Origin of the sequence: Curtobacterium guangdongense, assembly GCF_049341845.1 — a bacterium.
GTDB lineage: Bacteria > Actinomycetota > Actinomycetes > Actinomycetales > Microbacteriaceae > Curtobacterium > Curtobacterium guangdongense.
This window is the reverse complement of sequence record NZ_JBMPIT010000004.1, coordinates 114,852-339,213: the sequence shown is the minus strand read 5'-3', so window position 1 is coordinate 339,213 and position 224,362 is coordinate 114,852. Positions and strand designations below refer to the sequence as shown.

Here is a 224,362-nt window from a genome sequence, read left to right as displayed (position 1 = left end):
CGGTGTCGGTGGTGTACTTGCCGGAGAGCAACCCCGATGCCAACGGGACGCGCGCGAGCACGGCGACCCCTGCCTCCCGTGCGGCCGGCAGGACCGCGTCCAACGGCTTCAATCGGAACGCGTTGAGGATGATCTGGACGCTCGCGACACCGGGCCGCCCGATCGCGGTGAGTGCCTGGTCGGCGGTCTCGACGCTGACGCCGTACGCGGCGATCGACTGATCGGCGACGAGCGCATCGAGGGCGTCGTAGACGGCGTCGTCGTCGAACACGGGGGTCGGCGGGCAGTGCAGCTGAACCAGGTCGAGCGTGTCCTGCTGCAGGTTCGCCCGCGAGCGGTCGACCCACTCGCGGAAGTTCGCCGCACTGTAGTTCGACGGCACCTGGTCCGCACGACGGCCCATCTTCGTCGTGACCGTGACGCCGGAGTCGGCGTTGGCGCGGAGCCATCGCCCGATGAGCTCCTCGCTGCGACCGTCGCCGTAGACGTCGGCGGTGTCGAAGAGCGTGACGCCGGACTCGAACGAGGCGTCCATCACCGCGAAGGCGTCGGCGTCCTCCACCGGACCCCAGTCGCCGCCGAACTGCCAGGTGCCGAGGCCGATCACGGAGGTCTCACGGCCGGTGCTGGCCAGGGTGCGTCGCTGCATGGTCACGACGCTAGTCCCGCTGGGCCGTGTACTGGTGGAACCTCCTTCACCGCGCGTTCCGCTCCTACCGTGGAGGCATGCACGACGACACCAGCACGATCGAGACGACGATCCCCGCGGCCGGACGGCCCTCGTTGCGCGAGCGCGTCGCGATGTGGTGGACGGCGAACGCCGAGATCACGGAGCTCACCCGGGACCGGGAACGCGAAGCCCGGGTGCGCGACGAGATGGCGGTGCGCCTGGCTCCGGGGCCGTGGGCGATCGCCGACCTGTTCCGGCGCCGCTGAGGGCGCAGCCTTCAGTGCTGCGCCGGTCGCGCGCCGTCGCTGAACAGTCCGGCGGTGCCGAGCCGGACCCGAGCCCTGGCTCGGTCCTGGTCGTCGCCGAACCGGTCCACGCCCCACGAGAGCGTCGTCAGCAGCTCGAAGACGTCCTCGGCGCTCGCCGTGTCGGTCGCCGATCCGGCCGACCGGGCCCGCTCGAGGAACTCCCCCGTCCGCTCGGTCAGACCGGCGCAGAGGCTGCTGACGGGCGAGTCGTCGTCACCGATCGCACCCGCGATGCAGGTCGGCAGGTTCTGCCAGATCCGGAGCTGCCAGGTCACGCGGAACATCCACTCGGCGAGGGCGTCGTCGGCGGGCAGCTGCTCGAGGTCGCGGGAGTCGCGGAGCGCGGCGTGGAAGCTCTCCGCCATCACGGCCGCGAGGAGGTCTTCCCGAGTCGGGAAGTTTCGGTACAGGGTCGCGTTCCCGACGCCGGCCGCGGTCGCGATGCCGTCGATCGGCGCGAGGGTGCCGCCCTGCTCGAACACCTGTCGAGCGGCGGTGATGATCGCGTCACGGTTGCGTCGTGCGTCGGCGCGCATGGGCTTCGTGGTCGTCTGGTCCACGGCGTCTCCGTTCTGCTCGCTTTCGGTTGACAGAAGTGGGGGAACTCCCCACATACTGATCCGGGGACAATCCCCGTTTCATTCTCAACCTACAGGAGTGACCATGACTGAGCGACTCGACGACCGGATCGTGCTCGTGACCGGAGCGAACGGGGGGCTCGGCGAGGAGTTCGTGCGCCAGGCCCTCGAACGCGGCGCCGCCAAGGTGTACGCGACGGCTCGCTCACCGCGGCAGTGGGACGACGACCGGATCGTGCCGCTGACCCTCGACCTGACCGACGCAGGATCCATCGCGGCGGCAGCGGCGGCCGCTCCCGACGTCGACCTGCTCGTGAACAACGCCGCCATCGCCCCCAGCACCGACGGCTCGATCGCGAGTGCGGACGACGACGTGCTCCGGTCCGTCTTCGAGACGAACGTGTTCGGGACGATCAAGGTCTCCGGCGCGTTCGCCCCCGTGCTCGCCCGGAACGGTGGCGGTGCCGTGCTGAACGTGCTCTCCCTCGCCGCGTGGACGCCGATCCCGACCGTGTACGCCGCGTCGAAGGCGGCCGCATGGTCCGCGACGAACGGGCTGCGGACCGAGTTGGCGGCGCAGGGCACGACCGTGACCGGGGTCCTCGTCGGCATGATCGACACCGCGATGGGGGCACGGTTCGACGTGCCGAAGGTGAGCCCGGCGAGCGTCGTCGCGCAGGCGTACGACGGTGCGGTCGTGGGCGCGTTCGAGGTCCTCGCCGACGACGACACCCGGATGGTCAAGGGGCTGCTGAGTCGCCCCGCCGAGGACCTCGGCGAGGCGACCGCGCAGGCGATGGCGGCGATCGCGGGCTGAGCGCGGTGCGTGGGGTGCGCGCGGTCAGCGCGGCCCGTTCGCGCGTCAGCTGCCGAGTGCCGAGAGCTCCTCGAACTCGTCGTCGGTCAGCTCGATCGTCGCGCCCGCGAGGTTGTCCTCGAGGTGCGCGACGCTCGAGGTGCCGGGGATCGGCAGCACGACCGGCGATCGCTTGAGCAGCCAGGCGAGGGCGATCTGCGCCGGCGTGGCGTCCTTGCGCTTCGCGAGGTCGGTCAGCGGGGAGTCGTCCCCGGTCAGGCCGCCGGTGGCGAGCGGGAACCAGGGGATGAAGCCGATGCCCTGCTCGGTGGACCAGTCCAGGAGCTCCTCGGCGTCGCGCTTCTGCAGGTTGTAGAGGTTCTGCACGGAGACGATCGTCGCGATCTCCTGCGCGGCCTTCACGTCGTCCACCTGGACCTCGGACAGGCCGATGTGCCGGATCTTGCCCTCGTCCTGGAGCTTCTTGAGCTCACCGACCTGGTCCTCGAGCGGGACCTTCGGGTCGATGCGGTGCAGCTGGAACAGGTCGATGCGCTCGAGCCCCAGGCGGCGCAGGCTCATCTCGGCCTCCTGTCGCAGGTACTCCGGTCGACCGACGGGCGGCCACTCGTTCGGGCCCGTGCGGGTGAGGCCGGCCTTCGTCGCGATCACGATGTCGTCGCCGTAGGGGTGGAGCGCTTCGTGGAGCAGCTCTTCGGCGACGTAGGGGCCGTAGCTGTCGGCGGTGTCGAAGAAGTTCACGCCGAGCTCGACGGCGCGCTGCAGGACGCGGACGGCTTCGTCGTGGTCCTTCGGGGGTCCCCAGACCCCGGGGCCGGTGAGCTGCATGGTGCCGTACCCGAGGCGGTTCACCTCGAGATCGCCGCCGATGCGGAACGTACCGGAGGCGTCGGCGGGACGGGTGGTGGTGTCAGGACCTGTCGTCATGTGTCCGGTCTACCCCGTCCGGCCGCTCCGTCCTCAGCGGACCTGTCCCCCTGCCGGGCGCGGGTACGGGGTCTCGCCACGCTCCAGCATCCCGACGAGCTTCGTCAGCCGGTTCGTCCGCGCGGTCGCGCTCGGGGCGGTCGTGATCCGGTGCAGCACCGCGTACCGGTTCGTGGCGTCGAGGTCGGCGAACAGTGCGGCTGCGGCCGGAGCGGCGTCGAGCGCTGCCTGCAGGTCGTCGGGCACCGTGATCGAGGCGGCTCCGGCGTAGGCGCGGTCCCAGCGCCCGTCCTCCTTCGCGCGGTCGATCTCTGCCTGACCCCGCGCTCGCATCCGCCCTTCGGCGATGAGCGTCGCGACGAGTCCGATGTTGCGCTCGGACCACAGCGAGGCCTTCCGGCGCGGCGTGAACCGCTGCAGGAACGTCGCGGCGTCGAGGCTGCGCTTCTGACCGTCGATCCACCCGGAGCAGAGCGCCTCGTCGAGCGCCTGGGCGTAGGTCACGGATGTCGGCTCCGTCGTGCCCTTCTTCGCGAGGACGAGCCAGATCCCGTCGGAGGAGCCCTCGTTCGCGTCGAGCCATGCGCGCCAGGCTGCGGCGTCCACGACGACGAACGGCTCGATCTCCATGCGGCACATCGTAGGACGCGTCGATCGGATGGTCCGGACGTGACTGATGCGCGCGACTAGCGTCTGCGGCGAGCGACCGCCCGGTCGCCACGGCCGAGGTCGGCCACGAAAGGGAACACATCATGAGCAGCTCTTCCGCCTCGGGTCGGCCGACAACGGTCACCATCTCGTTCGTCCTCTGGCTGGTGACGGTCCTGATCGGGATCATCGGCGGCATCGTGGGCTTCGCTTCCTCCGGTTCGCAGGTGCAGGGGGCCGCCGGTGGCACCGCCCTCGTGATCGGTGCGGTCATCGCGATCGTCATCGCCCTGGTCGAGCTCTTCATCGTGTTCCGCATGCGCGACGGCCGGAACTGGGCCCGCATCGTGCTGCTGGTCCTGGCGATCCTGCAGGTCCTCGGCGTCGTGAGCGCGTTCAGCATCGTCGGCACGATCGGCCTCATCGCCGTGATCATCGCCACGATCCTGATGTTCCTCCCTGCCTCGAACGCCTACTTCCGGCGCTGACGCGGGCGGGCGCTGCGCGGGCCCCGCGCGGGTCAGCGAACCACGAAACGGACACAACACCGCGAGATTCCACGGTGTCGTGTCCGTTTCGTGGTTCTGTGTCCGCCGCCCGCCCCCGCGTCACACCCAGTTCGGCTGGGCGAACAGGCCGTCGGGGTCCGCCTGCTCGGCGATCCGGTGCAGCCGCGAGGTGTTCACGTCGAAGTACGCCGCCGGGTCCGTGATCGCCGCGTCGCAGTAGTTCGCGTACGCCCCGTCGCCCCACGCCGGCGCCATCGCGTCCCGGAACCCCCGCACGTACTGGTCGAAGGGCGCCGGGTCGGCACCGTTCTGGAACACCGCGGTGTACTGCACCGTGCAGAGCGCGGACCGCCACGGGAACGCACTGTCCGTCCGCCCGACATCGGCCACGACCCCGCCGAGGGCATCGAGCGCGACTCCGCCCTCGAGCACGCCGGACACCTTCGCAGCACCCGCCGCCTGCTGCACGAGCACGTCGATCTGGGCATCCGTCAACGCCACGGTCCCGATCGACGAGGTCGCGGCCTGTGACACCCGCTGCGCCTTCCCGCCGAGTTGTGCCATCGCGTGTCCGTAGGTCAGCTCGGTCGCCGTGTGCGACGTCGGCGTCACGCCGGTGGCCTGGATGAAACCGTCGACGCTGGTGTCTGCACCTGACTTCTCGCCGGTCCAGGTGCCGGTGATCGTCACGGTCGGCGCGCTGTGCCGGGATCCGGCGAGCAGCTTCAGCGTCGACCAGAGCTTCGGGTCCGCCTTCGGCGCCCAGTCCTGCCAGGCGCGCACGACGTCCCGAGCGGCCGACCAGGGGAACACGATGCTGAAGAGCAGGACGGGAGGCGCGTCCTGCGTCCGGAACGTCATCGACGTCACGACGCCGACGGTTCCACCGCCCCCACCGCGGCAGGCCCAGAACAGGTCCGGTTCGCGTGTGGCCGAGACCTCGTGCACGGCTCCGTCGGCGGTGACGACCGTGACTCCGGTGAGCTGGTCGCACGTCAGCCCGAAGGACCGCACGAGGACGCCGACACCACCGCCGAGTGTCAGCCCGCCGATGCCCACGGTCGGGCAGGATCCCGCGCCGATCGCCCGGCCGGCCTTCGCCAGCGCCGCGTACACGTCGCCGAGCTGCGCGCCGGGGCCGATCGTCACGGAGTCGCCGGAGACGTCGATCCCGTCCAGGGTCTGCGTGCTGATCACCAGCGACCGCGGGACGTCGGTCCCGGACGCACCGCCGGCCGACCACCCCGTGTACGAGTGGCCGCCGGCCCGGAGCGCCACCGGGGTGTGCGTGTTCCTGGCGAACGCGAGCCCGGCGACCACGTCGTCGCTGTTCGCCACGCGGAGGATGCCCTGCGGGTCGGCGTCGTCGTACCGGGGGTTCTCGAGCACGCGCGCGCCGTCCCACCCGTTCGAGCCGGAGCGCAGCAGCGTGCCGGAGACCGCGGCGGCCAGCGCGTCCCACGAGTCCGGGCCCGTGGGTGACGACGGTGTCGGGGTGGGACTCGGTGTCCGCGTGCGGGTCGGCGACGGTGACGGCGAGGGCCCGGTGCAGGCGGCCAGGACCCCTGCGAGCCCGAGCCCGACTCCCCCGGCGATGAGCCCCCTGCGTGTGGTCGTGCTGCGTGTGGTCGTGCTGCGTCCCTCGGTCACCCACCCTGTCTACGCGCTCCCTCTCCCACGCTCCCCCTCCCCCCTCCATCGAGGGAACAGAAAACGTCGGATCCCCCGGGCCCACCCGACGTTTTCTGTTCCCTCGATCACGCGGCGGCGCGGCCACGCGGCGGCGCGGCCGAGCGTCACGCCGCGGCGCTGCTGATCCGGACGGCACCGGCCCATTCGTGCACCCACTCGGGCAGCGCGAGGTCGGACGGCGCCCCACCCACGGCGTCGAGGAGCTCCGACGGGGACACCGTCCCGCCCGTCTTCCGGAGGAACCGCCCCTGCACGACCGCACGCGCGATGACCTTTCCCCGCCGGACGAACGTCTGCTCGAGGTACACCGACCGCTCGTCCACGCCGAGCACCCGCGTCACCAGCTCGAACCGCTGCCCGAGCGTCAGCGACCGCTTGTACGTGATCGTCTGCGCCGCGACGACCGGGTACCACCCGCGGTCGGTCAACGAGCCCCAGAAGCCCGACCGGAGCATCAGGTCGAGCCGCCCGAGGTCGAGCAACGACAGGTACTTGCCGTTGTTCACGTGCCGCAGCGGGTCGAGGTCGGTGAGGGTCACCCGGAACGGCGTCCGCGCCTCGTCCCAGAGCGACAGTCGTGGTCCGGTCCGGGTCTTCAGGCGCAGGAGCAGCAGGCGGAAGTACAGGTTCACGCATCCGATCAGAGCAGACGACCGCCGACCGGACCCGGACGTTGGAGGAACCGGACGAACCAGGCCCGCCCGTGACGGGTACGACCGGTGCCTCCCTCCAACCGAGCACCGCGGAGTAGACCGGGAGCATGCAGACACGGAAACTCGGAGAACTCGAGGTCGGCGCGATCGGCCTCGGCACCATGGGGATGAGCGCCTTCTACTCGGGCGCCGGCACGGACGACGACGAGTCGATCCGCACCATCCACCGCGCGCTCGACCTGGGCGTCACGCTCATCGACACCGCCGAGATGTACGGCCCGTACATCAACGAGGAGCTCGTCGCCCGCGCGATCGCGGACCGCCGCGACGACGTCGTCCTCGCCACGAAGTTCGGCATCATCACACACACGCCCGGCGAGATCACGCCGAGCACCGAACGCGCGATCAGCTCGGACCCCGACTCGGTGCGCATCGCCCTCGAGGGGTCGCTCCAGCGCCTCGGCACCGACCACATCGACCTCTGGTACCAGCACCGCGTCGACCCGAAGGTGCCGATCGAGGACGTCGTCGGCCAGCTCGCCGGCTTCGTGCAGGAGGGCAAGATCCGCCACATCGGCCTGTCGGAGGCCGGTGCCGAGACGATCCGGAAGGCGCACGCCGTCCACCCGATCACGGCGCTGCAGAGCGAGTACTCCCTGTGGACGCGCGACCCCGAGGACGGCGTGCTCGACACCCTCCGCGAGCTCGGCATCGGCCTGGTGCCGTACTCCCCGCTCGGCCGCGGGTTCCTGACGGGCGCGATCACGAAGCCGTCCGATCTCGACGCCGACGATTTCCGGTTGGCGAACCCTCGCTTCCAAGAGGAAGCGTTCGCGTCGAACATGCGCATCGTCGACGAGGTCCAGGCCGTCGCGACCGAGGCCGGCGCGACTCCCGCGCAGGTCGCCCTCGCGTGGCTGCTGGCCCAGGGCGACGACATCGTCCCCATCCCCGGCACGAAGCGGGTCTCGCGGCTCGAGGAGAACGTCGGCGCAGCCGACCTCACCCTCACCGCCGACCAGGTGGCGCGCCTGTCGGCGCTGCCCGCCCCGACGGGCGACCGCTACCCCGACATGTCGGGCATCGGGCGGTAGACCCGGCCGTCTCCAGGACGGGAGGCTCGGTGCAGGCTGGCACCGGGCCTCCCGTCCGTTTCGGGCCGTGGGCGCGTGATCCACGCGACCCACCGCCGTCACCTCGGCGAAACAGGGGCTGCATAGCGTCCAGAGGACAGGGAATCCACCGACCGCGAGGGGCAGTCATGACGACCACGAAGACCAGGGGCGAGGACGGCGTCGACACCGTTCCGCCGCTCGCACGACTGCTGCCGCTCGGGCTGCAGCACGTCCTCGCGATGTACGCGGGGGCGATCGCCGTCCCGCTCATCGTCGGAGGAGCGCTCGGGTTCTCGAGCGCCGATCTCGCGTTCCTGATCAGCGCCGACCTGTTCGTCGCCGGGCTCGCCACGATCGTGCAGTCCGTCGGCTTCTGGCGGTTCGGCGTCCGGCTGCCGCTCGTGCAGGGCGTGACGTTCGCCGCGGTCGGACCGATGATCGCGATCGGATCGCAGCACGGGATCACCGCCGTCTACGGGGCGACGATCGCGTGCGGCGTGTTCATGGTGGTGGTCGCACCCTGGTTCGCCCAGTTGGTGCGGTTGTTCCCGCCGATCGTGACCGGGACCGTCATCCTCGTCATCGGGCTGTCGCTGATGAGCGTCGCTGCCGGATGGGTCACCGACGGCGGGAAGGACGGCGCAGCGAAGCCGCTCGACGTCGCGTTCGCCGCCGGGGTGCTGCTGGCGATCGTCCTCGTGGAGCGGTTCGCGCCTCGGGGACTCGCACGGGTCTCGGTGCTGTTCGGGCTGTTGGTCGGGACCGTCGCCGCGCTGTTCGTGCCCGGCATGGTGGACGGTTCGAGCATCGGATCCGCGTCGTGGTTCGCGTTCGTCACGCCGTTCCACTTCGGGCTGCCGACGTTCGACCTGGCCTCCATCGTGTCGATGCTCGTCGTCGGACTCGTGATCATGACCGAGACGACCGGGGACATGATCGCCGTCGGAGAGGTCACCGGGCGTCCCGTGTCGAAGCGCACCCTGGCCGACGGACTCCGTGCGGACGGGCTCGGCACGGTCGTCGGCGGGGTGTTCAACACGTTCCCGTACACGGCCTTCGCGCAGAACGTCGGCCTCGTGGCGCTGACCGGGGTCCGCTCGCGCTACGTCGCCACCGCTGCCGGCGGGATCCTCGTCGTGCTCGGGCTGGTGCCGAAGGTGGCCGCGGTGGTCGAGGCGATCCCGCACGCGGTCCTCGGTGGTGCCGGAGTGGCGCTGTTCGGGATGGTCGCGGCGAGCGGCATCAGGACGCTCTCGAAGGTGCGGTTCGACAACCGGAACGTGTTGGTGGTGGCGCTGCCCCTCGGCATCGGGCTGCTGCCCACGATCGCGCCGTCGATCTACGGCGCGTTCCCGACGTGGTTCACGCTGGTCTTCGACTCGGGGATCTCGGCCGGGGCCGTCGCGGCGATCCTGCTCAACCTGCTGCTCGGGTCGCGTTCCGTGGCCGATCGGTACGGCGAGGACCCGGCGGTGGGCTCCTACGACGGGGTCCGCTCGACGGCGCCGATCGCGCTCCCCGGGCGGGAGCCCGTGCGGGAGTAGGCCGCGCTCCGCGAGACGCCGCCGGATCCCCGAGATGCCCGGGGCTTCGGCGGCGTCTCGGCGAACCGCCGGTCAGATGAACGCGGGGAGGTGCTCCCACGCCGCGGGGGCGTCCTCGACACCGTCGCGGACGACCGTCCCCTCGATGAGGCCGTAGGGACGATCGGCAGCGATGAAGACCTCGTTCTCGTTCGTCATGTCGAACGGCGACAGGTCCACGACGAAGTGGTGCTTGTTCGGCATCGCGAAGCGCACCTCGGCGAGTTCCGGACGGAGCTCGATCGCCGCGCGGCCCATCTCGAACAGGGTCTGCTGCAGGGCGAGGGAGTGCACGGTCGCGAACTGCTCGAGCATGACCGCGACGACGGAGGCGTACACCTCGTCGTAGTCGATCCCGGCCGACACCGCTTCCGGCAGGTAGCGCCACCGGGCGGTGACCTCGGTCGCCATGATCCGGTCGGTGACCTCCGGCAGCGTCGTGAACCGCGTCCGCGGGAACCCGTGGAACTCGGAGCCGGTCGACTTCAGGACGACGAGGTCCTTCACCCCGCCGGTGACGTGGCGCTGCCCGTCCGACACCTGCACGGTCGCGAGCCTGGTGCCCGAACCGGTCCGCCGGAACGAGTGGTCGTGCGGCTGCCCGTCGACGGTGATGCGCTCCCACGGGTGCACTTCCGCCTGCCAGAGCCCGCCCGTGACCCAGTCGAACTCGGTGGTGAAGTGCGAGGCGAGCAGTGCGAGGAACTCCTCCGGCGCGCCCACGCCGTACTCCTTGGCGAAGGCGAAGACGGTGTTCTTCTGGGTGTCCGTCGCGACGATCGACGCGTTGTCGCCGGTCGTGAAGGACTCGTCGAAGGCGCCGGTGAGCTGCGACGTCACCGTCAGGTCCGCGAGCTCGTGCCGGTCCCCGTGGCGGGTCACCCGCACCAGACGGTTCTCGGCCTTACCGTACTTGTTCGGTCCCAGGTGGACGGTCATGGGTCAACTCCCTCGGTAGGTGCTGTAGGCGAAGGGGCTCAGCAGCAGTGGCACGTGCATGTGGTCGGTGCCCGCGACGGTGAACGCCACGGTCACGGACGGGTGGAACGTCGGGACGCCGGCGTCGGCGAACCAGGCGCCGGTCGCGAAGCGGAGTTCATGGTCGCCGCGAGCGAGCACGTCCGGCCCGAGGGCAGCGCGACCGTCGGCGTCCGTCGTCCCGGTCGCGACGACGTCCCCGGACGGTCCGCGGAGCGTCAGCCCGACGCCGACTGCAGGGGTGCCGGTCGTCGCGTTGAGGACGTGCGTGGTCAGGTGCGCGACGCCGAACGTCGCGCGGATGCGGTGCACGGCGATGTCGGCCAGCGCCCGGGCGGCTTCGTCCGTCTCCCGAGACGGCTCGTTTGACAGGCGTCGGGTCAGCTCCGCGAGCAGCTCCGAGGGGGTCCGCCCGGCCGCACGCACGAGGAACACGCGGCCGAACCGTTCCTCGTAGGCCGCGTTGCCCGAGGCGATCTGCGCGGTGACGTCCTCGTCGGCGGTGCGCATCGAGGACTGCTCCCGCGCCGAGGACGCGTCCGTCGCCCGCTCCCCGATGCGCGGGTGGTGCGCGAGTGCCGCGTCGAGCTCGGGCCCGCCCCAGTCCGCAGCGTCGGCGCGCGCACGCTCGATCAGTGCGGCGACGGAGCCGAACGGCCGGGCTGCGACGAGGGCATCCACCCATGCCGGGACGTCGGCCCACCCGCGGACGGTCGAGGCTGCGTCGAGGGCGGTCGCGTCGTTGAAATCGCCGAGGTCCATGCGGCAACGCTATGGAACGCGTGTTTCACGGGGATTTCCGTCCGGTGTCCCCTTGGTCGGCCGGCCACCGCCCTGAAACGCGGCCGGGAGGCTCGTGGCGGCCTGGCACCGTGCCTCCCGGCATGCACGTTCTCACCCACAACACGTGGTTGGGAAAGCGGAATCGCGCGTTGGAGGTCGGAAGATCCGACCTCCAACGCGCGATTCGACCTCCTACGCGGGGAGTGGCGCCCCTCAGACCTCGGCGGCGAAGCCCGCCGCGCGGAGCTGGAGGTCCTCGATCCGCTGGAGCCGAGCCGCCTCGACGTCGTAGCCCTCGTAGGCGGGCGGCGGCAGCTTCCGGACGTTGCGGGAGCACTGGAAGTCCTCGCAGACCAGGGTGCCGACGGTGTTGCCGTTCCGACCGGCCTTGCCCGACCGCTTCGCGCTGTAGAACACGACGTCGTTCGGGAGTTTCACGTCCTGGCACCACGTGCACTGCGCCCGGGAGTTCGGCGAGGCGTCGGCCTGCCGGAACAGGATGCCGACGAGCTCGCCGTCGAGGGTCGGCACGACGACGTACGCACGCCGACCGATCTTCGGGTCGCGCCAGCCGAGGTAGTCGAGGTCGTCCCAGACGATGTCCTCGAAGTCGGTGGGCAGGGTGATGTCGCTCGTCTCCTTGCGGGAGGCGTTGACGAAGGACGCGCGGATGGTCTTCTCGCTGATGGGGAGCATGGTGAACCGTTTCGGTCGAGCCGCTCGGGGCGCGTGGATGCGCCGCGCCGAGCGGGTGTTCTGGAGGAGGGTCGACGCCGTGTGCACGACGACGGGGGCCGTGTCCGACGGACACGACCGGGGGCGTCAGGCCCTGATGCCGGCGCTGTGGGCGCCGACGACCTCCTCGGAACGGATGCTCATCCGACCAGTCTAGGAGCCGCTGTCAAGAGCACGAGCGAGCCGTCGTACGAGGGCTGGACGCGCAGGGCGCCGTGGCGGGCGTCCCACGCGCCGGTCTCGAGCGCGGTCCGGAGTGCGGCGACGCTGCGGGCCGCGCTCATCTCGTCGACGAAGGACCACGCCGAGTTCGCCTTGCGGGCACCCGGGTCGAGGAGCCGCTCCGGTCGGCCGTAGTAGGCCTCGGAGAACCCGTCGACGCACGTGAAGGGGATCGGGATGCGGGTGGTCTCGACGTCGCCGCCGAGGGCGCTGGCGATGCGGTCGAGCGCGGGGTACCGACGGGCCTCCGTCGCCATCACGTCGGGGGCGTACTCGGCGAGCCAGTAGTCCTCGACGCGGGTCGGGTCGCACGTGAGCACCACGACCGGGCCCCTCGTCACCCGGCGCACCTCGGCGAGACCGCGCTCCAGGTCGGTCCACTGGTGCACGGAGAACGTCGTCATCGCGGCGTCGAAGGTGTCGTCCGCGAACGGCAGGTCCTCGGCCGTGGCGTCGATCGCCGTCGCGAGCTCGGCAGGGCGCTGCGCCCGCATGGACTCCGACGGCTCCACGGGCGTGACGTCGCGGTCCTTGGGCTCGTACGAACCGGCTCCCGCGCCGACGTTGAGGACGGTGCGGGCATCGCCGAGGGCCTTCGCGATGGCCCTGGCGAACGTGGGTTCCGGTCGGCGGTACCTGCCGTACCCGGCGCCGATCGTGCCGTAGTCGGCGTCCCCCGCCGAGCCGTCCGCAGTCCTGGTCACGTGCTCAGCCTACGGCGGGGCGCGACGCGGGTGTCGATAGGGTCGACGCATGATCGACGGGGGCTACAGCATCGTGTTCATTCCGTACGTGCTCTTCTTGCTCGCACTCGCCGTGCTCACCGTGGCGCTCATCGTGCTCGTGTTCGCTGCGATCCGGGTGCTGCGACTGTCGGCGCAGGAGCGTGTGCTGCGCATCGAGCGCCTGAAGTACCCGGCGCTGTTCGACGACGATGACGACGACGACGACGCACCGGCGTCGCCTGGTCCTTCCGCGTAGCGGGTAGCGGGCAGCGGGCAGCGACGAGCGCCCGCGTCAGTCGATCGATTCGGACTCGGACTCCCGCAGGGCGGCGTACTGCTCCGCCCGCTCCGTCGCGGCCCAGGTGCCGAGGAGCGCCAGCGAACGCTCGGACGGCGAACCGGGCTCCGCGCTGTACGTGAACATCGTCAGGCCGGGGTCGGCGACGAGTTCGAGTGCCTCGTAGTCGAGCTCGAGGGCACCGACGACGGGGTGGTCGATCCGCTTCTTCCCGGTCCGGTGCATGCGGACGTCGTGCTCGGCCCACCACGTCCGGAACTCCTCGCTGCGGGTGGAGAGCTCCCCGACGAGCGTCACGAGGCCCGGCTCGCACGGGTTCGCCACCGCTGCCGCACGGAGGATCGCGACCGAGTCACGTGCCGTCCGCGCCCAGTCCATGAAGAACGTCCGGGCTGCCGGGTCGAGGAAGGTGAAGCGCGCGGAGTTCACCGGGCGACCGGGGCCCGCGAACATCGGCGCGTACAGGGCCCGGCCGAGCTCGTTCGCCGCCAGGACGTCCCCGCGCTCGTTCCGCACCCACGCCGGCGCACCGGTGATCGCGTCGAGGAGTCGCTGCACGCCCGGGCGGATCCGGGTCGGCATCGTCTTGTGCATGGTCTTCACGCCGGAGTTGGCGAGCCGGGCGAGGTCCCACAGGTGCGTCCGCTCGTCCTCGTCGAGCTGCAACGCCCGCGCGAGTCCGTCGAGCACGCTGTCCGAGACGCCCTTGAGCGAGCCCCGTTCGAGCCGCGTGTAGTAGTCCACGCTGACCCCGGCCAGCATCGCGACCTCGTGCCGCCGCAGCCCGGGCACGCGACGCACACCACCACCGAACGAGGGCATGCCCGCCTGGTCCGGAGTGATCCGCGCCCGTCGTGAGGACAGGAAGTCGCGGATCTCGCTGCGCACGTCGATACCCATGGCGAGAAGGGTACGTGCTGCACCCGGGAGCGAGGCAGGTACCAGCGGAACCCGTCTCGGACCCCCGCTGCGCGCCAGCATGGGCGACATGACCGACACCACATGGTTCATCACCGGCTGCTCCACCGGCCTCGGGCGGGCCTTCGCCGAGGCGGTCCTCGCCGCCGGCGGGTCCGTCGTCGTCACCGCACGCGACGCCGCACGCGTGCAGGACATCGCCGACACCGCACCCGACCGCGCCCTCGCCCTGTCGCTCGACGTCACCGACCCGGCCGCCGTGACCGCCGCGGTCGCCGCTGCCGAGCAGCGATTCGGCCGGGTCGACGTGCTCGTGAACAACGCCGGGTACGGGTACCGTGCCGCCGTCGAGGAGGGCGAGACGGAGGCCGTCCAGCGCCTGTTCGACACACACGTCTTCGGGTCGACCCGACTCGTCCAGGCCGTACTGCCCGGCATGCGGGCGCGCGGGACCGGCACGATCGTGAACATCTCGTCGATCGGCGCGCGGATCTCCCCCGCGGGCTCCGGCTTCTACTCGGCGGTCAAGGCAGCGACCGAGGCCCTGTCCGCGTCGCTCCGGAAAGAGGTCCAGCCGCTCGGCATCGACGTGATGGTCGTGGAGCCGGGAGCGTTCCGGACGGACTTCGCCGGGCGGTCCCTGACCCAGTCCGCCACGCCGATCGAGGCCTACGCGGACACCGCCGGCAAGCGCCGCATCGAGCACGACACGGTGCACGGGACGCAGCCGGGCGATCCGGCGAAGGCAGCGCAGGCGCTGATCACCGCGGTCGAGGCGGACGAGACCCCGTACATGCTGCTGCTCGGCAACGACGCGTCCGACGGTTTCCGCGCGGCGCTCGATGCGCTGCGCGCCGAGGTGGACGCGTGGGAGTCGGTGAGCCGGGGCACCGACTTCTGACTTGTGGACCGTCGGACTGGAGGCTCGGTGTCGGCTGGCACCGAGCCTCCTGTCCGTCAGCTGGTCGCGTCCTGTCTGCTGGTCGGCTGCTGCGCTCCGGCCGGCTGCTGCGCTCCGGTCTGCTGCTGCTCGATCGTCACCCGGGCGACGCGGTGACCGTCCATGGCGGTCACCGCGAGGCGGTGCTCCCCCACCTCGACGATGTCGCCCACCTGCGGGACGCGGTCCAGGTGGACCTGGACCAGGCCGCCGACCGTCTCGTAGTCGCCGTCGGGCAGGACCGGGCCACCGTCGGCGACGAGGTCCTCCAGCACCGTCGATCCCTCCACACCGTCGCTGACCGAGACCGGTTCGTCGTACTCGTCGCGGATGCGACCGACGAGGTCCTCGAGCAGCGCTTCGAGCGTGACCATGCCGGCGCTGCCGCCGTACTCGTCGACGACCAGCGCGATCTGCTGGCCGCCGGTGCGGAGTTCGGCGATCGTGCTCGACAGGGACTTGGTCTCGGGGAACGCGACGAGCGGGCGCGCGATCGTGTGCACCGGGGCGCTCGCGTCCGCTGGTCGGAGGAGGTCGCGGAGGTGCACGAACCCGGCCACGTCGTCACGCGAGCCCGCGGTGACGAGGTACCGGGTGTGGCCGAGGTCGAGCGCGAGGTCGGTGGCCTCGGCGATGCTCTGCCCGGCGTCGAGCGTCGCGACGTCGTACCACGGGCGCATCGACTCCCGGAGGATCCGGCCCTGGGCGTCGAGCGCACTGCGGGCGATGCGGCGGCCCTGCTCGTCGATGGCGTCGTGCTCGGAGACCAGGCCGCGGAGCTCCTCGGTGCTCATCGACTCACTCCGGGCGTTCGGGTCACCGCCGAGCAGCCGCACCACGGCGTCGGTGCTCTTCGACAGGACCCAGATCGCCGGGCGCATCAGCGTCGCGAAGCGGTCGAGCGTCGGCGCGACGAGCATCGAGAAGCCCTCCGCGCGCTGCAGTGCCAGACGTTTCGGGACGAGTTCGCCGAAGACGAGCGACAGGTAGGCGATCACGAGGGTCATCGCGACGAGGGCGACCGTCTCGGCGGTGCCCTGCGCGAGACCGAGGCCCTGGAACAGCGGAGCGACGTCGGGGGCGATCGAGGACGCGCCGTACGCGGCGGAGAAGAACCCCGCGACGGTCACGCCGATCTGCACCGCGGAGAGGAAGCGGTTCGGGTCACGGCCGAGTGCTGCGACCCGGGCGCCCCGGCTGCCGCGGTGCTCCAGCTGCTGGAGCTGCGACTCACGGAGTGAGACGAGCGCGATCTCTGCGGCGGCGAACACCCCGCCGACGAGGACGAAGAGCACGACCAGCCCGAAGGCGATCCAGGTGTCGGCGCCCATCAGCGGGGCCCGGGACTGTGGGAGTCATCCATGCCTGTGATCTTGCACAGGTCTGCTGGGATTCCCGCCACAGCGGGCTGCGAATGTGGACGGATCCCTAGAGCGAGCGCCCTGTGTGGGACTCGATCCAGGCGCGGGGGTCCACCGGCAGCGTGCCGTCCATCAGGACCTCGAGGTGCAGGTGCGCACCGGTCGAGACGCCGGACGAGCCGACCAAGCCGACGAACTGTCCGGCGGTGACCTCGTCCCCCACCTTGAGCGGTGACGACCCCGGGATCATGTGGCCGTAGAGCGTGGAGACCTCGCGGCCGTCGACCACGTGGTCGATGATGACCGCGTTGCCGTACGAGAAGTACGTGCCCGAGACCCGGACGGTCCCCGCTGCGACCGCGCCGATCGGTGCGCCCATGCCGGGGTTGAAGTCGAGGCCCTGGTGGAGCGACGAGCACGCGCCGCACGGGGCAGATCGGTACCCGAAGCCCGAGCTCATCCGGACCGGCTTCGGGAACGGGGAACGGACGTCGCCGCCGAAGGTGACCTCGGCGCCGGCGGTCGCACCACCGCTGCCGCCGACGGTGAAGCCGTCGCGGTTCGTGGTCGCGGTGGCGACGGCCTGGGTGACGGCGAAGTCCTGGGTGCGGACCGTGGGTGCGAGCGTGGTGGTCGCGGTCGACGTCGTCGGGCTCGCATGTGCGGGCATCGCGGACGCGGCGAACATCACGAAGGCCGCGAGGGCGCTCGTCACGGTGAGGCGGCTGGTGCGCTGCTTCGTGGTGAGCGGCGGCTTCCCGGCGGTGAGCGCTGGCTTCGTCGCGGCGACGCTGCGGCGGGGGACGCGGGTGAAGCGGGAGGTCGGCTTCGCGGTCTGCGCAGTCTTTGCGGGCTTCGCGGGCCTGGCAGGCTTTGCCTTGGCGGCGGCGCGCTCGGCCTCGAGGGCAGCGCGACGAGATGTGTGCACCACCGGGGTGCCGGGGTGCTGGTCTGCGTCGCGGAGAGTCGTCATGGCCGCAGACCATTCTGCACGAACCTGTCCGGTTGTACAGCCCCCTTCGGCGTCACGTGTCGTGCTGTGTCGTCTTCTGGTGGGCGCTGTACCGCCGCTCCAGCCACGTCGAGACCCACCCGGCCGGCACCAGGATGAAGAGCCAGAACGGACCGGGAGCCGGCAGGATCGTGGCGCCCACGAGCGCGACGATCAGCGCGATGAACGTCACGGTGCCGTCGATCGGGTGCAGCATCTGCCGACCGCCGGGCCGGATGAGCTCGGGGTCGCGCCAGACGGCCCACTGCATCACGGACATGCTCAGGCTCGACAGGGCGATGGTGCCGATGTAGAACGCGTTCACCCCGGCGTCCTCGGCCTCGTGGGCGATGAGGTTCGACGAGAACGGCAGGAAGGCGATGCTCGCGAGCCAGACGAAGTTCACCCGCAGCACCAGGGTCGAGTACGACTGTGTCGCCTCGAACAGTCGGTGGTGCGACAGCCACAGGCGCGAGATGACGACGAAGCTCACGACGAAGGCGATGACCGTGCCGACGTTGTCCGACAGCAGGTCGCCGAGTGACTTCTCGTCGATCTCGCCCGCGACGTCGACCAGCGGCAGGAGCAGCAGCGTGATCGCGATGGCGACGGTCGCGTCGGAGAAGTTGACGAGCCGGTCGAGGCCCCGTTCCGTCCGCAGCATCCGCGCCATGGCGCCAGCCTAGGGCTCCAGGACTCGCTCGTAGCAGACCGAGAGTTCGGAGTCGGCGTAGTGGCCGTAGCGCGGGATCGGGGTGTACCCCTCGCGCTCGTAGAACCGCATCGCGTCGGGCTGCATCGTCCCGGTCTCGAGGACGACCCGTTCGGCGCCGAGTCCTGCCGCGTGCCGTTCGAGTTCCCGGAGCACGGCGGCGGCGACACCGGACCCCCGGGCCGCCGGGGCGACGTACATCCGCTTGACCTCGACCGCGGTGCCGTCGAAGAGCTCTGGTCCGAGGGGGCGCAGGCCGCCGCAGGCGATCGGGGTGCCCGTCGCGGTGCCGGTCGTTCTGCCCGTCGGGGTGTCCGTCGGGGTGTCCTCTGATCTCGCGACGAGGAACACCGGGACGTCGACCGCACTCGGGACGGTCCCTGGCTCGTGGTCGTCCGATCCGTACCGCGCGTCGAGTTCGACGCGCTGCGCGGCGCGCAGGGCGGCTGCGTCCTCGTCGTCGAAGGGAACGAGATCGATGGTCCACATGGCGTCTCCTGGCGGTGTCGTTTCCGTATCGATTGTTACGGTAACAGATGTTACGGTTATCGCATGCCGCGAACCCGGGACGTCGATGCGCAGCGCAGGGACCTGTCCGAAGCGGTCTGGCAGGTCCTCGCCGACCGCGGAGCGCCCGGTCTGACCCTCCGCGCGGTCGCCGAGCGCGCCGGGTGCACGACTGGCCTCGTGCTGCACACCTTCCGGGACAAACGCGCGTTGCTCCTGCACGCCAGGGACCTGCTCCACGAGCGGACACGAACCCGGATGGACGCCAGCGAACGCTCCGCCTCCGGGCCGGCCGAGGCTCTGCGCGCGATCGTGCTCGACGCCCTGCCCGTCGACGAGCAGCGGCTCGCGAACTCACGCGTCTGGATCGGTTTCCTCGCCGCAGCGCTCGCCGACCAGACGCTCGCCGAACGGCACGCGGCGCACAATGCCGCATTCCGGGAACGGCTCACCGGGCTCCTCCACCGGGCAGCGCCGTCGGCGTCGGACACGGCAGCGAGGGTGGGAGCACTCGCCGGTGCGGTCGAGGGGATCTCGGCGCTCGCCGCGGCCGATCCGGCGTCGTGGCCCGTCGCGGCACAGGTGTCAGCGGTCGAGGTCGTCCTGCGGGCGGCGATGTCCGACGAGCCGAGCAGCGTCGGGGCCGGCCTGGGAGACGACTGATCCGAGCGGCGTGTCCGTCGGCACGTCAGTAGGGTCCGAGGAGAGCGAGCGGAAGGACCCCTCATGGCCCGATCGTCGCGAGAGCGGCACGAACCAGTCGATCTCCGGACGACGGACGTCGTGCTGGCTGGTACCCAGGAGCTCCTCCCGGTGCTCAGGGTCGCCGCGGTCCGTGCCGGGGTGGACGCCCGGCGGATGCGGGTGATCGGGGTCGACGACCTGCCGGAGCCGGACGGCACGGGAGATGCCGAACTGGCCGTCATCGCGATCCGTCGTCCTGGCGACGACCCGGCCTTCCACCGTGCGCAGGAGGCGGCCGAGCGCATCGACCCGCTGCTCGCGCCCAACGCGGTCCGCATCGTCGTCACGGTGTCCGGGCTCACGCGTCTGGCGCCGAAGCTCGAACGGACCCTGACCGCCGAGGTGCTCCACCAGATCGGTTCGGCATCGGCGCCGAACGCCTTCAAGGCTCCGTTCCGGAACCTCCGCATGCGCCTGGGGCTCGCCGCGTTGCAGACGGCCGGCGTCCGGGTGTTCCGCATCACGATCGGGCAGTGAGCGGCCCACACGCGGTCAGCCGGTCGGCCCGCCCCGGAGTTCGAGAGCGATCTGCTCCGCGTCGAGGTTCCGCAGCACCGACTCGAGCACCTCGGCATCGAACACGCCGTCGTCGCGGGCGTCGAGCAATGCGGACCGCTGCGCATCGAGCACCTGCAGCCGTCGGACCTTCTCGCGTCCGAACCACGCGCGGAGCTCGGCGGGGTCCGTCGCCTCGAGTTCTTCGCGCGTCCGCGGTGTGAGTTCCTTCGTGTCGTCGGCCCGCACCGATTCCGCCGCAGTCCGCATCACCGTCGTCAGACGGCCGCGTTCCTCGGCATCCCCGCTCGAGGCATCCGTCGTCGGCGGACTGATCTTCCGCAGCAGCGGGCCGATCGTGCCGCCCTGGACCAGCAGCGAGAGCCCGGCCACGGCGAACGCGACGAACACCAGCAGGGACCGCTGCGGGGTGTCCTGCGGCAGGGTCTGCGCCGCGGCGACGGTGACCGCACCGCGCATGCCGGCCCACACGACCGCCGTGCCCTCGCGCCACCCCATCGGTGCCTTCGTGAAGTACTGGATGTCCGCGAGCATCCGGCGGACCCGGGTGCCGAAGCGCTCGAGGTCGCGTTCGGACGGTGCGCGGTTGCCGAACCGGTGGTCGGTCAGCGCCTGCGTCGTGGACTGCGTGTCCGCGTTCTGGAACCCCTGCAAGCGTTCCTGCATCCGGGCGCCGCGTCTGGCGCTCTTGGACAGCCCGAACAGCAGCGGGACGACGTACGCCGTGCGGACGAGGACGGTGAGCACGAGTGCCCCGACCGCGATGAGCAGCGCCGGACCGATGCCGGCGTGGTCGGACTGCACGTCGGAGACGATCGACGCGAGCTCGAGGCCCATCACCAGGAACACCGCCCCTTCGAGCACGAACTCGACGGTGCCCCAGTTCTGCGCGTCCGAGAGCCGGTGGTTCGGTGGGAGCACCCGTGGCGCCCGGATGCCGGTGACCAACCCGGCGACCACGGCGGCGACCAGTCCGGACGCACCGACGTGCTCGGCCGGGATCGACGCGACGAACGGCACGGCGAACGACAGGGCGGTGTTGACGGTCGGGTTCGTGATGCGCGATCGGACCCGCAGGTTCAGCCAGCCGACGACGAGCCCGATCGCGACGGCCACGGCGACCGCGAACGCGAAGTCCCCGACGGCACCCCAGAACGAGAACGAGGCGGCACCGGCGACGATCGCGGTCCGGAGCAGCACGAGCGCCGTGGCGTCGTTGAGCAGTGATTCGCCGTCGAGGATCGCGATGACACGACGGGACACCGAGGTCTGTTTGACGATCGAGGTCGCCACGGCGTCCGTCGGGCTGACGATCGCGCCGAGGGCGATGCCCCACGCGAGCCCCAGCCCCGGGATCACCCACGCGAAGAAGAGTCCTAGCATGAGCGAGCTCGCGACGACGAGGACGACCGACAGGCCGCTGATCGCGCCGAACTCACGTCGGAAGTTCATCGTCGGCATGGACACCGCCGACGAGTACAGCAGTGGCGGCAGGACCCCGGCGAGGATCCACTCCGGGTCGATCTCGGCGTTCGGGATCCACGGCACCAGGCTCGCGACGATGCCCACCGCGACGAGGACGAGCGGCGCGGCGATGCCGATGCGCGGGCCGAGCACGGCTGCGGCCGCGATGACCAGCAGGGCGATCACGCCCACGACGAGGAGTTCTGTCACTCCCCCAGCGTGGCACCGTTCGGCGGATCAGTCGCCGTCGTGACCCGGCTCGTGGACGGAGGCGGCGTTCACCGCATGGTGTGGAGGAGCCACGACGTCCACGACCGCGACGCTCCCGGCGATGAGCGTGAGTGCGAGCGCTCCCGCTGCGCACGCCGTGCCGATGCGGCGGAGGCGGGACGCGGATCCACGGTTCCGCGGCGCGAACACCGCGAGACCGCGAGCGGGGACGGGGCCGACGAGCCACGGGCCGCTGCCGTCGGCGTCGTAGGAGAACGGGCCGGATCCGTCCGGTGCGTAGCGGAACGGGCCGCTGCCGTCCGAGGCGAACGCGGAGCGCAGGTCCTCGGCGGTCCACCCGAAGTCCTCGGGGGTGCGACGTGCAGTGGACATGGTGTGCTCCTCTCGACCCTTCCAGTGCACGGCCATCCCCTATGTGAACACAGTGACGCGCCTGGGTGTCGTCTGCACGATTAAGGTCCACAGCTGGATGCCCACGGCAGTCTCTCCACAGCCCATGTATCTTGATGTCGAGATATCGCTCACGACGAGTAGCGTGGAACCACCGACGCGCGAACAAGGGAGTACCCGCCAGCATGGCCAAGATCATCTACACGCTCACGGACGAGGCACCGTTCCTCGCCACCCACTCCTTCCTCCCCGTCATCCAGGCGTTCGCCGGCACCGCCGGTGTGGACGTCGAGACGCGGGACATCTCGCTCTCCGGCCGCATCATCGCCCTGTTCCCGGAGCGGCTCACCGACGAGCAGCGCCTCGACGACGCGCTCGCGGAGCTCGGCGACCTGGCGAAGACGCCGGAAGCCAACATCATCAAGCTGCCGAACATCTCGGCGTCGATCCCGCAGCTCAAGACGGCGATCAAGGAGCTCCAGTCCCAGGGCTACGACCTGCCCGACTACCCGGACGAGCCGTCGACGGACGCCGAGCGCGACGCCCGTGCACGATACGACAAGGTGAAGGGCAGCGCCGTCAACCCGGTCCTGCGCGAGGGCAACTCCGACCGCCGTGCACCGCTGTCGGTCAAGAACTACGCCAGGAAGCACCCGCACCGCATGGGTGCGTGGAGCCCCGAGTCGAAGACGAACGTCGTGACCATGGGCGTCGACGACTTCCGCTCGAACGAGAAGACGTGGGTCGCCCCCGCCGACGACACGCTCACGATCACGTTCGTCGGTGCCGACGGGCAGGAGCAGGTCCTCAAGCAGTCGATCCCCGTCCTCGCGGGAGAGGTCATCGACGGCACCGTCCTGCACGTCGGTCCGCTCGAGCAGTTCCTGCGCGCGCAGATCAAGCGCGCCCAGGACGAAGGCATCCTGTTCTCGGTGCACCTCAAGGCCACGATGATGAAGGTCTCCGACCCGATCATCTTCGGGCACGTCATCCGTGCCTTCTTCCCCGACGTGTTCGACCGCTACGGCGCCGACCTCGCCGCGGCCGGTCTCACCCCGAACGACGGACTGAACTCGATCCTCACCGGGCTCGACGCACTGCCGAACGGTGCGGAGATCAAGCAGGCGTTCACGGACGGCATCGCCGCGGGCCCCGAGCTCGCCATGGTCGACTCGGACAAGGGCATCACGAACCTGCACGTCCCGAGCGACGTCATCGTCGACGCCTCGATGCCCGCGATGATCCGCACCTCGGGCCACATGTGGGGCCCGGACGGCGACGAGCACGACACGCTCGCCGTGATCCCGGACTCCAGCTACGCCGGCATCTACCAGACCGTGATCGAGGACTGCCGGGCCAACGGCGCCTTCGACCCCGCCACCATGGGTTCGGTGCCGAACGTCGGCCTGATGGCGCAGAAGGCCGAGGAGTACGGCTCCCACGACAAGACCTTCGAGGTCCCCGCCGACGGCACCGTCCGCGTGACGAACGCCGCCGGTGACGTCGTGATCGAGCACCAGGTCGCGCAGGGTGACATCTGGCGTGCGTGCCAGACGAAGGACGTCGCCATCCGCGACTGGGTGAAGCTCGCCGTCACCAGGTCCCGCGCCAGCGCGACGCCGGCCGTGTTCTGGCTCGACGAGACCCGCTCGCACGACGCCGCACTCATCGAGCTCGTCCACCGGTACCTCGGCGAGCACGACACCGACGGCCTGCAGATCGAGGTCCTCTCGCCGGAAGACGCGATGCGCTTCTCGCTGGAGCGCATCCGCCGCGGCGAGGACACGATCTCGGTCACGGGCAACGTCCTCCGCGACTACCTCACCGACCTGTTCCCGATCATGGAGCTCGGCACCTCGGCGAAGATGCTCTCGGTCGTGCCGCTCCTCGGCGGCGGCGGCCTGTTCGAGACCGGTGCCGGTGGTTCCGCGCCGAAGCACGTCCAGCAACTCGTGCAGCAGAACTACCTGCGTTGGGACAGCCTCGGCGAGTTCCTGGCGCTGGCGGTCAGCCTCGAGCACCTCGCCGGCGTGACGGGCAACCAGCGCGCGAAGATCCTCGGTGAGACCCTCGACCGCGCCACCGGGACGTTCCTCGAGCAGGACAAGTCCCCCGGGCGCAAGCTCGGCACGATCGACAACCGCGGCAGTCACTTCTTCCTGGCGAAGTACTGGGCGGAAGAGCTCGCGGCGCAGACCGAGGACACCGAACTCGCTGCGGCGTTCGCCGAGATCGCGCAGCAGCTCGACGGGCAGGAGCAGCAGATCGTCGAGGAGCTGATCGCCGTGCAGGGCTCCCCCGCCGACATCGGCGGCTACTACCGCCCGGACGACGCCAAGGCGAGCGCGGTCATGCGCCCGTCCGCGACGTTGAACGCGGTCCTGGCAGCCCTGTAACGCAGGCAGTCCACTGACGGGAGGCACGGTGCCAGCTGGCACCGTGCCTCCCGTCCGTTCGCGTGCCCCTCGTGGGCCCCGTCCGAGATGCCGTAATTCCGGCATCTCGAGCGCGCGGAGGGGTGTGTCGTGGAACCGCCGCGGAAGTGAGCGGCAAGTCGTGGAACCGTGACAGGACGGGACGGGGCAGGACGTGCCAGCCGGACCGACGTCAGCGGGACGGCACCGGCGGGCCGATCGTCAGCAGCACCACGAACACCAGGACGACGAGCACCACGCCCACCACGACGGCGACTGCCGGGCGACGCACCACGAAGAAGAGCAGGCGGTCCCAGAACCCGGGCCGCGTTCCCGCTCGAGCGGAGCGGCGCCAGGGGCCATCGAGCATGCCCCGGCGAGCGACACCGATCTCGAACGGCAGCGTCGTGTACGGCACCACCGCGCTCGCCCAGCCGAGCGCCAGCGTGCCGAACGACCACCGCTGGTTCACCGCGACCACCGTCGTGACGACGAGGTAGGCGAGGAACACGAAGCCGTGCACGCTACCGCCGATGCGCACGGGGAGGTCTCCCAGCCCGAAGCCGTACTTCAGCAGCATGCCCACGAGGAGCATCGTCCAGGTCACGAGTTCGGCGACCGCGAGGGCACGGAACAGGGATCGAGGCGTCATGCCTCCATCGTCGCGGACCACGGATGGGAGACCTCCGCGCGCGTTCCTTCCCCTCACACGCGCAATAGGAAGTCGAATCGCGCGTAGGAGGTCAGAAATTCGGGCCTCCTACGCGCGATTCGACCTCCTACGCGCGATTCGGCCCACCCACCACCACCCACCGCCCCCACCCGCCCCACCCCACCCACCCCCAGCACGGCAACACGCCGCCTCTCGTATCGATTCGACCCGAGCCTCCGGTAGCGTCGGTGGCATGTCGATGACGACGAACACGACGACGGATGCAGCACGCACGCTCCGCGTCGGGGTGGTCGGTCTCGGGTTCGCCGGGACCACGCACCTCGATGCCTACACGGCACTCCCGGGGGTCGAGGTGGTGGCGCTCGCGGGACAGGAGACGGCTCGACTGGCCGAACTCGCCGAGACCCGGCACGTGCCGAACACGTACGAGGACTGGCAGGACCTCGTCGCCAGGGACGACCTCGACGTCGTGTCGATCGGCGTCCCGAACGCCCTGCACCACCCCATCGCGGTCGCCGCGCTCGAATCCGGCAAGCACGTCTTCTGCGAGAAGCCCCTCGCGACGACCGGTGCCCAGGCGCAGGAGATGGTCGACGCCGCCGTCCGGAACGACCGCGTGCTCGAGGTCGCGTACAACCACCGCCGCCGCGCCGACGTGCAGTTCCTCGCGAACCACCTCGCCGAGGGCGATCCGATTGGCCACGTCTACCACGCCCGCGCGAGCTGGCTCCGTCGCGCCGGCATCCCCGGGATCCGGAGCTGGTTCGCGAACAAGGAGACCGCTGGCGGCGGTCCCCTCATCGACCTCGGGTCGCACGTGCTCGACATCGCACTGCACCTGATGGGCGAACCCCGCGTGGTCACGGCGAGCGCCGTCACGTACAACGAACTCGGCAGCGCCGGCCGTGGCGGCAGCGAGCGGACCCCGGTGTCCGCGGCGACGGACCGTCCGTTCGACGTCGAGGACTTCGCGAGCGCCCTCCTCCGGTTCGACAACGGGTCGAGCCTGGTGCTGCAGGCGAGCTGGGCGAGCTACTCGAAGGACGTCGAGGACATCGAGGTCGAGCTCCTCGGGTCGACGGGTGGTGCACGACTGTTCGTGCGCGACTACGCGACGGAGGGCACCGTGACGCTCTACTCCGACGAGCAGGGCATCCCGACGGTCACCCGGCCGGGCGTGCAGGTCCCCGGCGGGCACCACCAGCGCGTGATCGAGGAGTTCATCGCCACGATCCGCAGCGGCCTCCACGACGGGCACCACGGTGAGTTCGCGCTGCACCGCAGCAGGGTCGTCGACGCGATCTACGCGTCGGCACAGGCAGGACACGAGATGGAGATCGAGCAGTGAAGAACATCGTCGTCTGGAACGAGAACGTGCACGAGACCCGCGGCGACGCGACGGTCGTCGCGCACTACCCGAACGGCATCCACACCGTCGTCGCGGCCGCGTTGCAGGAGCACCTGCCGGAGGCCACGGTCGGCACGGCGACGCTGCAGGAGCCGGAGCACGGTCTCACGCAGGAGCGCCTCGACGCCACGGACGTGCTGTTCTGGTGGGGCCACGCGGCCCACGAGGAGGTCAGCGACGAGGTCGTGCAGCGGGTCGTGGACGCCGTGCACGCCGGGATGGGCCTCGTGGTGATGCACTCCGGGCACTACTCGAAGCCGTTCAAGCGGCTGATGGGCACGACGTGCTCCCTGAAGTGGCGGAACGACGGCGAGCGCGAGCTCGTCTGGACGACGGCGCCCGACCACCCCATCGCGAAGGGCGTCCCGCACCCGATCGTCATCGACCGCCAGGAGATGTACGGCGAGTACTTCGACATCCCCCGCCCCGACGAAGAGGTCTTCCTGTCGACGTTCACCGGCGGGGAGGTGTTCCGCTCCGGCGTCGCCTACCGTCGTGGCCGGGGCAGGGTCTTCTACTTCTCGCCCGGTGACCAGGAGTACCCCGTCTACCACCACCCGGACATCCAGCGGGTGCTCGCGAACGCCGCGGAGTGGGCCGCTCCCACGACGCCGCGCCTCGTGCTGACGGCCGACGAGCACCCGCGCGACTGGTTCCTCGCCGAGGGTGCGGTAGACAGGACGCGTGACTGACACCCAGGCGGACCGACGGAACGCGCTCGTCGAGGCCCTCGGGGTGCTCGGCAGCGGTCCCGAGGAGCGGTTCGACCGCATCACCCGGATGACGCAGGCGGCGTTCGGGGTGCCGTTGAGCTTCCTCAACCTCGTGCACGGCGACCTCGTCACGGCGCAGTCCGCGCAGGGCTGGCAGCAGGGCGGGAGCGCCGCCGCGAGTGACGTGTTCTGCTCGACGACCGTGCTGCAGGACGGGCCGATGGTGGTGCCGGACACCGCACTCGACCCGCGGTTCAGCGGGCTCCCGGCTGTGACGGGCGAGCCGGGCATCCGCTTCTACGCCGGTGCGCCGCTGTCCATGCTCGACGGCACCCGTGTCGGCACGCTCTGCATCATGGACGCGAAGCCCCGCGAGCTCTCCCCCGCCGACGTCGAGATGCTCCGCGACCTCGCGCGGTGGGCGGAGCGGGAGCTGGGCCACGCGATCGACCGGGACCGGGTGCGGCGGGTGCTCGACGCGCTCGTCCCCGATCCGATCGACGTCCCCGGCCACGACTTCGCCGCCGTCGCCTCGTCACGCGAGGGGTCCGGCGACGTCGCGGACTGGCGCGTCGCGGCCGACGGGACCATCCGACTGACGATCGGCTCGGTCTCGGCCGCCGGCAGCGCGGCCGGCCTGCTCGCGTCGACGCTCCGCGCCGCCGTCGTGGCACGCACCGACGTGCAGCTGGGAGCGGACGGCCCGGCACTGGAGGCCCAGATCGGCGCCGACCTGGAGGCCGCCGGTGCCGTCGGGTCGCTCTTCCACGCACGGATCGACCCGACGACCGGTCACGTCTCGTTCGTGGACGCCGGCCACGGCCTGGCGCTGCACGTCCGCGCCGACGACACCCACACGGTGCTCAGGACGACCGACCTGCCGATCGGGCTGCAGCCGGAGGGCACGGCGCGGACCCACGTCGAGGTCGACCTCGTACCGGGTGACCGCCTCGTGCTGTTCACCGCGGGGCTCCTGTCGCTCGATGGGCTCGACGACATCGGTGCCGTCGCGGCCCTGGCGGCAGCGGAGCCCGAGGCCACGGCGTTCGTCGACCGGATCCGGGCACTGCGCGAGGCCGCACCCGACGCCGACGTCAGCGTCGCGGTGCTGACCCGCCGTGCAGGGTCGGACGCGTCAGCGTGACGACGAGCAGCGTCGCGAGCAGGCCGAACCCGCACAGCTCGATCCCGAGTCCGGCGAGCTGCCAGTAGGCGCTGCCGACGTGCTGCGGCTGCGTGATGGCATCCGGCCACCACGAGTCGATGAGCGGGAAGGACCCCGGGAACGGGTCGAGCCCGAAGACGGCCAGACCGCCGAGCAGCATCACGACGCCGAGGGCGGCCATCGCGCCACGGCTGCCGCGGAGCATCCGAACGACGAGCGCGGCGGCGATCCCGACGAGCCCGACGACCGCGACGAGGAACGCCGTGACGAAGACCCCCTGGGCCGGCAGCGCGAACCAGTCGAGGACCGCGATGGGCAGGAGCAGCCATCGACCCGCTCGGGCCCAGCGCGTCGGGTTCCGCCATCCGTCCATGCCGGGAACCGTAGGACACGTCACCTGACGGTTGCCGGGGATCTGCCCGACACCGCCCGGGAGCCGCCGATACGATCGGCTCCGGAGGCACCCAGATGGCGGAGGACGGACAGTCGCGGCAGCAGCGCGCGGTGGCGACACGGGCGGCGATCCTCGAGGCCGCGGCCCACGAGTTCGACGAGCACGGGTACGTCGGCGCCTCGATGGACGCCGTCGCCGAACGAGCCGGGCTGACCAAGGGGGCGCTCTACTTCCACTTCGGGTCGAAGCGCGACCTGGCAGGGGCGGTCATCACGGAGCAGCACGAGGTGTCCCGGCGGTACGGCGAAGCGGCGTCCGCCCGGTCGACGTCCCCGCTCGAGTCGCTGATGTGGATGTCGCAGGGACTCGCGACGCAGATGGTGTCCGAGGTCGTCGTGAGCGCCGGCATCCGGCTGTCCACCGAGGCCGCGACCGCCGAGGTGGCACGGCAGAACCCGTACACCGACTGGATGGCGGTCGTCGCCGAGCTGATGCGGCAGGGGATCGCCGCGGGCGAGGTCGACGAGGTCTGGGACCCGGAGATGCTCGGGCGCGTGGTCATCCCCGCGTACACCGGCGTGCAGACGGTCTCCGACGTGTTGGCCGACCGCGTGGACCTGTTCGAACGGCTCCGCGACCTCTGGACGGTCCTGCTCGCCGCGATCGTCACGGAGCGGATGCGCCCGGAGATCCCACGGCTGGTGGCCCTCATCGCGCGGACCGAGGCGCCCTGACGCCGGTCCGACACGACCACGGGTCGTGAGTCCCCCCAGCGACACCCACGTCTCCGACCCTATGAAGATACCAAGCGGTAGGTTCGTCCCGAGAGCCCCCGTTCGCGGGGAGGAGCCGCCCGGGCTAGCCTGACCCGATGCCCACCCCAGCAGCCGAGGTCGACGTCGACACCGAGCTCGTCCGCGCGCTGCTCGCCGACCAGCACCCCGATCTCGCGGACCTGCCGCTCGCAGTCGTCGCGAACGGCTGGGACAACGTGGTCGTCCGGCTCGGGGAGCTGCTCGCCGTCCGACTCCCCCGTCGTGCCGCCGCCGCCCGGCTCATCGAGCACGAGCAACGCTGGCTCCCCGAGATCGCCCACCGGGTCGCCGCCATCGTGCCCGTCCCCGATCCGGTGCGGACCGGCCGCCCGGCGCTGGGGTACCCGTGGTCGTGGAGCGTCGTGCGCTGGCTCCCCGGCGTCCCGGCGGGCGAACGCGCGGGCGGGACAGCGGTTGCCGAGGCGCTCGCCGCGTTCGTCCGGCTGCTGCACGTGCCCGCGCCGACGGACGCGCCGGTCAACCCGGTGCGCGCCGTCCCCCTGCGCACCCGCTCGGAGGCCGTCCTGGACCGGCTCGCCACCGCGGACGTGCCACGTGCCGTGGAGCTGGCCGCGCTCTGGCGGATCGCAGCCGCCCTGCCCGCGTACGCCGGGCCTCCCGTCTGGGTGCACGGCGACCTGCACCCATTCAACCTGCTCGTCGAACCCGCGCCGGACGGCACCGGCGACCGCCTGTCGGCGGTCGTCGACTTCGGCGACGTGACGGCGGGCGACCCGGCAGTGGACCTCGCGACCGCCTGGCTGACGCTCGACCGGGAGGCACGGCGCACCTTCCGCGCGCTGGTCCCTGCCGACGACGCCACCTGGACCAGGGCACGTGGCTGGGCCGTGTCCATCGCCTCGGCGATGCACCTCAGCGACGACAGCGCGTTCCGGATCGTCGCCGAGCGTGGGATCGACGCCGCTCTCGACGGCTGACCAGAACGGGGTTATCGTCTCCCCACACCATCCGTGCACGTGAAGATCGGAGGGGCCTGATGACCCTCGAGTTCCGCGTCCAGCACGACGTCGACACCGACGCCTCTCCCTCCCTCCCCACGCCCACCCGCTCCGGGTTCCGCGGCCTCCTCGACCGGCTCGCCGAGCGTCGTGCCGCTGCCAGGGTCCGTCGAGCCGAAGCGCAGCTCCGCGACCTCGCCGACGTGGAGCGGCTGCTGTCCGGTGCGCGCGGTGTCGTCGAACGCGGCTGGATCCAGCACGCGTGGTTCTCCTACGTCGACGAGAAGGGCCGTACCCGCAAGGCGTCGAGTGCCGCGGCGATGGACGTCGCCGGACGCCCGCTCGTCGGTGCGTGCCTCGTCGGTGCCGTGGTCTACGCGGCCGGTGGTCCGCACGCGGTGCACTCCCAGCCGGTCCAGCGCGCCCTCGACGTCGTCTGGCACGCACTCGCGGTCGAAGAGGGCTCGCCGGTCCTCTGGTGCCCCGCCCCGGACGTCCGGATGGGCCGCGTGCGCGACCTGACCAGCTGGAACGACGCACCATCGCGGAACTCCGCGGAGGTGGCCGGGCTGCTGCTCACCGCCGAGCGCGTCGCCGTGGCCGAGTCGGAGCGCATCCGCGAGCGCGCGGTGGCACGATCGAGGGCATGAGCGACACCACCGAGGAGCCGCCGGCGGTGCGACCTGCACCGCCGACCGGCTCCATCGCCGCGACCGGGAACTCCCTGCTCACCGACGAGGGGACGTCCCCGGTCACCGACCAGGCACTCGTGAAGCAGACGCTGCACCGCTACCTGCAGAAGCACCGGGCAGCGCTGCTCGCGAAGCTCGACGGACTCGCGGAACGGCAGGCCAGGTGGCCGGTGACCCCGACGGGCACGAACGTCCTCGGGCTCGTGAAGCACGTGGCCGCCGTGCAGTCCGAGTACTTCGGGCGGGTGTTCGACCGACCGCTCCCCGATCCGCCGGCATGGCTCGACTCCGACGACGACCGGGACATGTACGCGACGCTCGACGAGACGATGGCGGACATCGTGGCGTTCCACCACGCCAGCGCCGCCCACGCCGACGCCACGATCGAGGCGCTCGACCTCGACGCGCGCGGGGTCGTGCCGTGGTGGGCTCCGGAGCACCGCGACGTCACGCTGCACCGTGTCCTGGTGCACATGGCGTACGAGACCGCTCGGCACGCCGGACACGCGGACATCGTGCGCGAGATGCTCGACGGCCTCGCGGGCGACGGTGACGGCAACCTCGCGGACAAGACCCCCGAGGAGTGGATCGAGTGGCGGGAGCGGCTCGTCGCGATCGCCGAGCAGGCCGGCCTCCGCGAAGCCGGTCTGTAGCGCGGCCTCGTCCTCGATCGTTACCGTTCTCCCAGAAAACCGGACTGCACTCCGCGCTGATCTGGGGTTTCGGGATTGAATAATCCGCAGGAACGCTGGACATCGGACATTTGCGGTTGTACAAGTCGCCGTGCCACTGCGTACGTTGGGCGGCACTTGTGCCCCGACCCGTGGGCAGAACGACCGACCCGAGGGGAACCAGCAGCAGGTGTTCTTCAACTACGTCACGGAGCGATGGGACCAGATCTGGTTCGCGTCGTGGCAGCACTTCTCGCTGGTCCTCCAGTGCACCGTGCTCGCCACCGTCATCGCCGTGCTGCTCGCAGCACTCGTCTACCGCATCCCCCGGCTGAGATCGGTCGCGAACGAGGTGTCGACCATCGGGTTGACGCTGCCGTCCTTCGCCGTGATCGGCCTGCTGCTCGTCCCGCTCGGGTTCGGCGTCGTGCCGTCCGTCGTGACGGTCACGTTCTTCGCCGCCCTGCCGATCCTCCGCAACGCGGTCGTCGGGCTCTCCGAGATCTCCCCCGCCGTCGTCGAGTCAGCCCGTGGCATCGGGATGGGCCGCTTCCGCACGCTCGTGCAGATCGAGCTGCCGATGGCGTGGCCGATCATCCTGACCGGCGTCCGGGTGTCCGCGCAGATGGTGATGGGCGTCGCCGCCGTCGCCGCGTACGCGCTCGGCCCGGGGCTCGGCGGGTTCATCTTCTCCGGGCTCTCGCGTCTCGGCGGCGCGAACTCCCTCAACTCGGTCGTGGTGGGTGTGGTCGGCGTCGTCCTGCTCGCCCTCGTCCTCGACCTCCTGCTCCTCGGCCTCGGCCGCCTGACCATCTCGCGAGGTATCCGTGTCCAGCACTGACGCAACCCTGTCCCACACCGACGGCTCCCCCGCCGACAGCGACGTCACGGGTCGCAGCATCCTGCTCGACACCGTCACCAAGCGCTACGTCGGCCAGTCGAAGCCCGCCGTCGACGGCATCACGCTCGAGATCCCCGCGGGCAAGATCGTCATGCTCGTCGGTCCTTCCGGCTGCGGCAAGACGACCACGCTCAAGATGATCAACCGCCTGATCGAGCCCACCGAGGGCCGCATCGTGGTGGGCGACGACGACGTCACGTCGATCGACGGCGACGAGCTCCGTCGCCGCATGGGCTACGTCATCCAGGCCGGCGGGCTCTTCCCGCACATGACCGTCGCGGCGAACATCGCGATCGTGCCGAAGATGCTCGGCTGGTCGAAGGAGAAGATCGCGGCCCGTGTCGACGAGCTCCTCGACCTGGTCTCCCTCGACCCCGACACCTACCGCGACCGCTTCCCCCGTGAACTCTCCGGCGGGCAGCAGCAGCGCGTCGGCGTCGCCAGGGCACTCGCCGCGGACCCGCCCGTCCTGCTCATGGACGAGCCGTTCGGTGCGGTCGACCCGATCACCCGCCAGCGCCTGCAGGACGAGCTCCTCCGCATCCAGGAGGAGCTGCACAAGACGATCGTCATCGTCACGCACGACTTCGACGAGGCCGTGAAGCTCGGCGACTGGATCGTGATCTTCTCCGAGGGTGCGCACATCGTGCAGTACGACACCCCGGAGCGCATCCTCGCCGAGCCCGCGAACGAGTTCGTGGAGAACTTCATCGGCTCGGGTGCCGGCCTCAAGCAGCTGACGCTCAACCGCGTGCGCGACGTCGAGCTCGCGCCTGCCGTGACCTGCTCGCCGGGTGAAGAGGCGAAGGCCGTCCTGCAGCGCATGCGCGAGGCGGGCGGCCACGGGCACGCCGTCGTGGTGGACGCCCGTCAGCGTCCGATCGGCTGGCCGACCCGTCGCCAGCTCGAGCGCCTCGACCGCATCCCGGACGGCACCGACCCCGACCTGCCGGTCGTCGGCGAGGCCGCGACGCTCAACGACGCGCTCGACACCATGCTCGTGTCCAGCGCCGGTGCTGCGCTCGTCACCGGTCGCCGCGACTCCTTCCAGGGCGTCATCACGGTCGAGACGGTCATGGACGCGATCACCCGTTCCCGTGCGGCAGCGGCCGAGGAGCAGGCGTACACCCCGGTCGGCACGAACACGAACCCGATCGAGACGCTGCCGTCGTCTCCGGTCCGTGCAGAGGAGCCCGTCGATGAGTGACGTCGTCGCCGATCCGGCGACCAAGCCCGCGAAGTCCACCTGGCGGGGGCTCGTCGTCCAGCCCGTCGCGATCCTCGTCGTGCTCGCCGCGTTCGCCGTCTGGCTGAACACGGCCGACCTGACCGCCACCGAGCGCTCGACGCTCAACCCGGCCGACCTCGTGTCGCTGACCTGGCAGCACCTGCTCCTGACGATCGTCTCCACCGTGATCGTGCTGGTCGTCGGCATCCCGCTCGGCATCGTCCTCACCCGCGGACCGCTCCGCCGGGCCAGCGGCGTGATCCTGGCGATCGCGAACTTCGGGCAGGCCGCGCCCGCCGTCGGGCTCGTGGTGCTCCTCGCGTTCTGGCTCGGGTTCTCGTTCTGGGCCGCGGTGATCGCCCTCGTGCTCTACGCGATCCTGCCGGTGCTGCGGAACACGATCATCGGCATCGAGAGCGTCGACCAGCGCACGGTCGAGGCCGGTCGCGGCATGGGCATGAGCGCGTTCTCCGTGCTCATGCGCGTCGAACTGCCCCTGGCCGTCCCGGTCATGCTCTCCGGCATCCGCACCGCGCTCGTGCTGCTCGTCGGTTCCGCCGCGCTCGCGACCTTCATCGGTGCCGGCGGCCTCGGGCTCCTCATCACCACCGGCGTGAACCTGTTCCTGCCGAAGGTGCTGGTGTCCGGCGCCCTGCTCATCGCGCTCCTGGCGCTGTCCATCGACTGGCTCGGCCGCATCGTCGAGACCGTCGCCCGCCCGAAGGGACTCCGATGACGACCCGAACACAGCGCCGCACGCGGCGGATCGCGGCCACGATCGTCGCCGGTGCAGCCGCCCTGGCGCTCACCGGCTGCGGCCTGCAGCCCGCGGCCTCGTTCGTCCCGGCCGCAGCGCCCGGCACGATCAAGCACATCGACGACCTGCCGGACGACGCGCACATCACGGTGACGTCGAAGAACTTCACGGAGCAGCTCGTGCTCGGCAAGATCGGGGTGCTCGCGGCGAAGGCGGCGGGGTTCCAGGTCACCGACGAGACGAACGTCCCCGGCAGCGTGGCGGTGCGGCAGCTCATGACGAGCCACGACGCCGACATGACGTACGAGTACACCGGCACCGCCTGGCTCACCTACATGGGGCACAAGGAGGGCATCCCGGACAAGCAGGAGCAGTACGAGGCCGTCAAGGACGAGGACGCGGGCAACGGACTGACCTGGCTGCCGCCCGCCCCGATGAACAACACGTACGCGTTCGCGGTGCGGAAGGAGGCGGTCGAGGAGCTCGGCGGCATCACGAAGCTGTCGCAGATCGCCGACCTCCCGGCCGACCAGCGCACGTTCTGCGTCGAGTCGGAGTTCAACTCGCGGTCGGACGGTTTCAAGCCGATGCTCGAGAAGTACGGCCTGCAGCTCGGCGGCTCCGGCGACTCCGCCATCCCGAAGGGCAACGTCGACATCCTCGACACCGGCACCGTCTACACGGCGACCGACCGTGGCAAGTGCAACTTCGGCGAGGTGTTCACCACTGACGGCCGCATCAAGTCGCTCGGCCTGCAGGTGCTCGAGGACGACAAGGGCTTCTTCCCGGCCTACAACGTCGCCCCGGTGCTCTCCACGTCGGCGCTGCAGGAGTACCCGCAGCTCGAGGGCGTCTACGACCAGATCTCCCCGAAGCTGACGGACGCCGTCCTGCAGGAGCTGAACCGGCAGGTCGACGTCGAGGGCCGGGAGCCCGCGGACGTCGCGTTCGACTGGATGGTCAAGGAGGGCTTCATCTCGAAGTCCTGACGGGCGAGCTCGCTCATCGAGGGAACAGAAAACGTCGGGTCCGCCGAGGCGACCCGACGTTTTCTGTTCCCTCGATCGTCGTGGTGAGCACGAGAGGGACGGGAGGCTCGGTGCCAGCTGGCACCGAGCCTCCCGTCCGTCAGCCTGCTGCGATCCGGGCCGCGGTGTCGCGCATCAACGCGACCACCTGGGTGCGCACCTGCTCGGGTTCCGTGCCCTCGTTGCGGGCGGAGCTGCGGAGCGCCGTCATCACCATCCCGAGCAGCATCTCCGCCGCCTGCGGCGTCGCCGCCTCCGGCCCCCACGCCGGGTCGCGCTCGAGCACGGTGCGGACGGCGCCGCTCATCGCCTCGGCGACGGTCGACATCCGCGTGACCTGGCGGCGCATGAGCTGCGGGAAGCGCACGATGAGCTCCTTGCGTTCGTGCCGGTGCCGTTCGTCCCCGAAGGTCTCGCCGAACACCAGGAACGCCAGGTCGACGACCGCCTGCGCCGCCGGTTCGCCCGCGACGGCACGCACGTGTGCCTCGAGGGTCTCGGCGGAGAGGTCGAGCTCGGTGTGCCCGAGGACCGCGTCCTCCTTGCTCTCGAAGTAGTTGAAGAACGTCCGCGGCGAGATGTCCGCGCGCGCGGCGATCTGCTCGATGGTGGTGTGGTCGATGCCGTCCTCGAGCGCGAGCGACCGTGCGGCGTCGGCGATGCGGCTGCGGGTCTCGATGCGTTTGCGGTCGCGCAGACCCATCTCGGACGGTGTGGCGCTGTCGGGCATGGCTCGACTGTAACGACCCTCGGTCATCCACGGGCCGGCGGTCGTGCGCACGCGCCGCGGACGCGTGCGCACGTCCGGTTCAGTGGCCGAGCCCGAACAGGCCGTTGATGATGGCGGTCCCCCAGTTCGCCGCCAGGGTGAACGGTCCGTTGATGAACGGCGTGACAACCGCCGATGCGAGCCCGGTGATGAGGGTGGCGATGCCGGAGAAGATGTCCATGTTCGATGCCTTTCGGTGATTTCGTCAGGCTCGATCGAGCCCGGATCAACCATCATGCGCGAACATGAGATGTAGCATGTCAATATGATGCGACGTCGTTCAGGGACCGGATTGTCAGCCGGCACAAAACTTGCACTCGTGCAACGGGCAGTACGCTCGGGCGCATGACCACTCCCGTGCTCGAGGCCAGGGGCCTCACGAGGACCTACGGCCGAGGTTCCACCCGGTTCGATGCGCTCAAGGGGGTGTCCCTCGCCGTGAACCAGGGGGAGAGCCTGGCGATCGTCGGCAAGTCCGGCTCCGGCAAGTCGACGCTGATGCACCTGCTCGCGCTGCTCGACAAGCCGTCCACCGGGCAGATCCTGCTCGACGGCACGGACGCGGCGACGCTCAGCGCCCGCGACGTGAACCGCACGCGGAACAGCACCTTCGGGTTCGTCTTCCAGCAGTTCTTCCTGACACCGAAGACCTCGGTGCTCGACAACGTCGTGCTGCCGCTGAAGATCGCCGGCGTCTCCGGGGCGGAGCGGAAGCGCCGGGGGATGGCGGCGCTCGACGCGCTCGGGCTGGCGGACAAGGCGAGGAACGACGCGAACGACCTCTCCGGTGGGCAGAAGCAGCGCGTGGTCATCGCCCGCGCGCTCGTCGGGGAGCCGAGCGTCATCTTCGCGGACGAACCGACCGGAAACCTCGACACGAACACGGGCGAGGTGGTCGAGGACATGCTCTTCGGACTGCAGCGCGAGCGGGGGATCACCCTGGTGGTCGTCACCCACGACGAAGAGCTCGCGGCACGCTGCGACCGGAGCGTGAACGTCCGCGACGGGCTCATCGTCGGCGGGTCTTCCGGTCCGTCACCCGATGCGCCCGCCCCGGGTGCCACCGAGCACGGAAGGCACGCAGCATGAACTTCCTCGACCTCCTGCGGACCGCGGTCAGCAACACCTTCCGTTCCAAGCTCCGCACCACGCTCACCGTGATCGCGATCTTCATCGGCGCGTTCACCATCACGCTCACCTCGGCGATCGGCACCGGCGTCGGGAACTACATCGACACCCAGGTCGCGTCGATCGGCGACACCGGGACCCTGACGATCACGAAGACGGTCGACTCGTCCTCCACCGACAGCGGTCCCGCGAAGTACGACCCCGACGCGTCCACGCAGAGCGTCGACCGCGGGCCGGCGTCCTTCGGGTACCTGTCCCAGTCCGACGTCGACAAGATCAAGGGCGTCGACGGGATCGCGTCCGTGCGTCCCGCGGTCGCGCTGAGCCCGAAGTACGCGGAGTACGGCAACGAGGGCAAGTACGTCGTCACGCTCTCCGCCAACGCCGGCGAGCTCAAGGCCGACCTGGCATCGGGCAAGCAGCTCGATGACAAGACGTCCGCGAACCAGGTGATCCTGCCGACGAACTACCTCAAGAACCTCGGCCTCGGTAGCGAGAAGGCCGCAGTCGGCAAGGAGCTCACCTTCGCCGTGGACGACTACCAGGGCGCGGAGCACACCCTGACGGCGACCGTCGTCGGCGTGCAGAACGAGTCGCTGTTCGGCGGCGGAGCCGGTGCGAACGCGGCACTGACGGACGCGATGCAGTCCGCGCAGGAGACCGGCAAGCCCGCGTCGATCGCGACCTCGTACGCGAGTGCCTCGGCGACGCTCGACAGCGGTGCGACGGCGTCCGACGTGAAGAGCGCCCTGTCGAAGGACGGGTACACCGGACAGACGATCCAGGATCAACTCGGCCAGTTCCAGACCGTCATCAACGGCATCGTCGGCGTGCTCAACGCGTTCGCGGTGATCGCCCTGATCGCAGCGGGCTTCGGCATCATCAACACGCTGCTGATGAGCGTCCAGGAGCGGACCCGTGAGATCGGCCTGATGAAGGCGATGGGCATGGGCGGCGGCAAGGTCTACACGCTGTTCTCGCTCGAGGCGGTGTTCATCGGCTTCCTCGGCAGTGCGATCGGCGCCGGTGTCGCGATCGCGCTCGGCACGGGGATCTCGAGCGTCCTGGCCGGCACGGTGCTCAAGGACCTGCCCGGCCTGCAGATCATGCAGTTCGCGCCGTCCTCGGTGATCACGATCATCCTCGTGGTGATGTTCATCGCGTTCCTCGCCGGCACGCTCCCAGCGCGTCGCGCCGCACGGCAGAACCCGATCGAGGCGCTCCGCTACGAGTAGGGAGGCGCCGCGTCAGGAGCCCTGCGTCGCGTGCTGCCAGGCGGCGAAGGCGCCGGCGGCGATGAAGACGACGACGAGCACGATCCAGATCGCCAGTGCGATCACGTTCAGGAGGATGCCCCAGCCGGCACGCCCGCGCGCCAGCGGTTCACGGCTGCGCGATGCGATGCCGAGGCAGAGCCCGACGACCGGTGCGAAGAACGTCCAGCCGGCGAGCAGCGAGCAGATGCCGAGCACGAGGCTGGCGGTCCCGAGTCCGGTCCGGGAAGATGTCGTGGTGGTGACCATGCGTTCGACGCTACGGACGCCGCGGACGCCAGTCGTCCCTCCAGGCGGTGATCCGGGTCCACCTGCGGGCTGATGGTCACCCGTCGCCGGTATCGTCGGTGGCATGGCTCTGTTCGGACGGCGCAGCAAGACCTCGACCGAGCGACCCGTCAGCCAGGTGGAACTCCGTCGTGCCGTCGACGAGGGATTCCTCATCTCGAAGGCCGCCGTGACGATCGCCGTCGCCAACCGCATCATCACCAACTCACTCCGTGACCAGGGGTTCTTCGACCACGCCGTCGCGGCCGAGACCGTGCGCGAGGAACTGCACCGGATGGCCGAGGAACAGCGCGGCGATGCCGAGCGCATGCGGGAGATCCGTTCGAAGGCGATCAAGCAGAAGGGCCGCTCGAAGCACCAGCACGACTACAAGCGCGGCGACGACCTGAAGCTCCGGACGCGCGAAGCCACCTACGAAGAGCTCGCCGCGATGCTCGATCGGCGCCGGGACGACCAGGTGTTCGTCGACGGCATCGTGCTCGCCGCGCGGGCCCGTGCCTGGGACGACATCGGCACGACGGTCGTCGGACGCCTGGGGTGGGCGCAGCGTCCGGCCGAGGGCTACGAGATCGGTCGTGACGACCGGGTGCAGCAGATGCTCGACGAGGACTTCGCGGCGCTGCTCGCGGAGCACCCGCTCGGGTCCGGCCCGAGTGCGGTCGAGGCGGACGCCGACGAGCCCACGGACGCCGACACCGACGGCGACGAGGGCACCGACGCGGCCGACGCCGACACCGCCCGCAGCTAGGCCACGACGTGGTGGACGCAGTGGTGGTCGGGGCGGGGCCGAACGGGCTCGCCGCAGCGGTGACCCTGGCGCGGGCCGGCCTGTCCGTCGAGGTGGTCGAGCGGAACGACACCATCGGCGGGGGAGCCAGGACCGCCGAGCTCACGCTGCCCGGGTTCCACCACGACGTCTGCTCGGCCGTGCACCCGCTGGCGCTGCAGTCGGAGTTCTTCCGTCGCTTCCGCCTCGACGAGCGGATCGACCTGCGGCTGCCCGAGGTGCAGTACGGCCACCCGCTCGACGGCGGCCGTGCCGGGATCGCCCACCAGGACCTCGACCGCACGGCCGCGGAACTCGGTGTCGACGGCCGCGCCTTCCGGAACCTGATGGCCCCACTCGCGCGGAACGCGGACCAGGTGTCGGACTTCGCCACGAACGCGCTGCTGAACGTCCCGAAGCACCCGTTCACCGTCCTGCGGTTCGGCCTGCGGGCGCTGGAGCAGGGGAGCGGTGCCTGGAACGCCCGGTTCCGGGGCGAGGTCGCACCCGCGATGCTGACCGGCGTGGCGGCGCACTCCATCCAGCACATGCCGTCCCTCGCGACCGCCGCAGCGGCCCTGTCGCTCGGCAGCTACGCGCACGCCCGCGGCTGGCCGGTGCCGATCGGCGGCAGCCAGACGATCGTCGACGCGCTCGCGGCCGACCTCGTCGCGCACGGCGGGCGGATCGTCACCGGGCAGGACGTCCGATCGCTCGGGGACCTCACCCCGGCGAAGGCGGTGCTGTTCGACACGAGCGTGCCGGGGATGCTCCGGATCGCGGGCGCGCAGATCCCGACGCCGCGTCGTGGTGCGCTCCGACGGTTCCGTTTCGGCAACGCCGCGGCCAAGGTCGACTTCGCACTGTCCGAACCGGTGCCGTGGACGCACGAGGACCTGCGTCGGGCCGGCACGGTGCACCTGGGCGGCACCCGTGCCGAGATCGCCGCCGCCGAGAACGCGGTCGCGCGGGGTCGGCACGCCGAGCGACCGTACGTCCTCGGGGCGGAGCCGACGGTGGTGGACCCGTCCAGGGCACCGGAGGGCCGCCACGTGTTCTGGGCGTACGCGCACGTCCCCGCCGGATCCGACATCGACCACACCGAGGCCGTCACCCGCCAGATCGAGCGGTTCGCGCCGGGGTTCCGTGACACGATCCTCGCGACGAGCTCCCGGACGGCCGTGGAGATGGCCGCCTACAACCCGGCCTACGTCGGCGGCGACATCGCCGGAGGGGCGGCGAGCTTCTGGCAGCTGGTCAGCCGGCCGGTGCCGTCCGGCGATCCGTGGCGGATGGGCCGTGGCATGTACCTCTGTTCGCAGAGTGCCGCACCGGGGCCCGGTGTGCACGGCATGGCCGGGTGGCGAGCGGCGCGGAGCGCGCTCCGGCACACGTTCGGCTTGCCGGATGCGGTGGACCTGGCCCCGTGACCGAGGTGGGCCCACGCCGCCGGTTCCGGCACGACGCGCCAGCGGCGAGCCGGCCGTGCCGGTGGGGAGAGGCTCGTGGCGGCGCCGCCGCGAGCCTCCCGTTCGTCGCCCGGTCGCCTACTCAGCGCGACTGAACTCGCTGGCTCGGGTCACCTGGTCGTCCGTGAGGGCGACGCCCGTGTAGCGCTCGAACTGGCGCGCCGCCTGCAACGCGATGACCTCGGCGCCGGTGATGACGTGCTTGTCCGCCGCGCGTCCGGCCCGCACGAGCGGCGTCTCGGAGGGGAACGCGACCACGTCGAACACGGTGTGGGCCGCGGCGATCCGGTCCGCGGCGAACGCGACGGTGTCCGCCTGGTCCCCGTTCATGCCGAGCGGCGTGACGTTGACCAGCAGGTCGGCGTCGCCGGCCTCGTCCTCGGTGCGGACCCAGTCGAACCCGTACTGCGACGCGAGGGCCGAGCCGGTGTCCTCGTTGCGGGCGACGACGGTGAGGTGCTCGAACCCGGCGCCGCGGAACGCCGCGATGACCGCCTTTGCCATGCCGCCGGACCCGCGGAGCAGCACCCGTGACGTCGGGTCGGCGTCGTGCGTGCCGAGCAGTGCTGCGACGGCCTCGTAGTCGGTGTTCGAAGCGGTGAGCACGCCGTCGTCGTTGACCACGGTGTTCGCGGACTGGATGGCCGCGGCGGACTCTTCGACGACGTCGACGAGGGGGATGACCGCCTCCTTGAACGGCATGGACACCGAGCAGCCGCGGATCCCGAGTGCGCGGATGCCGGTGACGGCTCCGGGGAGGTCGGTGGTGGTGAACGCCTTGTAGAGGAAGTTCAGCCCGAGCTCGTCGTAGAGGAAGTTGTGGAACCGGGTGCCGATGTTGCTCGGACGGGCGGCGAGCGACATGCACACCTGCATGTCCTTGTTGAGGATGGGCATGCGGCTAGTGTCGCATGCCTCGGAGCCGCACGTTGACGCCGATGGAGCGGTCCATCGCTCAACTGGGATGCATCGTGGCGGCGCGGAGGCGTAGCGTCTCCGGGGATGAGCGATCTTCCTGAGACCATGCGCGCCGTCCGTTTCGACGAGTGGGGCGACCGGACCGTGCTCCGTGTCGCCGAGGTACCCGTCCCCGGAGTCGAGCCGGGGCGTGTCCTCGTCCGTGTCCGAGCCGCCGGGATCAACCCGGGGGAGTCCGCCATCCGCCAGGGGGTGTTCGGCGGGGACCTGCCGTCCGGTCAGGGCACCGACTTCGCCGGGATCGTCGTCGCGGTCGGCGAGGGCGTCGACGGCGTCGACGAGGCCGAAGAGGTCATCGGCTGGTCGTGGGAACGGTCGAGCCAGGCCGAGTACGTGTCGGTCCCGGCCGAGCAGGTCGTGCAGAAGCCGCGGTTGCTCGACTGGACCGTGGCCGGTGGGTTGGACGTCATCGCGACGACCGCGGCGGCTGCTGTCCGTGCCGTGGACCCGAGGGCGGGGGAGACCGTCGTCGTCTCCGGCGCCGCCGGGGGTGTCGGCGGATTCGTCACGCAGCTCCTCACGAACGAGGGCGTCGACGTCATCGCCGTCGCGTCGGAGTCGAACCACGAGTGGCTCGCGTCCAAGAAGGCACGTCCGGTCGCCTACGGGGACGGACTGCAGCAGCGCATCGAGGAGCTGGCGACGAACGGGGTCGACGCGCTCATCGACACGCACGGCGCCGAGTACGTCCACCTCGGCATCGCGCTCGGGATCCCCGCCGACCGCATCGAGACGATCATCGCGTTCGAGGCGGCGGCCGAGGTCGGTGCGCACGCATCCGGCAGCTCGGACACCGCCGATCCCGAGATCCTCGGCGCCCTGGCGAACATGGTGGCAGAGGGCGCGATCGAGGTACCGATCGTCGCGACCTACCCGCTCGAGCGCGTCCAGGACGCCGTCGAGGAGCTCGAGCAGGGGCACACCCGCGGGAAGATCGTCCTCGTTCCCTGAGGCGGGGGTTCTCCCCACCCCGGATCGGGAGGGAGACCACCTTCTGCGGCGATCGACGAGTGCGTAGCGTCGTGGACATGAACGCACTCACCCGACCCCGCAACGGCCGTGTCCTCGCCGGCGTCTGTGCCGGCATCGCCGACCGCTTCGGCTGGTCCCGCACCTTCGTCCGCGTCGCCTGGGTCATCCTGAGCTTCTTCCCCGGCCCGCTCTGGATCGCCTACGTCGTGCTCTGGTTCCTGATGCCCGCCGAGGGCAACCGCCGCTGAGCATCCTCCGTCCGTCCGGACGGGCTCCGTCCGTCCGGACGGGCTCCGTCCGTCCGGACGGGCTCCGTCCGTCCGGACGGGTTAGGGTGGCGACGTGCCGGTCTCCGTCTTCGATCTGTTCAGCATCGGTGTCGGCCCGTCGAGCTCCCACACCGTGGGGCCGATGCGCGCCGCAGCCGAGTTCGCCGACCGCGTCCGGGCACTGCCCGTCGCGACGATCCGCGTCGACCTCTACGGCTCGCTCGCGTCCACCGGACAGGGACACGGGACACTCGGCGCCGTCGCGATCGGGCTCACCGGCGAGCTGCCGGAGGACGTCGATCCCGACGCGATGACCGCGGCGCTCGATGCGCTCGAGGAGACCGGCGTCCTGCGGATGTCCGGCGGGCAGCGCGTGCCGTTCCGGCTCCGCGACATCGTCCAGCACCCCCTGACGATGCTGCCCAGGCACCCGAACGCCATGCGGCTCCGCGCGTTCGACGACACCGGCTCCGAGGTCTCCGTCGAGACCTACTACTCGGTCGGCGGCGGGTTCATCACGCGTGACGGCGACGACGAACCCGCAGCCGTCGCCGAAGCCGCGATCCCCGTCGACGACTCCGTGCCGCACCCGTTCTCCAGCGGCGCGGAACTGCTGGCCGCCTGTGCCGAGACCGGTCTCCCGGTCAGTGGGATCGCCCTCGCCAACGAGGTCGCGACCCGCTCCGAGGACAGCGTCCGCGAGGAGCTGCTCCGCATCCACGGCGTGATGGAGTCGTGCGTCGACCGCAGCGTCCGGCGAACCGGAACCCTGCCCGGCGGGCTCGAGGTCCGACGACGTGCAGCCGACTGGTTCGGACAGCTCACCCGCGACGACCCCGACCACGACCCGCTGTTCGCGATGGAGTGGGTGAACCTCTGGGCCATGGCGGTCAACGAGGAGAACGCATCGGGCGGACGGGTCGTGACGGCGCCGACGAACGGGGCGGCGGGCATCATCCCCGCGGTCCTGGCCTACGCGCTGCACTACGTCGACGGGCTCGACCGCGACGAGGCCGTCGTCCGGTTCCTCCTCACCGCCGGCGCGATCGGGTCGATCTACAAGGAGCGCGCCTCGATCTCCGGCGCCGAGGTCGGCTGCCAGGGCGAGGTGGGCTCCGCCGCGTCGATGGCGGCCGCCGGGCTCGCCGAGGTCCTCGGCGGGACCCCGGAACAGGTCGAGAACGCCGCCGAGATCGCGATGGAGCACAACCTCGGACTGACGTGCGACCCGATCGGCGGGCTCGTACAGATCCCCTGCATCGAACGCAACGCGATCGCGGCGAACAAGGCGGTCAACGCGGCCAGGATGGCGCTCCGCGGGGACGGTGTGCACCACGTGTCGCTGGACCAGGTCGTCGAGACCATGCGGCAGACCGGTGCCGACATGTCGACCAAGTACAAGGAGACCGCGATGGGCGGTCTGGCGGTGAACGTCCCGCTCTGCTGACGTGACCGGTGTGCCGGGGCCGAGCCGGGCCTCCAGGGCTGCGCATGGGGGACCGGACGGGGTACGACGCTCCACAACTGGGGGCGCGCATTCCGGTGTCGACGGCTGTCGGAGTGGCACCTCCGCGGGTTAGCGTGCTCGCGTCCGCTCGATCACCTTGCGGACCGGTGCCCACGGATCGGGCGCCGTGCAGAGTCATGGAGTGACGCCGATGCACCACCGCACCCTCGCTTTCCTGACGGCGACCGCCCTCGCGGCGACGCTCGCCGTCGGTGTCGCCGCACCCGCCTCGGCCGGGACGGCCCCCGCGCCGACTGGTACTGCGCCGACCGTCGCCTCCTCGGGGTCCGTGCCGACGTCCTCGGACCCGACGGACGGCAGGACCCCCGCCGACACCCCGGTCGACCTCACCGTCGTGCTGCGCCCGACGGACCGGACCGCGCTGCGGGACCTGCCGGCCAGCACGGCCGGAGCCGGTCCCGACGAACGGAGCGACGCGGTCGACGCCCTGGCGCCGGAGGAGCCGCACGGCGCAGCGGTCCGGGCCGCGCTCGCCGCAGCGGGGTTCACGGTCACCGACCTGGACACCTGGGAGCTCGAGGCGACCGGGACGGCTGCGCAGGCCGAGGCGCTCTTCGCGACCACCCTCGTCGGGAGCGGCGACGGCATGCACCCCACCGGCGACGTCGTCATCCCGGCGTCCTTCGGCGGCTCCGTGACCACGGTGTTCGGACTCGACACCCGGCCAGCCGCATCGCACGCCGCGCTCCCGGGCGGCTACGCCCCTGCCGACCTCGCCCGGGCCTACGGCTCCTCGAGTGCGGCCAGCGCCGGAGCCGGCACCACCGTCGCGACCGTGCAGCTCTCCGGCTGGGACCGCAACGACGTCGTCGCCTACGCGGCGGCCGTCGGGCGAGCGGTCCCCCCGCTCGACCAGATCGCGATCGACGGCGCCGACGTCCACCGCGCGGACGGCTCCGGCGGCGAGACCGAGGTCGCGCTCGACCAGGAGGCCCTCCTCGCCACGGCACCCTCGGCCAGGCAGCGCGTCTACGTGGCACCGAACTCGTTCCAGGGGCTCTACGACGCGTACAGCCGCATCGCGGACGACGTCCAGGCGTCGGGGATCACCGCCGTCAGCGTCTCGTGGGGCTCCTGCGAGTCGCTGACGTCCGCCGCAGCTCGCGGGGCGATCGACGACGCACTCGACCGCATCGTCGCGGCCGGTGCGACCGTCTTCGCCGCATCGGGCGACGACGGTGCGATGTGCCCGACGGGCCCGAGCTCCAGCGTCCGTTCCGTCACCTACCCGGCGTCGTCCCCTGCCGTCGTCGCCGTGGGCGGGACCTCACTCCGGACCACCGCGTCCGGGACGACCGAGAGTGCCTGGGGCAACCAGTACGGCGCGAGCGGCGGAGGGGTCTCGTCGGCGTACGCCCGCCCCGACTGGCAGACCGGGACCGGCATCTCGGGGACGAAGCGGCTCGTGCCGGACATCGCCTCGGTCGCGGACCCGGCGACCGGACCAGGGATCTACCTCGGCACCGCCCACGGCTTCGCGCTCGGCGGCGGCACGAGTCTCGCGTCTCCGGTCGTCGCGGGCCAGCTCGCCGCGGCGCTCGGCACCCGCGGCTGCACGGTCGGCGTCGGTGACCTGCACCAGACCCTGTACGCGAACCCCCGCGCGTTCCGCGACGTGACCACGGGGTCGAACGGCACCGCGCGGGCGACAGCCGGTCACGACCAGGCAACCGGGCTCGGGACGCCGAACTGGGCCGTCCTCGCGGGGCTGCTGCCGACGGAGTCCTGCAGCGGGGCGACGCCGAACGCGGCCCAGGTGGCCCTCGCCACGGCGACCGCCATCACGGGCTCCTCGACATCGGTGCCGTCCGGGACGTCGATCCGCTCGCCGAAGGGGCTCTACTGGCTCGACATGCAGTCCGACGGACGGCTCGCACTCTGGGGTGGTGGGCGGTTCCAGTGGTCGTCGGGGGTCTCCTCGGCAGGTGCCACGCTCGCGGTGGGCACCGACGGGACACTCGCGGTCCGGTCGACCAGCGGCGCGACGGTGTGGAGTGCCGACACGACGGCATCGGCGGGAGCGCCTCCGGTCCTGCAGGTCACCGACCTCGGCGCGGTGCAGCTCGTCCGCGGGACCACGGTGCTGTGGCAGTACCTCCCCGCGACACGAGACCGTCTGCTGCCGGGCGCGAGCCTCGTCCCAGGACAGGAGATCCGCGACGTCACCGGCACCAGACGCTTCATCCTCCGCAGCGATGGACAGCTCAGGATCATCCTCGCCGGGTCGACGCCCTTCGTCGTCGACGGCGGTCGGGGCAGTTCGCTCCGCGTGCAGACGGACGGCAACGTCGTGCTCTACAGCGCCGTCGGGAAGGCGAAGTGGTCGACACGGACGGGGCGGTACGGGTCGAAGGACCTGGTGCTGCGGCTGCTGCGGAACGGGGACCTCGTGGTGAACCAGGGCACGGCGATGCGCTGGCACTCCGGAACGAGGGGCTGACGGGCGCGCTCGGTGGGCGGGCGGCGGTGCTCGCGGGTCGCCGACAGCGGTGCTCGGGTCGCTGACGGCGGTGCTCGGGTCGCTGACGGCGGTGCTCGGGTCGCTGACGGCGGTGCTCGGGTCGCGTCAGCTCGCGAGGAGCGTCAGGAGTCGGGACGTCTCCGTCGTGATCGCGTCGCGGCCGGCGGCGACGTACTTCCGCGGGTCGACCAGCTCCGGCCGCTCGTCGAGCACGTCCCGGAGCGCCCGGGTGAAGAGCCCGTTGAGGTGCGTCGAGATGTTGATCTTCGTCATCCCCGCCGCCACCGCACCACGGAGCTCGTCGTCCGACAGCCCCGACGACCCGTGGAGCACGAGGGGCACCGGCACGGCGTCGTGCAGCCGCGCGATCAGGTCGCGGTCGACGGCGGCCTCGCGGGTCTGCATCGCGTGCGAGGTGCCGACCGCGACCGCGAGGGCGTCGACCCCCGTCGCGGCCACGAACGCCGCGGCGTCGGCCGGGTCGGTGCGGACCCCCGGTGCGTGCACCCCGTCCTTGCCGCCGACCTCGCCGAGTTCGGCCTCGATCGCGATGCCGGCCGCGTGGCAGCGGTCCGCCAGGACCCGGGTGGCGGCGACGTTCGCGGCGTAGTCGAGGTGCGAACCGTCGTACATGATCGAGTCCACCCCGAGCGCGATGCCCTCGGCGACCAGGTCGGCGTCCTCGACGTGGTCGAGGTGCACGAGGACCTCGACGTCGGCCGAGCGCGCGATCGCCTGGGTCGCGGTCGTGATGGGTGCGAGAGCGCCGTGGTACCGGACGCAGTTCTCGCTGATCTGCAGGATCACCGGCAGACCGGCGGCGGCAGCGCCCGCGACGATCGCCTCGGCGTGCTCGAGTAGGACGACGTTGAACGCCCCGATGCCGTGCCGGGTCGATCGGGCGGTGTCGAGGAGCCCGGTGAGGGCCAGGTCGGTGATCATGCGGGACTCCTGGTGGGGTCGAGGGCGGAGAGGAACCGGTGGGCGGCGTCGTGGTCGATCTCGCCGGCGACGGGACGGAGGACCGCTGCCGCGCCGAACGCGGCCGCCGTGCGCAGTGCCACGACGGTGTCGGCGCCGCGGGACAGTGCGAGGACCAGGCCGGCGGTCGCGGCGTCCCCCGCGCCGGTGGGGTTGCCGGCGACGCCGGGCACGGCGGGCACCTCGACCACCTCGTCGGGCGTGTGTGCCGCGATGCCGTCGGCGCCGCGTGAGACCACGACCAGCCCTGCACCGCGTCGGAGCAGGTCGAGCGCCCCGGCGCGTTCGTCCGGGAGGCCCGTGGCGTCGGCGAGTTCCTCGCGGTTCGGCTTGCACACGGTGGCACCGGCGTCGGCGGCCGCGAGGAGGGACGGGCCGGAGAGATCGGCGACCACCAGGACCCCCGCGGCGACGGCGTCCGTCACCCAGGGGACGACCACGGTCGGTTCGGCACCCGCGGGGAGCGAGCCCGAGAGCACGAGCGCGACGGATCCACCCGGCGCAGGTGTCGTCCCGAGGGCGGCCCGGACGGCGTCGTCGACCAGGGACGACGACCCGGGCGGCACCGACGGCCCGGGCTCGCCGAACATCGTGGGGTGGGCGAGGTCGTCGACCACCGTCACGGTGGTGCGCGTCTCGCCGGGGACCGGGACCGTGGTCGCATCGAGCCCGAGGGCTGCCACCGCATCGGCCACCCAGATCCCGGCGGCGCCGCCGAGCGGCAGGACCGAGTGGGTCCGGACACCCTCGGCGTGCAGCACCCGGGCGACGTTGAGCCCCTTGCCGCCGGGTCGTCGGTCCACGGTCCGGACGCGTTGGGTCGTGCCGACGCGCTGTTCGTCGACGCGGTAGGTGACGTCCACTGCGGGGTTGGGCGTGACGACGACGATCATGCGAGGACCCCTCCGGTGAGCGGACGGGCGCGGAGCCGATCGGCGTCGAGCACGAGCACGTCCGCGCGAGACCCAGGGCTGAGCGGCTCCGGGAGGCCGAGCAGCGCCGCGGCGTTGCCCGACGAGAGGGCGACGGCTTCGGCGATGGCTCCCAGCCCGCTCGCGAGCACGCGGGCGACGGCGTCCGCGATCGTGCTCGTGCTGCCGGCGAGCGACGAGCCGTCGGCGAGCATCGCGACACCGTCGGACACCACGACGTCCGATCCGGCGATCCGGTAGCGCCCGTCCGGGCACCCGGTCGCGGCCATCGCGTCGGACACGAGCACCATCCGGCCGGCGGCGCTGCGGCGGACCAGGTCCACCGTGACGGCGTCGAGGTGGTGACCGTCCACGATCGCTTCGACGGACAGGCGGTCGTCGGTCAGGGCGACGCCGACCGGGCCGGGATCGCGGTGGTGCAGAGGGGGCATGCCGTTGAAGACGTGGGTGACGAGTCGCGCACCGGCATCAACGGCGCGTGTGACCGTGTCGGCGTCCGCGTCGGTGTGCCCGATCGCCACGACGATCCCGGCGTCCGTGAGCCGGCCGACCGTGTCGAGTGCGCCGGGCAGCTCCGGCGCCAGGGTGACGATCCGGAGCGCGTCGCCCGCGGCGTCGAGGTACCCGACGACCTCGGCCGTCGTCGGTGCGTGCAGCAGGTCGGGTGTGTGTGCTCCCCGTCGGGCGGGCGAGAGCCACGGCCCCTCGAGGTGCAGTCCGACGAGCGTGCCGTCCGCGACCAGTGGCCGGAGCCGACGGAGTGCCGCCACGGTGTCCGCAGGGGTGCCGGTCGCGATCGACGCGACGAGCGACGTCGTTCCGCGGTCGGCGTGGAAGGCGGCCACGGCGCGGGCGTCGTCCGCGGTGCAGGTCGCGAAGTCGTGGCCGAGCGCACCGTGCGCGTGCAGGTCGACGAAGCCGGGCACGACCGTGCCGTCGGTCTGGACCACGTGGTCGTGGGGCGGGGCGTCCCCGGATCCCACGGCGGCCACCAGCCCGTCCTCGACGAGCAACCAGCCCCCGTCGACCGTCCGGGTCGGGGTGACGAGCCGCGCGGAGCGGACGAGCGTGCTCACCGCGTGCCCTCGGCGACGAGCGGCGTGCCCTCGGCGACGAGCGACGTGCCCTCGGCGACGAGCGGCGTGCCCGTCGCGACGCGCGTGCCGCCCGCGAGGAGATCGCGTGCGAGCAGGCCCGCCCCGATCGCACCGGCCGCGTCACCGTGCCGTGCGGGCACGACCGCGGGGACACGCAGCCCGGCGAGCCGGTCCGTGACCGCCGCACGGAGGGGGTCGAACAGGAGCGGGCCGGACCGGGCCAGGCCCCCGCCGACGACGATCGTGTGGCATCCGGCAACCGCGGTGGTCCACCCGATGACGTCGGCGAGGACCTCGACGCACTCGTGCCAGACCCGGACGGCGGTCGGGTCGCCCTGCTGCACGAGGAGCATGGCGGCGTGCGCGCTCTCGACACCCGTCCGGCGGGCGACGGCACCGGCCGAGGCGATCTCCTCGACCCGGGCTCCGGCGTGCGGTCCGTGTGCGAGGCGGACCTGGCCGACCTCGCCGGCCCATCCGCCGCCGTCCACCACCCTGCCGTCGACGACGAGCGCACTCGCGAGCCCGGTGCCGATCGGCAGGAAGACGGCGGAGCCCTCGTCGAGGCCACCCGATCGGACCTCGGCGAGGGCACCGGCTCGGACGTCGTGCCCGAAGGCGAGCGGCACGTCGACGCCGTGGGCGAGCAACGCCGCGAGCACCCGCGCACGCACCGGGACGTCCCGCCAACCGAGGTTGACCGAGAGCACCGAGGTGCCGGCCCGCTCGTCGACGACACCGGGGACGACGACCCCGACGGCATCGAGCGAGACGCCGTCGACGGCATCGAGCGCGAGGTCCGCGACGGTCTCAGCGAGCCGCTCCGCGTCGGGGTCGTCCTTCGGCGTCGGCACGCGGTGCTCGACGAGGACCTGCCCGTCGGCGTCGGTCAGTCGGGCCTTGATGCCCGTGCCGCCGACGTCGACCCCGAGCACGGCCCCGCTGCCGCCCATCAGGTGAGGATGACCGAGCGGGTCAGGGAACGCGGGTGGTCCGGGTCCAGCCCGCGACGTTCGGCCAGCGCGACCGCGAAGCGGTGCACGACGACGAGCCCGGCGATCGGGTCGAGGTCGTGGTGGACGAAACGGGCTCCGGTCGCGGCGACCTCGTCCGGCAGCCCGTCGGGGGTGCTGCCGAGGGACCAGACGAGTCGACCGGGCTGCGCGATCGCGATCGGGCCGTGCCGGTAGTCCATCGCGGGGTACGACTCAGCCCAGAACTGCGCGGCTTCGCGGGTCTTCAGTGCTGCCTCGAACGTCAGGCCGACGGCGGCGCCGCGACCCACGAACGTCACCTGCTCGGCGTCGAGGAGGTCGTCGATCGGCAGCGCGAGCGCCGCTTCCGCCTGGACGGCCAGGGCCTCGACGTCGTCGCCGATGGACGCGCGCAGCAGGGCGAGCGTCGTCGTCGCGAAGCGGGTCTGGACGACCGAACGCTCGTCGGCGAACGGCAGCGCGATCGTGTCGTCCGCCACCGCCGCCGCCGGGCTGTCCGGCACGGCGGTGATCAGCACGGTGCGCTGCGTGGGGAGGTCGGCGAGCAGGGACACGATCTCGGTCGTGGTGCCGGACCGGCTGATCGTCACGACGCGGTCGTACTCGCGTCCGGTCGGGTACTCGGAGCCCGCGAACGCGTCGGTGACCCCGAGCCCGGCCTGCTCGCGGGCCACGGCGTAGCTCATCGCGATGAACCAGCTGGTCCCGCACCCGACGACGGCGACCCGTTCGCCTGGCTGGGGGAGGGTGTCGACGAAGGAGGGGAGCAGGGCGGCCGCAGCGCGCCAGGTCTCCGGCTGCGACGCGAGCTCCTCGCTCACGAAGGTGTCGGTCATGGGTGCCTTCCGGTCCGGTCTCGATCCGGGTGATCGATGGTCGGAAGCATAGCGAGCGATCGTGCGCGATGCGAGAGGAAAACGTCAATTCCGATCAGCAACCGAGCACGGCACGCCCGTAGGATGGCCCTCATGACTCCGCAACAGCGGCTCAACGCCCTGCTCGAACTCGTGAGCGAACGGGGCAACGTGTCGATCTCCGAGATCGGCGAGATGCTCGGGATCTCCCCGGCCACCGCTCGCCGCGACCTCGCGACCCTCGCCGACCAGCGCCTGGTCACCCGCACGCACGGCGGGGCCGCCGCGCTCGGCGCCGGGTACGAGCTGCCGCTGCAGTACAAGATCGCCCGGCAGGCAGAGGCCAAGACGGCGATCGCCCGTGCGACGACGGCGCTCATCGCCCCGGGTGACACCGTCGGGCTGAACGGCGGGACCACCACCACCGAGGTCGCGAGGGAGCTCGGCAAGAGCGAGCGTTTCATCCGGGCAGACGGCGAGTACGGCGTTACGATCGTCACGAACGCGCTGAACATCGGGTACGAGCTGTCGGTGCGCGCCAACGTCAAGATCGTCGTCACCGGCGGCGTCGCACGTCGGCAGTCCTACGAACTCGTCGGCCCGCTCGTCCGCGACACGCTCGACGAGTTCGCGCTCGACGTCGTCGTGCTCGGCGTCGACGGCCTGACCGGCCAGTACGGCGCCACCACCATGCACGAGGGAGAAGCCGAGGTCAGTCGGCACTTCGCGTCCGTCGGGCGTCGGGTGATCGTCGTGGCGGACTCCACCAAGATCGAGCGCTCGACGTTCGCGCGCATCTGCCCGCTCGACCGGATCGACGTCCTGGTCACCGACCAGCAGGTCCCGCCGACGTTCGCGGCCGACCTCGCCGCCGCGGGCGTGGAGCTCGTCGTCGCCGACTGAGCCGGACCGGGGCTGACGGGCCCGCCAGCACCACCACGTCGCGCCCGGACGTTACCGGCGTGTAAAACCCTCGCATCTCGCTTCCGTGAGCGATCCGTGAGCGCCTATTGTGCATTCATGATCGATTCGGCATCATGGGCGTCACAATCACGCAAGGGAGCGAGATGAGCGTCGACACGTACGAAGGACTCCGCATCGCGGTGATCGGCATGGGCCAGCGGTCCGTTATCGCACGCCACGTCGCCGAGGCGGTCGCCTCGAGCACCGATCTGGAGGCTCGGATCACCGCCGTCGCGGACGTCACCGCCGACGGGCGGGAGCGCGGACGCAGCGAGTACCCGGACGCGCTGGTGGTGGAGTCCCACCGTGACCTCGTCGGCGCGGTGGACGCGGCGATCGTCACGACCCCGGACTGGACCCACGCCGAGATCGCGATCGACCTGCTCCGCGCGGGCATCGCGGTCTACCTCGAGAAGCCCCTCGCCATCACGGTCGAGGACGCGGACGCCGTGCTCAACACCGCGGCCGAGACGGGAACCCCGCTGTACGTCGGCCACAACTTCCGGCACGCCGCCGTCGTCCGGCTCATGCGGGAGATCGTCGAACGCGGCGAGATCGGCGAGGTCAAGGCCGTCTGGTGCCGCCACTTCGTCGGGAACGGCGGCGACTACTACTTCAAGGACTGGCACGCCGACCGCACGAAGGTCAACTCGCTGCTGCTGCAGAAGGCGAGCCACGACCTCGACGTCATCCACGCCCTCGCCGGCGGGTACACGAGCCGTGTCGTCGGGATGGGCTCGCTGTCCGTCTACGGCGACGTCACCGATCGTCGCGACCGCAGCGGTGAGCTCATGGGGGACTGGTTCTCGCTCGACAACTGGCCGCCGCTCGAGCAGACCGGCCTGAACCCCGTCGTCGACGTCGAGGACGTCTCGATGGTGATGATGACCCTCGACAACGGCGTGCAGGCGAGCTACGAGCAGTGCCACTTCACCCCGGACTACTGGCGGAACTACACCGTGATCGGGACCGAAGGCCGGCTCGAGAACATCGGCGACACCGGCGGCGGCGTGGTCAAGGTCTGGAACCACCGCCGCGGGTGGGACGTCCAGGGGGACCGCGAGTACCCGATCGACGGCGTCGACTCCGGCCACGCGGACGCCGACCTCCTCACCATGACCGAGTTCCTGCGCAGCGTCGCACTCGGCGAACCGACCTCACTGTCCCCGGTCGCGGCGCGAGCCGCGGTCGCCGCCGGTGCCCTGGCGACCCGCTCGCTGCGGGGCGGCTCCGTGCCCATCGACGTCCCGAGCCTCCCGGCCGAGACGATCTTCCACTTCACCCTCCCCACCCAGACCGTCACGCGCTGACGGCCGTGCGAAAGGACCACCCGATGACCGCACACTTCCCCGCCCGAGGAGCCCGACGCATCCTCTTCGGCGCCGTCGCCGCCCTCGGCGCAGCCGCCCTGCTCGCCGGGTGCTCGACCTCTTCGGGCGCCGCGGGTTCCGGCGGCGACTACGAGAAGGTGTCGAAGGACACCAAGGCGACCCTGGACTACGCCGTCTGGGACGAGAACCAGGTCAAGGCGATCAAGGCCAACATCAAGGGCTTCAACGAGGAGTACCCCGACATCACGGTCAACGTCGACGTCACCCCGTTCGCCAACTACTGGACGAAGCTCCAGACGCAGGGCTCGAGCAACACGCTCCCCGACCTGTTCTGGATGAACGGTCCGAACTTCCAGCTGTACGCGGCCAACGGCAAGATCGCGCCGATCACCGGCGAGGTGAAGGCCGGCGCGATCGACCCGAAGAACTACTCGTCGGCGCTCAACGAGCTCTACACGTACGACGGCACCCAGTACGGCGTCCCGAAGGACTTCGACACGATCGGCGTCTGGATGAACAAGTCGCTGTTCGAGCAGGCCGGCGTCGCGATGCCGTCGAAGGACTGGACCTGGGACGACTTCCAGAAGACCGGCGCCGAGCTCTCCGAGAAGCTCAAGGCGCAGGGTGCGTACGGTGCCGCCGGCGGCATGGACGGGCAGACGACCTACTACGACACCATCTTCCAGGCCGGCGGATCCGTCCTGAACGACGACGCCACGAAGTCCGAGTACGCGTCCAAGGCGTCCGAGGAAGGCCTGCAGTTCTGGACCGACCTCATCAAGTCGGGGGCGTCGCCGTCGATCAAGCAGCTGACCGACACGACCGCCGACCAGTGGTTCACGTCCGGGAAGCTCGCGATGTACCAAGGCGGCAGCTGGTTCCGCTCGGCGCTGACCGGCACCGACATGGAGAAGGACGTCGTCGTCTACCCGCTGCCGAAGGGCAAGGAGCAGGCGACGGTCATCCACGGCGTCTCGAACGTGGTGGCAGAGGGCAGCAAGAACAAGGCAGCGGCCCAGGCGCTGCAGGTGTACCTCGCCGGCAAGACCGCGCAGCAGCAGCAGGGCGACATGGGCGCCGTGATCCCGGCCTACACCGGCACGCAGGACGCCTTCACGAAGACCATGCCCGACGCCGACCTGCAGGTCTTCCTCGACGCGGTCGACTACGCCAAGCCGCTGCCCGTCTCGAAGAACACCGCCGCGTGGAACACCCTCGAGACGAACCTGCTCCCGAGTGCGTTCGACGGGTCGAAGCCCGTCGACGAGGTCGCGAAGGACCTCGCCCAGAAGATGGACACCGCCCTCGGCAAGGAGAAGTGACGCCCCGGCGTCAGGGAATGACCCGATGACGATCCACACCGAGCAGCACCCCGACACGGCGGCGACGCCCGCCGTCGGCCCCGCCCGGACGCAGCACGCGTCCGGGCGGGGCGCCCCCGGCGGTGCACCCCGCCGCCTGATCCGGACCGACGGTGCGTGGCCGTGGCTGTTCGTGCTGCCGCTGCTCATCGGCGTCGGCACGTTCTACATCTGGCCGATCATCCAGACGTTCTGGTACTCGTTCACCACGTGGGGCGTCTTCGGCGGCGCGACCTTCTCGGGCCTCGCCAACTACGGCCGGCTGCTGTCCGACCCGCAGCTGTACCAGTCGCTGCTCAACACCGTGATCTACACCGCCATCGTGCTCGTCGGCATCCCGATCGCGGTGTGGCTCGCGAGCCTCCTGAACACCCCGGGTCTGCGGTTCGCGCAGTTCTACCGCGTGCTCTTCTTCCTGCCCTACGTCGCGATGCCCGCCGCGATCGCCCTGGTCTGGCGCATCATGTTCAACGGCGACTACGGGATCGTGAACTGGTTCCTCGGGCGCTTCGGCATCGACGGCCCGTACTGGATCTCGACCCCGGGCTTCGCGCTCGTCGCGGTGAGCCTCGTCGGCCTGTGGTCGTCGCTCGGTTTCTCGATGATCATCCTCGGCGCCGGCCTCAAGGACATCCCGCCGGAGCTGTACGAGGCGGCCGAGCTCGACGGTGCGAGTCGCTGGCGCCAGTTCCGCTCCGTGACCGTGCCGCTCCTGACGCCGAGCATCTTCTTCGTGGTCATCGTCACGACGATCTCGAGCTTCCAGCTGTTCGACCTGCTCTACGCCATCCTCGGCAGCACCAACCCGGTGATCCCGAAGACGATGTCGCTCGTCTTCTACTTCTACAGCGCCGGGTTCATCGACAACGACAAGGGCTTCGCGGCCGCGATCGCGATGGTCATCTTCGTGCTCATCGGCATCGTGACGCTCGTGCAGTTCCGGTTCCAGAAGAAGTGGGTGCAGTCATGACCACCACCACGATCAGGACCGGGAAGCGCCCGGGTCGCCGCGGCGGCTCCCACTGGTGGATCCACGTCGTCCTCGGCATCGGCGGGTTCGCGATGGCGTTCCCGTTCCTCTGGCAGATCATCATGTCGCTGTCCACGAACGCCCAGGTGCAGTCCGTCACGCCGGTGTTCTGGCCCGGTGAGCTGCAGTGGCAGAACTTCGCCGCCGTGTTCGAGCGACTGCCGTTCCTCAGCCAGCTCGGCACGTCGGTGTACGTCACGATCATCCGGACGATCGCGCAGATCATCCTGTGCACGCTGGCCGGCTACGCCTTCGCCCGGATGCGGTTCCGCGGTCGCGCGGTCCTCCTCGGGATCGTCCTGTCGATCCTCCTGGTGCCGTCGCAGGTGTACCTGATCTCGCAGTACCAGATCGTGCAAGGGCTCGGCTGGCTCGACACCCTCGCCGGGATCGTCGCGCCCGGTCTGTTCAGCGCGTTCGGCACGTTCTTGATGCGGACCGCGTTCCTCAACATGCCACCGGAACTCGAAGAGGCGGCGCGCATGGACGGCGCGAACCCGTTCCAGGTGTTCTGGCGGATCATGCTGCCGCTCGCCCGGCCGTCGATCAGCGTGCTCGCGATCACGACCGTGCTGTGGTCGTGGAACGAGCTGCTCTGGCCGCTCGTCGTGTCGACCCGCGCCGAGGACATGCCCCTCGCCGCCGGTCTCGCGACGCTGTCGAGCGACCGGACGATCGACTACCCGGTGCTCATGGCCGCGAGCCTGATGGCGATGGCCCCGGTGCTGATCATGTTCATCGTCCTGCAGCGTCGGGTGATCGACGGCCTGGCCTCGTCCGGCCTGAAGTGACCGCTGCCGATCGTCCCGCACCGTCGAGATCGCAGTTCGTGTCGCTCCGCGGCGCGGACGACCGACACGAACTGCGATCTGACGGGCATCCGCGCGCGGTGACGAACAGCCGGGAGGCCCGACCCACGTCCGTCGCGCTGCTCGCGTCCGCCATCGGTCGCCTGCAGGACCCGGGAGCGCTCGCCGCGGACCTCGCTGCGAGCGTCGCGGACGCCCCGCCGGCCGAGCGCGACGCGCTCTCGATGGCGGCCGTGGAAGCGGTCCTCCCGCAGACCGCCGCGTGGCTCGCCGCCAACGGGGCGACCACCGAGCAGGCGGCCGCGAGCACCGCCGACGTCGCACGCAAACGCGACCGGTACGGGATCCGGGGGACTGGGCTGGACTGGTTCTGCGCGGTCGCGACCGGACGCGTGGTGGCCGTGTGGCGCCTCCAGTTCGAACTCGGCGGCCACCTGCCGGACGGGACGCCGACGTGGAGCGTCCACATCCCGGAGACCGGGCCCCTCGACCCGGTCGCCTGCGACCGGTCGTTCGCCGACGCGCCTGACCTGCTCCGACGGCTCGCACCCGGCCACGTCGCGACGTCGTGGTCCTGCCGGTCGTGGCTCCTCGACCCCGGGCTCGCGACCGCACTCGGACCCGACGCCAACGTCGTCCGGTTCGCCCGACGGTTCCGGTTGCTCCCACCCGGCCCGCACGACGCGACCGAGGGCGACGACAGTGCGGCGAAGTTCGTCTTCGGCACCGGGCTCGCCGCGGCGCGTGCCGCACGTCCCACCGGACGGGTGCAGCAGGCCGTCTCCGACCGGTGGGCGGGCGGTGGGCACTGGACCGAGCGCACCGGGACCGCGCCGATCGCGTGAGCCGGGCCAGGCGGCCGGGCGTACGGTCGTCGGCATGACCGAGCCAGATCGCGACCACCTCGACGACGGTGTCGACATGTCCTTCGAGGAACGTCGACACGACACGCTGCGCCGGATGTCCGGTTCGGATGCCCACGACGAAGCCCCGCGCGTCGAGGTCTCCGAGGAACCCGACGGCACCGTGCGCATCGACGTCGCGGACTCCGCTGCCGTGCGACCCGGTGGAACGGAGCGCACCCAGGAGCGATGAGAGGTCGGACTGGTCCGACGCCGTCGCCACCTGTCCGGCGGGGACGGTGGCGCACGGCATGATCGTTCCGTGCACCTCGTCCTCAGCCGTGTCGACGGCGGCGTCCTCGCGACGCGGCTGACCGACTCCGGTGACCCGGACGGCGAGCCGGTCGCGGTTCCCGACTCGGAACTCCCGGCGTTCGTCGCCGCGCGGGAAGCACCCGGCGTCCGCTGGGTGTGGGACGACACCGCGCGCTGGTACCCGCTCGTGCTCCGAGCGGGCGGTCGGGTCGCGCGCTGCGTCGACCTGCGCCTGTGCCATCGCATCCTGCGCGCGGCGCTGGCCACGCGCGGTTCTGCGCTCGCTGCTGCGCCGGTCAGCGGTTGGGATGCGCCCGCGCAGCAGGAACGCGTCGTCCGCGCGACGCAGGCGCAGCTCTTCGACGACGCGCTCCTCGACGGGACCCGCCCCGCGGACGCCGCCGACCCGCTCGCGGAACTCCGTGCGCAACTCGCGGCGGTCGCCGGTGCGTCCGACCCGGGAGCATTGCGACTGCTGCTCGCCGCGGAGTCCGCCGGTGCGCTCGTCGCCGCGGAGATGCGGTTCGCCGGGCTGCCGTGGCGTGCCGACATGCACGAACGCCTGCTCGAGGACGCCCTCGGCCCGCGGGTGCCCTACGGCGTCCGACCACGACGGCTGGAGGAGATCGCCGTGGTCCTCCGGCAGCGGCTCGACGACCCCGCCCTGAACCCCGACTCACCGGCGGACGTGCTGCGGTCCCTCCGTCGCGCGGGGCTGGTGGTGGACAGCACCCGGAAGTGGGAGCTCCAGCGCCTGGAACACCCGGCGATCGAACCGCTCCTCCAGTACAAGCGCCTGTACCGGCTGCTCACCGCCAACGGCTGGTCCTGGCTCGACGAGTGGGTGCAGGACGGCCGGTTCCACCCGGAGTACGCGGTCGGTGGCGTCGTCACCGGGCGCTGGGCGGCCAACGGCGGCGGGGCGATGCAGCTCCCGAAACTCGTCCGACCGGCCGTCGTCGCCGACGAGGGGTGGAAGCTCGTCGTCGCCGATGCCGCACAGCTCGAACCGCGGGTGCTCGCGGCGATGGCCGGCGACCGGGCGATGGCCGCGGCGGGGAACGGCCGTGACCTCTACGACGGCGTCGTCGCGTCCGGGGCGGTCGAGACCCGGCAGCAGGCGAAGGGCGCGATGCTCGGCGCGATGTACGGCGCCACCCAGGGCGAGGGCGGTCGGCTCGTCCCCCGGCTCGCTCGGGCGTTCCCGCGGGCGCTGGACCTCGTCGAGCGGGCGGCCCGCGCGGGGGAACGCGGCGAACCCGTCACGACCCGGCTCGGGCGGACGTCGCCGATCCCGGAGACCTCGTGGTTCGAAGCACGGAACCGTGCGTGGTCGGTCGACGGCACCCCGGCGATGCAGCGCGCCGTGGAATCGCGTGCCCGGAGCTGGGGACGGTTCACCCGGAACTTCGTGGTGCAGGGCACGGCGGCAGAGTGGGCCCTGTCGTGGATGGCGTCGCTGCGGACCCGGCTCGCCGCGCGGTACCCCGGGCCGGTCCGGGACGGCGCGCACCTCGTCTTCTTCGTGCACGACGAGATCGTGCTGCACGTGCCGGAAGCCGACGCGGCGTGGGTCGCCGGGCAGGTCGAGGCAGCAGCGGCGGACGCCGGGCGGATCCTGTTCGGGTCGTTCCCGATCACGTTCCCGTTGTCCGTCGCGGTCGTCGACGACTACGGCAGCGCGAAGGACTGACGGCGATGCAAACTTGAATTACACGCCTGTAAGTTCAAGTTTGTTCGAAATTTCTGGAACCGATGCGGACCGGATTCCAGTTGCGACGCTCAAACTTGAACGATGACTTGATGCCCTGGATCGGCGACGCGATCGAGCTGGAGGTCGATCCGGTGCTTGCAGCAGCGATGGCGCACTACCAGTTCGAGACCCTCCATCCCTTCAACGACGGGAACGGCCGGCTCGGACGACTGCTCATCGTCCTGCAGTTCATGCGTTCGTCGACCCTGGCGGAGCCGCTCCTGAGCGTGTCGCCGTGGTTCGAAGCGCGACGCGAGCGGTACCAGGAGGGACTCGCCGAGGTCAGCGCGACCGGAGCGTGGGACGCCTGGGTGCAGTTCTTCGCTGAGGGCATCGAGCAGTCGGCAATCGACACGAGTGCGCGGATGTCTGCGCTGCTCGCGGTGCGGGATGCATACCGCGATCGGATCCGTTCCAGCGGTGCGCGGGGCATCGTCCTCGACATCGCCGAGCTGCTCATCGAGTCGCCGTTCGTCACGGTGCCCGTGCTCGCCAAGGCGACCGGCAGGACGTACCAGGCCGCGAGCAACGCCGTGGCGAGACTCACCGAGCTGGACATCCTGGTCGAGATCGAGCGGCAGGGCGTCAGGATGTTCCGAGCCACCGATGTCGTCCGCGTCACGACACGGCCAGCGTTCGTCAGGTGACCTCCACGACTTCCCGGTGAACACGGGCAGGGTGGACCGATGGACGACGAAGCTGCACGTACCGAGGAACGGTCGGTCGGCGACGTCGACCTGACCACATGGCGGACACGCGCCGGACGGGCATCCGCCACCGTGTGGACGCGACTGGGCGACCGCTTTGGTGCGCTGCCCCTGCTCATCGTCACCCTGGTCATCGGGATCGGCATCGCGGCGGTGTGCACGTGGATCGCCTCCGAGGTCTACGACGCCGTCCGGGAATCGGACGACGTCGCCGTGCTCGACCGCCCGGTGCTCGACTGGATGATGTCGGTGCGCTCCACGGATCTCGACACGGCCGTGACGTGGTGGACCAACGCCGCGGGCACCATCGGGATGCCGATCGTCGCGCTCGGGTTCCTCGTCGGCTTCACGGTCCAGCGCCGGGCGTGGACCCCGGTCGTGCTGCTCGTCGCCGCGAGCGCCGGGTCGCTGCTCATGACGGTCGCCGGCAAGGACCTCATCGGTCGTGCGCGTCCCCCGCTCGCCGACGCCGTCCCGCCGTACGAGCACTCGCCGTCGTTCCCGTCCGGACACACCCTGAACGCGACGGTCGTCGTCGGCACGATCGTGTACCTGCTGCTGCTCCGCGAGTCCCGGCGGGTGACCCGGGTGTGGACGGTGGTGCTCGGCGCGGTGTTCGTCGTGTCGATCGGGATCTCGCGCGTGTACCTGGGGCACCACTGGCTGACCGATGTCCTCGCTGCGTGGGCCCTCGGGCTGGCGTGGCTCGCGCTCGTGATCACCGCCCACCGGCTGTACCTCACGGCCGTCCACCGCGGCTCCGGCGATATCCACAGGGCTTCGTGAGCGCTCGCGGATCGCGCGAGGATCAAGGGTCGGCCGGGAATCCAGGCGAAGCCCGGCCGAACTCGAAGAAGCACGAGAAAAGCCCCCGGCGGACACCGGGGGCTGATCTCACCTCGTGAAGAGGTCAGTGGTCTGAGTTGCGTAGTAACTCGAACCGCCTCGGTGTTCGAGTCTACGCGACCCTCCGGCCATCCGGTAGGGGAGCTCGGACCGCGGTCTCCTGCCCTGGGATTGGAGGCCGGCGATGGCGAGACATCGGCATCGTGACGGCGATCGTGGGCGGTTCGTCCTCGTGCTCGAGATCCTCGGGCTGTTGACGGCACTCGCGACCCTCGCGGGTGCGATCCTGCGGTTGCTGTAGGTCAGCGGGGTGGCTCCGGGCAGCCGGAGCCACCCCGTCCGTCAGGTGGAGCCGATAGGTTGCCCGGCATGGAAGAACGGGTCTTCGGCGGCAGGTACCGGGTCACGGGCACGCTCGGTCACGGTGGGATGGCGTCCGTGTACCGCGCGGTCGACGAGCAGCTCGGTCGCGAGGTCGCGGTCAAGGTGTTCCGGATGGGACCCGTCGACCACGGGGAGCGGGCGCGTGCCGAGGCGGAGATCCAGGTCCTCGCGGGCCTCCGGAGCTCGGCGCTCGTCACCCTGTACGACGCGGCACTCGACGACGCCGACGGCGACTCGTACCTCGTGATGGAGCTCGTCCCCGGCAGCGACCTCGCCACCAGGCTCCGCGAGGGGCCCCTCGATCGTGCGACGACCGCCCGTGTCGGCGCCCAGGTCGCTGACGGCCTCGCCGCCGTGCACGCGCAGGGCATCGTCCACCGCGACGTGAAGCCCGCGAACGTGCTCCTCGAAGCCGACGGCTCGCACGTCAAGCTCGCCGACTTCGGCATCGCGCTGCTCCGCGACGCCGCCCGGGTCACCGGGACCGGCACCGTCATGGGGACCGCCGCCTACCTGGCACCGGAGCAGGTCACCGCGCAGGGGATCAGCGGCAAGTCCGACGTGTACTCGCTCGGCCTCGTGCTCCTGGAGTGCCTGTCCGGACGGATGCCGTTCCCCGGCAGCGCCGTCGAGTCCGCCACCGCGCGGCTCACACGCTCGCCGGAGATCGACTCGGCGCTGCCCACGGCCTGGCGCGTGCTCCTGCACGTCATGACGGCGACCGATCCGGCCGAGCGGCCGTCCGCCACCGAGGCGGCCGAACGCCTCCGTGCACTCTCGTACGACGACGGTGCGCCCGCCACCCAGCTCCTGCCTGGAGGCCCTGGCACGCTGACAGCGGCGGCTGCGGCCGCCGGAGTGGCCGGGGCTGCCGCCGGGGCCGAGACCGCGCGAGCGGCGCAGGCCGACGTCGCGACGCAGGCGATGCCCGCGAGCCGGCCCGCGGACGACGCGACGCGCGTGCTGCCGGCGAGCACGGCCTCCAGTCCGTCCGGTTCGGACGACGTGGCAACCACTGTGCTCGGCGCACAACGCGGATCGGGCGGTCCGACCGTCGGCGGCGGCGCACCCGTGTCGGCCCCTCCCGCGTCGTCGGAGCCCCCGGCGAAGCAGCGCCGGCGCGGCCTGGTGATCACGCTCGTGATCGTCGGGGTGCTCGTGCTCGCCGGCATCGTGGCCGCGGTGCTCGCGCTCGGCGGGGGCGGCGAGACACCCGCGCCGACGGAGTCGAGCTCGACGGCGCCGACCGAGCAGCAGCCGAGCGACGAGCCCTCGCAGCCCGAGGAACAGCCGTCGCAGGAACCCGTGCAGCCCCAGCCGTCCGAGCCCGTCGAACCGGAGCCCTCGCAGCCGGTCGAACCGTCGCAGCCCACCGAGCCCTCGAACGGGCCGGAGCCGTCGGTGCAGCCGACGCTCCCGGTGCAGACCCCGCTCAGCAACAGCAACAGCGGCCCCGGCAACTCCGAGAACGCCCCCGGCCACAACAAGGGCTGACGGGCCGGGGTCAGGCCAGGGAGCGCTCGACGATCGTCCTGACCGACACCGGCTCGCGGCCGAGCAGCTCGGCGAGCAGGGGGTCGACCTCGTCGAACTCGCCCGCACGAGCGCCGCGGAACATGCCGAGCATCATCTGCGCCGCCGCGTCGGGCATGCCGGCGGCGGTCTGCCGGGCGACCCACTCCTCGTCGTCGATCACGGTGCGACGGACGGTCGTGCCGGTGACCTCGGAGAGGATCCGGGCGACGTCCTCGAAGGTCACGGCCTCGGCCGCCGTGAGCGCTGGCGTCGGCCCGTCGAACGTCGGGCCGTCGGCAAGCAGGACCGCGTCCGCGACGGCCAGGTCCTCCCGAGCGGTCCACGAGATCGGGCCGTCCGCGGGCAGGAGCAACTCGCCCGTCTCGGTGGCGCCGGAGATGAGCCAGCCGACGGTGTGCGCGTAGAAGCCGTTGCGGAGCGAGGTCCACGGCGTGCCGATGTCGGCGAGTGCGCTCTCGGTGTGGGCGTGGTCCACCGAGAACGCGACGGGGGAGTCCGCCTTCGTGTTCTGGTGCGCCGTGTAGAAGACGCGTTCGGCGCCGGCATCCACCGCAGCCCGGGCGGCTGCCGCGTGCAGGGCGACGCCGTCGGGCCCGAGCGTCGAGCCGGAGACGACGAGCACGCGGTCAGCGCCCTCGAACGCATGGTCGAGCGATGCGGGATCCGCGAATTCACCCGCACGGACGCGCACGCCCTTCGCCGCCAGGTCGGCGGCCTTCGCGGTGTCTCGGACGCTGACGCCGATCTGGTCCGCGGGCATGCGATCGAGCAGTGCGTGGACGGTGGCGGAGCCGAGTGCTCCGGTGGCGCCGGTGACGATGATCATGGGGACAACCCTTCGTTATCGTTGGAAACGCCGTGAGCGTAACACTGTAAACACAGCGCTAACAAGCATCCGTTATCGTTGGTCCATGACCGACTCCGTCCGCGACCGCATCGTCGACGCCGCCGCCGACCTGCTCGCCGACGTCGGGCCGGCCGGGGTCACCACCCGAGCCGTCGCCGCCGCGGCGGGCGTGCAGGCGCCGACGATCTACCGACAGTTCGGCGACAAGGACGGTCTGCTCGAGGCCGTCGCCGACCGGGTCTTCGCCGCGTACGTCGCCGGCAAGACGGTTCCGGACGACGTCGACCCCGTCGAGCACCTCCGTGACTCGTTCGACGCGCACATCGCGTTCGGGCTCGCGAACCCCGGGCTGACGGCGTTGTTCTCGGACCCGCTGCGCTCGCACTCGACGACGGAGGACCAGGGGATCGCCGTCCTCCGCGAGCGCATCCACCGCGTGGCGCTCGCCGGACGACTCCGGGTCCGCGAGCCCCGCGCGGTGTCGCTCGTGCACGCCGTCGGGGTCGGCGTCGTCCTCGACCTGATCGGCACGCCGGACGACGAGCGTGACCCGGCGCTCGTCGCTGCGGCGTGGGATGCGCTCGCGTCCGCGATCCTGGTGGCGGCGCCGGAGGCCGATCCGGGGTCGCACGCCGCGGCCGTGCAGCTCGCCGCCGACGACGACGCGCTCGCCGCACTGTCGCCGGCGGAGCGGGCGCTCATGCGCGACTGGCTCGCCCGGATCGCCGACGCCTGACCGGGCCTGGCCCGGCCCGGCCCGGCCATGCCCGGAGTCTCGGGCTGAGCGACAGTTCTCGGGCTCCGCGCCGCGTGAACTGTCGCTGAGCACGCGACTCGCCCCCACCCGCGGCAACGGGTTTCGTCCATCCACTGGAGCAAATAGGGTGGGGCTGTGCGAGAACTGCAACGGAGCGGTGGCCCGACGACGGCCGTCGCCGCGAAGAACGGTGTCGGCTTCACGTCCCTCGAGGCGTTCCTGGTGGACGAGCCGGAAGCGAGCGTGCCCGGGTTCGCCGGGCGGACGATCGAGTCCGGCGACGAGCTGTCGTGGGTGTGGTTCCCCGAGCGGACCCTGCCGGACGGCAGGTCCGAGCCCGAGGAGCAGGACCTCGAGCACTTCTGGGACGCCACGGCGTTCACGCTCGACATCGTCTTCGACGACGGCACCCGACTCAGCGAGCAGGCAGCGGACCAGTACGGCGACGCGCTGACGCCGGAGGCGCAGGACGCCGCCCGCAAGGCCTGGGTCGACCAGTGGAACCGTCGCGCGGTGGACCTCACGCCGTTCGCGGGTCGGGTCGTCGACCGCCTGGAGGCCCGGCTCGGCTCCGGCGCGTCGGTCACCGCCGCCACCCCCGGGCCAGCACCGCGTGGCTGGCTCGACGACGTCCGGATCGAGCAGCCGCGTCGTGCCGCCGCGGCCCGCCCGCTCGACCACGTCCGCACGACCCGCGGCACGCAGGCGTCCTCCCGGTTCTCCCGCGGCAACAACGCGCCGCTCGTCGGGCTCCCGCACGGCGGGGTGTTCGGCCTGCCGATGACCGACGCGGCGAGCAACCGCTGGCCGTACGCGTACCAGGAGCACAACCGGACGAGCGGCAACCGCCCCGCGATCCAGGCCTTCGCCACGAGCCACATCCCGTCGCCGTGGATGGGGGACCGCGGGGTGTTCCAGGTGATGCCGTCCCCGCTCGGGTCGCCGGACGTCGACCGTGTCGCACGGGCCCTGGCGTTCGACCACGACGACGAGCTCGACGGCCCGCACCGCTACCGCGTGGCGCTCGAGCACGGCGTCACCGCGGAGATGACCCCCGGCGAGTTCGCCCTCGGCTTCCGCTTCACCGGCACGAGGAGCATCGTGCTCGACCACCACGGCCGGGTGCTCGAGTCCTCCGTGCGCATCGAGGACGGCACCGCGATCGTGGAGGCGCACCTCGACGACCGACCCGGCACGCCCCCGCACTTCGTGCACCTCCGGGTCCCCGGCGCGACGGCGGACCACACGACGTCGACGGACCAGCAGCTCCGCGGGTGGATCGCCGTCGAGGGGGACACCGACGTGCTCCTCGGCATCTCGACGGTCTCCCACGAGGACGCCCGCGCGAACCTCGACGCCGCCGGTTCCTTTGAAGCGATGCGCGAGCGGGCCGAGCGCGAGTGGACCGAGAAGCTCGCGACGCTCGACGTCGAGGGTGCCACCGAGGACCAGCTGACCTCGCTCTACTCGGGCCTGTACCGGCTGTTCCTCTACCCGAACCGCGCCGGCGAGACGGCTCTGACGGGTGCGCCGCACTACCGGTCCCCGTACGGCGACGTCCTCGCCGAGCCGATCCGCGACGAGCCGGGGCCGGAGGTCGTCGACGGTGCGATGACCACCACGAACGGCTTCTGGGACACCTACCGCACCGCCTGGCCGCTCCTCGGGCTCCTCACGCCCGACACCGCTGGCGAGCTCGCGCAGGGCTTCGTGCAGCACTTCCACGACGGCGGCTGGACCCCTCGGTGGAGCGCCCCCGGCGCCGAGGACTGCATGACCGGCACGACGAGCGACACCGTCTTCGGGGACCTGCTGTCGAAGGGTGTCGACGGGTTCGACCTGGAGCAGGCGTACCGGAGCGCCGTGAAGAACGCGACCGTCCCGCCACGTGACGACCGTGTCGGACGGAAGGGGAGCCTCCCGGGCGCCTTCCGCGGCCACGTCGACACCGACACGTCCGAGGGGATGTCCTGGACCCTCGACGCCGCGATCAACGACTGGAGCGTCTCGGTCATGGCGACCGCCCTGGCGGACCGGACCACCGACGCCGCGGAACGCGAGCGGTACACGGCAGAGGCCGAGTGGTTCGCCCGTCGGTCCCTGCAGTACCGGAACGTGTTCGACCGTCGCCGCGGGTTCTTCATCGGGCGGACGCCCGACGGGCGGTGGCGCGAGGGCGAGGGCTACGACCCGGACCAGTGGGGCGGCGACTACACCGAGACGAACGCCTGGGGCACGATGTTCACCGCCCCGCACGACGGCGCCGGCATCGTCGACCTGCACGGCGGGCCGGAAGGCTTCGACGCCGCGATCGACCGGTTCTTCGCGACGCAGGAGACGGGCGCGACCGACCGTGCCGGCCACTACGGCTTCCCGATCCACGAGATGACCGAGGCCCGCGACGTCCGGATCGGCATGCTCGGACTCTCGAACCAGCCGGCGCACCACATCCCGTTCTTCCCGATGTTCACCGGCCGCCACGACGACGCGCACCGCATCGTCCGCTCGTGTCTGGACCGCCTCTTCGTCGGCTCCGACCTCGGGCAGGGCTACCCGGGCGACGAGGACAACGGCGAGATGAGCGCCTGGTACGTCTTTGCCACGATCGGCCTCTACCCGTTGGCACCGGCCAGTGGTTCCTACGTGATCGTGCCGCCGTCGGTCCGGCGCGCGGTGCTGCGACCCCCGGGAGGCTCGTCCACCGTCATCGAGACCGCTGGCGCTGGTCGGTTCATCGCCTCGGTCACCGTCGACGGCTCGCCCTGGACGTCCGTCAGCATCCCGCACACGGTCGTCGTCGGCGCGTCGACGATCGTCGTCGAGCTGTCCGAGACGCCGACCGGGTGGGCGTCGGACACGCGGCCCGTCTCGGCGTCCGACGTGCACGGGTACCGGGACACCCCGACGGACGTCCTGCCCGTGGGGGCGTCTGCACTGACGGACGACACCGGACGGACGGTGACGGTGCTCGCCGCGGGGACGACCGCGTCGTTCGACGTGGCGATCGAGTCGGCGTCGCTCTACACGGTGACCGCAGCGGCGCCGGGGACCTACTCGTGGCAGGTCGCGCTCGGGTCGTCCTCGGTCGACGTCACCGACGCCGTGTTCGAGTGGGCAGGCCAGACCCGGGTGTTCCCGATCACCGGCGGTGGGGCGTCGTTCGCGTTCACTGCTGGAACGGACGTGGAGCTGACCCAGCTGGAACTCATGGCTGCCGACGGGCGGCTCTGAGGCGCTGCTCATGCGGGACGGGCATGCTCGTTCCATGTCGATGAGCAGCGCGTTCGATCCCTCGCAGGGCCGCGCCATCCCCGAAGACCAGGTGTCCGAGAACGGCCTCGAGCTCGACGAGGACCCGGCGCACGGGCTGGACATCGCGGTCGAGGTGGTCAGCAGCGCCGCCGCGGACCCCGCTGCTCCGTCCCTGTTCCTCGAGCCGCAGTCGTCTGCGACCGCTCCTTCGTCGCGCCGGGACTCCGCGTCCGGGGAACCGTCCGAGTCGGAGTAGCTCAGGATTCCGGTTCCGCGTCGACCCGATCCGCCGTCTGCTGGAGCAGCCCGGTGGCGAGGTCGTTGAAGACGCTGGTCAGGTCGACGCCGACGGATGCGCTGACCTCGCGGAGCACCGTCGCCGAGCGCTTCCGCGAGCCCGCGATGACGTCCTCTCCCGCTGGACTCAGCGCGATGAGGGAACCACGGCGGTCGGACGGATTCGGGCGCCGTTCCACCAGGCCGGCGGCGGACAGGCGATCGACCAGGTTCGTCACCGCGCCCGACGTCAGGCCGAGGTAGCCGGCGAGCTCCGTCGCGGTCGAGTACCCCGTGTCGCTGATCAGGGCGAGCGCACGCATGCCCGTCTCGTGGATGCCGGCGAGGGCGCTCAGCCGCGCGACGAGGCCCTTCTCCGCGCGCACAACGGCGTCGAACGCCGCGAGGAGTTCGCCCTCGTCGTCTGCTGTCCCCGTCACCGGTGTGCTCCCCGCCTCGTGCGCTGCCGGTCCAGGATGGCACGTCCCACCGGGTGTACCTGCGCCCGCCCCCCACTCTGGGGAGGCCGCGCGGGTTCCAACTACTTGAATGACTGGCTATCTTGATTATTAAGCAAAAGCCGCCACCACCACCGACAGTCATCGAGGTATCCCGTGTCCAACCCGAACCGCATCTCCCCGGTCAAGCGCCTCCGCTTCGCGCCCGTTGCGCTCATCGCGGGCATCTTCGCCGCCGTCCTCCTCTCGCTCTCGCTCACCGGCACCCTCTCCGGGTTCGCGGCCAGCATCACCAACAGCAGCAACACCGCCGCCAGCGGCACGCTCGTCATGCAGGAGCAGAACGCGAACGCCTCCGTCACCTGCCTGAGCACCGACGGCGGCTCGGTCTCGACGAACTCCGCGACGTGCTCCACGATCAACAAGTTCGGCGGCAGCACCACGATGACCCCCGGCGTGACGGTGAACACCCCGATCACCATCAAGAACACCGGTACCTCGGCCGCGAGCACCTTCACGCTGACCCCCGGCGCGACCTGCACCCAGTCGGCCAACGGCACGCAGAACGGCACCGCGACCGACCTCTGCTCGAAGATGAACCTCGTGATCACGTCCGGCTCCACCACGGTCTTCTCCGGCACGCTCGCCAGCTTCAAGGGCGCCGCTGCCTCCGCGTTCTCGATGCCCGCCGCGCCGGCCGCCGGTGCCTCGGTCCCGTTCAACTTCGCCGTCACGCTCGACAGCAGCGCCGGGAACACCTACCAGGGCCTCGCGGCGTCCGTCCCGATGACCTGGACCTTCACCGCCTGATCGTCCCCTCCCCACCCCAGGGCGACACCTCGACCGGTCCCGAGACGGCCGAGGTGTCGCCGGATTCCCACCCGCTCCACCCGCACCGCCCGCCCGAGAGAGGACGACCATGAGCCAGATCGCAGCCGTCCCCCTGACCGGCACCCTCTCGCGCCCGCTCGTCGGCGGCCACACCGCCAGCCGGTTCGAGGTCGTCCTCGCCTGGACCGTCGCCGGCGTCGCCGCGGTGCTCCTCGCAGCCGCCGCCCTGTTCCTGACGAGCGGCGGGCGGATGTTCGTCGTCGAGACCCCGTCGATGGGCGAGGCCGCTCCCGTCGGGACCCTGGTCCTCGACCTCCCCGTGCAGGCATCGACGCTCCACGTCGGCGACATCGTCTCGTTCCGTGTCAGTGCCGCCCCGGACACGATCTACACCCACCGCATCATCGGCATCGACGCCGACGGTGGGATCCACACCCGCGGCGACGTCAACGGGGCGACCGACCCGTGGACGCTCACGCAGGAGAACCTGGTCGGTGCACCGGCGCTCCTCGTCCCGCACCTGGGCTGGCTGTTCCGCGCCGCCCCGATCCTGCTCATCGGCACGCTCATCATCTCGGTGCTGACCAGCCCCTTCGCGGACCGGATCACACGCAGCTCGCTCCGCATCGCCGGCAGCGCGCTCACCGTCTCCTACGCGGCCTGGGTCCTCCGCCCGTTCGTGAACGTCACGACGATCACGAACACCGCGAACCCGGACTCGGTCGTGGCGACGGTCGTGTCCTCCGGGGTCTTCCCCGTCCGCGTGCAGGCGCACGGCGGGAACAGCGTCCACCTGGTGGACGGCGAGGTCGGCCGCGTGGTCATCGACGAGCTCAACCGGCACGGGCACTACCAGCTCACGTCGAACATCGACCTCGACCCGGCCGGCTGGGTCCTGCTCGTCTGCGCCTGCCTCGTCCCCCTGGTCCTCTGCCTGATCGTCGGGCGCGTGCACACGGTGCGTCCCTCGTGATCCCCGTCCGACTGCGCGACGGTCGACTCATCGCCCTGCTGCTCGTCGTGGCCCTCGCCGTGGTCGTGCTCGCCGCCCAGATCGCCCCCACCCGATCGGCGTTCAGCGCGACGGTCGCGAACGGCGGCAACACCGCCGCGACCGCACCGTACTTCACGTGTGCGGCCGCCATCGACGCCGACGACACCGGGGCCGCGTTCGTCTACCGCCTCGGTGAGCCGAGCGGCTCCCGCACCGCCGCCGACTCCTCCGGGGCCGGTGCGAACGGCACGTACCAGGGCTCCATGGTGGCCGCGACGCCGTCACCGATCGCCTGCCCGCGGGACACCGGCAGCGCGTACGTGCTGAACGGCTCGTCGAGCTTCGTCTCCACGCCGAGCTCCGTCCGCAACCCGACGACCTTCAGCGAGGAGGTCTGGTTCCGCACGACCGTCGCCGGCGGGATGCTCATCGGCTTCGGCGGCAGCCAGTCCGGCACGTCCGGGCAGCACGACCGACAGATCTACGTCAACACCGCCGGGCAGCTCGTCTTCGGGGCCTACAGCGGCACCACGCAGGTCGTGACGTCGCCGAAGGCCTACACGGACGGCGCGTGGCACCACGTCGTGTCGACGATGTCTGCCGGCACGGGCATGCGGCTCTACGTCGACGGCAGCCTCGTCGCGTCGAACAGCGCGTACACCGCGCCGGAGAACGCGACCGGGTACTGGCGCGTCGGCTACGACACCGTCACCGGGTGGCCCGGATCGCCGAGCAACTACTACTTCACGGGCTCGATGCGCTTCGCGGCGGTCTACAACTCGGTGCTCACGCCCACGCAGGTCGCGAACCACTTCGCCGCGGGCCGCTGAGTCACCCCACCCGGTACTTGAACCCCTTGTGCGACCCGACGAACCCGAGCCGTTCGTAGAACCGGTGGGCGTCCGTCCGCGCGGCGTCGGAGGTCAGCTGGACGAGCGTCACACCGAGCGCGGGTGCGGCGACGTCGGTCACCCAGCGCATCATCGCGCTCCCGATGCCGCTCGACCGGAGGGCGGACGAGACGCGCACGGCCTCGACGAGCAGCCGGGTCGACCCCCGCCGGGCCATGCCGGGGATGCGGGTGAGCTGCATCGTGGCCACGACCGAGTCCGCCGCGTCGACCACGACCAGCAGCGCGTTCGCGGGGTCCGCGACGATCGCGTCGAGCGCCGCCGCGTAGGCGTCCCGGTCGCCGGCGGCGGCGACGTCCCCGCGCGCGGCGCTGATCGGGTCGTCGGACAGCAGTGCCATCAGCGCGTCGAGGTCGTCGGGCACCGCGGAGCGCAGCGTGAACGAGCCGGCGCGGGCGGACAGCGGAACGGGCAGGGTGAGGTCGTGGAGCACGATCCCACCCTGCCCGACCGCTGGTGGTTCAGGGAACAGGTGGTTCAGGGAACGGTGTGCCCGGCGGCCGTCAGGACGCGGTACCACTCCTCGCGGGAGAGCTCGACGTCCGAGCCAGCGGCCGAGTCCCGCACACGCTGCGGGTTCGTCGTGCCGAGGACGACCTGGAAGTGCGCGGGGTGCCGGGTGATCCACGCGACGGCGATGCCCGTCGGGGTGACCCCGTGCGCCGCGGCGAGTTCCTCGAGCACGTCGTTGAGCTCCGCGTACTGCTCGCGGTCCCCCAGGAAGACGCCGTCGAAGAAGCCCTTCTGGAACGGCGACCAGGCCTGCGGCGTCATGTCGTGCAGCCGCGAGTAGTTGAGGATGTCGTTGTCGCGGTCGATCGACTGGTCCAGGCCGCCCATGTTCGCGGCGAGGCCCTGCGTGATGACGTTCGCGTGCGTGATGCTCAGCTGCACCTGGTTGAAGGCGAGCGGCCGCGTGACGAACTTCTTCAGGAGCTCGACCTGCCCCGGGGTGTGGTTCGAGACACCGAAGTGGTGGACCTTGCCGGCGGCGTGCAGCTCGTCGAAGGCCTTCGCGACCTCTTCCGGCTCGACGAGTGCGTCGGGGCGGTGCAGGAGCAGGACGTCGATGTAGTCGGTGCGCAGGGCGGCGAGCGACTCCTCCACGGACGAGAGGATGTGCTCGTACGAGAAGTCGAAGTACGCGCCGTGGTCCGTCGGGCGGATGCCGACCTTCGTCTGCAGCTGGATGGCCGCACGCTCGGACGACGACAGCGTGACCGCGGCACCGAAGCGCTCCTCGCAGCCGTGCCACCCGCCGTAGACCGCGGCGTGGTCGAACATCGTCACGCCCGCGTCGCGCGAGGCCGTGTAGAGCGAACGGATGTCCTCGTCGCTCATGTCGTTGATCCGCATCAGGCCGACGATGACGTCGGATGCGGTGAGGTCCGTCTGTGGCAACTCCAGTGTCTTCACGTCCCCGATCCTGCCAGGGCCGGGCGCGGACAACGAGGTCCTGGCCGTACCTCTCAGGCGCGCAGGGTCGCCACGACGGTGGGCTCGGAGCCGGCCCAGGTCGCCGTGAGCGTCTCACCGTCGGGCAGGGGCGTCCCGACGACCCGCACGATGACGAGGTCCCCGATCGTGGTGAGCGCGCCGTCGGTCGTCGGCTCGACCGCGTGCACCGTGGGCGACGACGTCGCGGAGCCGCTGCCGACCGCGGACCCGAGCGACGGCGGCGGGGCGTCCGACGCGACGGCTGCCTCCAGGCGGGCCTCGTGCCCACCGGTGGCGATCGCACGACGGAGGACGTCCGCGTACACGGGGTCGCCCACGGCGTCGTACACCCAGCGCCGACCGAGCACGGAGTGGTCCATCTCCGTGATCAGGAAGTCGGCAGCGCCTGCCAGCGGAGCGCCGCGGTAGGTCAGCGGCACGTGCAGGACCGGGCCGTCCCCGACGTGCACGAGGTACGTCTCGACGCCGACCTCGCCGTCCGGGTCGTCGAACCGGAAGCGCCCGTCGACGACGACCTCGGCGCCGGGTTCGACCCCGCTCCACGGCTGGTCGGGCAGCCACCCGCCGATCGCCTCGGTCTTCGACGGACGGAGTTCGGCGTTGTGGATGACGGCCATGCGCCGAATCTAGTGGACACGCCCCTAGTGGACGGAGAAGCCGCCGTCGACCGCGATCGACTGCCCCGTAACGTAGGCGGATCCGGGCCCGGCGAGGAACACCGCAGCCGCCGCGAAGTCCGACGCCAGGCCGTTCCGTCCGACGAGCGTCCGCGCCGCCAGCCGCTCGACGGTCGCCGGATCCGAGCTGAGCCGTCGGTTCAGCGGCGTCTGCACGAAACCCGGCACGAGGACGTTCGAGGTGACCCCCTGCCCGGACCAGGCTTCTGCCTGGGACCTGGCCAGTGCCTCCAGTCCGGCCTTGGAGACCCCGTACGCGCCGCTGGCCGCGAAGGGGCGGTGGGCCTGCTGCGAGCTGATGCCGATGATCCGGCCGTACCCGCGCGCCGCCATGCCGGGCGCGAGGCGCTGCCCGAGGACGAACGGGGCGTCGAGGTTCACGGCCATCGTGGTGTCCCACGTGTCCTCGTCGAGGTCGGGCATCGGCGGCCGCAGGTTGATCCCCGCGGAGTTGACCAGGACGTCCACGTCCCCGACGGCATCGGCGAGCGCGTGTGCTCCGGCGCGGGTCGACAGGTCCGCGACGACGCCGTCCGCGGCGCCTCCTGCAGCGCGGACCTCCGCGACGGCCTCGTCGATCGTCGCAGCGGTCCGGGCAGCGACGAGCACGTGGGCCCCGGCGTCGGCCAGCGCCCCGGCGATCGCCCGCCCGATGCCCGAGCTGCCGCCGGTGACGAGTGCGGTGCGTCCGTCGAGGCCGAAGAGCTGCTGCAGCGACATCCGGCCAGGCTACCGACGCCCGTACGCTGGAGGGCGTGCGTGACGACCTGCTCCCCGTGCTCGCCTGCCCCGTGTGCACCGAGCCGCTGTCGCGGACGGGTGCGGGCCAGGCCGGCTGCACGAACGGGCACCGGTACGACGAGGCGAAGCAGGGCCACCTGACGCTCCTGCCGACGAAGCGTCGCGCGCTCACCGCGGACACCCCGGAGATGGTCGACGCACGCATCCGGTTCCTGGGCCGCGGGCACTACGCACCCGTCGAGCGGGCGCTCGCCGCGGTGGTCGCGTCCGCCGCCGCACCCGGCATCGTGCTCGACGTCGGTTCCGGTCCGGGGACCTACTTGGCACATGCGCTGCGCGCGGCGGACGGGAGGCTCGGGGTGGCGTTGGACTTGTCGCCCGTCGCGATCCGACGGGCGGCCCACATGGACGTGGCGGCCGGGGCGGTGGTCGGTGACGTCACGGAGCGGCTGCCGATCGTCGATGGTGCTGCCGCGGTCGTCCTCGACGTGTTCGCCCCGCGGAACCAGCGCGAGTACGCACGGGTGCTTGACGAGGACGGCGTGCTCGTCGTCGTCACGCCACGCACCGGGCACCTGGCCGAACTCGCCGAGGCCACGATCAGCGTCGACCCCGAGAAGGAACGGCGCCTGCACGACTCCCTCACGCCGTCGTTCGTGCTCCGGTCGTCCGAGGACCTGACCTGGACGATGGACCTGTCCCCCGAGGACGTGCACGACGTCGTGCACATGGGCCCGAGTCACCACCACGTCGCTCCCGATGCTGTCTTCGCCCCGACGACGGTCACCGCCGCGATGACGGTGTCGACCTGGGAGCCGGAGACGGGTTCCCGTTCCGCGAGTTGACGAACGGTTCCCCGTCCGAACGCTGCCGGGGGTAGCGGCCGACCCGCGCCTCCCAGAGCCGGCGCAGGACGAAGCCGATGGCGACGCCGCCCAGCCCGGCGGTGAGTGCGACCGGCATGCCGTGCACCCCGGCTGCACCCAGGCCGTTGAAGAAGACGCCCCAGGTCGCTGCGAGGAACGGCGCATCGCCGGTCGTGTGGCGACTCTGCGCCCTCGCGCTCCACCAGCCAGTGGGGACCGACCACGCGAGCGCCAGCATGGCCAGCAGCAGCCACCCGGTGAGGAGCCGAGGGTTGGGGACGACGAACAGCAGCACCGGGAGGGCGAGGAGCCCGACACCCGCGATCGCCGACGATACCAGGCTGCTCCGCTCCGACTTGCCGATCGGGGCCTTCCGGCGAGGACGGGTGCGGTCGACGAGCTGCTGCGCCGCCGGCGGTCGACGGCGCCCGACGGTGCGGTACCGGATCTCGATGCCGACGAACCAGCCGGCGACCGTGCTCGTGATCCACGCGGAGAGAGCGCTCGGGTACGCAGGGCCGAGGACCGGCCCGAACACGAAGATCCCGGCCACGATGACCGGGACGGCGATGATCGGCGGCGCGACCGCGACGACGACCGCGCCCCAGACCACCCCGGCGACTGCACCGGCCACGACGACGCCGATCCCCGATGGATCGGCGTCGCCGCGGCCGTGCAGGAAGCCGTACGTGATGCCGCACGCGACGGCCAGCACGGCGACGTACCAGCCGAGCGGTGGCACGGGGCGACCGCGCCAGTCCAACTGCTGCCGCAGGTTCTTCCGGAGCTGTCGTCGTCTGCGGAGCTTCCGCTTCCTGGCTCGCTGGGCAGCGGTGGTCGTGTCCCCCATCCGCCCAGTATGCCGACGCAGTCGTCGCTCAGTGGTCGGTGGACTCCGGGGTCACGTCGAGGGCCCAGATCACGCCGAACTTGTCGCGGAGCTGCCCGGCGAGGGGTGACCACGCGGCGGGACCGAACGGCTGCCGGATCTCGGCGCCGTCGGAGAGCCCCTCCCACGCGGCGGTGATCTCGTCCGCGTCCGTGCCGCTCAGGTACACGTAGAACGCGTTCGTGCCCTGGTCGTAGGGCTGTCCGGGCCACACGTCGAACGCCATCACGCGGATGCCGCTCGCCGTCTGGACCTGACCCCACACGATGCGGTCGGCCCATGCCGGGTCGTCGGTGGCGCCCATCGCGCCGTAGGTCATGGTCGCCGGCTCGGTGCCGAGGGCCTTCGCGTAGAAGTCGAGCGCCTCGCGGGCGTTGCCGTCGAAGTTGAGGTGGGGAGTGGTGGTGATCGTCATGGGAGCGAGTCTGCGCGGCAATGCGGTCAGATCGTGTCCGCTTCTCGACGGATACTGGATCCGTGTCCGGACCGTCCTCGCGCATGCTCGCGCTCCTCTCCCTGCTGCAGGTGCACCGGGACTGGCCGGGTGACGTCCTGGCCGAACGGCTCGCGGTCAGCCCGCGGACCGTCCGTCGTGACGTCGATCGGCTCCGGGAGCTCGGCTACCGGGTCGAGGCGCTCCGCGGGCCAGCTGGCGGCTACCGGCTGTCCGCCGGATCGGAACTCCCGCCGCTGCTCTTCGACGACGAGCAGGCCGTGGCGATCGCCCTCGCGCTCGCCGTCGCACCGGCGTCCGGCGCCGACATCGCCGAGGCGGCAGCGCGGGCGCTGGGGGCCGTCCGGCAGGTGATGCCGTCGCGCCTGCGCCACCGGATCGACGCCGTCGACGTGGTGACGACGCCCGGCGTGACGACGGTCGACCCCGAGGTGCTCGTCGCGGTCTCCGACGCCGTGCGCACTCGGCAGGTGCTCCGCTTCGACTACGACTCCGCGTGGAGCGGCGACCGGCACGACCGCCCGCCGCGACGGGTCGAGCCGCACGCGGTCGTCGCCCGGAACGGCCGGTGGTACCTGCTCGCGTGGGCGACCGACCGGGACGACTGGCGCACGTACCGCATCGATCGCATGCACCCGCGGACACCGACGGGCGTCCGGTTCACACCGCGGCCCATCCCGCGCGGTGACGCTGCGGCGTTCCTCGCGGCGCGGTCGAAGGGGTCCACCGGGGCGGACGAGTGGCCGTGTACCGGGACCGCTGTCCTCGCGGTGTCGGCGAGGTCGATCGCGCCCTACCTCGACGCGGACGCGGTGCTCGAGGAGCTCGATGACGACCGGTGCCGGCTGACGATCGGCTCGTGGTCGTGGACGGCGCTCGCCGCGCGGTTCGCCGGCTTCGACGCGGCGTTCACCATCGAGGGCCCGTCAGCGCTCCGGGCGGCGGGCAGCGCGCTGGCGGGTCGTTTGCGGGACGCTGTCCGCTAGCTGTCGTGTCGCCGATGTCGCGAGTCGTTCACGACTCCGATGCGCCGAGGCCGATGAGGAGGTCTCGGTGCTCGGCGAGGAGTTTGTCGAGTGCGAGGGTTCGGACCGGGTCGCTGCGCACACTGTCGGCCATGTGGCTGATGATCACGAGCGAGCGGTACGGCGATCTCGGGAGCGTTCTGCGCAAGGGTTCGATGAGCGACGGAGGTGAGCGGTACTTCGGTGTCGGTACCCCGAGCTGGGTGCCCCAGATCCGAGAATGGTGTGCGCAGCAGTTGCGGACGTGCGTGACGTGTTGCAGCGTGCCGCGTAGGGTCGGCGCCGGGAGACGGAACGTCGTCGCGAGCTCCCGTGCAACCCGGGGATCGAGGAGTCCAGCGAGGCGTGAGATCGCGCCGAGACTCAGGTGCTCGGCCACCATTCCGAACGCGACCTGACCGAGATCGCGTTCCGCCGAGATACGACGAGTGGCCGGGTCGGTACTCCGGTCGAGGGCGCTGCTGAACTGTGCTCGGAGTGCATCGACGTCGACACCGGGTCGGAATGCTCGAGGGTCGACGTGCCAGGACGGCCCGAACTTCCCTGCGCACGTGATCGCCATGCGACCCCGGAGCGCGAGCTCGATCCGCTCGATCCTGATGAGCAGGGCGATACGGAGAGCGCTGTCGAACTCGTGCAGACGGTCGACGTCGCGGTCGGCGGACGGAAGACCGAAAGTCCGAAGTGCTCGACGGAACTGCGCCGTCCGCCATGGCGAGAGGTGCGCGGTGAACGAGGTCATGCGGGTGCCTTCGAGATCGTCGATTCGTTCGATCTCGGGCGAGCCGGCAGCAACTACAGCGCAGGAAACAGCATGAGCGGGTGGCGATCCGTCCGGTGCTGGTGGACCAGCACCGGACGGAGCAGTCCCGCCGATTTGAGGAAACGCGAGCGTTGGAGCCTTGGCGGGAACCGTCGCCGCCAACATATCAGTTGGTCGCGTTGGGTGGCAAACGTTAGCGGGGCGCATGCGTCGCGCCACGGGGCGTTAGGAGCGCGTTAGGAACCGCCTGGAGGCCCGGTTCCGGATCCAGCATCGGATCCGGCACCACACACGGTGCGGTCCACGGCACCGGTCGCGGACCTCCAGATCTCCAGGAGTCCTCGTGCTCGGCATCACCATCGCCGCCGCCGTCCTCGGCATCGCCGCGGTCGTCTACCTCGTCTGGGCGCTCGTGCGCCCAGAGCAGTTCTGATGGGCAGCGCGGCAACGACCTGGGCCGGCATCGCCCAGGTCGCCGTGCTCGTCCTGCTGCTCGCCGTCGTCCACCGCCCGCTCGGCGACTGGATGGCGCGGGTCTACACCTCGGCGCACCACGGGCGCATCGAGCGACTCGTGTACCGGGTGATCGGGGTCGACCCGGACGCCGAGCAGTCCTCTCGCGCCTACCTGCGTGGCGTACTGCTCTTCAGCGCCGTCGGGATCGTCGTCATCATCGTCCTGCAGCGCATCCAGTCGGTGCTGCCGGGGTCGCTCGGACTGCCGAACGTCGGATGGGCGCTGTCGTTCAACACCGCGGTGTCGTTCGTCACGAACACGAACTGGCAGTCGTACTCGCCGGAGGCGACGCTCGGCTACTCGGTCCAGATGGCCGGCCTCGCGGTGCAGAACTTCCTGTCGGCAGCAGTCGGTCTCGCCGTCGCGGTCGCCCTCGTCCGCGGGTTCGCCCGCCGCCGCTCGGGAACGATCGGCAACGTGTGGGTGGACATCGTCCGCGGAACCGGCCGGCTGCTCCTCCCGCTGTCCTTCGTGTTCGCGATCGTCCTGGTCGCGGGTGGCGTCATCCAGTCGTGGGGGAGCGGCACCGACGTCACGACGCTCGTCGGCGGGACACAGCACATCCCGGACGGGTTCGTCGCGTCGCAGGAGGCGATCAAGCTCCTCGGCACGAACGGCGGCGGCTACTTCAACGCGAACTCGGCGCACCCGTTCGAGAACCCGAACGCGTGGACGAACCTCGTCGAGATCTTCCTGATGCTCGCGATCCCGTTCTCGCTGCCGAGGACCTTCGGCACGATGGTCGGCGACCGCCGCCAGGGCCGCGCGATCCTCGTCGTGATGGGCGTGCTGTTCCTCGTCTCGCTCTCGGTGATGTCCATCGCCGAGCTGGCCGGCGGCGGATCGGCCACGCAGGCGGCGGGCGCTGCGATGGAGGGCAAGGAGGTCCGGTTCGGCATCCTCGACACGACGCTCTTCGGCACGACGTCGACGGCCACCTCGACCGGCGCGGTGAACGGCATGTTCGACAGCTTCACCCCGATCGGCGGGCTGATGGCGCTCCTCAACATGATGCTCGGCGAGATCAGCCCCGGCGGGGTCGGGTCCGGCCTGTACGGCATGCTCGTACTCGCCGTGATCACGGTGTTCATCGGCGGCCTGCTCGTCGGACGGACGCCGGAGTACCTCGGCAAGAAGATCCGCGCCCGCGAGATGACCTACGCCGCGCTGTACATCCTCGTCACGCCGACGGTCGTGCTCCTCGGGACCGGGCTCTCGCTCGTCATCCCCGGCGTCCGCGAACAGACGATCGGCACATCGCTGTTCAACCCCGGCAACCACGGGCTGTCCGAGCTGCTCTACGCCTTCACGAGCGCCGGCAACAACAACGGCTCGGCGTTCGGCGGGCTCACCGCGAACACGACCTGGATGAACACGGCCCTCGGCGTCGCGATGCTGCTCGGCCGCTTCGTACCGATCGTCTTCGTCCTGGCGCTCGCCGGTTCGCTCGCGTCCCAGGAGAAGGTCCCGGCGACCGCCGGCACGCTCCCCACCCACCGGCCGCTCTTCATCGGCCTGCTCGGCGGCGTCGCCGTCATCGTCACCGCACTCACCTACTTCCCGGTGCTCGCACTGGGCCCCCTCGCAGAAGGACTGTCATGACATCCGTGACCTCCGTACCGGAGTCGCACACCACCTCGGAACCAGCCACCCGCCGGTCCGCGTTCGGACCCCGGCAACTGGTGTCGGGCCTCCCGGGCGCACTCCGGAAGCTCGATCCGCGCCTGATGTGGCGGAACCCCGTCATGTTCATCGTGGAGGTGGGCGCAGCCCTCACCACGGCGGCGGCCGTCGTCGAGCCGTCCGCGTTCACGATCGCCATCGCGGTCTGGCTCTGGCTGACCGTCGTGTTCGCGAACCTGGCGGAGTCCGTCGCCGAGGGGCGCGGCAAGGCGCAGGCGGAGGCGCTGCGGAAGACGCGCTCGACCACCACGGCCCGCCGCGTCCTCGGCTACGACACGACCGACCCGTCGGCGTTCGCCGCGGGCACGGAGGAGATCGCGTCCGTCGACCTGGCGAAGGGGGACGTCGTCGTCGTGGTCGCGGGCGAGGTGATCCCCGGCGACGGGGACGTGGTCGACGGGATCGCGTCGGTCGACGAGTCGGCCGTCACGGGTGAGTCCGCCCCGGTGATCCGGGAGTCCGGTGGCGACCGCAGTGCCGTCACCGGTGGCACCACGGTGCTGTCCGACCGGATCGTCGTGCGCATCACCTCGACGCCGGGTGAGACCTTCATCGACCGGATGATCCGGTTGGTCGAGGGTGCCGCCCGCCAGAAGACGCCGAACGAGATCGCGCTGAACATCCTGCTCGCATCGCTGTCGATCGTCTTCGTCATCGTCTGCCTGACGATGCAGCCCATCGCAGGCCTCGTCGGAGCCGACGTCAGCGTCCCGGTGCTCATCGCCCTGCTCGTGTGCCTCATCCCGACGACGATCGGCGCGCTGCTCTCGGCGATCGGCATCGCGGGCATGGACCGGCTCGTGCAGCACAACGTCCTCGCGATGTCCGGCCGTGCGGTCGAGGCCGCGGGGGACATCACGACGCTGCTCCTCGACAAGACCGGCACGATCACGTACGGCAACCGTCGGGCCTCGCGGGTCGTCCCCGTGCCCGGCGTCACCGAGGCGGAACTGATGGAGGCCGCCGCGCTCTCGAGTGCCGCCGACGGGACGCCCGAGGGCCGCTCGATCGTGGAGCTCGCGGCGCAGGCCGGGGTCGTCGTCGACGCGTCGGACGGGGCCGTCGAGGTGCCGTTCACCGCGCAGACCCGCATGTCCGGCATGGACCTGCCCGACGGATCGTCGATCCGGAAGGGTGCCGCTGCAGCAGTCCTCGGCTGGGCCGGAACCCCCGATGCCGGTGTCGTGGCGGCGATCGACGCGACGGTCGCAGAGATCTCCGACCAGGGCGGGACGCCGCTCGTCGTCGGGCGTCGCTCGGCCGAGGGCGTCGTGTCGCTGCTCGGTGTCGTGCACCTGAAGGACGTCGTCAAGGACGGGCTCAGCGAGCGGTTCGGCGAGCTGCGGAGCATGGGCATCCGCACCGTGATGATCACGGGCGACAACCCGCGGACGGCGAAGGCCATCGCGGCCGAGGCCGGTGTGGACGACTTCCTCGCCGAGGCCACGCCGGAGGACAAGCTCGCGCTCATCAAGCGGGAGCAGGACGGCGGGAACCTCGTCGCGATGACGGGCGACGGCACGAACGACGCCCCTGCCCTGGCGCAGGCGGACGTCGGCGTCGCGATGAACACCGGGACGACCGCGGCGAAGGAGGCCGGCAACATGGTCGACCTCGACTCGGACCCGACGAAGCTCATCGACGTCGTCCGGATCGGGAAGCAGCTGCTCATCACCCGTGGGGCGCTCACCACGTTCTCGATCGCCAACGACGTCGCGAAGTACTTCGCGATCATCCCGGCGATGTTCCAGCTGGCGTTCCCCGGGCTCGCGGCGCTCAACGTCATGGGCCTGCACAGCCCGTCGTCCGCGATCCTGTCGGCCGTCATCTTCAACGCGCTCGTCATCGTGGCGCTCATCCCGCTGTCCCTGCGCGGCGTCAAGTACCGCGCGGCATCGGCGTCGTCGATCCTCGGCCGCAACCTGCTCCTCTACGGGGTCGGCGGCGTGATCGTCCCCTTCATCGGCATCAAACTGATCGACCTCGTCGTCGGTCTCCTCCCGGGGTTCTAGTCATGGCAACCACATCTCGCTCGTCCCTCCGCTCGCTCGGCGTCGCCGTCCGGCTCACGCTCCTCGCGACCGTGGTGCTCGGCATCGCCTACCCGCTCGCCGTCTGGGGCGTCGGCCAGGCCGCGTTCCACGACCAGGCGAACGGCTCGATCGTGTCCCAGGACGGCAAGCCCGTCGGGTCCTCCCTCATCGGCCAGTCCTTCACCGGGAAGCAGGCCGACCGCTGGTTCCAGTCCCGCCCGTCGGCCGCCGGCGAGAAGGGGTACGACGCGAACGCCTCGTCCGGGTCGAACCTCGGGCCGTCGAACCCCGACCTGCGCAAGGCGATCGAGTCGCGTCGTGCCGCTGTGGCGAAGGCGGACGGCGTGCCCGCTTCGGACGTGCCCGCTGATGCGGTGACGGCGTCGGGCTCCGGCCTCGACCCGGACATCAGCCCGGAGTACGCGCTCCAGCAGGTGCAGCGCGTGGCCTCGGCCCGCGGGCTCAGCGACGACGCCGTGCGGAAGCTCGTCGACGAGCACACCGAGTCCCGCGAGCTCGGCGTCCTCGGTGCACCGGCGGTCGACGTCCTGCAGCTGAACCTCGCGCTCGCGAAGCTCGGCTGATGCGAGGATGAGCGCGTGAAGCGAGGCAAGCTGCGGGTGCTGCTCGGGGCCGCACCCGGCGTCGGGAAGACCTTCACGATGCTCGAGGAGGGACGCCGGCTCCGTGACGAGGGTCGCGACGTGGTCGTCGCCGTCGTGGAGACCCACGGCCGCGCCGCCACGGCCGCCCTCGTCGAGGGGCTCGAGGTCGTCCCCCGCCGGGTCGAACGGCACCGGGACGTCGAGCTGGACGAGATGGACCTCGACGCCGTGATCGCCCGTCACCCCGACGTCGCGCTCGTCGACGAACTCGCGCACACGAACGCACCTGGTGGCCGACACGACAAGCGCTGGCAGGACGTCGAAGCCCTGCTGGCGGCGGGCATCGACGTGGTCTCGACGGTGAACGTCCAGCACATGCAGTCCCTCGGGGACGTCGTGCACGAGATCACCGGGACCGTCCAGCGCGAGACCGTCCCCGACGCGGTGGTCCGGGCAGCGGACCAGATCGAGGTCGTCGACCTGTCGCCGCAGGCCCTCCGCGAGCGGCTCTCCGAGGGGCTCGTGTACCCGGCCGCCCGGATCGACGCCGCACTGTCGAACTACTTCCGCCTCGGCAACCTCACCGCCCTCCGCGAGATCGCCCTGCTGTGGCTCGCGGACGAGGTCGACGACGCCCTGAAGCGCTACCGGGCCGAGCACGGCATCGAGCACCGGTGGGAGGCCAGGGAGCGGGTCCTCGTCGCCCTCACCGGCGGTCCGGAGGGCGAGACGCTCCTCCGCCGCGGGGCCCGGATCGCCGCCAGGTCCTCCGGCGGCGAGCTCGCGGCCGTGCACGTCACGACGAACGACGGGCTGCGCGAACGGCACCCAGGTGCCCTCGGCGCGCAGCGGGCGCTCCTCGAGCAGCTCGGTGGGACGTACCACCAGGTCGTCGGGGACGACGTGCCGAGCACGCTGGTCCGCTTCGCCCGGTCGATCGACGCCACGCAGATCGTCATCGGGGTCAGCCGCCGCACGCGGGCGGCCGCCGCACTCACCGGCCCCGGCATCGGCAACACCGTCATCCGCGAGTCCGGCGACATCGACGTGCACGTGGTCACACACGAGAAGGCCGGCGGCGGCTTCGCCCTCCCGCGGCTCGGGGGCAGCCTGTCCCGTGGCCGGGTGCTCAGCGCGTTCGGCCTCGCCCTCGTCGTCGGTCCGCTGCTGACCTGGCTGCTGTCGTTCGGCAAGACCCCGGACGCGATCACCGTCGACGTCCTCGCCTACCAGCTGCTCGTGCTCGTCGTGGCGCTCGTCGGCGGGATGTGGCCCGCCGTGTTCGCCGCGGTGTTGTCCGGGCTGAGCCTCGACTACTTCTTCGTCCAGCCGCTGTACCGCGTGACCGTGCAGCAGCCGTGGCACCTCGTCGCCCTCGTGATGTACGTGATCAGCGCCGTGCTCGTCAGCTTCGTCGTCGACCGCTCGGCCCGACGCTCGCGGACGGCCCGCCGTGCCGCTGCCGAGTCCGGGCTGCTCATCGGCATCGCCGGCAGCGTTCTGCGGGGCGACGACGCGCTCCAGGCCCTCGTCGAGCGGACCCGCGAGGCGTTCGGCTACACCGGACTGCGCGTCCGGCAGGGAGACCTGGTGCCGGCCACGTCGGGGACGTTCGGCGACGTGCCGGACGCCACCACGAGCCTCCCGTCCGGTGCGGTCCTGGAGTTCGCCGGCGCGCCCGACGACCCGACCCAGCGCCGGTTGCTGCGGGTGGTGGAGCAGCAGATCGACGCGGCGCTGGAGCACCGTGAGCTGACCAGGACCGCGGTCGACGCGGAACGCATCGCCGCGGCGGACCGCGTCAGGAGCGCGATCCTCGCGGCCGTCGGCCACGACGTCCGGCGGCCGATCGCGGCCGCCAGCGCGAGCGTGCAGACGCTCCGTGCCAGCGACATCCGGCTCTCCGAGGCCGACCGGGAGGCACTGCTCGCCACCGCCGACGAGAGCCTCGGTCAGCTCGCGGTGCTGTTGGGCGACCTGCTCGACGTCTCGCGGGTGCAAGCGGGGGTGCTCGCGGTCACCCCCGTCGCCCTCCCGTTGGAGACCGTGGTCGCGCCGGCACTCGACGAGCTGGAGCTCGGGCCGGACGGCGTCGACCTCGACCTGCCCGGCGACCTGCCGCCGGTGCTCGCCGACCCGGTGCTGCTGCAGCGCGTCGTCGTGAACCTGCTCGCGAACGCGGTGCGGCACAGCCCGGCGGGGACGACGGTGCGGGTCGCGGCGAGTGCGTTCAGCGGGTCGGTGGAGCTCCGCGTCGCCGACCACGGCCCCGGGATCCCCGAGGCGCAGCGCGACGACGTGTTCCAGCCGTTCCAGCGGCTCGGGGACACCGACAACGACACGGGGCTCGGCCTCGGGCTCGCACTGGCGCGGGGGTTCACCGAGGGGATGGGTGGCACGATCGAGGCCGACGACACCCCCGGCGGCGGCCTGACGATGGTGGTGCGGCTCCCGATCGCCGGGCACGTCGGGGTGGAGGCACGATGAAGGTCCTCGTCGCGGACGACGACCCGCAGCTCGTCCGTGCACTCGGCGTCACGCTCACGGCGCGCGGGTACGACGTCGTCACCGCCCGGGACGGCCGCGCCGCGATCGACGCGGTGATCACCGAGCGCCCGGACCTCGTGATGCTCGACCTCGGCATGCCGCGGCTCGACGGGATCGGTGTGCTCGAGGGCATCCGCTCGTGGTCGCAGGTGCCGGTGCTGGTGCTCTCGGGGCGGACGGACTCCGCCGACAAGGTCGACGCGCTCGACGCCGGTGCGGACGACTACGTGACGAAGCCGTTCCAGATGGACGAGCTGCTCGCCAGGCTGCGCGCGCTCGGGCGTCGGCAGGCGGCGGCCGCAGCGGCGTCGGACTCGAGCCCGACGGTGCGGATCGGGAGCCTCGTCGTGGACCTCGTCGCGAAGCAGGTCCTGCCGCCGGAGGGCCCGGCGATCCGCCTGACCCCGACCGAGTGGCGGTTGCTCGAGGTCCTGATCGCCAACCCGGACCGGCTGATGACGCGGGAGATGCTGCTCACCGAGGTGTGGGGACCGTCGCACGGCAACGACTCCGGGTACCTCCGGCTCTACGTCGCGCAGCTGCGGCGGAAGCTCGAGCCGGACCCGTCGTCGCCGCGCTACATCGTCACGGAGTCGGGCATGGGGTACCGCTTCACCCCCTAGGACCTGGCCGCTGCCAGCTCCGCCCGGGTCCTCGCGCCGTGCTTCCTGAGCAGGTTCGCGACGTGGTACTTCACCGTGTTCACGCTGATCCCGAGACCGTCGGCGATCTCCTGGTTGCCGACCCCCGTCGCGACGAGCCGCAGCACGTCCTGCTCGCGCGGGGTGAGGCCGGTGTCGTCGGCGACGTCGACCGTGCCGGGTGCCGGGTCGAGCGGGAGCGAGATGTCCAGGACGGATCCCCACGCCGGCGTCGACTCGACCGCGAGCCGCCCGTCGAGCGCCACGACCCGTTCGGCGATCGGCCGCATGGTGTCGTCGTGCGCGTCCAGGGTGCCGGCGCCGTCGTCGCGGAGCTGCATGAGGAGGTTCCGGCCGTCGCAGTCCCACTGGATCCGGACGCGATGGGCCTCACCGGCGTCGACGAGTGCGAGCACGGCGGTGCGGACGATGGCCCGGGCCGCGTGGGCGACGTCGCCGGGCAGGGCGCGGCCGGTCGCCGGCGGTTCGACGAACTGCACGTCGAGGTCGCCGAACCGGACGAGGGGACGCAGGTCCGCCCGCAGCCGGGAGAACGCCCCCGTGACGGGCTCGAGCAGGGTGCTCCGCTGCCGGTCCGTCAGCGTCCGGAGTTCGACCAGCGCGGCCGAGGCGATCTCGACCGCCTCCGACCGGGCAGCGGCGTCGCCCACCCGCGGGGACCGGAGCACCGCGAGGACGGACTCCAGCGTGAGTGCGTGTCGATCGGCCTGCTCCGCGACCGTCCTGGCGTGCTCCGCTGCCGCGCGCCGACTGGCGGGGCCGAGCCGAGCCTCCGTTCCGTCCTGACCTGTGCCGTCCCGAACCGTGCCGTCCTGATCCGCCTCGTCCACATGGCCGAACCTACCGGTCCCACCCGAGCGGGCGGGGCCACCCGATCGGGTGGGACTCCCGCCGTGTCGGGGAGCGGTGGGACCGGGCGCCGCACGACAGGCTCGTCGGCATGCAGGAACCCACCGTCCCCGAGTCGTTCGGGCTCGTCCTCCGAGAGCTCGACGACCTCGCGCCGCGGATCGACCCCGAGGCGACCGCGCAGTTCGTCTCGCTCGTCGAGGGCGCCAGGCGGGTGTTCGTGCACGGCGCCGGTCGATCCGGGCTCGCACTCCGGATGAGCGCGATGCGCCTGATGCACCTCGGGCTCGACATCCACGTCGTCGGCGAGGTGACCACCCCGGCGATCGGCTCCGGCGACGTACTGGTCGTCGCGAGCGGCTCCGGCACGACGACCGGCATCGTGCAGGCGGCACGCACCGCAGCGTCCGTCGGCGCATCGGTCGTGGCGGTCTCCACGACGTCGGACTCCCCGCTGTCGTCCGTCGCGACGACGACCGTCGTGCTCCCCGCCGCGACGAAGACCGACCGCTCCGGCACCGCGTCCGCGCAGTACGCCGGCGGCTTGTTCGAACAGGCCGTCGCCCTCCTCGGCGACGCGCTCTTCCACACGCTCTGGGCCCGCGGCGGCCAGTCCGCCGACGACCTCTGGCCCCGACACGCCAACCTCGAATGAAAGGCACCACCACCATGCAGCTCCAGTTCGCCATGGACACCCTGACCACCGAAGCCGCCCTCGAGCTCGCCGGTGCGGCCGCCCCGCACGTCGACATCCTCGAGCTCGGCACCCCGCTCATCAAGAGCGCCGGACTCTCCGCGATCACCGCGATCAAGCAGGCGCACCCGGACAAGACCGTGTTCGCCGACCTCAAGACGATGGACGCGGGCGAGCTCGAGGCCGGGATCGCCTTCGAAGCCGGTGCCGACCTGGTGACCGTGCTCGGTGTCGCCGGTGACAGCACGATCGCCGGCGCCGTCACCGCGGCGAAGCAGCACGGCAAGGGCGTCGTCGTCGACCTCATCGGTGTCGCCGACAAGGCAGCACGTGCCCGCGAGGTCATCGCCCTCGGCGCCGAGTTCGTCGAGATGCACGCCGGCCTCGACGAGCAGGCCGAGGAGGGCTTCACGTTCTCCACGCTCCTCGACGACGGCAAGGCCTCCGGTGTGCCGTTCTCGGTCGCGGGTGGTGTCACGGCGGCATCCGTCGCGGACGTCCAGGCCTCGGGTGCGACGGTCGCCGTCGCCGGCAGCGCGATCTACAGCGCGTCCGACGTCGGCGCAGCCGCCGCCGAGATCCGCGCCGCCATCACCGCGTAGTCCTCGCCTAGGCTCGGAGCCGTGCACGAACCGTTTCCCGTCAGCCCCGCTGACGTCGCGGACGTGCGCGGCTTCCTCGCCGAGTGCGACCTGACGGTCGCCGGCCTCGAGGACCCGGCGGTCCGGTTGTGGGCCGTCCGCGACGAGTCCGGCGCGGTCGTCGGCTCCACCGGTTTCGAGAGCAGCCCGGACGGGAGGCACGCCCTCCTCCGCAGCGTTGCCGTCGGCCCGGCGCTCCGCGGCTCCGGCGTCGGTACCCGGCTCGCGCGGTTCGCGCTCGACGCGGCCGCCGCTGCCGGCGCGGATCGGGCGTGGCTGTTCAGTCGCCGCTCCGGCCCGTTCTGGCAGGGTCTCGGGTTCGTGCCCGCCGACCGTTCGCAGCTTGCGGCGGTCCTGGCGGAGACGACCCAGGTCGCGCTCTTCCGCGACACCGGGCAACTCGCGCACGAGATCGCCTGGTCGCGCTCGCTCTGACCGCTCCGCGGGACAGCGCAGCCGCGCGGAGCGGTAGCGTCGGGGCGTGACGATCGAGCTCCGCGCGGTGACCGCCGACGACTGGCGGGACTGGCGGCCCGTCCGGCTGGCGGCGCTCGCCGATGCGCCGGACGCGTTCGGGTCGCGCCTCGCCGACTGGGCGGACGCGCCAGAGGACCGGTGGCGCACACGCCTGTCGATCCCCGGAGCGCTCGACCTGCTCGCCGTCGAGGGCGACCGCGCGGTCGGCATGGCCAGCGGTGCGCCGACCGACGAGGACCGCGCCGAGCTCATCTCGATGTGGGTCGACCCCGCCGTCCGCGGGCGTGGTGTCGCCGGACTGCTCATCGAGGCGATCGCGCGATGGGCCGCTGCGGCGGGCGCGACCGAGCTGGAGCTCTCGGTGATGCCCGACAACGACACCGCCCGCCGCGCCTACGAGCGCAACGGCTTCACGGTCGCCGACGTCCTCGGCGACCGGCTCCCCGACGGCCGGCACGAGGTCGTCATGCGCCGGGACCTCACCGCCGACCGCACGCTCGACACGTACGAGCGGGCGGCCGGCCTGTACGCCGAGCGGACCGACGGGCACCGCGCCGGCCTCGTCGACGACCTGCTTGTGCTGGTGACGCCCGGTGCGCGCGTCCTCGAACTCGGCTCCGGCCCGGGACGGGACGCCCTCGCACTCGAGGCCGCCGGGCTCCGCGTCGACCGCACCGACGGCGCCCGTTCGTTCGTCGAGCGGTTGCGCGCCGACGGGCACGTCGCCCGCGTGCTCGACGTCCGCACCGGGGTGTTCGGCGGCGGGTACGACGCCGTGTTCGCGAACGCGGTGCTGCTCCACGTCCGACGCGAGGAACTCCCCGGCGTGCTCCGTCGTGCCCTCGTGGCCGTCGTCCCCGGTGGGGTCCTCGCCGCCACCGTCAAGCGCGGCGACGGTGCCGACTGGAGCACGCGAAAGCTCGACCGCCCCCGGCACTTCACCTACTGGACCGAGGACGAACTCGCGTCGGTGGTGTCCGAGACCGGGTGGACCGACGTCGTCGTCCGCGAGACGACCGTGCCGGGAGCCGAGGAACGCTGGCTGACCGTCACCGCACGACGACCGGAGGAGACACGATGAACCGAGCACTGCGCTGGACCGCTTGGATCGTGGCGGTGGTGCTCGTCATCGTGCTCGTCTTCCTGGTGTGGGCGAACATCGTCATGCAGGGCACGCGATCCGCCGCGCTGCAGGTCTGGCGCGACGACCGGGTGACCGTCCGCGACGCGGGGAACTCCGTCGTGATGACCCCGGCGGGCGGCGCGAACGGCGTCGGGATCGTGTTCATCCCCGGCGCGAAGGTCGACCCGTACGCGTACATGGCGACGTTCCGGCAGGTGGTCGCCAGCGGCACCACGGTCGTGATCACGAAGCCGACGCTGCACCTTGCGTTCTTCGACACCCGGCCCCTGTCGGCGTTCGAGTCGCACGCACCGGCGGTCCGCACGTGGGCGGTCGGCGGGCACTCCCTCGGCGGGGTCCGGGCGTGCCAGCTGGCCGATGACCCGGGTGTCGCCGGTCTCCTACTGCTCGGCAGCTACTGCGCGAACGACCTGTCCCGCACCGACCTCGACGTCCTGAGCGTCTCGGGTTCGCGCGACGGCCTGTCCACCCCGGCCAAGGTCGACGCCGCGCGGCACCTGCTCCCGGGCGACGCGACGATGACCGAGATCCAGGGCTCGAACCACGCCGACTTCGGGGCGTACGGCGCACAGCCGGGGGACCGCACCGCGACCATCTCCCGCGCCGATGCCCGTGCGCAGATCAGCACGGCGATCGAACGATGGACCGAGGAGCTCCGCTCCGCCGGACTCAGCTGATGCCGCGGCCCGTCCTCGTCCACCTGAACGGCATCCCGGCGAGCGGGAAGTCCACCACCGCACGCGCCTGGGCCGAACGGCACGCGGCGTCGATGCCCGTCGCGTTCGACATCGACGTGCTGCGCGCGATGATCGGCGGGTGGGACGTGCAGCTCCGCCCGGCCGGGAACGCCGCCCGGGCGATGGCCATGGCCGCGATGCGCGCGCACCTGGGCTCCGGCCGGGATGTGATCGTGCCGCAGTACGCGCGGTCCGACGCGTTCATCGACGAGCTCGCGGCGCTCGCCGCCGTCGAGGGTGCGGGATTCGTCGAATGTGCGCTCCGCCTCGACGCCGCCGAGGCGGACCGCCGCTTCACGGCGCGTGCCGCATCGGGTCCGGTGGTCCACGGCGACCTGGGCGGCGACCTGATGGCGGACGTCCTGGTCGAACTGGAGGCGTTCATCGCGACGCGCGCGCACGTCACGTGGGTTGGTGGTCCCGACCAGGGCCTCGATGCGGTGCTCGACCAGCTCGACGCCGCGGTCAGCGCGGCTCGCTGAGCGCGAGCTCGACGGCCCGCCGGGCGCGGTCGGGGCGGAGCCCGATGCGGTCGAGGTCGTCGATCGGCACCCACGCGGGGTCGTACCGGTTCTCGTCGGTCGCGCGCCGGGCCTCGGGTGCGGTGTCGGGCATCCGGGGGGTGCCGTCCTCGACGCTGACCCGGAAGTACAGCGCGGGGGCCTCGCGGTCGACCCCGACCGGCAACAACGCCTCGGTGACGCCGACGAGCCCGGTCTCCTCGCGGAGTTCCCGCACGCACGCCTGCTGCGGGGTCTCGCCGGCCTCGAGGCCGCCCCCGGGGAGCACGGCGTACGACCGGTCGTCGCGGTGGCGGAGGACGACGAGCACCTCGCGGTCACGCACGGCGACGGCGACGGCGCGGACACGGATCCCCTCTGGTGTTCCCGGCATGCCCCGACCGTACCTGGTGGGTCGGTCGAACGAGGGGACTGGAGCGGTCCTAGACTCGGGCGCAGCACTCGTACGACACCACTGCCTGGAAGGTTGTCCATGACGTCGTCGGACCGGCGGATCCCTGCGCGCCTCGCTGACACGCGAGCCCTCCTCTTCGACCTCGACGGGGTGCTGACGCCGACGGCCGACGTGCACATGCGTGCGTGGAGCCGACTCTTCACGCCGTACCTCGCCGCGCACGGCGTCGACCCGTACACGGAGCAGGACTACTTCGCGTACATCGACGGCAAGCCCCGGTACGACGGGGTCCGCTCGCTGCTCGACTCCCGCGGCATCGAGCTGCCGCAGGGCACCCCCGACGACGCCCCCGACCAGGACACCGTGTGCGGGCTCGGCAACCGGAAGAACGCCGAGTTCACGGCGGAACTGCACGAGCACGGCGTCGAGCCCTACCCGGGCTCGCTGCGGTTCCTCGTCGCGGCCATCGACGCCGGGCTGTCGGTCGCGGTGGTGTCGAGCTCGGCGAACGCGGTGGAGGTCCTCCGGACGGCCGGCATCCTCGAACGGTTCCCGGTCATCGTCGACGGGCTCGTCGCCCGCGAGGACGGTCTCCCCGGCAAGCCCGCTCCGGACACGTACCTCGACGCGGCGAGCCGGTTCGGGCTGACGGCGGCCGAGTGCGTCGTGGTGGAGGACGCCACGAGTGGTGTGGCGGCCGGACGGAACGGCGCATTCGGGCTCGTGATCGGTGTCGACCGCGGAGCGGGCGCCGACGAGCTGCTCGCGAACGGTGCCGACGTCGTCGTGACGGACCTCGCCGACCTCATCACCGAACTGCCCCAGCCGGCCACGCTGACGACGTAGGCGGCCTGCGCGGCGCGATCCGTGCCTCCAGGCCGTCCCCGACCACCTCCCTTCCCACGGAGCACCCATGAACCCCATCACCTCGGATCCCCTCGACCGTGTGCGCTACCCCGTCGACGAGTGGGCGCTCGTCGAGACGGAGTACGCACCTGACCAGCAGGGCGTCGCGGAGACGAACTTCGCGGTCGGGAACGGCTACCTCGGCCTCCGCGGCAACCTCGACGAGGGCCGCGGTGGCGTGCAGTACGGCACGTACATCAACGGGTTCCACGAGACGTGGCCGATCCGGCACGCCGAGGACGCGTTCGGCTTCGCCAAGACCGGGCAGACGATCATCAACGCGCCGGACGCCAAGGTGATCCGGCTCTACGTCGACGACGAGCCGCTGGTGCTGGCCGAAGCGGACATCCTGCGGCACACCCGCAGGCTGGACTTCCGCGGCGGGTACCTGCTGCGCGAGACGGAGTGGTCGACGCCGTCCGGCAAGCGCGTGCTCATCCGCTCGCGCCGGCTCGTCTCGTTCACGGACCGACACCTCGCCGTCATCGACTACGAGGTCACGATGCTCGACGCGGACGCCTCGGTGCTGCTGTCGAGCCAGATCCTGAACCGGCAGGACGTCGTCGACGAGTACCACGCGGGGATGCGTGCGGCGGCGACCGCGTTCGACCCGCGCAAGGCCGAGGCGTTCACCGAGCGGGTCCTCGAGCCGAAGATCAAGCGCAACTCCGGTACCCGGTCGCTGCTCGGGTACCAGGCCGCCAGCTCGGGCATGACGATCTGCGTCGGGGTCGAGCACCGCCTCGAGACGGACAACACCTGGGACGAGTCGTCGTCGATCGAGGACGACCTCGCGAAGCACGTCTACCGGGTGCAGGCGAAGGCCGGGCAACCGATCCGCCTGACCAAGAACGTGGTCTACCACACGTCCCGCGGGGTCCCGGCGCGCGAACTCGCCGATCGGTGCGACCGCACCCTGGACCGTGCACACGCCGAGACGGTCGAGGAGACGTTCGCCAAGCAGCGCACGTGGATGGACGACTACTGGGAGCGCAGCGACGTCGAGATCGCCGGGCAGCCGGAGATCCAGCAGGCGGTCCGGTGGAACCTCTTCATGCTCGCGCAGGCCACCGCCCGCACCGACGGGCACGGCATCGCGGCGAAGGGCGTCACCGGGTCCGGCTACGGCGGGCACTACTTCTGGGACATGGAGATCTACGTCCTGCCGTTCCTGTCCTACACGGCGCCGATCGTCGCGCGGAACGCCCTGCGGTTCCGCTACAACATGCTCGACGCCGCGCGCTCCCGGGCCCGCGAGCTGAACCAGCACGGCGCGCTCTTCCCGTGGCGGACGATCAACGGCGAGGAGTCCAGTGCGTACTACGCCGCCGGCACCGCGCAGTACCACATCGACGCCGACATCGCGCATGCCCTCATGCAGTACGTGCGGGCGTCCGGTGACCGGGAGTTCCTGAAGCGCGGCGCGATCGACATCCTCGTCGAGACCGCTCGTCTCTGGGAGGACCTGGGGTTCTGGCGCTCGAACGGCGACCAGAAGTTCCACATCGACGGGGTCACCGGCCCGGACGAGTACACCACCGTCGTCGACGACAACATGTACACGAACGTCATGGCCAGGGCGAACCTGTGGTTCGCCGTCAACGCGTGCCGTGAGCTCGCGGTCGACGACCCCGAGGAGTACGCCCGCATGGTCCGGCGGACCGGGCTCGACGAGTCCGAGATCGTGGACTGGGAACGCGCCGCCGAGTCGATGGAGATCCCGTTCGACCCGCACCGGGGGATCCACCCGCAGGACGCGCAGTTCCTCGACAAGGAGCTCTGGGACCTCGAGAACACGCCGGAGTCCAAGCGTCCCCTGCTGCTGCACTACCACCCGCTGGTCATCTACCGCTTCCAGGTCCTCAAGCAGGCGGACGTCGTGCTGGCGCTGTTCCTGCAGGGCCACGAGTTCACCCCGGCCGAGAAGCGCCGCGACTTCGACTACTACGACGCGCTGACGACGGGCGACTCCACCCTGTCCGCCGTGGTGCAGTCGATCATGGCGGCCGAGGTCGGATACCACGAGCTCGCGGAGCAGTACTTCAACACGGCGCTCTACGTCGACCTGGCCGACCTGCACGGCAACACGACCGACGGCGTGCACATCGCGTCGACCGGCGGGATCTGGGGCGGGCTCGTGAACGGGTTCGGTGGCATGCGCGACCACGGCGGGAAGATGACGTTCAACCCGCGGCTGCCGAAGTCGTGGGAGCGCCTGACCTACCGGATCACCGTGCGGGGCTCCCGGGTCCGCGTCGACCTCGAACAGGACCGCATGACCTTCACGGTCGAGACCGGCGACGGCTTCACCGCCTGGGTGCACAACCAGTCGTTCGACGTCACGGCGGAGGCACCGACGGTCGTGCCGCTGCCGCACCAGGGGCCGCGGATGGACGGGCACGCCCCGACCACCAGCGACATCCAGGGCACGCTGCGCGCTGACGGCTCCGTGATCACGGCGTCGATCCCGACGATCTCGCTCGAGCGCGACTACGAGGTGGACGAGACGACCGCCTGACCCCGGACTGCTGCTGGCCTCGTGCGGAGTGTTCGGGGCACGCAGACCGTGACGGCAGGAAGCACCATGGCCGGGCTCGACGACATCATCTCCCAGATCCCGATCGGGGACCTCGCGAAGAAGCTCGGCGTGGACGAGGCCACCGCGAACCAGGCGGTGCAGAAGGCCCTGCCGGCGCTGCTCGGTGGGATGCGCGCGAACGCCGAGCAGGGTGGCGGGCAGTCCCTCGAGCGGGCGGTCGACAAGCACTCCGCCGCGCTGGTCGACGGCGGCGTGGACCTCGACGACGTCGACACCGACGACGGCAGCAAGATCGTGAAGAACGTCTTCGGGTCGTCGGAGAACCAGGTGGCGGCCGCACTCGGTTCGACCGGCGGTGGTGCTGGTGGTGGTGCTGGCGGCGGCATCGGCGACCTGCTGGGCGGACTGCTCGGCGGCGGGAAGAAGTAGCGCTCAGAGCAGCTTCCGGAGCGTGTTCACGTTCCGGGTCGTCGTCGTGCGCTTGAACCGGGCGGCCCCTGCTCGCTTCGCGAACGGCGTGTCCGTGCTCGACCCCTTCGGACAGGACCAGTAGACGACGCCGTCCCCGCGTGCGGCCTGCTCGACCGCGGGGTCCAGCTCGAGATCGGCGAGCAGGTCGTCGAGTGCGGCGTCGTCGGAGCCGAACACGACGTAGTCGTGCCGGTCCGCGGCGCTCTCGAACGGGAATCCGTCGACCACGGCAGCCAGCCCGTCGTGCGGGACGAGCACGATCCACGCGTCGTAGCCGAACCGGTCACGGAGCGCCTGCTCGACGTCCCGCTTGAGGTCGGCGGCACCGTCGTCCGCGTCGAACACGACGTTGCCCGAGGCGAGGACGGTCCGGACGTCCCGGTACCCGCGCGACTCGAACAGGGACCGCAGCTCGGCAGACCGGATCGTGATCCCGTTGACGTTCACGCCGCGCAGCAGCGCGATCCACCTGCTCATGTCGTGAACGTACCCGGAGTCCGGGGTCAGTTCCAGGTGCGGGCGACGGTCCAGGCGGAGCCGTCGGGCACGATGTCGACGACGAGTGTCTCGCCGTCCTCGGCCGTGACCTGGAAGCGCCACCCGACGGTGCGCTCGGGTGCGTGCGTGATGGCGGTCGGCAGTGCGGCCGGTGTGACGGTGAGGCGCGTCGGGTGGTCGGTCACCCGCCAACGTCGCCCCTGCCAGACGAGCCGGACCGGCGCACCGTCCGCCCACCAGACCGTCGTGGCCGCATCGATGACCATCATCGGGTCCTCCCTCGTTCGAACGTGTGTTCGAATGCTAGGTCGCGTCTCGACGGTGTGCAACAGCACGGCGTGGCGCGGATGACGACGTCGTCCCGAGTCCACAAGAACACTTGCGCAACACATCTTGTGGATCTACGCTGAGCCGCATGGACGACGGACGGATCGACGACCCGGCACACATGCGGGCGCTGGCCCACCCCACACGGCTGCGGATCCTCGGCATGCTCCGCGCCGACGGTCCACAGACGGCCGCGATGCTCGGCGACCGCATCGACGAGGCACCGGGCACCATCAGTTACCACTGCTCCCGGCTCGCCGGTGTCGGACTCATCGAGCCGGCAGCGGATCAGGGGACGGACCGGCGTGAGCGGTGGTGGCGGGCGACGCACGACTCGTCGTCCTGGTACCTCGCCGACGCGCTCGACGACCCGGAGCGGGCCCTCGCGGCGAGCGCGCTCGACCGGGCGGTCGCGCGGGTCTACGCCGCGAACTACGAGGCGTTCGTCGACCGGGCGGCCACCTTCGGCCGCGAGTGGGTGGCAGCGTCGACGAGTGCGGACCGGGTCCTCCGGCTGACCGCTCCCGAGCTCGAGCGGCTCGGAGCCGAGATGCGCGAGCTCGTCGAACGCTGGCGGTCGGTGAGCGCCGAGCACGCGGCCGGCGACGGGTCCGAGCAGGTCTTCGTGCTGCAGCAGGCGTACCGATGGCCGCGCACCTGAGCCCGCGCGGACGGCTCCGGGCGCTCCTCGCGGTCCAGGTCGTCTCGCGCGTGGGCAACGTCGTCACCACGGTTGCCGTGCCGTTCGCCGTGCTCGCGCGTGGTGGGTCGGCGACGGACGTCGGGATCACCGCGTTCATGGCGACCGTGCCGATCGTGCTCGGGGGGCCGTTCGGTGGCGCGCTGGTCGAGCGCGTGGGGTTCGTCCGGTCGAGCGCCTGGTCGGACGTCATCAGCGGCGTGACACTGCTCGCCATGCCGGTGCTCGCGTGGACCGTCGGGTTGCCGTTCTGGGCCCTGCTGGCGTTGGTGTTCGTCAGCGGGCTCTTCGACATGCCGGGGGAGTCGGCCCGGCGGGTGCTCCTCCCGGGGCTCGCGACGGCGGCGGGCGTGTCGCTCGAACGGGCCGTCGGGCACTTCGAGGCTTCTGCGCGGCTGTCCGTGCTGGTCGGTGCACCGGTCGGCGGGGTCTTGGTCGCGGCACTCGGCCCGATGCCGGCGCTCGCCTGCACGGCACTCGTGTTCGGCGCAGCCGCACTGCTGACGGCGCTCGTGGTGCGCGAAGCCCCGGCACCGGTCGCCGACGGCGCGGCTGTGGCACCGGAGTCGGCGGGCTACTGGCGCGACATCGTCGAGGGCTTCCGGTTCTGCGTGCGGGACCCGTTCTTCCGACTCATCATCGCGCTGGTGCTCGTCACGAACCTGCTCGACGCGGCGCGGTCCACCACGCTCCTGCCCCTCTACGCGGACGAACGGCTCGACGGTGCGCAGTCGCTCGGCTTCGTCACGGGGACGTTCGGCGGGGCTGCGTTCCTCGGGTCCCTGGTCTTCGGGTACGTGGCGCACCGGCTGCCTCGTCGGATCCCGTTCGTGCTCTGCTTCGTCCTGGCCGGTGGACCGTCGTTGCTCGCACCGGCGCTCGGCCTCGGGCTGCCGTGGGTCCTCGGTGCCGCGGCGGTCTCCGGGCTCGCGGCCGGTGCGCTCAACCCGATTCTCGGCGCGGTCGAACTCGAGCGGATCCCGGTGCACATGCGGGCGCGGGTGTTCGGGCTGCTCGGCGCGGGGTCCTGGGCGGGGATCCCGCTCGGAGGTCTGCTCGCCGGGGTCGCGGCGGACGGCATCGGCGTCTCCACGACGTTCGGCGTCGTCGCGTGCATCTACACCGTGGTCACGCTCGCGCCCCTGCTCGGCGGCTCCTGGCGCCTCATGGAGCGCCCGGCCCCGAGTCTCGGCGACCGTGCGGGCGAGCCCGTGTACACGGGAAGGCATGAGTGAGGACGAACAGGGCCCGGACGAACAGCACCAGGTGCCCGACGGGGTGTCGGAAGCGACGGTCGAGGCATTGGGGACCCTGTCCGCAGCGCTCGAGACGATCGAGCACGCTCGCGGGCTGCTCTACGGGTTCCACCGGCTGACGGGCAGCGCGGACCTCGACCTCGGCGAGGCCGTCGAACAACTCAGGAAGGCCGGGCACACCGACCTGGCGGACCGGATCGACACGGAGCTCGTCGGTCGGAACGTCATCGCGGGACGGTGGACGTTCCAGGTCGTCGAGGACTACGACGACGGGTACTACGCCCTCGCCAAGGAGCTGGAGCGCACCGCGCGGGACGAACTCGTCGGAGGCCGCCGCCACCTGTTCGAGGCGGGCATGAAGGAGGACCGGCGCACCTCCGGCCGACGCCACCACGAGGCGACGCCGGCCGACGTGCCGGACTGAGCCGGGCCTCCCGGCGGAAGAGACGACCCCGGAACGACGAAACGCCGCCAGATCTGGCGGCGTTTCGTGTCGTTGGCGGCGTCCCGACGTCAGCCGACGCCGAGCACGCTCTCCAGGGGCCCGCGCGCGAAGTACAGCAGGAAGCCGGCGGCGACGACGTAGAGCAGCCACGAGACCTCGCGGCCGCGGCCGGACAGCGCCTTGATGAGCACCCAGCTGATGAAGCCGGCGCCGATGCCGTTCGCGATCGAGTACGTCAGCGGCATCACGACGATCGTCAGGAACGCCGGCAGCGCCGAGCCGAAGTCGGTCCAGTCGATGTCCTTCACCTGGGCGACCATGAGCGCACCCACGACCACGAGCCCGGCGGCGGCGACCTCGAGCGGGACGACCTGGGTCAGCGGCGTGAGGAACATCGACGCCAGGAACAGCAGCCCCGTGACGACCGAGGCGAACCCGGTGCGGGCGCCCTCGCCGATGCCGGCCGCGGAGTCGATGAACACCGTGTTCGACGACACCGACGCGCCACCGCCGGCGATGGCACCAGCGCCCTCGACGACGAGCGCCGAACGCAGGCGGGGGAAGGTGCCGTCGGGCTTCGCGACGCCAGCGGCCTTCGCCAGACCGGTCATCGTGCCCATGGCGTCGAAGAAGTTCGTGAAGACCAGCGTGAAGACGAGCATCGACGCGGCCAACGGTCCGATGCGGCTGAAGGCGCCGAAGTCGAAGTGGCCGACGAGCGACAGGTCGGGGAAGGCGAACAGCGCGCTCGGCAGGCCGGGGGCGTTGAGGTTCCAGCCGGTCTTCGAGTCGACCGAGGTGGGCACGTTGAAGATCGCCTGCAGGATGATCGCGATGATCGTCGTCGCGATGATGCCGATGAGGAGCGCGCCCTTGACCTTCCGGGCCATCAGCGTGCCGATGATGACCAGGCCGATGAGGAACACGATCGTCGGCAGCGCGCCGACGGAGCCGTCCTCGCCGAGCTGCAGCGGGGGCGACGCCAGGCCGGAGGAGCGGACGAAGCCGGAGTCCACGAGGCCGATGAACGCGATGAACAGGCCGATGCCGACGGTGATCGCGGCCTTGAGCTGCGCCGGCACCGCGGTGAAGATCATCGTCCGGATCCCGGTCAACGCCAGGATCACGATGATGATGCCGTTGATCACCACGAGGCCCATCGCCTCGGCCCACGTCACCTGGTGCACGACGCTCACCGCGAGGAACGAGTTGATCCCGAGCCCCGCCGCGATGCCGAACGGCAGGTTCGCGATCACGCCCATCGCGATCGTCATGAGCCCTGCGACGAGCCCGGTGGCCGCGGCGACCTGGGCGTTCTCGAGCCACCCGCCGGTGACGTCCTTCGCGGCCTGGTCGGCGCTGAACCCACCGAGGATGAGCGGGTTGAGGATGACGATGTACGCCATCGTCACGAAGGACACGAGTCCACCGCGGACCTCGCGGGGGATGGTCGAACCGCGCTTGGTGATGGAGAAGAAGCGGTCGAGGCCGGAAGCGACTCGGTTCCGGGACGGCGTTTCGGTTGTCTGCGGGGCGCTCACCAACGAAGTTTAAAGGACGCTGGCAACGTCGGCGGCCTGGTGTTGGATGGACGGGTGACGTCGCGCATGGACCGTGCCCGCGCCGAGGCCGCAGTGCGCGAGCTGCTGACGGCCTTCGGCGAGGACCCCGACCGCCCCGAACTCGCCCGCACCCCGCAGCGGGTCACGGACGCGTTCGCCGAGTTCTTCCACGGCGCCGGCCTCGACGCGGTGGCGATCGCGCGGGACGGCACGGTGCACGCCGGCGACGACGAACGCGGCCAGTTGGTCGTCGTCCGCGACATCCGCTTCCGCTCGGTGTGCGAGCACCACCTGCTGCCGTTCACGGGTGTCGCGCACCTGGCGTACGCCCCCGGCGAGCGGCTCATCGGGCTCGGGACGCTGTCGCGGGTCGTCGATGCGCTCGCCTCGCGTCCACAGTTGCAGGAGCGTCTCGGCGAGCAGGTCGTCGCCGCGGTGCAGGAAGGGCTGGCAGCGCGCGGGGTCCTCGTGGTCCTCGACGCGCAGCACCAGTGCGTGACGACCAGGGGTGAGCGCCAGACGGCGTCCACGACGGTCACGGTCGCCGCCACCGGCACGCTCGCCGACCCGGCGGGCCGTGCCGAGGCGATCGCCCTGATCGGGACCCAAGCCGCACGGCTCGGGACCCACGCCGAGGCGGACCGATGACCGCCGACGGACGCACCACGAGCCTCCAGGCCGCCGCCGGACCCCGCTGGGTGGTCTCGACCCTGCGCCACCCGGTCCGCACCATCGGCCGACGCTCCTTCGACTTCGACCGCCGCATCGCGGTCATGGCGATCGTCAACCGCACGCCGGACTCCTTCCACGACCGCGGTGCCACCTTCGAGCTCGACCGCGCCGTCGCCGCGGCGGTCCGTGCCGCCGAACAGGGCGCCGACTGGGTCGACATCGGCGGCGTGAAGTTCGCGCCGGGCCCCGAGCTCCCCGCTGCCGACGAGATCGACCGCGTCGTCCCCGTCGTCGCGCAGCTCGTCCAGCAATCCGACGTCACGATCAGCGTCGACACCTTCCGTCCAGAGGTCGCGCAGGCCGCGATCGCCGCCGGCGCGAGCGTCGTCAACGACACGACGGGGCTGTCGGACCCGCGGATGGCGTCCGTCGTCGCCGACTCCGAGGCGACGATCGTCATCACGCACTCCCTCGCGGCGCCGCGGACCGCGCTGGCGGCCCCACCCCGGTACGCAGACGTCGCGGGCGAGGTGGTCGCGTTCCTCCGCGAACGGGTCGACCGGGCGCTCGCCGCCGGCATTCCGGAGTCGCGGATCATCGTCGACCCCGGGCACGACCTCAACAAGAACACCGTCCACACGCTCGAACTCACCCGTCGGCTGCCCGAGGTGGTCGCACTCGGCTACCCGGTGCTCGCCGCGGTCTCGAACAAGGACTTCGTCGGCGAATCGCTCGGCCGTCCCCGGGGCGAGCGCCTGTCCGGATCGCTCGCGGTGGCGACGGTGAGTGCGATGCTCGGCGCGCGGATCGTCCGGATGCACGACGTCCAGGAGTCCGTCGACGCGATGCGCATGGTGGAGGCGACGCTCGGCTGGCGCGAGCCGGTGGAAGCGCGGCACAACACGTGAGCGGGCTGCCTCCGGCGGTGCTCCCGCCGTCGATCGCGGACCTGTCGGACGAGCAGTTGGTCGCCCTGTACGGACTGGAGGCTCGGCCCGGGTCCGACCCTGCGGCCGGCGGTCGTCCCGGTTCCGGCTTGGAGGCTCGGCCTGCGTCCGGTACGCCGGCCGGCGGGTGGCTGCGGGTCAACTTCGTGGCCACCCTGGACGGGTCGGCGTCGGCCGGCGGTGTGACGGCGGGCATCGGCGGCCCGGACGACCTGCGGGTGTTCGACCTGTTGCGCCGGGTCACGGACGTCGTGCTCGTCGCGGCGGGGACCGTCCGCGACGAGGGGTACGGCCCCATGCGGGTGCGGGACTCCGACGTCGCTTGGCGCCGGGCGCACCGGATGCCCGACCACCCGGTGTTCGCGATCGTGTCCGGGTCGCTGTCGTTGGACCCGTCGTCGCCGGTGTTCACCGAAGCGCCGGAGCGTGCGCTCGTGCTGACCTCGTCGTCCGCGCCCGCCGACCGCCGCGAGGCGTTGGCGGCCGTGGCGGACGTCGTGTCCTGCGGGGAGGACTCCGTGGACGTCGGGCTGGTCCGGGACGCCCTGGTGTCGCGCGGCCTCGGGCGGATCCACTGCGAGGGCGGACCCTCGTTCCTCGGCTCCCTGATCGCGGCGGACCTCGTCGACGAGCTCTGCCTGACGATCGACCCGTCGCTCGAGGGCGGTGCCGGACCCCGGATCGCCCGGGGGTCCTCGCCCGACCTGCGGCGGATGCGGCTCGGGCACGTGCTCCGCGGTGACGGTGACGTGCTGCTGACGCGGTACGTCCGGCAGGTAGGGTCGGGCTCGTGATCGACATCGTGGCGTCCGGGGTCCTCTTCGACATGGACGGGACCCTGGTGGACTCGACCGCGATCGTCGAAGGGGCATGGGGTCGATTCGGCGCCCAGCACGACATCGCGCCGTCGACCATCCTCGCGTTCTCGCACGGGCGGCAGACGATCGACACCGTGCGGCACTTCCTGCCCGACCTCGATCCCACCGAGCAGCGCCGGCTGGCCGACGAACTCGTCGCGGACGAGGTCGACAACACCCACGGCATCATCGAGATCCCCGGAGCGGCGGCGTTCGTCCGGCGGCTCGTCGAAGCGGGGGTGCCCGTCGCACTCGTCACGAGTGCTCCTCGTGACCTCGCCATGAACCGGATGCGAGCCGCCGGGGTGGACGTGCCCGAGGCGGTCGTCACCTCGGAGGACGTCGAGCACGGCAAGCCCCACCCGGACGGCTACGTCCGCGGGGCGGCGCTGCTCGGACTGCGCGCCGAGGAATGTGTCGCGTTCGAGGACGCCCCCGCCGGTCTCCAGGCGGCCGTGGACTCGGGGGCGACCACGGTGGTCGTCGGCGAGCTCGAGGACGACGTCACGATCGGCCTCGCCCGCGTGCACGGCTTCGACGGCATCGAGGTCTCGGCCGAGGACGGCACGTTCCGCCTGCGCGGCTGAGCCCCCTGCGGGGCTGAGTCGGCGTCCAGCGCGACCGAGCACCGTGGGGGGTGCGGTCGGAGACCCCGACCCGCGGAAGGAGTGACCCATGGCAGCCCTCGACGGAACCACCGTCCTCGTCATCACCACGAACTACGGCGTGGAGCAGGACGAGATCATCGTCCCCACCGAGGAACTCCGGAAGCGCGGTGCCTCGGTGACGGTCGCCGCGAAGACCACGGACACCGTCCAGACCCTCGTCGGCGACAAGGACCCGGGCAAGTCCCTGGACCCCGACACCACCTTCGACGGGGTGTCGGCGGACGACTTCGACGCGCTCGTCGTCCCGGGCGGCACGATCAACGCGGACACCATCCGCCAGGAGACGGCGGCGATCGACCTGGTCAAGGCCTTCGTCGAGCAGGGCAAGCCCGTCGCGGCGATCTGCCACGGGCCCTGGACCCTCGTCGAGGCAGGGGTCCTGCCGGGTCGCACGATCACCTCGTACCCGTCGCTGCAGACCGACGTGCGGAACGCCGGCGCCGAGTGGGTCGACCGCGAGGTCCAGGTCGACGAGACGAACGGCACCGTGATCACGTCCCGGAACCCGGACGACCTGCCCGCGTTCGTCGACGCGATCCAGGCGGCGCTGGTCCCCGCGTCCGCCTAGCGGTTCCCGAGGCGGGCGCTCGCCGGTTCTCCGGTCGAGTGCGCGGAAGTGGCGGGCTCCGGGGTCGCCCGGCCGCCGTTTCTGCGCACTCGATGCCCGGACGACGCCCCGACGCCGCCGACCCCCGCCCCCGACTGCCTGCGCTACGCCCGCGCGACGGGGACCGCCGTGCGGAGCACCGCCGGACCGAGGGTCAGCACCCCGTCGGACTCCGGGTCGCACCGCACCCCACCCCGACCCCGCATCGCCCGGAACGCCCCCGGCGCGAGCTCCTGGTCCATCCAGGCACAGGGGTTCGCCGGGCGGTACCCGCGGAACAGCACGGGGCCGTCACCGGTGTCGAGCGAGAACGGCTCCCCGCGCAACGCCTCGACGTCGACCCCGCGCAGGTACAGGTTCCGCCGGGTCTTCGCGGGGTCGAGGGTGGTGCCGAGGGAGCGGCCGACGTCCTCCAGCGCCTCGAGCCCGATCACGGTGACCGACGCGTGCACGTGCGCCCGCGCGGCGAAGTACCGGTCGCCGACGATCCCGAGCCCGGTGCGCAGCTCGATCCGGTCGCGCAGCTCGTCCTCGTCCGCGGGGAGCGCCCCGTCGTCGGGACGTCCCTCGTAGCGGTGCCGTCTCGACACCAGGAGCATCGCGACCTCGACCTGCGCGACGTGCCGCAACGCACTGGACGCGCCCACGTCGACACCGGAAGCCATGTGGTCGACGGTAGCCGTGCCTCTCCCCACCGGCACGGCCGGTCTGCCGCTGGCGCGTCAGCCCGGAATCGGCGGCGTGGGCCCAGTCCGACGGCGACCGCCCGGCCGCTGCCGCGTCCGATTTCCGCCAGTCGATGACGGTGGCGCGTGCCAGGGTTGGCACATGACCGCCACCGGACCCGACCCGCTGCACGACGAGCGATACCGCATCGCGGCGTCCCGCGACGCCCGGTTCGACGGGCAGTTCGTGACCGCCGTGCACTCCACCGGGATCTACTGCCGGCCGAGCTGCCCGGCCCGCACCCCACGCTCCGCCGGTGTCACGTTCTACCGGACCAGTGCCGCCGCCCACCTCGCCGGCTTCCGGGCGTGCAAGCGGTGCCTGCCGGAGGCCACACCGGGCAGCCCGGAGTGGGACCTGCGCGAGGACGTCGCCGGCCGCGCGATGCGGCTGGTGCTCGACGGCGTCGTCGAGCGTGAAGGCGTCCCCGGTCTCGCTGCCCGCGTGGGGTACTCGGAGCGGCACCTCGGTCGGATCATGACCGAGGAGCTCGGCGCCGGACCGAAGGCCCTGAGCCGTGCGCACCGTGCGCAGACCGCGCGGACGCTGCTCACCTCGTCGGACCTGCCGATCGCGGACGTGGCGTTCGCGGCCGGGTTCGCGAGCGTCCGCCAGTTCAACGACACCGTGCGCGAGGTCTTCGCCGTCACCCCGTCGGAGCTCCGTGCCCGACGCCGGGTGCGTCCGGTCGCGGACGGCGGCCTGCACGTGCACCTGCCGGCACGCGCGCCCTTCGACGGGCAGGGGCTGCTCGACTGGCACGCCCTGCACGCGCTCCCCGGGTTGGAGCACGTGGTCCGATCCGCCGACGGCACCGTCACCTCCTACGGTCGCCTGGTCGCCCTGCCTGGAGGCCCTGGCTGGTTCAGTGCGTCGGCTGCGGTCCCGGACGCGGCCGGCCGGGGCACCGGTGTCGACCTGGTCGTCCGGGTCACGGACCTCAGCGACCTGCCCACGCTGGTCGCGCGGGTGCGGGCGTTGTTCGACCTCGATGCCGACCCGGTCGCGGTGGACTCGGTCCTCGCGTCGGTGCCGACACTCGTGCCGGCGGTCGAACGGGTTCCGGGGATCCGGCTGCCCGGCGCGGTCGACGCGCACGAGGTCGTGTTCCGCACCCTCATCGGCCAGCAGGTCTCGGTCGCGGCGGCCCGCACCGCGCAGGGTCGGCTCGTCGCCGCGCTCGGGACGCCGGTGCCGACGGCCATCGCGTCGGACGGCCTGCTCTTCCCCTCCGCCGCTGACATCGCGTCCCGCGGCGGAGCGGTCCTGCGGGGGCCGGGGGCCCGGATCCAGACCATCCTGCGGGTCGCCGAGGCGTTGGCGGACGGGTCGCTCGTCGTTGACGGCGGGCAGTCGCTCGACGACCTCCGGAACGGGCTCCTCGCGGTGCGCGGCATCGGGCCGTGGACGGCGGACTACGTCGCGCTGCGGGTCCGGCACCATCCGGACTTGTTCCTCCACACCGACCTCGCCGTGCGGAACGGTGCACAGGAGCTCGGGTTGCCCGGTGCGGCGCGCGAGCTCTCCCTATGGTCGGAGCAGGTCGCCCCCTGGCGGAGCTACCTCACGATGCACTGCTGGCGGCCGATCGTCGACCGCGCGGCCCTCGCCGCCCGTGCAGCACACCAGAACCCTCGGAAGGACACCCCATGACCGACGCAGTGATCGCCACCCTCGACACCCCGGACGGCCCGTTCACGGTGCTCGAAGACGACGACGGCCGGGTGCTCGCATCCGGCTGGACGGACTCCGCGGAGCGCATCGTCGCCCGCGTGGTCGCCCGCCACCGACCGGCACTCGTCCGCGCCGGCAGCGTCTCCTCGGCCGATGCCGTCGACGCGTTCTACGCCGGCGAGATCGAGCACGCCATGCAGGTCCCGGTCCGGCAGTTCGGCACCGAGCTCTTCGCAGAAGGCTGGCGGCAGCTCCGGCAGATCCCCGCCGGCTCGACGTTCACGTACACCGAGCTGGCCGCGGCGATGGGCCGACCCGAGGCCGTCCGCGCCGCTGCGAGCGTGTGCGCGCGGAACGCCCCGGCGCTGTTCGTGCCGTGCCACCGGGTGCTCCGCTCGGACGGCTCGCTCGGCGGTTTCGCGTGGGGGCTCGACGTCAAGCGGTCGTTGCTCGAGCGGGAGTCCGTGGGGACCGCGGCGCTGGTCTGACCTGCTTGAATCGTACAAAACGCTCTAGAATGTACGAGTGAGCGAAGTGTCGATCTCCGAAGCACGCACCCGCCTGGCGTCGATCATCGATGACGCCCGAAAAGAACCGGTCTACCTGACGCGTCGCGGCAAGCGGGTCGCGGCCGTGGTGGACGCTGACATCCTCGACCGACTGATGGAAGACGCCGAGGAGCTCGATGACCTCCGCGCGCTGGAAGAAGCGAAGCGTGAGAACGCCCGACTCGGCGGCGAGAACGTCAAGTGGGAGGACCTCAAGCGCGAACTCGGGCTCGGATGACCTACGAGGTCGATGTCGAACCACACGCGCGACGAGCCATCCGGAAACTCCCGCCGCACGCCCGACGGCTGGTGGAGGGCATCCTCGTGCTCCTCGCCGAGGAACCCCGACCGCCGGCCGCACGCAAGCTCGTCGGCAGTGCGGAGTGGCGTGTGCGCGTCGCTGAGTACCGGGTGATCTACCGCATCGACGACGGTCGCCTCGTCGTGATCGTCGTGGCAGCGGCCCACCGGCGCGAGGTCTACCGGGATCGCTGAGGCACCCCGGATCGGTTCCGGGTCGGAACTGTCTGCCCCCGGAAGGTGGGATGTTGCAACGGTCACCATTGCTGCGACACTGCAGACAACCGACTCGCACGGTCCACCCGAGGACCCGACGCAGCGCCGTCGACCCACCTCAGAGGACTCCATGCACGCATCAGTCGACCGTACGGTCGTCTCCACCGACGGCACCCGCATCGCGGTGTCCGACGCCGGCTCCGGTCCGGCGGTGGTGGTCGTGGGGGGAGCGTTCGGCCACCGCGGGACGCCCTTCGTCGAAGAGGTCGTGCAGGGGCTCGCGGTCGACCGCCGTGTGGTCACCTACGACCGGCGCGGTCGAGGCGACAGCGGCGACACCGCCCCGTGGTCGATCGAGCGCGAGGTCGACGACCTCCGTGCCGTCGTCGACTCGGTGGAGGGTCCCGTCACCGTCGTCGCAGTGTGCGTCGGCGCTGGTGTCGTCCTGCACGCCCTCGCCACCGGGTTGCCGGTGGAGGCCGCCGTGCTCTGGGAACCGCCGTACCGCGCGACCGTCGACCCGCACGCGGACGACGTCGTCTTCGCCGACAGCCTGGACGAGCACGTCGCGGCCGGGCGTCGAGCAGCGGCCGTCCGGGCGTTCCTCGCGCAGGTGCTCGGACTCCCGATGGGACAGGTGAGTGCCTACCGCCTGCGACCGGCGCTCTGGCGCACCTTCCTCGCCGACGCGCACGTGCTCGCCCGCGACGTCCGGATGCTGAACGGCCTCGCGATCCCGGAACGGACGCTGTCCGCCGTCGGGGTCCCGGTCGTCGTCGGATCCGGCACCGACAGCGCCGGGTGGCTCGGCCTCGCCGCCCGGGCGACCGCCGACGCCATCCCGGGATCGGAACTCGTCGTGGTTCCCGGGCAGGACCACTCGCCGGATGCCGCCACGCTCCGGGGGCTCCTCACCCGGGTCGGGGCGCTGCAGCGCTGAACGTGGGGGAGGATGGTCGGGTGAGCGCACCACGACTCGGACTCCTGCTGGATGTCGACGGCCCCATCGCCAGTCCCGTCTCCCGCACCATCGCGATCCCCAGCATCGTCGACGACCTGATCGCGCTCGCCGCAGAGGGCATCCCCGTGGTGTTCAACACCGGCCGCAGTGACGCGTTCATCCGTGAGCAGGTCGTGAAGCCCCTGCTCGCCGGCGGTCTCGCTCCAGGTGGTCGGGTACACGCGGTATGCGAGAAGGGTGCCGTGTGGTGCTCGATCGGCCCGCAGTACGAGGACGGCATGGGCGACATCACCGTCGCCGAGGACCTCGCGCTGCCCCGCGACTACGCGGACGAGATGCGTGAGCTGGTCAGGAGCGACTACGCCGACCTGGTCTTCTTCGACGAGACGAAGCGGGCGATGGTGTCGATCGAGCAGCGCGTCGAGGTCCCGAACGCCACGTACCTCGCCCGCCAGCCGGAGTTCGACGAGCGGGCGATGGCGGCACTCCAGCGTCGTGGACTCGGGGTCCGCCGACTCGACGACGTCCGTCCGGCGGCCGACGGCTCCGTGCAGTGGCGCATCGACCCGACGATCATCTCCACCGACGTCGAGGCCGACCGCAGCGGCAAGGACATGGGGGCCGAGCGTTCTCTCGAACTCCTGGCCGAGGACGGCGACCTGCCCGTCGCGTGGCGCACGATGGGTGACTCGCGGAGCGACTACGCGATGGCGGACTGGCTGCACGCGAACGGCCACGAGGTGGCGCACGTCGACGTCCGTCCGTCCGACGGCGTCCCGGCGACGCCGTACCCCGTGCTCACCGCACCCGACGGCGTGATCCACGACGAGGCGGGTGCCCGGTACCTGGCGGACTGGCGCCGCGCGGCGGACTGACGCCGAGCCTCCCCCCACCGGCACGGCCGGTCTGCCGCTGGCGCGTCAGCCCGGGACCGGCGGCGTGGGCCCAGGCCGCGCCGGGGTCGCACGCTTTGCGTGCCGGGGTGGTACACCAGTACCCTTCCGGGGTCCACCGCCAGCCGATGACGGGATCCACCCCATGGCAACGAAGCTCCGCACGAAGTCGATCGAGGCCTCCCTCGCCGACTCCGAAGAACAGGGACGGTCGCTCAAGCGATCGCTGAAGACCTTCGACATCGCGGCGATGGGCATCGCGGTCGCGGTCGGTGCCGGCATCTTCTCCGTCGGCGCGAACGCCGCGGCGAACTTCGCGGGGCCCGGCGTCATCATCTCGTTCCTCCTCGCCGCCGTCACGTGTGGCCTGGCGATCATGTGCTACGCCGAGTTCGCCTCGACGATCCCCGTCGCCGGCTCCGCGTACACGTTCACCTACGCCACGATGGGCGAGCTCCTGGCGTGGATCGTCGGCTGGGACCTGATCCTCGAGACGCTGACCGCGAGTGCCGTGATCGCGAAGTACTGGGGCATCTACCTGAGCCAGGCGTTCGAGGTGTTCGGCGTGAACCTGCCGAGCACGATTGCACTCGGGCCGATCGGCTTCACGTGGGGGCCGGTCCTGATCGTCGGGATCTTCACCGTGCTGCTCGCGTTCGGTACCCGGCTGTCGTCGCGGGTCTCGGCCGTCATCACGATCATCAAGGTCGCCATCGTCGTCTTCGTCATCGTGGTCGGCGCCTTCTTCGTCAAGGCCGCCAACTTCACCCCGTTCATCCCGCCGGCCCAGCCGACCAAGGGCCCGGAGGGCAGCGTCTGGACCCAGTCGCTCGTGTCCTGGTTCACCGGCTCCGAGCCCGCGCAGTACGGCGTCTTCGGGCTGCTCGCCGCGGCGTCGCTGGTGTTCTTCGCGTTCATCGGCTTCGACGTCGTCGCGACCAGTGCCGAGGAGACCGAGAACCCGCAGAAGACCCTGCCGCGCGGCATCTTCATCGGGCTCGGCATCGTGACCCTGCTCTACGTCGGGGTCAGCGTCGTGATCACCGGCATGGTGTCCTACAAGCAGCTCGCATCGGCCGAATCCCCGTCGCTCGTCACCGCGTTCGACCTCGTCGGGCTCCCGTGGGCCGCTGGCATCATCGCGATCGGGTCGCTCATCGGGCTCACCACGGTGGTCATGGTGCTGCTCCTCGGCCTGTCGCGCATCGTGTTCTCGATGAGCCGCGACGGGCTCCTGCCCCGCTGGTTCTCGGTCACGAACCCGAAGACGCAGACCCCGGTCCGGGTGCAGGTCGTTGCGGGCGTCGTCGTCGCGGTACTCGCCGGGTTCACGGCGGTGGACAAGCTCGAGGGCATGATCAACATCGGCACGCTGTCGGCGTTCGTGCTCGTGTCGATCGGCATCATCGTGCTGCGTCGCTCGCGGCCGGACGCACCGCGATCCTTCCGCGTGCCGTGGTCGCCCGTGCTGCCGATCCTGTCCGCGGTCCTGTGCTTCTGGCTGATGCTCAACCTCGAGGTCGAGACCTGGTTGCGCTTCGTGATCTGGCTCGCGATCGGGTTCATCGTCTACTTCGGGTACAGCCGTCGGCACAGCCGGGTGGGGAGCGGGCTGCAGTAGTCGCGCGGCACCGCACGCACGGGCGGCCGCGTCCCGACGGGCGGCCGCGCCCCGACGGGCGCACGGCGCCGATAGCTCCCGCACAACCAAAAGCAGTCCGCGCCACGACCTTCCGTGGCGCGGACTGCTTTTGGTTGTGCGAACGGCCAGCCGACCCAGCGGCGTCAGGCGCCGACGAGGAGCGCGATCCCGAACGCCAGCATCACGAGGGCGACCACCGCGTCGAACACCCGCCACGTGATCGGCTTCGCGAAGAGCGGTCGGAGCAGCCGCCCGCCGAACCCGAGCGCCCCGAACCACAGGCAGCTCGCGGCGACGGCGCCGATCGTCCACCACCAGCGGTCGTCCACGCCCTGCTGGTTCGCGACGGACCCGAGGAACACGAGCGTGTCGAGGTACACGTGCGGGTTCGCCCACGTGAAGACGAGCATGGTCAGCACCGCGGCACGCAGGGTCGGTGCGGGCCGGCCCGCTCGGTCCGCCCCGTCCGCTCGGTCCGCCCCGTCCGCTCCGTCCGCTCGGTCCGCCCCGTCCGCTCGGTCCGCTCGGCCTGGAGGCTCGGCGCGCGTCCGCCCCGCTGCCCCAGCCGCGCGCGTGGTTGCGTCCACCGCCGCATCGCGCCCCGCCACGACCGTCGCGCCCGCATGTGCCGGGGCGCGATGCCCACCAGCGGGCGCGACCTCGGCGGACCCCGCCTCCGGCGCCACCGGGACCCCGTCGTCCGCGGCTCCGATCCGGATCGCATCCCCCGACGGCCGCAATGCCCGACGCGCCGCCAGCACGCCGTAGGTCAACAGGAACGCCGCACCCACGAACCGGATCACGACGAGCGCCACCGGGAACCGCTCGACCACCGCGCCCACGCCGAGCACCCCCGCGAGGATGAGCACCGCGTCCGACACGGCACACACGACGACCGCTGCTGCCACCACCCGGAGTCGGGCACTCACGGCGAGCCGGAGCAGGTACGTGTTCTGCACGCCGATCGCCACGATGAGCGCGAGCCCGGTGCCGAGGCCGGAGAGAGCGGGGAGGAGTGCGGTCACACGTCGACCGTACGGACACGGCGGCGTGCAGTACAGCTCATGTTCCTGATGCGCCGTAAGCTCAGCTCATGCTGCGCCTCCACCGCGACCACCTCGAGACGCTGCTCGCCGCGGTCGACCTGGGCACCTTCGACGCAGCCGCTCGAGCGCTGGCGATCACGCCCTCCGCGGTGTCGCAGCGGATCAAGGCGATGGAGCAGCTCGTCGGCCGGGTACTGGTACAGCGCACGACGCCGATCGTCCCCACCGCCGACGGCGCCGTGGTGCTCCGCCACGCCAGACAGGTCCGGCTGCTCGACGAGGAGACCGCCCGCTCCCTGGGCGCCGGCGGCGGTACCGACGCCGACGGGATCCCGTCGATCCCGCTCGCGGTCAACGCCGACTCCCTCGGCACCTGGTTCCTCGACGCCCTCGCCCTGGTCCGCGCGGACACCGAGGTCGTGTTCGACCTGCATCGGGAGGACCAGGACCGCACGGCCGAGCTGCTGCGAGCCGGCACGGTGATGGCCGCGGTCACGGCGGAGGCCGAGCCCGTCCAGGGATGCTCGTCGGTCCTGCTCGGCATCGATCGCTATCGCGCCGTGGCATCGCCGGACTTCGTCACGAGGTACCTCGACGGCGCGGACACCGAACGGCGGATGCTGCAGCGGCTCGATCGTGTCCCGCTCGTCGACTACGACCACGACGACGACCTGCAGCAGGGCTTCCTGCGCCGGGTCGTCGGCCACGCGCCCCGGGCGCCGCGACACTTCGTGCCGACCTCGGCGGACTTCGCACGAGCAGTGACGCTCGGCTTCGGGTGGGGGCTGCTCCCGGAGGCCCAGTGTCTCGACGCCCTCGCGCGAGGGGCACTCGTGGAGCTCACACCGGGGCGCCGGGCGGACGTTGCGCTGTGGTGGCAGCGTTGGAACCTGGCGTCGCCCCTGCTGGACCGGGTGACCGACGCCGTGTGCTCGACGGCCGCGTCACGCCTGCACGGTCGTCAGACGGTCGCGCGGTAACGCAGCCCGTCCACCAGGAGTCCGACCATCAGCTGGCTCTGTTCCGGTGTCGGTGCCCCGTGGCAGAGGTTCGCGACGGCGTGCAGGAGCTGGCGTGCGTCGACGTCGGCGCGGATCGTGCCGGCCGCCGCGGCGGCGCCGAGCAGCCCGGTGAGCGCGTCGCCGAGTCGCCCGAGGAAGTAGTTCGGCAGGGCCTCGAAGGCGGGATCTCCGGAGTGGAGGGCCGAAGCGAGTCCGCGCTTCGTCGCGACGAACTCGGTGAACCGCTGGAGCCACCGGGCGAGTGCCTCGTCCGGTGCGTACTCGGCCGCGAGCGTGGGGGCGGCCTCCGCGCACGCGTCGACCGCGCGCTGGAACACGGCGACGACCAGGTCGGAACGCTGCGGGAAGTGCCGGTAGAGCGTGCCGACGCCGACTCCAGCGCGGTCCGCGATCACCTTCGCGGGGGCGTCGACCCCGTCCGCCGCGAAGACGGCCTTCGCGGCGTCGGTCAACGCGTCGAGGTTGCGTCGGGCATCGGCGCGCACAGAGTCCTCCTTGCTGCTTGCATAAACGGAAAGCTATTCCGTATAGTTCCGGAAGAGCGTTCCAGTTCGGTCCACGATACGGCACCGACGCACGGGACGCCATCGACAGGAGGAACCATGCAGTACCGCACCCTCGGCAAGACCGGGATCCAGGTCAGCCCCTTCGCGCTCGGCGCGATGATGCTCGGCACCGACGGCCGGATCGGCAACGGCGACGAGCAGGACTCCATCCGCATCGTCCACCGTGCGCTCGACGCCGGGATCAACATCATCGACACGGCCGACCGCTACTCGCAGGGCGGCTCCGAGGAACTCGTCGGCAAGGCGCTCAAGGGCCGCCGCGACGACGTCGTCCTCGCCACGAAGTTCCACGGTCCGATGGGCGAGGACCCGAACCGCCGCGGCAACTCCCGCCGGTGGATCATGCGCGCCGTCGAGGACTCGCTGCGCCGTCTGCAGACCGACCACATCGACCTCTACCAGGCACACCGCCCGGACGACACAGTGGACATCGAGGAGACGCTGTCCGCCCTGACCGACCTGATCCGCAGCGGCAAGGTCCGCGCGATCGGCAGTTCCGACTTCCCCGCGTCCATGCAGGTCGAGGCGCAGTGGACGTCCGAGCGTCGCGGCCTCGAGCGCTTCCGGACCGAGCAGCCCACGTACTCGATCCTCAACCGAGGCATCGAGCGCGAGGTCCTCCCCACCGCCGAGCGCTACGGCATGGGCACCCTGGTCTGGAGTCCGCTCGCCGGAGGCATGCTCACCGGCCGCTTCCGGAAGGGCCAGGAGAGCGACCTCGCCCGCGTGGGGATGTTCCGGCACAACCAGGACGAACGACGCATCGACGCCGTCGAACAGGTCGTCGCCCTGTCCGAGGACACCGGCATCCCGATGACCCACCTGGCGATGGCGTTCGCGATCGCGCACCCGGGCGTGACGAGCGCGCTCATCGGACCGCGGTCGATGGAGCAGCTCGACGACCTGCTCGCCGGTGCCGACGTGGCGCTCTCGGACGAGGTCCTCGACCGCATCGACGCGATCGTCCCGCCGGGCACCGACGTCGGGCGCCTCGACCAGCAGTACAACCCGCCGGCCCTCCTGCAGCCGACCCTCCGCCGCCGCTCGCTCGGAGACCGCTCCGCGTCCGCCTGACTCGCGTCCGCCCGGCTCGCGTCTGCCGGACGGGAGGCTCGGCTCGCTTCCGGCACCGAGCCTCCCGTCCGGCGCCGGGCGCGACCAGGTCCCGGTGCGGGCCATCCGTATCGTTGCGTCCGCAACGAGCGACAAGGTCGCTGTCGTACGACAACGCGCCTGTCGTTCCGAGTCGGCCCGCCGCGCCCCGCTCAGGTCTGGCAGCGCGGGCACCAGTACGTGTCGCGCAGGGTGAGCTCGGAATCGCCGAGCTCCCCGGCGCGGATCGGCGTCCGGCACCGCAGACAGGGCTTGCCGCGGCGGTTGTACACCCAGAACCGCGACCCCGGCCGATCGACGCCCGTCGTCACCCGGGCGCTGCGATCGCGGTTCATCACGATGAGCCGGCGGGCCAGGTCGATCATCCGCGCCGTGTCGTGCACCTCGCCGACGGGGCGCGTCGGCAGGACCCCGCGGAGGAAGCAGAGCTCGTTCCGGTAGACGTTGCCGAGCCCCGCGAGCACGCGCTGGTCGAGCAGCGCGAGGCCGACCGGACGTGCGGGATCGGCGGTGAGGTTCGCCTCGGCGAGTCCGGCGTCCCAATCGGGGCCGAGGAGGTCCGGGCCGAGGTACCCGACGATCTCGGACTCCTGGTCGCGCGGGACGACCTCGAGGACACCGAGCGCGAAGCCGACCGTCGACACGTCCGCCGCGTCGAGGATCGCCCGCGCCTGGTGCGCCGGTCGACGCCAGCGATCACCGGGGGCGTAGACGTCCCAGCGGCCCTCCATCTTGAGGTGCGAGTGCACCGTCAGGTCGCCGATGCGGTGCAGGATGTGCTTCCCGCGCGGGACCACCTCCTCCACGGTGCGCCCGACGAGGTCGAGCGTGGCGAAGGCGGGCACCCGGAAGTCGCTGCGCGTCAGGACCTTGCCCGCGAGTGCGGCATGCAGGCGTCCTGCTGCGCGGAAGACGGTGTCACCCTCAGGCACGGAGCCGGACCCCCTGCGGCGTCGCCGTGAAGCCCGCGGCGCGGAGCGCCTCGCCGAGCGGGGACTCGAGCACGAAGACGCCGTCGACCCGCTCCACGGAGAGCTTGCCGAGGCCGCTCCGCACCGCGCCCGCGACGGACGTGGCCGCTGCGGCGAGGTCGGCCGGGTCCTCGGTGAAGGTCAGCACGGACTTGCCGCCGCGCTCGACGTAGACCGCGAGTTCCCCGTCGATGAGCACGACGAGCGCACCCGCCTTGCGACCGGGGCGGTGCCCGCGGGACTTCGGTTCGGCCGTCGTCGCGCCGGATCCGTCGTCGGGATCGGCGTCGGTCGGCCACGGCAGCGCCGCACCGTACGGGTTCGCAGGGTCGGTGGCTGCCAGCACCAGGGCCGTCCGTGCGCGGTCCGGGTTCGCGCGTTCGTCGTCGTCGAGGTCCCTGGCGAACGTGCGGAGCCGGTCGACGGTCGGGCTCGTGGCGAACTGCGCTGCCCCGAGCCCCTCGATGAAGTACCCGCGCCGTGCTCGCCCCGACTCCTCGAAGCGCGAGAGCACCCGGTACACGCCGGCGAACCCGCCGCGGACGCCCTCGACCTGCACAGCACCGCGGGTCACGACGCCGTACCGTTCGAGCAGCTGCTCGGCGGTCGCCGCTGCCCGAACGGTCGCGTCCGCCTCGGCCAGGGGCAGCAGCGACCAGCGCCCGCCGACACTCGGCGGCCCGGACTGCGACGGCATCGTCGGACGCCGACGCCCGCGGTACGCCCGGGTCCGCGGTGCAGCACTCGACCGGGCCTTGCCGCCGAGCATCGCGCGGAGCGGGGCGAACGTGTCGTTCGTGATCTGCCCGGCCCACACGAGGTCCCACAGTGCGGTCGTGAGCGCCTGGTCGTCGGTGCTGCCGACGGCCTGCCCGAGCTGCCGGAAGAAGTACGCGCCACCGCCGGCGAGGGCGCCGAGCACGTCGCGCTGCAGTTCGGTCGTCTCGTCGCCCGCCGGCTCGGCGAGGGTGGTCGGTGCCGTGTCGGCGAGGTGGAGGCGGACCCAGCCGTCGTTCCCGGGCAGGGTTCCGCCACCGGACCACAGGACCTCTCCCGTGGCGGTGAGCTCGTCGAGCATGCTCGGGGCGTAGTCGGACACGCGTGCGGGGAGCACCAGGGACTCCCAGGCGCTCGCGGGCAGGGCGACGCCGGCGAGCTGGTCGACGACCTGCAGGACCCCGTCGATCCCGCGCAGGCCCCCGCGGACACCCGGTGTCTGGACGTGCTGCCACGCGGGCAGGAACCGGCCGAGGGTGTCCGGGGAGACCGGTTCGACCTCGTGCCGGAGCGCCGCGAGCGACCGCGTGCGGATGCGCCGCAGGACCTCGGCGTCGCACCACTCGGCGCCCTGACGGTCCGGGCGGAACTCGCCCTCGACCAGGCGCCGGTCCGCGACGAGCCGACGCAGGGTGTCCTGCACGACGGCGACGCCGAGCCCGAGCCGCGTGGCGGCGTCCTGCGCGGCGAAGGGGCCGTGCGACCGGGCGTACCGGCCGACGAGGTCACCGAGGGGATCGGCCACGGGCTCGATGAACGCGGTGGGGACACCGATGGGCAGCGGAACGCCGAGGGCGTCGCGGAGCCGGGCGGCGTCCTCGATGACGGCCCAGCGCGTGGACCCTGCGTGCGAGAACGACAGCACGCGGCGGTCGCGCTCGAGCGATTCGAGCGTCGTCCGCACGGTCGCCCGAGCCGCGTCGCGGTCGTCCGAGGAAGCCACCCAGCTCCGGTCGACGGCCTCGTCGAGGTCGAGTGCGCCCACGAGGCGGAGGACGTCGACGAGCCCCTCGGCGTCGCGTGCCCGACGGTCCGGTGAGAGCCGCTGCAGGTCCTGCTCGGTGGAGGCGATCACGGCCGGGTCGAGGAGCTCGCGGAGCTCGGCCCGCCCGAGCAGCTCCCCGAGCAGTGTCGAGTCGAGCGACAGGGCCGCCGCGCGACGCTCGGCGAGCGGGGTGTCGCCCTCGTACATGAAGGCAGCGACGTACCCGAACAGCAGCGAACGGGCGAACGGCGATGGCTGCTCGGTCTCGCTCTCGACCAGGCGGATCTTCCGCCGGGCGATCTCGTCCGCGATGCCGAGCAGGGACGGCACGTCGTAGACGTCCTGCAGCACCTCGCGCACGGTCTCGAGGACGATCGGGAACGTCGGGTACTTCTGGGCGACCTCGAGCAGCTGCGACGCCCGCTGCCGCTGCTGCCACAACGGAGAACGTTGCCCCGGATTGCGCCGGGGGAGCAGGAGTGCACGCGCGGCGCACTCGCGGAAGCGTGCGGCGAACAGCGCGGACCCGCCGACCTCGTCGGTGACGAGCGCTTCGAGGTCGTCGCGCTCGAAGACGAACAGGTCGGCTCCTGGCGGCTCGGCGTCGGTCTCGGGGATCCGCACGACGATGCCGTCGTCCGCCGCCATCGCGTCGCCGTCGATGCCGTGGCGTTCCCGGAGCCGCGCAGCCACCGCGAGGGCCCACGGCGCGTGCACCTGCATGCCGTACGGGGAGTGCAGGATGAGCCGCCAGTCGCCGAGTTCGTCGCGGAACCGCTCGACGACGAGCGTCGTGTCGTTCGGGACGTGCCCGGTGGTCTCGCGCTGTTCGCGGAGGAACGTCAACAGGTTCGTGATCGCGCGCTCGTCGAGCCCACCGGCGGCGACGCGGGCGCGGGCGTCGGCGTCGGAGGCGCCCTCGACCTCTCGGATGAAGGCGCCGGTCGCCCGTCCGAGCTCGGCTGGTCGGCCGATGCCGTCGCCCTTCCAGAACGGGACCCGCCCCGGCTGCCCGAACGCCGGGCTGACGATCACCCGGTCGTGGGTGATCTCCTCGATCCGCCAGCTCGTGGCCCCGAGCGCGAAGACGTCCCCGACGCGGGACTCGTAGACCATCTCCTCGTCGAGCTCGCCGACGCGGGACGCCCGCTCCCCGACCATGAAGACGCCGAACATGCCGCGGTCCGGGATGGTGCCGCCGCTCGTCACCGCGAGTCGCTGGGCGCCGGGCCGACCGGTCAGCGTGCCGTGCACCCGGTCCCAGACCAGGCGCGGGCGGAGCTCGGCGAACTCGTCGCTCGGGTAGCGCCCGGTGATGAGATCGAGGGTGGCCTCGAACGCCGAGCGCGGCAGCCCGCTGAACGGCGCGCTTCGGCGGACGAGCTCGAACCAGTGCTCGACGTCGAGGGTGTCGACCGACCCGGCGGCGACGGTGTGCTGCGCGAGGACGTCGAGCGGGTTCGCGGGCACGGAGATCGACTCGATCTGCCCCGACACCATGCGCTCGACGGTGACCGCGCTGTGCACGAGGTCCGCCCGGTGCTTCGGGAACAGCACCCCTCGAGAGATCTCGCCCACCTGGTGCCCGGCTCGACCGACGCGCTGCAGCCCGCTGGCGACCGACGGCGGTGCCTCGACCTGGACGACGAGGTCGACCTCGCCCATGTCGATGCCGAGTTCGAGCGAGCTGGTGGCGACCACGCACCGGAGCCGTCCGGACTTCAGGTCGTCCTCGATGATGGCGCGCTGGTCCTTCGACACGGAGCCGTGGTGCGCGCGGGCGAGCGCGGGGATCGACGCATCGGAGCCGGCGGTCTGGCCCGACGCCCCGATCACCTCCGCCGGAGGACGGGTCGGCGCAGGTGCGTGGGCGGACGCCCGTGCCGGTGATTGCGCACCAGGAACGCCCGCAGCAACGAGGGCAGCGTCACCGGAGGCCGCCACCACCCGTTCCTCGTGGATCTCGTTGAGCCGCGCGGTCAACCGCTCGGCGAGCCGCCGGGAGTTCGCGAACACGATCGTCGACCGGTGTTCCTCGATCAGGTCGACCACGCGTTCTTCGACGTGCGGCCAGATCGACCCGTTCGTCGGGGCGTCCGACGCGTCGGCCCCGACCGGCGGCGCCCCGAGCTCGGACATGTCGTCGACGGGCACGACCACCCGCAGGTCGAACGTCTTCTGCGCGGGCGGCGCGATGATCTCCACCGGAGCCCGTCCGCCGAGGAACCGCGCGACCTCTTCCGCCGGGCGCACCGTCGCCGACAGACCGATCCGCTGCACCGGCTTGTCGAGCAGGTCGTCGAGTCGCTCGAGGGACACCGCGAGGTGCGCCCCGCGCTTGCTGGAGGCGACGGCGTGGACCTCGTCGACGATGACGGTGTCGACGTTCACCAGGGTCTCGCGCGCCTGCGACGTCAGCATCAGGTACAGCGACTCCGGCGTCGTGATGAGGATGTCCGGCGGCTGCCGCAGGAGCTTCTGCCGATCGGACGACGGGGTGTCCCCGCTCCGCACGCCCACCGTGACGTCCGGTGGTTCGAGCCCGAGCCGACGAGCCGTCTGCGTGATGCCGACCAGGGGACTGCGGAGGTTCCGCTCGACGTCGACACCCAGGGCCTTCAACGGGGAGACGTAGAGCACCCGCGTGCGCTGCTTGGCCGGCGGGTGCTCCGTCGAGCTGATCAGTCGGTCGATCGACCACAGGAAGGACGCCAGCGTCTTGCCGGACCCGGTCGGCGCCACCACGAGCGCGTGCCGTCCGGTCGAGATCGCGTCCCACGCGCCGGACTGCGCCGCGGTCGGAGCGGAGAACGCGCCACGGAACCACTCCGCGGTCGCGGGGGAGAAGCGCTCGAGCACGTCCGTCATGGTCCGTCCCATCCTGCCCGCGACCCCCGACAACCGACCCAATGAGAAGACGTCCTTGACAAAGCGATAGTTACCGATCTATCGTTAACACATCGCGATACGAACGGAACAGTTCGGAAGCGCGAGACGACTTCGAACACGAACCAGGAAGGAGTCACTCATGCGCACCATGGATGACTACGAGAACAACGACAACGGCCGCCAGCAGCGCGGCTTCGGTCCGCGCGGCCCCCGCTTCGGCGGCGCGCGGCAGCACCACGGCGCCGGCTTCCCCGGCCGCGACCGCGGTGACCACGGTGGACGCGGCGGCTTCGGCCGTGGCGGTTTCGGTCCCGGCATGGGCTTCGGCCCCGGCATGGGTCCCGGGATGGGCTTCGGCGGCCCCGGCTTCGGCCGTGAGCGTCGTCGCCGCGGCGACGTCCGCCTCGCGATCCTCGGCCTGCTGGCCGAGGGCCCGCAGAACGGCTACGCGATCATCAAGACGATCGCCGAGCGCACCGGCGGCGCCTGGAAGCCGAGCCCCGGCTCGGTCTACCCGACGCTCCAGCAGCTCGTCGATGAAGACCTCGTCGTCTCGACGGGTGACGGCCGCAAGACGCTCTTCGAGCTCACCGACGCCGGCAAAGCCGAGGCAGAGGCGAAGGCCGACGAGATCGCCGCGGCGTGGGACTCCACGCCCGGTGTCCCGGACGCACAGCGCGAGTTCTTCGAGTCGCTCCGCAAGACGATGGGCGTGCTCCACATGTACCGCACCAGCGCGACGGAGGAGCAGACCAAGGCGGCAGCCGCCAAGGTCGACCAACTCCGCAAGGACCTCCTGCAGATCCTCGCCGACTAGCGACACAACACCACGCGGACGGGAGGCCCGGTGCCAGCTGGCACCGGGCCTCCCGTCCGTCCGTGGTCCCTCCCACAGCATCGAGGGAGCAGAAAACGTCGGGTCGCCAGCGCGTACCCGACGTTTTCTGTTCCCTCGATCGCAGGGCGGGCGCGTTCGGGCGCGTCGGGCGCGCGGCAGGGGCGTGGGTCAGGAAGCGATGAAGGCGGCCACGTCCGCCAGTTCCGCCGCCGACACCGCGTGCGGCAGTCCCTCGTAGGTGCGATCGGTCACGTCGGTGTGCGCCGCTGCCCAGGCGGCCGTCCGCGCGGTGGCCTCGCCAGGGATGACCGGGTCGAGGTCGCCGTGCCCGAGGAAGACCCGCGGGCGCACCGCGGCGACGGCCTCGTCACGGGAGTCCGCGACGCCGGGCACCACGAACCCGGACAACGACACGGCGAACGCGAAGCCCGCCGACCGTGCGCGCAGGAGCTGCAGCGCCATCGACCCGCCCTGCGAGAACCCGAGCAGCCCGATCCGCGGGTGGTCGGCGGCGACGGCGTCGATCCAGTCGAGGACGCCGTCCACCGCGGCATCGACGGGCTCGAGCGCGGGCGACCCCGGCGTCCCGAGCGGGTACCAGCTGTACCCGGGCCCCCAAGCCATCGGTGCCCGCAGCGACGCGATCGTCCACGTCGGCGGCAGCGCGGGCGCGAGGCCGAGGAGATCCTGCTCGTTCGACCCCACCCCGTGCAGCAGGACGAGCAGGGGTGTGCCGGCGCGTTCGCCTGCCGGACGGGTCCACTGGACGGCGCTCTGGTCGATCATGCTGCCGAGAATAGTTGACGCATCAACCATCCCCAACCCCGTGGTCTTGCACGTCCTTCGCCCCGGTCCCTGGTAGACACGGTGCATGGCCTCGTTGCGCACCCCCGACCCCGACTCCGGCTGGCTGTCCGACGAGGAGCTCGCGATGGTCCGCCGTCGCCTGCCGATCTGCTACGTCGAGGCGATCCCCGTCCGCACCGACGGCCTCGGTGTCGTGACCGAGGTCGGTGTGCTGCTCCGCGTCGCCCCGAGCGGTTCGATCGCCCGCACGCTCGTGTCCGGACGTGTGATGTTCGGCGAGTCGATCCGCACCGCGCTGTTCCGGCACCTCGAGAAGGACCTCGGGCCGATGGCGTTCCCGCAGCTGCCGTCGAACCCGGCGCCGTTCACCGTCGCGGAGTACTTCCCGCTGCCCGGCGCCTCGGTGTACACCGACGAGCGACAGCACGCGATCTCCCTGGCGTACGTCGTCCCCGTCACCGGCACGTGCGAGCCGCGTCAGGACGCCCTCGAGCTGACGTGGATGAGCCCGATGGAAGCCGCGTCGGCCGCGGTCTCCGACGAGATGGAAGGCGGCCGCGGCGCACTCATGCGTGCGGGTCTCGCCTCCGTCGGCGCGCTGCTGTAACGACCTCCGAACACGACGAAGCCCCCGCGATCCGCATGGGATCCGGGGGCTTCGCAGTGCGGTCTGTGCGACCGACTTGGTCTTACTTGTTGTCCTTGAAGCTGTCGGCAACGCCGTGCGCGGCGTCCTTTACGTCCGTCGCACCCTGCTTCGCCGAGGCCTTCGCCTGGTCGGTCTGGCCTTCGGCCTTGAGGCGGTCGTTGTCCGTCAGGTTCCCGACGGCTTCCTTGGCCTTGCCGGCTGCCTTCTCGGCAGCGTTCTTGATGTCATCGATGCCAGCCATAGGCGGCTCCTTCCGTCGGTGGACAGGTCATCCGGGTGGCACTCTCGCGCCCTCCGGTGACCCAGAAGCTACACCTGACGGGACATCCGCTCGCAGGGAGCGTTGAGGTTGTCCCCTGGCGTCAGCGCGCGGAGCCGGCCGGACGCGATGCCCGACGCGAACCGCCACGACGGTTGCCACCGGGCTCGGAACCGGAGCGACCGGCGGCGTAGCCACCGTCCGACGACCAGACCGGAGCCGAGCCACCGCGGACGGTGTCGCTCGACGCACGACGGCTCCCGCCGCTGCGACGCTGCCCACCGGCCGACGCGGTGTCGGCGGAGCGACCGCCGCGACCGGCGGACGCGGCGTCCGCGGAACGGCCGCCACGACGTCCTGCACCGGATCCGCTGGCAGCCGAGCCGGACTGCGCGGCCGGAGCCGAGCCTCCCGTCCGACCGCCGCGACCACGGCCGCGACCGCGACCCTGACCGGCGGACTCGGACGAGGCGGACTGCTGGCGACGGGGCTGCTGCTGCTGGACCGGGGCCTCGGCCACGTGGCGGATCGGGGCGATCTCACCGACGAGCTCGGCGACCGGCGCGGAGTTCGCGCTGACCTGCTGCGGCTTGGCGGTGATCGCGGCCTTGCGCATCATCTGCGCGACGTCGCGACGCTCGGCCGGCATGACGACCGTGACGACGTCACCGGACGAACCGGCACGGGCGGTACGGCCCGAGCGGTGCAGGTACGCCTTGTGCTCGGTCGGCGGGTCGACGTGCACGACGAGCTCGACGTTGTCGACGTGCACACCACGGGCGGCGACGTCGGTGGCGACGAGGACGAGGGCCTCGCCGGCGGAGAACTTCGCGAGGTTCCGCTCACGGGCGCCCTGCGACAGGTTGCCCTGCAGGTCCACCGCGGGGATGCCCTGCGACGAGAGCTGCTTGGCCAGGCGCTTGGCGTGGTGCTTCGTGCGCATGAAGAGGATGCGGCGACCGGTGCCGGAGGCGAGGGTCCGGACGAGGTCCTTCTTCGCGTCGGCGTCGGCGACCTCGAACACGTGGTGGGTCATCGCCTCGACGGGGCTGGACTCGTCGTCGACGGAGTGCATCACCGGGTTGTGGAGGAACTTCTTGACGAGCTTGTCCACGCCGTTGTCGAGCGTGGCGGAGAACAGCAGGCGCTGTCCCTGCTCGGGCGTCGCCTGCATGATCTTCGTCACGCCGGGCAGGAAACCCATGTCGGCCATGTGGTCGGCCTCGTCGAGGACGGTGACCTCAATCGCGTCGAGCTGCACGTGGCCCTGCTGCATGAGGTCGGCGAGGCGACCGGGGCAGGCGACGACGACGTCGACGCCACCGCGCAGCGCGTCGACCTGACGGCCCTGCGAGACGCCGCCGAAGATCGTCGTGGTGTTCAGGCCCATCGCCTTGGCGAGCGGGGCGAGCGTCGCGTCGATCTGCGTCGCGAGCTCACGCGTCGGGGCGAGGACGAGCGCGCGGGGGCGCCCGGCGCGGCGCTTGCGCGGGTTGGCGGCGAGGCGCGCGGCGAGCGGGATCGCGAAGGCGATCGTCTTGCCGGAGCCGGTGCGGCCACGGCCGAGCACGTCCTTGCCGTTGAGGGAGTCGGGGAGGGTGTCCACCTGGATCGGGAAGGCGGTCTCCTTGCCCTGGGCGACGAGGACGTCGACCATCGGGGTCGGGACGCCGAGATCGGCGAAGCGGACGTCAGCAGTGGGGTTGGTCATGGTGACCTTTCGGGCCGTTGCCGGCCGTGGTGCGCGCTCGGATCAGCGCGCGGGCGGGAGCATGTCCGTTGTCGCTGTCCGCTGGTCGCTCCGGGGGAGCGGGCCTGCGGGCGCGATGGTGTGGACACTGTCGCCGCAGCAGAGAGCCTGGCACCGGTGTTCCGACCCGGACGGGTTCCGGGGGAGCGGTGGTGCGCGATACGCATCGGTCGAGTTCGACCGGGAGGTTTCGGGGGCGTCCGTACGACGCACGAGGCGATCGGCGCCTCGAGTACTGCCCATCATAGCGGGTGGACCCGAAACCTGCTCGTGGGATGATCCGTGCATGCTGTCACGGACCCTGCTCATCGGTGCCGTCGTCGTGGGGACCCTGCTCGTGTCCGGTTGCGCGACTGCTTCGTCTCCGGCGTCCGGGGGTCACGACTACACGAACCTGCCGACCTCGGGTGTCCCCGACTACCAGCTCGGTGGCGCCTACCGGCCGGCGGACGACGTGACGATCGTCGAGCGCGACAGCACCGCGCACCCCGCGTCCGGCAAGTACGACATCTGCTACGTCAACGGCTTCCAGACCCAGCCGGAGGACGCGTCGATGTGGAAGCGCTCGCACGCCGACGCCCTGTTGCGGGACGACGACGGCGATCCGGTGTCCGACCCGGGGTGGCCGGACGAGATGCTCCTCGACACGAGGACGGCCGCCGCGCGCGACTCGATCGTGGCGGTGCTGACGAAGTCGATCGCCCGGTGCAGCGACCGCGGGTTCGACGCCGTCGAGTTCGACAACCTCGACTCGTGGACGCGCTCGCACGGTGCGCTGACCCGGTCGGGGAACCTCGCCCTGGCCTCGGCGCTCGTCGACGTCGCGCATGCGCACGGACTCGCCGCCGGGCAGAAGAACACCCCGCAGCTCGGGGCCTCCGGCAAGCGTGACACCGGGTTCGACTTCGTCGTCGCGGAGGAGTGCGTGAAGTACCGGGAGTGTGCCGCGTACACGAAGACCTACGGTCCGCGGGTCATCGACATCGAGTACTCGGACAACATCGGCCGGTCGTGGTCCTCGGTGTGCGACCTCGACGACCGCCCGGCGATGACGATCCTGCGCGACCGGGACCTGGTGCCCGTGTCGTCGAAGGCGTACGTGTTCGAGCGCTGCTGAGCGCTGGTGCCGGTTTCGTGCTCAGCGACACGTCACGGCCGTGCGGGCGCGTGAACTGTCGCCGAGCACGAAAGGTCGCCGCGCGGCGCCGCGCCTACGCGGGCCAGACGTCGCGGAGCGCCGCCGTCGCCTGGTCCGCCGACAACCCGGCACCCCGCGCCGCAGCCGCGAGCGCACGGGCCGCTGTGACGACGTCCTCCGGCACGGCCGCCGGTCGGATCACCCGCGTGCCGGCGCCCCGTGCGGTGTGCACGAGCCCGGTCTCCTCGAGCAGCGTGTAGGCCTTCGCGACCGTCCCCGGCGCGAGCCCGAGTTCGTCCGCGAGCGCACGGACGCTCGGGAGCCGCTGCCCGTCGACGAGGTAGCCGGCCGTGATCTGGGCGGCGATCTGGGACCGCACCTGCTCGAACGGCGGGATCCGCCCTCCGGCGTCGATCGCCACGAGCCCGGTCGAAGACATCGCGCCCACCCTAGAAGTCGTACTGCTCGCCGACGGGGATCGCCACCGCGACGGTGTTGCCGGGAGGCGCGAGCGGGCACGCCCACGCCGGGTCGTACGCGCACGAGGGGTTGTACGCGAAGTTGAAGTCGAGCACGAGTTCGCCGTCGTCACCCCCGAGGTCGGCGCCCTTGATCGTGTCGAGCAGGTAGCGTCCGCCGCCGTAGGTCCCGCGGGCCTTCCCGGCGCTGGCGTCCTTCACGGGGATGAACACCCCGCCCGCGTACCCGCCGTGCGACCACACGTCGAGCGTCCCGATGCCGGGCAGCGTTACGATGCCGAGGCGGTCGAAGTGCACGATGCCGTCCGTGCCGGTCTCGACGTCGAGCACCTGCGGCTCGGCCGGCTCGACACGGGCCCGGAAGCGCCACTCCGGGTCGTACGGCGGGACCGGGAGCTCCTCGAAGTCGCGGGCGTCCTCGTCGAGCAGCGGGCTGGCCGGGTGCTCCGCGAACATCGCGTCACGGGTCTCCCGCCACAGCGCGTGCGCCGTCTCGGGATCGCGGGTGGCGCGCACGCGGCGGTACAGGTCGAACGTCATGCGCCGCCAGTCCACGGTCGCCAGCGTGCTGTGCACGCGGTCGTCGGTCGTCGGCTCCTGGGGGCGCGTCTGGCTCACGTGGTCGAGGCTACGCCCGCTCCGCGGCGGACGGGAGGCTCGGCTCGATTCCGTGCGGACCGTTGCGTCAGGCGGGGGGCCAGGTCGGGGCCTGCTGCCGCATCCGCAGCGCACGCCACTGCCAGATCACCCACATGCCCGGCCACAGTGCGAGACCGAGTGCCCAGGGGCGCATCCGGTAGTCGAGTCGGTCGACGAACAGGGTCGTCCCGTCCGGGAGCTCCGTCACCGCCATCCGGTGCCGCATGTCCATGCGGGCGAACAGGCCGCTCGTCCCGCCGCCGTTGTCGCGCTGCACGGGGACGCCGTCCACCTCGTACCGGTCGATGTCCACGTGGCTCGTCCCGCTCGGCAGCAGCCCGAAGGCGCTCGCCGCGATCGGGTGCGGCTGCCCGGGTGTCCACCGCGACGGGAACCCGTCGGGGTCGAGCGAGCGGTAGACCAGGAACGGCTTGGTGACACCGACCATCACCTCCGGCGCCATGAGGGCATCACGGACGACGTCGACAGGGGCGTCGAGGACCAGGCGGAGACCCACGTGCATGTCGGCGAGGCTACGCCGGACGCTCTGGGTGCCCGGAGTCCCCGGCGTCAGGCGTGCCGGGCGGAACGGCGACGCGAGCCTTCTGCCCGGTCGTGGCGCCGGAGCCGCTCGGCCAGGGAGAGTCGCACCGTCGGCCACTCCGACGACGTGATGGAGGACACCACGGTGTCGCGGAGGGTGCCGTCGCGGCCGATCTGGTGGTTCCGGAGCACACCGTCCTGCTTGGCGCCGAGGCCCGCGATCGCCGCGCGGGACTGCATGTTGTGCCAGTGCGTCCGGAACTCCACCGCGATGCACTGCCACACGTCGAACGCGTGGGACAGCATCAGGAGCTTCGACTCGGTGTTGATCCCGGTGCGCTGCGACGACTTCGCCAGGAACGTCGACCCGATCTCGACCCGACGGTTCGCCGTGTCGACGTTCATGAACGTGGTCGATCCGACGACGCGGCCGGTCGGCCGGTCCCGCACCGCGAACGGCACCATCCGGCCGGCAGCGTGTTCCGCGAGACGCCGGTCGATCTCGTCGTCGACCTGCGCCGGTGCCGGGATCGAGGAGTACCACGTACGCCACAGATCGCCGTCGGCGACCGCCGCCCGGAGGTCGTCCGCGTGCTCGTGCGCGATGGGTTCGAGCGTGACGCGGTCGCCGGTCAGGGTGGGTGCGGGGGCGATCTCCATGGGACTCGATCGTACCGTCGGGCATCCTCGTGAACTGCTCCGCGCGGGTGCCCTGTGGAAAGGGACAGGCGCTCCACAGCCGTTATCGTGACGGGGTGCGTGAACGAGGCCAGCAGCAGTACCAGGTCCGCTTCGGATGGGGCGTCTCGGGTGCCCACCGCGTCGCCGTGGGAGCGCACCTGATCGTCTGGGTGGACGTCCTCCCGGCCGGTCCGGGCACCGTCGGACCGGATCGTGCCGACCACCGGGCGGTGCGCCGACTCCTGCCGGCCGGACCGGAGGTGGTGGCCGGCCACCTCGGCAACGCGGCGGCGATCGCGGAACGGGTGACGAGCCTCCAGGCCGAGCGTGGTGACCGGTGCGTCGTCGCGGTGATCGCCGCCGGGCTGGACCACGCGCCCTCCGGCGGCGACGCCGCCGAAGCCGCAGGGGAGTCGGTCGACGTGCCCGATGCGCCGGACTTCGCCGTCGAGGACATGCTCGGCGCCGGCGCCGTGATCGACGCGCTGTCCGCCGTCGGGATCGACCACTCGTCACCTGAGGCCGCTGCCGCGTGCGCTGCGTACACGGGACTGCGGCGGGCCGTGAAGCACCTCGTCAGCGCCTCGGAAGCGGCTCGTGGCATCGGGCCGGACCGGGTGCACGCGGCGCTCGCCGCCGGACCGGAGCTCGTGACGATCCGCCCGGGGGAACACAAGCCGCGCGCGTAGCGTTCCGGACGGATGAGCAGACCGCTCACCAACGAAGGAGCGCACCATGAAGGCAGTCGCCGGCGACACCGTCATCGCAGAGGCATCCGAGGGCGACCTCATCAAGATCGAGGGCAACTGGTACTTCCCGCCGTCGAGCGTGAACACCGAGCTCTTCACCGAGAGCGACACCCAGTACCACTGCCCGTGGAAGGGCGACACGCAGTACTACACGGTGCACGCCGGGGACCAGACCCTCCCGGACGCCGCGTGGTCGTACCCGACGCCGATCCCCTCGTCGTTCGACCGCGTCGGCAAGGACTACAGCGGCTACGTGGCGTTCTGGAAGGGCGTCGAGGTCGTCGAGTAGCGCCGCGACCTCGCGGGCTGAGCGACAGTTCACGGCGGCTGGCACGCGTGGACTGTCGCTCAGCGCGAAAGCGAGCCCCGCGCACGGCTCAGCCGGCCAGCGTCAGCGCCACCAGCGCGACGTTGAGCGCCACGATCACCGCCGCGATCGCCCACGCCACCACCCGGGTCCCCACGGCGTTGACGTCGGCACCCATCACGCTCCGCCTGGACGTGTAGGTCACCAGCGGGATGATCGCGAACGCGATCCCGAAGCTCAGCACGACCTGGCTCACCACGAGCAGCATCGTCGCGTCGGCGTTCAGCGCGAGCAGCACGATCGCCGGCACCAGCGTCACGATCCGCCGCAGCAGCAGCGGCACCCGCACGTGCAGCAGTCCGTGCATGATCTCGGCGCCGGCCATGCAGCCCACCGACGTCGACGCGAGCCCCGACGCCAGCAGCCCCACCGCGAACAGCACGCCCACGACGGGCCCCACGTGCGTCGCGATCGCCGCCTGCGCCCCCGGGATCGAGTCCGTCCCCGGCACGCCCGGCAGCGTCGCGGCGGCCAGGACGAGCATGCAGACGTTCACCCCGCCGGCCACGACCAGCGCGAGCGCCACGTCCCACCGCGTCATCACGAGCACCCGTCGCCGCTCTGGCCCAGCCGGAGTGTCCCCGTGCCGGTCCCTGGCCAGCGCCGAGTGCAGGTACACCGCGTGCGGCATCACCGTCGCACCGAGCATGGAGGCCGCGAGCATCACCGACTCGGAGCCCTCGAACCGCGGCACCAGCCCGGACACGAGCTCGCCGGGGGAGAGCTGCGCGAACAGGAGCCCAGCGCAGAACCCGATCGTCAGGATCGCGAGCATCGCCGTGACGACGACCTCGAACGTGCGGGCGCCGCGACGGTTCTGCAGCACGAGGATCGCCATCGACACCACGCCCGTGATCACCCCGCCCGCGACGAGCGGTAGCCCGAACAGCAGGTGCAGGGCGAGCGCGCCGCCGATCACCTCGGCGACGTCTGTCGCTGCCGCCACGACCTCGGCTTGCGCCCAGAACAGCAGCCGCGGGGTGCGCTTCATCCGCATGCCGAGGAGCTCCGGCAGCGACTTCCCCGTGACCACCCCGAGCTTCGCCGAGAGGTACTGCACCACCACGGCGCTCGCGTTCGCCGCAACGAGGACCCAGAGCAGCAGGTAGCCGTACTTCGCCCCTGCCGTGAGGTTCGCGGCGACGTTGCCGGGGTCCACGTACGCGATGGCGGCGACGAAGGCGGGACCGAGGAGCGTCAGGCTGGCAGCGCGCTTCCGTGGGGCCTCGCCGGTGGGGGCGAGGCGCGGGGTGGCGGTGTCGGTCATGGGGACCAGCATGCCAGAGAATTCGGCGTGCCGAATTCAGGGATTCGGTGCATTGCGCAGGTGGCTGGGTGGGCGTCGGACTGGAGGCTCGGTGCGGGTCATCGCGGCCGGTAGCGTGGGCCTGATGGCTGGGCAATGGAACATCAAGCGTTGGTGGGGCCAGTTCGAGCGGTCACGCGTGGACGGCGAGCGACATCTGTCGAACTCGCGGTGGCCGGAGGGCGGACGACCCGTCACGGACCTCTCGACGGACCGACAGTACTGGGTGCGCGGGAAGGACTACGTCAGCCTCTGCCACGTGGACCGTGATCTCGTGCTCGAGGAGGCTCGGACTCGGATCCCGAACGGCTACAAGACCCTGATGCTGTACGAGAAGGTCGCGGTGGCTCACCCGAACGGCACCGTGACCGAATGGGACGAGGCACCTGACGGCGACGCACCGTTCCTCGGACAAGCGGCCGGCTACGACCTCGAGCCGCCAGCGCCGCACGTGCCGGGAGAGGCGGGCTACCCGGACAACTGGAAAGCGGATGCGTCCGGTCGAGCCGACGCGATAGCGGCCGCTGTCCGGGTAGCGGCAGCGGTGGGAGAGGACATCCCGGTCGGACGTGTCCGAGACGCGGTGTTCTGGCACTGACGCCCTCGGTCGATCCCCGGTGCGGGTCAGGACCTGATCTCGAAGCTCCGGACGGTCGCGATCGGACGGTCGTCGACGGACGAGGTGTCCCGATCGAAGCCATCGGCGGCCACCGCATCGAGTGAATCCTGCGCGTACACGCGAAGCCGATCGGAGCCGTTCCACGCCGAGTACGGCTCCGCGAGCTCGAGCTCTGCGCCTTCGAAGCGAACCGTACCCGGTGCCGTTCGTTCCGCCGTGAAGTCATCGGCCGCGGTCGGCGCTCGGAACGCGAACACGAACGCGTCGTCGGGGTGTTCCGGCAGTGGCGACAGGGTCTGGACGAAACGGGGTAGCCGGTGGTCAGCGGCGACGGTGGCGTTCGTCGAGTCGATCGGACGCCACAGTCCGTTGACCCGCGCGTAGGACCCGCGGGTGCACTGCAGCGGTCCTTCCTGTTCGACGGTCATCGTGTACGGTGCGACCGATCCGACGTCGCCGCGCGGCAGCCAGAGCGCGGAGCGGCCGCGGTACAGGTCCGTGAACGGTGCGTCGGTGATGCGTTTCCCGCGTGCTGCAAGCGGACTCGTCTCCGGGACGGTCACCCAGAGCTGCTCGCCGTTCGACGCGAGGACGTCGACGGGCTCGTCCTGGAAGTACCCCAGCGCTCGCCTCCACTCCACCGAGCCGACGTGCTCGCCGCCGTCGGCACGTGTCCAGGCGACCTCGTCGAGGTCTTCCGACGGGTGCGGATCGAAGTCGGCGAGGCGCTCGCCGGTCACCGCGAAGGGTCCGTACTCACCTGACTCGTCCGCCCATGACGATGTGGAAACCACCGCGCGCAGCCCGGAGACTGCCGAGAGGTCGGGGACGCGGATCGCGAACCACCCGTCTCGGTCGTCGAGCGGCAGGATGCTGTTCGCATCGAGCCACGCGTCGTCTGCCCAACCGCGGAGCGTGATCGTGTCCTCGTCGAACGCGACCGAGACCGGGATCCCTCTCCACCACGCGGTGACGTCGCGCTGGATGAGCTCCGGTGGCGCCGTCGAGCCGGAGAACGATCGGATCTCGGATTCGAGGAGACGATCCGGCGACGCCGAGTAGACGCGCCGGATCGTCGGCGCGCCGTCGACAGTATGGCGCAGCACCGAAACCCGCTGCCTTCCGTCCCGGCTCGCTCCGCGACTCAGACCTGCGCGAGGCGTTGGTCGAGCTCGGCGTCGATCATCTCGCCGAGAACCGAGTCCACGACATCGAACACCCGGAACACGTCCTCGTTCCCCTTCAGCGCGAACGTCGCCTTGGGATCGATGCGGGTCGTGTCGAGCGATGCGGCCTGCGGACGCACGAGTGGCAGGGACTCGAAGACGTCCAACAGGAACTGGTTCTCCCGCTCGTCGAAGAACTCCGTGTACGCACGGTCCCAGGTGTCCTGCGCCAGGGACGTGATGGCGGATTCGCGCTCGGTTGCTCGGTCGGAGGAAAGCCGGCTCAACACCGATGTGCGCGCGACGGAGAGGGCGCCGTCGAGGTGCTCCTGGACGCCTTCCCAGATGTCCGGCCAGCCCCACGCTGACTTGAGCGCGGCGAGTGACTCGGGAAACGTCCCTTTCGCGGCGGTGAGGGCGGCACGGAGTCGCTCGGCCGCGGCTTTCGTGGCTTCGTCGTCTGCGGCGGTCGGGACGAGGTCGACCGCCCATTCGGGGACGGCATCCGCTGACCGTGGGTGCGCCCGGAACTCGGAGCGCCAGTCTTCGTCGTCCGGGACACGCATCCACGCTTCGTCGCCCGGCGCGAAGGGATCGGCGGGGTTCTGGTAGATCCGACGGTCCCAGTTGACGTCCGCGCTCAACGTCCCGTCCTGGAGCGTGAGCGTCACGGAGATCCACGCCCCGTTCCCGTCGGATGCCTCGACGTCGCGGAGCTGCTCGAGCAGGTCGACCACCTCATCGGAAGTCTCGCGTTGCTCGTCTCGACCGTCTCCGTACCTGGTGTACGTCGCAGTCAGGACCATCTCGCTCACCCGACCGTAGAACACAGAGACGGCAGTGGAGCCGTCTCCCCCTTCGGCACGCAACGCAGAGGCGATCGATCGCTGCAATTCGCTCACCTGTGTCAGCTGATCGGTTCCGAAGTTCATTCGGCCGCCTCCACCGGGTTGTTGAACCGCTGCCAAGGCCGCCATCCGTCACCCAGGAACCGGAGTCGGACCAAGTACTGCGACGGACGCTTGGACTCGTCGACATACCTTACGCGACCGTGGGCGTCGATCGTGGTCGCGCCCCCTTGTGCGTCGATGTGCAGGACGTGATCTCGCATCTCGGTCTCCATCCGGGCATACGTGACCCCGTTCACCCGCTCGTGCATCGCGGAGAGGTTGATGGCTTCGGGAGGAGCCCCGAACATCGCCGCGATGTGGTGCCCGCCTTCGTCGAACGGCAGACGGTCTTCGAAGCCTGCCCGGCGCTGCTGGGATGCGCTCCGGTTGTTCGGTGTCTGCTGCACGACCTCGTCGATGTGCGCTTCCCAGTGCTGCGTCCGTCCGAGCCCGTCGGTGTGGAAGAGCCAGCGGCCACCGTCGACGACGTAGACGGTGTTCGGCTCGATGTACGCGGCGCGGAGGGCACGAGCCGACTGCCCTGTGATCACCTTCGACTCCACGCGCACGACCTGTTCACCGGATGCGTTCCGCTCGATGCCGTGCTGATCGGGGACCGACGTCGCGTCGATGCTCGGGTTGTGGCCGGATGGGTGTCCTCGGAACGGGTCGCGGGCGTCGGGAGACTCCGCCGCGCGCGTCTGGCGAAGTGCTTCGCGCGCCTGCGCGGCTCGCTCACGTGCCGCATCTCCGCCGTGAGGACGGTCGCCTCCTCGCTCTGGTGTCGTCGCGGTCGGGCGGCGTGCTCCGGGCCGCCGCGGAAGCTCGGAACTGCTGGAGGGGGAGGGCGAATGCGGAGTGTGTGCGGGTGCAGCGGCGTGCGCAGCGATGCCGGCGGTGGCGGCTGTCGCCGCGCCCTCGACGTGACCGGTCGGGGCGTCATGGGATGCGGAGGCATCGACTGCCTCGTGCGGGGCGGCGACCTCGTGGCTTGTGGTGCCCTCATGGGGAGCGGTCCCCGACAGGTCGTGCACGATGTGTGACTCTGCTGATGCGATGTCAGCGTGCGAGGGCGCACTCGAATCCGCGACGCCCGAGCGGATGGTCTCGGCGTCCAGGTGCTCGCGGGTCCCCGCGCTCGCCGGATCTCCATCCGGGTGAGCAGCCTGACCCGCGTGCTCCACCACCGCCGGGGACTCGGCCGACGCGTGCGTCTGCGACGGATCGACGTGTGTCGTCGCGGCGTGTGCGTCGGACATCGGGACATCTGCGTTCGCAGTGTTCTGGCCCGCTGCGCCGGAGTGCTCGCCCGCGGTGGCCGTCGTGTGCCCGGTCGTACCGTCGTGGGCACCGTTCGACTCGTGCCCGGACAGCGCTTCGCGGCTCGCGGACTCGTGTGCGGGCTGCGCGTCGTGACCGCCCGGTTCACCGTGGGACGACGCTGCCTCGTGCGGAGCGGTCGGGCCATCGGCGTGCGCCGACGAGCCGTCGTGTGCGGGCGCGTCCACGTGCGCCGGCGCCTCCACGTGGTCGACCGCCACGTGGCTCCCAGTGCCGTCCGCGGTCGACCCGGCGTGCGCGGCCTCGTTCACCACGGGCGTCTGCGACCCGTCGATGTGCGGTCGCTCACCCGCGCCGTGCGCCGACGTGCTCGCCTGCGCGGACTCGTTCACGACCGGTGTCTGCGATCCGTCGATGTGCGGGCGATCGCCGCCACCGGCATGACCGGGCGCGCCCGCGGTGTTCCCACCGGCGACGGGCGCACTCTGCTGGATGCTGGGAGCGTGCGACCCGGTGTCGGCCGCCGGAGCATCGGGCGCGCTCGACGAAGTCGTGTCCACGTTCGTCGATGCGTCGACGGGCGTCACGTCGACGTCCACCGTCGTGCCGTCGCCCGAGGAGTGTCCGCCACCGGTGACGTGGTGCCACCCGGTGGAGACGGCATGGCTCCCGGCGCCGATCGTGGCACCGCCGACGGTGCCGAGCACCGTGCCACCGGCGAGCGACTGCAGGACGTTGAAGTGGTGGTTCTCCGGGTCCATGACCGCAGCGAGGCCGTCCTGCGTGACGCCGCCGGCAGCTCCGCCGACCGCGCCGGTCGCGGCGCTCTTCGCGCCCTCGACGGCGGTGGCCTTCCAGAACGTCGGCGCGACGGTGCCGGCCGCTTCACTCGCAGCACCCCGGCCGACGCGACTCAGCGCGGCGCCACCGAAGCCGCCGAACGCGCCGCCGACGACGGATCCGGCTGCGGTCGCGATGATGTCGTTCATCGAGGTGCCCTTGCCGTGCAGGGCGTTGACGATGATCGGCGCGGCAGTACCGGTGATGGTGCCCTTGACGGTCTCGTACGTGAACCGGGTCACGAAGGACCCGTGCTCGAGCTTGCGGAGCATGTTCGCGGCCTTGAGGAACTGTTCCGCGTGGATCTTGTTGAGCAGCGCGAGCTTCCGGATGACCCCGGCGATGCGGTTCGCCCAGGTGACGACGAGTCGGGCGCCGTTCGCGGCGCCGGCGAGCGCACCGAGTCCGAACGTCACGAAGGACAGCGCGATGCTGATGCCGACGTCGAGCGCGAGCTCGGCGAGGAGCTGCTCGATCATCGAGCGGATCTCCTCGGCGGCCTGGTCGTAGTTCGCCTTGATCTGCTTCAGCGACGCGGCTGCACCCGTCGCGGCGTCGGCTGCGGTGCCGATGTGCCCGGACATCGTCTGCTTCGCGGCGAGGATCGTCGCCTTCTGCGGGATGTCAGCGGCGTTGACCTGCGCGAGCCCGCCGCTGAGGCGGTTCGATGCGGTTCGCAGGGACGATTCGTACGAGTTCCACGACTCCGCGGCGGAGGAGAGCTTGTCGGGGTCGCCCTGGGGGAGCTGCACGCCGATGGCCCGGAGCGCGTCCTGCAGGACGTCCTCGACCTTGCCCCAACCGCCCGGCCAGCCGGCTCCGAGCGAGGACGGGAGATCGGTGGCGACCGCGAAGTCGCTCGACGGGATCGCGATCCCGGACCCGCCCTGCTGCCCGGCACTGGCGATCTCGGCGTCCTTGTACGCCGAGCCGGTGCCGGCGAGGAGCGTCTCGAACGCGGCGAGCATCCCGACGAGGTTCTTCGCAGACGTCGCGGCGCTCTTCGCCTGGCTGTCGTAGACGTGCGCGAACTCCTCCGCGCTCTCGTCATCACCGGCCATCCCGGCGGTTCCGTGGAGCGCCGAGTGGAGCGTGCTCCACGCGGTCGAGATGTCGTGTGCGACGCCGGAGACGTCGTCGCCGTCGGCTGCGAGGCCGAAGGCGTTGAGCCGGACCATCGTCATCCGCTGATCTCCCCCTGGAACTTGGACCACGACTGGTCGAGTGCGTCGATGGTGGCCTGGTACGTGGCCTCGATCGCACGGGCGCGTTCGTGCAGGTCGCCCGCGGACGACGTCAGTGCCCCGGCGCCGGCGTTCCACTGCTCGAAGCTGGCGATGAACGCGCTCATCGCCGGTCCTTGCCACTCGTTCGGCAGGATGTACGCGAACGTGGTCGCGCCCTGCTGGAGCAGTGCGCAGTAGTCGTGGAGCCGTTGCATGCTGTCGACGAGGTGGCGGAGGCTCTCCATGTCCGCCTGCTGGTCGCTCACGTGCGGTCCTCCTCGAGGTCGGTCCAGACCGCTTCAGCGCGCTGTTCGTCGGCCGTGACCCGGTCAGACAGACCGGCTTTGTCGCGCGCCGTCTGCGGGGTGAGCTGGCTCCGGGTGTCGGCGAAGGCGCCGCCGAGCGAGGTCTCGTTGCCGTGGTACGCCGTCTCCGCGCTCATGAGGCGGACGGCGAGGCTCTCCAGGACACCCCGGAGCACCGCCGAGCTCGCCTGGAACTCGCCCCAGGTGCTCTGGAAGGCGGTCGCGTCCTCGCCCTTCCAGGCGGTGTCGACCACGTTCCGCACCGCTGCGTCCGTCTCGGAGATGTGTCCGTCGAACGTCGCGACCACGGAGCGGAGCATCTGGGCGACTTCGCCGAGGCTCTCCGGTCGGACCCGGTACTGCACCATTTCGTTCCCCCTGCTGGAGCGGCGAGCCGTTCCCGGGGGAACGGCTCGCCGTCAGTGGTCGTCGATCAGCGGAAGGTGCCCGAGATCGAGTTCTCCGACTCCTCGTACGACAGCGCCGCGCGGGAGAGCAGCTGGCTGATGCCGGCGAGGGATTCCTTCAGCTGGACTGCCGACTGGTCCCACTGCTGGTAGAGGTCCTGGAACGAGCCGGACGCCGCGCCCGACCAGTCGCCGCCGACGAGGCCGTCGACGAGCGACTTGAGGTTCTGCAGCTGCGACTCGATCGACTGCGAGCCGGACTGGAGCTGGTTCGAGACGCCTGAGAGCGACTCCGAAGTGACGCGGATGTCCGCCATGGTTCCTCCAAGAAACACACGTGTGTCCTGGGGCGATCGAACGACCTACCCCCCGATTGGTCCTGTCCCTCTTCCGAGGGGCAGACGGCAGCAGCCTAACGGATGCTTTGCTCTGCAACGGAGCGTACGCCGTGCGGTGAGGATCCGTCGACCATCAATGCGGATGCATCGACGACTACCGGGTGGCGAACGGGTTCCCGGTGACGCCTTCCGGCTTCGGCGGGACGACCCCGTCGACGGTGACGCCGCTCAGCATGCTCGCGTACTCGGTGAAGTCGGACGCACCGAGCGACTCCACGGCATGGATGCCACGTGCCTGCGCTTGGACGACGACCGCTGCCATGATCTTCCTCGAGTCGTCCACGGACAGAACCGAGTCGAGGTCGAGGATGTACTGCGCGAACGCCGGCCCGTTGACGTTCGTGAAGGTCTCGAATCCCTTCGCCCAGCGCTGGTCGGTGACCTGTGCGCGGAGGGCGGGGGCGTCCTCGAGCAGGAACCACAGGTGCCTGCTGGCCTTGCCGTTGCCCGTTGCCCACTGTTCAGCGGTCCCCATCATGTTCCGCTGTCCGCGCTTTTCAGCCATCCGTGCGGACTCGTCGACTGCGAAGACGGCCCGCACGCTCGTCCAGTCGATGAGCGGCACGAGCGGCGTGTGCAGACCGAGGTTCGAGACACCGAGGAGCAGGCCAGGGGAGCCTCCGGCAGGCCGCAGGAGCGAGAGCCGCCGCCGGAGGAGCACGAGGGCGAGAATCCCCCCGACGATGAAGAGCAAGGCGCCCAGGACGACCGGACCGGGCCGGCCCCAGAACAGCGCGAGCGCGAGCACCACGACGACGAGCACGATGAGCAGCACCGCATCCCGTAGGTTCTTGCGTTCGATCTTGCGGAACCGTTCGGCGTCGTAGTGCACGTCGAAACGGCCCTCCTGCGCGAAGAATCCCTGCCAGCTCTGCCGGGTGGCGTCGTCCACTGTCGTCCTCTCGTTACCAGCCGGGTTGTCCGGTGCATGCGGCGGCCAGCGCGTTCAACCCGCGCTCCGGGTCCGAGAACGCTGCCCAGACACGCTCGCGGTCGCGGTGCTCGGCGCCGTCGATGATCTCCTCGAGCACGACCGGAGCGGTCGCGGCCCATCGCTCGTACGCGGGGTCGTCGATGCCGTCCGTCCCGCGCGCGACGATCCGCTGGATCTCCCGCGTCCGCTCGATGACCTCCACGAACCGGACCGGGTTGACCTGGCTGCCCATCACGGCCTGCATGAGGCCGATCACCGGCCCACCCAGCATCGTGCAGCGTTCGGCGAGAGCGTCAGCCACGTCGTCGTCCCCTCGGTTCCCCGGATCGAGTGCGCGGTCCCGTCGCGCGCCGATCAGCCTAGCGCCCGCGGTCGCCGAAGGGGTTCCCGTCCCGCCGCTGCGGCACGGGCGGCCGCTCGGTGTCGTCGAACACCCCGGACAACCGTCCCATGTACTCGACGTAGTCTGCAGAGCCGTCGGACCAGGACGTCTGGATGCCCCGCGCCTCGGCCTGGACCGTCACCGCAGCGATCAGGCGGCCGACGTCGTCGGGTGCGAGCACGGTGTCGAGGTCGAGCCAGATCGTGCCGAAGGCCGGTTCGGGCCCACCGGGCCAGGTCTCGACGATGCGTCGCCACCGACGGTCGAGGCGATCACGGAGCGCTCGTCCGTCCTCGACGACGAGGACGAGGTGCTTCGCGGCCCGCCCGTTGTGCCCGGCCCACCGGGCGGCGATGCCGGGGATGCCCCGCCGCCGTCGCGACCACGCCACCGCGTGGGACTCGTCGATCGAGAACACGCCTCGGATCGAGGACCACTCCAGGTGGGCGACCGGCAGGGTGATGCCGTCGTTGCCGACCGCGTAGGTCGCAGCGGGCGCGCCGGCCTGTTGCCGCAGGAGCGCCGGCGCCTTGCGGAGGGTGAGGACGACGAACACGGCTCCGGCGACGACCAGCGCCGACCCGAGGATGATCGACGACGTGCGCCCGACCCACAGGGCCAGCACCACCAGCACGGCTCCCACCGCGGCGGAGACCGCGACCGAGATGGTCGTGTTCCGACGGATCCGCGCGTACGCGTCGGGGTCCGAGGTCACCGTCTGGCGCCCGTCCGCGGCGAAGAACTCGACCCACTGGCGCTCGACCTCCGGGGGCATCACCGGACCCGCGCCCCCACCGACCCGAACCACAGCTCGTCCCCCGGCACGAGCTCCACGGGCAACCCCTCCGGACACCGGTCCTCCCGGTCCCCTCGCCGGAGCACGGTCCCGTTGCCCGATCCACGATCAACCACGCGCAACCCCGACGGCCCGAACACCACCGCCGCGTGCACCCGCGACATCGACCGGTCCGGGTCGTCCAGCGCGAACGCAGCAGCGCCTTCGGCAGCCGCGATGTCCTCCGGACGCCGACCGACCAGCACGGTGCCCTCCCGCACCACCAGCGTCTGTCCGGTGGTGAAGACGAGCTGCGGCAGACCGGGTGCGGCGACCGGCGGGGCGGCGGCGATCCGGGCCTCCAGTCCGTCGGTGGGACCCGGCGACGGACGGGACGGAGCAGCGGGCGGCGGCGGGACGGACGCCGACGGCTGCGGCGGCACCTCGGACGTGTCGCTCACCGGGGCGGGCGTCGAGCGCCGTCCACCGGTGGCGAGCTGGCCGCACGACAGGCAGAACATGCTGTTCGGCCGGAGCTCGGCTCCGCAGTACGAGCAGCGTGCAGCCATCCGTCGTCATCCCCCGTCTCGCGCTTCCAGCGTCACAGCCTACGGGAGGCTCCGATCACCCGGCACGGACAGCCCACGCCCGTCAGGCGGCCGGGTCGGGCACCTGCACCTGCGTCCACTCGCCGCGGCGGTGGATCGCGCCGCCTCCGGCGGGCTGGCGTCCGACCATCCACTTCGGCACTTTCTGCCCGAACAGCTGGGTCCCCTGCAGGGCGCTGGAGGGCGAGAGGATCATGCCCTCCTGGGTGCGTCGGACCTCCCCGTACGGGCCGCTGAAGGTCTTCGCAGCGGCGTCCGGGTTGGTCGCGACGACGAACACGAAGCGTGCGCGGTCGCCCATCAGTGAGTTCTCGAGCGGGGTGTTCGACACCAGCTCGGCGTCGTCGATGAGCACGGTGATGAGTTCGGCCGGGTCCTCGTACCGGCCGATCGCCGGCCCGAGGTCCATGAACCCCATCGGGTCGGTGAGGAGCGGCACGTCCGCCTCCTGCGCCCAGGTCTGGAACACGGAGGGCTTCGTCGCGACCGCGATGACGGGCTTGCCCGCCCAGACGAGCTGGTGCGCGAGCGAGGTGAGCGCGGTGGACCGGCCGGTGCCGCGCTCGCCGACGACCTGGAACCCGCCGGCTACCGGCCAGTCCAGCGTGATGCGGGCGAGCTCGTCGCCGCCGACGCCGGCGGTGGGGCCGTCGACGGGGTGGCCGGTGGCGACGGGGAGGTCCTGCGCCTCGGCGAGGGAGATGCGGGACGGCAGGGCGTCGACGCGGAACGGGTCCTGCCCGGCGGTGTCCGTCCACCGCTCGACGGCGGCGGAGACCGTGCCGCGGAGCGCGGCCGCCTGGGCCTCGGCGGAGGCGTCCTGGCCGAGGACGGCGAGCTGGGCCTCACGGACGGTCGCGCCGAAGAACACGCGCCCGGCGGGGACGGTCTCGGGGAGTTCTCGGACCATCACCCCGGCGCCGCGGTAGTCGTTCACGTCGCGCATCGGGAGCACGTACTGGTCGCTGATGAACCCGGCGATCCGGTCGGCGGCGACGGTCTTGTCACCGGTGACGACGACGCGGATGCCGGCTGCGGGTCCTTCGCGCAGGACCCGGGTCATCTGCTCGCGGATCGGCAGCAGGTCCTCCGGCTGCATCGAGCTCGTGGCGCGGTCCCACCCGTCGACGGCGACGACGACGTACGGCAGTGCGTCCTCGGGGTGCGCCCGGCGCTGCTCGACGATGGTGCCGACGGCCGCGCGGGAGAGCACGCCCTGGCGGCGGGCGAGCTCCTCGATCAGCCGGTCCATCAGGCGCGGGAGCCGTGCGGGTTCGAGCGGGGTGACGACGGCGCCGGTGTGCGGGGCCTGCGCGAGGGGCAGCATCCCGCCGTTGCCGTGGTCGATCACGTACAGGTGCAGGTCGTCCGGGCTCATCCGCTCGACGGCCTGCGCGAGGACGGTCCGGAGCGCGGTGGTCCGGCCGGACAGCGCCCCGCCGAGGAACATCAGGTGTGTCCCCGCCTCGAGTTCCCACGTCAGCGGGCGCTGGGTCTGCTGGCCGGGGACATCCTCGATGCCGAGCGTGATCGTCGTGGGCGCACCCGCTCCGCCCGCGACCTGCGACAGCGGCAGGAGCGACGGCAACGGCACCAGCCAGGGCGAGGAGTTCTTCGGGATGCCGAGCGACTCGGTCGCCCTGGTGACGACGTCGACGAGCGCGCGGAGGTCCGTGTCGTCGTAGTCGACGGGCGCTGCCGCGTGCCTGCGGACCGGGAAACGCGGGGCGTACCCGACGCCCTCCCAGTCCACGGGGGCGATCTTCGGCAGCTGCCGCTGGACCCGCTGCACGCCCTGGCGGATGCCAGCGACGCGGGCGGTCTGGAACCCGCTGGGCATGGCGCCGAGACCGGCCCGCACGAAGCCGCGACCGGGGGTGGCCTGGCTGATGAGCGCCGCTTCGGGGGAGCCGAGCACGTCGGTGGAGTCGGCGCGGTCGGTCACGCGGAGCGCCACGCGGAGGTTGATGTTCGACTGCATCTCGGGCGTGATCACCCCGGACGGACGCTGCGTCGCGAGGACGAGGTGCACGCCGAGGGACCGGCCGACGCGGGCGATGCGCACGAGTCCGTCGATGAAGTCCGGGTGCTCGGTCTTCAGCTCGGCGAACTCGTCGATGACGATCATCAGCCGCGCCAGGCCGTTGCGGGCGGCGGCGTCCGGGTCCTTCGACCACGCGGCGTCGACGTCCTTCACGCCGAGCTCCGGCAGGCGCAGCACCGTCTCGCGGCGCTTCAGCTCGGCGTCGAGCGAGGTCAGGGCGCGCTCGGTCTCACGGGCGTCGAGGTTCGTCACCATGCCGACGGTGTGCGGCAGGCGGGAGCAGTCCGCGAACGCCGAGGCGCCCTTGTAGTCGACGAGCACGAAGTTGAGTGCGTCCGGGCGGTTCGCCATCGCGAGCGACACGACGAGTGCCTGCAGGAACTCCGACTTGCCGGAGCCCGTCGTGCCGGCGACGAGGGCGTGCGGGCCGTCCGCGGCGATGTCGATCGCGAACTCGCCGTCCGCGCCCGCCCCGACGACGACGTGCGTCCGCCGCGGCGAGCGCTGCCACCTGGCGACGATCGGCGCCGGGTCGTCGAGGTCGACGCCGAGCAGGTCCACGTAGCGGACGCTCGTCGGCAGCATGCCCTCGTCGCCGACGCCGGAGACGTGGCGGATCGAGCACAGGCTGCGGGCGATGCGCTCGGCGGTGGGGACGGACAGCCCGTCGAGGAGCACGGACGCGTGGTACTCCGCGTCCGACTCCAGCCGCGCGAGCGAGCGGTCGTCGGGGTCGACGGCCACGACGGTGCGGGACTCCTCGGGCAGGCGGGCGCGGTCGCTGTCGATCGCGACGACGTGCACGCCGACGAGTGCCCCCTGCTCGAGCACCTGCACCATGCCCGGCAGTGTCCGGTACTCGCGGGCGCCGTCGACGACGAGCACCACGTCGGTGTCGAAGTCCCGTGCGCTGACGGTGGAACCGGCACGCGAGCGGGTCTGCACGAGCGCGGCGAGCTCGCGGATGCGCTCCCGTCGGGCGTCGTCGGTGTTGCCGATGAGCGCGAAGGCGCCGTCCTCGGCCTGCTGGGTGTGGGGGAGCCACTGGGCCCACTCCCACCTGCTGGCGTCCTCGTCCCCGCAGACCACGACGATGCGGGTGTCACGGGGCGAACGGAGGGTGGCGACCGCGGCGAGCATCGACCGGACGAGTGCGCGGGTCACGTCGCCGGGCCCCGCGATACCGACGACCCCTGCCGCCAGGTCGACGTCCACCGGAGCCGGTGCGACGCCGACGTGGTGCGGGGAGGCGTTCTTCGCCTTGCCGCCCTGGAAGTTCGCCTGCAGCGGGACCTCGGCGACGCCGACCCGCACGTGCAGGGCGTCCGCATCGCGCTTCCGTCGCTCCCACAGCCGCGCGAGGGGCCGGGTGGCGATGTCGCGGATCACCACGGGGTCGACGCTCCGGTACCAGGAGTCGAGGCGCTGTTCGCGGACGAGCTGCGCGATGCGGACCCGGGTGTCGGCGATGTCCTGCCGCCACTCCTCGAACGTCTTCACGCCCTTCTTCTTCGCCCGCGAGCGCTGGGTCAGGAACGTGCCGACGACCATCACGGGCGAGGCCGCCGCCATCATGAGCATGATCGGCCGCGCGAACACGAACGCCATCGTCACGCCGAGGACCACCGGGATCACGGCGGACAGCCAGGGCATCGGGGTCTTGTCGACGTCGTCGGGCTGGTCGCCGGGCAGCACGACGGTCGGCGGGGTCGCCGGCGGCATGATCCGGGAGCTCCGGTTGAAGCCGCGCATGCCGACCTCGTCGGGTGCCAGGTCGGCGTCGACGTAGGGCTCGATGCCGATGCGGAACACCGAGCTGCCGATCTGCACGACGTCGGCGGGGACGATGTCCGCGGTCCCCGTGACGGCCCGGCCGTTCACGACGACGCCGTCGGCTTCGTCCATCACGCTGAGCACGGCGCGCAGCGGACCGGGCATCGCGGGCGTGGGGGTGCTCTCCGGTGAACCGTGGTCGAGCGCGATGGTCGCGTGGTGCGGCCGCAGGAACGGGTCGGCGACACAGAGCTCCATGGCGCCGGAGCTGCCGATGCGCAGCGGTCCGTCGAGGGGCAGCGGCACGGTCTCGCCGGAGAACGGTCCGCCGACGACCTCGAGCCGCGGTCGCCCCGGGGGCAGTTCGCTCGGTGCCCGGGCGGGGAGCGTCGACCCGTTCAGGATCCCGGCGTCGGCCAGCGACGTCTCCGGAGCGGCACCAGGCGCGATCGAGGCCGGGTCGACCCCGAGTCCGGCCGCCACCTCGGCGACGCTCGTGACGTCGGTCGCGTCGACCACGAAGGTCGCGTCCTGCAGGCTGAGCCGGAGCGTCATCGGTTTCCGTTCGTGATGCGGTCGAGTGGTGCCGTGAGCGGGGTGAGGAGTCCGGTGGACCCGCCGCCTGCGGCGGTGTCGTCCTCGGACGGCAGGGTGCGGACGACGCTGTGCGCGGTCGCTGCCCCGGTATCGGCCTGGAGGCCCGTGGCCGGGTACCGCACGCCGCGGTCGTCGTCCGTCGCCACCGTCCCGGACGCGGTGGCGTCCGTCCGTGTGCCCTCGCGTGGGAGCACGGTCACGGTACCGGTCGCCTGGTCGCCGGAGGCGGTGCGGACGTGGAAGGAGAACTGGTCGGCGGCGCGCATCGTCCCGTCTGGGCGGTACGTGGCGGTGCCGTCGTCGGCGCAGGTGACGGTGCCCGCGACCGGCGTCCCGCACCCGTCGATCGTCACGGTGCCCTTCGTCGAGTCGGCCAGGTCGTGCAGGTCGATCGTCACGGAGCCGTCGGCCCCGAGTCGGCCCACGACGTCGTCCGCGGCGATGCCGGACTTCCCCTGGGCCACGAACACGGCCTTCACCTTCGCGGTGCCGGAGTGCCCCTGGTCGTCGGTCGCACGGAGCCGCACGGTCGCGGTGCCCGTCCGGTCCTCGGGGCCGCGGACCAGCAGGCCGGTGCTCGTCACCGTGGCGACGAACCCGGCGGGCTTCGTGGAGACGACGGTCATCCGGGGCCCTGCCGCGCAGCCGTCGCAGCGGACGCCGAGGTCCGACCACGGGATCGACGCGGTCGTCCCCGCGGCGAAGGGGTAGTCGTAGGTCTGGCCGTCGAGGGTCGGGGCGGTCGGCGGTGCCAGCGACACGAGGTACGTGACGTCGAGGTCGAACGACGCGGACCGCAGCGGCACGGTCATGAGCACCGTGCCGAAGTCCGTCCGGTAGCCCTTCGACGTGAGCGACAGGGAGTCGCCGGAGCACGCCATCGCGACGCCCGTCGGCACGTTCACCCGTCCGCAGTCGGCGACCGTCCACCCGTCGCCGAGCGCCACGTCCGCCTTGCCGGTGTACGGGACGGCGACCCGCACCGGGTCGGACGCCGATGCCGCCCCGGCATCCGCTGTGGCGACCGTCGCTGTGCCGACCCGCGCTGTGCCGACCGTCTGCGTGCCGTTCGCCGCCCGCGCGGCCGGAGCCGGGCCTCCCGTCAGTGCGACGACGCCGACCGCAGCGAGCGCGACGGACGCGAGCACGGCACCCAGCCGCCCTCGTCCCGCCGTCGTCGCACGCCCCCGGAGCACGACCTCATGATAGGCGGCGCGTACCTCCCCGACAGGTGCCGCCCAGACGGGGGCTTCCGGGGACCTCCGCGCGACCGCTTGGATCGGAGGGTCCGAACGGGTGCGCACCGGCTCCCGAGGGGAGACGGCCGGGGGTACCGGCGCCAGGAGGAGACACCACCGATGGAGCCAGCACCGATGGAGCCCGCACTGCCGGACGGGGCCGTTGACCGCGTGCCCGTCATGTCCGACGACACGGGAGCGATGCCGCGCTTCGGCTGGACCCGGGTCGCGATGGCGCTCCGGCCGATATGGGACGCGCAGGACGACGTGCTGCGTGTCGAGATCGCCGGACACGAGCCGCTGCTCATCGACGTCACCGCGAACGCCTACTGGTGGTCCACCGACCTCGCCGACATGCCGATCGAGCCGCTCGAGCTCCGGGTCGGCCGCGAGTCCCGCGAAGCGGACTCCGCCGTCACGACGACGCCGGGGAACGAGCTCCAGTCGCTCCTCTGGCACATCGGCCTCAACTCCTTCCCCGGTGAGCTCGCCTGGTGGCTGCAGCGCGACGACACCTACCGGCTGCAGCGCTGGCCGAACTTCACCACGCTCGCGCACACCCCCGACCACGTGCGGATGACGTCCATGCTCGGGTACGCGTCGCTCACGATCGACGAGCTCGCCGAGCAGGCGAACGTCGCACCCGCGGAGGCCCGTCGCGTGGTCAACGCCTTCAGCCTGATGCGGATCCTCCGGTCGACGGCCCCCGACGTCGCGATGGCCCGTCCGGCGTTCGACCGGCCGGTCGTCACCGCGACGACCACCGCCGCCCCCGCCCGTGGTGGTCTGTTCCGCCGCCTGCTCGACCGGCTGGCACGCTGATGGCCGAGCACGTCATCCTGTTCGCCGGCCCGATGGGCGCCGGCAAGACCACCGCGATCGAGGCCCTCAGCGAGGTCCCCGTCGTCCGGACCGAGGCCGCGAACACCGACCGCGCGACCGCCGACAAGGACACCACCACCGTCGCGCTCGACTACGGCGAGATCACCGTCGGCGACGTCGACAAAGTCCGGCTGTACGGCATCCCGGGGCAGCGCCGGTTCGACTTCATGTGGCAGATCCTGAAGGACCGCGCGCGAGGGCTCGTCGTGCTCGTGAACGCCGACGCACCCGACCCGGTCGCGAGCATGCTCGAGTTCATCGAGGAGTTCCGCGACCTGCACGACCGCGGCGGTGTCGTGGTCGGGGTGACCCGCGCGGACGTGGTCGGCGGGACCTCCACCGACGCGTTCTCCGACGCCCTGTACGAGGCGCACCCCGAGATGCTCGTGCCCGTCTTCACCGTCGACCCCCGCGAGCCGGAGCAGATGACCACGGTCCTGCTGACGCTCGTCGCCAACATCGAGATGCGCGCGGCCATGGCGCCAGCGGCTCCCGCTGCCGCTCCCGCGCAGGAAGTGCACTGATGTCATTCGCCCCCCACCAGGACCCCGTCGTCATCGACCTCGGTCGCGTCGAGCTCACCGCGATGCGCGACATGACCACGTCGCTGATCACCGCGTCGCTCCTCAGCGACGACGGCTTCGAGATCGTCCGGCTGTCGGACAGCGCGTCCGCCCCGACCGACGGCGCCCGGTTCGCCAGCATGGCGAGCTCCATCCAGGCGCTCAGCGAGGCCGTCGCCCGCGAGCTCACGATGGGCGCCAGCGAGTACGTCATCATCGCCGCCGAGCGCGGGCACGTCGTGCAGATGCGCATCCCCGGGCAGACGATCGTGCTCGCCGCACTGTTCGACACCGACGAGATGCTCGGCAAGGCCCTGACCGTGTCCCGTCGCTGCGCCAGCCGCATCGCCGAGGCGCTCGCGGTCCCCGCTCCCGTCCCCGTCGGCTCCTGATCCGAGCCCGGCACCGAAGCTCCTCGCCACCGCGGCGGGGCCCGGCGCGTCCCTGCGCGTCGGTACCGAACGACAAGGAAACCCGAATGGCCACCATCACCGACTCCCTCAACGAACTCGTCTCCGTCGACGGCGCCATGGCCGCGGCCGTGGTCGACAGCGGCTCCGGCATGCTGCTCGGCGGCGCCGGCAGCGGCATCGACCTGGAGCTCGCCGCCGCGGGCAACACCGAGGTCGTCCGCGCGAAGCTCAAGACCGCTCGCTCCCTCGGGCTCGGGGACGCGATCGACGACATCCTCATCACGCTCTCGACGCAGTTCCACATCATCCGCCCGCTGGCGAGCCACCCCGAGGTCTTCATCTACTTCGTGCTCGACCGCGCCAAGGCGAACCTCGCGCTGGCCCGCATGAAGGCCAAGGACGTCGAGGGCTCGCTCACCTTCTGATCCGTGCCGACGGCCCCCGCGTGATCGCGGGGGCCGTCGTCGTCCGTATGCTTGCCGTGCGATCCGCACCGTGGGGTCCGCATCACCGTCGTGGGGAGGAACCGGTCCGTTGAGCGAGTCACCACCCGTCGTCCCGCCGATCCCCTCCGTCCCGGTGCCGTCCGCTCCGTCGCCGTCGACCTCGGCCGCGCCGTCCCAGCAGCGGCAGGGCACCCGGCTCGGCTGGGACCCGGGGCAGCCGGCGCTCTACGAGCAGTGGGGCGTCCAGAGCCCGACCCCGAAGCGCGCGATGGGGTCGGACATCGGCGTCCTGCCCGAGCTCGAGCGCACCGAGACCACCCGCCGCCCGCTCTGGCGGCACCCGGCGTTCCTCGTCTCCGCGGCCCTCGCCCTGATCGCCGTCGTGATCGGTGCCGTGCTCGTCGTCCGCGCCGTCACCGCTGAGGGACCGCCGTCCCCGTCCGGCCTCGCGGTGCAGTCCGGCTCCGGCAACGTCCGGGTGTCCTGGAAGGGCGACGACGTCGCGTGGTCGGTGTTCGTCGTCGAACCCGGCACGAAGCCCGTCGACGTCAGCCGACTGGTCCGCGGCACCGAGGTGTGGATCCCGAAGTCGTCCGGCCTGTACGACGCCGACTCGTGCTTCGTCGTCCGCGCGACCGCCGACAACCAGGGCAAGAGCGTGCCGACGGACGCCGGTGCGCTGTCCGACCAGGGCGCGAAGCAGGTCTGCGTGGGCGATGCGGGCTGACGCTCGGGTGCGCCGCTGGTCGGTCGCAGCGGGCGTCGTCGCGACGGCGCTCGCGCTGACCGCGTGCTCCGGACAGGCTCCGACGGACATCGCGGTCACCCCGACCGCCACCGGCTTCGGCGGGCAGGCCCCGGTGGACGGCACGAGGAACGGCATCGAGACCGTCGACGGGGCGACCGCACTGCAGGACGTCCTCGCCGCGATGCGCTCCGAGCCCGTGGTCGCGACGGGCACGGTCACCGAACTGGTCCCGGACCCGGCCGCGGCGAAGGGCTCCGGCGACACGGTGCCCGGCCGGACCGTGCGGATCGACTACCGCGGGACGACGGAGGACTCCGCGCTACAGCTGTCCGTCGGCGACGTGTCCCTCGATGCCCGCCGCCGAGCCGACGACGTGTGGGTGTCCGGCAACGCCGCGTTCGCTGCGCAGTCCGGCCTGGCGAAGGTGACCAGCGGGCGGGTGTGCGTGCCGGCGACCTCCGCCACGGTGCGGGACCTGGCGCCGTTCACCGAGCCCGACGACCTGCTGCGGAGCATGCTCGGCACCGGGTCCGACGTCACGCTGCATCCAGGCGCGGTCACCGGCACGGGCGACGACGCCCGCGTGCAGATCGTCGTCGCGAACGGGTCCTCCCCGATCGGGTCGCTCGTGGTCTCCGCCGTGGGGGAGCCCGTGCCGTACTCGTTCCGGGCGTCGGACACCACGGGCACCGTCGATCTCTCCTTCGCCGACTGGGGGAAGTCCCAGGACCTCGGCGATCCCGACCACGTCGTCACCGACTGCTGACGGTGCCCGTCCCGACCCGCACCAGACGCGAGGGTGATTCGACGACGTGCCCCGAGCCTCCCGGGTCCGTAGCGTGGCGACCATGCAGGGGACCAGACGACGACTGACCACGGCGAGCGTGCTCGCCATCGCCGCCGCCGCGATGCTCAGCGGGTGCTCGCAGGGCGGCCACGACATGGGTGACTCCGTGACGACGAAGCTCAACGGCTCCGCGTTCCACGGGCAGCTCGACATCCGAGCGACGAAGGTCGAGCGGGTCACCGCGGCGGCCATGGACCAGTTCGGCCTCAACCCGAAGGGCGACGACGCGTACCTCGCGCACTTCACCGTCAAGCGGGTGTCCGGCTCGTTCGACCCGGACGCCGTCGGAGACCTGACGAACGACGCGTGGGGGCTCCGTGCGGCCGACAAGCTGCAGGCGGGGCCGGAGCTCGCCGCGAGCGACCGGAACGACGTCCTGCAGGAGGCGTGCCCGTTCGACCGCAAGGCCATCACGTCGGCGCTGACGGGCACCGGGACCGCGGACGTCTGCGCCGTGCTGCTGGCGCCGAAGGACTCCACCGTCGACGCGGTGAGCTACATGCGTGCGGCGCCCGTGGACGAGGCCCCCGAGGGCGACTCGACGATCACCTGGCGCGCGGAGTAGGCGGGCGGGTCTTCGCTCGCTCTGCAGCGGCGTTGTCGTGCGGGGGGGGGCGACGCGCAGTCAGGCTGCGGCGCGCCGAGCGCGGTGCGCGCGCACCTTCGCGCGGTTCCCGCAGCGCTGCATCGCGCACCACCGGCGCGTACCGCCGCGGGACGAGTCGTAGAACACGAGCCCGCAGTCCGGCGCCGAGCAGCGGCTGAGGCGGGTCGGTCGGCCGTCGGCCTCCACGTCGTCGAACCCGACCTCGGTGAACAGGGCGACGGCGTCGCGAGCGACGCTCGAGAGCGCCTGTGCGAGCCGCACACGGTTGGCTCCGGCCCGGCGACGGCCACCCGGGAGGCTCGGGGGCACGTCCGGCAGGGCAGCGAACAGGTTGACGGTGTCGATGTCGTCGGGCGCGGGGCGCGTGCGGCCGGTCCCGGCACGCAGGCCGGCGGCCACCGCGGTGCGCTCGGCAGCCGTGGACGCCGGCGCGGGCGCCGCCGCGACCGCGAGACGGCCGATGGCGGCGCGGAGTTCACGGGCGTCCTGGAGCTCGCGGGCGCTCGCGCCGACGTCGATCGGTTCGGTGTGGTCGCTCAACCACTCGTCGAGGTCGGCCGGCGTGACGAGGAGTTCACCGAGCTGGGCGCGGGGGCGTCGGCCGTCGGGGTCGTCGGCGAACCCGCCGGTGTGCGCGAAGTCGAGGGCGATCCGTCCGGCGTCGAAGAACCACGACGACCCCGAGTCCGTGCGGATGTGCTGCCCCGTCTGCATCCGCCCAGGCTAACGGGTTACCGGCGCGCCTCGGTGCCGAGTTCGGAACGAGCGGGCTCGGTCCGGGCGATGTCCGTCCGGCGGGTCCACGTGATGAGGTGGCGCTCGTCGAACCGGCGGGAGCACTTCGCGCACGCCAGCGGTCTGGTCGGCGTGCGGTAGCGGAAGTGCTCGTGTCCCGCAGGGCACTCGCCGACCCACGGGGCCAGTTCGCTGGCGATCGGGCCGTCGTGCAGACGGGACCCGGTGTACCCGATCGAGGCAGCCGTCCGGCGCCACTTCGGCCCGTGCCCGGCGCGGGCACCGCTCAGAGCGTGGGCGACCTCGTGCAGCAGGACCTGCTCGACGTCCTCGTCCGAGAACCGGACGGCGAGGTGCTTGCTCACCGTGATCCGGCGCTTGGCGAAGTCGCACTGGCCCGCACGGGTCTTGGCGTTGTCGAAGGCGAACGACCACGACCCGGAGCCGAGGTGCGCCGCGATGAGCTCCGTGGCGCGGGAGCGGACCTGGTCGAGCGACGTCACCGGTCGGTTGGGCCCTGCCGCTGCGATCGGTCCGTGCGGTCGGCGCGATCGGAGAGCTTGCCCCAGAGGCTGTCCGCCTCGGTGCGGGCGGCATCCGGTGCGCCGAGGACCCGGCGGCGGACCGGCGGGACCTCCTTCACGGGCTCGGCGACGCGCGTGACCGGGTCGGTCTCGCGACGGACCGCTGCTTCGCGAGCGGTGCGGGGACGGTCCGACGCCGCGCGGTCGGGCGCTGCCGCCGGCTGGGCGATGGACGCGCGCATCGCGGCCTCGACGGCCGAGCGGAGTGCGTCGGTGCGTTCGGACGGTGCCCCGGCGGCACGGAACGCCTCGTACGAGCGGCCGAGGACCTCGCGCGCCTCCTCGAAGCGGTTGAGCTCGAACAGCGACCAGCCTTCGAGCTCGGCGGCGGCGCCCTCGAGCTCCGGCCACTCCTCGGTCGCCGCCGTGTCACGGGCGAGGGCGGACTCGGTCGCGGCCCGCTCGTACCGGCCGAGGTCGTGCAGGACGTGCGCACGCCGGATCCGCGCGGCGACCTTGTCGGCGCGTTCGCCCGTGAACATCGTCAGCCGGAAGACCTCTTCCGCGACGACGAGGGCCTCGTCCAGCCGACCGAGCAGACGCAGGAGTTCCGCGCGCTCAGCGAGGGCCTCGGTGCTGCGGCTCTGCCCGAGGGCACGGAGGCGGTCCTGGACCACCTGCACGTCCACGGCCGGACGGAGGCTGATGGGCGCGAAGGTGCTGCCCGGGCTGACACCGGCGGTGACGGGAGCCGCGTGGCGCGGTTCCCGGGCGCGGTCGTCCTGGTCGTCGAGGTGCTGGCGGTCGTCGGGGGACATCAGGGTCGAGGGTAACCGTGCGCACCCGGGAGCGGCCGGTGCCACACGCGGTTGCTCAGGAGACGCCGTTCGAGACAGCGACCGCCGCGACTGCTGCGTACGTGACGAGCACCGCGATTACCGCGACGATCGCGAGCACGACGGCGAAGACGCCCCACCCGCGTCCGCGCTTGGTGGCGATCGCGATGATGCCCTGCACCAGGGCCCAGAGGCCGATCACCGTACCCATGAGGAACAGCACACCGGCACCCGCGAGCGCGGGGTCGTTCTCCATGTCCTGGAACTGCGACGGGTCCGGGGTCGTGCTCCCGCCGTTCTGCAGGAGCTGGTCGAACGCGCTGCTCTGGACGATCGCGGTGCCGAAGAGGTAGCCGGTGATGACGCCGGCCACGAGGGCGACGAGCCCGAGGACGAACGCGATGACACCGACGGTCTTCTTCTTCGCCTTCGGTTCTTCGTAGCTCTGCCACCCGGGGGCGCCGGCGGACGCGGGTGCCGCTGCTGCGTGCTGCTGGCCGCCCCACGTCGGAGCGCCCTGCTGCTGGTCGTACTGCTGCTGGCCGTACTGCGGCTGCCCGTACTGACCGCGCTGTTCCGCGTACTGCTCGGACCCGTACTGCGGCTGCTCCGCCTGCTGGCCGTACTGCGGCTGCTGCGGTGCGGCCTGCTCGCCGTACTGCGGTGCGGACGCCGGGATGATGCGCTCGCCGTAGCGCGGTGCATCGTCCTGCGGAGCCGGCTGCTGGTGCGTCGGCTGCTGCGGAGCGGGCTCGCCCCAGTTCGGTGCCTGGCCGTCGCCCGGCCGGTCCTCGTTGCTCCGGTCGTCGTTCGTCATGAGCGCTTCCCCGTCTCGTTCGTCCACGCACCTGCGCGGTCGTTCAGTACCCATCCTGGCAGCGGCACCACCGGGTTGCCCGCAAGCAGGCGCGGGGCGTCGGTCCGGGTCAGGCGCCGAAGACGGACCGGTTCGGTTCCGGGGACGCGACGGCCGTCGCGTCGGTGACGATCGGCGCACCGGCGATGAACGACCGGAGCTCCGCCCCGTGCACGACCTTCGCGGGCATCGGGTCGGACGAGTACCGGCGGGGCATGTCCGCGACCGGCAGATCGGTGGGGGAGCCGAGCAGCACGATGTTGCCGAACCGGCGGCCCTTGAGCATGCCGGTGTCCGCGACGGCCGCGACGGACGGCAGCACCGACTGCAGCGTCGACGCCTGGCCCCTGGCGAAGGCGAGACCGGCACCGTCGGCGACGTTCACCGCGACGATGCCCGTCGGGGACAGGAACTCGGCGACCTCGCGATAGAACTCGACGCTCGTCACGTGCGCCGGGATCCGTGCGCCGCCGAACACGTCCACGACGGCGAGGTCGACGGTGCCGCGCAACCCGTGGGGGAGCTTGCCGAGGACCTCGCGGGCGTCGCCGTACCGGACCCGGATCGAGGCGCCGCGGGGGAACGGCAGCGCCTCGCGCACCTGGTCGACCAGGTCGCGCTCGAGCTCGATCACCTGCTGCCGGGAGCCCGGCCGGGTCACCGCGACGTAGCGCGGGAGCGTCAGGGCGCCGGCACCGAGGTGCAGCGCCGTGATCGGTCCGGTCGGCAGCAGGTCGATGGCGTGGCCGATCCGGCGGATGTACTCGAACGCCAGGTGGGTCGGGTCCTCGAGGTCGACGTGCGACTGCGGCGTGCCGTCGACGACGAGCGTGAACGAACCGGGCCGGTGCCGGTCGGGCTCGATCACCGAGAACCCGGCACCGAGCTTGAACCCGTCGAACGCATCAGCCATGGGTCCATGGAACACCACGCGATCACCACCCACGTCCCCACCCGTGGTTGGTGTGGCCCGGGGAGCGCCCGAACCACGATGGGATCACCGGTCGGGAACCCCCGCCGGACCCCACCGAAAGGCACACATCATGTCGGTCCAGCTCATCGCGAACATCGTCATCGGGCTCGCGCTCGTCGGGTTCCTGGCGTACCGGCAGGCGACCTGGCGGTACCTCGACCCGGCCCGGATCTGGCGCACCCCGCTCGTGATGGCGGTCATCGGCGTCGTCGTCCTGGCGCAGACGAAGGCCACGATCACCACGACGGACATCGTCTTCCTCGGCATCGAGGCGCTCATCTCGGTCGGCGTGGGTCTGGCGATGGGCACCATGACCCGCTTCCGGACGGTGTCGACCCCTGACGACAAGGGCCGCACGATCCAGTCCCGCACGGGCTGGTACGGCGCCGGACTCTGGTTCGTGCTCATCGCCGTGCGTGTCGGGCTGGACGTCATCGGCGGGAACATGGGCGCACACCTGCTCACCTCCACCGGGGCGATCCTGCTGATGCTCGCGATCAACCGTGCCGCCCGCGCGCTCGTCATCGACCAGCGCATCCCCGGACGGACCCGCGGCATGATGGTCAGGTGACCCCGCTGTCCGTCCCCGAGCCGACCGACCCGTCCGCGGGCCGGTCGCGTTCGCGTCTCGGGTGGGTGCTGAGCGCCGTCGGCATCGTCGCGGTCACGTTCTGGTTCATCAGGAACGGCATCGCCGAGCAGCTCCCGCTCTGGGTCTGGGTCGTCGGTGGCGTGACGATCGCGGCGTGGACGCTCCGGGAGTTCGTCAGGACGCCCCGCACGATGGCGGCAGCCGGTGCGGTCATGGTCGTCGCGGGCTCCGCGGTGGTCGCCCCGACCGACGCGCTGATGATCGCCGCGGTCATCGTCGGCATCGTCGTCCTGCAGGCGAGTGCAGCGGTCCCGGTGTGGACCGGAGTCGTCGCCGCGCTGGTCGCCCTCGTCGAGATCGCCGTGTCCGCGAGCCTCGAGGGCGCCACCGTGCAGTTCGTGCTCGGGTCGTGCGCCGGTCTCGTCCTCGGGATCCTGGTCGGGTTCAGTCGGCGGCAGTACCGCCTCGCCGAGCAGCAGGCGCGCCAGGCCGAACGCGACCAGCAGCGTGCCCTGCTCCTGGCCGACCGGTCGCGGGCCGCCCGGGACATCCACGACGTCCTCGCGCACTCCCTCGGCGGCCTGGTGCTGCAGCTCGACGCCGTGGAGGCCCTGCTCGAGGCCGGTCGGATCGACGAGGCCACGCAGCGTGCCGGTGCCGCGCGCACCCTCGCGGCCGACGGTCTCGCCGAGGCCCGCCGGGCGGTGCACGCCCTCCGCGACGACGCAGAAGCGGACACAGACGCAGATGCAGACGCGACCGCGCACGCAGCCGCAGACCCAGCCGCGGCCACCGACACGGCCGCAGCAGCACCCAACGCAGCCGCAGCACCCGACGCACCCGGCGCCGGCCTGCACCCCCTCGTCGCCGCCCACCGCGACTTCGGCGGCGAACTCGTCGTCACCGGCGACCTCGCCCTCGCCGACCTGGACGACGCCCACCGCGCCGTCGTCGTCGCGAGCACCCGGGAGGCCCTGAGCAACGCCCGCCGCCACGCCCCCGGCCGACCGGTGTCCCTCTCGGTGATCCGGGACGGCGACGCCGTCGACGTGGTCGTCGCGAACCCGCTCTCCGGCGGCGGCCACGGACTCATCGGCATCCACGAGCGCTTCGCAGAGCTGGACGCCGGCGCCACCGTCGAGGCCGAACGCTCCGAGGACGAGTTCGTCGTCGCGATGCACGTTCCCGTGGCCGGCGCACGCGTCGACGAAGCCGACGCGCAGGACGCATGACCATCCGCGTGCTCGTCGTCGACGACCAGGCCATCGTTCGCGACGGTCTGGTGACGGTGCTGTCCCTGGTGCCGGACCTCGAGGTCGTCGGCGAAGCAGCCGACGGAGCCGAGGCGCTCGCCGCGGTCGAACGGTGGTCCCCGGACGTCGTGCTGATGGACCTCCGGATGCCGGACGTCGACGGTCCGACCGCCACCGCGCGCATCACGGCCGAGCACCCCGACGTGGCCGTGCTCGTGCTGACGACCTTCGCCGACGACGAGTCGATCACCACCGCGCTCCGAGCAGGTGCCCGCGGCTACCTGACGAAGGACGCCGGCCGTGCGGAGATCGCCACCGCCATCCGCGCCGTCGCATCCGGACAGTCCACGTTCGACGCAGCGGTCGGAGCGCGACTCGTCGCACAGCTGACCGGAACGCCGCTGACCGGAACGGCTCCCCAGCCCCTCCGAGAGCGCTTCCCCGAGCTCACGCCGCGCGAGGCCGACGTGCTCGAGCGCATCGCCGACGGCCGGACGAACCCCGAGATCGCCGCCGAGCTGTTCCTCACCGTGCCGACCGTGAAGTCCTACGTGAACCAGCTGTTCCAGAAACTCGGCGTCCGCACCCGCGCGGAGGCCGTCGCCCTCGCCCTGCGCTGACGCAGCCGCCGAGCCGACGCGCGAGGACTGCGGTCCGCCGCCCAGATGAATGCGTACACATGAACGGCCAGTGAACGCCAAGCGTCGTCACGTAGCGTCGACGACCGTCGTCGCGCCGGGTGCGTCGACCCCCTGGAGTCCCCACCTCCCCGCGGGTCCGCACACCTGCCGACCGTGACGCGCGTCGCCGTGCTGCGCACCCCGCGCCGTCACCCGCAGCCCGCCTGCGGCTCGTCGGCGCGCTCGCGCGCACCGGCCATTGAGTACATTGCGTTCGTTATGTAAAATACGAATGCAGCATCCGCCGGCCACGACCCGCAGGAGACCCGACATGTCCGCCGACACCATGAGCATCCAGACGCACCGTTTCGCCACGGCGAGCAGGACTGCGGTGGCGACCCGAGCCTCCCGTCCGTTCCACGCGGACCGCGAGACGGCGCCGGTCTGGATGCGTGTGATCGGTGGCGCGCTCCTCACGGCGGGTGCCGGGCTGACCGCAGCCGTGCTCGGCTGGCCGGGGGAGGCGCCGGAGGCGGCGCTCCTCGTCCCCGGTCTCCTCGGCGTCGTCGTCGGCCTGCTCCTGCTGCTGGCGCGGTCCGGGTTCACGGTGACCGACACGCACGTCACCCTGCACTTCCGCCCGCTCCCGCCCCGGCGGATCGCGCGGCACCGGATCGTGGAGGCCCGTCTCGTCGAGGCTGACGCGGCGACGTACGGCGGCATCGGCCTGCGGCTCGGCCGCGGCGTCCGGGCGCTGCTGCTCACCCCGGGGCTCGGCATCGAGCTCACGGACGAGCGTGGTCGCGTCACGTTCGTGCGCACGCGGCGCCCGGAAGACGCATTCCGTGCGCTGGCGGGGCTGACGGGAGGCTCGGCTGCGGCTGAGCGCGAGCGCCTCAGCTGACGGAACGGCCGGGAATACGCACCGGTAGCCGCTGCTTATACACGGCAGTCCTGATCTTGGTCAAGCCAGGACTGGACATCGTGCGCGAGCGCTGCCTATGATGGCAGTTCGCGCTCCCTGGCATCCGTGTCGTCATATTGCGGTCGACGCAGAGTTCTTCGAGAACAGGCCCTGGTGAGTTCGGTCCCGTATATGTCGGCGGGTACCGCTCACCCAGATCATCGCACATGTGTTCCCGCTCACGCGGCTGGCTCATGATCGCGTGTCTTCGAGGGTTGCGCCGAGCGTTCAATCCACTCACCTACATGCTGCTCGTCAGTACCGGCCCGACGGGGCCTACGGAGGTCACACCCTTGGCTGCTGCGCCCAACGCATCCACCAACCCCAAGAACGGTCGCAACCACTCGCGACTCTCGTTCGCCAAGATCACGGACACCCTCACGGTTCCCGATCTGCTCGCTCTCCAGACGGAGAGCTTCGACTGGCTCGTCGGCAACGACGTCTGGAAGGCCCGACTGGCCGAGGGGCAGGAGCAGGGTCGTACCGACCTCGCGCTGCACTCCGGCCTCGAGGAGATCTTCGAGGAGATCTCCCCGATCGAGGACCTCGGCGAGACGATGCAGCTCTCGTTCACGTCCCCGGAGCTCGAGGACCCGAAGTACTCCATCGACGACTGCAAGGAACGCGGCAAGACCTACGCCGCCCCGCTGTACGTCAACGCCGAGTTCATGAACCACATGACCGGTGAGATCAAGACGCAGACGGTCTTCATGGGCGACTTCCCGCTCATGACCGAGCGCGGCACCTTCATCATCAACGGCACCGAGCGTGTCGTCGTCTCGCAGCTCGTCCGCTCCCCGGGCGTGTACTTCGAGCGTCAGCAGGAGAAGACGTCCGACAAGGACATCTACTCCGCTCGCATCATCCCGTCGCGCGGCGCATGGCTCGAGTTCGAGATCGACAAGCGCGACCAGGTGGGCGTGCGCATCGACCGCAAGCGCAAGCAGTCGGTCACGGTCTTCCTCAAGGCCCTCGGCCTGACGAGCGAGGAGATCCTCGACGAGTTCCAGGGCTTCGCCTCGATCGAGTCGACCCTCGAGAAGGACGCCATCCTCACCAAGGAAGAGGCGCTCAAGGACATCTACCGCAAGCTCCGTCCGGGCGAGCAGGTCGCTGCCGAGGCCGCGCGTGCGCTCCTCGACAACTTCTACTTCAACCCGAAGCGCTACGACCTCGCGAAGGTCGGCCGCTACAAGCTGGACCGCAAGCTCGGCATCGACGCGCCGCTGTCCGACTCGGTGCTCTCCGTCCAGGACATCGTCGCGACGATCAAGTACCTGGTCTCGCTGCACGCCGAGCGCACCACGATCGACGGCGTCCGCGACGGCGAGCCGGTGCAGCTCCGCCTCGACGTGGACGACATCGACCACTTCGGCAACCGTCGCATCCGCGCGGTGGGCGAGCTCATCCAGAACCAGGTCCGCACGGGTCTGTCCCGCATGGAGCGCGTCGTCCGCGAGCGCATGACCACGCAGGACATCGAGGCGATCACCCCGCAGACGCTCATCAACGTGCGTCCGGTCGTCGCCGCGATCAAGGAGTTCTTCGGAACGTCCCAGCTGTCGCAGTTCATGGACCAGAACAACCCGCTCGCGGGCCTGACGCACAAGCGTCGTCTCTCGGCCCTCGGCCCGGGTGGTCTGTCCCGTGAGCGTGCCGGCGTCGAGGTCCGCGACGTCCACCCGTCGCACTACGGCCGCATGTGCCCGATCGAGACCCCGGAAGGCCCGAACATCGGCCTGATCGGCTCGCTCGCGTCGTTCGGTCGGATCAACTCGTTCGGCTTCATCGAGACCCCGTACCGTCGCGTCGTCAACGGCGAGGTCACGAAGACCATCGACTACCTCACCGCCTCGGAAGAGGACGAGTTCGTCGTCGCGCAGGCCAACGCCCCGCTGACCGACTCGTTCCACTTCGCCGACGACAAGGTGCTCGTCCGCAAGAAGGGCGGCGAGGTCGAACTCGTCGCCAAGGACGAGGTCGACTACATGGACGTCTCCCCGCGCCAGATGGTGTCGGTCGCGACGTCGCTCATCCCGTTCCTCGAGCACGACGACGCGAACCGCGCCCTCATGGGTGCGAACATGCAGCGTCAGGCAGTGCCGCTCCTCCGCTCCGAGTCGCCGCTCGTCGGCACCGGCATGGAGGGCTACACCGCCATCGACGCCGGCGACGTCGTCACCGCCGACAAGGCCGGTGTCGTCTCCGAGGTCTCGGCCGACGCCGTGACCCTGCAGCTCGACGAGGGCGGCACGCAGACGTACTACCTGCGCAAGTTCGACCGCTCGAACCAGGGCACGAGCTACAACCACCGCGTCGTCGTCTCGGCCGGTGAGCGTGTGGAGCAGGGCGAGGTCATCGCCGACGGCCCCGCGACGGAGAACGGCGAGCTCGCGCTCGGCAAGAACCTCCTCGTCGCGTTCATGCCGTGGGAGGGCTACAACTACGAGGACGCGATGATCCTGTCGCAGAACCTCATCAAGGACGACACGCTCTCCTCGATCCACATCGAGGAGTACGAGGTCGACGCCCGCGACACCAAGCTCGGCAAGGAGGAGATCACCCGCGACCTCCCGAACGTCAGCCCGGACCTCCTGGCCGACCTCGACGAGCGCGGCATCATCCGCATCGGAGCCGAGGTCCGCCCGGGCGACATCCTCGTCGGCAAGGTCACGCCGAAGGGCGAGACCGAGCTCAGCGCAGAAGAGCGGCTCCTCCGCGCCATCTTCAACGAGAAGTCGCGCGAAGTCCGCGACACCTCGCTGAAGGTGCCCCACGGTGAAGAGGGCACGATCATCGGCGTCAAGGTGTTCGACGCGCAGGACGGCGACGACGAGCTCGGCTCGGGCGTCAACCAGCGCGTGGTCGTCTACATCGCCCAGAAGCGCAAGATCACCGCCGGTGACAAGCTCGCCGGTCGTCACGGCAACAAGGGCGTCATCTCGACGATCCTGCCGGTCGAGGACATGCCGTTCCTCGCGGACGGCACCCCGGTCGACATCGTGCTCAACCCGCTCGGCGTCCCCGGCCGCATGAACTTCGGCCAGGTCCTCGAGATCCACCTCGGGTGGCTCGCCAAGCAGGGCTGGAACGTCGAGGGCGTGCAGGAGTGGGCATCGGCTCTTCCGGAGGCGGCGCGCAGCGCGGCACCCGGCACGAAGGTCGCCACCCCGGTGTTCGACGGCGCTTACGAGCGTGAGATCGAGGGACTCCTCGACTCGACGCTCCCGAACCGCGACGGCGAGCGCCTGATCGGTTCCTCCGGCAAGGCCCAGCTCTTCGACGGTCGCTCCGGCGAACCGTTCCCGGAGCCGGTCTCGGTCGGGTACATGTACATCCTGAAGCTCCACCACCTGGTCGACGACAAGATCCACGCCCGTTCGACCGGCCCGTACTCGATGATCACGCAGCAGCCGCTGGGTGGTAAGGCGCAGTTCGGTGGACAGCGTTTCGGCGAGATGGAGGTGTGGGCACTCGAGGCATACGGTGCCGCGTACGCCCTCCAGGAGCTCCTGACGATCAAGTCCGACGACATCCTCGGCCGCGTGAAGGTCTACGAGGCGATCGTCAAGGGCGAGAACATCCAGGAGCCCGGAATCCCGGAGAGCTTCAAGGTCCTCATGAAGGAGATGCAGTCGCTCTGCCTGAACGTCGAGGTCCTCTCGGCCGACGGCCAGGCGGTCAGCCTCCGCGACACGGACGACGAGGTCTTCCGTGCCGCTGAAGAGCTCGGCATCAACATCTCCTCGCGGTTCGAGTCGTCCTCCGTCGACGACATCTGATCCCGCCCCGCCCGACAACGTTTCGAATTCAGCAAGAGAGAAGAACATTGCTCGAAGCAACTTCCTTTGACGCACTGCGGATCGGCCTGGCCACGGCCGAGGACATCCGCCAGTGGTCGTACGGCGAGGTCAAGAAGCCGGAGACCATCAACTACCGCACCCTGAAGCCCGAGAAGGACGGTTTGTTCGGCGAACAGATCTTCGGTCCTTCCCGCGACTGGGAGTGCGCCTGCGGCAAGTACAAGCGTGTCCGCTTCAAGGGCATCGTCTGCGAGCGCTGCGGCGTCGAGGTCACCAAGTCCTCGGTCCGTCGTGAGCGCATGGGCCACATCGAGCTCGCCGCACCCGTCACGCACATCTGGTACTTCAAGGGCGTCCCGTCGCGCCTTGGTTACCTGCTGGACATGGCGCCGAAGGACCTCGAGAAGGTCATCTACTTCGCCGCGTACATGATCATCAGCATCGACGAAGAGGGCCGGCACGCTGACATGCCGGGTCTCGAGAACGAGATGCGCCTCGAGATCAAGAACCTCGAGAACCAGCGCGACTCGATCATCGCCGACCGCCTCAAGAAGCTCGAGGACGACCTCGCAGCGCTCGAGGAAGAGGGCGCCAAGGCCGACATCAAGCGCCGCACCAAGGACACCGCCGAGAAGGAGATGTCCCAGGTCCGCAAGTCGTTCGACGAGGACATCACCCGCCTCGAGCGCGTGTGGGAGGACTTCCGCAACCTCAAGGTCGGCGACCTCAAGCCCGAGGACGCCGTCTTCCACGAGCTGCAGGACCGGTTCGGGATCTACTTCGACGCCTACATGGGCGCCGAGGCGATCAAGCTCCGTCTCGAGGCGTTCGACCTGGCCGCCGAGGCCGAGTCGCTCCGTCTGCAGATCGCCGAGGGCAAGGGCCAGAAGAAGATCCGCGCGATCAAGCGTCTGCGCGTCGTCTCCTCCTTCCTCGCCACCGGCAACTCGCCGGCAGCGATGGTCCTCGACGTCGTCCCGGTCATCCCGCCGGAGCTCCGCCCGATGGTGCAGCTCGACGGTGGCCGCTTCGCCACCTCGGACCTCAACGACCTCTACCGTCGTGTGATCAACCGCAACAACCGTCTCCGCCGCCTGCTCGACCTCGGTGCCCCCGAGATCATCGTGAACAACGAGAAGCGCATGCTGCAGGAAGCGGTCGACGCGCTGTTCGACAACGGTCGTCGTGGTCGCCCCGTCACGGGTACCGGCAACCGCGCCCTGAAGTCCCTGAGCGACATGCTCAAGGGCAAGCAGGGTCGTTTCCGCCAGAACCTGCTCGGCAAGCGCGTCGACTACTCGGGTCGTTCGGTCATCATCGTCGGCCCGCAGCTCAAGCTCCACCAGTGCGGTCTGCCCAAGCAGATGGCCCTCGAGCTGTTCAAGCCGTTCGTCATCAAGCGCCTGATCGACCTGTCGCACGCGCAGAACATCAAGTCGGCCAAGCGCATGGTCGAGCGTTCGCGTCCGCAGGTGTGGGACGTGCTCGAGGAGATCATCCGCGAGCGCCCCGTCCTGCTGAACCGTGCGCCGACGCTGCACCGTCTGGGCATCCAGGCGTTCGAGCCGCAGCTCGTCGAGGGCAAGGCCATCCAGCTCCACCCGCTCGTGTGTGCTGCGTTCAACGCGGACTTCGACGGTGACCAGATGGCCGTGCACCTGCCGCTGTCGGTCGAGGCCCAGGCCGAGGCACGCATCCTGATGCTCGCCTCGAACAACATCCTCAAGCCGTCGGACGGCCGCCCGGTCACCCTGCCCGCGCAGGACATGATCATCGGTCTGCACCACCTGACGACCGTCCGTGAGGGCGCCGTCGGTGAGGGTCGTGCGTTCTCCTCCGTCGCCGAGGCGATCCTCGCGAAGGACCAGAACACGCTGCACCTGAACGCCAAGGTGAAGATCCGCATGTCGGGTGTCCACTTCGCCGAGGGTGAAGCTCCCGAGGGCTACGAGGTCGGTCAGCCGATCCTCCTCGAGACGACCCTGGGTCGCGCGCTCTTCAACGAGACCCTGCCGGCGGACTACCCGTTCGTCCAGCGGGTCACCGACAAGGGCACGCTCTCCGCGATCGTCAACGACCTCGCCGAGCGCTACTCCAAGACCGAGACGGCCGCCGCGCTCGACCGGATCAAGGACGCCGGCTTCTACTGGGGCACGCGCTCCGGTGTGACCGTCGCGCTCTCCGACGTCGTGACGCCTCCTCGCAAGAAGGAGATCATCGCGGGCTACGAGGCGCAGGCCGCCAAGGTCCAGGGCGAGTTCGACAAGGGTCTGATCACCGACGCGGAACGTCGCGCCGACCTGATCAAGATCTGGACCGAGGCGACCAACGAGATCGCGCAGGAGATGCGGGACAACTTCCCCATCGACAACACGATCAACCGCATGGTGTCCTCCGGTGCCCGTGGTAACTGGCTGCAGGTCCGCAACATCGCCGGTATGCGTGGTCTGGTGAACAACCCGAAGGGCGAGATCATCGCCCGCCCGATCATCAACTCGTACCGCGAGGGCCTGACCGTGGCGGAGTACTTCATCGCCACCCACGGTGCTCGAAAGGGTCTTGCCGACACCGCGCTCCGGACCGCGGACTCCGGGTACCTCACCCGTCGTCTCGTGGACGTCTCGCAGGACGTCATCATCCGCGAGGACGACTGCGGCACCACGCGCGGCCTCGAGCTGCCGATCGCCACGGTCGACGCCGACGGCAAGCTCGTCCGCGACGCCCGCGTCGAGAACACCGTGTACTCGCGCACCCTCGCCACCCCGGCGACGGACGCGAAGGGCACGGTCGTCGCCGAGGCAGGCGAGGACGTCGGTGACGTCCTCATCGACAAGCTGGTCGCGGCCGGTGTCGAGAGCATCAAGGTGCGCTCGGTGCTGACCTGCGAGTCGGCCGTCGGTGTCTGCGCGAAGTGCTACGGCCGGTCGCTCGCCACGGGCAACCTGGTCGACATCGGCGAGGCCGTCGGCATCATCGCCGCACAGTCCATCGGTGAGCCCGGTACCCAGCTGACGATGCGTACCTTCCACACGGGTGGTTCGGCGTCCGCTGACGACATCACCCAGGGTCTGCCCCGTGTCACCGAGCTCTTCGAGGCCCGTACCCCGAAGGGCGCGTCCCCGATCGCCGAGGCCCCCGGCCGCGTCGTCGTCGAGGACACGGACAAGGGCCGTCGGATCATCCTCACGCCGGACAACGGTGACGAGCCGTTCATCTACCCGGTGCTCAAGCGTGCGACCCTCCTCATCGAGGACGGACAGCACGTCGAGCTCGGCGAGCAGTTCATCGCCGGCACGGTGGACCCGAAGGAGGTCCTCCGCGTGAAGGGCGTCCGTGAGGTCCAGAAGCACCTGGTCAACGGTGTGCAGGACGTGTACGGCTCGCAGGGTGTGCCGATCCACGACAAGCACATCGAGGTCATCGTCCGCCAGATGCTCCGCAAGGTGACGGTCGTCGACCACGCCGACACGGACCTGCTCCCGGGTGAGCTCGTCGACCGTTCGCGGTACAACGAGATCAACCGTGCGGCGCTGCAGGAGGGTCGCAAGACCGCTTCCGCTCGCCAGGAGGTCATGGGCATCACCAAGGCGTCCCTCGCGACCGAGTCGTGGCTGTCCGCCGCGTCCTTCCAGGAGACCACCCGCGTGCTCACGCAGGCGGCCATGGAGGGCAAGCAGGACCACCTCGTCGGCCTCAAGGAGAACGTCATCATCGGTAAGCTCATCCCCGCCGGGACGGGCCTCAGCCGGTACCGCGACGTGGACGTGAACGCGACGGAAGAAGCGAAGGCGGAGCGGTACCCGAACCGCATCTTCGCGGATGACTCGTCGTTCTCGGACGCCGACCTGAGCTTCGTCGACTTCGACAGCTTCTCGTCGGACGACTTCACGCCGGGCACGTACAACTGAGCCGAGTGATCCACTGACGAGGGCCCCGCATCCACCAGGATGCGGGGCCCTCGCTCGTTGCGGGACGGGGTGCGGTCAGCGGTACGTCCGTGTGACGCTGCCGAGGGGACCGTCATCGCCCGTGGCCGAGACGGTCACGGTCCCGCCTGCCATGCGGCGCGGGTCGAGCGTCACGGTCCACTTCGACGTGCCGGGCACCGGCGGCTCGACGCGGTTGCCGTCGGCGTCGGTCACCAGCGTGCCGTCGGCGTCGGTGAACGACAGGCGGGCGCCCGGCTCGGCTGTCCCGGACAGGACGAGCTTCTTGGCGGTGGCCTTCGTCACGTCGGCCGTCACCGGGAACGGGATCGTCGCCCCGCTCGTCGTCGAACCGATGAGCTTGCCGTCGTCGTACACCTCGGCGACGATCCCCATGAAGCGGATGCCGTCCGCCGGGTAGGCGAGGTCGGCGCTCCACGTGCCGTCCGTGTTCGTGGTCCAGTCCTGGCCGTCGGTGAGCGACCACGGAGCGCCGGACTCGTCGACGAACCGCATGTCGGTGCCGGCAGGGCCACGCCCCTCGACGTGTACGACGCGGGCGACGGGGTCGACCCGGACCGTGTCGACGAACGCCGACGGCTCGAGCTTCGCCGATGAGTTGACGCGGATCTGTTCCGCTCCGTCGAAGCGCTCCACGGTCGTGAGGACGTGGTTGCCGAACCGCACGCCGGAGATCCGTTGGGCGAAGGCGCCGTCGCGGTCGGTGGTCGTCGTGGCGGTCGGCACACCGTCGAGGGTGAGCTCGATGCGGCTGCGCGGCTCGAACCCGATGCCGTCGATCTTCATGGAGCGGTTCCAGTTCTCGCGGGCGATGACGATCCGCTGGTAGCTCACCTCGTGGGTGCTCGCTCGCAGGGTCGCCACCGGGGAACCGATCGAGTCGGTGACGCGGAAGGTGTGGTCCCCGAACCCGTCGACGTGCGCCGTGGTCCGCCACGAGCCGTTCGGCTTGACGCGGGTCTCGACGGGCGCACCGTCCGAGGGGGTGATCGAGACGAGATCACCCGCGTCGCCCGTGCCCGTCAGGGTCACGTCACCCGCGTTGTGCGCGATCGAGCCGACCCTGGCGGTGAACTGCGCGGCCTGTGCCGGAGACGCGACGAGCGTCGAACCGAGCACCAACGCTGCCGCGACGACCACCGCGGCGCAACGCCGCTGTACCACATCTGAAATACGTGTGTTCTGCATGGCGGCCATGCTGGCACTACCTCTGACGGTTGTCCAGTAGTTGCCATGACGGACGGGAGGCTCGGTGCCAGCTGGCACCGAGCCTCCCGTCCGTCTGCGGTCGCGTCTAGATCGTGCGGCCGGCGTCGCTGTCGCGACCGCCTGATCCGCGCCCCGTCTCGTCCGCGAGCGAGTAGAGGCTGAGCACGTTGCCGTCGGGGTCGCGGACGTCGAACCAGTCGATGGCGCCCTCGACGCGCTCGACGGGACCGACGTCGATGCCGAGTGCGCCGATCCGGGTGTGCTGCGCGGCGACGTCGTCGACACCGAAGCGGACGATGACCGCGTTCTCCTCGGCCTGGTCGTCCTCGACGAGCTGGATCCAGATGCCGCCGATCTCGTACTCGGCGATGCCCTCGGCCGGCTCGAGGTCCGGCTCGACGCGCTCGAACACCGCGCCGTACCAGAGGCAGGACGCTTCGATGTCGGTGACGGGCAGCCCCACGGTCACGCTCGTGATGTCCATGACTCATCATGTCCTGCTCTTGCCGCGCTCGTCGAGGGATTTCCTGTCCTCCACAGCACGATCGATTCCGCGCCCGTCCACCGTCCCCTGTTCTGGGTGCGCCCGGACGCCCTCCGGCCCTCATTCTGGGACTTCGGTACCCGCCGGTCCCGGCCATAGCGTGGACAGGCGTCGAACCCTGTCGACGCACCACGACGTCCTCACGCAACCCGAAGGAGGCAGCGAGACTCATGGCGACGCTCTCCGAGATCCTGATCCTCAACGGAGCACTCCCGATCGAGCACCTCGACTCGCTCACCGGCGACGAGGAGATCGACGAACGCTCGATCCGCTCACTCGTCGATCGTGGCGTCGTCAGCGAGGCGCAGTTCATCACCGCACGTGCGGCGTCGAACAACTCCAAGACCGTCCCCCTGACCGACTACCCGGTCGACGGCACCGCCGTGTCGATGCTCCCAGCGGCGCTCTGCCGGCGGCACCAGGTGCTCGGCATCGGCTTCGAGGGCGACGTGCTCGTGCTCGCGATGGTGAACCCGACGAACGTGCTCGCGGTCGACGACGCCCGTGCCGCCTCCGGCCGGGCCATCAAGCCGCTCCAGGTCGAGGAACGCGACCTCGCCGCAGCGCTCGACCGCTACCTGCGTGCCGACGACGAGCTCAACGACCTGACGTCCTCCCTCGAAGAAGAGGCGACGGCGAACGCCCAGCAGCAGGTCGACATCGGCGAGGGCTCGCTCGACGACGTCCCGATCGTCCGTTTCGTGAACCTGCTCGTCTCGCAGGCGATCCAGGACCACGCGTCCGACATCCACATCGAGCCCGGCGAGCACGAGGTCCGGGTGCGCTACCGCATCGACGGCGTGCTGCACGAGATGGCCCCTGCGCCCAAGAACATCCAGAACGGCGTCATCAGCCGTCTGAAGATCATGAGCGACATCGACATCGCCGAGCGTCGCAAGCCGCAGGACGGCCGCATGTCGGTCCGCCACGGTGGCCGCCAGATCGACCTCCGCGTGGCGACCCTGCCCACCGTGTGGGGCGAGAAGGTCGTCATGCGAATCCTCGACAACACGAACACGTCGATGTCCCTCAAGGACCTCAACCTGCTCGAGCAGAACTTCGACGCGTACCAGCGGTCCTACTCCAAGCCGTACGGCATGATCCTCGTCACCGGCCCCACCGGCTCGGGCAAGTCGACCACCCTGTACACGACCCTCAACGCCGTCGCCCGACCCGAGATCAACGTGATCACGGTCGAGGACCCGGTCGAGTACCGGATGGCGGGCATCAACCAGGTGCAGGTCAACCCGAAGGCCGGCCTGACCTTCGCGTCCGCGCTCCGGTCGATCCTGCGTTCCGACCCCGACGTCGTGCTCCTCGGTGAGATCCGCGACCACGAAACCGCCCAGATCGCGATCGAGGCATCGCTCACCGGCCACCTCGTGCTCTCCACGCTGCACACGAACGACGCCCCCTCGGCGATCACCCGTCTCACCGAGATGGACATCGAGCCCTTCCTCGTCGGGTCGGCGCTCGACTGCGTCGTCGCGCAGCGTCTCGCCCGCAAGCTCTGCGACCGCTGCAAGGCCCCGGCCGAGTACACGTTCGACCAGCTCCGGGTGATGGGCTTCGTCGGTGACGACGACGCCACGATCCCGCCGTTCTTCGCACCGGTGGGCTGTGCCGTCTGCTCGAACACCGGGTACCGCGGCCGCATCGCCCTGCACGAGGTCATGACCGTCTCCGAGGAGATCGAGCGCCTCGCCGTCGCACGGGCGTCCAGCGCCGAGATCAGCCGCGTCGCGCAGGAGCAGGGCATGCTCACGCTCCGCCAGGACGGCTGGGAAAAGGTGAAGCTCGGGCTGACGAGCGTCGACGAGATCCTGCGCGTGGTGGCGTAGGCGAAGGGCACGAACCGATGACCGATTCCGTGTACGACATCCCCGACGTCAACGACCCCATCGACGGCTGGCACCCCGGCCGTCCTGGCACCGAGGTCGGAGGCCGACGTGCCGCACGCTTGGCGTCGCAGTCGGAGGCGACCGCTGCCGCGCCGGCCCCTTCTGCCGCGCCCGCGCCAGCCATCCCCGTCTACGACCTGTCCGACGACCTCGCCGGCTGGCCCGCACCGTCCGGTTCGCCCGTCGCCGTGCCGGTCGCCCAGCCGCAGGCGCGTCCGGCCACGCCGCCGGCCGCGGTCCCGCCCTCGACGGCGTCGTACGGGTACGCGGACCAGGCGACCCAACACCTGCCGGTCGTCCCTGCTGACCCGACCACGGTCCTCCCGGCCGTGCACGCACCCACCGTCTTCGCGACGCCCGCCGTCGCACCGGGTGCCGAGCCGCTGCCCGAGATCGGCTTCACGCGCCACGCGCGTGAAGTCGCGGACCCCGACCTCATCACCGCGCTCGCCCAGGTCGTCTACCAGGGTGCATCCGACCTCCACGTCACCGCCGACGCCCCGCCGACCGTCCGCGTCGACGGCGGTCTCCGCCCCGCTGTTCCCGGTGGACCCTGGGCGCGGAACAAGGTCATCGCAGCGCTGAAGACCCTGATGACCGTCGAGCAGGCCGGGCAGTTCGACCACGAGCAGGAGCTCGACTTCGCGTACTCGCTCTCGCCGGAGTACCGCTTCCGCGTGAACTACTACCAGCAGCGCGGCAACTGGGGAGCGGCCTTCCGCATCATCCCCACCAAGATCAAGACGCTCAAGCAGCTCGGCATCCCCGAGCACGTCGGCGACTTCGCCAAGCTGCCGCGTGGGCTCGTGCTCGTCACCGGGCCCACCGGTTCCGGCAAGTCGACCACCCTCGCCGCGCTCATCGACCTGGTCAACGAGACCCGTGCCGACCACATCGTCACGGTCGAGGACCCGATCGAGTTCATGCACGACCACAAGAAGGCGATCATCAACCAGCGTGAGGTCGGTGCGGACACGCACTCCTTCGCGAAGGCGCTCAAGCACGTTCTGCGTCAGGACCCCGACGTCATCCTGATCGGCGAGCTCCGCGACCTCGAGACGATCTCCGTCGCGCTGACCGCCGCCGAGACCGGCCACCTGGTGTTCGCCACCCTGCACACGCAGAGCGCCCCCGGCACCATCGACCGTGTCATCGACGTGTTCCCGCCGCACCAGCAGGGACAGATCCGGACGCAGCTCGCCTCCACGCTCGAAGGCGTCGTCTGCCAGACGCTCGTGCCGAAGGCCAGCGGGGTCGGCCGGGTCGTCGCGACCGAGATCATGACCACGACCCCCGCCATCGGCAACCTCATCCGTGAGGGCAAGACCTACCAGATCACCTCCGCCATGCAGGCCGGCCGTGACTCGGGCATGCACACGATGGACCAGGACCTCGCCGAACTCGTCAACGTCGGCACCATCACGCGTCGTGCGGCCATGGAGAAGGTCCACGACCACGAAGGGTTCGACCGGCTCGTGCAGCGCGTCGAATCGCCGTCCGACTCGTCCGCAGCGGCCATCGCCGCGAGCGGGATCGACTTCGGCGACAAGTTCTCCGGAGGCCACTGATGTCACTCGCGTTCGACTACCGGGGCCGCGACGGCGGCGGCAAGCTCGTCAAGGGGCGGCTCGACGCCGCGTCGGAAGGTGCTGTCGTCCAGCGCCTGCGCACGATGGGGGTCTCGCCGATCGCCATCACCGAGGCGAAGGCCGGCACGGGGCTGCAGACCGAGATCAAGATCCCCGGGTTCTCGAAGGGTGTGGGGCTCAAGGACCTGGCGATCATGTCGCGGCAAGCATCTACGATGCTGTCGTCGGGGCTCTCTCTGCTCCGCGCGCTGACGATCCTCGCTGACCAGACCGAGAACAAGAAGCTCAAGGACATCATCGGCAAGGTCCGTGATGACGTCGAGCGCGGTGTCTCCTTCTCCGACGCCGTCGCCAAGTACCCGGTCGACTTCCCGCCGATCATGATCAACATGATCCGCGCCGGCGAGACCGGCGGCTTCCTCGACCAGGCCATGGACTCCATCGCCACGAACTTCGAGAAGGAGCACAAGCTCCGCTCGACGATCAAGTCGGCGATGACCTACCCCGTGGTCGTGCTGGTGATGTCACTCGTCGCCGTCGTGGTGATGCTCGTCTTCATCGTGCCGATCTTCCAGGACATGTTCTCGAGCCTGGGGGGCAAGCTCCCGCTTCCGACCCAGATCCTCGTCACGCTGTCCCACGCCATGCGGTGGGTGGCGCCGATCCTCGCCGTCGCCATCGTCGTCGGGTGGGTCTGGTACCGCGCGAACAAGAACACCGATCGTTTCCGTAGTTTCCGTGATCCGCTCCTCCTCAGGATGCCGGTCTTCGGTGGGCTGACGAAGAAGATCGTGATCGCGAGGTTCGCGCGGAACTTCTCGAACATGATCGGTGCTGGCGTTCCGATTCTGCAGGCACTGAAGATCGTCGGCGAGGTCTCGAACAACTTCGTCGTGCAGCGTGCTCTCGAACGCGTTTCGGAAAGCGTCCGAAAAGGTGAATCTATTGCAGATCCACTGGCGAAGGAAAAGGTCTTCCCCAGCATGGTCTCGCAGATGGTCGCTGTCGGGGAAGACGCGGGCTCGCTGGAAGTGATGCTCGAGAAGATTGCCATTTTCTACGACTCCGAAGTCGAATCGACGACGGAGGCACTGACCTCGCTCATCGAGCCGCTGCTCATCGCCTTCCTCGGCGTGGTCGTGGGGGGCATGATCATCGCCCTGTACCTCCCGATCTTCCAGATCACGTCGCTCGTCCACTGACGAGCGTGACCGCGCCACCTCCGTTCGGGGGTGGTTTGGTCGACGAGTGCCCCCGTTACTGGGGGCATTTTGTTTGCCGGTGACCCCCGTTCTCGGGATTATGCCCAGAAACTGCCCCGAATACGCTTGCCATCGGCGGCGAGCAAAGCCCCGATAACTCCACCCGACATTCCTGAACGAATGGAAACAACCATGTACTTCGCTCTCATGGGCAAGCTCGACGCTCGCCGCAAGGGCCTCCTGGCCGAAGAGGAGAAGGGCTTCACGCTCATCGAGCTCCTCGTCGTCGTCATCATCATCGGCATCCTCGCGGCCATCGCGATCCCGGTGTACCTGAACGTCCAGAACAACGCCAAGGACGCGACCGTCAAGTCCGACCTCGCCAACGCCAAGACCGCGGTCATCGCGTTCCAGACGGACAAGAACGGCAAGCTGCCGACGACGACGGACTTCAGTACTTCGGCCACGATGACGCCGTACGGCTGGACGCAGAGCACCGACACCGTGTTCACCTATGTTCCCGCAGCAACCGGCTCCTCGTTCTGCATCTCGGCAAAGGGTGCGACCGGCACCGCCTTCAAGATCACCGACACCGCAGCGGCCACCGCCGGTACCTGCAGCTGATCTGAGTGAGTTCCCGAGGGGCGGTTCGTCTGCGGACGGACCGCCCTTCGTACGAACACCCCGACAGGAGGAGGTGACCATGTTCCGACGGCTGCAGCGCGTCCTGCGTCCGATCGAGCCGACCGACCGCGACGCGGGCCTGTCGATCATCGAGGTCATGGTCGCGATGATGGTGTTCGCCGTGATGTCCGTGGGCATCGCCTACGGGATCGCGAACACGCTCCAACTCACGCAGAGCAGTCGAGGACGAGAGACCGCGGTTGCTTTGGCTTCGCAGGACATCGACATGCTGCGACAGACGGCTGCAGCGTCCACCGCCGGGATCTTCAACGTCGTCAGCAAGGCGGGTGCAAGCAACACCAAGACGATCGGCGGGGTCACCTACCAGATCGACCGGACGGTCTCGTGGGTCCAGAGTGACGGTGCCAGCGGCGCTTGCGGCACCTCGAACGGCAAGCTCGCGTACAAGAGCGTCGTCGAGACCGTGTCCTGGCCCAAGCAGGGCAGTGGGACGGCCTCGACAACGGTCACCTCTGCGATCGCACCAAGCGATGCGGTGACCGACCCGGGTTACGGGACGGTCATCGTCTCCGCCGTCAACGCGTCGGGCGCACCGTTCCAGGGCGTCTCGGTGCAGATCACTCCGGTGAGCGGTGGAGCGGCGCTCTCGACCGCGCCGCTGCCGACGGACGCACAGGGATGCTCCTACGCCGTGAACGTCGTGCCGGGGGACTACTCCGTGACGGCGAACGTCTCCGGCGGGATCGACACCAACCAGGCCCAGCCGTCGACCCAGTCTCCGATCACGGTGAGTGCTGGAGCAAGCTCTCCGGTGCCGTTCGTCTACGACAAGGCGAGCCAGCTGACGCTGCGGTACGCGCAGACCTACGGAGCGACGCTCCCGACGAACATGGTCACGGTGCTCTCGAGCTCCGCTGGCGGCCTCGACACGATCAAGCCCTGGGACGTCACGAGCAGCTCGCTCGTCGTGAACTCGGCGTCCACCCCGAACCTCCCCGTGTTTCCGTTCACCTCCGGCTACACCGTCTACGCGGGGCCGTACTCGAACAGCACGAGTGCCAGCACGAGCTGCCTCAGCCCGAATCCGTCCTCATGGTCGACGCCGAGTCAGAGCGGTGCGATCGGCGTGAGTCCACAGACCGTCAACGTCAGCCCCGGATCGCCCTCGAACGCGTCGGTGATGATGGGCGTGGCCACGGTCAGCGGCGTGAAGAACCGCTACATCACCGCCGTCTCGTCAGCGAACCCCGGCGCAGGCGATCCTGGGTGCTCGGCGGGCATGACGATGAAGTTCCCCGTCGCGACCGGTGACTCCGCGACGATCGCCCTCCCGTTCGGTACCTGGACGCTCTACTCGGGGACGAGCTTCGGTGCGACCACCAAGAACGAGATCGCGTCGAACGCATCGAACGTCAAGCCGGTCACCCCGGGCAACGTCAACCAGAAGACCGCCCTCGTGGTCATCAACTACGACAACACGCTGACGCTCGATCCGCGAGGGCAGACATCATGATGCGCGCGACGACCCGGTTCCACCGCGACCAGTCCGGGGTGAGTCTCTCCGAGCTGATCATCGCTCTGAGCGTGTCGATGATCGTCCTCGTCGCGGTCGGTGGGTTCTTCACCGCGACCCTCCGCGCCGGCACGACGAACACGACGTCGGATCAGAACGCCCGGTCGGCGTCGATCGTGATGAACTCCGTCACCAGGTACGTCCACGCTGCGAGCCTGTTACCGAAGTCGGACGGGACGTACGCATCGGCGGTCACACAGGCCAGCGGCACACAGCTCACGTTCTACGCCTACATCAACCTCGATGGCAGCAGCACCGACAACCCGGTCCAGGTGCGCTACTCACTGAACGCATCGAAGCAGCTCGTCCAGGACCAATGGGCCGGCACGGCGTCCGGAGGTTTCTACTCGTTCCCGGCCCCGACCCAGACCCCGAACACGTCAGCCGTCCTCGGTGGCCCCATCGCATCCCCGACGGTCGAGGGTGACCCGTTGTTCACCTATCTCGGGGCCGACGGTGGCGTCCTCCCGACGCAAGCCGACGGTTCGCTCGCGGCGGCACAACTCGGGAAGATCCGGGCCGTGCGCACCAACCTCGAGCTCGGGTCCACCACGGCCGGCGCATCCGGGAACACCCGCATCCAGAACACCCTGTACCTCTTCAACGTGGCGTACGGCACAACGAGCGGAGCGACCCCATGATCCGGTGGATCGGCGAACGCCTCGGGAGAGGACACGGCGACGAACGCGGCATGATCCTCGCGAACGTGGTCATCTTCGGCACCGTGATGCTCCTGCTCGTCGCGACGATGGTGGCGGTGTCCACCTCGGGCGCGATCAAGTCGGCAGCCGACAGGAACTTCCAGAACGCCATCACCGCTGCGTACGCCGGCTTGGCGGACTACCAGGCCAAGCTCTCGAACGACAACGGCTACGCGCTCTACGGCAACGCGGCGGCACAGTTCAGCAAGTCGAGCGGGTCGACCTTCACCGGCAACGACAACAACGCAGCGTTCACCAACAGCGGTTCGACGTGGGCACCGGTCGTCGGGTCATCGGACCAGTGGTACCGGTACGAGGTCGACAACTCGAACTACTCGTCCAAGGGCATCCTCCGCGTGCGCGTCACCGGGAAGTCCGGCGGCAGTGTGCGGTCACTCGTCGCGAACCTCAAGGGCGACGGCTTCATCAACTACCTGTACTTCACGAACTACGAGTCGTCGAACCCGGCGATCTCGGGCAGCTCCTGCACGACCGCGTACCAATGGCAGTCAGGCGTCAGCAACAAGTGCCAGGCTGTCCAGTTCGCGGGTACGGACGTCCTCAACGGCCCGATCCGCACGAACGACGTCTTCACCGCTGCGTGCGCGACGACGTTCAACGGCGCGGTCGAGCAGCACGACACCTCGGTCCGCGCGTCGAGCGGCACGTGCAACGGCGCGTTCAACGGTGGTGCGGCGAGTGCGGTGCCGTACCTCGGCTTGCCAGCGCTGAACTCCAACATGTCCCAGGAGACGCGGACCGACATCCCGGCGACGGTCCCCCGTCCCGGCTGCCTGTACACAGGGCCGACTCGGGTCAGCTTCCTCGGGAACGGCAAGATGACGGTCTGGTCGCCGTGGTCGAAGGCGACGCAGGTCAAGGTCGACAGCGCGTCCGGTGCGGTGACGGAAACGAACGACACGGCGAAGGCCGCGGCCTTGTGCGGTGCCGTCGGAGACCTCCAGAGCGCCGCAGGTGCGACGATCTCCACCCTCCCCTCGAACCTCATGTACGTCCAGGACATTCCGTCGGCGGCGAACAACGTGAACACCTGGACCGCCGGCAGCTACCCGTCCAAGTACACGAACACGTACTGCACGACCACCGTCACCGTGCGCAGCAACGGCTCGTCCAGCACCTCGGGGAACCAGACCTTCAGCAACGGCCAGGGGTACCCGGCGTCCGGAGAGTGGATCAACGGCGGGAGCTCGGGGTCCGGATCCACCTACCAAACCGGGTCGGCGTCGGACACCTACTCCTGCACGGCCGGAGACGTCTTCGTCAGCGGCGCGTTCTCCGGAGCCATGACCATCGCCTCGTCGGGGACGATCTGGGTGACCGGTGACATCACCTACGTCGACGGGACGAGCGACATCCTCGGGCTCGTCGGGCAGAACGCCGTCGAGATCTGGAACCCCGCGAAGTGCACCTCGTACCCGACGACGGGCTCCTGGTGGGCAGGCTACGTGACCGACTACTCGCGCTGCAACAACGCGGGCGTCGGACTGCTCAACCGGGCACGGGGCGCCGGCATCACGGTGAGCGCAGCGATCGCGAGCAACGCCGGGACGTTCTGGAACCAGAACTACGACATCGGTTCGCAGCTCGGTGTGCTGAAGGTCGTCGGTTCGATCGCGCAGAACTGGCGAGGTCCGGTGGCGACCACAGGCGGCACCGGATTCTCGAAGAACTACGTGTACGACCAGCGACTCCTGACGACCGCGCCACCGAAGTTCCTCCAACCGGTCTCGACGTCGTACGGAGTGACCACGCAGATCGAGGTGCAATCCGCGTACCAGGTGGACGGTTCGTGCGCGAAGACCACGGCGGGGGTGTGCCGATGACCTCGTCGATTTTCACGGCAGTGCTCGCCGGTGCCTTCGGGCTGGTCATCGGCTCGTTCCTCAACGTCGTGGTCTACCGGGTGCCCGCCGGTCTGTCGGTCGTCGCTCCGGCGAGCGCGTGTCCGAACTGCGGGCACGCGATCCGACGGCGCGACAACATCCCGGTGGTGTCGTGGATCGTCCTCGGCGGGCGCTGTCGCGACTGCGATGTGTCCATCTCGGCCCGGTACCCGATCGTGGAGCTCGCCACAGGCATCCTCTTCGCGGTCGTCGGGCTCATCGCGCTGTCTCCGCTCGAGGCGATCGCACCGCGCGATGCCGTCGGCCGTGCGGTGCTCCTCGTCGCGTTCCTGTACCTGATGGCGATCAGCGTTGCGCTCGCGCTGATCGATCTCGACACCCACCGTCTCCCGAACGCGATCGTGTACCCGTCGGCGGTTGTCCTCCTCGTGCTGTTCGCCGTTGCCTCGGCACTCACCGGTGACTGGGGTGCCCTCGCCCGCGGGCTACTGGGTGCGGTCGTCCTCGGTGGTGGGTACTTGGCGCTCGCCGTCGCCGTGCCGGGTGGGATGGGGCTCGGTGACGTGAAGCTCGCCGTCGTGCTCGGTCTCGTCCTCGCGTACCTCGGATGGGGACCCCTCGCAGTGGGAGCTTTCGGGGCGTTCGTCGTCGGAGGTACGGTCGCGATCAGCCTGATCATCCTCCGTCGAGCGCGGTGGCGCGGCGGGTTGCCGTTCGGTCCGTCGATGCTCGTCGGCGCCTGGCTCGGAATCCTCGTGGGTGACCGGCTCATGGGTGCGTACCTCTCCGTACTCGGCGTCGCCTGACCCGACTGTCCACCTCCACCAACGAAAGCAGCATCATGGGCAAGAGCATCGTCGGCCTCGACATCGCGGGGTCATCGATCCGTGCAGTCGAGGTAGCGGACGCAGATCGTCCTCGCCCGACCGTCGTGCGTTTTGCGGAGGTCCCCACCCCGGCGGGGGCGGTGAGCCGCGGCGAGGTACTCGAGCAGAACACCATCGCGGCCGCACTCAAGCAGCTCTGGTCGATCGGCAGGTTCCGCTCTCGCGACGTCATGCTCGGAATGGGGAACCAGCGTGTGCTCTCGCGGGACCTGACCGTTCCGCGGGCTCCGCTCGCACAGATCCGTGAGAGCCTGCCCTTCCAGGTCCAGGACATGCTCCCGGTCCCGGTCGGCGACGCCATCCTCGACTTCTACCCGACTGCCGAAGGCGTGAGTGAGTCCGGCCCGGTGCTGCACGGTCTCCTGATCGCAGCGATCAAGGACGCGGTCCTCGCCAACGTGAAGGCCGTCCAGCTCGCCGGGCTCAACCCGGTCGGTGTCGACTTGATCCCGTTCGCCCTCACGCGGGTCGTGGTCGGTCGGCAGCAGCGCAAGGGAACGACGGCGCTCGTCCAACTCGGAGCCGACACCACGAGCGTCGTCCTCGCAACAGACGGCGTCCCGCAGTTCGTCCGCATCATCCCGACCGGCGGCAACGACCTGACGAAGGCGTTGGCTGCGCGGCTCGAAATCTCGTTCGAGCAGGCAGAAGCAGTGAAGCGTCACCTCGGGATCGGCCGAGTCGCACAGACACCGGACGACGCCCGAGCGGTTGCGGCGACGTTCGACACCGTGAACGAACTCATGGCGAGTCTCCGGAACACGATCAACTACTTCGTGAACACGCGTCCGGGCGAATCCGTGGCGAGTGTCGTGCTCGTCGGCGGGGGTTCGCGTCTCATCGGCTTCCGTGAAGCTCTTGCGGACTACACGCACCTGCCCGTCGAGATCGGCTCCGCGTTCGCGGCCGCCGGCGTCGGCCGGTCGATCCGTGAGGAAGACATCGCCGCCCACGGCGACACGATCGCGGTCGCCTACGGGCTCGCGGTAGGAGGCAAAGCAGCATGACCAGCACAGAGGTTCGCCCGACGCCCACTCTGAAAGCGGACGATGCGAAACGCCGCGGGCATCGTGACCGCGCTTCGGATCACGCTGCGGCCGTCGGCCTGGAGCCCCGTGTCGACCTCCTGCCCCAAGAGGTCCGTGCCGACCGTCGGGAGCGCGGCATCGCTCGCCGGGCTTGGTTCGGCGTGGTGGTCGCCGGAGCCGTCGTAGTGCTCGGCACCGGCGCTGCCGTCGCGCACCAGTTGGGTACAGCGGCGGAACTCGCTTCCGCGCAAGCCGAGACGTCCACGCTGCTCGCGCAGCAGCAGCGCTTCGCCGATGTTCGGACCGCGGAACAGCAGACGCAGCTGCTCCAGGCTGGGCAGGCCGTCGGCGGCGCGTCCGAGATCGATTGGCACGACACGCTGTCCGAGGTCGAGCGCGTCCTCCCGGACGGCGTCGAGATCAGTGCGATGCGCATCGCCTCTGCCGACTCGGTTGAACCGTTCTCGCAATCAACCGCTGCGCTCTCGAAGTCGCGTGTCGCCACCGTCTCGATCACCGTGAAGTCTTCCGAGATCCCGTCGGTCTCGGACTGGAATGGCCGGCTCTCGTCGCTGCGCGGGTACGTCGGGTCCACGATCTCCTCGATCTCGTACGAGAAGGAGACGGCCCGCTACAGCTCGGTGATCGACATCGAACTCAACGACAAGGCCTACGACGGCAAGTACACGAAGGACGCAGACCGATGAGCAAGAACCGTCTCTCCCTCGTCATCGCACTCGTCGTCACCGTGGCAGTTCTCGCCGGTGGCTGGTTCCTCGGCGTCCAGCCGCAGCTCGCACAAGCGGCGAGCAACGGTACGCAACAGGAGACCATCGACGCCACCAACGACAGGAACCGCGCGGAGCTGGAGCGTCTTGCCAAAGCGAACGAGAGCCTCGACTCGACGAAGGCGGAACTCGCGAAGCTCCAGGCATCGCTCCCGTCCACTGCCAACACCGACCCGTTCGTGGAGTCACTGAACGGGTTCGCCACGTCGTCCGGCGTGACGATCACGAGCGTGACGATCGGCGACCCCGAACCCTACGTCCCCGTCTCGACCTCACCGGCCGGTACCGCGACGGCCGGTCCGACGGCTTCGGCGAGTGCGACACCGGCACCCGCGTCCACCGCGGCGCCGACTGCTGCCGCCACTCCGCAGGCGGCGGATCCGCACAGCGATCCGCTGATCACCAGCTCCAACTTCTCCGTCATCTCGGTCACCGTTGCAGTCGATGGTTCGTACGATCAAGCGCTCGCATTCACGCAGGCGGCGCAGAGCGGGTCGCGGTTGTTCCTCGTCAGCGGGATCGCCGCGACCAGCACGGATGAGAAGCCCCCGATGGAGGCGCAGTCGTGGTCGTTGACCGGCACGATCTACGTGCTCGCCGACTCCGGAACGACCCCCGCGAAGGGCTGACCAGCACCCCCGCCAACTGGGGGAGGAGCCGCCACGCCGAAGCCTCTTCCGTGGCGGCTCCCGCTGTGCGTACGATGCTCCCGATGCCGCGTTCTGCGGCTCGTCACACCCTCTCGAACGGTCCGCTCGAACCGGCCGTTCCTCGTCGTGCCCGGAGTCGCGCGTGTTGTCTGGAATCGTGGAATTCCTCGGCTGGTTCGGAGCCGTAACCGTCCTCGCTGGTTACATCTTGTTCTCAACGGGCAAGCTCCCGAACGGCCCGGCCTACCAGCTGTTCAACCTCGTCGGCGGGCTCGCGGTGGCGGTCAACGTCGCCGCCCACCACGCCGTCCCCTCGACCATCGTCAACGGCATCTGGGCCGTCGTCGCGGTCGTCGTCCTGGTCCGCATGGCCAGGGCGCGTCGCGCGGCGAAGCGGGCCGGTCTCGAGACGCACCACGAGCGCTCGACGGAGCCGGCGGCCACGACCGCGGTGCTGCCCGTGATCGGCCCCGCCGTCCGGCACCACGAGCCGGACGCGACGGAGCAGCCGGACGCGCCCCCGAGCCTCCAGGCCGCAACGGCCGCAACGGCCGACACGACCGCAACGGCCGGCCAGGCGGCAACGGCCGCAACGGCCGACACGACCGACCAGCCCGACACGACCGCCCCTGCCGCCCCCATGACCGAGAGCGTCCCGGTCATCACCGCCGCGATCGCCATCGCCCTCGTGAACGCCGCGCAAGAGCAGCGCCGCGCCGAGCGCAACGAGCAGCACGACCGCGAGCAGCACGAGCAGCACGCGAGCTGACCTCGCCGAACCACGCAACGAACACAGCACCACGCATCGCCGTGGTGCTGTGTCCGTCCCGCGGTCCGGTGCGGGAACCCACGTCGCACACCACCGGCGCTACCATCGGTCCATGTCCCGGTGGTTGGTGGCGACGATGACGTCGATCCTCTTCATCGCGCTCGTCGTCGCCGTGAGCGGGTTCGAGTCCCTCCTCGCCGACATCGCGATCATCTCCCAGACCGACGCGACGCCCTACCTCGGCCCGGCGATGGTCCTCGGCGGCGCGGTGGTGGTGTTCCTCGCGACGGCGTTCGGCATCCCGGACGGCAACCCCGGCGTCACGGGCCTGGTCGCGGCCGCGACGAGCTACCTCGTGATGCTCGGCGTCGGGTCGGTCGGCTACGCGCTGATCCGCCGGGACGTCACCGAGCTCCTGGTGTTCCCGGCGGGCTACGCGCTCGGTCCGTTCGTGGTCGGCTCGGTCGTGATCGCGCTGCTCTGCGTGATCGGCGGGATCACGATGGCGAGGCACCAGACCAAGCAGTCGAACTGACGGCGGTCGCCGGTAGGATCTCGGTGCCGCCGGAACAGCGCGGCAGCGAGACCACGGGGGACCGATGAGCACGGACGACACCGCACCGCAGGACGGATGGGGATCCGTCCCACGGGTCGCGGACATCAGCGGCACGCGCGAAGCGCCGGCGGGCGCGGCAGCGGCTCCGGCACCGCGGCCGCGCAAGCGGATGCGCCGCGGCGCACTCATCGGCATCATCGCGGGCGGAGCAGCCGTGGTGCTGCTGGCCGTCGCGGGCGGGGTCGGGTACTCGGTCGGCTCGAACACCCACGCGCCGGAACGCCAGGTCGAGGCGTTCCTCGACCACCTGCGGTCCGGCAAGGTCGACGCGGCCCTGACCGACGCCGGCATCAAGCACTCGAAGGACGACGTCCTGCTGACCGACGCCGCGTACGCGAAGGCGAAGTCACGGGTCACGGGGTACCGCATCGCCGCCACGAAGACCGACGGCGACACCGCGACGGTCGGTGCGTACCTGACGCAGAGCGGGCGCCAGGTCGCCGCCACGTTCACCCTCGACAAGACCGGCACCGACTGGGGCGTCTTCCCGAAGTGGGAGCTCCAGGCACCCGACCTCGGATCGGTGGACGTCGTCGTCCAGGCGCCGGCGGGCACCACGGTCGCGGTCGCCGGCCAGAAGGCGACCACGGACAAGACCGGCGGGCTCACCCTGCGTGCACTCCCGGGTTCGTACGACGTCGCGGTCGACGGCGGCAAGTGGTTCACGGCCGACGCCACGACGGCGGACGTCCGCGGGTTCAGCGCAGCGGAGTCGACGCCGGTGTCGATCACGACGACGCTCACCGACGACGGGAGGGCGGCTGCGACGGACGCGGTGAACGCCTGGGTGGACGGCTGCATCGCCTCGACGTCGACCACCCCGGACGGCTGCAGCTTCTACGCGTACGGCGAGAACCCGGCGAACACCTACACGGACCAGAAGTGGACGCTCGACGCCCGCCCGACCGTGCAGGTGGACGGCTGGCTCGCGGACGGCTGGATGGTCACCACGTCGTCGTACGGCTCGGCGACGTTCACGGCGAACTTCACGGGGCCGGCGGGCTCCGGCACGGCGACGGCCGGTCCGATCAACGTGAACGCCTCCGGCTACATCACGGGGTTCACCGACGCGGGCGCGACGTTCGAGTCGTCGATCGGCAACGGGTCGTCGGACACCGGCTCCTGATCACGGGTGGTCGGTTCCGTCCCGGACGGGAGGCCCGGCCCACCTCCCCGACGGCGGCTCGCCGGAACGCGTGGCGGGCTCCAGGGCGCGCCCCGCGCCCGGCGCGACCGGCCGGCGGACGGGTGTTCGCCGACGGCCGATTCCACGGGCCTCCAGGGCGACGCGCCCGGATTGATTTCGCGAGGTTACGCAGGTAGGCTCTTCCGGGTGTGCGCCCTCGGGCGCGCCCGAAAAGTTCGGCAGGTCGACGACCTGATCCGGACAGTCCGCCCCCAAACCACGTCCGCCTGACAGGCGGCCGTTCGCGTGGGCGAGGATGCCGACGGACCACGTCGGCCAGAGAACACGAGCGAAGAACCAGGAGAACAGTTGCCTACTATCCAGCAGCTGGTTCGCAAGGGTCGTACGCCCAAGGTCGTCAAGACCAAGGCACCGGCCCTCAAGGCGAACCCCCAGCAGCGTGGTGTGTGCACCCGCGTCTACACCACCACCCCGAAGAAGCCGAACTCGGCACTGCGCAAGGTCGCTCGTGTGAAGCTCTCGAACGGTACCGAGGTCACGGCCTACATCCCCGGTGAGGGCCACAACCTGCAGGAGCACTCGATGGTGCTCGTCCGCGGCGGTCGTGTGAAGGACCTCCCGGGTGTCCGCTACAAGATCATCCGTGGCGCACTGGACACCCAGGCCGTCAAGAACCGTAAGCAGGCGCGTAGCCGCTACGGCGCGAAGAAGGGTTGAGTTAGATGCCTCGTAAGGGTCCCGCCCCCAAGCGTCCCGTCGTCGCAGACCCCGTCTACGGCGCACCGATCGTCAGCCAGCTCGTCAACAAGATCCTGCTTGACGGCAAGAAGGGCCTCGCCGAGCGCATCGTCTACGACGCACTCGAAGGTGTCTCTTCCAAGAACGGCCAGGACGCCGTCGTCACGCTGAAGAAGGCGCTCGACAACGTCCGTCCGACCCTCGAGGTCCGCAGCCGCCGCGTCGGTGGCTCGACCTACCAGGTCCCGGTCGAGGTCAAGCCGCACCGTGCGAACACGCTGGCCCTGCGCTGGCTGACCTCGTACGCCAAGGCTCGCCGCGAGAAGACGATGACCGAGCGTCTCATGAACGAGATCCTCGACGCGTCGAACGGTCTCGGCGCCGCTGTCAAGCGCCGCGAGGACACCCACAAGATGGCCGAGTCGAACAAGGCCTTCGCGCACTACCGCTGGTAATCCCGGCGTACCTGGCTGATCGGTTCGGGCGCCGTCAGGGCAAGACCCACGGCGCCCGGCCGACCACCATCTCCTACAACTCTTCCGGAGGAACCCTGTGGCACAGGACGTGCTCACCGACCTGAACAAGGTCCGCAACATCGGCATCATGGCGCACATCGACGCCGGCAAGACCACGACCACCGAGCGCATCCTGTTCTACACGGGCATCACGCACAAGATCGGTGAGGTCCACGACGGCGCCGCCACGATGGACTGGATGGCGCAGGAGCAGGAACGCGGCATCACGATCACGTCGGCCGCGACGACCTGCTTCTGGGACAACAACCAGATCAACATCATCGACACCCCCGGTCACGTGGACTTCACGGTCGAGGTGGAGCGCTCGCTCCGCGTCCTCGACGGTGCCGTCGCCGTCTTCGACGGCAAGGAGGGCGTCGAGCCCCAGTCCGAGACCGTGTGGCGTCAGGCGGACAAGTACAACGTCCCGCGCATCTGCTTCGTCAACAAGATGGACAAGCTCGGTGCGGACTTCTACTTCACCGTCGACACGATCGTGAAGCGCCTCGGCGCCGAGCCCCTCGTGCTGCAGCTCCCGATCGGTGCGGAGTCCTCCTTCGAGGGCGTCGTCGACCTGGTCGAGATGCGTGCCCTCACCTGGCGCGGCGACGCCAAGGGTGACGTCCAGATGGGCGCCAAGTACGAGATCGAAGAGATCCCGGCCGACCTGGCCGACCGCGCCGCCGAGTACCGCGAGAAGCTCATCGAGCGCGTGGCCGAGGCGGACGACGAGCTCATGGAGCGCTACCTCGAGGGCGACACCGACTTCTCGGTGGCCGAGATCAAGGCTGCGATCCGCAAGCTCACCGTCAACAGCGAGCTCTACCCGGTGCTCTGCGGTTCTGCCTTCAAGAACCGTGGCGTCCAGCCGATGCTCGACGCGGTCATCGACTACCTGCCGTCGCCGCTCGACGTCCCGCCGATGATCGGCCACGACGTCAAGGACGAGGAGAAGGAGATCATCCGCAAGCCGGATGCCTCCGAGCCCTTCTCGGCGCTCGCGTTCAAGGTCGCGGTGCACCCGTTCTTCGGTCGCCTCACCTACGTCCGCGTGTACTCCGGCCACATCGAGTCCGGTGCACAGGTCATCAACTCGACCAAGGGCAAGAAGGAGCGCATCGGGAAGATCTTCCAGATGCACTCCAACAAGGAGAACCCGGTCGACGCGGTCACCGCCGGTCACATCTACGCGGTCATCGGCCTGAAGGACACCACCACCGGTGACACCCTGTGCGACCCGCAGGACCAGGTCGTCCTCGAGTCGATGACCTTCCCGGAGCCCGTCATCGAGGTGGCGATCGAGCCGAAGACCAAGGCTGACCAGGAGAAGCTCTCCACGGCCATCCAGAAGCTCGCCGAAGAGGACCCGACGTTCCGCGTCGAGCTCAACGCCGAGACCGGTCAGACGACGATCAAGGGCATGGGCGAGCTCCACCTCGACATCCTGGTCGACCGCATGAAGCGCGAGTTCAAGGTCGAGGCGAACGTCGGCAAGCCCCAGGTGGCCTACCGCGAGACCCTCACCAAGACCGTCGAGCGCTACGACTACACCCACAAGAAGCAGACCGGTGGTTCCGGTCAGTTCGCGAAGGTGCAGATCGCGCTCGAGCCGATGGAGGTCACGGCGGAGAAGGTCTACGAGTTCGAGAACGCTGTCACCGGTGGTCGCGTGCCTCGTGAGTACATCCCGTCGGTCGACGCCGGTATCCAGGACGCCATGCAGGTCGGTATCCTCGCCGGGTACCCGACCGTCGGTGTGAAGGCCATCCTCAAGGACGGCCAGGCGCACGACGTCGACTCGTCCGAGATGGCGTTCAAGATCGCCGGCTCGATGGCCTACAAGGAAGCGGCTCGCAAGGCCGGTCCGGTCATCCTCGAGCCGATCATGGCCGTCGAGGTCCGTACGCCCGAGGAGTACATGGGCGACGTCATCGGTGACCTGAGCTCGCGTCGTGGCAACATCGCCGCGATGGAGGACGCTTCCGGCGTCAAGGTGGTTCGCGCGAGCGTGCCGCTGTCCGAGATGTTCGGCTACGTCGGGGACCTTCGTTCGAAGACCTCCGGTCGTGCCGTCTACTCGATGACGTTCGAGACCTACAACCAGGTCCCGTCCAACGTCGCCGAGGAGATCGTCGCGAAGTCCAAGGGGGAGTGACGCTCTCCCGAGCGTGCTCTCCACAGGCGGGGGCGCCCGGCGACGGGCCCCTCGCCACCAAGTAAAGTAAAGACACACACACCGCGTGCCAACGGTTCGGCATCCCTGACAGGGGTGCTCCCGGGGGTCTCGCATCCGAGTCCTGAGGAGGACCCACAGTGGCCAAGGCCAAGTTCGAGCGCACCAAGCCGCACGTCAACATCGGAACCATCGGTCACGTCGACCACGGCAAGACCACGCTCACGGCGGCGATCACCAAGGTTCTGCACGACCAGTACCCGGACCTCAACGAGGCCCGTGACTTCGCTCAGATCGACAACGCTCCCGAAGAGCGCCAGCGCGGCATCACGATCAACATCTCGCACGTCGAGTACCAGACCGACAAGCGCCACTACGCGCACGTCGACGCTCCTGGTCACGCCGACTACGTGAAGAACATGATCACCGGTGCGGCCCAGATGGACGGCGCGATCCTCGTGGTCGCCGCCACCGACGGTCCCATGCCCCAGACGCGTGAGCACGTGCTGCTCGCCCGCCAGGTCGGCGTGCCGTACATCGTCGTCGCGCTGAACAAGTCCGACATGGTCGACGACGAGGAGATCCTGGAGCTCGTCGAGCTCGAGGTCCGTGAGCTCCTCGGCTCGCAGGAGTTCGACGAGGACGCCCCCGTCGTGCAGGTCTCGGCGCTCAAGGCGCTCGAGGGCGACGAGAAGTGGGTCAAGTCCGTCCAGGACCTCATGGCCCAGGTCGACGAGCACGTGCCGGACCCGGTGCGCGCCACCGACCAGCCCTTCCTCATGCCGATCGAGGACGTCTTCACGATCACCGGTCGTGGCACCGTCGTCACCGGTCGCGTCGAGCGCGGCGAGCTGGACCTCAACTCCGAGGTCGAGATCGTCGGCATCAAGCCGACCCAGAAGACCACGGTCACGGGCATCGAGATGTTCCGCAAGCTGCTCGACAAGGCAGTCGCCGGTGACAACACCGGTCTGCTCATCCGTGGCCTCAAGCGTGAGGACGTGGAGCGCGGCCAGGTCGTCGTGAAGCCGGGTTCGGTCACGCCGCACACCGAGTTCACCGCGAACGCGTACATCCTGAACAAGGAAGAGGGCGGCCGTCACAACCCGTTCTACGCGAACTACCGTCCGCAGTTCTACTTCCGCACCACGGACGTCACCGGCGTCATCACGCTGCCCGAGGGCACCGAGATGGTCATGCCCGGCGACACCGTCGCGATGACGGTCGAGCTGATCCAGCCGATCGCCATGGAAGAGGGCCTCCGCTTCGCCATCCGTGAGGGTGGTCGTACGGTCGGCGCCGGTACGGTCGAGAAGATCATCAAGTAACGCTCGTTCCTTGCGTCAGCGGGGTCGGACCTTCGGGTCCGGCCCCGCTTTCGTCGTTGCGGTGGGGGCGGGCGCGGCGGCTGCGGCTACGACTCGGCTGCGTTCTGCGGACAGACCGTGGCCGGTCGGGCAACATGTGTCGCAAGCGGCCGGACCACCCGGCCACCGGATGGCCGGGACCCCGGCCGACAGGGAGGCACCATGGCCGGCTTCGACGACATCCAGAAGAACGTCTCCGCGAAGGCGCAGGAGGTCACCGACAAGGCGAAGGCCTTCGTCGACCAGAACAGGGACAAGATCGAGGAGGCCGTCAAGAGCGAGAAGGCGGAAGAGGTCTCGGACAAGATCATCCACGGGCTCGCCGACGGCATCAAGAAGGTCACCGGCGGGAAGTTCGACGACAAGATCGACGACGCCGCCGCGAACGTCGACAAGCACGTCGGCAACGAGTAGCCCCGCTCCGACTCCTGCGATCCCACACCCGTCCGGCATGCGCCGGGCGGGTGTTCGCGTCCCTCGGAAGACCGACAACGGTGTACCCCGATCTGGGTGCATCGGTCCGTCAGTGTGCTCGATACCGTGGAGTCGCGGGACCGCCCTGGGTGCCGCGGTGACCCGAACACCCCCTCCTCGCTGCTCGACCCTGCCCGGCCGACGGCGCGGTCTGCTGTGCCTCGCGTCATCCGACGACGACTCGAGAGCACTCTCCGATGCGACTGTCCCTGCTGCCCGCGCGCCCCCGATCCGTGGCGATGGCGGTGGTGATCGCCCTCGTGACCGGTCTCCTCGCGGTGTTCGCGATCGCGCAGCCCGCGGCGGCGGCCTCGACGGTCAGCGTCACGGCGAAGGCGGACGACTCGGTCCTGAGCGGGGCACCGGCGACGGTGACGCTCACGGCGAAGAACACCGCGGATGCATCCGGTGGCACGGACCTCTACAACCTCGGGTACTCGTACACGCTGCCGGCCGGCGTGAGCTACGTCGCGGGCAAGGCGACGGCGGACGGAATGGCGCTCCCCGATCCGACCACGACGACCCTCGCGGACGGTGGCACGCTCCTCGTCTTCTCGAACGTGTCCGACCTGGTCTCGGGTGACCAGAAGTCGATCGCGTTCCAGGTCACCGCGTCCGACGCCGTCTTCCCGGTGGGCACGTCGTTCACCGGCACGGCACAGATCGCCGTGAACGACGACGCACGCAACATCCCGACGTTCGACGCCACCGGGGCTCCGGCGACGAACACGTCGAACTCGGCCACGGCGACGTCGAACCCGACGTCGATCTCCGCGATCCGCATCACGAAGGCCGAGGGCAGCCCGGAGAACGAGCTCGTCCGCGGCGTCCACGACCACCCGACGGTGTACACGCTGACCGTCCAGAACACCGCCACGGCTCCGAGCACGAACGTCACGGTGACGGACCTCCTGCCGGCGGGCCTGGAGTTCCTCGGCTGCGGCGCGATCGACAACACGACCTCGGGACCCGAGTACGCGGGCGCTCCGTCGCTGCAGTCCGCCACGGCGGCCGGCGCCACGGGTTCGTGGGACCAGAGCGCCTGCCTGACGCCGGACAGCGTCACGACGGTGGACGACGTCCCGGGACAGGGCGGCGCGGTCTTCACGAAGGTCGTCTGGTCGATCCCGACGCTGACGAACACCGCGGTCACCATCAAGTACCTCGCCGCGGTGCCGCTCTTCGAGAACACCATGGCGTTCAGCGGGCAGGGCACGGACAAGCCCGCCGGGGCCGTGTCGGCACCCGCCGCCACGGGGCTGCACGACGAGGCGAACCTCGACAACAACAACGGCCCCTCGACCCGGCAGGACACTGCCGACACCACCTCGAACGGCCGCGGACAGGAGAACACCGTCGTCGCCGCCGGGACCTACACGGGCAAGGTCGGCGGGACGGCGACCTCGGCGCAGTCCGCCAGCGCCGCACTCACCGTCGAGGCGATGGACCTCGCCGTGGCGAAGTCGGTCACCACGCCGGCGGACGGCTCGTTCGCGGCCGGGAAGTTCGCGACCTACTCGTTGGACGTGCGGGCGAGCGAGTACGAGTCGTCGGCGGGCATCACGTTCACCGACACGCTCGGCGACGGACTCTGCCCCGCGTACCCTGCGGGCACGCCCACCACGGGGACCTTCCCCGCGGACTGCACGCTCGCGATGAACGCGTCGCTGGACCAGCAGATGACGAACGCCACCGTGGACCGTGTCGCCTACGACGCCGCGACGGGGAAGTTCACGATCTCGTTCCACATCGCGGACCTGGCAGCAGACGGCGCGACGACCGTCCGGTACCAGGCGCTCATGCGGACCGCCTACTCGGTCACGGGCTCAGGCGGGCCGACGTCCGCCGGTGACTCGTTCGACAACACGGTCGCGATGACGGGCACCTCCACCGGCGTCCACGGCGACAGCGGTGCCACGAAGGTGGTCGACGACTCCCGGGCGTCCATCACGTCGAAGGCCCCGACGATCACGAAGTCCGTCCTGCCGCGGAGCGCGAGCGACGGCGTGACGAGCTCCGCCGACTGCTCCGCGGCCGGCCGGCCCGGCTCCTACGTGACGACCACCCCGAGCGACGCCTTCCAGCTCGGGGACCTGGTCTGCTTCAAGCTGCAGGTGGACTTCCCGGCCGGCGTCCAGAGCCGCAACGCGACGATCACCGACATGCTCCCCGTGCACACCACGGCCGGCAGCAGCTGGGCCGAGGACACCGACTGGTCCTACGGGACGGAGAGCACGGTCCCGGAGTCGGACGTCGCCCTGACGTCCTCGTCGTCGACGACGGGCGCGTTCGCGATCGGGCACACGGTCTCCGGCGCGAGCGGCACGTACGTGGACGGCGACGCCGACGGTGCACGGGTCGTGCTCTACGTCGCCGCGCGCATCACCTCGCAGGGCTCGAGCGCGACGAAGGTCGACCTCGCCGACAACCTCATGAAGGTCGCCCAGCAGAACACCGCCGGCGCCGTGACGAGTCTCCGCACCTCGGTCGGCTACGCCGTCGCCGGGACGCCCACCGCGACCCTCGCGAAGGACATCGTCGACGCCAGCGGTTCGGTCACGAACCCGCCGACGACGACCGAGGGCGCGACGCTGCACTACCGCCTGACCGTCGGCAACCGACCGGCGACGGGCTCCAGCGCGGCCATCGGTGACGTCACGGTGTGGGATGCGCTCCCCGCCGGAGTCGATTGTGCTGCGGTCTCGGCGATCTCGGACGACGGTGCCTGCGGTCCGGCTCCGACCGGCGCCGCGTCGCAGTACGCGTCCTCGCGCTACCTCCGCTGGACGATCCCCTCGATCGACGCCGCTGCCACGAAGGCGCTGACGTACGACCTGACCGTGCCGACCCCCGGGTACGTCGGCACGGCGTACGCCAACACCGCGTCGGTCACCAGCTTCACGACCACGACGAACGCGGACACGACGACCACCTGGATCCCGGCGAAGGCTGCTGGGAGCACCTTCACCGCGACGCCGGCGCCGGGGCAGGGGACGGCGCCGAACGCCGACGCTGCACGATCCGTGTCGATCCCGGCCGTGGCGGTCGAGAAGCGCGGCGGCTCGGTCGCCGGCTCCACGACGAACCTCTCCGGGGACACCGCGGCGCCCGGCCAGGGCGTGACGTACACCTACTCGGCCACCGTCCCGGCGCACACGAGCGTCGGCAACGGTACGCTCAGCGACCCGTTGCCGACCGGTGTCTCGACGACGTCCGCGAGCAGCTGGACCCTGACCTTCCCGGACGGCAGCACGATCACCGTGCCGGCTTCGGCCCGGTCGACCGACGTCGACGGGACCTACGCCGGGCAGACCTTCACGCTGACCGGGACGGGGAACACGCTCGGCGCCGGCGCCGTGGTCTTCCCCACGACCTTCGACAACGCCGGGGACTCGACCGCGGTCTTCTCCGTCACCGCATCCGGGCTCGTGGTGACGAAGGGGGTCGGGAAGTACGACGCGTCCGGCACCGCACCCGGCGCCGTCACGAACACGGCGACGTTCTCGTCGAAGCCGGCCGACGGGACCCCGTCGACGAGCTCCGCGGCGAAGACGATCGCGGTCCAGCCGCCGCAGGTCGGCATCTCGAAGACCAACAACCTGGGCGGCCGGACCGTCGCCGGTCGGGACACGGTGACGTGGACGCTGACGGCGAAGAACACCGCGTCCACCGCGGACGCACGGTCGACCGTGATCGCGGACTGCTTCCCCGACGAACTCACCCTCACGAGCAGCTCGCGTGCCGAGAGCACGCCGACGAGCGCGCAGCAGACCGCACTGGGCAGCTGCCCGACCGGCACCACGCTGCACACGTGGTCGGTGGGCACCCTGGCCGCCGGCGCCTCCGCGACGATCACCGTCACCGCGACGGTGGGGACGGCCGCCCCCGCCGGACGGCAGTACGTGAACACCGCCAGGGTCCTCGCGTCCAGCCTCGACACCGACTACGCCACGGCGAACACGTCCTTCGTGCAGGTCGCGACCACGACGAACTCGGTGACCGTGACCGGACCGTCCATCGCGAAGACGCTCACGGCGCCGACGTGGAACGCCACGACCGGTGCCGGCACGGGCACCGCGACGACGAACCCCGCGAACAAGAACGCGCTCCCGATCCGCGCCGGCGACACCGCGACCTACCGCATCACCGCGACCGTCCCGGCGAACGTCGCGATGTACGACGGCCGGATCACGGACACCCTGCCGAAGGGCATGACCGCGGTCGGGACCCCGACCGCGACCGCGAGCGACTCCTCGGTCACCGTCACCCCGTCGGTCACCTCCGGGACCGTCACGGTGCGGATCTCCGACATCGCGTCGGGGCTCGCCGCACCGCTGACGATCACGGTCGACGTCCCCGTGCAGCTCGGTGCGGGTCAGCTGTCGGGCACCGCGTACTCGAACACCGCGAAGCTCGCCTACGACCGGACGGCGAAGGGGGCCGAGCCGACCGACGCATCGACGACGTCGAACCAGGCGAACGCCACCGCGGTGACCCCGTCCCTCGCGATCGCGAAGTCGGCGACGGTCGCCGGGCAGACCACGACGACCGCGAAGGCCGAGCCGGGCCAGGACATCACCTACGCGGTGACGGTCTCGAGCTCCGGTTCGCCCGCGTACGGCACGAGCGTCACCGACTGCGTGCCGGACGGCATCGTGGTCGACCCCGCACGGATCTCCGGCGGCGGCACGCTCAGCACCGACGCGAAGTGCGGCGGCGGTGTCATCACCTGGCCCAGCACGACCTTCGGCACCGGTTCCACGACCACGTACACGTACCACGCCGTGCTCGACGAGGACACGAAGCTGACCGGCGACGCCCTGGTGAACACCGCCTCGACGGGCACGTACACCTCGCTCCCGGACGGTGACGGCGGCTCGTACGGCCCCACCACCGCGAGCGCGTCGGTGACTCCGTCGTTCCCGTCGGTCGCCGTGGCGAAGTCCAACGACACCGCCGGCGGGCTGTCCTACGTCGGCGTCCCGTCCGACTTCACGGTGACGTTCACGAACACCGGCAGCGCCGCGACCTCCGTCGCCGCGCGGGACGTCCTGCCCGACGGGTGGACCTACGACGCCGGCAGCTCGACGACCACCAGGAACGGTGGCGCCAGCGCGGCCGCTCCCGACCCGTCAGCGGCCGGGACCACGCTCACCTGGGCCGACCTCGGGACGCTCGGGACCAACGAGACCCTGACGCTGCACTACCGCGCGACCCCGACGACGGCCGCTGCCACGGCGGCCGGCACGGCGACGAAGCACACGAACCACGTCACCGCGACGATCACGGACGCCTCCGGCGGCACCGGGTACGACGGCGGCGCCGGCTCGTTCACCACCTACCCGAAGCAGCAGGACGGCACCGCGGGGACCGACGCGACCGCGACCGCCGCGATCGCCGCGGCCGACCTGTCGATCGCCAAGAAGGCGACGACCGCGGACGTGGTGGCCGGCGCGACCACGGCGAAGGCCTGGACGATCGTGGTCACGAACACCGGCGGGGACGCCGCACACGGCACGACCGTGGTGGACACCGTCGCCGGGCTCCCGGACGGCGCCACGCTGCGGTTCACCGGGTCGGGCTGGACGTGCACGACGACGGGCACGGACGAGCAGACCTGCGCCAACGGTGCCGTGGTCGCGTCGGGCTCGGCGTTCCCGGAGCTCGACGTCGCACTGACGCTGCCCGCCGACGCACCGCTCACCGCGATCCGCAACAGCGCGACGATCCACCAGGGCACCGGCCAGACGTTCGACCCGAACGACGGGAACGACTCGGACTCGGCGAGCACCACCCCGGTCGCGATCGCGGACCTCGCCATCACGAAGACGGCCGCTGCCGATCGCTTCACCGCCGGTGGGACGGCTTCGTGGACCCTCTCGGTGCAGAACATCCGTGACCCTGCCGAGCAGAGCGTCTCCGACGCCCGCGGCACCGTCACCGTGACCGACACGCTGCCGAGCACCGTACGGCTCGAGCAGGCGACCGTCGCGGCCGACAGCGGGTGGACGTGCGACACCGACGGCAACACCCTCACCTGCACCCGTGACGGTCTGGCGAACGGGACGACCGCACCGCCGATCACCGTCACGGCGACTGTGCAGCCGGACACGACGGCGTCGCAGACGATCGCGAACACCGCCCGCGTCGCCGTCGACCCGTCGACGACCGACCCGAAGGCGTCGAACGACGTCAGCAACACGAGCACCCCGGTCGACGACACCACCTCGCTGACGATCGCGAAGGCGTTCTCGAGCGACCGCCTCGTGGCGGGCGAGCCGGCGGACTGGACCATCACGGTCCGGAACACCGGTACGGCCGACGCGCGGAAGGTCGTCGTGACCGACGCGCTCGAGTCGGGGACGAGCCTCCAGGGCGGGTCGCAGGCCGACGGCGACTGGACGTGCACGTCGGACGACACGGTCTCCTGCGTGCTCGACGGCACCCTGCGTGCCGGGACAATGTCGTCGTTCACCATCACGGTGACGACGCCTGCCGACCTCTCCGGCACCCTCGCGAACACCGCCGTGGTGCGCTCGGACAACGCGGCGACGCAGACGGCGAGCACCTCCAGCGCTGCGACGCAGACGGTCGGACTGCGGGTCACGAAGACCGCGGACGTCCAGTCGGTCGACGCAGGGGAGGACGTCACCTACACGATCCAGGTCGCGAACCCGGACGGGCCGTCCGACCTGCCGGCGGGCGACGCGACCACCCCGAGCGTCCGCGTGCAGGACACGCTGCCGGTCGGCGTCGAGTACGTCGGGCTGACCGACGGGACCGCCGCGCACTGGACCGTGGAGTCGAACGTCGACGGCGTCCTGACCCTCGTGAGCACCGACGGCATCGCCGCGGGTGCCACCGATCCGGACACCATCGGCGTCGTGGTGCACGTCCCGGCCTCGTTCCGTGGCTCGTCCATCGTGAACACCGCGACCGCCGCGCCGGTCACCGCGAAGGGGGAGACGGCGCACGACGACGCGACCGTCGGCGTCACCACCTCCGCGGACCTGTCGATCACGAAGACCAGGACCAGCGCGGCCTCGGCCGACGCCGGGACGGACGTGACGTACGACGTGACCGTGACGAACGCCGGCCCCTCGGACGCCCAGCGCGTCACGTGGACCGACACCGCCCCGGCCGGGATGACCGTGACCGCGGTCACCACGGACGACGCCGCGTGGGAACAGGGCGTCGACCCGACCACCTGGTCCACCGGCACGCTCGCGTCCGGTGCGTCCGCCACGTTCCACGTGACGGCGGCGATCGCCTCGGGGACGCCGGCCGGCACGCTCCGGAACACGGCGACGGTCTCCTCGGCGACGGACGACCCGGATCCCTCGGACGACACCGCGGGTGCCGACGTCGACGTGACCACGCACGCCGCGCTGACGCTGTCGAAGACCCCGGTCGACCGGGCCGGGTCGACGGACCGTTCCACGACGACCACCGCCGGCGGCCAGCAGGTCTGGTACCTGCAGGTGCGCAACGAGGGACCGTCCGACGAGCAGCCGGACACCGTCGTCACCGACCAGCTGCCGGAGGGCATGCGGTTCGTGGCCGCGCAGTCCGACGGCGCCGTCTGGACCTGCGACGGCACGACGGACACGACCGTCGTGACGTGCACGCTGGGATCGACCGTCGTCGCGGGCACGGATGCGCCGGGACTCTGGCTGACCACGGCGATCGCGTCGGGCTACACTGCCGGCGCGATCGAGAACCGTGCGGCGATCACCGCGCAGGGCACCCCGGAGCCGGTCGGCACCAACGGCGGGACGGCAACGGCCCCGCTGCCGGTCGCCGCCGTCGCGAACGTGCAGATCAGCATCGGGCACACCGGGAAGGCCGTGATCGGGAAGGACCTGCCCGAGACGGTGCAGATCCGGAACGCCGGGCTCTCCGACGCAGCGGCCGTCACCGCGACGTACACGTTGCCGAAGGGCCTGACGTACGTCTCCACCGAGGCGGACCCGGCGTGGACGGTCACCGGGGTCGTCGCGAACCCCGACGGCAGCACGACGGTGTCGTTCGCGCTGAGCGGCACGCTGCCGGCCGGCACGCTGGCGCCGGCGATCACGGTGCACCAGACGCCCACCGCTGCTGCCTACCCCGGCGTGACGCCGACGGCCACGGTCGCGACGACGACCACCGAGACGACGCTGGCGGACAACGACGCCGACGACGAGCTCGCGGTCCAGCCGCTCTCGAGCCTGTCCGTGACGAAGTCGCACACCGGCGAGCTCGTCCGCGGGAGCACGGTCGGGTACACGATCACGGTCAGCAACGCCGGACCCACCGAGGACCCTGGTCCCGTCGTGGTCACCGACGCACTGCCGGCGGGCCTGTCGTTCGTGAGCGTCGACGACCGCGCCGCCACCTGCACGACCGGCTCGACGGTGTCCTGCACGCTCGACGAGCCGCTCGCCAGCGGTGACCGGATCGCGATCCAGCTGACCGTCCGGGTCACCGCGGACGCCCCCGACCGCATCACCAACGTCGCGACCGTCCGGTCCGCGACGACGCAGGTGACCGGCGCGGTCGCGATGGACCCGCTCCGCGCGAGCGACCCGGCGCCGGTCCGCGCCGACCCGCAGCCCCGTGCGCTGGCGTTCACCGGTGCGGCGGGCCTCGGGCTCGGTGGAGCGCTCGCGTTGCTCGCGCTCTCGGTCGGTCTGCTCCTGCTCCTGGTCCGCCGCCGACGCGACGCACGGTGACCGAGCGGCCTGCGGTGACCGCCTGACGGACGGGAGGACCGGTGCACGCCCGCACCGGTCCTCCCGTCCGTCGTCGGTCGGCACCACCCCGTCGGCCGGCCGGTTCCACCGGTTCGCGGTGCGCGATCCGTCGCTTGCTGCTGCCCCGCTGAGGCGGGACGTGTTTGCTCGGAGGGGTGACACGCCTCCGCAGATCCGCGACCAACGGTCGTGGCTACCACCGCGTCCGCTCGGGCAAGGGATTCTCGTACCGTGACCCCGACGGGCAGACCGTCACGGACCCGGACGTCCGGAAGCGCCTCGAGGACCTCGTCGTGCCGCCGGCGTGGGAGGACGTCTGGATCTCGCCGTACGACAACGGCCACGTCCTCGCCACCGGCATCGACGCGGTCGGACGGCGGCAGTACATGTACCACCCGTCCTGGCGAGAGCGGATGGACCGCATCAAGTACGACCGGGCGCTCGCCCTCGCGGAGTCGCTCCCGAGCGCACGCCGCGGCGTCACGCTCGACCTGCGACGCCCCGAGCCGGATCGGCGTCGTGCGCTCGCTGCAGCGTTCCGGATGCTCGACCAGGGATCGCTGCGAGTCGGGTCGGAACGGTACGCGTCCGAGCACGGCAGCCGGGGCCTCTCCACGTTGCTCTGCGCGCACGCGCACGTGTCCGGTGACGACATCGAGCTCTCCTTCCCCGGCAAGAGCGGGCAGGAGTGGTCGTCGTCCATCCACGACGCCGACCTGTCGAGCGTGATCGCCGGGATGAAGCGCCGCGGGCCCACGGCGCGGCTGCTGTCCTTCCGTGCGACCAGGGGCGCCGACTGGGAGCCGCTGTCGGCCGAGGACATCAACGCCTACGTCAAGGAGCGCGCAGGCGACGAGTTCACCGCGAAGGACTTCCGGACGCTGCACGGCACGGTCGCGGCGGCGATCGACCTGGCGGAGACCGGACCGCAGTCCAGCGAGACGAAGCGGAAGCATGCGGTGTCACACGCGGTCAAGGCGGCGAGCGAGGTCCTCGGCAACACCCCGACGGTGGCCAGACAGAGCTACGTCGATCCCCGTCTGCTCGACGCGTACGAGCACGGCGAGACCATCGATCCGAAGCGCGAGCACGCCGCGGAGTCCGAGGTCCGGGCACTGCTCTACCGCCAATGACCTCCATCGGTGCCGCGACACGTCCGCGATGACGTACCGTTGACCCTCGTGCCGTCCCACCCCCACGCGGCACGGAAGGACCCACATCAGTCGTGACCGACGAGTGCATCCACGGATTCCCCACCGAACTCTGCGACATCTGCGCGCCTCGACAGCGCGAGGTGCCCGACGTCCCCAAGGCCCCTGCGCCGCGGCGCACCCGCGTCAGCACCTCGCTGCGGTCGACCCCCGGCGGTTCGCCCGCCCGCGCGAAGGCGACCGCGCTGCGTACCGCTGAGCCGGACATGCCGGCCGCCCGGGTCTTCGGCGCCCTGCGCGCACACCACGTGACCCACATCGACAACTTTGACGGGATCGTCGCGGACGGGGCGATCCTCGCGTCCGACGCCGTCACGCCGTCCTACGACATCAGCGCCCCTGCTGCCCGCGAGGCCCGCGCGGCGGCGACCGCGCCCGACGGGTCGAGCGTCGCCAGCCACGTGCCGTTCTCGCTCTCGCCCGACGGCGCGCGCTGGGACGAGGTCCGACGCGGGGCGCACGACACCGAGCGCTGGTCCGACGCCGCCCGGCACGCCCGTGGCGTCGACTACGTCGTGCTCGTCGTCCCCACCGCGGCCTTCGGCGCCTCGGTGATCCTGGCTGACACGGACGCCGACGCCGAGGACGTCCGGTTCGCGGTCGGTCCGGAGGCCGCGGCGAACCTGCTGCGCCGCACGGACCTCACCGACCCGGAGATGCACGGTGTGGAGGTCCTCGCCGGGCCGAGCGTGCCGTTCTCCTCGGTCGCGGTCATCGGCGTGCCGAACGACCGCGCACGCCACGCGGTGAAGGACATCCTCTCCGAGCACGGTGGGCACGTCCCGCGTGTCGCGGTCTTCCCGCCGTGGTTCGTGCCGCCGGTCGTCCCCGACGAGGACTGACCCGAACACAGAACCCCAGAACGGACACAGCACCGCGCGACTGCGTGGTGCTGTGTCCGTTTCGCGGTTCGGCGGGGGCGTCCGTGCCCCCCCTCGGGACGTGCGCTGCGCGGCGGACGCGAGCCGGGCCTCCAGGCCGGTGGATCCGCGGCAGACCGGGGAAGTACGCTGGTCTCGACACGCCCGGGGGAGCGCGACACGCCCGGGTTGCACGGAACCCCGGGCTATGGGAGACTTGTCCGGTTCCGAAATTCCTGGGGCGTTCGCGCCCCGAAGGATCACTGCACTGGCAGTGCACAACCCCCCTGTTCAGCAGGGCTGGGTTGGGCCGCAGGCAGCAGAACACATCGAAGCCCCACAACGTGACGGACACCCGTGTCCGGAGCCGGGGTGGCGATACGTCCACGCGGGCCGTCGTGTGCACCACGGCATGACCGTCCGCGCGGTTGACAGGAGAACAGCGGTCATCCCCAGCGGATGCGTCCGGTGATTCACGCAAACAGCCAGGTCCGCACAGGGCGGAACCCGGCGGCGTCAGGCGGCCCGAGGGTGCGCGGCGCAGAGAGGACAGAGAACACATGGCGGGACAGAAGATCCGCATCCGGCTCAAGTCGTACGACCACGAGGTCATCGACACGTCGGCCCGGAAGATCGTCGACACGGTGACCCGTGCCGGTGCGACCGTGGTCGGCCCGGTGCCGCTCCCCACCGAGAAGAACGTGATCGCAGTGATCCGTTCTCCCCACAAGTACAAGGACTCGCGCGAGCACTTCGAGAAGCGCACGCACAAGCGGGTCATCGACATCGTCGACCCGACGCCGAAGGCCGTCGACTCGCTCATGCGTCTCGACCTCCCGGCCGACGTCAACATCGAGATCAAGCTGTAAGGGGGCTGAACTGATGGCGAACACAACCAAGACCGTCAAGGGCCTCCTCGGCAAGAAGCTCGGGATGACCCAGGTGTGGGACGAGAACAACAAGTTCATCCCCGTCACCGTGATCGAGGTCGGCCCGAACGTGGTCACCCAGATCCGCAACGTGGAGCGCGACGGCTACGAGGCGATCCAGATCGCCGCGGGCCAGATCGACCCCCGCAAGGTGAACAAGCCGGCCGCTGGCCACTTCGAGGCCGCCGGGGTCACCCCGCGCCGCACCCTCACCGAGATCCGCACGTCGGACGCGGGCGAGTACACGCTGGGCCAGGAGCTCACCGTCGACGCCACGTTCGAAGCCGGCGCGAAGGTCGACGTCGTCGGCACGAGCAAGGGCAAGGGCTTCGCGGGTGTCATGAAGCGCCACGGCTTCGCCGGCGTCTCCGCATCGCACGGTGCCCACCGCAACCACCGCAAGCCCGGCTCGATCGGTGCTTCCTCGACCCCGTCGCGTGTCTTCAAGGGCATGCGCATGGCCGGTCGCATGGGTGGAGAGCGCGTGACCGTCCTCAACCTCACGGTGCACGCCGTCGACGCCGAGAAGGGTCTGCTGCTCGTCAAGGGCGCCGTCCCCGGTGCTCGCGGTCGCTCCGTCTTCGTCCGCACCGCCGTGAAGGGTAAGTGATCATGGCCACCACGACTGCAACCACGATCGACGTCCTCGACGTCTCTGGCGTCAAGTCCGGCTCCGTCGAGCTCCCCGCCGAGCTCTTCGACGTCGAGACCAACGTCCCGCTGATCCACCAGGTCGTCACCGCGCAGCGCGCCGCTTCGCGTCAGGGCACCCACAAGACCAAGAACCGCGGCGAGGTCCGCGGTGCCGGTCGCAAGCCGTTCAAGCAGAAGGGCACCGGCCGCGCCCGTCAGGGATCGGTGCGTGCTCCTGAGCACACCGGCGGTGGCGTCGTCCACGGACCGACCCCGCGCGACTACTCGCAGCGCACCCCGAAGAAGATGATCGCCGCTGCTCTGCTCGGCTCGCTCTCGGACCGCGCCCGCGGTGGCCGTATCTCCGCTGTGGAGGGCTTCGTCGCGGCCGAGGTGCCGTCGACCAAGACCGCCCGCACGCTCCTCGAGAAGGTCGCGCCCGTCAAGAACGTGCTCGTCGTGCTCGAGTCGGACGACGAGCTCACGCTCAAGTCGATCCGCAACCTGCCGAACGTCCACGCGCTCTCGTACGGCCAGCTGAACGCATACGACGTCCTCGTGTCGGACGCCATCGTCTTCAGCAAGAGCGCCCTCGACGCCTTCATCGCGTCGAAGACCGCGAAGGAGATCTCCGCATGAGCGGCTTCAACAAGGACCCGCGCGACATCATCATCGCGCCCGTCGTGTCGGAGAAGAGCTACAGCCTCATCGACCAGGGCAAGTACACGTTCCTCGTGGACCCCCGCGCGAACAAGACCGAGATCAAGCTCGCCATCGAGAAGATCTTCGAGGTCAAGGTCGCCGGCATCAACACGCTGAACCGTCCTGGCAAGACCCGTCGCACGCGTTTCGGCATCGGCAAGCGCAAGGACACCAAGCGCGCCATCGTGACGCTCAAGTCCGGTTCGATCGACATCTTCACGGCTGTCGGCTGAGGACCAGAGGGATAAATCATGGCTATTCGTAACTACAAGCCGACGACCCCGGGTCGTCGCGGCTCGTCGGTCGCCGACTTCGCCGAGATCACCCGTTCGACGCCGGAGAAGTCCCTGCTTCGTCCGCTGCCGAAGACCGGTGGCCGGAACAGCTCGGGCCGCATCACGACCCGTCACATCGGTGGTGGCCACAAGCGCCAGTACCGCGTGATCGACTTCCGTCGTCACGACAAGGACGGCGTCGACGCCAAGGTCGCGCACATCGAGTACGACCCGAACCGCACGGCGCGCATCGCGCTCCTGCACTTCGTGGACGGCACCAAGCGCTACATCCTCGCGCCGAACAAGCTCAAGCAGGGCGACGTCGTCGAGCAGGGCCCCGGTGCTGACATCAAGCCCGGCAACAACCTGCCGCTCCGCAACATCCCCGTGGGTACGGTCATCCACGCGATCGAGCTCCGCCCCGGTGGCGGCGCCAAGCTCGCGCGTTCGGCCGGCGCCTCGGTGCGTCTCGTCGCCAAGGACGGCCCCTACGCGCAGCTCCGTCTGCCGTCGGGCGAGGTTCGCAACGTCGACGCCCGTTGCCGCGCCACCATCGGCGAGGTCGGCAACGCCGAGCAGTCGAACATCAACTGGGGCAAGGCCGGCCGCATGCGCTGGAAGGGCGTCCGCCCGACCGTGCGTGGTGTCGCGATGAACCCGATCGACCACCCGCACGGTGGTGGTGAGGGCAAGACGTCCGGTGGTCGTCACCCGGTCAGCCCCTGGGGCCAGGCCGAGGGTCGCACGCGCAAGCCGAACAAGCCGAGCGACAAGCTCATCGTCCGTCGCCGTAACGCCGGCAAGAAGCGCAAGTAGGAGTTCAGAAGATGCCACGCAGTCTGAAGAAGGGCCCCTTCGTCGACGAGCACCTGCTTCGCAAGGTCGTCACGCAGAACGAGGCCAACACGAAGAACGTGATCCGTACGTGGTCGCGCCGTTCGATGATCGTCCCGAACATGCTCGGGCACACCATCGCGGTGCACGACGGACGCAAGCACATCCCGGTGTTCGTCACCGAATCGATGGTCGGTCACAAGCTCGGCGAGTTCGCGCCGACCCGTACCTTCCGCGGTCACGTGAAGGACGACAAGAAGGGCCGTCGCCGCTAAGGCGGCGACGCAGAGGAGGAACGAAATGGTGGAGTCGATCGCACGCGTGCGACACATCCGCGTCACGCCTCAGAAGGCCCGTCGCGTCATCGAGCTGATCCGCGGCAAGCAGGCCCACGAGGCGCTCGCCATCCTGAAGTTCGCCCCCCAGGGCGCTTCGGAGCCCGTGTACAAGCTGGTCGCCTCGGCGATCGCCAACGCACGTGTCAAGGCGGACTCGACGAACAGCTTCCTCGACGAGCGCGACCTCTACGTGAGCCGCGTCTTCGTCGACGAAGGCACGACCCTCAAGCGGTTCCAGCCGCGTGCTCAGGGCCGGGCCTTCCGGATCAACAAGCGCACCAGCCACATCACGGTGGTCCTCGCGACCCCTGACGAGGCCGAGGCTGCTGCCGCGACGAGCAAGAAGGCGAGCAAGTAATGGGCCAGAAGGTCAACCCGTACGGCTTCCGCCTCGGGATCACGACGGACCACGTCTCGCACTGGTTCACCGACAGCACGAAGCCGGGTCAGCGCTACGCCGACTACGTCGCCGAGGACATCAAGGTGCGTCAGTACCTGAAGAAGACCCTCGACCGTGCCGGCGTCGCCCGCATCGAGCTCGAGCGCACCCGTGACCGTGTCCGCGTGGACATCCACACGGCGCGTCCGGGCATCGTCATCGGCCGCCGCGGCGCCGAGGCGGAGCGCATCCGTGGCGAGCTCGAGAAGCTCACCAAGAAGCAGATCCAGCTCAACATCCTCGAGGTCAAGAACCCCGAGACCGAGGCCCAGCTCGTCGCGCAGGGCATCGCGGAGCAGCTCTCCGCTCGTGTCGCGTTCCGTCGCGCCATGCGCAAGGGCCTCCAGGGTGCACAGCGCGCCGGTGCCAAGGGTGTCCGCATCCAGGTCGCCGGCCGTCTCGGCGGCGCCGAGATGTCGCGCTCGGAGTTCTACCGCGAGGGCCGCGTGCCCCTGCACACGCTCCGCGCCAACATCGACTACGGCTTCTACGAGGCCCGGACGACGTTCGGTCGCATCGGCGTGAAGGTGTGGATCTACAAGGGCGACATCACGAACAAGGAGCTCGCTCGCGAGCAGGCGAACCAGCGTTCGTCGCGCCCCGAGCGTCGTGGAGGCCCGCGTGGCGACCGCGGTGACCGTCGTGGCGGCGACCGCGGCGACCGTGGCGGCCGCGAGCAGCAGGCCCCGCAGGACGCGCCGGCCGGCGCAGGAGTTGAGGCGTAACCATGCTTATCCCCCGTCGAGTCAAGCACCGCAAGCAGCACCACCCGAAGCGTTCGGGTCAGGCGACCGGTGGCACCAAGGTCTCCTTCGGTGACTACGGCATCCAGGCCCTGACCCCCGCTTACGTGACCAACCGTCAGATCGAGTCCGCTCGTATCGCCATGACGCGTCACATCAAGCGTGGCGGCAAGGTGTGGATCAACATCTACCCGGACCGCCCGCTCACGAAGAAGCCTGCCGAGACCCGCATGGGTTCCGGTAAGGGTTCGCCCGAGTGGTGGATCGCGAACGTCAAGCCGGGCCGCGTGCTCTTCGAGCTCTCCGGCGTCAGCGAGGACATCGCCCGTGAGGCGTTGACCCGTGCAATTCACAAGCTGCCCCTCAAGGCACGCATCATCAAGCGCGAGGAGGGCGACGCATAATGGCGATCGGTTCCAAGGAGCTCCGTCCGACGGAGCTCGACACGTTCGAGAACGAGCGTCTTGCTGACGAGCTGAAGAAGGCCAAGGAGGAGCTCTTCAACCTCCGCTTCCAGTCGGCCACCGGCCAGCTGGAGAGCCACGGTCGTCTTCGTGCCGTCAAGCGCGACATCGCCCGGATCTACACCGTCCTCCGCGAGCGCGAGCTCGGCATCCGTGCCACCCCCGCGCCCGTCGAGACCGCAACCAAGGCCAAGAAGTCGACGAAGAAGGCTGACAAGCCGGTCGAGTCGACCGAGGCCGAGACCGCCGAGGAGAACTGATGGCGAACGAAGAGAAGGACTCCGCCGCCCTCACCCGCGGCTACCGCAAGACGCGCCGTGGTTACGTGACCAGCGACAAGATGGACAAGACCATCGTCGTCGAGGTCGAGGACCGCGTGAAGCACGCCCTCTACGGCAAGGTCATCCGCCGCACCTCCAAGGTGAAGGCACACGACGAGGCCGGCTCGGCCGGTGTCGGCGACCTCGTCGTGATCAGCGAGACCCGTCCCCTCAGCGCCTCCAAGCGCTGGCGCCTGGTCGAGATCCTCGAGAAGGCCAAGTAGGCCTCGCGGCCCGCTTGCGGAAATAGGAGACAGCAGTGATTCAGCAGGAATCCCGCCTGAAGGTCGCCGACAACACGGGTGCCAAGGAGATCTTGACCATCCGCGTGCTCGGTGGCTCGGGTCGTCGCTACGCCGGTCTCGGTGACGTCATCGTCGCCACGGTGAAGGACGCCATCCCCGGCGGCAACGTGAAGAAGGGTGACGTCGTCAAGGCGGTCATCGTTCGCACCAAGAAGGAGACCCGTCGCAACGACGGCTCCTACATCAAGTTCGACGAGAACGCGGCAGTGATCCTCAAGGCTGACGGCGACCCGCGCGGCACGCGCATCTTCGGTCCGGTCGGTCGCGAGCTTCGTGACAAGAAGTTCATGAAGATCATCTCGCTCGCGCCGGAGGTGCTGTAAGCCATGGCGAACATCAAGAAGGGTGACCTGGTCCAGGTCATCACGGGCGCGACGCAGGAGCGTGGCGGCGACCGTGGCAAGCAGGGCAAGGTCATCGAGGTCCTCACGGACAAGAACCGCGTCGTCGTCGAGGGCGTGAACTTCGTCACGAAGCACGTCCGCGTCGGCCAGACGCAGCGTGGTTCGAAGACCGGCGGCATCGAGCAGCACGAGGCCCCGATCCACGTGTCGAACGTCGCGATCGTCGACCCCAAGACGAAGAAGCCGACCCGCGTCGGCTTCCGCACCGAAGAGGTGGAGAAGGACGGTGTCAAGAAGACCGTCCGAGTCCGCTACGCCAAGAAGTCTGGTGAGAAGCTCTGATGACTGACACGACTGCCGCGACGGCTGACAAGGTCCAGCCGCGCCTGAAGCAGAAGTACAAGAACGAGATCAAGGCGGCGCTGACCGAGCAGTTCGGCTACGCGAACGTCCACCAGGTCCCCGGCCTGGTCAAGGTCGTCGTGAACACCGGTGTCGGCGAGGCAGCTCGCGACTCGAAGATCATCGAGGGGGCCATCAAGGACCTCACGGCGATCACCGGTCAGAAGCCGCAGGTCACGATGGCCCGCAAGTCCATCGCGCAGTTCAAGCTGCGTGAGGGCCAGGCCATCGGCGCGCACGTCACCCTCCGTGGCGACCGTGCGTGGGAGTTCCTGGACCGCCTGCTCTCGCTGGCGCTTCCCCGTATCCGCGACTTCCGTGGTCTCAGCGACCGCCAGTTCGACGGCAACGGCAACTACACCTTCGGTCTCACGGAGCAGAGCATGTTCCACGAGATCGACCAGGACCGCATCGACCGTGTCCGCGGCTTCGACATCACCGTCGTGACCACCGCGAAGACGGACGACGAGGGGCGCGCGCTGCTCAAGCAGCTCGGCTTCCCGTTCCGCTCTGCCGAGCAGACGGTCTAAACTACTTCGGGCGCTGCGGGCCGAAGGACTCTCGAGTCCTCCGGCCCGCACGCACGAACACAGACTCCGGGGAATCGCCCTGGAGTCACTCGATCGCTCAGGTCGGCATTCGTGGAACGGGTGTCGAAACCAGGCGAGAAACGGAATCACATCATGACGATGACCGATCCGGTCGCAGACATGCTGACCAGATTGCGGAACGCGAACTCGGCGCACCACGACGCCGTCTCGCTTCCGAGCAGCAAGCTCAAGACCACCATCGCTGACATCCTCAAGCGCGAGGGTTACATCACCGAGTGGAAGGTCGAGGACGCCCGCGTGGGCAAGACCCTCACCATCGAGCTGAAGTACGGCCCCGAGCGCGAGCGTTCGATCGCCGGCATCAAGCGCGTGTCGAAGCCCGGCCTCCGGGTCTACGCGAAGTCGACGGAGATCCCCCAGGTCCTCGGTGGCCTCGGCGTGGCGATCCTGTCCACCTCGTCGGGTCTCCTGACCGACCGCGAAGCCGAGCAGAAGGGCGTGGGTGGGGAAGTCCTCGCCTACGTTTGGTGATCGAACATGTCACGAATCGGACGTCTTCCCATTGACATCCCCGCTGGCGTGACCGTCTCCATCGACGGTCAGAACGTCGCGGTCAAGGGCCCGAAGGGCGAGCTCGCGCTCGTCGTCGCGGAGCCCATCCAGGCGAACGTCGAGGAGAACCAGGTCCTCGTCACCCGCCCGGACGACGAGCGTGAGTCCCGGTCGCTCCACGGCCTGACCCGCACGCTCATCGCGAACCAGATCATCGGCGTCACCCAGGGCTACTCCAAGGGCCTCGAGGTCGTCGGCACCGGTTACCGCGTCCAGGCGAAGGGCTCGAACCTCGAGTTCGCGCTCGGCTACTCCCACTCGATCACGGTCGAGCCGCCGGCGGGCATCAGCTTCGCCGTCGAGGGCAACAACAAGGTCACCGTCAACGGCATCGACAAGCAGGCCGTCGGCGAGGTCGCTGCGAACATCCGCAAGCTGCGGAAGCCCGAGCCCTACAAGGGCAAGGGTGTCCGTTACGCGGGCGAGAACGTGCGCCGCAAGGCCGGAAAGTCAGGTAAGTGATCATGGCTATCGGAACTCGTACCCGAGGCAAGAGCAAGGCGGCTGCCAAGGCCCGTCGCCACAACCGCCTCCGCAAGAAGATCACCGGCACCGAGGCACGTCCGCGTCTCGCCGTCACCCGCTCGGCACGTCACGTGTTCGTGCAGGTCATCGACGACTCCAAGGGTCACACCCTTGCCAGCGCGTCGACGATGGAGGCCGACCTCCGCTCGTTCGACGGCGACAAGACCGCCAAGGCGCGTCGCGTCGGCGAGCTCCTCGCCGAGCGTGCGAAGACCGCCGGTGTCGAAGCCGTCGTGTTCGACCGCGGTGGTAGCAAGTACGCCGGTCGCGTCGCCGCGATCGCCGATGGTGCCCGTGAAGGAGGGCTGAACCTGTGAGCGACATCGCGAACAACAGCAACGCCGAGGAGACCCCGGCCGTCGAGGAGACGACCGAGGCCACCAGCGCTGAGGAGACCACCGAGGCCACCAGCGCCGAGGAGACCAAGTCGACCGACGCCAAGGCGGAGGCGGCTGCCCCCGTCGCCGAGCGTCCGGTCGAGACCGCTGCCGGCTCCGCGTCCAACAACCGCGACTCGGCCGACAACCGTGGCCGTCGTGGTGGCGGTCGTGACCGTCAGCAGGGCCGCGACCGCAACAACCGCGGTGGCGACAGCCAGTTCCTCGAGCGCGTGGTGACCATCAACCGCGTCTCGAAGGTCGTCAAGGGTGGTCGTCGCTTCAGCTTCACGGCGCTCGTCGTCGTGGGTGACGGCAACGGCCTCGTGGGCGTCGGCTACGGCAAGGCCAAGGAGGTCCCCACGGCGATCTCCAAGGGTGTCGAAGAGGCGAAGAAGAACTTCTTCCGCGTCCCCCGCGTCGGCAACACGATCCCGCACCCGGTGCAGGGTGAAGCCGCCGCTGGCGTCGTCCTCCTGCGCCCGGCCGCTGCCGGTACCGGTGTCATCGCCGGTGGTCCGGTCCGCGCCGTGCTCGAGTGCGCCGGCATCCACGACGTCCTGAGCAAGTCGCTCGGGTCGTCGAACACCATCAACATCGTGCACGCCACGGTCGAGGCCCTCAAGCAGCTCGAGGAACCCCGCGCCGTCGCCGCACGTCGTGGCCTCGACGTGGACCACGTCGTGCCGGCTCGCCTCCTGAAGGCCGAGGCGGCAGCACGTGCCGCAGCGACCGAGAAGGCAGGTGCCTGATGGCCATGCTGAAGATCACGCAGACGAAGTCCGTCATCAGCGAGAAGCAGTACCAGCGCGACACGCTCCGCAGCCTGGGTCTCAAGCGCATCGGCCGTACGGTCCTGCGCGAGGACAACTCCCAGAACCGCGGGTACATCGCGACGGTGGCGCACCTCGTGAAGGTCGAGGAGGTCGACGCATGAGCGACGAGAAGAACGAGCGCGTCCAGATCCTGAAGGTGCACCACCTTCGTCCGGCCGCTGGCTCGAAGAAGGACCGCACCCGTGTGGGTCGCGGTGAGGGCTCGAAGGGCAAGACCGCGGGCCGCGGTACCAAGGGCACGAAGGCCCGTTACCAGGTCCGCGTCGGCTTCGAGGGTGGGCAGATGCCGCTGCACATGCGCACCCCGAAGCTCCGCGGGTTCAAGAACCCGTTCCGCGTCGAGTACCAGGTCGTGAACCTGGACAAGCTCGCGGAGCTCTACCCGAACGGTGGCGACGTCACCGTTGCGGACCTGGTCGCCAAGGGCGCCGTCCGCAAGAACGAGAAGGTCAAGGTTCTCGGTCAGGGTGACATCAGCGTGAAGCTCACCGTCACGGTCGACAAGGTCTCGGGCTCCGCCCAGGACAAGATCGTGGCTGCGGGCGGCACCGTCTCCCAGTAGTCCCGTCGGCGGCCCGTGCGTTTGCGCACGGGCCGCCGTTACGGTTTCCTTGATGACAGACCCGGAGCTGGTCGGCCACGTGCCGACGGTCCCGGGTCGCGCGGTCGGCGTCCCGGCCACGGGCGGCCTCGCCCGGCTCGATCGGCAAGACCGGTCCCAGTAGTTCGGAGAGTTCTCGTGTTCAGAGCGGTCGCGCGCATCATGCGCACCCCCGATCTTCGCAAGAAGATCGGCTTCACCCTGGCGATCATCGCGCTGTTCCGGCTCGGGTCGTACATCCCCGCGCCGTACGTGGACTACGCAGCCGTCCAGACCTGCCTCGCGAGCGCATCGTCCTCCGGCGGTCTCTACGACCTGATCAACCTGTTCTCCGGTGGCGCGCTGCTGAAGCTCTCGGTCTTCGCACTCGGCATCATGCCGTACATCACGTCGTCGATCATCGTGCAGCTCCTGCGCGTCGTGATCCCGCACTTCGACGCCCTCTACAAGGAGGGCCAGACCGGCCAGGCGAAGCTGACGCAGTACACGCGTTACCTGACGATCGCGCTCGGTGTGCTGCAGTCCACCACGCTGATCACGGTGGCCCGCTCGGGTCAGCTCTTCGGCACGAACGCCAGCGCCTCCTGCTCGTCGATCATCTCGAACGACAGCTGGTACGCGATCATGCTCATGGTCGTCACCCTGACCGCCGGCACCGGCCTCATCATGTGGATGGGCGAGCTCGTCACCGAGCGCGGCATCGGCAACGGCATGTCGCTCCTCATCTTCACGTCCATCGCAGCGCAGTTCCCGTCGGCGCTCTGGGCGATCGAGCAGTCGCAGTCCTTCGAACTCTTCCTCTTCGTGATCCTCGTCGGCCTGGTGATCATGATGGCCGTCGTGTTCGTCGAGCAGTCACAGCGGCGCATCCCCGTGCAGTACGCCAAGCGCATGGTCGGCCGTCGGACCTACGGCGGCAACAACACGTACATCCCGATCAAGGTGAACATGGCAGGCGTCGTGCCCGTCATCTTCGCCTCGTCGCTGCTCTACCTGCCGGCGCTCATCGCGCAGTTCAACCAGCCCTCCGACGGCTCGGAGCCGGCCGCGTGGGTGACCTGGATCCAGAACAACCTGACCTCGGGTGACAACTGGTTCTACATGGTCCTGTACTTCCTGCTCATCGTCGGGTTCACCTACTTCTACGTCGCGATCACCTTCAACCCCGAAGAGGTCGCCGACAACATGAAGAAGTACGGCGGGTTCATCCCCGGCATCCGTGCCGGTCGTCCCACCGCCGAGTACCTCGACTACGTCCTGACCCGGGTGACGTTGCCCGGCTCGCTCTACCTCGGTCTCATCGCGCTCATCCCGCTGGCAGCACTGGCGCTGTTCGGCGCGAACCAGAACTTCCCGTTCGGTGGCGCGAGCATCCTCATCATCGTGGGTGTCGGTCTCGAGACCGTGAAGCAGATCGACTCGCAGCTGCAGCAACGTCACTACGAAGGGCTTCTCCGTTGAGCGCACGTCTCATCATCGTCGGACCTCCCGGAGCGGGAAAGGGAACCCAGGCCGGCCGCATCGCCGAGTCCTTCGGGATCCCCGCCGTCTCCACCGGTGACATCTTCCGGAAGAACGTCTCGGAAGGCACGCCGCTCGGGGTCCAGGCGAAGGCGATCATGGACGCGGGCGACTACGTCCCGGACTCGCTGACGAACGAGCTCGTGAAGTCCCGCCTCGGCGAGACCGACGCCGAGAGCGGCTTCCTGCTCGACGGCTACCCCCGTACTGTCGGGCAGGTCGAGTACCTCGACGCACTGCTCGCCGAGCAGGGCACCGGCCTCGACGCCGTCGTGCAGCTCGTCGCCGACCAGGACGAGCTCGTCGGGCGCCTCCTGAAGCGTGCCGAGGACCAGGGCCGCAGCGACGACAACGAGGAGACGATCCGTCGTCGCCAGCAGGTCTACGTCGAGCAGACCGCCCCGATCGTCGCGGCGTACCAGCAGCGCGGTCTCGTGGTCGAGGTCGACGGCCTCGGTGCCATCGACGAGGTCGGCGACCGCATCCAGGCAGCGCTCGCGTCGCGCGGGCTCACCGCCGGCGTCTGACGCCAGCGTGGTCCGGTTCCGCAAGCCCTCGATCTACAAGACCCCCGAGGAGCTCCGCGCCATGGTGCGCCCAGGGCTCCTCACCGAGGCGGCGCTGAACGCGGTCCGTTCGGCGATCCGACCGGGGGTCACCACGGGCGAACTCGACGCCATCGCCGAGCGGACGATCCGTGACGGCGGCGGCATCCCGAACTTCCAGCTGGTGCCCGGGTACCGACACACGCTGTGCGTGTCCGTGAACGACGAGATCGTGCACGGCATCCCCGGTGACCGTGTCCTGCACCCAGGCGACATCGTGTCGGTGGACGCCGGCGCCGAGGTCGACGGCTGGAACGGCGACAGCGCCTTCACCACGGTGGTCCCCGGTGGTGACGCCGGCGTGACCGCTGCGCGGCAGACGCTCTGCGACACGACCGAGCGGTCGCTCTGGCACGGCATCGCCGCGCTGGCGCACGCCAAGAACCTCAACGAGGTCGGCGATGCGGTGGAGGACGCCATCGACGAGACCGGCGCCTGGGGCATCGTCGAGGACTACACCGGTCACGGCATCGGCCGCTCCATGCACGAGGAGCCCCCGGTCTTCAACTACCGCGTCCGTGGCGCGGGCCCCGCCGTCCGTCCCGGCCTGGTGGTCGCGATCGAGCCGATGGTCACCGCCGGCACGATCGACAGCGCGACGGACGACGACGAGTGGACGGTCCGGACCCTGGACGGCGCCGACGCGGCGCACTGGGAGCACAGCGTCGCGGTCCACGCGGACGGCATCTGGGTCCTCACGGCCAGCGACGGTGGGGCTGCTGCCCTGGCCCCGCTGGGAGTGACGCCGGTCCCGATCCCGTAGGACGGGCCTCCAGGGCCGGGAGGCTCGGGGCGGCCCCGCCCCGTCGGCGTCAGTTGCCGACGGAACAGGTCTCCTCCGCTGCGCTCTGTCCCGTGATCGACGACGGCAACGGCGTCGAGGACGGACTCGCTGCGCTCGTACTGGTGCTCGTCCCGGTCGGTTCGCTCGACGGCGTCGCAGCCGTCGACGGCGTCGCAGCCGTCGACGGGGCGGCGCTGGAGGATCCGCTCTGGTCCTCTGAGGCGCGACCGGTCGACGAGTCGCTCAGCGTCGTCTTCTCGTCGGTCTGCAGCGCGACGTTGAGCGTGTGGGCCGTCGCCTGGTCCACGATGACGCGTGCGCTGTCGGCCGGGTCGTCGACCACGGGGTACTGGACGAACAGCATGCTCGACGTGCTCATCCCGCGGAGCATGCCCGCGAGGCCCACCAGCGTCTTCGGTTGGTTGAGCCCGTCGGACAGGACCATGTTGCTCAGGGCAGCCCCGGCGAGCTTGTAGAGCGTGATGGGGTTCGAGAGGGTGCCGTCCGACGTGACCTTGCGGAGCAGCGCCGACAGGAAGACCTGCTGCGAGCTGATGCGGGCGAGGTCGCTGCCGTCGCCGACGCCGTGTCGGGTCCGCAGGAAGGCGAGCGCGTCGGAGCCCTCGAGCGAGTGCGACCCCGCGGTGAGGTGCAGCCCCGTGTAGGTGTCGTCGATGTCCTTCGCGACGCAGACGTCCACGCCACCGAGCGCGTTCGACATCTCGATCACGCCGTCGAAGGTGATGAGCCCCGCGTACGGGATGCTCAGTCCGGTGAGGTTCTCGACGGTGTCCACCACGCAGGAGACGCCGCCGTTGCCGAGTGCGGTGTTGAACTGCGCCGAGGTCGCCGCGGGGTAGCTCGTGCCCGTCTCCGGGTTGGTGCACGCGGGGATCGGCACCATGAGGTCGCGGGGGAAGCTCACCGCGGTCAGCTGGCTGTGGTCCTGTGACACGTGGATGAGCATCGTCACGTCGTTGCGTGCGCCCTCGACGTCTTCGTTCGAGTCGAACTGCCCGACGCGGGTGTCGCTCCCGATGAGCAGGATGTTCGCACCGCCCTTGATCGCCGTGATGTCGGCGGTCTTGGCGGTGCTCTGGTCGTCGGTGCTCAGCTGGACGGACTTCGGCGCACTGGCGAGCTGCGCGCCGGCGATCGCCGCGACGCTCGTCCCGCTGACGAGCACCACCGCGAGGGTGGAGGCGACGATCGACACGAGGGTCGTCCAGGCTCGTCGTCGCGGGAGTCGTCCGTGACGAGCGAAGGGCCGAGAGGCGTCGGGCACGTGGTCTCCGTTCGGATGGCTGCAACGTCACCGTAGGACCGGACCCATGTCCGTCCCCTCGAACGCGCCGTGGAACCACTGTGGAACGCTGGCCCGTCCCTCAGGAACACCCCAGCTCTGGGGGCGCGCCGTCCGCACTTGGCAATCAGACCACTTTCCCATAAGATCGATCTTTGGTGTGTCATGCCCTCTCGGCGTGGCGACCGACCCGCAGACCGGCTCGGGGATCACACCGGTAATCCAACCAAGCGACAGTGAGGCTATGGCCAAGAAAGACGGCGTCATCGAGATCGAAGGCTCGGTGCTCGAAGCTCTGCCCAACGCGATGTTCCGCGTTGAGCTGACCAATGGGCACAAGGTCCTCGCGCACATCTCCGGGAAGATGCGCCAGCACTACATCCGCATCCTCCCCGAGGACCGCGTGATCGTGGAGCTGAGCCCGTACGACCTGACCCGCGGCCGGATCGTCTACCGCTACAAGTGATCCGCGAGCTGGAAAGGAACGACTCGGCAACCCTGCCGGGCACGAAGCCAGCGAGCACGAGGAAACAGCAATGAAGGTCAACCCCAGCGTCAAGCCCATCTGCGAGCACTGCCGTGTGATTCGCCGCAAGGGACGCGTCATGGTGATCTGCAAGAGCAACCCGCGTCACAAGCAGCGCCAGGGCTAGTCCCCGGAACTGCCTGACCGGACGCCGACAGGCGGCCTGAGCAGGATCCACAACTGAACACCGCAAACGCAGTACCAGAACCCTGGTCCGGCTCCGGCCGTGCACAGGGGGACACCTCGGGTCGGAGGCCCGAGCACCGGCACTGCGCCACACCTCCATCGACAACAGGAGCAGCCAGCACATGGCACGTCTAGCAGGCGTCGACATCCCGCGCGAGAAGCGCGTGGAGATCGCACTCACGTACATCTACGGCGTCGGCCGCACTCGCGCGGTCAAGACGCTCGCGGACACCGGTATCTCCGGTGACATCCGCGTCAAGGACCTCACCGACGACCAGCTCGTCGCCCTCCGCGACTACATCGAGGGCAACTTCAAGGTGGAGGGTGACCTCCGCCGCGAGGTGGCCGCCGACATCCGCCGCAAGGTCGAGATCGGTAGCTACGAGGGTCTTCGCCACCGTCGTGGTCTCCCGGTGCGCGGTCAGCGCACCAAGACCAACGCTCGTACCCGCAAGGGCCCGAAGCGCACCGTGGCAGGCAAGAAGAAGGCTCGATAGGAGACCCCGATGGCTACCCCCAAGACTGCCGCGCGCAAGCCGCGCCGCAAGGAGAAGAAGAACGTCGCAGTGGGCCAGGCTCACATCAAGAGCACGTTCAACAACACGATCGTCAGCATCACCGACCCGTCGGGTGCCGTCCTCAGCTGGGCGTCCTCCGGGGCCGTCGGCTTCAAGGGCTCGCGCAAGTCGACGCCGTTCGCGGCGCAGCTCGCCGCCGAGTCCGCTGCGCGTCAGGCGCAGGAGCACGGCGTCAAGAAGGTCGACGTCTTCGTGAAGGGTCCGGGTTCGGGCCGCGAGACCGCGATCCGCTCCCTCCAGGCCGCTGGCCTCGAGGTCGGTTCGATCAACGACGTCACGCCGCAGGCGCACAACGGGTGCCGCCCGCCCAAGCGCCGTCGCGTCTGACGCGAGGAGCAACCGGCCGTCCCCTGCTCGGTCCCTGACGGGGAAGACCCGTCTGACGGGAGCGAGCGGGGACGGCCATTCCTGGTCGTTCGATCGCGCACCCCGGTGCGCGTGATCACAACTCAACAGACCCGTCGGGGCCTCGCCGGCCCCGTCGTACCGCCAAGTGTCATATAGCGGACACTTCGCCGAAAGGAATCCCACAGTGCTCATTGCACAGCGCCCCACCCTCACCGAGGAGTCGATCTCCGAGCACCGCTCGCGCTTCGTCATCGAGCCGCTCGAGCCTGGCTTCGGCTACACCCTCGGGAACTCGCTGCGCCGCACGCTCCTCTCCTCGATCCCCGGTGCTGCGGTCACGAGCATCCGTATCGACGGCGTCCTCCACGAATTCAGCACCGTTCCCGGTGTGAAGGAAGACGTCACGGAGATCATCCTCAACATCAAGAGCCTGGTCGTCTCCAGCGAGCACGACGAGCCCATCACGGCGTACCTGCGCAAGCAGGGTGCCGGTCAGGTCACCGCTGCGGACATCTCCGCACCGGCCGGCGTCGAGATCCACAACCCGGACCTCGTCATCGCGACCCTGAACGACACCGCGCGCTTCGAGCTCGAGCTCACCATCGAGCGTGGCCGCGGCTACGTCTCGGCGACGCAGAACCGCTCGGAGTTCAGCGAGGCCGGGCAGATCCCGATCGACTCGATCTACTCGCCCGTCCTCAAGGTCACCTACCGCGTCGAGGCGACGCGTGCCGGTGAGCGCACGGACTTCGACCGCCTGGTCGTCGACGTCGAGTCGAAGCCGGCCATCACGCCGCGCGACGCCATCGCGTCGGCCGGTCGGACGCTCGTCGAGCTCTTCGGCCTCGCCCGTGAGCTCAACACGGCGGCAGAGGGCATCGAGATCGGCCCCGCGCCGGTCGACGCGGTGCTCTCGAACGAGCTGCAGACCCCGATCGAGGACCTCGACCTGTCGGTCCGCAGCTACAACTGCCTCAAGCGGGAGGGCATCAACACGGTGTCCGAGCTCGTCGCCCTGTCGGAGACGCAGCTCATGAACATCCGCAACTTCGGTCAGAAGTCGGTGGACGAGGTCAAGGACAAGCTCACCGAGCTCGGCCTGTCCCTCAAGGACACCGTCCCCGGATTCGACGGCGCCCACTTCTACAGCGGGTACGACGAGGACGAGTCCAACAACTGACCTCGCGCTCACGCGCACGCGTGCCGCTGACGCAGCGCGCACCACTTTCACCACTGGAGAACTGACATGCCGAAGCCCACCAAGGGCCCCCGCCTCGGTGGCGGCCCCGCCCACGAGCGCCTGCTCCTGAGCAACCTCGCCAACGCCCTCTTCACGCACGGTCGCATCACGACCACCGAGACGAAGGCCAAGCGCCTCCGCCCGGTCGCCGAGCGTCTCATCACGTTCGCGAAGCGTGGCGACCTGCACGCGCGTCGTCGTGTGATCAGCATCCTGCGCGACAAGACCGTCGTGCACACGCTGTTCACCGAGATCGCGCCGCAGGTCGAGGACCGCCAGGGTGGCTACACCCGCATCACCAAGCTCGGCTTCCGCAAGGGCGACAACGCTCCCCTCGCGTCGATCGAGCTCGTCCTCGAGCCCGTCTCGGGCACGCCGGCCCCCGTCTCGCGCAAGTCGGCTCCGGCCGCCGCCGCGCCCGTCGAGGAGCCCGCAGCGGAGGAGACCACCGAGGAGGCCCCGGTCGAGTCGACCGAGACCACCGAGGAGTCGGCTCCCGTCGCGGACGAGACCGACACCGAGGCTGCCGCCGAGGTCGAGGCCGACGCCGCCGAGAAGTCGGACGACACGAAGTCGGACGACAAGTAAGTCCAGCACCACCACGGAAGGCCCCCGCAGCATGCGCTGTGGGGGCCTTCCGCATCGGGTGCGGATCGACTCGGAGGGGTCCATGGGATTCGAACACATCGCGGGGGTGGGAACGAGGGTCTGGCGCTGGAGCCGGACCTCGGGCACACAACCGCGCCTGCTGCACGCCGGGAAGGCCGCGTTCGCCGCGTGCCTCGCCTGGTTCATCGCGAGACACGTGCCAGGCGTCGCGTCGGACTACCCGTACTACGCACCGCTCGGGGCCGTGGTCGCGATGCAGACGACGGTGTTCGCGGGCCTCAGGAGCGGGATCCAGACCCTCGTGGGCATCGGCCTCGGCATCGTGATCGCCGGCTTCACGATGTGGATCGGCGACCCCGGGTTCATCGCGATCGCCCTCGCCGTGGGTATCGGCGTGCTGGTCGGCGGCTTCCGCATCCTGGGTGAGGGCAGCTCGTGGGTGTCCACCGCGGCGCTGTTCGTCCTGCTCGTCGGCGGTGCGCACGCGGAGGGCTACTCGCTCGGGTACCTCGTGCAGATGGCCGTGGGCGTGGTGATCGGCCTGCTCGTGAACTTCCTGGTCTTCCCACCGCTGCGCTTCTGGGACGCCGAACAGCGCATCGACGCGGTCAACGACGTGCTCGCGGACCACCTCGACGGTCTCGCCGCGGTGCTCGACGCCGACGAGCGCGACGAGAAGGCCTGGGACAGGCAGCAGGACCGGCTCGACCGGGCCATCGCCGACGTCCGGTCCCGGGTCTCGATCGCGCACGAGAGCCGGAAGCTGAACCCCCGCGGGGCGCTCCGCGGATCACGGGCGCGCCTGCAGCAGGACGGCGCACGGTTCCGGGCGCTCGAGCGAGCCGCTTGGTACACGACGGACCTCACCGAACTCGTCGCCCGCTCGGGCCCGGTGTCCGACGGGCTCGGTCGCCCGGACCCGGCGTTCGCCGAACCGCTCGCGAAGGCGTTCCGCGAACTCGCGTGCATGATCCGCGGTGAGTGCCCGGAGAGCGCAGGGGACGAGGCGATCGCCGAGGTCGAGCGGGCGTTGGACGCGAGCAAGGAGGACCCGTCGCACGTCGCGGTGACGTCGGCGGCGCTGGTGTCGCTCCGGGGGATCGTGGAGTCCGAGCGCCGGGCGACGGCCGACCTCGACACGTCGACGGGTCCGTCCGCGTTCGGTCACCGGCGCGACGTCACGCGGTGAGGGACGACTCCGCCCAGCGCTCGATCGCCGAGCTCGTGTTCGGAGCGGCCCAGGAGAACAGGACGAAGTGCGTCCAGGTGCCGTCCTGCACGACGTCGACGGAGCACGCGGCCTCGTCGCACGTGCGCCAGGCGGCGGCGTCCTCGGCGAGACCGTCGAGCTCGAGCCGGTCGTGCCGGTCGATGAGCCCTGCGCCGAGACGCGCGCTCACGACCCATCCCGAGTCGGGCATCGACGAGTACGAGGCCCCGGTCCGCGAGAAGGGCTGATCAGCGTGACCGAACGAGCACGCCGCGGCCTCGAGACGGTTGAGCGAGTAGTAGGTCGGCTCGGCGCCGACGTCGGAGCCGAGTGACCACGGGTCGACGAGTGCGACGGCCGTCACGGCGTTCACGCGGTCAGCCGTGCAGGTACTCGGCTTCCAGGACGCTGCCGCGTGCTCGGTCTGCACGCCTGCGACCGGTGCTGCGGCGACGGTCTCCTCCACGTGGTCCAGGAGCGCCTGGAACGCCGGCTGCACCTGCTCCGAGGTGGCGTCCGTCGTGGTCTGCAGGCGGGTCAGGGAGAGGTCGATCCAGGCATTCCCGGCGAGCACACGCCCGCTGCAGCTCACCCGGGCGGCATCGGAGGCCCCGCAGTACACCGGCGTGGGGTCCACCGACGGATCGACGTGCTCGGTGGCGTCGGCGTACTCGGGGGCCGCGTCCGGCAGCACCGACAGCCGGACGCCCTCGTACATCGGATCGCCCTGCTTGCCGGGGCTGACGTCGTCGAGCAGCGAGACACCGTTGGTGCTCCAGCAGACGGCACCGCCGTTGGTCCGCGCGGTCGTCCAGGCGCCGAGGACGTGGTCCTGCGTCGTCATCGGGTCGAGCACGGTGGTGCCGGGGACCGCTCGGGTGACGAGGTCCGACGGCAGCAGCTGCGCACAGGTCGGCACGCCGTCCGACTCCGGCGACGGCCCGAAGTCGACGCGGGCGTCCGTCTCTGTGGGTGTGGCCGACGGTGCGACGCTGCGCGACGGCGCCGGTGTCGGCCCTGCGGACGACGCGGTGGAACAACCGGCGACGGTGACGACCGCCGTGGTCGCGAGCGCGACGGCCACGACCCCCCTCGTGAAGATGTGCATGCGTTCAGGCTAGGGCTCCGTGGTGACGGCCGATCGGTGCGCGCATCACGATCGCACAACACCGTCCGTAGACTCACTGCGTGCCGCAGCACCCCCGCATCGCCGTCCTCGGACCGGTCCTCGTCGAGGACCCGTCCGGCGCACCGGTGCCCGTCCCCGGGGCGCTCCCGCGGGCGTTCCTGACGGCCCTCGTGCTCGCCCGCGGGCATGCGATGACGACGGACGCGCTCATCGACGAGCTCTGGACCGACGCACCGCCGAAGGGTGCGCGAGCGGCCCTGCAGACCCTGGTGTCCCGGCTCCGACGGAGCACGGCCGAGGGGCTCGTGGTGTCGACGAGCACCGGGTACGCGCTCGACGTCCGACCGGACGACGTCGACCTGGTCCGTGCCGAACGCGTCGCCGGGGCCCGGCACACGTCCGACGACACGAGTCGGGCGGCGCTCGCGCTCTGGCGGGGCGATCCGGGCGCCGATGTCGAGGGCGACCTCGGCACGGCGCTCGCGGAACGCGCCGAGGCCGCTCGACGTGCGCTCCGCCGGGCGCTCGGCACGGCGATGCTCGACGCCGGAGACGCCGACGCGGCCGTCGGGTTGTGGCACGAAGAAGCGGCGGCCGACCCGTTCGACGAGGTCGCGGTGTCCGGATCGATGCGCGCCCTCGCCGCGGCCGGCCGGACCACCGAGGCGCTCGCGGTCTTCGCGGCCCACCGGGAGCGCCTGGCGGACGGTCTCGGCGCCGATCCGTCCGCCGACCTGGTGCGGCTGAACGCCGACCTGCTCCGCCGGACGGCGTCCGCCTCCGGCAGCGTCCGACGGATCGGCCTGCGTGCCGCGCCGAACGCGCTGGTCGGACGGGAGGCCGACCTCGCCGCCGTCACGGACCTCCTGTCCCACGAACGGCTGGTGACCGTCCTCGGTGCCGGCGGGCTCGGGAAGACCCGGCTCGCGCAGGCGGTCGCCGCGGCGCTCCCGGCCGACCGCAGCGTGGTGGTGCTCGAGCTCGCACCACTGGCCGCCGGCGAGGACGTCGTCCCCGCCCTCGGAGCACTGCTCGGGATCGCCGAGGTGCGGTCCGCCCGGGCGCTGCGGGACGCGGTCGTCGCCGACCTCCGCGGCCGGGTGTTCCGTGCGCTCGGCGAGGAACCCACCGTGCTCGTGCTCGACAACTGCGAACACCTCGTCGAGGACGTCGCCGCGTTCGCCGCCGACCTGCTCGCCGGGATCCCGTCGCTCCGCATCCTCACGACGTCGCGTGCGCCGCTCGCCATCGCCGGCGAGGTCGTCGCGCCGCTCGCACCGCTGCCCGTCGACGCGGACGGCGCGGCGGTCCGGCTGTTCACCGACCGCGCACGAGCCGCCCGCCCCGGTGCCGTCCTGCCGTTCGACACCGTGCGGCGCATCTGCACGCGGCTCGACGGGTCGCCGCTCGCGATCGAGCTCGCCGCCGCGCGGATCCGCGGGATGGGCGTCGAGGAGATCGAACGCCGGCTCGACGACCGCTTCGCGTTGCTCCGTGGCGGCGATCGGAGCGCCCCCGAGCGGCATCGGACCCTGCTCGCCGTCATCGAGTGGAGCTGGCGGCTCCTCGACGACGGTGCCCAGGACCTGCTGACCCGGCTGGCGCTCTTCCCGGACGGCCTCGCGGTCGACGCGGTCGAGGCCGTCGCGGCACCCGAGCGGCGGGACGATGCACTGGACGCCCTCGCCGAGCTCGTCGAGCAGTCCCTCGTCCAGCTCGTCGAGCACGAGGGCGCCGACATCCGGTACCGGCTGCTCGAGACCGTCCGGGAGTTCGGCGCCGCCCGACTCGACGAACGCGGGCGCACGGAGGAGGTCCGCGCGGCGATGATCCGCTGGGCACGGGACTTCGCCGCCACCCGCAACGTCTTCACGGCGACCGGGGAGCCGCAGCGACGGTGGTTCCGCGAGATCGGCCGCGAGGCCGACAACCTCGTGACGCTGCTGCGCTGGAGCCTCGTCGCCGAGGACCGGTCGGCGCTCGCACAGGTGTTCGCGGCCCTCGGTGGGTACTGGACGCTGCGCGGTGCCCACGGCGAGGTCGTCGCGGTCGCCGCCGAGGTCGTCGCGCTGCTCCGGACCGCTGAGCCGGCACCCGGCGACCGAGCCGCCACGACGCTGGGGCTCGTCCTGATCGGCGGTTCCGCGGCGTTCACGGACCGCAGGACCTCCGTGCGCGCGATCGCGATGCTCCGCCGGGTCGTCCGGCAGGGGACCACCGGCTTCCCGGTCCTCGACGCGCAGGCGGCGCTGCTGCTCACGCTCGGCCGCCCGGACGACGGGCTGCGGATGCTCTCCGCGCTCCGCGAGGACCCGGACGACGGCGTGGCCTGCCTGGCGTGCATGCTGAGCGCCCCGCTGGCGGAGAACGACGGGGAGTTCGACGATGCGCTCCGCTACGCCCAGCGCGCCGAGGCGCTCGCCACGAAGACCGACGACGCGTGGGCGCTGGGATCGGGTGCGGTCACGATGACCCAGCTGCTCGCGCAGACCGGACGGCACGCGGACGCGCTCGTCGTCGCCGACGTCGCGCGGACCCGCCTCGAGGTCTTCGGCGCCGAGGACGACCTCTACGAGATCGGCTGGACCGTCGGGCTGTGTGCGGCGGCGACGGGCGACGTCGTCCGCGCGCGGCAGGTCGCGGCGGACCTCGCGAACCAGCCGGTGGCAAACCGCGGCGGTCCCGACGGGGAAGCCGTGCAGATGGCCGTCCTCGCGATCGCGATCGCCGCCGAGTGCGCGCGGAGCGAGGGCGACGTGGTCTCCGGCGCTGCCGAGTACGCGCGGGCCTGGGACGCCGTGACCGCACACCGCAAGCAGGCGCCGAACTGGACCCTGATGGCGGGCGCGGCACGGATCGCGTCGGAGGACGAGGCGGCGGCGAGCCGACCCGGAGGAACCGAGCCGGGCCTCCCGTCCGGATCGGATGTACCGCGCCGTCTGCGGGTCGGTGCGCTCGTGATGCTCCGACTGCACCCGTGGTGGATCGACCTGCCGGTCATCGGGACCACGCTGCTCGGGCTGGCGGTCGCCGCCGCCCGGCAGGGCGCGACGGACCACGCGGCGCGGTGCTGGGGCCTCGCGCGACGGCTCGGTTCGCGGCAGGACTTCGCGGTCCTCGCCCACGACCGGCTGCGCCGCGTCCTCGGCGCCGTCGTCGGTGCCGGACCCCTCTCGGACGCCGAGACGGCCTCGGCCGGATGGGACCGGGCCGAGGCCGTGGCGCGGACTCGCGCGCTGCTCGAGGAGCTGCGCTTCAGCGCCTGAGCGTCACGCCTTCCGCATGTACGCGCGGACCGTCAGCGGGGCGAACACCGCGACGACGACCGCTGCGCCGACGAGCGAGAACACCAGGTCGCCGCCGACGGCTCCGTGGTTCACGAGCTCACGGACCGCCGTGATGAGGTGCGAGATCGGGTTGACCTCGGAGAACCAGCGCAGCCAGTCCGGCAGCGTGTCGGCGGGGACGAACGCGTTCGACAGGAACGTCAGCGGGAACAGCACGAGGTTCGAGATGCCCGAGACGCTCGACGCGGTGCGGGCGACGACGCCGAAGTACGCGAAGATCCAGCTGATCGCCCACGCGACGACGATGACGAGCAGGCCGGCGAGGACCACCGCGCCGAAGCCGCCCTCCGGTCGGAGCCCCATCG

At 70.7% G+C, this 224,362-nt stretch carries 229 protein-coding genes and 1 pseudogene (2 of these 230 only partly in view); 152 read left to right on the top strand and 78 right to left on the bottom strand.

Annotation, left to right across the window (positions count from 1 at the left end; genetic code table 11):
- On the bottom strand, positions 1-649 hold the 5' portion of the coding sequence (locus ACO0E1_RS08235) for an aldo/keto reductase (RefSeq protein WP_422873734.1). The gene continues 332 nt to the left of window position 1, outside the view; only the first 649 of its 981 coding nucleotides appear in the window; it begins with the start codon at positions 647-649; the stop codon falls past the left edge of the window.
- Positions 650-726: 77 nt separating this feature from the next.
- On the opposite strand from ACO0E1_RS08235, the gene ACO0E1_RS08230 reads away from it, so the two are divergent.
- Positions 727-936: a hypothetical protein gene (locus ACO0E1_RS08230; RefSeq protein ID WP_422873733.1), complete on the top strand. Its 210-nt coding sequence runs from the start codon at positions 727-729 to the stop codon at positions 934-936.
- A gap of 11 nt (positions 937-947) precedes the next feature.
- On the opposite strand, the gene ACO0E1_RS08225 is transcribed toward ACO0E1_RS08230, so the two are convergent.
- Positions 948-1,538 carry a TetR/AcrR family transcriptional regulator gene (locus ACO0E1_RS08225; RefSeq protein WP_422873732.1) on the bottom strand — a complete coding sequence of 197 codons (591 nt, stop codon included), beginning with the start codon at positions 1,536-1,538 and terminating at the stop codon, positions 948-950.
- Positions 1,539-1,641: 103 nt separating this feature from the next.
- On the opposite strand from ACO0E1_RS08225, the gene ACO0E1_RS08220 reads away from it, so the two are divergent.
- Complete coding sequence (locus ACO0E1_RS08220) at positions 1,642-2,373, top strand: SDR family oxidoreductase (protein WP_422873731.1); 732 nt, start codon at positions 1,642-1,644, stop codon at positions 2,371-2,373.
- 45 nt (positions 2,374-2,418) lie between these two features.
- Here the strand turns inward: ACO0E1_RS08220 and ACO0E1_RS08215 are convergent, their stop codons facing one another.
- Together ACO0E1_RS08215 and ACO0E1_RS08210 are read right to left on the bottom strand one after the other, a co-directional pair.
- Positions 2,419-3,300 carry an aldo/keto reductase gene (locus ACO0E1_RS08215; protein ID WP_422873730.1) on the bottom strand — a complete coding sequence of 294 codons (882 nt, stop codon included), beginning with the start codon at positions 3,298-3,300 and terminating at the stop codon, positions 2,419-2,421.
- A gap of 33 nt (positions 3,301-3,333) precedes the next feature.
- The gene (locus tag ACO0E1_RS08210; RefSeq protein ID WP_422873729.1) at positions 3,334-3,930 is read right to left on the bottom strand and encodes a YdeI/OmpD-associated family protein; all 597 of its coding nucleotides are present in this window, start codon (positions 3,928-3,930) and stop codon (positions 3,334-3,336) included.
- Between the two features lie 122 nt (positions 3,931-4,052).
- Between ACO0E1_RS08210 and ACO0E1_RS08205 the strand changes: the two genes are divergently transcribed.
- On the top strand, positions 4,053-4,436 hold the full coding sequence (locus ACO0E1_RS08205; protein WP_281266189.1) for a hypothetical protein: 384 nt from the start codon (positions 4,053-4,055) through the stop codon (positions 4,434-4,436).
- A 120-nt stretch (positions 4,437-4,556) separates the two neighbouring features.
- Here the strand turns inward: ACO0E1_RS08205 and ACO0E1_RS08200 are convergent, their stop codons facing one another.
- Both ACO0E1_RS08200 and ACO0E1_RS08195 read right to left on the bottom strand, forming a co-directional pair.
- Positions 4,557-6,107, bottom strand: a complete 1,551-nt coding sequence (locus ACO0E1_RS08200) for an FAD-binding oxidoreductase (protein ID WP_422873728.1) — start codon at positions 6,105-6,107, stop codon at positions 4,557-4,559.
- Between the two features lie 146 nt (positions 6,108-6,253).
- Positions 6,254-6,781 (bottom strand): acyl-CoA thioesterase, encoded by a 528-nt coding sequence (locus tag ACO0E1_RS08195; protein ID WP_422873727.1) that lies wholly within the window; start codon positions 6,779-6,781, stop codon positions 6,254-6,256.
- A gap of 128 nt (positions 6,782-6,909) precedes the next feature.
- Between ACO0E1_RS08195 and ACO0E1_RS08190 the strand changes: the two genes are divergently transcribed.
- Together ACO0E1_RS08190 and ACO0E1_RS08185 are read left to right on the top strand one after the other, a co-directional pair.
- Positions 6,910-7,896: an aldo/keto reductase gene (locus ACO0E1_RS08190; protein WP_422873726.1), complete on the top strand. Its 987-nt coding sequence runs from the start codon at positions 6,910-6,912 to the stop codon at positions 7,894-7,896.
- A 167-nt stretch (positions 7,897-8,063) separates the two neighbouring features.
- Positions 8,064-9,461 carry a nucleobase:cation symporter-2 family protein gene (locus ACO0E1_RS08185; protein WP_422873725.1) on the top strand — a complete coding sequence of 466 codons (1,398 nt, stop codon included), beginning with the start codon at positions 8,064-8,066 and terminating at the stop codon, positions 9,459-9,461.
- Positions 9,462-9,533: 72 nt separating this feature from the next.
- Here ACO0E1_RS08185 and pucL read toward each other — a convergent pair whose 3' ends face one another.
- The 5 genes and pseudogenes from pucL to ACO0E1_RS08160 all read right to left on the bottom strand — a co-directional run bounded on the left by pucL (position 9,534) and on the right by ACO0E1_RS08160 (position 12,922).
- Entirely contained in the window at positions 9,534-10,439 is a 906-nt protein-coding gene (pucL, locus tag ACO0E1_RS08180; RefSeq protein WP_422873724.1) for a factor-independent urate hydroxylase, read from the bottom strand.
- A 3-nt stretch (positions 10,440-10,442) separates the two neighbouring features.
- A complete protein-coding gene (uraH, locus tag ACO0E1_RS08175; protein ID WP_422873789.1) occupies positions 10,443-10,781 on the bottom strand; it encodes a hydroxyisourate hydrolase in 339 nt (112 codons plus the stop codon).
- Positions 10,779-11,240, bottom strand: a pseudogene (gene uraD / locus ACO0E1_RS08170) (2-oxo-4-hydroxy-4-carboxy-5-ureidoimidazoline decarboxylase); the annotation flags it as partial. The gene uraH and the pseudogene uraD, both read right to left, overlap by 3 nt.
- Before the next feature lie 234 nt (positions 11,241-11,474).
- Complete coding sequence (locus ACO0E1_RS08165) at positions 11,475-11,957, bottom strand: FBP domain-containing protein (protein ID WP_402727407.1); 483 nt, start codon at positions 11,955-11,957, stop codon at positions 11,475-11,477.
- 179 nt (positions 11,958-12,136) lie between these two features.
- A complete protein-coding gene (locus ACO0E1_RS08160) occupies positions 12,137-12,922 on the bottom strand; it encodes a class I SAM-dependent methyltransferase (RefSeq protein WP_422873723.1) in 786 nt (261 codons plus the stop codon).
- Between the two features lie 49 nt (positions 12,923-12,971).
- Between ACO0E1_RS08160 and ACO0E1_RS08155 the strand changes: the two genes are divergently transcribed.
- Positions 12,972-13,199, top strand: a complete 228-nt coding sequence (locus ACO0E1_RS08155) for a hypothetical protein (protein ID WP_422873722.1) — start codon at positions 12,972-12,974, stop codon at positions 13,197-13,199.
- 36 nt (positions 13,200-13,235) lie between these two features.
- Here the strand turns inward: ACO0E1_RS08155 and ACO0E1_RS08150 are convergent, their stop codons facing one another.
- The gene (locus ACO0E1_RS08150) at positions 13,236-14,141 is read right to left on the bottom strand and encodes a helix-turn-helix transcriptional regulator (protein ID WP_413600568.1); all 906 of its coding nucleotides are present in this window, start codon (positions 14,139-14,141) and stop codon (positions 13,236-13,238) included.
- Positions 14,142-14,229: 88 nt separating this feature from the next.
- Between ACO0E1_RS08150 and ACO0E1_RS08145 the strand changes: the two genes are divergently transcribed.
- Entirely contained in the window at positions 14,230-15,060 is an 831-nt protein-coding gene (locus ACO0E1_RS08145; protein WP_422873721.1) for an oxidoreductase, read from the top strand.
- A gap of 56 nt (positions 15,061-15,116) precedes the next feature.
- On the opposite strand, the gene ACO0E1_RS08140 is transcribed toward ACO0E1_RS08145, so the two are convergent.
- From ACO0E1_RS08140 to ACO0E1_RS08125, 4 genes are all read right to left on the bottom strand, one after another.
- Positions 15,117-16,430 (bottom strand): hemolysin family protein, encoded by a 1,314-nt coding sequence (locus ACO0E1_RS08140; RefSeq protein WP_422873720.1) that lies wholly within the window; start codon positions 16,428-16,430, stop codon positions 15,117-15,119.
- 97 nt (positions 16,431-16,527) lie between these two features.
- Positions 16,528-17,433 carry a M23 family metallopeptidase gene (locus ACO0E1_RS08135; RefSeq protein ID WP_422873719.1) on the bottom strand — a complete coding sequence of 302 codons (906 nt, stop codon included), beginning with the start codon at positions 17,431-17,433 and terminating at the stop codon, positions 16,528-16,530.
- Between the two features lie 52 nt (positions 17,434-17,485).
- Positions 17,486-18,124: a TMEM175 family protein gene (locus tag ACO0E1_RS08130; protein ID WP_422873718.1), complete on the bottom strand. Its 639-nt coding sequence runs from the start codon at positions 18,122-18,124 to the stop codon at positions 17,486-17,488.
- A gap of 9 nt (positions 18,125-18,133) precedes the next feature.
- Positions 18,134-18,652 carry a GNAT family N-acetyltransferase gene (locus tag ACO0E1_RS08125; protein WP_422873717.1) on the bottom strand — a complete coding sequence of 173 codons (519 nt, stop codon included), beginning with the start codon at positions 18,650-18,652 and terminating at the stop codon, positions 18,134-18,136.
- Positions 18,653-18,715: 63 nt separating this feature from the next.
- On the opposite strand from ACO0E1_RS08125, the gene ACO0E1_RS08120 reads away from it, so the two are divergent.
- Together ACO0E1_RS08120 and ACO0E1_RS08115 are read left to right on the top strand one after the other, a co-directional pair.
- The gene (locus ACO0E1_RS08120; protein WP_422873716.1) at positions 18,716-19,333 is read left to right on the top strand and encodes a TetR/AcrR family transcriptional regulator; all 618 of its coding nucleotides are present in this window, start codon (positions 18,716-18,718) and stop codon (positions 19,331-19,333) included.
- Between the two features lie 63 nt (positions 19,334-19,396).
- Positions 19,397-19,891 (top strand): hypothetical protein, encoded by a 495-nt coding sequence (locus ACO0E1_RS08115; RefSeq protein ID WP_422873715.1) that lies wholly within the window; start codon positions 19,397-19,399, stop codon positions 19,889-19,891.
- A 15-nt stretch (positions 19,892-19,906) separates the two neighbouring features.
- Here ACO0E1_RS08115 and ACO0E1_RS08110 read toward each other — a convergent pair whose 3' ends face one another.
- Both ACO0E1_RS08110 and ACO0E1_RS08105 read right to left on the bottom strand, forming a co-directional pair.
- Positions 19,907-21,604, bottom strand: a complete 1,698-nt coding sequence (locus ACO0E1_RS08110) for a cation:proton antiporter (RefSeq protein WP_422873714.1) — start codon at positions 21,602-21,604, stop codon at positions 19,907-19,909.
- 27 nt (positions 21,605-21,631) lie between these two features.
- Positions 21,632-21,997 (bottom strand): hypothetical protein, encoded by a 366-nt coding sequence (locus tag ACO0E1_RS08105; protein ID WP_422873713.1) that lies wholly within the window; start codon positions 21,995-21,997, stop codon positions 21,632-21,634.
- Between the two features lie 203 nt (positions 21,998-22,200).
- Between ACO0E1_RS08105 and ACO0E1_RS08100 the strand changes: the two genes are divergently transcribed.
- A complete protein-coding gene (locus tag ACO0E1_RS08100) occupies positions 22,201-24,411 on the top strand; it encodes an NADP-dependent isocitrate dehydrogenase (protein WP_422873712.1) in 2,211 nt (736 codons plus the stop codon).
- A 211-nt stretch (positions 24,412-24,622) separates the two neighbouring features.
- Here the strand turns inward: ACO0E1_RS08100 and ACO0E1_RS08095 are convergent, their stop codons facing one another.
- Positions 24,623-25,081: a DUF3817 domain-containing protein gene (locus ACO0E1_RS08095; RefSeq protein WP_422873711.1), complete on the bottom strand. Its 459-nt coding sequence runs from the start codon at positions 25,079-25,081 to the stop codon at positions 24,623-24,625.
- Positions 25,082-25,334: 253 nt separating this feature from the next.
- Between ACO0E1_RS08095 and ACO0E1_RS08090 the strand changes: the two genes are divergently transcribed.
- Genes ACO0E1_RS08090 through ACO0E1_RS08080 form a run of 3 tightly spaced genes read left to right on the top strand, consistent with a single transcriptional unit; the run spans position 25,335 to position 28,367 of the window.
- Positions 25,335-26,450 carry a Gfo/Idh/MocA family protein gene (locus tag ACO0E1_RS08090; protein WP_422873710.1) on the top strand — a complete coding sequence of 372 codons (1,116 nt, stop codon included), beginning with the start codon at positions 25,335-25,337 and terminating at the stop codon, positions 26,448-26,450.
- Positions 26,447-27,202: a ThuA domain-containing protein gene (locus tag ACO0E1_RS08085; RefSeq protein WP_422873709.1), complete on the top strand. Its 756-nt coding sequence runs from the start codon at positions 26,447-26,449 to the stop codon at positions 27,200-27,202. The genes ACO0E1_RS08090 and ACO0E1_RS08085 overlap by 4 nt, the downstream gene beginning before the upstream one ends.
- Complete coding sequence (locus ACO0E1_RS08080; protein WP_422873708.1) at positions 27,195-28,367, top strand: PP2C family protein-serine/threonine phosphatase; 1,173 nt, start codon at positions 27,195-27,197, stop codon at positions 28,365-28,367. Before ACO0E1_RS08085 ends, ACO0E1_RS08080 begins: the two co-directional genes overlap by 8 nt.
- On the opposite strand, the gene ACO0E1_RS08075 is transcribed toward ACO0E1_RS08080, so the two are convergent.
- Positions 28,318-28,761: a hypothetical protein gene (locus ACO0E1_RS08075; protein WP_422873707.1), complete on the bottom strand. Its 444-nt coding sequence runs from the start codon at positions 28,759-28,761 to the stop codon at positions 28,318-28,320. The genes ACO0E1_RS08080 and ACO0E1_RS08075 overlap by 50 nt on opposite strands.
- A 95-nt stretch (positions 28,762-28,856) precedes the next feature.
- Here ACO0E1_RS08075 and ACO0E1_RS08070 point away from each other — a divergent pair, with 95 nt between their 5' ends.
- The 8 genes from ACO0E1_RS08070 to ACO0E1_RS08035 all read left to right on the top strand — a co-directional run bounded on the left by ACO0E1_RS08070 (position 28,857) and on the right by ACO0E1_RS08035 (position 35,794).
- Positions 28,857-29,516, top strand: coding sequence for a ScbR family autoregulator-binding transcription factor (locus tag ACO0E1_RS08070; RefSeq protein ID WP_422873706.1), 660 nt, complete (start codon positions 28,857-28,859; stop codon positions 29,514-29,516).
- 137 nt (positions 29,517-29,653) lie between these two features.
- Positions 29,654-30,535 (top strand): aminoglycoside phosphotransferase family protein, encoded by an 882-nt coding sequence (locus tag ACO0E1_RS08065; protein WP_422873705.1) that lies wholly within the window; start codon positions 29,654-29,656, stop codon positions 30,533-30,535.
- A 59-nt stretch (positions 30,536-30,594) separates the two neighbouring features.
- Positions 30,595-31,206 (top strand): DUF6197 family protein, encoded by a 612-nt coding sequence (locus ACO0E1_RS08060; RefSeq protein ID WP_422873704.1) that lies wholly within the window; start codon positions 30,595-30,597, stop codon positions 31,204-31,206.
- Positions 31,203-31,901, top strand: a complete 699-nt coding sequence (locus tag ACO0E1_RS08055) for a DinB family protein (protein WP_422873703.1) — start codon at positions 31,203-31,205, stop codon at positions 31,899-31,901. The genes ACO0E1_RS08060 and ACO0E1_RS08055 overlap by 4 nt, the downstream gene beginning before the upstream one ends.
- A 208-nt stretch (positions 31,902-32,109) precedes the next feature.
- The gene (locus tag ACO0E1_RS08050) at positions 32,110-32,760 is read left to right on the top strand and encodes an ABC transporter permease (protein WP_422873788.1); all 651 of its coding nucleotides are present in this window, start codon (positions 32,110-32,112) and stop codon (positions 32,758-32,760) included.
- A complete protein-coding gene (locus tag ACO0E1_RS08045; RefSeq protein ID WP_422873702.1) occupies positions 32,747-34,027 on the top strand; it encodes an ABC transporter ATP-binding protein in 1,281 nt (426 codons plus the stop codon). Before ACO0E1_RS08050 ends, ACO0E1_RS08045 begins: the two co-directional genes overlap by 14 nt.
- Positions 34,020-34,784 carry an ABC transporter permease gene (locus tag ACO0E1_RS08040; protein WP_422873701.1) on the top strand — a complete coding sequence of 255 codons (765 nt, stop codon included), beginning with the start codon at positions 34,020-34,022 and terminating at the stop codon, positions 34,782-34,784. Before ACO0E1_RS08045 ends, ACO0E1_RS08040 begins: the two co-directional genes overlap by 8 nt.
- Positions 34,781-35,794 carry a glycine betaine ABC transporter substrate-binding protein gene (locus ACO0E1_RS08035; protein WP_422873700.1) on the top strand — a complete coding sequence of 338 codons (1,014 nt, stop codon included), beginning with the start codon at positions 34,781-34,783 and terminating at the stop codon, positions 35,792-35,794. The genes ACO0E1_RS08040 and ACO0E1_RS08035 overlap by 4 nt, the downstream gene beginning before the upstream one ends.
- A 139-nt stretch (positions 35,795-35,933) precedes the next feature.
- Here the strand turns inward: ACO0E1_RS08035 and ACO0E1_RS08030 are convergent, their stop codons facing one another.
- Entirely contained in the window at positions 35,934-36,563 is a 630-nt protein-coding gene (locus ACO0E1_RS08030; RefSeq protein WP_422873699.1) for a TetR/AcrR family transcriptional regulator, read from the bottom strand.
- A 79-nt stretch (positions 36,564-36,642) separates the two neighbouring features.
- The gene (locus tag ACO0E1_RS08025; protein ID WP_422873698.1) at positions 36,643-36,783 is read right to left on the bottom strand and encodes a hypothetical protein; all 141 of its coding nucleotides are present in this window, start codon (positions 36,781-36,783) and stop codon (positions 36,643-36,645) included.
- A 164-nt stretch (positions 36,784-36,947) separates the two neighbouring features.
- Here ACO0E1_RS08025 and ACO0E1_RS08020 point away from each other — a divergent pair, with 164 nt between their 5' ends.
- Both ACO0E1_RS08020 and ACO0E1_RS08015 read left to right on the top strand, forming a co-directional pair.
- A complete protein-coding gene (locus tag ACO0E1_RS08020) occupies positions 36,948-37,691 on the top strand; it encodes an ABC transporter ATP-binding protein (protein ID WP_422873697.1) in 744 nt (247 codons plus the stop codon).
- Complete coding sequence (locus tag ACO0E1_RS08015) at positions 37,688-38,965, top strand: ABC transporter permease (protein WP_422873696.1); 1,278 nt, start codon at positions 37,688-37,690, stop codon at positions 38,963-38,965. Before ACO0E1_RS08020 ends, ACO0E1_RS08015 begins: the two co-directional genes overlap by 4 nt.
- A 12-nt stretch (positions 38,966-38,977) precedes the next feature.
- Here the strand turns inward: ACO0E1_RS08015 and ACO0E1_RS08010 are convergent, their stop codons facing one another.
- On the bottom strand, positions 38,978-39,253 hold the full coding sequence (locus tag ACO0E1_RS08010) for a hypothetical protein (protein ID WP_422873695.1): 276 nt from the start codon (positions 39,251-39,253) through the stop codon (positions 38,978-38,980).
- A 103-nt stretch (positions 39,254-39,356) separates the two neighbouring features.
- Here ACO0E1_RS08010 and ACO0E1_RS08005 point away from each other — a divergent pair, with 103 nt between their 5' ends.
- Positions 39,357-40,040 (top strand): hypothetical protein, encoded by a 684-nt coding sequence (locus ACO0E1_RS08005; protein WP_422873694.1) that lies wholly within the window; start codon positions 39,357-39,359, stop codon positions 40,038-40,040.
- An 8-nt stretch (positions 40,041-40,048) separates the two neighbouring features.
- The gene (locus ACO0E1_RS08000) at positions 40,049-41,488 is read left to right on the top strand and encodes a phytoene desaturase family protein (protein ID WP_422873693.1); all 1,440 of its coding nucleotides are present in this window, start codon (positions 40,049-40,051) and stop codon (positions 41,486-41,488) included.
- A 117-nt stretch (positions 41,489-41,605) separates the two neighbouring features.
- Here the strand turns inward: ACO0E1_RS08000 and ACO0E1_RS07995 are convergent, their stop codons facing one another.
- Positions 41,606-42,424 carry a shikimate 5-dehydrogenase gene (locus ACO0E1_RS07995; RefSeq protein ID WP_422873692.1) on the bottom strand — a complete coding sequence of 273 codons (819 nt, stop codon included), beginning with the start codon at positions 42,422-42,424 and terminating at the stop codon, positions 41,606-41,608.
- Between the two features lie 105 nt (positions 42,425-42,529).
- On the opposite strand from ACO0E1_RS07995, the gene ACO0E1_RS07990 reads away from it, so the two are divergent.
- The 4 genes from ACO0E1_RS07990 (at position 42,530) to ACO0E1_RS07975 (ending at position 47,714) form a co-directional block, all read left to right on the top strand.
- Positions 42,530-43,456, top strand: a complete 927-nt coding sequence (locus ACO0E1_RS07990) for an NADP-dependent oxidoreductase (RefSeq protein ID WP_422873691.1) — start codon at positions 42,530-42,532, stop codon at positions 43,454-43,456.
- Between the two features lie 77 nt (positions 43,457-43,533).
- On the top strand, positions 43,534-43,725 hold the full coding sequence (locus ACO0E1_RS07985) for a PspC domain-containing protein (RefSeq protein ID WP_281266148.1): 192 nt from the start codon (positions 43,534-43,536) through the stop codon (positions 43,723-43,725).
- Between the two features lie 94 nt (positions 43,726-43,819).
- Positions 43,820-45,193, top strand: a complete 1,374-nt coding sequence (locus tag ACO0E1_RS07980) for an L-serine ammonia-lyase (RefSeq protein ID WP_422873690.1) — start codon at positions 43,820-43,822, stop codon at positions 45,191-45,193.
- A 211-nt stretch (positions 45,194-45,404) separates the two neighbouring features.
- A complete protein-coding gene (locus tag ACO0E1_RS07975; RefSeq protein ID WP_422873689.1) occupies positions 45,405-47,714 on the top strand; it encodes a protease pro-enzyme activation domain-containing protein in 2,310 nt (769 codons plus the stop codon).
- 126 nt (positions 47,715-47,840) lie between these two features.
- On the opposite strand, the gene ACO0E1_RS07970 is transcribed toward ACO0E1_RS07975, so the two are convergent.
- From ACO0E1_RS07970 to ACO0E1_RS07950, 5 genes are read right to left on the bottom strand one after another with little or no spacing between them, the layout of a single operon-like run.
- Positions 47,841-48,677 (bottom strand): class II fructose-bisphosphate aldolase, encoded by an 837-nt coding sequence (locus tag ACO0E1_RS07970; protein ID WP_422873688.1) that lies wholly within the window; start codon positions 48,675-48,677, stop codon positions 47,841-47,843.
- Complete coding sequence (locus tag ACO0E1_RS07965) at positions 48,674-49,609, bottom strand: 1-phosphofructokinase family hexose kinase (protein ID WP_422873687.1); 936 nt, start codon at positions 49,607-49,609, stop codon at positions 48,674-48,676. The genes ACO0E1_RS07970 and ACO0E1_RS07965 overlap by 4 nt, the downstream gene beginning before the upstream one ends.
- Positions 49,606-50,724 carry an N-acetylglucosamine-6-phosphate deacetylase gene (gene nagA, locus ACO0E1_RS07960; RefSeq protein ID WP_422873686.1) on the bottom strand — a complete coding sequence of 373 codons (1,119 nt, stop codon included), beginning with the start codon at positions 50,722-50,724 and terminating at the stop codon, positions 49,606-49,608. The genes ACO0E1_RS07965 and nagA overlap by 4 nt, the downstream gene beginning before the upstream one ends.
- Positions 50,721-51,698, bottom strand: coding sequence for an ROK family protein (locus ACO0E1_RS07955; protein ID WP_422873685.1), 978 nt, complete (start codon positions 51,696-51,698; stop codon positions 50,721-50,723). The genes nagA and ACO0E1_RS07955 overlap by 4 nt, the downstream gene beginning before the upstream one ends.
- Positions 51,698-52,576: an SIS domain-containing protein gene (locus tag ACO0E1_RS07950; RefSeq protein ID WP_422873684.1), complete on the bottom strand. Its 879-nt coding sequence runs from the start codon at positions 52,574-52,576 to the stop codon at positions 51,698-51,700. Before ACO0E1_RS07950 ends, ACO0E1_RS07955 begins: the two co-directional genes overlap by 1 nt.
- A gap of 132 nt (positions 52,577-52,708) precedes the next feature.
- Between ACO0E1_RS07950 and ACO0E1_RS07945 the strand changes: the two genes are divergently transcribed.
- The 11 genes from ACO0E1_RS07945 to ACO0E1_RS07895 all read left to right on the top strand — a co-directional run bounded on the left by ACO0E1_RS07945 (position 52,709) and on the right by ACO0E1_RS07895 (position 64,429).
- Entirely contained in the window at positions 52,709-53,497 is a 789-nt protein-coding gene (locus tag ACO0E1_RS07945) for a DeoR/GlpR family DNA-binding transcription regulator (protein WP_422873683.1), read from the top strand.
- Between the two features lie 164 nt (positions 53,498-53,661).
- Positions 53,662-54,867, top strand: a complete 1,206-nt coding sequence (locus tag ACO0E1_RS07940) for a Gfo/Idh/MocA family protein (protein WP_422873682.1) — start codon at positions 53,662-53,664, stop codon at positions 54,865-54,867.
- Positions 54,868-54,890: 23 nt separating this feature from the next.
- Positions 54,891-56,210: an ABC transporter substrate-binding protein gene (locus ACO0E1_RS07935; protein ID WP_422873681.1), complete on the top strand. Its 1,320-nt coding sequence runs from the start codon at positions 54,891-54,893 to the stop codon at positions 56,208-56,210.
- A 25-nt stretch (positions 56,211-56,235) separates the two neighbouring features.
- Positions 56,236-57,219 (top strand): carbohydrate ABC transporter permease, encoded by a 984-nt coding sequence (locus tag ACO0E1_RS07930; RefSeq protein ID WP_422873680.1) that lies wholly within the window; start codon positions 56,236-56,238, stop codon positions 57,217-57,219.
- Positions 57,216-58,070 (top strand): carbohydrate ABC transporter permease, encoded by an 855-nt coding sequence (locus tag ACO0E1_RS07925; RefSeq protein WP_422873679.1) that lies wholly within the window; start codon positions 57,216-57,218, stop codon positions 58,068-58,070. The genes ACO0E1_RS07930 and ACO0E1_RS07925 overlap by 4 nt, the downstream gene beginning before the upstream one ends.
- Before the next feature lie 98 nt (positions 58,071-58,168).
- A complete protein-coding gene (locus ACO0E1_RS07920; protein ID WP_422873678.1) occupies positions 58,169-58,933 on the top strand; it encodes a hypothetical protein in 765 nt (254 codons plus the stop codon).
- 34 nt (positions 58,934-58,967) lie between these two features.
- Positions 58,968-59,183: a multidrug transporter gene (locus tag ACO0E1_RS07915; protein WP_420365772.1), complete on the top strand. Its 216-nt coding sequence runs from the start codon at positions 58,968-58,970 to the stop codon at positions 59,181-59,183.
- A gap of 69 nt (positions 59,184-59,252) precedes the next feature.
- Complete coding sequence (locus tag ACO0E1_RS07910) at positions 59,253-60,938, top strand: bifunctional 3'-5' exonuclease/DNA polymerase (RefSeq protein WP_422873677.1); 1,686 nt, start codon at positions 59,253-59,255, stop codon at positions 60,936-60,938.
- Positions 60,939-61,048: 110 nt separating this feature from the next.
- The gene (locus ACO0E1_RS07905; protein ID WP_422873676.1) at positions 61,049-61,645 is read left to right on the top strand and encodes a Fic family protein; all 597 of its coding nucleotides are present in this window, start codon (positions 61,049-61,051) and stop codon (positions 61,643-61,645) included.
- Positions 61,646-61,684: 39 nt separating this feature from the next.
- Positions 61,685-62,491, top strand: coding sequence for a phosphatase PAP2 family protein (locus ACO0E1_RS07900; RefSeq protein WP_422873675.1), 807 nt, complete (start codon positions 61,685-61,687; stop codon positions 62,489-62,491).
- Positions 62,492-62,920: 429 nt separating this feature from the next.
- The gene (locus ACO0E1_RS07895; RefSeq protein ID WP_422873674.1) at positions 62,921-64,429 is read left to right on the top strand and encodes a serine/threonine-protein kinase; all 1,509 of its coding nucleotides are present in this window, start codon (positions 62,921-62,923) and stop codon (positions 64,427-64,429) included.
- Positions 64,430-64,439: 10 nt separating this feature from the next.
- Here the strand turns inward: ACO0E1_RS07895 and ACO0E1_RS07890 are convergent, their stop codons facing one another.
- Positions 64,440-65,297 (bottom strand): NmrA family NAD(P)-binding protein, encoded by an 858-nt coding sequence (locus ACO0E1_RS07890; RefSeq protein ID WP_422873673.1) that lies wholly within the window; start codon positions 65,295-65,297, stop codon positions 64,440-64,442.
- A gap of 85 nt (positions 65,298-65,382) precedes the next feature.
- On the opposite strand from ACO0E1_RS07890, the gene ACO0E1_RS07885 reads away from it, so the two are divergent.
- The 3 genes from ACO0E1_RS07885 to ACO0E1_RS07875 all read left to right on the top strand — a co-directional run bounded on the left by ACO0E1_RS07885 (position 65,383) and on the right by ACO0E1_RS07875 (position 69,583).
- Positions 65,383-66,054, top strand: coding sequence for a TetR/AcrR family transcriptional regulator (locus ACO0E1_RS07885; RefSeq protein WP_422873672.1), 672 nt, complete (start codon positions 65,383-65,385; stop codon positions 66,052-66,054).
- 156 nt (positions 66,055-66,210) lie between these two features.
- Positions 66,211-69,306, top strand: a complete 3,096-nt coding sequence (locus ACO0E1_RS07880) for a GH92 family glycosyl hydrolase (protein ID WP_422873671.1) — start codon at positions 66,211-66,213, stop codon at positions 69,304-69,306.
- A 34-nt stretch (positions 69,307-69,340) separates the two neighbouring features.
- Positions 69,341-69,583 carry a hypothetical protein gene (locus tag ACO0E1_RS07875; RefSeq protein ID WP_422873670.1) on the top strand — a complete coding sequence of 81 codons (243 nt, stop codon included), beginning with the start codon at positions 69,341-69,343 and terminating at the stop codon, positions 69,581-69,583.
- A gap of 1 nt (position 69,584) precedes the next feature.
- Here ACO0E1_RS07875 and ACO0E1_RS07870 read toward each other — a convergent pair whose 3' ends face one another.
- Positions 69,585-70,043 (bottom strand): MarR family winged helix-turn-helix transcriptional regulator, encoded by a 459-nt coding sequence (locus ACO0E1_RS07870; protein ID WP_422873669.1) that lies wholly within the window; start codon positions 70,041-70,043, stop codon positions 69,585-69,587.
- 174 nt (positions 70,044-70,217) lie between these two features.
- Between ACO0E1_RS07870 and ACO0E1_RS07865 the strand changes: the two genes are divergently transcribed.
- From ACO0E1_RS07865 to ACO0E1_RS07855, 3 genes are all read left to right on the top strand, one after another.
- Positions 70,218-70,871: a COG1361 family protein gene (locus ACO0E1_RS07865; protein ID WP_422873668.1), complete on the top strand. Its 654-nt coding sequence runs from the start codon at positions 70,218-70,220 to the stop codon at positions 70,869-70,871.
- A gap of 109 nt (positions 70,872-70,980) precedes the next feature.
- Positions 70,981-71,865 (top strand): S26 family signal peptidase, encoded by an 885-nt coding sequence (locus ACO0E1_RS07860; protein WP_422873667.1) that lies wholly within the window; start codon positions 70,981-70,983, stop codon positions 71,863-71,865.
- Positions 71,862-72,716, top strand: a complete 855-nt coding sequence (locus tag ACO0E1_RS07855) for a LamG domain-containing protein (RefSeq protein WP_422873666.1) — start codon at positions 71,862-71,864, stop codon at positions 72,714-72,716. The genes ACO0E1_RS07860 and ACO0E1_RS07855 overlap by 4 nt, the downstream gene beginning before the upstream one ends.
- 1 nt (position 72,717) lies before the next feature.
- Here ACO0E1_RS07855 and ACO0E1_RS07850 read toward each other — a convergent pair whose 3' ends face one another.
- Genes ACO0E1_RS07850 through ACO0E1_RS07835 form a run of 4 tightly spaced genes read right to left on the bottom strand, consistent with a single transcriptional unit; the run spans position 72,718 to position 75,652 of the window.
- Positions 72,718-73,230 (bottom strand): GNAT family N-acetyltransferase, encoded by a 513-nt coding sequence (locus tag ACO0E1_RS07850; protein ID WP_422873665.1) that lies wholly within the window; start codon positions 73,228-73,230, stop codon positions 72,718-72,720.
- A gap of 44 nt (positions 73,231-73,274) precedes the next feature.
- Positions 73,275-74,213 (bottom strand): aldo/keto reductase, encoded by a 939-nt coding sequence (locus ACO0E1_RS07845; protein ID WP_422873664.1) that lies wholly within the window; start codon positions 74,211-74,213, stop codon positions 73,275-73,277.
- 53 nt (positions 74,214-74,266) lie between these two features.
- A complete protein-coding gene (locus tag ACO0E1_RS07840) occupies positions 74,267-74,872 on the bottom strand; it encodes a CG0192-related protein (RefSeq protein ID WP_422873663.1) in 606 nt (201 codons plus the stop codon).
- A 24-nt stretch (positions 74,873-74,896) separates the two neighbouring features.
- Complete coding sequence (locus ACO0E1_RS07835; protein WP_422873662.1) at positions 74,897-75,652, bottom strand: SDR family NAD(P)-dependent oxidoreductase; 756 nt, start codon at positions 75,650-75,652, stop codon at positions 74,897-74,899.
- Positions 75,653-75,687: 35 nt separating this feature from the next.
- Between ACO0E1_RS07835 and ACO0E1_RS07830 the strand changes: the two genes are divergently transcribed.
- A complete protein-coding gene (locus ACO0E1_RS07830; RefSeq protein WP_422873661.1) occupies positions 75,688-76,518 on the top strand; it encodes a putative RNA methyltransferase in 831 nt (276 codons plus the stop codon).
- Here the strand turns inward: ACO0E1_RS07830 and ACO0E1_RS07825 are convergent.
- Together ACO0E1_RS07825 and ACO0E1_RS07820 are read right to left on the bottom strand one after the other, a co-directional pair.
- Positions 76,457-77,389, bottom strand: a complete 933-nt coding sequence (locus ACO0E1_RS07825) for a hypothetical protein (protein ID WP_422873660.1) — start codon at positions 77,387-77,389, stop codon at positions 76,457-76,459. The two genes, ACO0E1_RS07830 and ACO0E1_RS07825, sit on opposite strands and share 62 nt — an antisense overlap.
- A gap of 28 nt (positions 77,390-77,417) precedes the next feature.
- Complete coding sequence (locus ACO0E1_RS07820; protein WP_422873659.1) at positions 77,418-77,843, bottom strand: VOC family protein; 426 nt, start codon at positions 77,841-77,843, stop codon at positions 77,418-77,420.
- A 62-nt stretch (positions 77,844-77,905) separates the two neighbouring features.
- Here ACO0E1_RS07820 and ACO0E1_RS07815 point away from each other — a divergent pair, with 62 nt between their 5' ends.
- Positions 77,906-78,868, top strand: a complete 963-nt coding sequence (locus ACO0E1_RS07815) for a helix-turn-helix transcriptional regulator (RefSeq protein ID WP_422873658.1) — start codon at positions 77,906-77,908, stop codon at positions 78,866-78,868.
- Positions 78,869-78,896: 28 nt separating this feature from the next.
- Here ACO0E1_RS07815 and ACO0E1_RS07810 read toward each other — a convergent pair whose 3' ends face one another.
- Positions 78,897-79,649, bottom strand: a complete 753-nt coding sequence (locus ACO0E1_RS07810; protein ID WP_422873657.1) for an Abi family protein — start codon at positions 79,647-79,649, stop codon at positions 78,897-78,899.
- 364 nt (positions 79,650-80,013) lie between these two features.
- Here ACO0E1_RS07810 and ACO0E1_RS07805 point away from each other — a divergent pair, with 364 nt between their 5' ends.
- The 6 genes from ACO0E1_RS07805 to ACO0E1_RS07780 are packed head-to-tail and all read left to right on the top strand — an operon-like array spanning position 80,014 to position 87,677.
- Positions 80,014-80,103, top strand: a complete 90-nt coding sequence (locus ACO0E1_RS07805; RefSeq protein ID WP_281266117.1) for a potassium-transporting ATPase subunit F — start codon at positions 80,014-80,016, stop codon at positions 80,101-80,103.
- The gene (kdpA, locus tag ACO0E1_RS07800; protein ID WP_422873656.1) at positions 80,103-81,788 is read left to right on the top strand and encodes a potassium-transporting ATPase subunit KdpA; all 1,686 of its coding nucleotides are present in this window, start codon (positions 80,103-80,105) and stop codon (positions 81,786-81,788) included. Before ACO0E1_RS07805 ends, kdpA begins: the two co-directional genes overlap by 1 nt.
- On the top strand, positions 81,785-83,881 hold the full coding sequence (kdpB, locus tag ACO0E1_RS07795; RefSeq protein ID WP_422873655.1) for a potassium-transporting ATPase subunit KdpB: 2,097 nt from the start codon (positions 81,785-81,787) through the stop codon (positions 83,879-83,881). The genes kdpA and kdpB overlap by 4 nt, the downstream gene beginning before the upstream one ends.
- 2 nt (positions 83,882-83,883) lie before the next feature.
- On the top strand, positions 83,884-84,486 hold the full coding sequence (kdpC, locus tag ACO0E1_RS07790) for a potassium-transporting ATPase subunit KdpC (protein WP_422873654.1): 603 nt from the start codon (positions 83,884-83,886) through the stop codon (positions 84,484-84,486).
- 15 nt (positions 84,487-84,501) lie between these two features.
- Positions 84,502-86,994, top strand: a complete 2,493-nt coding sequence (locus tag ACO0E1_RS07785; protein ID WP_422873653.1) for an ATP-binding protein — start codon at positions 84,502-84,504, stop codon at positions 86,992-86,994.
- Positions 86,991-87,677, top strand: coding sequence for a response regulator (locus tag ACO0E1_RS07780; RefSeq protein ID WP_422873652.1), 687 nt, complete (start codon positions 86,991-86,993; stop codon positions 87,675-87,677). The genes ACO0E1_RS07785 and ACO0E1_RS07780 overlap by 4 nt, the downstream gene beginning before the upstream one ends.
- On the opposite strand, the gene ACO0E1_RS07775 is transcribed toward ACO0E1_RS07780, so the two are convergent.
- A complete protein-coding gene (locus tag ACO0E1_RS07775) occupies positions 87,674-88,546 on the bottom strand; it encodes a helix-turn-helix transcriptional regulator (protein ID WP_422873651.1) in 873 nt (290 codons plus the stop codon). The two genes, ACO0E1_RS07780 and ACO0E1_RS07775, sit on opposite strands and share 4 nt — an antisense overlap.
- A gap of 110 nt (positions 88,547-88,656) precedes the next feature.
- Here ACO0E1_RS07775 and hxlB point away from each other — a divergent pair, with 110 nt between their 5' ends.
- From hxlB to ACO0E1_RS07745, 6 genes are read left to right on the top strand one after another with little or no spacing between them, the layout of a single operon-like run.
- Complete coding sequence (gene hxlB / locus ACO0E1_RS07770) at positions 88,657-89,220, top strand: 6-phospho-3-hexuloisomerase (RefSeq protein ID WP_422873650.1); 564 nt, start codon at positions 88,657-88,659, stop codon at positions 89,218-89,220.
- 14 nt (positions 89,221-89,234) lie between these two features.
- Positions 89,235-89,861: a 3-hexulose-6-phosphate synthase gene (gene hxlA, locus ACO0E1_RS07765; RefSeq protein ID WP_422873649.1), complete on the top strand. Its 627-nt coding sequence runs from the start codon at positions 89,235-89,237 to the stop codon at positions 89,859-89,861.
- 21 nt (positions 89,862-89,882) lie between these two features.
- Positions 89,883-90,335 carry a GNAT family N-acetyltransferase gene (locus ACO0E1_RS07760; RefSeq protein WP_422873648.1) on the top strand — a complete coding sequence of 151 codons (453 nt, stop codon included), beginning with the start codon at positions 89,883-89,885 and terminating at the stop codon, positions 90,333-90,335.
- Between the two features lie 46 nt (positions 90,336-90,381).
- Entirely contained in the window at positions 90,382-91,458 is a 1,077-nt protein-coding gene (locus tag ACO0E1_RS07755) for a GNAT family N-acetyltransferase (RefSeq protein ID WP_422873647.1), read from the top strand.
- A complete protein-coding gene (locus tag ACO0E1_RS07750; protein WP_422873646.1) occupies positions 91,455-92,198 on the top strand; it encodes an alpha/beta hydrolase in 744 nt (247 codons plus the stop codon). The genes ACO0E1_RS07755 and ACO0E1_RS07750 overlap by 4 nt, the downstream gene beginning before the upstream one ends.
- Positions 92,198-92,740, top strand: coding sequence for a P-loop nucleotide/nucleoside kinase family protein (locus tag ACO0E1_RS07745; RefSeq protein WP_422873645.1), 543 nt, complete (start codon positions 92,198-92,200; stop codon positions 92,738-92,740). The genes ACO0E1_RS07750 and ACO0E1_RS07745 overlap by 1 nt, the downstream gene beginning before the upstream one ends.
- Here the strand turns inward: ACO0E1_RS07745 and ACO0E1_RS07740 are convergent.
- A complete protein-coding gene (locus ACO0E1_RS07740) occupies positions 92,724-93,152 on the bottom strand; it encodes an NUDIX domain-containing protein (protein ID WP_422873644.1) in 429 nt (142 codons plus the stop codon). The genes ACO0E1_RS07745 and ACO0E1_RS07740 overlap by 17 nt on opposite strands.
- A gap of 99 nt (positions 93,153-93,251) precedes the next feature.
- On the opposite strand from ACO0E1_RS07740, the gene ACO0E1_RS07735 reads away from it, so the two are divergent.
- From ACO0E1_RS07735 to ACO0E1_RS07725, 3 genes are all read left to right on the top strand, one after another.
- Positions 93,252-94,019: an HAD family hydrolase gene (locus ACO0E1_RS07735; RefSeq protein ID WP_422873643.1), complete on the top strand. Its 768-nt coding sequence runs from the start codon at positions 93,252-93,254 to the stop codon at positions 94,017-94,019.
- 67 nt (positions 94,020-94,086) lie between these two features.
- Complete coding sequence (locus ACO0E1_RS07730; protein WP_422873642.1) at positions 94,087-96,597, top strand: glycoside hydrolase family 65 protein; 2,511 nt, start codon at positions 94,087-94,089, stop codon at positions 96,595-96,597.
- Between the two features lie 66 nt (positions 96,598-96,663).
- Entirely contained in the window at positions 96,664-97,047 is a 384-nt protein-coding gene (locus ACO0E1_RS07725) for a DUF937 domain-containing protein (protein WP_422873641.1), read from the top strand.
- A 3-nt stretch (positions 97,048-97,050) separates the two neighbouring features.
- Here ACO0E1_RS07725 and ACO0E1_RS07720 read toward each other — a convergent pair whose 3' ends face one another.
- Entirely contained in the window at positions 97,051-97,566 is a 516-nt protein-coding gene (locus ACO0E1_RS07720; protein ID WP_422873640.1) for a DUF1697 domain-containing protein, read from the bottom strand.
- A 26-nt stretch (positions 97,567-97,592) separates the two neighbouring features.
- Entirely contained in the window at positions 97,593-97,856 is a 264-nt protein-coding gene (locus ACO0E1_RS07715; RefSeq protein ID WP_422873639.1) for a hypothetical protein, read from the bottom strand.
- Between the two features lie 146 nt (positions 97,857-98,002).
- Here ACO0E1_RS07715 and ACO0E1_RS07710 point away from each other — a divergent pair, with 146 nt between their 5' ends.
- Genes ACO0E1_RS07710 through ACO0E1_RS07700 form a run of 3 tightly spaced genes read left to right on the top strand, consistent with a single transcriptional unit; the run spans position 98,003 to position 100,294 of the window.
- On the top strand, positions 98,003-98,575 hold the full coding sequence (locus tag ACO0E1_RS07710) for a helix-turn-helix domain-containing protein (RefSeq protein ID WP_422873638.1): 573 nt from the start codon (positions 98,003-98,005) through the stop codon (positions 98,573-98,575).
- The gene (locus tag ACO0E1_RS07705; RefSeq protein WP_422873637.1) at positions 98,560-99,849 is read left to right on the top strand and encodes an MFS transporter; all 1,290 of its coding nucleotides are present in this window, start codon (positions 98,560-98,562) and stop codon (positions 99,847-99,849) included. The genes ACO0E1_RS07710 and ACO0E1_RS07705 overlap by 16 nt, the downstream gene beginning before the upstream one ends.
- Positions 99,842-100,294 (top strand): hypothetical protein, encoded by a 453-nt coding sequence (locus ACO0E1_RS07700; protein ID WP_422873636.1) that lies wholly within the window; start codon positions 99,842-99,844, stop codon positions 100,292-100,294. Before ACO0E1_RS07705 ends, ACO0E1_RS07700 begins: the two co-directional genes overlap by 8 nt.
- A gap of 89 nt (positions 100,295-100,383) precedes the next feature.
- Here ACO0E1_RS07700 and ACO0E1_RS07695 read toward each other — a convergent pair whose 3' ends face one another.
- The gene (locus tag ACO0E1_RS07695; protein WP_422873635.1) at positions 100,384-101,859 is read right to left on the bottom strand and encodes an NCS2 family permease; all 1,476 of its coding nucleotides are present in this window, start codon (positions 101,857-101,859) and stop codon (positions 100,384-100,386) included.
- Between the two features lie 63 nt (positions 101,860-101,922).
- Here ACO0E1_RS07695 and folE point away from each other — a divergent pair, with 63 nt between their 5' ends.
- From folE to ACO0E1_RS07670, 5 genes are all read left to right on the top strand, one after another.
- Positions 101,923-102,525, top strand: a complete 603-nt coding sequence (gene folE, locus ACO0E1_RS07690) for a GTP cyclohydrolase I (protein WP_422873787.1) — start codon at positions 101,923-101,925, stop codon at positions 102,523-102,525.
- A complete protein-coding gene (gene folP, locus ACO0E1_RS07685) occupies positions 102,522-103,457 on the top strand; it encodes a dihydropteroate synthase (protein ID WP_422873634.1) in 936 nt (311 codons plus the stop codon). The genes folE and folP overlap by 4 nt, the downstream gene beginning before the upstream one ends.
- Positions 103,454-104,290: a pyrimidine reductase family protein gene (locus tag ACO0E1_RS07680; RefSeq protein ID WP_422873633.1), complete on the top strand. Its 837-nt coding sequence runs from the start codon at positions 103,454-103,456 to the stop codon at positions 104,288-104,290. The genes folP and ACO0E1_RS07680 overlap by 4 nt, the downstream gene beginning before the upstream one ends.
- Entirely contained in the window at positions 104,287-104,940 is a 654-nt protein-coding gene (locus tag ACO0E1_RS07675; RefSeq protein WP_422873632.1) for an HAD-IA family hydrolase, read from the top strand. The genes ACO0E1_RS07680 and ACO0E1_RS07675 overlap by 4 nt, the downstream gene beginning before the upstream one ends.
- A gap of 88 nt (positions 104,941-105,028) precedes the next feature.
- Entirely contained in the window at positions 105,029-105,589 is a 561-nt protein-coding gene (locus tag ACO0E1_RS07670; RefSeq protein ID WP_422873631.1) for a type 1 glutamine amidotransferase domain-containing protein, read from the top strand.
- 143 nt (positions 105,590-105,732) lie between these two features.
- Here the strand turns inward: ACO0E1_RS07670 and ACO0E1_RS07665 are convergent, their stop codons facing one another.
- Entirely contained in the window at positions 105,733-106,293 is a 561-nt protein-coding gene (locus ACO0E1_RS07665; protein WP_422873630.1) for a molybdenum cofactor biosysynthesis protein, read from the bottom strand.
- A gap of 163 nt (positions 106,294-106,456) precedes the next feature.
- On the opposite strand from ACO0E1_RS07665, the gene ACO0E1_RS07660 reads away from it, so the two are divergent.
- The 7 genes from ACO0E1_RS07660 to ACO0E1_RS07630 all read left to right on the top strand — a co-directional run bounded on the left by ACO0E1_RS07660 (position 106,457) and on the right by ACO0E1_RS07630 (position 112,567).
- Entirely contained in the window at positions 106,457-108,007 is a 1,551-nt protein-coding gene (locus tag ACO0E1_RS07660) for a DNA-3-methyladenine glycosylase 2 family protein (RefSeq protein ID WP_422873629.1), read from the top strand.
- On the top strand, positions 108,004-108,516 hold the full coding sequence (locus ACO0E1_RS07655) for a methylated-DNA--[protein]-cysteine S-methyltransferase (RefSeq protein WP_422873628.1): 513 nt from the start codon (positions 108,004-108,006) through the stop codon (positions 108,514-108,516). Before ACO0E1_RS07660 ends, ACO0E1_RS07655 begins: the two co-directional genes overlap by 4 nt.
- A 37-nt stretch (positions 108,517-108,553) precedes the next feature.
- On the top strand, positions 108,554-108,814 hold the full coding sequence (locus tag ACO0E1_RS07650; protein WP_422873627.1) for a type II toxin-antitoxin system Phd/YefM family antitoxin: 261 nt from the start codon (positions 108,554-108,556) through the stop codon (positions 108,812-108,814).
- A complete protein-coding gene (locus ACO0E1_RS07645) occupies positions 108,811-109,071 on the top strand; it encodes a type II toxin-antitoxin system RelE family toxin (protein ID WP_422873626.1) in 261 nt (86 codons plus the stop codon). The genes ACO0E1_RS07650 and ACO0E1_RS07645 overlap by 4 nt, the downstream gene beginning before the upstream one ends.
- Positions 109,072-109,222: 151 nt before the next feature.
- Positions 109,223-110,032 (top strand): alpha/beta fold hydrolase, encoded by an 810-nt coding sequence (locus ACO0E1_RS07640; protein ID WP_422873625.1) that lies wholly within the window; start codon positions 109,223-109,225, stop codon positions 110,030-110,032.
- A 20-nt stretch (positions 110,033-110,052) separates the two neighbouring features.
- Positions 110,053-110,928, top strand: coding sequence for an HAD family hydrolase (locus ACO0E1_RS07635; protein WP_422873624.1), 876 nt, complete (start codon positions 110,053-110,055; stop codon positions 110,926-110,928).
- A 163-nt stretch (positions 110,929-111,091) separates the two neighbouring features.
- Positions 111,092-112,567, top strand: a complete 1,476-nt coding sequence (locus ACO0E1_RS07630) for an APC family permease (protein WP_422873623.1) — start codon at positions 111,092-111,094, stop codon at positions 112,565-112,567.
- A gap of 164 nt (positions 112,568-112,731) precedes the next feature.
- Here ACO0E1_RS07630 and ACO0E1_RS07625 read toward each other — a convergent pair whose 3' ends face one another.
- On the bottom strand, positions 112,732-113,613 hold the full coding sequence (locus tag ACO0E1_RS07625; protein WP_422873622.1) for a LysE/ArgO family amino acid transporter: 882 nt from the start codon (positions 113,611-113,613) through the stop codon (positions 112,732-112,734).
- A gap of 68 nt (positions 113,614-113,681) precedes the next feature.
- On the opposite strand from ACO0E1_RS07625, the gene ACO0E1_RS07620 reads away from it, so the two are divergent.
- Positions 113,682-114,614: a LysR family transcriptional regulator ArgP gene (locus ACO0E1_RS07620; protein ID WP_422873621.1), complete on the top strand. Its 933-nt coding sequence runs from the start codon at positions 113,682-113,684 to the stop codon at positions 114,612-114,614.
- Here ACO0E1_RS07620 and ACO0E1_RS07615 read toward each other — a convergent pair.
- The gene (locus tag ACO0E1_RS07615) at positions 114,596-115,141 is read right to left on the bottom strand and encodes a TetR/AcrR family transcriptional regulator (protein ID WP_422873620.1); all 546 of its coding nucleotides are present in this window, start codon (positions 115,139-115,141) and stop codon (positions 114,596-114,598) included. The genes ACO0E1_RS07620 and ACO0E1_RS07615 overlap by 19 nt on opposite strands.
- A 117-nt stretch (positions 115,142-115,258) precedes the next feature.
- On the opposite strand from ACO0E1_RS07615, the gene ACO0E1_RS07610 reads away from it, so the two are divergent.
- Complete coding sequence (locus tag ACO0E1_RS07610; RefSeq protein WP_422873619.1) at positions 115,259-116,296, top strand: aldo/keto reductase; 1,038 nt, start codon at positions 115,259-115,261, stop codon at positions 116,294-116,296.
- A 191-nt stretch (positions 116,297-116,487) separates the two neighbouring features.
- Here the strand turns inward: ACO0E1_RS07610 and ACO0E1_RS07605 are convergent, their stop codons facing one another.
- Both ACO0E1_RS07605 and ACO0E1_RS07600 read right to left on the bottom strand, forming a co-directional pair.
- The gene (locus tag ACO0E1_RS07605) at positions 116,488-117,267 is read right to left on the bottom strand and encodes a DNA-formamidopyrimidine glycosylase family protein (protein WP_422873618.1); all 780 of its coding nucleotides are present in this window, start codon (positions 117,265-117,267) and stop codon (positions 116,488-116,490) included.
- Positions 117,260-121,936 carry an ATP-dependent helicase gene (locus ACO0E1_RS07600; protein ID WP_422873617.1) on the bottom strand — a complete coding sequence of 1,559 codons (4,677 nt, stop codon included), beginning with the start codon at positions 121,934-121,936 and terminating at the stop codon, positions 117,260-117,262. Before ACO0E1_RS07600 ends, ACO0E1_RS07605 begins: the two co-directional genes overlap by 8 nt.
- 169 nt (positions 121,937-122,105) lie before the next feature.
- Here ACO0E1_RS07600 and ACO0E1_RS07595 point away from each other — a divergent pair, with 169 nt between their 5' ends.
- Positions 122,106-122,774: a PadR family transcriptional regulator gene (locus ACO0E1_RS07595; RefSeq protein ID WP_422873786.1), complete on the top strand. Its 669-nt coding sequence runs from the start codon at positions 122,106-122,108 to the stop codon at positions 122,772-122,774.
- Positions 122,775-122,963: 189 nt separating this feature from the next.
- Here the strand turns inward: ACO0E1_RS07595 and ACO0E1_RS07590 are convergent, their stop codons facing one another.
- Positions 122,964-123,581 carry an alpha/beta hydrolase gene (locus tag ACO0E1_RS07590; protein WP_422873616.1) on the bottom strand — a complete coding sequence of 206 codons (618 nt, stop codon included), beginning with the start codon at positions 123,579-123,581 and terminating at the stop codon, positions 122,964-122,966.
- 85 nt (positions 123,582-123,666) lie between these two features.
- Between ACO0E1_RS07590 and ACO0E1_RS07585 the strand changes: the two genes are divergently transcribed.
- On the top strand, positions 123,667-124,209 hold the full coding sequence (locus tag ACO0E1_RS07585) for an NUDIX hydrolase family protein (protein WP_402727306.1): 543 nt from the start codon (positions 123,667-123,669) through the stop codon (positions 124,207-124,209).
- Between the two features lie 82 nt (positions 124,210-124,291).
- Here ACO0E1_RS07585 and ACO0E1_RS07580 read toward each other — a convergent pair whose 3' ends face one another.
- Together ACO0E1_RS07580 and ACO0E1_RS07575 are read right to left on the bottom strand one after the other, a co-directional pair.
- A complete protein-coding gene (locus ACO0E1_RS07580; RefSeq protein WP_422873615.1) occupies positions 124,292-124,492 on the bottom strand; it encodes a CsbD family protein in 201 nt (66 codons plus the stop codon).
- Positions 124,493-124,613: 121 nt separating this feature from the next.
- Entirely contained in the window at positions 124,614-126,221 is a 1,608-nt protein-coding gene (locus ACO0E1_RS07575; RefSeq protein ID WP_422873614.1) for a DEAD/DEAH box helicase, read from the bottom strand.
- Between the two features lie 325 nt (positions 126,222-126,546).
- Between ACO0E1_RS07575 and ACO0E1_RS07570 the strand changes: the two genes are divergently transcribed.
- Entirely contained in the window at positions 126,547-127,377 is an 831-nt protein-coding gene (locus ACO0E1_RS07570; RefSeq protein WP_422873613.1) for an endo alpha-1,4 polygalactosaminidase, read from the top strand.
- Between the two features lie 94 nt (positions 127,378-127,471).
- On the opposite strand, the gene ACO0E1_RS07565 is transcribed toward ACO0E1_RS07570, so the two are convergent.
- The 4 genes from ACO0E1_RS07565 to ACO0E1_RS07550 all read right to left on the bottom strand — a co-directional run bounded on the left by ACO0E1_RS07565 (position 127,472) and on the right by ACO0E1_RS07550 (position 129,719).
- The gene (locus ACO0E1_RS07565; RefSeq protein ID WP_422873612.1) at positions 127,472-127,837 is read right to left on the bottom strand and encodes a GntR family transcriptional regulator; all 366 of its coding nucleotides are present in this window, start codon (positions 127,835-127,837) and stop codon (positions 127,472-127,474) included.
- Between the two features lie 10 nt (positions 127,838-127,847).
- Positions 127,848-128,417: a DUF1684 domain-containing protein gene (locus ACO0E1_RS07560; protein ID WP_422873785.1), complete on the bottom strand. Its 570-nt coding sequence runs from the start codon at positions 128,415-128,417 to the stop codon at positions 127,848-127,850.
- 145 nt (positions 128,418-128,562) lie between these two features.
- Positions 128,563-129,039 (bottom strand): hypothetical protein, encoded by a 477-nt coding sequence (locus tag ACO0E1_RS07555; RefSeq protein WP_422873611.1) that lies wholly within the window; start codon positions 129,037-129,039, stop codon positions 128,563-128,565.
- A 47-nt stretch (positions 129,040-129,086) separates the two neighbouring features.
- Positions 129,087-129,719: a GNAT family N-acetyltransferase gene (locus tag ACO0E1_RS07550; RefSeq protein WP_422873610.1), complete on the bottom strand. Its 633-nt coding sequence runs from the start codon at positions 129,717-129,719 to the stop codon at positions 129,087-129,089.
- Between the two features lie 95 nt (positions 129,720-129,814).
- Here ACO0E1_RS07550 and ACO0E1_RS07545 point away from each other — a divergent pair, with 95 nt between their 5' ends.
- Positions 129,815-130,429 carry a hypothetical protein gene (locus ACO0E1_RS07545; RefSeq protein ID WP_422873609.1) on the top strand — a complete coding sequence of 205 codons (615 nt, stop codon included), beginning with the start codon at positions 129,815-129,817 and terminating at the stop codon, positions 130,427-130,429.
- 46 nt (positions 130,430-130,475) lie between these two features.
- Positions 130,476-130,778, top strand: coding sequence for a DUF427 domain-containing protein (locus tag ACO0E1_RS07540; RefSeq protein WP_422873608.1), 303 nt, complete (start codon positions 130,476-130,478; stop codon positions 130,776-130,778).
- 88 nt (positions 130,779-130,866) lie between these two features.
- Here the strand turns inward: ACO0E1_RS07540 and ACO0E1_RS07535 are convergent, their stop codons facing one another.
- The gene (locus tag ACO0E1_RS07535; RefSeq protein ID WP_422873607.1) at positions 130,867-132,123 is read right to left on the bottom strand and encodes an Nramp family divalent metal transporter; all 1,257 of its coding nucleotides are present in this window, start codon (positions 132,121-132,123) and stop codon (positions 130,867-130,869) included.
- A gap of 124 nt (positions 132,124-132,247) precedes the next feature.
- Here ACO0E1_RS07535 and ACO0E1_RS07530 point away from each other — a divergent pair, with 124 nt between their 5' ends.
- The gene (locus ACO0E1_RS07530; protein ID WP_422873606.1) at positions 132,248-132,760 is read left to right on the top strand and encodes a hypothetical protein; all 513 of its coding nucleotides are present in this window, start codon (positions 132,248-132,250) and stop codon (positions 132,758-132,760) included.
- A 26-nt stretch (positions 132,761-132,786) separates the two neighbouring features.
- Here ACO0E1_RS07530 and ACO0E1_RS07525 read toward each other — a convergent pair whose 3' ends face one another.
- The 12 genes from ACO0E1_RS07525 to ACO0E1_RS07470 all read right to left on the bottom strand — a co-directional run bounded on the left by ACO0E1_RS07525 (position 132,787) and on the right by ACO0E1_RS07470 (position 147,603).
- Positions 132,787-133,887: a hypothetical protein gene (locus ACO0E1_RS07525; protein WP_422873605.1), complete on the bottom strand. Its 1,101-nt coding sequence runs from the start codon at positions 133,885-133,887 to the stop codon at positions 132,787-132,789.
- 38 nt (positions 133,888-133,925) lie between these two features.
- The gene (locus ACO0E1_RS07520; RefSeq protein ID WP_422873604.1) at positions 133,926-134,684 is read right to left on the bottom strand and encodes a hypothetical protein; all 759 of its coding nucleotides are present in this window, start codon (positions 134,682-134,684) and stop codon (positions 133,926-133,928) included.
- 191 nt (positions 134,685-134,875) lie between these two features.
- On the bottom strand, positions 134,876-138,142 hold the full coding sequence (locus ACO0E1_RS07515; protein ID WP_422873603.1) for a DNA/RNA non-specific endonuclease: 3,267 nt from the start codon (positions 138,140-138,142) through the stop codon (positions 134,876-134,878).
- Positions 138,139-138,450, bottom strand: coding sequence for a WXG100 family type VII secretion target (locus ACO0E1_RS07510; protein ID WP_422873602.1), 312 nt, complete (start codon positions 138,448-138,450; stop codon positions 138,139-138,141). Before ACO0E1_RS07510 ends, ACO0E1_RS07515 begins: the two co-directional genes overlap by 4 nt.
- The gene (locus ACO0E1_RS07505) at positions 138,447-138,857 is read right to left on the bottom strand and encodes a WXG100 family type VII secretion target (protein ID WP_281266058.1); all 411 of its coding nucleotides are present in this window, start codon (positions 138,855-138,857) and stop codon (positions 138,447-138,449) included. The genes ACO0E1_RS07510 and ACO0E1_RS07505 overlap by 4 nt, the downstream gene beginning before the upstream one ends.
- A gap of 65 nt (positions 138,858-138,922) precedes the next feature.
- Entirely contained in the window at positions 138,923-139,213 is a 291-nt protein-coding gene (locus ACO0E1_RS07500) for a WXG100 family type VII secretion target (RefSeq protein WP_071299535.1), read from the bottom strand.
- 175 nt (positions 139,214-139,388) lie between these two features.
- On the bottom strand, positions 139,389-140,186 hold the full coding sequence (locus ACO0E1_RS07495; RefSeq protein ID WP_422873601.1) for a hypothetical protein: 798 nt from the start codon (positions 140,184-140,186) through the stop codon (positions 139,389-139,391).
- Between the two features lie 13 nt (positions 140,187-140,199).
- The gene (locus ACO0E1_RS07490) at positions 140,200-140,529 is read right to left on the bottom strand and encodes a hypothetical protein (protein ID WP_422873600.1); all 330 of its coding nucleotides are present in this window, start codon (positions 140,527-140,529) and stop codon (positions 140,200-140,202) included.
- A 58-nt stretch (positions 140,530-140,587) separates the two neighbouring features.
- Positions 140,588-141,385, bottom strand: coding sequence for a hypothetical protein (locus ACO0E1_RS07485; protein WP_422873599.1), 798 nt, complete (start codon positions 141,383-141,385; stop codon positions 140,588-140,590).
- Positions 141,385-141,954, bottom strand: coding sequence for an FHA domain-containing protein (locus ACO0E1_RS07480; protein WP_422873598.1), 570 nt, complete (start codon positions 141,952-141,954; stop codon positions 141,385-141,387). The genes ACO0E1_RS07485 and ACO0E1_RS07480 overlap by 1 nt, the downstream gene beginning before the upstream one ends.
- Positions 141,955-142,036: 82 nt before the next feature.
- The gene (locus ACO0E1_RS07475; RefSeq protein WP_422873597.1) at positions 142,037-146,365 is read right to left on the bottom strand and encodes an FtsK/SpoIIIE domain-containing protein; all 4,329 of its coding nucleotides are present in this window, start codon (positions 146,363-146,365) and stop codon (positions 142,037-142,039) included.
- Positions 146,362-147,603 (bottom strand): Ig-like domain-containing protein, encoded by a 1,242-nt coding sequence (locus ACO0E1_RS07470; protein ID WP_422873596.1) that lies wholly within the window; start codon positions 147,601-147,603, stop codon positions 146,362-146,364. Before ACO0E1_RS07470 ends, ACO0E1_RS07475 begins: the two co-directional genes overlap by 4 nt.
- A gap of 162 nt (positions 147,604-147,765) precedes the next feature.
- Between ACO0E1_RS07470 and ACO0E1_RS07465 the strand changes: the two genes are divergently transcribed.
- The 7 genes from ACO0E1_RS07465 (at position 147,766) to ACO0E1_RS07435 (ending at position 152,109) form a co-directional block, all read left to right on the top strand.
- Positions 147,766-148,467 (top strand): hypothetical protein, encoded by a 702-nt coding sequence (locus ACO0E1_RS07465; protein ID WP_422873595.1) that lies wholly within the window; start codon positions 147,766-147,768, stop codon positions 148,465-148,467.
- Positions 148,467-149,051, top strand: a complete 585-nt coding sequence (locus ACO0E1_RS07460; RefSeq protein WP_422873594.1) for a GTP-binding protein — start codon at positions 148,467-148,469, stop codon at positions 149,049-149,051. Before ACO0E1_RS07465 ends, ACO0E1_RS07460 begins: the two co-directional genes overlap by 1 nt.
- Positions 149,051-149,482 carry a roadblock/LC7 domain-containing protein gene (locus ACO0E1_RS07455; RefSeq protein ID WP_422873593.1) on the top strand — a complete coding sequence of 144 codons (432 nt, stop codon included), beginning with the start codon at positions 149,051-149,053 and terminating at the stop codon, positions 149,480-149,482. Before ACO0E1_RS07460 ends, ACO0E1_RS07455 begins: the two co-directional genes overlap by 1 nt.
- Before the next feature lie 86 nt (positions 149,483-149,568).
- On the top strand, positions 149,569-149,928 hold the full coding sequence (locus ACO0E1_RS07450; RefSeq protein ID WP_422873592.1) for a hypothetical protein: 360 nt from the start codon (positions 149,569-149,571) through the stop codon (positions 149,926-149,928).
- Between the two features lie 109 nt (positions 149,929-150,037).
- Positions 150,038-150,676, top strand: coding sequence for a hypothetical protein (locus tag ACO0E1_RS07445; RefSeq protein WP_422873591.1), 639 nt, complete (start codon positions 150,038-150,040; stop codon positions 150,674-150,676).
- Positions 150,666-151,463: a hypothetical protein gene (locus ACO0E1_RS07440; RefSeq protein ID WP_422873590.1), complete on the top strand. Its 798-nt coding sequence runs from the start codon at positions 150,666-150,668 to the stop codon at positions 151,461-151,463. The genes ACO0E1_RS07445 and ACO0E1_RS07440 overlap by 11 nt, the downstream gene beginning before the upstream one ends.
- Positions 151,464-151,545: 82 nt before the next feature.
- Entirely contained in the window at positions 151,546-152,109 is a 564-nt protein-coding gene (locus ACO0E1_RS07435; protein ID WP_422873589.1) for a hypothetical protein, read from the top strand.
- A 60-nt stretch (positions 152,110-152,169) separates the two neighbouring features.
- On the opposite strand, the gene ACO0E1_RS07430 is transcribed toward ACO0E1_RS07435, so the two are convergent.
- The 5 genes from ACO0E1_RS07430 to ACO0E1_RS07410 form a co-directional block, all read right to left on the bottom strand.
- Positions 152,170-152,865, bottom strand: a complete 696-nt coding sequence (locus tag ACO0E1_RS07430) for a CGNR zinc finger domain-containing protein (RefSeq protein WP_422873588.1) — start codon at positions 152,863-152,865, stop codon at positions 152,170-152,172.
- A 17-nt stretch (positions 152,866-152,882) separates the two neighbouring features.
- Positions 152,883-153,389: a SprT-like domain-containing protein gene (locus tag ACO0E1_RS07425; RefSeq protein WP_422873587.1), complete on the bottom strand. Its 507-nt coding sequence runs from the start codon at positions 153,387-153,389 to the stop codon at positions 152,883-152,885.
- A complete protein-coding gene (locus ACO0E1_RS07420) occupies positions 153,386-154,228 on the bottom strand; it encodes a hypothetical protein (RefSeq protein WP_422873586.1) in 843 nt (280 codons plus the stop codon). Before ACO0E1_RS07420 ends, ACO0E1_RS07425 begins: the two co-directional genes overlap by 4 nt.
- Positions 154,229-154,283: 55 nt before the next feature.
- Positions 154,284-155,063, bottom strand: a complete 780-nt coding sequence (locus ACO0E1_RS07415) for a DUF4064 domain-containing protein (protein ID WP_422873585.1) — start codon at positions 155,061-155,063, stop codon at positions 154,284-154,286.
- Positions 155,064-155,172: 109 nt separating this feature from the next.
- Positions 155,173-156,015, bottom strand: a complete 843-nt coding sequence (locus ACO0E1_RS07410; protein WP_422873584.1) for a spermidine synthase — start codon at positions 156,013-156,015, stop codon at positions 155,173-155,175.
- Between the two features lie 130 nt (positions 156,016-156,145).
- On the opposite strand from ACO0E1_RS07410, the gene ACO0E1_RS07405 reads away from it, so the two are divergent.
- The 6 genes from ACO0E1_RS07405 to ACO0E1_RS07380 all read left to right on the top strand — a co-directional run bounded on the left by ACO0E1_RS07405 (position 156,146) and on the right by ACO0E1_RS07380 (position 167,215).
- Complete coding sequence (locus ACO0E1_RS07405; protein ID WP_422873583.1) at positions 156,146-156,646, top strand: hypothetical protein; 501 nt, start codon at positions 156,146-156,148, stop codon at positions 156,644-156,646.
- Positions 156,643-157,899, top strand: a complete 1,257-nt coding sequence (locus ACO0E1_RS07400; protein WP_422873582.1) for a sensor histidine kinase — start codon at positions 156,643-156,645, stop codon at positions 157,897-157,899. Before ACO0E1_RS07405 ends, ACO0E1_RS07400 begins: the two co-directional genes overlap by 4 nt.
- The gene (locus tag ACO0E1_RS07395; protein ID WP_422873581.1) at positions 157,896-158,540 is read left to right on the top strand and encodes a response regulator transcription factor; all 645 of its coding nucleotides are present in this window, start codon (positions 157,896-157,898) and stop codon (positions 158,538-158,540) included. Before ACO0E1_RS07400 ends, ACO0E1_RS07395 begins: the two co-directional genes overlap by 4 nt.
- 331 nt (positions 158,541-158,871) lie before the next feature.
- Entirely contained in the window at positions 158,872-159,444 is a 573-nt protein-coding gene (locus tag ACO0E1_RS07390) for a hypothetical protein (RefSeq protein ID WP_422873580.1), read from the top strand.
- Between the two features lie 353 nt (positions 159,445-159,797).
- A complete protein-coding gene (gene rpoB / locus ACO0E1_RS07385; protein ID WP_281266035.1) occupies positions 159,798-163,286 on the top strand; it encodes a DNA-directed RNA polymerase subunit beta in 3,489 nt (1,162 codons plus the stop codon).
- Positions 163,287-163,333: 47 nt separating this feature from the next.
- On the top strand, positions 163,334-167,215 hold the full coding sequence (locus ACO0E1_RS07380) for a DNA-directed RNA polymerase subunit beta' (protein ID WP_281266034.1): 3,882 nt from the start codon (positions 163,334-163,336) through the stop codon (positions 167,213-167,215).
- 75 nt (positions 167,216-167,290) lie between these two features.
- On the opposite strand, the gene ACO0E1_RS07375 is transcribed toward ACO0E1_RS07380, so the two are convergent.
- Together ACO0E1_RS07375 and ACO0E1_RS07370 are read right to left on the bottom strand one after the other, a co-directional pair.
- Positions 167,291-168,442, bottom strand: a complete 1,152-nt coding sequence (locus tag ACO0E1_RS07375) for an Ig-like domain-containing protein (RefSeq protein ID WP_422873579.1) — start codon at positions 168,440-168,442, stop codon at positions 167,291-167,293.
- Positions 168,443-168,548: 106 nt separating this feature from the next.
- Positions 168,549-168,947 carry a VOC family protein gene (locus ACO0E1_RS07370; RefSeq protein WP_422873578.1) on the bottom strand — a complete coding sequence of 133 codons (399 nt, stop codon included), beginning with the start codon at positions 168,945-168,947 and terminating at the stop codon, positions 168,549-168,551.
- Between the two features lie 230 nt (positions 168,948-169,177).
- On the opposite strand from ACO0E1_RS07370, the gene ACO0E1_RS07365 reads away from it, so the two are divergent.
- The 45 genes from ACO0E1_RS07365 to map all read left to right on the top strand — a co-directional run bounded on the left by ACO0E1_RS07365 (position 169,178) and on the right by map (position 213,560).
- Positions 169,178-170,848, top strand: a complete 1,671-nt coding sequence (locus tag ACO0E1_RS07365; RefSeq protein ID WP_402727269.1) for a GspE/PulE family protein — start codon at positions 169,178-169,180, stop codon at positions 170,846-170,848.
- Between the two features lie 17 nt (positions 170,849-170,865).
- Entirely contained in the window at positions 170,866-172,476 is a 1,611-nt protein-coding gene (locus tag ACO0E1_RS07360; protein ID WP_422873577.1) for a type IV pilus twitching motility protein PilT, read from the top strand.
- Entirely contained in the window at positions 172,476-173,699 is a 1,224-nt protein-coding gene (locus ACO0E1_RS07355) for a type II secretion system F family protein (RefSeq protein ID WP_422873576.1), read from the top strand. Before ACO0E1_RS07360 ends, ACO0E1_RS07355 begins: the two co-directional genes overlap by 1 nt.
- 192 nt (positions 173,700-173,891) lie before the next feature.
- Complete coding sequence (locus ACO0E1_RS07350; RefSeq protein WP_422873575.1) at positions 173,892-174,323, top strand: type II secretion system protein; 432 nt, start codon at positions 173,892-173,894, stop codon at positions 174,321-174,323.
- A 79-nt stretch (positions 174,324-174,402) separates the two neighbouring features.
- Positions 174,403-175,857, top strand: coding sequence for a prepilin-type N-terminal cleavage/methylation domain-containing protein (locus ACO0E1_RS07345; protein ID WP_422873574.1), 1,455 nt, complete (start codon positions 174,403-174,405; stop codon positions 175,855-175,857).
- A complete protein-coding gene (locus ACO0E1_RS07340) occupies positions 175,854-176,558 on the top strand; it encodes a PulJ/GspJ family protein (RefSeq protein ID WP_422873573.1) in 705 nt (234 codons plus the stop codon). The genes ACO0E1_RS07345 and ACO0E1_RS07340 overlap by 4 nt, the downstream gene beginning before the upstream one ends.
- Positions 176,555-178,462, top strand: a complete 1,908-nt coding sequence (locus ACO0E1_RS07335) for a hypothetical protein (protein ID WP_422873572.1) — start codon at positions 176,555-176,557, stop codon at positions 178,460-178,462. The genes ACO0E1_RS07340 and ACO0E1_RS07335 overlap by 4 nt, the downstream gene beginning before the upstream one ends.
- Positions 178,459-179,289 carry a prepilin peptidase gene (locus ACO0E1_RS07330; RefSeq protein ID WP_422873571.1) on the top strand — a complete coding sequence of 277 codons (831 nt, stop codon included), beginning with the start codon at positions 178,459-178,461 and terminating at the stop codon, positions 179,287-179,289. Before ACO0E1_RS07335 ends, ACO0E1_RS07330 begins: the two co-directional genes overlap by 4 nt.
- A gap of 35 nt (positions 179,290-179,324) precedes the next feature.
- Positions 179,325-180,377 carry a type IV pilus assembly protein PilM gene (pilM, locus tag ACO0E1_RS07325; RefSeq protein ID WP_422873570.1) on the top strand — a complete coding sequence of 351 codons (1,053 nt, stop codon included), beginning with the start codon at positions 179,325-179,327 and terminating at the stop codon, positions 180,375-180,377.
- On the top strand, positions 180,374-181,105 hold the full coding sequence (locus ACO0E1_RS07320) for a hypothetical protein (RefSeq protein ID WP_422873569.1): 732 nt from the start codon (positions 180,374-180,376) through the stop codon (positions 181,103-181,105). The genes pilM and ACO0E1_RS07320 overlap by 4 nt, the downstream gene beginning before the upstream one ends.
- Positions 181,102-181,815 carry a hypothetical protein gene (locus tag ACO0E1_RS07315; protein ID WP_422873568.1) on the top strand — a complete coding sequence of 238 codons (714 nt, stop codon included), beginning with the start codon at positions 181,102-181,104 and terminating at the stop codon, positions 181,813-181,815. Before ACO0E1_RS07320 ends, ACO0E1_RS07315 begins: the two co-directional genes overlap by 4 nt.
- Positions 181,816-181,978: 163 nt before the next feature.
- A complete protein-coding gene (locus ACO0E1_RS07310; RefSeq protein ID WP_422873567.1) occupies positions 181,979-182,605 on the top strand; it encodes a CBU_0592 family membrane protein in 627 nt (208 codons plus the stop codon).
- Between the two features lie 112 nt (positions 182,606-182,717).
- The gene (locus tag ACO0E1_RS07305) at positions 182,718-183,140 is read left to right on the top strand and encodes a DUF6121 family protein (protein WP_422873566.1); all 423 of its coding nucleotides are present in this window, start codon (positions 182,718-182,720) and stop codon (positions 183,138-183,140) included.
- 64 nt (positions 183,141-183,204) lie between these two features.
- Complete coding sequence (locus ACO0E1_RS07300) at positions 183,205-184,347, top strand: hypothetical protein (protein ID WP_422873565.1); 1,143 nt, start codon at positions 183,205-183,207, stop codon at positions 184,345-184,347.
- 369 nt (positions 184,348-184,716) lie between these two features.
- Complete coding sequence (gene rpsL / locus ACO0E1_RS07295; RefSeq protein WP_058728453.1) at positions 184,717-185,085, top strand: 30S ribosomal protein S12; 369 nt, start codon at positions 184,717-184,719, stop codon at positions 185,083-185,085.
- A 5-nt stretch (positions 185,086-185,090) separates the two neighbouring features.
- A complete protein-coding gene (gene rpsG, locus ACO0E1_RS07290) occupies positions 185,091-185,561 on the top strand; it encodes a 30S ribosomal protein S7 (RefSeq protein ID WP_144760634.1) in 471 nt (156 codons plus the stop codon).
- A 97-nt stretch (positions 185,562-185,658) separates the two neighbouring features.
- Positions 185,659-187,776 carry an elongation factor G gene (gene fusA / locus ACO0E1_RS07285; protein WP_281266018.1) on the top strand — a complete coding sequence of 706 codons (2,118 nt, stop codon included), beginning with the start codon at positions 185,659-185,661 and terminating at the stop codon, positions 187,774-187,776.
- Between the two features lie 158 nt (positions 187,777-187,934).
- Positions 187,935-189,122, top strand: a complete 1,188-nt coding sequence (gene tuf, locus ACO0E1_RS07280; protein ID WP_281266017.1) for an elongation factor Tu — start codon at positions 187,935-187,937, stop codon at positions 189,120-189,122.
- Positions 189,123-189,323: 201 nt separating this feature from the next.
- A complete protein-coding gene (locus ACO0E1_RS07275; RefSeq protein WP_422873564.1) occupies positions 189,324-189,575 on the top strand; it encodes an antitoxin in 252 nt (83 codons plus the stop codon).
- A 257-nt stretch (positions 189,576-189,832) separates the two neighbouring features.
- Positions 189,833-198,349 (top strand): isopeptide-forming domain-containing fimbrial protein, encoded by an 8,517-nt coding sequence (locus ACO0E1_RS07270; RefSeq protein WP_422873563.1) that lies wholly within the window; start codon positions 189,833-189,835, stop codon positions 198,347-198,349.
- A gap of 176 nt (positions 198,350-198,525) precedes the next feature.
- Entirely contained in the window at positions 198,526-199,503 is a 978-nt protein-coding gene (locus ACO0E1_RS07265; protein ID WP_422873562.1) for a DNA topoisomerase IB, read from the top strand.
- A 92-nt stretch (positions 199,504-199,595) separates the two neighbouring features.
- Entirely contained in the window at positions 199,596-200,423 is an 828-nt protein-coding gene (locus ACO0E1_RS07260; protein ID WP_422873561.1) for a DarT ssDNA thymidine ADP-ribosyltransferase family protein, read from the top strand.
- Between the two features lie 578 nt (positions 200,424-201,001).
- Positions 201,002-201,310, top strand: coding sequence for a 30S ribosomal protein S10 (gene rpsJ / locus ACO0E1_RS07255; protein ID WP_017885534.1), 309 nt, complete (start codon positions 201,002-201,004; stop codon positions 201,308-201,310).
- Positions 201,311-201,323: 13 nt separating this feature from the next.
- Positions 201,324-201,980, top strand: coding sequence for a 50S ribosomal protein L3 (rplC, locus tag ACO0E1_RS07250; protein WP_281266012.1), 657 nt, complete (start codon positions 201,324-201,326; stop codon positions 201,978-201,980).
- A gap of 2 nt (positions 201,981-201,982) precedes the next feature.
- The gene (gene rplD / locus ACO0E1_RS07245; RefSeq protein WP_281266011.1) at positions 201,983-202,642 is read left to right on the top strand and encodes a 50S ribosomal protein L4; all 660 of its coding nucleotides are present in this window, start codon (positions 201,983-201,985) and stop codon (positions 202,640-202,642) included.
- A complete protein-coding gene (rplW, locus tag ACO0E1_RS07240) occupies positions 202,639-202,938 on the top strand; it encodes a 50S ribosomal protein L23 (RefSeq protein WP_422873560.1) in 300 nt (99 codons plus the stop codon). Before rplD ends, rplW begins: the two co-directional genes overlap by 4 nt.
- An 18-nt stretch (positions 202,939-202,956) precedes the next feature.
- Positions 202,957-203,796 carry a 50S ribosomal protein L2 gene (gene rplB, locus ACO0E1_RS07235; protein ID WP_281266010.1) on the top strand — a complete coding sequence of 280 codons (840 nt, stop codon included), beginning with the start codon at positions 202,957-202,959 and terminating at the stop codon, positions 203,794-203,796.
- Positions 203,797-203,807: 11 nt separating this feature from the next.
- On the top strand, positions 203,808-204,089 hold the full coding sequence (gene rpsS, locus ACO0E1_RS07230; protein WP_017885529.1) for a 30S ribosomal protein S19: 282 nt from the start codon (positions 203,808-203,810) through the stop codon (positions 204,087-204,089).
- Between the two features lie 25 nt (positions 204,090-204,114).
- A complete protein-coding gene (rplV, locus tag ACO0E1_RS07225) occupies positions 204,115-204,510 on the top strand; it encodes a 50S ribosomal protein L22 (RefSeq protein ID WP_123654823.1) in 396 nt (131 codons plus the stop codon).
- Positions 204,510-205,316, top strand: a complete 807-nt coding sequence (rpsC, locus tag ACO0E1_RS07220) for a 30S ribosomal protein S3 (RefSeq protein WP_144760609.1) — start codon at positions 204,510-204,512, stop codon at positions 205,314-205,316. The genes rplV and rpsC overlap by 1 nt, the downstream gene beginning before the upstream one ends.
- A gap of 2 nt (positions 205,317-205,318) precedes the next feature.
- Positions 205,319-205,738, top strand: a complete 420-nt coding sequence (gene rplP / locus ACO0E1_RS07215) for a 50S ribosomal protein L16 (RefSeq protein WP_123654821.1) — start codon at positions 205,319-205,321, stop codon at positions 205,736-205,738.
- A complete protein-coding gene (rpmC, locus tag ACO0E1_RS07210; protein WP_281266008.1) occupies positions 205,738-206,058 on the top strand; it encodes a 50S ribosomal protein L29 in 321 nt (106 codons plus the stop codon). The genes rplP and rpmC overlap by 1 nt, the downstream gene beginning before the upstream one ends.
- Entirely contained in the window at positions 206,058-206,342 is a 285-nt protein-coding gene (gene rpsQ / locus ACO0E1_RS07205; RefSeq protein WP_071276754.1) for a 30S ribosomal protein S17, read from the top strand. Before rpmC ends, rpsQ begins: the two co-directional genes overlap by 1 nt.
- Positions 206,343-206,377: 35 nt before the next feature.
- Positions 206,378-206,746: a 50S ribosomal protein L14 gene (gene rplN, locus ACO0E1_RS07200; RefSeq protein ID WP_071299494.1), complete on the top strand. Its 369-nt coding sequence runs from the start codon at positions 206,378-206,380 to the stop codon at positions 206,744-206,746.
- Between the two features lie 3 nt (positions 206,747-206,749).
- Positions 206,750-207,109, top strand: coding sequence for a 50S ribosomal protein L24 (gene rplX / locus ACO0E1_RS07195; protein WP_144760603.1), 360 nt, complete (start codon positions 206,750-206,752; stop codon positions 207,107-207,109).
- Positions 207,109-207,699 carry a 50S ribosomal protein L5 gene (rplE, locus tag ACO0E1_RS07190; protein ID WP_281266007.1) on the top strand — a complete coding sequence of 197 codons (591 nt, stop codon included), beginning with the start codon at positions 207,109-207,111 and terminating at the stop codon, positions 207,697-207,699. Before rplX ends, rplE begins: the two co-directional genes overlap by 1 nt.
- A 153-nt stretch (positions 207,700-207,852) precedes the next feature.
- Positions 207,853-208,251 carry a 30S ribosomal protein S8 gene (rpsH, locus tag ACO0E1_RS07185; protein WP_281266006.1) on the top strand — a complete coding sequence of 133 codons (399 nt, stop codon included), beginning with the start codon at positions 207,853-207,855 and terminating at the stop codon, positions 208,249-208,251.
- Positions 208,252-208,257: 6 nt separating this feature from the next.
- The gene (rplF, locus tag ACO0E1_RS07180) at positions 208,258-208,794 is read left to right on the top strand and encodes a 50S ribosomal protein L6 (protein ID WP_281266005.1); all 537 of its coding nucleotides are present in this window, start codon (positions 208,258-208,260) and stop codon (positions 208,792-208,794) included.
- Between the two features lie 2 nt (positions 208,795-208,796).
- The gene (gene rplR, locus ACO0E1_RS07175) at positions 208,797-209,174 is read left to right on the top strand and encodes a 50S ribosomal protein L18 (protein ID WP_281266004.1); all 378 of its coding nucleotides are present in this window, start codon (positions 208,797-208,799) and stop codon (positions 209,172-209,174) included.
- Entirely contained in the window at positions 209,171-209,986 is an 816-nt protein-coding gene (gene rpsE / locus ACO0E1_RS07170; RefSeq protein WP_281266003.1) for a 30S ribosomal protein S5, read from the top strand. Before rplR ends, rpsE begins: the two co-directional genes overlap by 4 nt.
- On the top strand, positions 209,986-210,171 hold the full coding sequence (gene rpmD, locus ACO0E1_RS07165) for a 50S ribosomal protein L30 (protein WP_082517835.1): 186 nt from the start codon (positions 209,986-209,988) through the stop codon (positions 210,169-210,171). The genes rpsE and rpmD overlap by 1 nt, the downstream gene beginning before the upstream one ends.
- Entirely contained in the window at positions 210,168-210,632 is a 465-nt protein-coding gene (gene rplO, locus ACO0E1_RS07160; RefSeq protein WP_281266002.1) for a 50S ribosomal protein L15, read from the top strand. The genes rpmD and rplO overlap by 4 nt, the downstream gene beginning before the upstream one ends.
- A gap of 177 nt (positions 210,633-210,809) precedes the next feature.
- Positions 210,810-212,132 (top strand): preprotein translocase subunit SecY, encoded by a 1,323-nt coding sequence (secY, locus tag ACO0E1_RS07155; RefSeq protein ID WP_281266001.1) that lies wholly within the window; start codon positions 210,810-210,812, stop codon positions 212,130-212,132.
- Positions 212,129-212,719 carry an adenylate kinase gene (locus ACO0E1_RS07150; protein WP_281266000.1) on the top strand — a complete coding sequence of 197 codons (591 nt, stop codon included), beginning with the start codon at positions 212,129-212,131 and terminating at the stop codon, positions 212,717-212,719. Before secY ends, ACO0E1_RS07150 begins: the two co-directional genes overlap by 4 nt.
- Positions 212,720-212,726: 7 nt before the next feature.
- Entirely contained in the window at positions 212,727-213,560 is an 834-nt protein-coding gene (map, locus tag ACO0E1_RS07145; RefSeq protein WP_422873559.1) for a type I methionyl aminopeptidase, read from the top strand.
- Positions 213,561-213,609: 49 nt separating this feature from the next.
- Here map and ACO0E1_RS07140 read toward each other — a convergent pair whose 3' ends face one another.
- Complete coding sequence (locus tag ACO0E1_RS07140; RefSeq protein WP_422873558.1) at positions 213,610-214,866, bottom strand: LCP family protein; 1,257 nt, start codon at positions 214,864-214,866, stop codon at positions 213,610-213,612.
- A gap of 262 nt (positions 214,867-215,128) precedes the next feature.
- Between ACO0E1_RS07140 and infA the strand changes: the two genes are divergently transcribed.
- The 7 genes from infA to ACO0E1_RS07105 all read left to right on the top strand — a co-directional run bounded on the left by infA (position 215,129) and on the right by ACO0E1_RS07105 (position 219,560).
- Positions 215,129-215,350 carry a translation initiation factor IF-1 gene (gene infA / locus ACO0E1_RS07135; protein ID WP_017885509.1) on the top strand — a complete coding sequence of 74 codons (222 nt, stop codon included), beginning with the start codon at positions 215,129-215,131 and terminating at the stop codon, positions 215,348-215,350.
- A gap of 70 nt (positions 215,351-215,420) precedes the next feature.
- Positions 215,421-215,537 carry a 50S ribosomal protein L36 gene (gene rpmJ / locus ACO0E1_RS07130; RefSeq protein ID WP_022903266.1) on the top strand — a complete coding sequence of 39 codons (117 nt, stop codon included), beginning with the start codon at positions 215,421-215,423 and terminating at the stop codon, positions 215,535-215,537.
- A 181-nt stretch (positions 215,538-215,718) separates the two neighbouring features.
- Positions 215,719-216,093 carry a 30S ribosomal protein S13 gene (rpsM, locus tag ACO0E1_RS07125; protein ID WP_144760579.1) on the top strand — a complete coding sequence of 125 codons (375 nt, stop codon included), beginning with the start codon at positions 215,719-215,721 and terminating at the stop codon, positions 216,091-216,093.
- Positions 216,094-216,102: 9 nt separating this feature from the next.
- Positions 216,103-216,501: a 30S ribosomal protein S11 gene (gene rpsK / locus ACO0E1_RS07120; RefSeq protein WP_017885507.1), complete on the top strand. Its 399-nt coding sequence runs from the start codon at positions 216,103-216,105 to the stop codon at positions 216,499-216,501.
- Between the two features lie 205 nt (positions 216,502-216,706).
- On the top strand, positions 216,707-217,702 hold the full coding sequence (locus tag ACO0E1_RS07115; RefSeq protein WP_066656999.1) for a DNA-directed RNA polymerase subunit alpha: 996 nt from the start codon (positions 216,707-216,709) through the stop codon (positions 217,700-217,702).
- Between the two features lie 66 nt (positions 217,703-217,768).
- A complete protein-coding gene (gene rplQ, locus ACO0E1_RS07110; RefSeq protein ID WP_422873557.1) occupies positions 217,769-218,350 on the top strand; it encodes a 50S ribosomal protein L17 in 582 nt (193 codons plus the stop codon).
- Positions 218,351-218,432: 82 nt separating this feature from the next.
- Positions 218,433-219,560: an FUSC family protein gene (locus ACO0E1_RS07105; protein ID WP_422873556.1), complete on the top strand. Its 1,128-nt coding sequence runs from the start codon at positions 218,433-218,435 to the stop codon at positions 219,558-219,560.
- Here the strand turns inward: ACO0E1_RS07105 and ACO0E1_RS07100 are convergent.
- Entirely contained in the window at positions 219,550-220,689 is a 1,140-nt protein-coding gene (locus tag ACO0E1_RS07100; RefSeq protein ID WP_422873555.1) for a hypothetical protein, read from the bottom strand. The genes ACO0E1_RS07105 and ACO0E1_RS07100 overlap by 11 nt on opposite strands.
- An 80-nt stretch (positions 220,690-220,769) precedes the next feature.
- Between ACO0E1_RS07100 and ACO0E1_RS07095 the strand changes: the two genes are divergently transcribed.
- Positions 220,770-223,976: an AfsR/SARP family transcriptional regulator gene (locus ACO0E1_RS07095; RefSeq protein WP_422873554.1), complete on the top strand. Its 3,207-nt coding sequence runs from the start codon at positions 220,770-220,772 to the stop codon at positions 223,974-223,976.
- A 3-nt stretch (positions 223,977-223,979) separates the two neighbouring features.
- On the opposite strand, the gene ACO0E1_RS07090 is transcribed toward ACO0E1_RS07095, so the two are convergent.
- Positions 223,980-224,362 carry the 3' portion of an ABC transporter permease gene (locus tag ACO0E1_RS07090; RefSeq protein ID WP_422873553.1) on the bottom strand. It continues 448 nt past the right edge of the window, so 383 of the gene's 831 nt are visible here — the last part of the coding sequence; its start codon lies off the right edge, out of view — the gene reads right to left on this strand; the stop codon is at positions 223,980-223,982.

Coding starts and splice junctions, on each gene's coding strand:
- hxlB (WP_422873650.1), top strand. CDS start 88,657: ATGCAGGAACCCACCGTCCCCGAGTCGTTCGGGCTCGTCCTCCGAGAG.
- ACO0E1_RS07300 (WP_422873565.1), top strand. CDS start 183,205: ATGAGCACGGACGACACCGCACCGCAGGACGGATGGGGATCCGTCCCA.
- ACO0E1_RS07705 (WP_422873637.1), top strand. CDS start 98,560: ATGGCCGCGCACCTGAGCCCGCGCGGACGGCTCCGGGCGCTCCTCGCG.
- rpsQ (WP_071276754.1), top strand. CDS start 206,058: ATGGCGAACGAAGAGAAGGACTCCGCCGCCCTCACCCGCGGCTACCGC.
- rplF (WP_281266005.1), top strand. CDS start 208,258: ATGTCACGAATCGGACGTCTTCCCATTGACATCCCCGCTGGCGTGACC.
- ACO0E1_RS08135 (WP_422873719.1), bottom strand. CDS start 17,433: ATGACGACTCTCCGCGACGCAGACCAGCACCCCGGCACCCCGGTGGTG.
- ACO0E1_RS07670 (WP_422873631.1), top strand. CDS start 105,029: ATGGCAGCCCTCGACGGAACCACCGTCCTCGTCATCACCACGAACTAC.
- ACO0E1_RS08075 (WP_422873707.1), bottom strand. CDS start 28,761: ATGGACGGATGGCGGAACCCGACGCGCTGGGCCCGAGCGGGTCGATGG.
- ACO0E1_RS07900 (WP_422873675.1), top strand. CDS start 61,685: ATGGACGACGAAGCTGCACGTACCGAGGAACGGTCGGTCGGCGACGTC.
- ACO0E1_RS08140 (WP_422873720.1), bottom strand. CDS start 16,430: ATGGGCGCCGACACCTGGATCGCCTTCGGGCTGGTCGTGCTCTTCGTC.
- ACO0E1_RS07780 (WP_422873652.1), top strand. CDS start 86,991: ATGAAGGTCCTCGTCGCGGACGACGACCCGCAGCTCGTCCGTGCACTC.
- ACO0E1_RS07835 (WP_422873662.1), bottom strand. CDS start 75,652: ATGTCGCTGCAGCAGCTCTTCGGCCTCGACGGACGCACCGCACTCGTC.
- ACO0E1_RS07730 (WP_422873642.1), top strand. CDS start 94,087: ATGAACCCCATCACCTCGGATCCCCTCGACCGTGTGCGCTACCCCGTC.
- ACO0E1_RS07275 (WP_422873564.1), top strand. CDS start 189,324: ATGGCCGGCTTCGACGACATCCAGAAGAACGTCTCCGCGAAGGCGCAG.
- ACO0E1_RS07450 (WP_422873592.1), top strand. CDS start 149,569: ATGGCCACCATCACCGACTCCCTCAACGAACTCGTCTCCGTCGACGGC.
- ACO0E1_RS07105 (WP_422873556.1), top strand. CDS start 218,433: ATGGGATTCGAACACATCGCGGGGGTGGGAACGAGGGTCTGGCGCTGG.
- ACO0E1_RS07270 (WP_422873563.1), top strand. CDS start 189,833: ATGCGACTGTCCCTGCTGCCCGCGCGCCCCCGATCCGTGGCGATGGCG.
- ACO0E1_RS07890 (WP_422873673.1), bottom strand. CDS start 65,297: ATGATCATCGTCACCGGCGCCACCGGAGCACTCGGCTCCGCCACCGTC.
- folE (WP_422873787.1), top strand. CDS start 101,923: ATGGACCGTGCCCGCGCCGAGGCCGCAGTGCGCGAGCTGCTGACGGCC.
- ACO0E1_RS07550 (WP_422873610.1), bottom strand. CDS start 129,719: ATGGAGATCGCCCCCGCACCCACCCTGACCGGCGACCGCGTCACGCTC.
- ACO0E1_RS07905 (WP_422873676.1), top strand. CDS start 61,049: ATGCCCTGGATCGGCGACGCGATCGAGCTGGAGGTCGATCCGGTGCTT.
- rplB (WP_281266010.1), top strand. CDS start 202,957: ATGGCTATTCGTAACTACAAGCCGACGACCCCGGGTCGTCGCGGCTCG.
- ACO0E1_RS07440 (WP_422873590.1), top strand. CDS start 150,666: ATGCGGGCTGACGCTCGGGTGCGCCGCTGGTCGGTCGCAGCGGGCGTC.
- ACO0E1_RS07630 (WP_422873623.1), top strand. CDS start 111,092: ATGGCAACGAAGCTCCGCACGAAGTCGATCGAGGCCTCCCTCGCCGAC.
- rpsK (WP_017885507.1), top strand. CDS start 216,103: ATGGCTACCCCCAAGACTGCCGCGCGCAAGCCGCGCCGCAAGGAGAAG.
- rpmC (WP_281266008.1), top strand. CDS start 205,738: ATGGCGATCGGTTCCAAGGAGCTCCGTCCGACGGAGCTCGACACGTTC.
- rplO (WP_281266002.1), top strand. CDS start 210,168: ATGAGCGACGAGAAGAACGAGCGCGTCCAGATCCTGAAGGTGCACCAC.
- ACO0E1_RS08025 (WP_422873698.1), bottom strand. CDS start 36,783: ATGGACATCTTCTCCGGCATCGCCACCCTCATCACCGGGCTCGCATCG.
- ACO0E1_RS07745 (WP_422873645.1), top strand. CDS start 92,198: ATGCCGCGGCCCGTCCTCGTCCACCTGAACGGCATCCCGGCGAGCGGG.
- ACO0E1_RS07430 (WP_422873588.1), bottom strand. CDS start 152,865: ATGCAGACGGGGCAGCACATCCGCACGGACTCGGGGTCGTCGTGGTTC.
- ACO0E1_RS07710 (WP_422873638.1), top strand. CDS start 98,003: ATGGACGACGGACGGATCGACGACCCGGCACACATGCGGGCGCTGGCC.
- pucL (WP_422873724.1), bottom strand. CDS start 10,439: ATGACCGTCCACCTGGGACCGAACAAGTACGGTAAGGCCGAGAACCGT.
- ACO0E1_RS07390 (WP_422873580.1), top strand. CDS start 158,872: ATGTCCGCCGACACCATGAGCATCCAGACGCACCGTTTCGCCACGGCG.
- ACO0E1_RS07820 (WP_422873659.1), bottom strand. CDS start 77,843: ATGACGATCACCACCACTCCCCACCTCAACTTCGACGGCAACGCCCGC.
- ACO0E1_RS08230 (WP_422873733.1), top strand. CDS start 727: ATGCACGACGACACCAGCACGATCGAGACGACGATCCCCGCGGCCGGA.
- ACO0E1_RS08145 (WP_422873721.1), top strand. CDS start 14,230: ATGACCGACACCACATGGTTCATCACCGGCTGCTCCACCGGCCTCGGG.
- rpsJ (WP_017885534.1), top strand. CDS start 201,002: ATGGCGGGACAGAAGATCCGCATCCGGCTCAAGTCGTACGACCACGAG.
- ACO0E1_RS07955 (WP_422873685.1), bottom strand. CDS start 51,698: ATGGGCGGCAGCGGGGCCGTGCTCGGGGTCGACGTCGGCGGCACGGGC.
- ACO0E1_RS07700 (WP_422873636.1), top strand. CDS start 99,842: ATGAGTGAGGACGAACAGGGCCCGGACGAACAGCACCAGGTGCCCGAC.
- ACO0E1_RS07505 (WP_281266058.1), bottom strand. CDS start 138,857: ATGGTGCAGTACCGGGTCCGACCGGAGAGCCTCGGCGAAGTCGCCCAG.
- ACO0E1_RS07500 (WP_071299535.1), bottom strand. CDS start 139,213: ATGGCGGACATCCGCGTCACTTCGGAGTCGCTCTCAGGCGTCTCGAAC.
- rplD (WP_281266011.1), top strand. CDS start 201,983: ATGGCCACCACGACTGCAACCACGATCGACGTCCTCGACGTCTCTGGC.
- ACO0E1_RS08035 (WP_422873700.1), top strand. CDS start 34,781: ATGACGACCCGAACACAGCGCCGCACGCGGCGGATCGCGGCCACGATC.
- ACO0E1_RS07750 (WP_422873646.1), top strand. CDS start 91,455: ATGAACCGAGCACTGCGCTGGACCGCTTGGATCGTGGCGGTGGTGCTC.
- ACO0E1_RS07415 (WP_422873585.1), bottom strand. CDS start 155,063: ATGACGAACGACGACCGGAGCAACGAGGACCGGCCGGGCGACGGCCAG.
- ACO0E1_RS07915 (WP_420365772.1), top strand. CDS start 58,968: ATGACCGAGCCAGATCGCGACCACCTCGACGACGGTGTCGACATGTCC.
- ACO0E1_RS08115 (WP_422873715.1), top strand. CDS start 19,397: ATGGCCCGATCGTCGCGAGAGCGGCACGAACCAGTCGATCTCCGGACG.
- kdpC (WP_422873654.1), top strand. CDS start 83,884: ATGGCAACCACATCTCGCTCGTCCCTCCGCTCGCTCGGCGTCGCCGTC.
- rpsC (WP_144760609.1), top strand. CDS start 204,510: ATGGGCCAGAAGGTCAACCCGTACGGCTTCCGCCTCGGGATCACGACG.
- ACO0E1_RS07530 (WP_422873606.1), top strand. CDS start 132,248: ATGGCTGGGCAATGGAACATCAAGCGTTGGTGGGGCCAGTTCGAGCGG.
- ACO0E1_RS07540 (WP_422873608.1), top strand. CDS start 130,476: ATGAAGGCAGTCGCCGGCGACACCGTCATCGCAGAGGCATCCGAGGGC.
- ACO0E1_RS07950 (WP_422873684.1), bottom strand. CDS start 52,576: ATGACCGACACCTTCGTGAGCGAGGAGCTCGCGTCGCAGCCGGAGACC.
- ACO0E1_RS07825 (WP_422873660.1), bottom strand. CDS start 77,389: ATGGGGGACACGACCACCGCTGCCCAGCGAGCCAGGAAGCGGAAGCTC.
- ACO0E1_RS07405 (WP_422873583.1), top strand. CDS start 156,146: ATGTCGGTCCAGCTCATCGCGAACATCGTCATCGGGCTCGCGCTCGTC.
- ACO0E1_RS08065 (WP_422873705.1), top strand. CDS start 29,654: ATGCCCACCCCAGCAGCCGAGGTCGACGTCGACACCGAGCTCGTCCGC.
- ACO0E1_RS07100 (WP_422873555.1), bottom strand. CDS start 220,689: ATGCACATCTTCACGAGGGGGGTCGTGGCCGTCGCGCTCGCGACCACG.
- ACO0E1_RS08020 (WP_422873697.1), top strand. CDS start 36,948: ATGACCACTCCCGTGCTCGAGGCCAGGGGCCTCACGAGGACCTACGGC.
- ACO0E1_RS07940 (WP_422873682.1), top strand. CDS start 53,662: ATGAGCGTCGACACGTACGAAGGACTCCGCATCGCGGTGATCGGCATG.
- ACO0E1_RS08090 (WP_422873710.1), top strand. CDS start 25,335: ATGTCGATGACGACGAACACGACGACGGATGCAGCACGCACGCTCCGC.
- ACO0E1_RS07595 (WP_422873786.1), top strand. CDS start 122,106: ATGGATGACTACGAGAACAACGACAACGGCCGCCAGCAGCGCGGCTTC.
- ACO0E1_RS08130 (WP_422873718.1), bottom strand. CDS start 18,124: ATGGCGCGGATGCTGCGGACGGAACGGGGCCTCGACCGGCTCGTCAAC.
- ACO0E1_RS07990 (WP_422873691.1), top strand. CDS start 42,530: ATGAGCGATCTTCCTGAGACCATGCGCGCCGTCCGTTTCGACGAGTGG.
- ACO0E1_RS08040 (WP_422873701.1), top strand. CDS start 34,020: ATGAGTGACGTCGTCGCCGATCCGGCGACCAAGCCCGCGAAGTCCACC.
- ACO0E1_RS07535 (WP_422873607.1), bottom strand. CDS start 132,123: ATGACCGACACCGCCACCCCGCGCCTCGCCCCCACCGGCGAGGCCCCA.
- ACO0E1_RS07555 (WP_422873611.1), bottom strand. CDS start 129,039: ATGCACGTGGGTCTCCGCCTGGTCCTCGACGCCCCTGTCGACGTCGTC.
- ACO0E1_RS07725 (WP_422873641.1), top strand. CDS start 96,664: ATGGCCGGGCTCGACGACATCATCTCCCAGATCCCGATCGGGGACCTC.
- ACO0E1_RS07570 (WP_422873613.1), top strand. CDS start 126,547: ATGCTGTCACGGACCCTGCTCATCGGTGCCGTCGTCGTGGGGACCCTG.
- ACO0E1_RS07585 (WP_402727306.1), top strand. CDS start 123,667: ATGGCCTCGTTGCGCACCCCCGACCCCGACTCCGGCTGGCTGTCCGAC.
- ACO0E1_RS07340 (WP_422873573.1), top strand. CDS start 175,854: ATGATGCGCGCGACGACCCGGTTCCACCGCGACCAGTCCGGGGTGAGT.
- ACO0E1_RS07370 (WP_422873578.1), bottom strand. CDS start 168,947: ATGGACATCACGAGCGTGACCGTGGGGCTGCCCGTCACCGACATCGAA.
- ACO0E1_RS08155 (WP_422873722.1), top strand. CDS start 12,972: ATGATCGACGGGGGCTACAGCATCGTGTTCATTCCGTACGTGCTCTTC.
- ACO0E1_RS07965 (WP_422873687.1), bottom strand. CDS start 49,609: ATGATCGTCGTCGTCACGCCCAACCCCGCAGTGGACGTCACCTACCGC.
- ACO0E1_RS07435 (WP_422873589.1), top strand. CDS start 151,546: ATGCAGGGGACCAGACGACGACTGACCACGGCGAGCGTGCTCGCCATC.
- ACO0E1_RS07565 (WP_422873612.1), bottom strand. CDS start 127,837: ATGTCTTCGACCGGGCTCGTGGCGATCGACGCCGGAGGGCGGATCCCG.
- ACO0E1_RS07985 (WP_281266148.1), top strand. CDS start 43,534: ATGAACGCACTCACCCGACCCCGCAACGGCCGTGTCCTCGCCGGCGTC.
- ACO0E1_RS07860 (WP_422873667.1), top strand. CDS start 70,981: ATGAGCCAGATCGCAGCCGTCCCCCTGACCGGCACCCTCTCGCGCCCG.
- ACO0E1_RS08095 (WP_422873711.1), bottom strand. CDS start 25,081: ATGACGCCTCGATCCCTGTTCCGTGCCCTCGCGGTCGCCGAACTCGTG.
- ACO0E1_RS08150 (WP_413600568.1), bottom strand. CDS start 14,141: ATGGGTATCGACGTGCGCAGCGAGATCCGCGACTTCCTGTCCTCACGA.
- ACO0E1_RS07970 (WP_422873688.1), bottom strand. CDS start 48,677: ATGATCACCGACCTGGCCCTCACCGGGCTCCTCGACACCGCCCGATCG.
- kdpA (WP_422873656.1), top strand. CDS start 80,103: ATGGGCAGCGCGGCAACGACCTGGGCCGGCATCGCCCAGGTCGCCGTG.
- ACO0E1_RS07375 (WP_422873579.1), bottom strand. CDS start 168,442: ATGCAGAACACACGTATTTCAGATGTGGTACAGCGGCGTTGCGCCGCG.
- ACO0E1_RS08165 (WP_402727407.1), bottom strand. CDS start 11,957: ATGCTCCCCATCAGCGAGAAGACCATCCGCGCGTCCTTCGTCAACGCC.
- ACO0E1_RS07350 (WP_422873575.1), top strand. CDS start 173,892: ATGTACTTCGCTCTCATGGGCAAGCTCGACGCTCGCCGCAAGGGCCTC.
- ACO0E1_RS08120 (WP_422873716.1), top strand. CDS start 18,716: ATGCCGCGAACCCGGGACGTCGATGCGCAGCGCAGGGACCTGTCCGAA.
- pilM (WP_422873570.1), top strand. CDS start 179,325: ATGGGCAAGAGCATCGTCGGCCTCGACATCGCGGGGTCATCGATCCGT.
- ACO0E1_RS08010 (WP_422873695.1), bottom strand. CDS start 39,253: ATGGTCACCACCACGACATCTTCCCGGACCGGACTCGGGACCGCCAGC.
- ACO0E1_RS07995 (WP_422873692.1), bottom strand. CDS start 42,424: ATGCCCATCCTCAACAAGGACATGCAGGTGTGCATGTCGCTCGCCGCC.
- ACO0E1_RS08055 (WP_422873703.1), top strand. CDS start 31,203: ATGAGCGACACCACCGAGGAGCCGCCGGCGGTGCGACCTGCACCGCCG.
- rplW (WP_422873560.1), top strand. CDS start 202,639: ATGAGCGGCTTCAACAAGGACCCGCGCGACATCATCATCGCGCCCGTC.
- ACO0E1_RS07740 (WP_422873644.1), bottom strand. CDS start 93,152: ATGCCGGGAACACCAGAGGGGATCCGTGTCCGCGCCGTCGCCGTCGCC.
- ACO0E1_RS07660 (WP_422873629.1), top strand. CDS start 106,457: ATGACCGCCACCGGACCCGACCCGCTGCACGACGAGCGATACCGCATC.
- rplP (WP_123654821.1), top strand. CDS start 205,319: ATGCTTATCCCCCGTCGAGTCAAGCACCGCAAGCAGCACCACCCGAAG.
- ACO0E1_RS08105 (WP_422873713.1), bottom strand. CDS start 21,997: ATGTCCACTGCACGTCGCACCCCCGAGGACTTCGGGTGGACCGCCGAG.
- ACO0E1_RS07640 (WP_422873625.1), top strand. CDS start 109,223: ATGCACGCATCAGTCGACCGTACGGTCGTCTCCACCGACGGCACCCGC.
- rplV (WP_123654823.1), top strand. CDS start 204,115: ATGGTGGAGTCGATCGCACGCGTGCGACACATCCGCGTCACGCCTCAG.
- ACO0E1_RS07455 (WP_422873593.1), top strand. CDS start 149,051: ATGTCATTCGCCCCCCACCAGGACCCCGTCGTCATCGACCTCGGTCGC.
- kdpB (WP_422873655.1), top strand. CDS start 81,785: ATGACATCCGTGACCTCCGTACCGGAGTCGCACACCACCTCGGAACCA.
- rpmD (WP_082517835.1), top strand. CDS start 209,986: ATGGCCATGCTGAAGATCACGCAGACGAAGTCCGTCATCAGCGAGAAG.
- hxlA (WP_422873649.1), top strand. CDS start 89,235: ATGCAGCTCCAGTTCGCCATGGACACCCTGACCACCGAAGCCGCCCTC.
- ACO0E1_RS07335 (WP_422873572.1), top strand. CDS start 176,555: ATGATCCGGTGGATCGGCGAACGCCTCGGGAGAGGACACGGCGACGAA.
- folP (WP_422873634.1), top strand. CDS start 102,522: ATGACCGCCGACGGACGCACCACGAGCCTCCAGGCCGCCGCCGGACCC.
- rplX (WP_144760603.1), top strand. CDS start 206,750: ATGGCGAACATCAAGAAGGGTGACCTGGTCCAGGTCATCACGGGCGCG.
- ACO0E1_RS07840 (WP_422873663.1), bottom strand. CDS start 74,872: ATGGCCGTCATCCACAACGCCGAACTCCGTCCGTCGAAGACCGAGGCG.
- ACO0E1_RS08070 (WP_422873706.1), top strand. CDS start 28,857: ATGGCGGAGGACGGACAGTCGCGGCAGCAGCGCGCGGTGGCGACACGG.
- ACO0E1_RS07895 (WP_422873674.1), top strand. CDS start 62,921: ATGGAAGAACGGGTCTTCGGCGGCAGGTACCGGGTCACGGGCACGCTC.
- ACO0E1_RS08100 (WP_422873712.1), top strand. CDS start 22,201: ATGGCCAAGATCATCTACACGCTCACGGACGAGGCACCGTTCCTCGCC.
- ACO0E1_RS07930 (WP_422873680.1), top strand. CDS start 56,236: ATGACGATCCACACCGAGCAGCACCCCGACACGGCGGCGACGCCCGCC.
- ACO0E1_RS08030 (WP_422873699.1), bottom strand. CDS start 36,563: ATGCCCGACAGCGCCACACCGTCCGAGATGGGTCTGCGCGACCGCAAA.
- ACO0E1_RS08005 (WP_422873694.1), top strand. CDS start 39,357: ATGGCTCTGTTCGGACGGCGCAGCAAGACCTCGACCGAGCGACCCGTC.
- ACO0E1_RS08185 (WP_422873725.1), top strand. CDS start 8,064: ATGACGACCACGAAGACCAGGGGCGAGGACGGCGTCGACACCGTTCCG.
- ACO0E1_RS07600 (WP_422873617.1), bottom strand. CDS start 121,936: ATGACGGACGTGCTCGAGCGCTTCTCCCCCGCGACCGCGGAGTGGTTC.
- ACO0E1_RS07320 (WP_422873569.1), top strand. CDS start 180,374: ATGACCAGCACAGAGGTTCGCCCGACGCCCACTCTGAAAGCGGACGAT.
- ACO0E1_RS08215 (WP_422873730.1), bottom strand. CDS start 3,300: ATGACGACAGGTCCTGACACCACCACCCGTCCCGCCGACGCCTCCGGT.
- rpsG (WP_144760634.1), top strand. CDS start 185,091: ATGCCTCGTAAGGGTCCCGCCCCCAAGCGTCCCGTCGTCGCAGACCCC.
- ACO0E1_RS08210 (WP_422873729.1), bottom strand. CDS start 3,930: ATGGAGATCGAGCCGTTCGTCGTCGTGGACGCCGCAGCCTGGCGCGCA.
- ACO0E1_RS07580 (WP_422873615.1), bottom strand. CDS start 124,492: ATGGCTGGCATCGATGACATCAAGAACGCTGCCGAGAAGGCAGCCGGC.
- ACO0E1_RS07485 (WP_422873599.1), bottom strand. CDS start 141,385: ATGCCCCCGGAGGTCGAGCGCCAGTGGGTCGAGTTCTTCGCCGCGGAC.
- rplE (WP_281266007.1), top strand. CDS start 207,109: ATGACTGACACGACTGCCGCGACGGCTGACAAGGTCCAGCCGCGCCTG.
- rpsM (WP_144760579.1), top strand. CDS start 215,719: ATGGCACGTCTAGCAGGCGTCGACATCCCGCGCGAGAAGCGCGTGGAG.
- infA (WP_017885509.1), top strand. CDS start 215,129: ATGGCCAAGAAAGACGGCGTCATCGAGATCGAAGGCTCGGTGCTCGAA.
- rpsH (WP_281266006.1), top strand. CDS start 207,853: ATGACGATGACCGATCCGGTCGCAGACATGCTGACCAGATTGCGGAAC.
- ACO0E1_RS07575 (WP_422873614.1), bottom strand. CDS start 126,221: ATGACCAACCCCACTGCTGACGTCCGCTTCGCCGATCTCGGCGTCCCG.
- ACO0E1_RS08060 (WP_422873704.1), top strand. CDS start 30,595: ATGACCCTCGAGTTCCGCGTCCAGCACGACGTCGACACCGACGCCTCT.
- ACO0E1_RS07875 (WP_422873670.1), top strand. CDS start 69,341: ATGTCGATGAGCAGCGCGTTCGATCCCTCGCAGGGCCGCGCCATCCCC.
- ACO0E1_RS07410 (WP_422873584.1), bottom strand. CDS start 156,015: ATGGCTGATGCGTTCGACGGGTTCAAGCTCGGTGCCGGGTTCTCGGTG.
- ACO0E1_RS07925 (WP_422873679.1), top strand. CDS start 57,216: ATGACCACCACCACGATCAGGACCGGGAAGCGCCCGGGTCGCCGCGGC.
- ACO0E1_RS07365 (WP_402727269.1), top strand. CDS start 169,178: ATGGCGACGCTCTCCGAGATCCTGATCCTCAACGGAGCACTCCCGATC.
- ACO0E1_RS08125 (WP_422873717.1), bottom strand. CDS start 18,652: ATGTGGACCATCGATCTCGTTCCCTTCGACGACGAGGACGCAGCCGCC.
- ACO0E1_RS07935 (WP_422873681.1), top strand. CDS start 54,891: ATGACCGCACACTTCCCCGCCCGAGGAGCCCGACGCATCCTCTTCGGC.
- ACO0E1_RS07735 (WP_422873643.1), top strand. CDS start 93,252: ATGACGTCGTCGGACCGGCGGATCCCTGCGCGCCTCGCTGACACGCGA.
- ACO0E1_RS07315 (WP_422873568.1), top strand. CDS start 181,102: ATGAGCAAGAACCGTCTCTCCCTCGTCATCGCACTCGTCGTCACCGTG.
- ACO0E1_RS07465 (WP_422873595.1), top strand. CDS start 147,766: ATGGAGCCAGCACCGATGGAGCCCGCACTGCCGGACGGGGCCGTTGAC.
- ACO0E1_RS08205 (WP_281266189.1), top strand. CDS start 4,053: ATGAGCAGCTCTTCCGCCTCGGGTCGGCCGACAACGGTCACCATCTCG.
- ACO0E1_RS07355 (WP_422873576.1), top strand. CDS start 172,476: ATGTCACTCGCGTTCGACTACCGGGGCCGCGACGGCGGCGGCAAGCTC.
- rpmJ (WP_022903266.1), top strand. CDS start 215,421: ATGAAGGTCAACCCCAGCGTCAAGCCCATCTGCGAGCACTGCCGTGTG.
- ACO0E1_RS07645 (WP_422873626.1), top strand. CDS start 108,811: ATGACCTACGAGGTCGATGTCGAACCACACGCGCGACGAGCCATCCGG.
- ACO0E1_RS07590 (WP_422873616.1), bottom strand. CDS start 123,581: ATGATCGACCAGAGCGCCGTCCAGTGGACCCGTCCGGCAGGCGAACGC.
- ACO0E1_RS08015 (WP_422873696.1), top strand. CDS start 37,688: ATGAACTTCCTCGACCTCCTGCGGACCGCGGTCAGCAACACCTTCCGT.
- ACO0E1_RS07610 (WP_422873619.1), top strand. CDS start 115,259: ATGCAGTACCGCACCCTCGGCAAGACCGGGATCCAGGTCAGCCCCTTC.
- ACO0E1_RS07305 (WP_422873566.1), top strand. CDS start 182,718: ATGTCCCGGTGGTTGGTGGCGACGATGACGTCGATCCTCTTCATCGCG.
- rplQ (WP_422873557.1), top strand. CDS start 217,769: ATGCCGAAGCCCACCAAGGGCCCCCGCCTCGGTGGCGGCCCCGCCCAC.
- ACO0E1_RS07885 (WP_422873672.1), top strand. CDS start 65,383: ATGACCGACTCCGTCCGCGACCGCATCGTCGACGCCGCCGCCGACCTG.
- ACO0E1_RS07360 (WP_422873577.1), top strand. CDS start 170,866: ATGACCGATTCCGTGTACGACATCCCCGACGTCAACGACCCCATCGAC.
- ACO0E1_RS07330 (WP_422873571.1), top strand. CDS start 178,459: ATGACCTCGTCGATTTTCACGGCAGTGCTCGCCGGTGCCTTCGGGCTG.
- ACO0E1_RS07345 (WP_422873574.1), top strand. CDS start 174,403: ATGTTCCGACGGCTGCAGCGCGTCCTGCGTCCGATCGAGCCGACCGAC.
- ACO0E1_RS07620 (WP_422873621.1), top strand. CDS start 113,682: ATGCTGCGCCTCCACCGCGACCACCTCGAGACGCTGCTCGCCGCGGTC.
- ACO0E1_RS07945 (WP_422873683.1), top strand. CDS start 52,709: ATGACTCCGCAACAGCGGCTCAACGCCCTGCTCGAACTCGTGAGCGAA.
- ACO0E1_RS07975 (WP_422873689.1), top strand. CDS start 45,405: ATGCACCACCGCACCCTCGCTTTCCTGACGGCGACCGCCCTCGCGGCG.
- rplC (WP_281266012.1), top strand. CDS start 201,324: ATGGCGAACACAACCAAGACCGTCAAGGGCCTCCTCGGCAAGAAGCTC.
- ACO0E1_RS07460 (WP_422873594.1), top strand. CDS start 148,467: ATGGCCGAGCACGTCATCCTGTTCGCCGGCCCGATGGGCGCCGGCAAG.
- ACO0E1_RS07480 (WP_422873598.1), bottom strand. CDS start 141,954: ATGGCTGCACGCTGCTCGTACTGCGGAGCCGAGCTCCGGCCGAACAGC.
- ACO0E1_RS07395 (WP_422873581.1), top strand. CDS start 157,896: ATGACCATCCGCGTGCTCGTCGTCGACGACCAGGCCATCGTTCGCGAC.
- ACO0E1_RS08220 (WP_422873731.1), top strand. CDS start 1,642: ATGACTGAGCGACTCGACGACCGGATCGTGCTCGTGACCGGAGCGAAC.
- ACO0E1_RS07720 (WP_422873640.1), bottom strand. CDS start 97,566: ATGAGCAGGTGGATCGCGCTGCTGCGCGGCGTGAACGTCAACGGGATC.
- rplR (WP_281266004.1), top strand. CDS start 208,797: ATGGCTATCGGAACTCGTACCCGAGGCAAGAGCAAGGCGGCTGCCAAG.
- ACO0E1_RS07810 (WP_422873657.1), bottom strand. CDS start 79,649: ATGACCTCGTTCACCGCGCACCTCTCGCCATGGCGGACGGCGCAGTTC.
- ACO0E1_RS07515 (WP_422873603.1), bottom strand. CDS start 138,142: ATGACGATGGTCCGGCTCAACGCCTTCGGCCTCGCAGCCGACGGCGAC.
- ACO0E1_RS07665 (WP_422873630.1), bottom strand. CDS start 106,293: ATGGCTTCCGGTGTCGACGTGGGCGCGTCCAGTGCGTTGCGGCACGTC.
- ACO0E1_RS07560 (WP_422873785.1), bottom strand. CDS start 128,417: ATGACGTTCGACCTGTACCGCCGCGTGCGCGCCACCCGCGATCCCGAG.
- ACO0E1_RS07655 (WP_422873628.1), top strand. CDS start 108,004: ATGACCGACGCAGTGATCGCCACCCTCGACACCCCGGACGGCCCGTTC.
- ACO0E1_RS07715 (WP_422873639.1), bottom strand. CDS start 97,856: ATGATGGTCATCGATGCGGCCACGACGGTCTGGTGGGCGGACGGTGCG.
- ACO0E1_RS07475 (WP_422873597.1), bottom strand. CDS start 146,365: ATGACGCTCCGGCTCAGCCTGCAGGACGCGACCTTCGTGGTCGACGCG.
- ACO0E1_RS07420 (WP_422873586.1), bottom strand. CDS start 154,228: ATGTCCCCCGACGACCGCCAGCACCTCGACGACCAGGACGACCGCGCC.
- rpsS (WP_017885529.1), top strand. CDS start 203,808: ATGCCACGCAGTCTGAAGAAGGGCCCCTTCGTCGACGAGCACCTGCTT.
- ACO0E1_RS08190 (WP_422873726.1), top strand. CDS start 6,910: ATGCAGACACGGAAACTCGGAGAACTCGAGGTCGGCGCGATCGGCCTC.